The 229158-nt window shown below is 64.0% G+C and carries 204 protein-coding genes, 1 tRNA gene and 2 pseudogenes (1 of these 207 only partly in view); 89 read left to right on the top strand and 118 right to left on the bottom strand.

Annotated elements, in window-relative coordinates:
- The 3 genes from V6590_RS06840 to V6590_RS06830 form a co-directional block, all read left to right on the top strand.
- Positions 1-659, top strand: the 3' portion of a protein-coding gene (locus V6590_RS06840; protein WP_335421237.1) for an SDR family oxidoreductase. The gene continues 115 nt to the left of window position 1, outside the view; only the last 659 of its 774 coding nucleotides appear in the window; the start codon falls outside the window, past its left edge; it ends in the stop codon at positions 657-659.
- Positions 660-752: 93 nt separating this feature from the next.
- A complete protein-coding gene (locus V6590_RS06835; protein WP_335421235.1) occupies positions 753-1982 on the top strand; it encodes a styrene monooxygenase/indole monooxygenase family protein in 1230 nt (409 codons plus the stop codon).
- A 1-nt stretch (position 1983) separates the two neighbouring features.
- Positions 1984-2475, top strand: coding sequence for a flavin reductase family protein (locus V6590_RS06830; protein WP_335421233.1), 492 nt, complete (start codon positions 1984-1986; stop codon positions 2473-2475).
- 30 nt (positions 2476-2505) lie between these two features.
- Here V6590_RS06830 and V6590_RS06825 read toward each other — a convergent pair whose 3' ends face one another.
- Genes V6590_RS06825 through V6590_RS06805 form a run of 5 tightly spaced genes read right to left on the bottom strand, consistent with a single transcriptional unit; the run spans position 2506 to position 9010 of the window.
- Positions 2506-4050, bottom strand: coding sequence for an indolepyruvate oxidoreductase subunit beta family protein (locus V6590_RS06825; protein ID WP_335421231.1), 1545 nt, complete (start codon positions 4048-4050; stop codon positions 2506-2508).
- Positions 4047-6191, bottom strand: a complete 2145-nt coding sequence (locus V6590_RS06820) for a thiamine pyrophosphate-dependent enzyme (RefSeq protein WP_335421229.1) — start codon at positions 6189-6191, stop codon at positions 4047-4049. Before V6590_RS06820 ends, V6590_RS06825 begins: the two co-directional genes overlap by 4 nt.
- Positions 6192-6202: 11 nt before the next feature.
- A complete protein-coding gene (locus V6590_RS06815; RefSeq protein WP_335421227.1) occupies positions 6203-6667 on the bottom strand; it encodes a MarR family winged helix-turn-helix transcriptional regulator in 465 nt (154 codons plus the stop codon).
- A complete protein-coding gene (locus tag V6590_RS06810; protein ID WP_335421225.1) occupies positions 6664-8214 on the bottom strand; it encodes a phytoene desaturase family protein in 1551 nt (516 codons plus the stop codon). The genes V6590_RS06815 and V6590_RS06810 overlap by 4 nt, the downstream gene beginning before the upstream one ends.
- A gap of 4 nt (positions 8215-8218) precedes the next feature.
- Entirely contained in the window at positions 8219-9010 is a 792-nt protein-coding gene (locus tag V6590_RS06805) for a cyclase family protein (RefSeq protein ID WP_335421223.1), read from the bottom strand.
- A 112-nt stretch (positions 9011-9122) separates the two neighbouring features.
- On the opposite strand from V6590_RS06805, the gene V6590_RS06800 reads away from it, so the two are divergent.
- The 6 genes from V6590_RS06800 to V6590_RS06775 all read left to right on the top strand — a co-directional run bounded on the left by V6590_RS06800 (position 9123) and on the right by V6590_RS06775 (position 15867).
- Positions 9123-10691: a phytoene desaturase family protein gene (locus V6590_RS06800; RefSeq protein ID WP_335421221.1), complete on the top strand. Its 1569-nt coding sequence runs from the start codon at positions 9123-9125 to the stop codon at positions 10689-10691.
- 29 nt (positions 10692-10720) lie between these two features.
- Positions 10721-12238, top strand: a complete 1518-nt coding sequence (locus V6590_RS06795; protein WP_335421219.1) for an ABC transporter substrate-binding protein — start codon at positions 10721-10723, stop codon at positions 12236-12238.
- A gap of 97 nt (positions 12239-12335) precedes the next feature.
- Positions 12336-13343, top strand: coding sequence for an ABC transporter permease (locus V6590_RS06790; protein WP_335421217.1), 1008 nt, complete (start codon positions 12336-12338; stop codon positions 13341-13343).
- On the top strand, positions 13336-14196 hold the full coding sequence (locus tag V6590_RS06785; RefSeq protein WP_335421215.1) for an ABC transporter permease: 861 nt from the start codon (positions 13336-13338) through the stop codon (positions 14194-14196). The genes V6590_RS06790 and V6590_RS06785 overlap by 8 nt, the downstream gene beginning before the upstream one ends.
- Positions 14193-15074, top strand: a complete 882-nt coding sequence (locus V6590_RS06780) for an ABC transporter ATP-binding protein (protein WP_335421213.1) — start codon at positions 14193-14195, stop codon at positions 15072-15074. The genes V6590_RS06785 and V6590_RS06780 overlap by 4 nt, the downstream gene beginning before the upstream one ends.
- Complete coding sequence (locus tag V6590_RS06775; protein ID WP_335421211.1) at positions 15067-15867, top strand: ATP-binding cassette domain-containing protein; 801 nt, start codon at positions 15067-15069, stop codon at positions 15865-15867. The genes V6590_RS06780 and V6590_RS06775 overlap by 8 nt, the downstream gene beginning before the upstream one ends.
- A gap of 53 nt (positions 15868-15920) precedes the next feature.
- Here the strand turns inward: V6590_RS06775 and pepT are convergent, their stop codons facing one another.
- The 8 genes from pepT to V6590_RS06735 form a co-directional block, all read right to left on the bottom strand.
- On the bottom strand, positions 15921-17156 hold the full coding sequence (gene pepT / locus V6590_RS06770; protein WP_335421209.1) for a peptidase T: 1236 nt from the start codon (positions 17154-17156) through the stop codon (positions 15921-15923).
- Between the two features lie 49 nt (positions 17157-17205).
- Positions 17206-18207 (bottom strand): ABC transporter ATP-binding protein, encoded by a 1002-nt coding sequence (locus V6590_RS06765; RefSeq protein WP_335421208.1) that lies wholly within the window; start codon positions 18205-18207, stop codon positions 17206-17208.
- 10 nt (positions 18208-18217) lie between these two features.
- Complete coding sequence (locus V6590_RS06760; RefSeq protein WP_335421206.1) at positions 18218-19243, bottom strand: Gfo/Idh/MocA family protein; 1026 nt, start codon at positions 19241-19243, stop codon at positions 18218-18220.
- A complete protein-coding gene (locus V6590_RS06755) occupies positions 19243-19500 on the bottom strand; it encodes a hypothetical protein (RefSeq protein ID WP_335421204.1) in 258 nt (85 codons plus the stop codon). Before V6590_RS06755 ends, V6590_RS06760 begins: the two co-directional genes overlap by 1 nt.
- Positions 19497-20351 carry a carbohydrate ABC transporter permease gene (locus V6590_RS06750; RefSeq protein ID WP_335421201.1) on the bottom strand — a complete coding sequence of 285 codons (855 nt, stop codon included), beginning with the start codon at positions 20349-20351 and terminating at the stop codon, positions 19497-19499. The genes V6590_RS06755 and V6590_RS06750 overlap by 4 nt, the downstream gene beginning before the upstream one ends.
- A 10-nt stretch (positions 20352-20361) precedes the next feature.
- The gene (locus tag V6590_RS06745) at positions 20362-21282 is read right to left on the bottom strand and encodes a carbohydrate ABC transporter permease (RefSeq protein ID WP_335421199.1); all 921 of its coding nucleotides are present in this window, start codon (positions 21280-21282) and stop codon (positions 20362-20364) included.
- An 81-nt stretch (positions 21283-21363) separates the two neighbouring features.
- A complete protein-coding gene (locus V6590_RS06740; protein ID WP_335421197.1) occupies positions 21364-22614 on the bottom strand; it encodes an ABC transporter substrate-binding protein in 1251 nt (416 codons plus the stop codon).
- Between the two features lie 44 nt (positions 22615-22658).
- On the bottom strand, positions 22659-23540 hold the full coding sequence (locus V6590_RS06735) for an N-acetylmuramic acid 6-phosphate etherase (protein ID WP_335421195.1): 882 nt from the start codon (positions 23538-23540) through the stop codon (positions 22659-22661).
- A 153-nt stretch (positions 23541-23693) separates the two neighbouring features.
- On the opposite strand from V6590_RS06735, the gene V6590_RS06730 reads away from it, so the two are divergent.
- From V6590_RS06730 to nagA, 4 genes are read left to right on the top strand one after another with little or no spacing between them, the layout of a single operon-like run.
- Positions 23694-24527: a glucosamine kinase nucleotide-binding domain-containing protein gene (locus tag V6590_RS06730; RefSeq protein WP_335421193.1), complete on the top strand. Its 834-nt coding sequence runs from the start codon at positions 23694-23696 to the stop codon at positions 24525-24527.
- Positions 24527-25312 carry a GntR family transcriptional regulator gene (locus V6590_RS06725; RefSeq protein WP_335421192.1) on the top strand — a complete coding sequence of 262 codons (786 nt, stop codon included), beginning with the start codon at positions 24527-24529 and terminating at the stop codon, positions 25310-25312. Before V6590_RS06730 ends, V6590_RS06725 begins: the two co-directional genes overlap by 1 nt.
- Positions 25309-26334 carry an SIS domain-containing protein gene (locus tag V6590_RS06720; protein ID WP_335421189.1) on the top strand — a complete coding sequence of 342 codons (1026 nt, stop codon included), beginning with the start codon at positions 25309-25311 and terminating at the stop codon, positions 26332-26334. The genes V6590_RS06725 and V6590_RS06720 overlap by 4 nt, the downstream gene beginning before the upstream one ends.
- Before the next feature lie 2 nt (positions 26335-26336).
- Positions 26337-27467: an N-acetylglucosamine-6-phosphate deacetylase gene (nagA, locus tag V6590_RS06715; protein WP_335421715.1), complete on the top strand. Its 1131-nt coding sequence runs from the start codon at positions 26337-26339 to the stop codon at positions 27465-27467.
- Positions 27468-27486: 19 nt separating this feature from the next.
- On the opposite strand, the gene V6590_RS06710 is transcribed toward nagA, so the two are convergent.
- Positions 27487-28503: a zinc-binding alcohol dehydrogenase family protein gene (locus V6590_RS06710; RefSeq protein ID WP_335421187.1), complete on the bottom strand. Its 1017-nt coding sequence runs from the start codon at positions 28501-28503 to the stop codon at positions 27487-27489.
- A gap of 107 nt (positions 28504-28610) precedes the next feature.
- Between V6590_RS06710 and V6590_RS06705 the strand changes: the two genes are divergently transcribed.
- Entirely contained in the window at positions 28611-29027 is a 417-nt protein-coding gene (locus V6590_RS06705; protein WP_335421185.1) for a winged helix-turn-helix transcriptional regulator, read from the top strand.
- On the opposite strand, the gene V6590_RS06700 is transcribed toward V6590_RS06705, so the two are convergent.
- The 5 genes from V6590_RS06700 to V6590_RS06680 form a co-directional block, all read right to left on the bottom strand.
- Positions 28964-30187 (bottom strand): AGE family epimerase/isomerase, encoded by a 1224-nt coding sequence (locus tag V6590_RS06700; protein WP_335421184.1) that lies wholly within the window; start codon positions 30185-30187, stop codon positions 28964-28966. The genes V6590_RS06705 and V6590_RS06700 overlap by 64 nt on opposite strands.
- An 89-nt stretch (positions 30188-30276) precedes the next feature.
- Positions 30277-31173 carry a succinate--CoA ligase subunit alpha gene (sucD, locus tag V6590_RS06695; RefSeq protein WP_335421182.1) on the bottom strand — a complete coding sequence of 299 codons (897 nt, stop codon included), beginning with the start codon at positions 31171-31173 and terminating at the stop codon, positions 30277-30279.
- A gap of 13 nt (positions 31174-31186) precedes the next feature.
- Positions 31187-32359: a malate--CoA ligase subunit beta gene (locus V6590_RS06690; protein WP_335421180.1), complete on the bottom strand. Its 1173-nt coding sequence runs from the start codon at positions 32357-32359 to the stop codon at positions 31187-31189.
- 82 nt (positions 32360-32441) lie between these two features.
- On the bottom strand, positions 32442-33380 hold the full coding sequence (locus V6590_RS06685) for an HpcH/HpaI aldolase/citrate lyase family protein (protein WP_335421178.1): 939 nt from the start codon (positions 33378-33380) through the stop codon (positions 32442-32444).
- A 23-nt stretch (positions 33381-33403) separates the two neighbouring features.
- Positions 33404-34606: a pyridoxal-phosphate-dependent aminotransferase family protein gene (locus V6590_RS06680; protein WP_335421176.1), complete on the bottom strand. Its 1203-nt coding sequence runs from the start codon at positions 34604-34606 to the stop codon at positions 33404-33406.
- Positions 34607-34754: 148 nt separating this feature from the next.
- On the opposite strand from V6590_RS06680, the gene V6590_RS06675 reads away from it, so the two are divergent.
- Positions 34755-36152: a helix-turn-helix domain-containing protein gene (locus V6590_RS06675; protein ID WP_335421174.1), complete on the top strand. Its 1398-nt coding sequence runs from the start codon at positions 34755-34757 to the stop codon at positions 36150-36152.
- Here the strand turns inward: V6590_RS06675 and V6590_RS06670 are convergent.
- Positions 36140-37036: a hydrogen peroxide-inducible genes activator gene (locus V6590_RS06670; protein ID WP_335421172.1), complete on the bottom strand. Its 897-nt coding sequence runs from the start codon at positions 37034-37036 to the stop codon at positions 36140-36142. The two genes, V6590_RS06675 and V6590_RS06670, sit on opposite strands and share 13 nt — an antisense overlap.
- Before the next feature lie 150 nt (positions 37037-37186).
- Here V6590_RS06670 and katG point away from each other — a divergent pair, with 150 nt between their 5' ends.
- The 5 genes from katG to V6590_RS06645 all read left to right on the top strand — a co-directional run bounded on the left by katG (position 37187) and on the right by V6590_RS06645 (position 46470).
- Positions 37187-39355 carry a catalase/peroxidase HPI gene (katG, locus tag V6590_RS06665; protein ID WP_335421170.1) on the top strand — a complete coding sequence of 723 codons (2169 nt, stop codon included), beginning with the start codon at positions 37187-37189 and terminating at the stop codon, positions 39353-39355.
- Positions 39356-39526: 171 nt separating this feature from the next.
- A tRNA-Thr gene (locus tag V6590_RS06660) sits at positions 39527-39602 on the top strand.
- A 156-nt stretch (positions 39603-39758) separates the two neighbouring features.
- Positions 39759-43184, top strand: a complete 3426-nt coding sequence (locus tag V6590_RS06655; protein ID WP_335421713.1) for a transglutaminase family protein — start codon at positions 39759-39761, stop codon at positions 43182-43184.
- A gap of 7 nt (positions 43185-43191) precedes the next feature.
- A complete protein-coding gene (locus V6590_RS06650) occupies positions 43192-45561 on the top strand; it encodes a circularly permuted type 2 ATP-grasp protein (RefSeq protein ID WP_335421167.1) in 2370 nt (789 codons plus the stop codon).
- 6 nt (positions 45562-45567) lie between these two features.
- Entirely contained in the window at positions 45568-46470 is a 903-nt protein-coding gene (locus V6590_RS06645; protein WP_335421166.1) for a transglutaminase family protein, read from the top strand.
- Here V6590_RS06645 and cybH read toward each other — a convergent pair.
- The 8 genes from cybH to V6590_RS06605 all read right to left on the bottom strand — a co-directional run bounded on the left by cybH (position 46448) and on the right by V6590_RS06605 (position 56959).
- The gene (gene cybH, locus V6590_RS06640) at positions 46448-47212 is read right to left on the bottom strand and encodes a Ni/Fe-hydrogenase, b-type cytochrome subunit (protein ID WP_335421165.1); all 765 of its coding nucleotides are present in this window, start codon (positions 47210-47212) and stop codon (positions 46448-46450) included. The two genes, V6590_RS06645 and cybH, sit on opposite strands and share 23 nt — an antisense overlap.
- A gap of 4 nt (positions 47213-47216) precedes the next feature.
- A complete protein-coding gene (locus V6590_RS06635; RefSeq protein WP_335421163.1) occupies positions 47217-47792 on the bottom strand; it encodes a HupE/UreJ family protein in 576 nt (191 codons plus the stop codon).
- 11 nt (positions 47793-47803) lie between these two features.
- Positions 47804-49603 (bottom strand): nickel-dependent hydrogenase large subunit, encoded by a 1800-nt coding sequence (locus V6590_RS06630; RefSeq protein WP_335421161.1) that lies wholly within the window; start codon positions 49601-49603, stop codon positions 47804-47806.
- Positions 49604-49608: 5 nt separating this feature from the next.
- Positions 49609-50694, bottom strand: coding sequence for a hydrogenase small subunit (locus V6590_RS06625; protein WP_335421159.1), 1086 nt, complete (start codon positions 50692-50694; stop codon positions 49609-49611).
- A 191-nt stretch (positions 50695-50885) separates the two neighbouring features.
- On the bottom strand, positions 50886-53123 hold the full coding sequence (gene hypF / locus V6590_RS06620) for a carbamoyltransferase HypF (protein ID WP_335421157.1): 2238 nt from the start codon (positions 53121-53123) through the stop codon (positions 50886-50888).
- Positions 53124-53208: 85 nt separating this feature from the next.
- Positions 53209-54642 carry a nickel-dependent hydrogenase large subunit gene (locus V6590_RS06615; protein ID WP_335421155.1) on the bottom strand — a complete coding sequence of 478 codons (1434 nt, stop codon included), beginning with the start codon at positions 54640-54642 and terminating at the stop codon, positions 53209-53211.
- Complete coding sequence (locus V6590_RS06610) at positions 54639-55628, bottom strand: NADH-quinone oxidoreductase subunit B family protein (RefSeq protein WP_335421153.1); 990 nt, start codon at positions 55626-55628, stop codon at positions 54639-54641. The genes V6590_RS06615 and V6590_RS06610 overlap by 4 nt, the downstream gene beginning before the upstream one ends.
- Positions 55625-56959 carry a sensor histidine kinase gene (locus tag V6590_RS06605; RefSeq protein WP_335421152.1) on the bottom strand — a complete coding sequence of 445 codons (1335 nt, stop codon included), beginning with the start codon at positions 56957-56959 and terminating at the stop codon, positions 55625-55627. Before V6590_RS06605 ends, V6590_RS06610 begins: the two co-directional genes overlap by 4 nt.
- 256 nt (positions 56960-57215) lie before the next feature.
- Here V6590_RS06605 and V6590_RS06600 point away from each other — a divergent pair, with 256 nt between their 5' ends.
- From V6590_RS06600 to hypE, 12 genes are read left to right on the top strand one after another with little or no spacing between them, the layout of a single operon-like run.
- Positions 57216-57863 carry a HyaD/HybD family hydrogenase maturation endopeptidase gene (locus V6590_RS06600; RefSeq protein ID WP_335421150.1) on the top strand — a complete coding sequence of 216 codons (648 nt, stop codon included), beginning with the start codon at positions 57216-57218 and terminating at the stop codon, positions 57861-57863.
- 40 nt (positions 57864-57903) lie between these two features.
- Positions 57904-58224 carry a HypC/HybG/HupF family hydrogenase formation chaperone gene (locus V6590_RS06595; RefSeq protein WP_335421149.1) on the top strand — a complete coding sequence of 107 codons (321 nt, stop codon included), beginning with the start codon at positions 57904-57906 and terminating at the stop codon, positions 58222-58224.
- Between the two features lie 5 nt (positions 58225-58229).
- Complete coding sequence (locus V6590_RS06590; protein ID WP_335421147.1) at positions 58230-58646, top strand: thioredoxin domain-containing protein; 417 nt, start codon at positions 58230-58232, stop codon at positions 58644-58646.
- 10 nt (positions 58647-58656) lie between these two features.
- Positions 58657-59490, top strand: a complete 834-nt coding sequence (locus V6590_RS06585) for a hydrogenase expression/formation protein (protein ID WP_335421143.1) — start codon at positions 58657-58659, stop codon at positions 59488-59490.
- Positions 59487-60275 carry a [NiFe]-hydrogenase assembly chaperone HybE gene (hybE, locus tag V6590_RS06580; RefSeq protein WP_335421141.1) on the top strand — a complete coding sequence of 263 codons (789 nt, stop codon included), beginning with the start codon at positions 59487-59489 and terminating at the stop codon, positions 60273-60275. Before V6590_RS06585 ends, hybE begins: the two co-directional genes overlap by 4 nt.
- Positions 60275-61162 (top strand): hypothetical protein, encoded by an 888-nt coding sequence (locus tag V6590_RS06575; RefSeq protein ID WP_335421140.1) that lies wholly within the window; start codon positions 60275-60277, stop codon positions 61160-61162. Before hybE ends, V6590_RS06575 begins: the two co-directional genes overlap by 1 nt.
- Positions 61155-61496: a hydrogenase maturation nickel metallochaperone HypA gene (hypA, locus tag V6590_RS06570; RefSeq protein ID WP_335421138.1), complete on the top strand. Its 342-nt coding sequence runs from the start codon at positions 61155-61157 to the stop codon at positions 61494-61496. Before V6590_RS06575 ends, hypA begins: the two co-directional genes overlap by 8 nt.
- Entirely contained in the window at positions 61496-62428 is a 933-nt protein-coding gene (gene hypB / locus V6590_RS06565) for a hydrogenase nickel incorporation protein HypB (protein ID WP_335421136.1), read from the top strand. The genes hypA and hypB overlap by 1 nt, the downstream gene beginning before the upstream one ends.
- Complete coding sequence (locus V6590_RS06560) at positions 62425-63906, top strand: sigma-54-dependent transcriptional regulator (RefSeq protein ID WP_335421135.1); 1482 nt, start codon at positions 62425-62427, stop codon at positions 63904-63906. Before hypB ends, V6590_RS06560 begins: the two co-directional genes overlap by 4 nt.
- A 1-nt stretch (position 63907) precedes the next feature.
- The gene (gene hypC / locus V6590_RS06555) at positions 63908-64189 is read left to right on the top strand and encodes a HypC/HybG/HupF family hydrogenase formation chaperone (RefSeq protein ID WP_335421133.1); all 282 of its coding nucleotides are present in this window, start codon (positions 63908-63910) and stop codon (positions 64187-64189) included.
- On the top strand, positions 64186-65322 hold the full coding sequence (gene hypD, locus V6590_RS06550; protein WP_335421131.1) for a hydrogenase formation protein HypD: 1137 nt from the start codon (positions 64186-64188) through the stop codon (positions 65320-65322). The genes hypC and hypD overlap by 4 nt, the downstream gene beginning before the upstream one ends.
- Before the next feature lie 58 nt (positions 65323-65380).
- Entirely contained in the window at positions 65381-66403 is a 1023-nt protein-coding gene (hypE, locus tag V6590_RS06545; protein WP_335421129.1) for a hydrogenase expression/formation protein HypE, read from the top strand.
- Between the two features lie 75 nt (positions 66404-66478).
- Here hypE and V6590_RS06540 read toward each other — a convergent pair whose 3' ends face one another.
- From V6590_RS06540 to V6590_RS06530, 3 genes are all read right to left on the bottom strand, one after another.
- Complete coding sequence (locus tag V6590_RS06540; RefSeq protein WP_335421127.1) at positions 66479-67801, bottom strand: TRAP transporter large permease; 1323 nt, start codon at positions 67799-67801, stop codon at positions 66479-66481.
- Complete coding sequence (locus V6590_RS06535; protein WP_335421126.1) at positions 67798-68427, bottom strand: TRAP transporter small permease; 630 nt, start codon at positions 68425-68427, stop codon at positions 67798-67800. Before V6590_RS06535 ends, V6590_RS06540 begins: the two co-directional genes overlap by 4 nt.
- Positions 68428-68505: 78 nt before the next feature.
- Complete coding sequence (locus V6590_RS06530; RefSeq protein ID WP_335421124.1) at positions 68506-69510, bottom strand: TRAP transporter substrate-binding protein; 1005 nt, start codon at positions 69508-69510, stop codon at positions 68506-68508.
- Between the two features lie 226 nt (positions 69511-69736).
- On the opposite strand from V6590_RS06530, the gene V6590_RS06525 reads away from it, so the two are divergent.
- The gene (locus V6590_RS06525) at positions 69737-71728 is read left to right on the top strand and encodes a PAS domain S-box protein (protein ID WP_335421122.1); all 1992 of its coding nucleotides are present in this window, start codon (positions 69737-69739) and stop codon (positions 71726-71728) included.
- Positions 71725-72348: a response regulator transcription factor gene (locus V6590_RS06520; RefSeq protein WP_335421120.1), complete on the top strand. Its 624-nt coding sequence runs from the start codon at positions 71725-71727 to the stop codon at positions 72346-72348. Before V6590_RS06525 ends, V6590_RS06520 begins: the two co-directional genes overlap by 4 nt.
- Before the next feature lie 2 nt (positions 72349-72350).
- Here the strand turns inward: V6590_RS06520 and V6590_RS06515 are convergent, their stop codons facing one another.
- Both V6590_RS06515 and rlmN read right to left on the bottom strand, forming a co-directional pair.
- Entirely contained in the window at positions 72351-73139 is a 789-nt protein-coding gene (locus V6590_RS06515) for a crotonase/enoyl-CoA hydratase family protein (protein WP_335421119.1), read from the bottom strand.
- A gap of 197 nt (positions 73140-73336) precedes the next feature.
- Entirely contained in the window at positions 73337-74518 is a 1182-nt protein-coding gene (rlmN, locus tag V6590_RS06510) for a dual-specificity RNA methyltransferase RlmN (protein ID WP_335421117.1), read from the bottom strand.
- A 205-nt stretch (positions 74519-74723) separates the two neighbouring features.
- Between rlmN and exbB the strand changes: the two genes are divergently transcribed.
- The 3 genes from exbB to V6590_RS06495 are packed head-to-tail and all read left to right on the top strand — an operon-like array spanning position 74724 to position 76738.
- Positions 74724-75515, top strand: a complete 792-nt coding sequence (gene exbB, locus V6590_RS06505; RefSeq protein WP_335421114.1) for a tonB-system energizer ExbB — start codon at positions 74724-74726, stop codon at positions 75513-75515.
- A 3-nt stretch (positions 75516-75518) separates the two neighbouring features.
- Positions 75519-75941 (top strand): TonB system transport protein ExbD, encoded by a 423-nt coding sequence (gene exbD, locus V6590_RS06500; RefSeq protein WP_335421111.1) that lies wholly within the window; start codon positions 75519-75521, stop codon positions 75939-75941.
- Positions 75938-76738, top strand: coding sequence for an energy transducer TonB family protein (locus V6590_RS06495; RefSeq protein WP_335421110.1), 801 nt, complete (start codon positions 75938-75940; stop codon positions 76736-76738). Before exbD ends, V6590_RS06495 begins: the two co-directional genes overlap by 4 nt.
- Positions 76739-76788: 50 nt before the next feature.
- Here the strand turns inward: V6590_RS06495 and V6590_RS06490 are convergent, their stop codons facing one another.
- Positions 76789-77322 carry an invasion associated locus B family protein gene (locus V6590_RS06490; protein WP_335421108.1) on the bottom strand — a complete coding sequence of 178 codons (534 nt, stop codon included), beginning with the start codon at positions 77320-77322 and terminating at the stop codon, positions 76789-76791.
- 174 nt (positions 77323-77496) lie between these two features.
- Between V6590_RS06490 and V6590_RS06485 the strand changes: the two genes are divergently transcribed.
- Both V6590_RS06485 and V6590_RS06480 read left to right on the top strand, forming a co-directional pair.
- The gene (locus tag V6590_RS06485; RefSeq protein ID WP_335421106.1) at positions 77497-78495 is read left to right on the top strand and encodes an asparaginase; all 999 of its coding nucleotides are present in this window, start codon (positions 77497-77499) and stop codon (positions 78493-78495) included.
- Positions 78496-78773: 278 nt separating this feature from the next.
- The gene (locus V6590_RS06480) at positions 78774-79112 is read left to right on the top strand and encodes a DUF2794 domain-containing protein (RefSeq protein ID WP_335421711.1); all 339 of its coding nucleotides are present in this window, start codon (positions 78774-78776) and stop codon (positions 79110-79112) included.
- Positions 79113-79137: 25 nt separating this feature from the next.
- On the opposite strand, the gene V6590_RS06475 is transcribed toward V6590_RS06480, so the two are convergent.
- The 3 genes from V6590_RS06475 to V6590_RS06465 form a co-directional block, all read right to left on the bottom strand.
- The gene (locus V6590_RS06475; RefSeq protein WP_335421104.1) at positions 79138-79971 is read right to left on the bottom strand and encodes a C40 family peptidase; all 834 of its coding nucleotides are present in this window, start codon (positions 79969-79971) and stop codon (positions 79138-79140) included.
- Positions 79972-79974: 3 nt separating this feature from the next.
- Complete coding sequence (locus V6590_RS06470) at positions 79975-81351, bottom strand: leucyl aminopeptidase family protein (protein ID WP_335421103.1); 1377 nt, start codon at positions 81349-81351, stop codon at positions 79975-79977.
- A gap of 62 nt (positions 81352-81413) precedes the next feature.
- On the bottom strand, positions 81414-81800 hold the full coding sequence (locus V6590_RS06465) for a hypothetical protein (protein WP_335421101.1): 387 nt from the start codon (positions 81798-81800) through the stop codon (positions 81414-81416).
- 142 nt (positions 81801-81942) lie between these two features.
- Between V6590_RS06465 and V6590_RS06460 the strand changes: the two genes are divergently transcribed.
- From V6590_RS06460 to V6590_RS06450, 3 genes are all read left to right on the top strand, one after another.
- A complete protein-coding gene (locus tag V6590_RS06460; RefSeq protein ID WP_335421099.1) occupies positions 81943-82590 on the top strand; it encodes a carbonic anhydrase in 648 nt (215 codons plus the stop codon).
- A 90-nt stretch (positions 82591-82680) separates the two neighbouring features.
- Positions 82681-83658 carry a sodium-dependent bicarbonate transport family permease gene (locus V6590_RS06455; protein WP_335421097.1) on the top strand — a complete coding sequence of 326 codons (978 nt, stop codon included), beginning with the start codon at positions 82681-82683 and terminating at the stop codon, positions 83656-83658.
- Positions 83659-83661: 3 nt separating this feature from the next.
- A complete protein-coding gene (locus V6590_RS06450; protein ID WP_335421095.1) occupies positions 83662-83970 on the top strand; it encodes a P-II family nitrogen regulator in 309 nt (102 codons plus the stop codon).
- A gap of 3 nt (positions 83971-83973) precedes the next feature.
- Here the strand turns inward: V6590_RS06450 and zapE are convergent, their stop codons facing one another.
- The 6 genes from zapE to V6590_RS06420 form a co-directional block, all read right to left on the bottom strand.
- Positions 83974-85074, bottom strand: a complete 1101-nt coding sequence (gene zapE, locus V6590_RS06445) for a cell division protein ZapE (RefSeq protein ID WP_335421093.1) — start codon at positions 85072-85074, stop codon at positions 83974-83976.
- A 54-nt stretch (positions 85075-85128) separates the two neighbouring features.
- The gene (locus V6590_RS06440) at positions 85129-89670 is read right to left on the bottom strand and encodes a MupA/Atu3671 family FMN-dependent luciferase-like monooxygenase (protein WP_335421091.1); all 4542 of its coding nucleotides are present in this window, start codon (positions 89668-89670) and stop codon (positions 85129-85131) included.
- A 37-nt stretch (positions 89671-89707) separates the two neighbouring features.
- On the bottom strand, positions 89708-90709 hold the full coding sequence (locus tag V6590_RS06435; RefSeq protein ID WP_335421090.1) for a glycosyltransferase family 2 protein: 1002 nt from the start codon (positions 90707-90709) through the stop codon (positions 89708-89710).
- Entirely contained in the window at positions 90709-97092 is a 6384-nt protein-coding gene (locus tag V6590_RS06430) for a type I polyketide synthase (protein WP_434063239.1), read from the bottom strand. The genes V6590_RS06435 and V6590_RS06430 overlap by 1 nt, the downstream gene beginning before the upstream one ends.
- Before the next feature lie 302 nt (positions 97093-97394).
- On the bottom strand, positions 97395-98762 hold the full coding sequence (locus V6590_RS06425; RefSeq protein WP_335421088.1) for a hypothetical protein: 1368 nt from the start codon (positions 98760-98762) through the stop codon (positions 97395-97397).
- Between the two features lie 94 nt (positions 98763-98856).
- Positions 98857-99747: an acyltransferase family protein gene (locus tag V6590_RS06420; RefSeq protein WP_335421086.1), complete on the bottom strand. Its 891-nt coding sequence runs from the start codon at positions 99745-99747 to the stop codon at positions 98857-98859.
- 118 nt (positions 99748-99865) lie between these two features.
- On the opposite strand from V6590_RS06420, the gene V6590_RS06415 reads away from it, so the two are divergent.
- Complete coding sequence (locus tag V6590_RS06415) at positions 99866-100651, top strand: WecB/TagA/CpsF family glycosyltransferase (protein WP_335421084.1); 786 nt, start codon at positions 99866-99868, stop codon at positions 100649-100651.
- 3 nt (positions 100652-100654) lie between these two features.
- On the opposite strand, the gene V6590_RS06410 is transcribed toward V6590_RS06415, so the two are convergent.
- A complete protein-coding gene (locus V6590_RS06410) occupies positions 100655-101611 on the bottom strand; it encodes a glycosyltransferase family 2 protein (protein WP_335421082.1) in 957 nt (318 codons plus the stop codon).
- A gap of 338 nt (positions 101612-101949) precedes the next feature.
- Between V6590_RS06410 and V6590_RS06405 the strand changes: the two genes are divergently transcribed.
- Both V6590_RS06405 and V6590_RS06400 read left to right on the top strand, forming a co-directional pair.
- A complete protein-coding gene (locus V6590_RS06405) occupies positions 101950-102834 on the top strand; it encodes a CpsD/CapB family tyrosine-protein kinase (protein ID WP_335421081.1) in 885 nt (294 codons plus the stop codon).
- 13 nt (positions 102835-102847) lie between these two features.
- Entirely contained in the window at positions 102848-104098 is a 1251-nt protein-coding gene (locus V6590_RS06400) for a GumC family protein (protein ID WP_335421079.1), read from the top strand.
- A 72-nt stretch (positions 104099-104170) separates the two neighbouring features.
- Here V6590_RS06400 and V6590_RS06395 read toward each other — a convergent pair whose 3' ends face one another.
- The 3 genes from V6590_RS06395 to V6590_RS06385 all read right to left on the bottom strand — a co-directional run bounded on the left by V6590_RS06395 (position 104171) and on the right by V6590_RS06385 (position 106995).
- Complete coding sequence (locus V6590_RS06395) at positions 104171-104842, bottom strand: sugar transferase (protein WP_434063234.1); 672 nt, start codon at positions 104840-104842, stop codon at positions 104171-104173.
- Positions 104843-105342: 500 nt separating this feature from the next.
- On the bottom strand, positions 105343-105570 hold the full coding sequence (locus tag V6590_RS06390; protein WP_335421077.1) for a hypothetical protein: 228 nt from the start codon (positions 105568-105570) through the stop codon (positions 105343-105345).
- Between the two features lie 90 nt (positions 105571-105660).
- Entirely contained in the window at positions 105661-106995 is a 1335-nt protein-coding gene (locus tag V6590_RS06385) for an oligosaccharide flippase family protein (protein ID WP_434063233.1), read from the bottom strand.
- Between the two features lie 157 nt (positions 106996-107152).
- Here V6590_RS06385 and V6590_RS06380 point away from each other — a divergent pair, with 157 nt between their 5' ends.
- A complete protein-coding gene (locus V6590_RS06380; protein WP_335421076.1) occupies positions 107153-108352 on the top strand; it encodes a glycosyltransferase in 1200 nt (399 codons plus the stop codon).
- A 4-nt stretch (positions 108353-108356) separates the two neighbouring features.
- Positions 108357-109130, top strand: coding sequence for a hypothetical protein (locus tag V6590_RS06375; protein WP_335421074.1), 774 nt, complete (start codon positions 108357-108359; stop codon positions 109128-109130).
- 34 nt (positions 109131-109164) lie between these two features.
- Here V6590_RS06375 and V6590_RS06370 read toward each other — a convergent pair whose 3' ends face one another.
- From V6590_RS06370 to V6590_RS06335, 8 genes are all read right to left on the bottom strand, one after another.
- On the bottom strand, positions 109165-109995 hold the full coding sequence (locus V6590_RS06370; protein ID WP_335421072.1) for a glycosyltransferase family 2 protein: 831 nt from the start codon (positions 109993-109995) through the stop codon (positions 109165-109167).
- Entirely contained in the window at positions 109980-112496 is a 2517-nt protein-coding gene (locus V6590_RS06365) for a hypothetical protein (RefSeq protein ID WP_335421070.1), read from the bottom strand. Before V6590_RS06365 ends, V6590_RS06370 begins: the two co-directional genes overlap by 16 nt.
- Before the next feature lie 12 nt (positions 112497-112508).
- On the bottom strand, positions 112509-113432 hold the full coding sequence (locus tag V6590_RS06360) for a hypothetical protein (RefSeq protein WP_335421068.1): 924 nt from the start codon (positions 113430-113432) through the stop codon (positions 112509-112511).
- Between the two features lie 97 nt (positions 113433-113529).
- A complete protein-coding gene (locus V6590_RS06355) occupies positions 113530-114261 on the bottom strand; it encodes an SDR family NAD(P)-dependent oxidoreductase (protein WP_335421066.1) in 732 nt (243 codons plus the stop codon).
- Positions 114254-114823, bottom strand: coding sequence for a DUF3833 family protein (locus V6590_RS06350; RefSeq protein WP_335421064.1), 570 nt, complete (start codon positions 114821-114823; stop codon positions 114254-114256). Before V6590_RS06350 ends, V6590_RS06355 begins: the two co-directional genes overlap by 8 nt.
- Complete coding sequence (locus V6590_RS06345) at positions 114816-116045, bottom strand: MFS transporter (RefSeq protein ID WP_335421063.1); 1230 nt, start codon at positions 116043-116045, stop codon at positions 114816-114818. Before V6590_RS06345 ends, V6590_RS06350 begins: the two co-directional genes overlap by 8 nt.
- Entirely contained in the window at positions 116042-116791 is a 750-nt protein-coding gene (locus V6590_RS06340; RefSeq protein ID WP_335421061.1) for a DUF1365 domain-containing protein, read from the bottom strand. The genes V6590_RS06345 and V6590_RS06340 overlap by 4 nt, the downstream gene beginning before the upstream one ends.
- Complete coding sequence (locus V6590_RS06335; RefSeq protein WP_434063232.1) at positions 116788-118083, bottom strand: NAD(P)/FAD-dependent oxidoreductase; 1296 nt, start codon at positions 118081-118083, stop codon at positions 116788-116790. The genes V6590_RS06340 and V6590_RS06335 overlap by 4 nt, the downstream gene beginning before the upstream one ends.
- A 199-nt stretch (positions 118084-118282) precedes the next feature.
- Here V6590_RS06335 and V6590_RS06330 point away from each other — a divergent pair, with 199 nt between their 5' ends.
- Entirely contained in the window at positions 118283-118834 is a 552-nt protein-coding gene (locus V6590_RS06330) for a sigma-70 family RNA polymerase sigma factor (RefSeq protein ID WP_434063238.1), read from the top strand.
- A gap of 14 nt (positions 118835-118848) precedes the next feature.
- Complete coding sequence (locus V6590_RS06325; RefSeq protein ID WP_335421701.1) at positions 118849-119517, top strand: ChrR family anti-sigma-E factor; 669 nt, start codon at positions 118849-118851, stop codon at positions 119515-119517.
- 73 nt (positions 119518-119590) lie between these two features.
- Here V6590_RS06325 and V6590_RS06320 read toward each other — a convergent pair whose 3' ends face one another.
- Genes V6590_RS06320 through serB form a run of 4 tightly spaced genes read right to left on the bottom strand, consistent with a single transcriptional unit; the run spans position 119591 to position 121985 of the window.
- Positions 119591-120349, bottom strand: coding sequence for a TSUP family transporter (locus V6590_RS06320; RefSeq protein ID WP_335421057.1), 759 nt, complete (start codon positions 120347-120349; stop codon positions 119591-119593).
- A 31-nt stretch (positions 120350-120380) separates the two neighbouring features.
- Positions 120381-120578, bottom strand: coding sequence for a hypothetical protein (locus V6590_RS06315; protein WP_335421055.1), 198 nt, complete (start codon positions 120576-120578; stop codon positions 120381-120383).
- A gap of 55 nt (positions 120579-120633) precedes the next feature.
- Positions 120634-121113, bottom strand: a complete 480-nt coding sequence (locus V6590_RS06310) for a GNAT family N-acetyltransferase (protein ID WP_335421053.1) — start codon at positions 121111-121113, stop codon at positions 120634-120636.
- Positions 121110-121985, bottom strand: a complete 876-nt coding sequence (serB, locus tag V6590_RS06305) for a phosphoserine phosphatase SerB (protein ID WP_335421699.1) — start codon at positions 121983-121985, stop codon at positions 121110-121112. Before serB ends, V6590_RS06310 begins: the two co-directional genes overlap by 4 nt.
- A gap of 133 nt (positions 121986-122118) precedes the next feature.
- Between serB and V6590_RS06300 the strand changes: the two genes are divergently transcribed.
- Positions 122119-122832 (top strand): 4'-phosphopantetheinyl transferase family protein, encoded by a 714-nt coding sequence (locus V6590_RS06300; RefSeq protein WP_335421050.1) that lies wholly within the window; start codon positions 122119-122121, stop codon positions 122830-122832.
- Between the two features lie 5 nt (positions 122833-122837).
- Here V6590_RS06300 and V6590_RS06295 read toward each other — a convergent pair whose 3' ends face one another.
- The 6 genes from V6590_RS06295 to V6590_RS06270 all read right to left on the bottom strand — a co-directional run bounded on the left by V6590_RS06295 (position 122838) and on the right by V6590_RS06270 (position 128982).
- A complete protein-coding gene (locus V6590_RS06295; protein ID WP_335421048.1) occupies positions 122838-123452 on the bottom strand; it encodes a response regulator in 615 nt (204 codons plus the stop codon).
- Positions 123453-123579: 127 nt separating this feature from the next.
- Positions 123580-126195, bottom strand: a complete 2616-nt coding sequence (locus V6590_RS06290) for a hybrid sensor histidine kinase/response regulator (protein ID WP_335421046.1) — start codon at positions 126193-126195, stop codon at positions 123580-123582.
- On the bottom strand, positions 126192-126674 hold the full coding sequence (locus tag V6590_RS06285; protein ID WP_335421044.1) for a putative pterin-binding protein: 483 nt from the start codon (positions 126672-126674) through the stop codon (positions 126192-126194). The genes V6590_RS06290 and V6590_RS06285 overlap by 4 nt, the downstream gene beginning before the upstream one ends.
- 234 nt (positions 126675-126908) lie before the next feature.
- Positions 126909-128033 (bottom strand): site-specific DNA-methyltransferase, encoded by a 1125-nt coding sequence (locus tag V6590_RS06280; protein ID WP_335421042.1) that lies wholly within the window; start codon positions 128031-128033, stop codon positions 126909-126911.
- A gap of 87 nt (positions 128034-128120) precedes the next feature.
- Positions 128121-128762, bottom strand: a complete 642-nt coding sequence (rnhB, locus tag V6590_RS06275; RefSeq protein ID WP_335421040.1) for a ribonuclease HII — start codon at positions 128760-128762, stop codon at positions 128121-128123.
- Between the two features lie 55 nt (positions 128763-128817).
- Positions 128818-128982 carry a hypothetical protein gene (locus tag V6590_RS06270; RefSeq protein WP_335421038.1) on the bottom strand — a complete coding sequence of 55 codons (165 nt, stop codon included), beginning with the start codon at positions 128980-128982 and terminating at the stop codon, positions 128818-128820.
- A gap of 179 nt (positions 128983-129161) precedes the next feature.
- Here V6590_RS06270 and V6590_RS06265 point away from each other — a divergent pair, with 179 nt between their 5' ends.
- The 5 genes from V6590_RS06265 (at position 129162) to trxA (ending at position 133176) form a co-directional block, all read left to right on the top strand.
- On the top strand, positions 129162-129440 hold the full coding sequence (locus tag V6590_RS06265; protein WP_335421036.1) for a hypothetical protein: 279 nt from the start codon (positions 129162-129164) through the stop codon (positions 129438-129440).
- Positions 129412-130116, top strand: coding sequence for a hypothetical protein (locus V6590_RS06260; protein WP_335421034.1), 705 nt, complete (start codon positions 129412-129414; stop codon positions 130114-130116). The genes V6590_RS06265 and V6590_RS06260 overlap by 29 nt, the downstream gene beginning before the upstream one ends.
- Positions 130117-130174: 58 nt before the next feature.
- Positions 130175-131524, top strand: a complete 1350-nt coding sequence (locus V6590_RS06255; RefSeq protein WP_335421032.1) for a mechanosensitive ion channel family protein — start codon at positions 130175-130177, stop codon at positions 131522-131524.
- Positions 131521-132678, top strand: a complete 1158-nt coding sequence (locus V6590_RS06250; RefSeq protein ID WP_335421030.1) for a TIGR03862 family flavoprotein — start codon at positions 131521-131523, stop codon at positions 132676-132678. Before V6590_RS06255 ends, V6590_RS06250 begins: the two co-directional genes overlap by 4 nt.
- Positions 132679-132849: 171 nt before the next feature.
- Positions 132850-133176 (top strand): thioredoxin, encoded by a 327-nt coding sequence (gene trxA, locus V6590_RS06245; protein WP_335421028.1) that lies wholly within the window; start codon positions 132850-132852, stop codon positions 133174-133176.
- A gap of 49 nt (positions 133177-133225) precedes the next feature.
- On the opposite strand, the gene V6590_RS06240 is transcribed toward trxA, so the two are convergent.
- From V6590_RS06240 to V6590_RS06220, 5 genes are all read right to left on the bottom strand, one after another.
- Entirely contained in the window at positions 133226-134119 is an 894-nt protein-coding gene (locus tag V6590_RS06240) for a hypothetical protein (protein WP_335421026.1), read from the bottom strand.
- Positions 134109-134888, bottom strand: a complete 780-nt coding sequence (locus V6590_RS06235) for a 3'(2'),5'-bisphosphate nucleotidase CysQ (protein WP_335421024.1) — start codon at positions 134886-134888, stop codon at positions 134109-134111. Before V6590_RS06235 ends, V6590_RS06240 begins: the two co-directional genes overlap by 11 nt.
- A complete protein-coding gene (locus tag V6590_RS06230) occupies positions 134875-136215 on the bottom strand; it encodes a TldD/PmbA family protein (RefSeq protein ID WP_335421022.1) in 1341 nt (446 codons plus the stop codon). Before V6590_RS06230 ends, V6590_RS06235 begins: the two co-directional genes overlap by 14 nt.
- 56 nt (positions 136216-136271) lie before the next feature.
- Positions 136272-137807 carry a M24 family metallopeptidase gene (locus tag V6590_RS06225; protein ID WP_335421020.1) on the bottom strand — a complete coding sequence of 512 codons (1536 nt, stop codon included), beginning with the start codon at positions 137805-137807 and terminating at the stop codon, positions 136272-136274.
- An 86-nt stretch (positions 137808-137893) separates the two neighbouring features.
- The gene (locus V6590_RS06220) at positions 137894-139408 is read right to left on the bottom strand and encodes a DUF2125 domain-containing protein (protein ID WP_335421018.1); all 1515 of its coding nucleotides are present in this window, start codon (positions 139406-139408) and stop codon (positions 137894-137896) included.
- Positions 139409-139533: 125 nt separating this feature from the next.
- Here V6590_RS06220 and V6590_RS06215 point away from each other — a divergent pair, with 125 nt between their 5' ends.
- Both V6590_RS06215 and V6590_RS06210 read left to right on the top strand, forming a co-directional pair.
- On the top strand, positions 139534-140274 hold the full coding sequence (locus V6590_RS06215) for an SDR family oxidoreductase (RefSeq protein ID WP_335421016.1): 741 nt from the start codon (positions 139534-139536) through the stop codon (positions 140272-140274).
- A complete protein-coding gene (locus V6590_RS06210) occupies positions 140271-140882 on the top strand; it encodes an enoyl-CoA hydratase/isomerase family protein (RefSeq protein ID WP_335421014.1) in 612 nt (203 codons plus the stop codon). The genes V6590_RS06215 and V6590_RS06210 overlap by 4 nt, the downstream gene beginning before the upstream one ends.
- 69 nt (positions 140883-140951) lie before the next feature.
- Here V6590_RS06210 and V6590_RS06205 read toward each other — a convergent pair whose 3' ends face one another.
- Both V6590_RS06205 and V6590_RS06200 read right to left on the bottom strand, forming a co-directional pair.
- Positions 140952-143318, bottom strand: a complete 2367-nt coding sequence (locus V6590_RS06205) for a DEAD/DEAH box helicase (RefSeq protein ID WP_335421012.1) — start codon at positions 143316-143318, stop codon at positions 140952-140954.
- A gap of 148 nt (positions 143319-143466) precedes the next feature.
- Positions 143467-144450: a calcium-binding protein gene (locus V6590_RS06200; protein ID WP_335421009.1), complete on the bottom strand. Its 984-nt coding sequence runs from the start codon at positions 144448-144450 to the stop codon at positions 143467-143469.
- 162 nt (positions 144451-144612) lie between these two features.
- On the opposite strand from V6590_RS06200, the gene V6590_RS06195 reads away from it, so the two are divergent.
- Positions 144613-145116 (top strand): peptidoglycan-binding domain-containing protein, encoded by a 504-nt coding sequence (locus V6590_RS06195; RefSeq protein ID WP_335421007.1) that lies wholly within the window; start codon positions 144613-144615, stop codon positions 145114-145116.
- A 25-nt stretch (positions 145117-145141) separates the two neighbouring features.
- Here V6590_RS06195 and V6590_RS06190 read toward each other — a convergent pair whose 3' ends face one another.
- The 6 genes from V6590_RS06190 to V6590_RS06165 all read right to left on the bottom strand — a co-directional run bounded on the left by V6590_RS06190 (position 145142) and on the right by V6590_RS06165 (position 151593).
- Entirely contained in the window at positions 145142-146176 is a 1035-nt protein-coding gene (locus tag V6590_RS06190; RefSeq protein ID WP_335421005.1) for a LacI family DNA-binding transcriptional regulator, read from the bottom strand.
- Positions 146177-147176: 1000 nt separating this feature from the next.
- A complete protein-coding gene (locus V6590_RS06185) occupies positions 147177-147800 on the bottom strand; it encodes a queuosine precursor transporter (protein WP_335421003.1) in 624 nt (207 codons plus the stop codon).
- Positions 147801-147883: 83 nt separating this feature from the next.
- Positions 147884-148774 carry an esterase-like activity of phytase family protein gene (locus V6590_RS06180; protein ID WP_335421002.1) on the bottom strand — a complete coding sequence of 297 codons (891 nt, stop codon included), beginning with the start codon at positions 148772-148774 and terminating at the stop codon, positions 147884-147886.
- Positions 148747-149643, bottom strand: a complete 897-nt coding sequence (gene mepA, locus V6590_RS06175) for a penicillin-insensitive murein endopeptidase (protein ID WP_335421000.1) — start codon at positions 149641-149643, stop codon at positions 148747-148749. Before mepA ends, V6590_RS06180 begins: the two co-directional genes overlap by 28 nt.
- 2 nt (positions 149644-149645) lie before the next feature.
- A complete protein-coding gene (locus V6590_RS06170; RefSeq protein WP_335420997.1) occupies positions 149646-151007 on the bottom strand; it encodes an MFS transporter in 1362 nt (453 codons plus the stop codon).
- A 55-nt stretch (positions 151008-151062) separates the two neighbouring features.
- Positions 151063-151593, bottom strand: a complete 531-nt coding sequence (locus tag V6590_RS06165) for an acyl-CoA thioesterase (protein WP_335420995.1) — start codon at positions 151591-151593, stop codon at positions 151063-151065.
- 143 nt (positions 151594-151736) lie between these two features.
- Between V6590_RS06165 and V6590_RS06160 the strand changes: the two genes are divergently transcribed.
- Both V6590_RS06160 and recQ read left to right on the top strand, forming a co-directional pair.
- Positions 151737-152024 (top strand): YggT family protein, encoded by a 288-nt coding sequence (locus V6590_RS06160; protein ID WP_335420994.1) that lies wholly within the window; start codon positions 151737-151739, stop codon positions 152022-152024.
- Between the two features lie 3 nt (positions 152025-152027).
- Positions 152028-154067: a DNA helicase RecQ gene (gene recQ / locus V6590_RS06155; protein ID WP_335420992.1), complete on the top strand. Its 2040-nt coding sequence runs from the start codon at positions 152028-152030 to the stop codon at positions 154065-154067.
- 203 nt (positions 154068-154270) lie between these two features.
- On the opposite strand, the gene V6590_RS06150 is transcribed toward recQ, so the two are convergent.
- Genes V6590_RS06150 through tsaD form a run of 5 tightly spaced genes read right to left on the bottom strand, consistent with a single transcriptional unit; the run spans position 154271 to position 157415 of the window.
- Positions 154271-154663, bottom strand: a complete 393-nt coding sequence (locus V6590_RS06150; RefSeq protein ID WP_335420990.1) for a DUF1761 domain-containing protein — start codon at positions 154661-154663, stop codon at positions 154271-154273.
- A gap of 55 nt (positions 154664-154718) precedes the next feature.
- A complete protein-coding gene (locus V6590_RS06145; protein ID WP_335420988.1) occupies positions 154719-155132 on the bottom strand; it encodes an EVE domain-containing protein in 414 nt (137 codons plus the stop codon).
- The gene (locus V6590_RS06140; RefSeq protein ID WP_335421697.1) at positions 155129-155401 is read right to left on the bottom strand and encodes a YciI family protein; all 273 of its coding nucleotides are present in this window, start codon (positions 155399-155401) and stop codon (positions 155129-155131) included. The genes V6590_RS06145 and V6590_RS06140 overlap by 4 nt, the downstream gene beginning before the upstream one ends.
- 5 nt (positions 155402-155406) lie before the next feature.
- On the bottom strand, positions 155407-156336 hold the full coding sequence (locus tag V6590_RS06135) for an NAD(P)H-dependent glycerol-3-phosphate dehydrogenase (protein ID WP_335420986.1): 930 nt from the start codon (positions 156334-156336) through the stop codon (positions 155407-155409).
- Complete coding sequence (gene tsaD, locus V6590_RS06130; protein WP_335421695.1) at positions 156333-157415, bottom strand: tRNA (adenosine(37)-N6)-threonylcarbamoyltransferase complex transferase subunit TsaD; 1083 nt, start codon at positions 157413-157415, stop codon at positions 156333-156335. Before tsaD ends, V6590_RS06135 begins: the two co-directional genes overlap by 4 nt.
- 48 nt (positions 157416-157463) lie before the next feature.
- On the opposite strand from tsaD, the gene V6590_RS06125 reads away from it, so the two are divergent.
- Genes V6590_RS06125 through V6590_RS06115 form a run of 3 tightly spaced genes read left to right on the top strand, consistent with a single transcriptional unit; the run spans position 157464 to position 160806 of the window.
- Positions 157464-158216, top strand: coding sequence for a uroporphyrinogen-III synthase (locus V6590_RS06125; RefSeq protein ID WP_335420984.1), 753 nt, complete (start codon positions 157464-157466; stop codon positions 158214-158216).
- Between the two features lie 36 nt (positions 158217-158252).
- The gene (locus V6590_RS06120; RefSeq protein WP_335420983.1) at positions 158253-159332 is read left to right on the top strand and encodes a COG4223 family protein; all 1080 of its coding nucleotides are present in this window, start codon (positions 158253-158255) and stop codon (positions 159330-159332) included.
- 10 nt (positions 159333-159342) lie between these two features.
- Complete coding sequence (locus tag V6590_RS06115) at positions 159343-160806, top strand: heme biosynthesis protein HemY (protein ID WP_335420981.1); 1464 nt, start codon at positions 159343-159345, stop codon at positions 160804-160806.
- Here the strand turns inward: V6590_RS06115 and V6590_RS06110 are convergent.
- The 7 genes from V6590_RS06110 to V6590_RS06080 all read right to left on the bottom strand — a co-directional run bounded on the left by V6590_RS06110 (position 160789) and on the right by V6590_RS06080 (position 168299).
- Positions 160789-161244, bottom strand: coding sequence for a hypothetical protein (locus V6590_RS06110; protein WP_335420979.1), 456 nt, complete (start codon positions 161242-161244; stop codon positions 160789-160791). The two genes, V6590_RS06115 and V6590_RS06110, sit on opposite strands and share 18 nt — an antisense overlap.
- A gap of 99 nt (positions 161245-161343) precedes the next feature.
- Positions 161344-161985 (bottom strand): ATP-binding cassette domain-containing protein, encoded by a 642-nt coding sequence (locus tag V6590_RS06105; RefSeq protein ID WP_335420977.1) that lies wholly within the window; start codon positions 161983-161985, stop codon positions 161344-161346.
- Positions 161975-163684 carry an ABC transporter permease gene (locus tag V6590_RS06100; protein WP_335420976.1) on the bottom strand — a complete coding sequence of 570 codons (1710 nt, stop codon included), beginning with the start codon at positions 163682-163684 and terminating at the stop codon, positions 161975-161977. Before V6590_RS06100 ends, V6590_RS06105 begins: the two co-directional genes overlap by 11 nt.
- Positions 163681-164871 carry an ABC transporter substrate-binding protein gene (locus V6590_RS06095; RefSeq protein WP_335420974.1) on the bottom strand — a complete coding sequence of 397 codons (1191 nt, stop codon included), beginning with the start codon at positions 164869-164871 and terminating at the stop codon, positions 163681-163683. Before V6590_RS06095 ends, V6590_RS06100 begins: the two co-directional genes overlap by 4 nt.
- 58 nt (positions 164872-164929) lie before the next feature.
- Positions 164930-165553 (bottom strand): CDP-alcohol phosphatidyltransferase family protein, encoded by a 624-nt coding sequence (locus tag V6590_RS06090; protein WP_335420972.1) that lies wholly within the window; start codon positions 165551-165553, stop codon positions 164930-164932.
- A complete protein-coding gene (locus V6590_RS06085; protein ID WP_335420970.1) occupies positions 165550-167697 on the bottom strand; it encodes a dihydrolipoyl dehydrogenase family protein in 2148 nt (715 codons plus the stop codon). Before V6590_RS06085 ends, V6590_RS06090 begins: the two co-directional genes overlap by 4 nt.
- A 161-nt stretch (positions 167698-167858) precedes the next feature.
- Complete coding sequence (locus V6590_RS06080; protein WP_335420968.1) at positions 167859-168299, bottom strand: DoxX family protein; 441 nt, start codon at positions 168297-168299, stop codon at positions 167859-167861.
- A 175-nt stretch (positions 168300-168474) separates the two neighbouring features.
- On the opposite strand from V6590_RS06080, the gene V6590_RS06075 reads away from it, so the two are divergent.
- On the top strand, positions 168475-169206 hold the full coding sequence (locus tag V6590_RS06075) for an FG-GAP repeat domain-containing protein (RefSeq protein WP_335420966.1): 732 nt from the start codon (positions 168475-168477) through the stop codon (positions 169204-169206).
- An 18-nt stretch (positions 169207-169224) separates the two neighbouring features.
- Here V6590_RS06075 and V6590_RS06070 read toward each other — a convergent pair whose 3' ends face one another.
- The 3 genes from V6590_RS06070 to hutC all read right to left on the bottom strand — a co-directional run bounded on the left by V6590_RS06070 (position 169225) and on the right by hutC (position 173383).
- A complete protein-coding gene (locus tag V6590_RS06070) occupies positions 169225-170226 on the bottom strand; it encodes a glycosyltransferase family 2 protein (protein ID WP_335420965.1) in 1002 nt (333 codons plus the stop codon).
- Between the two features lie 69 nt (positions 170227-170295).
- On the bottom strand, positions 170296-172551 hold the full coding sequence (locus tag V6590_RS06065; RefSeq protein WP_335420963.1) for a calcium-binding protein: 2256 nt from the start codon (positions 172549-172551) through the stop codon (positions 170296-170298).
- Positions 172552-172660: 109 nt separating this feature from the next.
- Entirely contained in the window at positions 172661-173383 is a 723-nt protein-coding gene (hutC, locus tag V6590_RS06060) for a histidine utilization transcriptional repressor HutC (RefSeq protein WP_335420960.1), read from the bottom strand.
- Between the two features lie 181 nt (positions 173384-173564).
- Between hutC and V6590_RS06055 the strand changes: the two genes are divergently transcribed.
- The 5 genes from V6590_RS06055 (at position 173565) to V6590_RS06035 (ending at position 176806) form a co-directional block, all read left to right on the top strand.
- The gene (locus V6590_RS06055) at positions 173565-173870 is read left to right on the top strand and encodes a BufA1 family periplasmic bufferin-type metallophore (protein ID WP_491546695.1); all 306 of its coding nucleotides are present in this window, start codon (positions 173565-173567) and stop codon (positions 173868-173870) included.
- Positions 173871-173933: 63 nt separating this feature from the next.
- The gene (bufB, locus tag V6590_RS06050; protein WP_335420959.1) at positions 173934-174785 is read left to right on the top strand and encodes an MNIO family bufferin maturase; all 852 of its coding nucleotides are present in this window, start codon (positions 173934-173936) and stop codon (positions 174783-174785) included.
- A complete protein-coding gene (locus V6590_RS06045) occupies positions 174766-175530 on the top strand; it encodes an HvfC/BufC N-terminal domain-containing protein (protein ID WP_335420956.1) in 765 nt (254 codons plus the stop codon). The genes bufB and V6590_RS06045 overlap by 20 nt, the downstream gene beginning before the upstream one ends.
- A complete protein-coding gene (locus tag V6590_RS06040) occupies positions 175527-176168 on the top strand; it encodes a sigma factor (RefSeq protein WP_335420954.1) in 642 nt (213 codons plus the stop codon). The genes V6590_RS06045 and V6590_RS06040 overlap by 4 nt, the downstream gene beginning before the upstream one ends.
- On the top strand, positions 176165-176806 hold the full coding sequence (locus tag V6590_RS06035) for an NrsF family protein (protein WP_335420952.1): 642 nt from the start codon (positions 176165-176167) through the stop codon (positions 176804-176806). The genes V6590_RS06040 and V6590_RS06035 overlap by 4 nt, the downstream gene beginning before the upstream one ends.
- Positions 176807-176831: 25 nt before the next feature.
- Here V6590_RS06035 and V6590_RS06030 read toward each other — a convergent pair whose 3' ends face one another.
- From V6590_RS06030 to V6590_RS06020, 3 genes are all read right to left on the bottom strand, one after another.
- Positions 176832-177620 (bottom strand): exodeoxyribonuclease III, encoded by a 789-nt coding sequence (locus V6590_RS06030; RefSeq protein ID WP_335420950.1) that lies wholly within the window; start codon positions 177618-177620, stop codon positions 176832-176834.
- 58 nt (positions 177621-177678) lie between these two features.
- Positions 177679-177990, bottom strand: coding sequence for a hypothetical protein (locus V6590_RS06025; RefSeq protein WP_335420949.1), 312 nt, complete (start codon positions 177988-177990; stop codon positions 177679-177681).
- A gap of 388 nt (positions 177991-178378) precedes the next feature.
- A complete protein-coding gene (locus V6590_RS06020; RefSeq protein WP_335420947.1) occupies positions 178379-179065 on the bottom strand; it encodes a response regulator transcription factor in 687 nt (228 codons plus the stop codon).
- Between the two features lie 158 nt (positions 179066-179223).
- On the opposite strand from V6590_RS06020, the gene ribA reads away from it, so the two are divergent.
- Both ribA and V6590_RS06010 read left to right on the top strand, forming a co-directional pair.
- Positions 179224-180312, top strand: coding sequence for a GTP cyclohydrolase II (gene ribA, locus V6590_RS06015; protein ID WP_335420945.1), 1089 nt, complete (start codon positions 179224-179226; stop codon positions 180310-180312).
- Positions 180313-180329: 17 nt separating this feature from the next.
- Entirely contained in the window at positions 180330-180821 is a 492-nt protein-coding gene (locus V6590_RS06010) for a L,D-transpeptidase family protein (RefSeq protein WP_335421691.1), read from the top strand.
- On the opposite strand, the gene V6590_RS06005 is transcribed toward V6590_RS06010, so the two are convergent.
- A complete protein-coding gene (locus V6590_RS06005) occupies positions 180812-181465 on the bottom strand; it encodes a YggS family pyridoxal phosphate-dependent enzyme (RefSeq protein WP_335421689.1) in 654 nt (217 codons plus the stop codon). The two genes, V6590_RS06010 and V6590_RS06005, sit on opposite strands and share 10 nt — an antisense overlap.
- A gap of 126 nt (positions 181466-181591) precedes the next feature.
- Positions 181592-182488 carry a porin gene (locus V6590_RS06000; protein WP_335420943.1) on the bottom strand — a complete coding sequence of 299 codons (897 nt, stop codon included), beginning with the start codon at positions 182486-182488 and terminating at the stop codon, positions 181592-181594.
- 264 nt (positions 182489-182752) lie between these two features.
- Between V6590_RS06000 and V6590_RS05995 the strand changes: the two genes are divergently transcribed.
- From V6590_RS05995 to holA, 4 genes are all read left to right on the top strand, one after another.
- Positions 182753-183298: a DUF3576 domain-containing protein gene (locus V6590_RS05995; protein WP_335420942.1), complete on the top strand. Its 546-nt coding sequence runs from the start codon at positions 182753-182755 to the stop codon at positions 183296-183298.
- A gap of 123 nt (positions 183299-183421) precedes the next feature.
- Complete coding sequence (leuS, locus tag V6590_RS05990; protein ID WP_335420940.1) at positions 183422-186019, top strand: leucine--tRNA ligase; 2598 nt, start codon at positions 183422-183424, stop codon at positions 186017-186019.
- Entirely contained in the window at positions 186006-186491 is a 486-nt protein-coding gene (gene lptE / locus V6590_RS05985; protein ID WP_335420938.1) for an LPS assembly lipoprotein LptE, read from the top strand. The genes leuS and lptE overlap by 14 nt, the downstream gene beginning before the upstream one ends.
- Entirely contained in the window at positions 186488-187486 is a 999-nt protein-coding gene (gene holA, locus V6590_RS05980) for a DNA polymerase III subunit delta (RefSeq protein ID WP_335420936.1), read from the top strand. Before lptE ends, holA begins: the two co-directional genes overlap by 4 nt.
- Before the next feature lie 72 nt (positions 187487-187558).
- Here the strand turns inward: holA and V6590_RS05975 are convergent, their stop codons facing one another.
- The 6 genes from V6590_RS05975 to lhpI form a co-directional block, all read right to left on the bottom strand.
- Positions 187559-188794: a saccharopine dehydrogenase family protein gene (locus V6590_RS05975; RefSeq protein ID WP_335420935.1), complete on the bottom strand. Its 1236-nt coding sequence runs from the start codon at positions 188792-188794 to the stop codon at positions 187559-187561.
- A gap of 37 nt (positions 188795-188831) precedes the next feature.
- Positions 188832-189926 (bottom strand): carboxynorspermidine decarboxylase, encoded by a 1095-nt coding sequence (gene nspC / locus V6590_RS05970; RefSeq protein ID WP_335420933.1) that lies wholly within the window; start codon positions 189924-189926, stop codon positions 188832-188834.
- A gap of 240 nt (positions 189927-190166) precedes the next feature.
- The gene (locus V6590_RS05965) at positions 190167-191417 is read right to left on the bottom strand and encodes an NAD(P)/FAD-dependent oxidoreductase (protein ID WP_335420931.1); all 1251 of its coding nucleotides are present in this window, start codon (positions 191415-191417) and stop codon (positions 190167-190169) included.
- Between the two features lie 60 nt (positions 191418-191477).
- Positions 191478-192410, bottom strand: coding sequence for a 4-hydroxyproline epimerase (locus V6590_RS05960; protein ID WP_335420930.1), 933 nt, complete (start codon positions 192408-192410; stop codon positions 191478-191480).
- A complete protein-coding gene (locus V6590_RS05955; RefSeq protein WP_335420928.1) occupies positions 192401-193360 on the bottom strand; it encodes a dihydrodipicolinate synthase family protein in 960 nt (319 codons plus the stop codon). The genes V6590_RS05960 and V6590_RS05955 overlap by 10 nt, the downstream gene beginning before the upstream one ends.
- A 58-nt stretch (positions 193361-193418) precedes the next feature.
- Positions 193419-195107, bottom strand: a complete 1689-nt coding sequence (lhpI, locus tag V6590_RS05950; protein ID WP_335420926.1) for a cis-3-hydroxy-L-proline dehydratase — start codon at positions 195105-195107, stop codon at positions 193419-193421.
- 174 nt (positions 195108-195281) lie between these two features.
- Here lhpI and V6590_RS05945 point away from each other — a divergent pair, with 174 nt between their 5' ends.
- Complete coding sequence (locus tag V6590_RS05945) at positions 195282-195923, top strand: helix-turn-helix domain-containing protein (RefSeq protein WP_335420924.1); 642 nt, start codon at positions 195282-195284, stop codon at positions 195921-195923.
- Between the two features lie 56 nt (positions 195924-195979).
- Entirely contained in the window at positions 195980-197017 is a 1038-nt protein-coding gene (locus V6590_RS05940; protein WP_335420923.1) for an Ldh family oxidoreductase, read from the top strand.
- 90 nt (positions 197018-197107) lie between these two features.
- Here the strand turns inward: V6590_RS05940 and V6590_RS05935 are convergent, their stop codons facing one another.
- The 4 genes from V6590_RS05935 to V6590_RS05920 all read right to left on the bottom strand — a co-directional run bounded on the left by V6590_RS05935 (position 197108) and on the right by V6590_RS05920 (position 200037).
- Positions 197108-197830: an amino acid ABC transporter ATP-binding protein gene (locus V6590_RS05935; RefSeq protein ID WP_335420921.1), complete on the bottom strand. Its 723-nt coding sequence runs from the start codon at positions 197828-197830 to the stop codon at positions 197108-197110.
- Entirely contained in the window at positions 197823-198476 is a 654-nt protein-coding gene (locus V6590_RS05930) for an amino acid ABC transporter permease (protein WP_335420919.1), read from the bottom strand. The genes V6590_RS05935 and V6590_RS05930 overlap by 8 nt, the downstream gene beginning before the upstream one ends.
- 13 nt (positions 198477-198489) lie before the next feature.
- Complete coding sequence (locus tag V6590_RS05925; RefSeq protein ID WP_335420917.1) at positions 198490-199155, bottom strand: amino acid ABC transporter permease; 666 nt, start codon at positions 199153-199155, stop codon at positions 198490-198492.
- A 75-nt stretch (positions 199156-199230) separates the two neighbouring features.
- On the bottom strand, positions 199231-200037 hold the full coding sequence (locus V6590_RS05920) for an ABC transporter substrate-binding protein (RefSeq protein WP_335420915.1): 807 nt from the start codon (positions 200035-200037) through the stop codon (positions 199231-199233).
- 175 nt (positions 200038-200212) lie between these two features.
- On the opposite strand from V6590_RS05920, the gene V6590_RS05915 reads away from it, so the two are divergent.
- From V6590_RS05915 to V6590_RS05870, 10 genes are all read left to right on the top strand, one after another.
- Positions 200213-201721, top strand: coding sequence for an aldehyde dehydrogenase (NADP(+)) (locus V6590_RS05915; RefSeq protein WP_335421688.1), 1509 nt, complete (start codon positions 200213-200215; stop codon positions 201719-201721).
- 125 nt (positions 201722-201846) lie between these two features.
- Positions 201847-202569 carry an HAD family hydrolase gene (locus tag V6590_RS05910; RefSeq protein WP_335420913.1) on the top strand — a complete coding sequence of 241 codons (723 nt, stop codon included), beginning with the start codon at positions 201847-201849 and terminating at the stop codon, positions 202567-202569.
- A 73-nt stretch (positions 202570-202642) separates the two neighbouring features.
- On the top strand, positions 202643-203584 hold the full coding sequence (locus V6590_RS05905; RefSeq protein ID WP_335420911.1) for a sugar-binding transcriptional regulator: 942 nt from the start codon (positions 202643-202645) through the stop codon (positions 203582-203584).
- Positions 203585-203704: 120 nt separating this feature from the next.
- On the top strand, positions 203705-205018 hold the full coding sequence (locus V6590_RS05900; protein WP_335420909.1) for an ABC transporter substrate-binding protein: 1314 nt from the start codon (positions 203705-203707) through the stop codon (positions 205016-205018).
- 141 nt (positions 205019-205159) lie between these two features.
- Entirely contained in the window at positions 205160-206032 is an 873-nt protein-coding gene (locus V6590_RS05895; RefSeq protein WP_335420907.1) for a carbohydrate ABC transporter permease, read from the top strand.
- Between the two features lie 11 nt (positions 206033-206043).
- Entirely contained in the window at positions 206044-206874 is an 831-nt protein-coding gene (locus V6590_RS05890; RefSeq protein ID WP_335420906.1) for a carbohydrate ABC transporter permease, read from the top strand.
- A 7-nt stretch (positions 206875-206881) separates the two neighbouring features.
- Positions 206882-207877 carry an ABC transporter ATP-binding protein gene (locus V6590_RS05885; RefSeq protein WP_335420904.1) on the top strand — a complete coding sequence of 332 codons (996 nt, stop codon included), beginning with the start codon at positions 206882-206884 and terminating at the stop codon, positions 207875-207877.
- On the top strand, positions 207874-208641 hold the full coding sequence (locus tag V6590_RS05880) for an L-iditol 2-dehydrogenase (protein WP_335420902.1): 768 nt from the start codon (positions 207874-207876) through the stop codon (positions 208639-208641). The genes V6590_RS05885 and V6590_RS05880 overlap by 4 nt, the downstream gene beginning before the upstream one ends.
- Before the next feature lies 1 nt (position 208642).
- On the top strand, positions 208643-210115 hold the full coding sequence (locus tag V6590_RS05875; protein ID WP_335420900.1) for a mannitol dehydrogenase family protein: 1473 nt from the start codon (positions 208643-208645) through the stop codon (positions 210113-210115).
- A 360-nt stretch (positions 210116-210475) separates the two neighbouring features.
- Positions 210476-212398 carry a methyl-accepting chemotaxis protein gene (locus tag V6590_RS05870; protein WP_335420899.1) on the top strand — a complete coding sequence of 641 codons (1923 nt, stop codon included), beginning with the start codon at positions 210476-210478 and terminating at the stop codon, positions 212396-212398.
- Positions 212399-212630: 232 nt separating this feature from the next.
- Here the strand turns inward: V6590_RS05870 and V6590_RS05865 are convergent.
- Positions 212631-212995: pseudogene (locus V6590_RS05865) on the bottom strand (DDE-type integrase/transposase/recombinase); the annotation flags it as partial.
- 34 nt (positions 212996-213029) lie between these two features.
- Here V6590_RS05865 and V6590_RS05860 point away from each other — a divergent pair.
- Positions 213030-213242, top strand: a pseudogene (locus tag V6590_RS05860) (DDE-type integrase/transposase/recombinase); the annotation flags it as partial.
- 17 nt (positions 213243-213259) lie between these two features.
- Here the strand turns inward: V6590_RS05860 and V6590_RS05855 are convergent.
- From V6590_RS05855 to V6590_RS05840, 4 genes are all read right to left on the bottom strand, one after another.
- A complete protein-coding gene (locus tag V6590_RS05855) occupies positions 213260-215479 on the bottom strand; it encodes a hybrid sensor histidine kinase/response regulator (RefSeq protein ID WP_335420897.1) in 2220 nt (739 codons plus the stop codon).
- Positions 215476-215988, bottom strand: coding sequence for a putative pterin-binding protein (locus V6590_RS05850; protein ID WP_335420895.1), 513 nt, complete (start codon positions 215986-215988; stop codon positions 215476-215478). The genes V6590_RS05855 and V6590_RS05850 overlap by 4 nt, the downstream gene beginning before the upstream one ends.
- Before the next feature lie 36 nt (positions 215989-216024).
- Positions 216025-218295, bottom strand: coding sequence for a response regulator (locus tag V6590_RS05845; RefSeq protein WP_335420893.1), 2271 nt, complete (start codon positions 218293-218295; stop codon positions 216025-216027).
- A gap of 120 nt (positions 218296-218415) precedes the next feature.
- Positions 218416-221442 carry an aminotransferase class III-fold pyridoxal phosphate-dependent enzyme gene (locus tag V6590_RS05840; RefSeq protein ID WP_335420891.1) on the bottom strand — a complete coding sequence of 1009 codons (3027 nt, stop codon included), beginning with the start codon at positions 221440-221442 and terminating at the stop codon, positions 218416-218418.
- 211 nt (positions 221443-221653) lie between these two features.
- Here V6590_RS05840 and V6590_RS05835 point away from each other — a divergent pair, with 211 nt between their 5' ends.
- Positions 221654-222094, top strand: a complete 441-nt coding sequence (locus V6590_RS05835; RefSeq protein ID WP_335420890.1) for an Lrp/AsnC family transcriptional regulator — start codon at positions 221654-221656, stop codon at positions 222092-222094.
- A gap of 26 nt (positions 222095-222120) precedes the next feature.
- Here the strand turns inward: V6590_RS05835 and V6590_RS05830 are convergent, their stop codons facing one another.
- From V6590_RS05830 to V6590_RS05810, 5 genes are all read right to left on the bottom strand, one after another.
- Positions 222121-223449 (bottom strand): sigma-54-dependent transcriptional regulator, encoded by a 1329-nt coding sequence (locus V6590_RS05830; RefSeq protein ID WP_335420888.1) that lies wholly within the window; start codon positions 223447-223449, stop codon positions 222121-222123.
- Positions 223446-225206 carry a sensor histidine kinase gene (locus V6590_RS05825; RefSeq protein ID WP_335420886.1) on the bottom strand — a complete coding sequence of 587 codons (1761 nt, stop codon included), beginning with the start codon at positions 225204-225206 and terminating at the stop codon, positions 223446-223448. The genes V6590_RS05830 and V6590_RS05825 overlap by 4 nt, the downstream gene beginning before the upstream one ends.
- Positions 225203-225589 carry a DUF1850 domain-containing protein gene (locus V6590_RS05820; RefSeq protein ID WP_335420884.1) on the bottom strand — a complete coding sequence of 129 codons (387 nt, stop codon included), beginning with the start codon at positions 225587-225589 and terminating at the stop codon, positions 225203-225205. The genes V6590_RS05825 and V6590_RS05820 overlap by 4 nt, the downstream gene beginning before the upstream one ends.
- A complete protein-coding gene (locus tag V6590_RS05815; protein WP_335420882.1) occupies positions 225586-227685 on the bottom strand; it encodes a TRAP transporter permease in 2100 nt (699 codons plus the stop codon). Before V6590_RS05815 ends, V6590_RS05820 begins: the two co-directional genes overlap by 4 nt.
- Before the next feature lie 75 nt (positions 227686-227760).
- Complete coding sequence (locus tag V6590_RS05810) at positions 227761-228708, bottom strand: TAXI family TRAP transporter solute-binding subunit (protein WP_434063237.1); 948 nt, start codon at positions 228706-228708, stop codon at positions 227761-227763.
- Positions 228709-229158 lie beyond the last annotated feature (450 nt).

Raw genomic sequence — 229158 nt, 5'->3', positions numbered from 1 at the left:
CCGATTCGGGCGCTGCTGCCGAAGATCTGGCCTATGCCCGTTGCGACCTGCAAAGCGATGACGAGATCGCGGCTCTGGTAGCGGCCACTTTGGCCCGCTGGGGCCGGATCGACTTTCTGGTGAACGTCGCCTGTTCCTATCTGGATGATGGCGCAAACAGCCCCCGCGCCGATTGGCTGAAGGCGCTGGACGTGAACCTTGTGGGCTCGGTCATGCTGATGCAGGCGGCGCGGGCGGAACTGGCGCGGAACAAGGGGGCGATTGTCAATTTCGGGTCCATCTCGTCGCGCGTGGCGCAGACCGGGCGTTGGCTTTACCCGGTATCGAAGGCCGCGATCCTGCAGTTGACGCGCAATCAGGCCATGGACCTGGCACCGGACGGCATCCGGGTGAACGCCGTATCCCCCGGCTGGACATGGTCGAACATCATGGATCAGCTGACCGGGGGGGACCGCGCCAAGACCGATGCCGTCGCGGCGCCGTTTCACCTTCTGGGCCGGGTGGGTGACCCGGAAGAAGTGGCCAGCGCCGTGGCCTTCCTTTTGTCGGATGAGGCAAGCTTCATCACCGGCACCGATATCCGGGTGGATGGTGGCTACACCACCATGGGGCCGGAACAGGCAGAGTCGGCCATTCCGAAACTGATGGCCCCGAACTGAAAGCGCCAAGGCAACCAGCTTTGCGCGGGGTGTCCGCGTCGGATGCCTCCGGCGGGGATATTTGATCCAAGATAGCGACAGGGAGAAGAAACGATGCGGAAAATCACAATCATCGGCGGCGGACAATCGGGATTGCAGCTGGGGATCGGGTTGTTGCAGGCCGGGCATCAGGTGCGGATCGTCCAGAACCGCGATGCGGCAGACATTGCGTCCGGGCGGGTATTGTCCAGCCAGTGCATGTTCGATCAGGCCGTACAGAACGAACGCGATCTGGGCATTGATTTCTGGGCAGACACCTGCCCGCCGGTGGAGGGCATCGCCTTTGCCGTTCCGGCCCCAGATGGCAGTGGCAAGGTAATCGACTGGGCGGGGCGGCTGGACAGGCCGGCCTATTCGGTGGATCAGCGGGTGAAAGTACCGCGCTGGATGGCAGAGTTCACCCGGCTGGGCGGCCAGATGGTGATCGCCGATGCCGGGATCGCCGAACTTGAACACTATACCCGCAGCGATGATCTGGTCATCGTTGCATCGGGCAAGGGCGAAATCGGCAAGCTTTTCGCCCGGGATGCCGCGAAATCGGCCTATGACAAGCCGATGCGGGCGCTGGCACTGACCTATGTGACAGGGATGGAGCCGCGGGCCGAACATTCGGCCGTAAACTTCAACCTGATCCCCGGCGTGGGCGAATATTTCGTCTTTCCGGCCCTGACAACCTCTGGCCCCTGCGAGATCATGGTGTTCGAAGGTATCCCCGGCGGCCCGATGGATTGCTGGGCCGAGGTGAAGACGCCGGAACAGCATCTGGCCATGTCAAAGCGCATCCTCGACACCTACCTGCCATGGGAGGCCGAGCGCTGTCGCAACATCGCGCTGAGCGATGACAATGGCATCCTTGCCGGCCGCTTTGCCCCGACGGTGCGCCATCCCGTTGCCACGCTTCCGTCCGGGCGCAAGGTGCTGGGGCTGGGTGATGCGGTCTGCCTGAACGATCCGATCACCGGGCAGGGATCGAACAATGCCAGCAAGGCGGCGGCGATCTATCTGCGGCGGATCCTGGCCCATGGCGACCGCACCTTTGACGAGGCCTGGATGCAGGGCACCTTCGATGCCTATTGGGATTACGCGCAATGGGTGGTTGGCTGGACCAACATGATGCTGCTGCCACCGCCGCCCTTCATCCTGAACATCATGGGCACCGCCTGTATCGAGCCGCGGCTGGCCCGTCGCATCGCCAATGGTTTCAACGATCCGCGCGATTTCTTTCCGTGGTTTGCCGATCCCGCCGCAGCCGAGGCCTATCTGGACGATCTGAAGGCGGCCTGAGATGAGCGTGATCGACCCCGCCGCCTTTCGCGCTGCCATGGGCCGCTTTCCCAGTGCGGTGACGATCGTCACCACCGGGCAAGGGGCAGACTGGCGCGGCATCACCGCCACCGCCGTCTGTTCGGTAACAGCCGATCCGCCCAGCCTTCTGGTCTGCCTGAACCGGGCGACCGGCACCTGTGCCATGCTGCGCGACAGCGGGCGCTTTGCGGTGAACCTGCTGGCCGAGGCAGATCAACCGCTCGCCCTGCGCTTTGCAGGTGCGGGCGGCGTGACAGGGGCCGAGAAATTCGCGCAGGGTGACTGGCAGGCAGATGCGGCCGGTGTGCCGGTTCTGTGCAGCGCGCTGGTTGCGCTGTCCTGCGCGGTGTCCGAGGTGATGGAGGCGGGCAGTCATACCGTCTTTATCGGAGAGATCACCGCCGCACGGGACGGCGACGGCCCGGCCCTGCTGTATGAACAACGAAGGTTCCACAGGCTGATGCCGTTGTGACGAAAGGCGCCCCGCGGGGCGCCTTTTGCATCAGGCAAAGCTGCGGATGGTCTGCAAGGCACCGTCCAGCGCCTTGCCCTCTTCATCCTGCAGGGCGGATTCGCGCAGGCGGCGGGCCCAGTCGGCGGCATCGGCCCGGCCTTGCACCAGCGCGATCCCTTGCAGAACCCGGTCAAACTTGGAAGTTCCGCGGGCATGGGTATCGGAATAACCCTTGATGAGCCGACGGCATTTCAGCACCTCGACCGCCAGATCGTAATCCGTTGCCAGAAGGTCGGTCGCCCGCGCCAGCCAGGCATCCAGATGCGCCATTTCCTGGGCATGGCGCAAGGTGCGCAATCGCCAGAACCGCAGCCCGCCCAGGACATACAGCATCAGGAAGCTGGGCAACGTATCGGTGCGCACCCGGCGGCCCTTGTTGAACCACCGTTCCAACCGCGCCATCCAGACCGGGCTGGCCTGCACCTTGCGCCCCAAGGCGGCGGGAAAAAGCCCCACGATTTCCTCTGGCCCCGGATGCATGAATTCCGTCAGCTGCAAAAGCCGGTCGTCCCTGGCCCCCATTTCCTTGCGGATCCGGGCAAAGCGCGCTGCACGGGTTTTCAGATCGGCAACCCGGATCACATCATCATAAGCCATGGCATTGGCCACATATTTCGCGGCCATGGTGGTAAAGGCGTAATCGCGCTCGGCCCGGTCTTGCCGCGCCAAGGCCTCAAGCCGGGCCAGATAATCGGCGGCATAATCCGGTCCCTGAAAATCGGTCACTTTCTGCAGGCCCGCCTGCGCCAGCGCTTGTGCGGCTGCGGGCAAACCAGCCAGCCGAGCCTCCAGCGCCGCCCAGACCGGCCGCAGATGATCGGGCACCAGAACCTTTGCCTTGCCCTCGGGCTTTTTATGCGCCGCCGGAGCCGAATGGCCCTGCGCTGCATCAAATCCCACTGCAAAGGCGCGCAGGCTGGCCTCGACCCCTTTGCCACTGGCCCGGATAGCCTCTTCAAAGGCCGCACGCGGGAAGGGCAGCGCCCCCGATCCTGCCAGACCGCCAAACAGGCTTGCCGAAATGACAGAGCCCGCGCCCACAGCCAACCGTTCAAAATCAGCCATGATCAGGCGCTGCGCCGCGATCTCCGCTGCCGCGCGCACTTCGTCGGACGATGCAATCCCATCGCCCGGCACCATCTTTTCCGAGACGGCCAGCGCGCGATGGGTCGAGGCGATCAGCACCGTCCGATCCGGCGTGACAAAGCCGCGCAGGATCGCACGGCCCGCCTCCATCATCTCTGCGGCGATCATCACATCAACATCGCCCGCCGCGGGGGCCAGCGAAAACACCGGCATCGGCCCGCCGGTCCATGGTGCCATTTCGACATAGTAGATCGTGGCCCCGGTGCGCTGCGCCACCCCGGCCACCGATGTCGCCTGTGCCGCATAGCCGTTGGCCCGGGCCAGATCCTCGATCCAGCCGGTCAGCACACCGCCGCCCTGCCCGCCCACGGCCAGTACCGCCAGCTTGATGATCTGACCCAGGGCTGCATCGGGCGCGCGGGGGGTAAAGCTGTCTTGCAGGGTCATGCGGGCTCTCCAAAGCGGATGCGTTTCGCGGCGCGGCGGGTTTGCAACCAGCCAATGACCCGGGCGCGGAAGGCGGCCCAGCGGGCCTCCCACCTTCCGGGGTTATGCACCACATCGGCCCGGTAAAAACTGGGGCACAGCACGGCGGCGTCTGCCACCTCGCCGCAATTGCCGCAGCCCACACAGGTCTGATCAATGCTGGCCACCGGGTCATCACGCAGCGGATCGTCCAGCCGCTTCAGCGACAACGAGGGGCAGCCCGACAGGCGGATACAGGCGTGATCCCCGGTGCAGACATCCTCATCCACGCCAAAGCGCGGGGCCTCGACCCGGCGGCCTTCCCGGATCGCCTGCGCGCGCAGTGGCTTTTCCCGCCGCTGTTTGTTCAGCATGCATTCGGATGAGGCGACAATGACCTTCGGCCCCTTTTCCGGCGTGGTCAGCGCCTCTTCAAAGATCGCGCGCAGCTTGGGCACATCATAGGTGCGATCGACATGGCGGATCCATGTCACCCCCACCCCTTCCAGCGCCTTGGGGATCGGATTGTTGGTCGCCTTGCTGGGATTTTTGGCCCGTGACGACAGCACATCCTGCCCCCCGGTCGCGGCGGAATAGAAGTTGTCCACCACCACGGCCACGGAATCCGATTTGTTGAACACCATATTGCCGATGGAGCTGGACAATCCGTTGTGCCAGAACCCGCCATCGCCCAGGATCGACAAGGGCCGCCGTTCCCCACCCCCGTCAAAGGCGGCATTGGCGGCGGGGCCCAGACCATAGCCCATGGTGGCGCCGCCGATTTCGAACGGGGGCAGCGATGCGAACAGGTGGCAGCCGATATCGGCGGTGATCTGCAGCTTGCCGGTCTTGCGCTGCGCCAGTTTCAGCGCGGCAAAGATCGGGCGTTCCGGGCAGCCGGTGCAGAACCCCGGCGGGCGGATCGGCACAGTCTGCGACAGGTCGGGGATGGCTGGCAGGGTAAAGTTCGGCGCACGCACCTGACCCGGCAGAATCTCGGGCGCTTCGGCCCTGAGAAAGGCACCGATCCCGTCCAGCAAGACCTGGCCCGTATATTCACCCGCCATCGGCAGCATGTCCTTGCCATGCAGGCGCACGGGGCTTTGCGCACGATAGAGATAGGTGGACAGCTGCTGTTCGATGAATTCGGGCTGGCCTTCCTCGATCACCAGAAGGGCGCGCTTGCCTGCGGCGAAGGCCAGAAATTCCGGCGCCACCAGCGGATAGGTGACATTGAGCACATAAAGCGGGATCTGGCTGTTGCCATGCAGATCGGCCAGTCCCAGCCGCTGCAGCGCCCGGATCGCGCTGTTATACATGCCCCCCTGCAGCACAAGGCCCACCGGGCCATCCGCGCCCATCCGTTCATTCAGGCCCTGCTCCACGATAAAGCGTTCGGCGGCGGGCCAGCGGTTGTTCACCTTGTCCTGTTCGTGCCGGTAGGACATCGGCGGCAGCACCACGCGGGCGAAATCCGATTGCGGGTTCGACAGCGCCGCACGGACCGAAAGCGGCGGCGGGCGGTTGTCACGGGTCTGGAAACTGCCGGTCACATGGCAGGACCGGATCCGCACCATCAACATGACCGGCGTATTGCTGGCCTCGGACAGGGCGAACCCGTCCCCGACCGCCTTGACGATGGACGGCAGATTGGGGCGCGGGTCCAGCAGCCAGAATTGCGATTTCATCGCAAAGGCATGGCTGCGCTCCTGCATGATGCTGGAGCCTTCGCCATAATCTTCGCCCACGATGATCAGCGCCCCGCCATTCACCCCCGAGGAAGCCAGATTGGCCAGCGCGTCCGAGGCAACATTGACGCCGACTGATCCCTTGAAGGTGACCGCACCGCGAATGGGGTAATGGACACTGGCCGCCAGCATCGCCGCCGCCGCTGCCTCATTCGCATTGGCCTCGAACCGGACCCCCAGTTCTGACAGAAGGTCTTCGGCATCGGCCAGAACATCCATCAGGTGGCTGATGGGTGCCCCCTGATAGCCGCCGACATAGCCCACGCCATTTTCCAGCAGTGCCTTTGTGATGGCCAGAATGCCTTCGCCGGTGAAGGTGGCCCCGGCACCCAGCCGCAGATGTTCCACCTCTGCCTTGAATGATCGTTCGGCCATCGGGCCCCCTGTCAGAAATCGTGTTTGCGGATATTGGCCAGCATGGTTTGCAGCGTCGCCACAAAGGCGCGGCGCTGGTCATCGGGGATGCCACGGAACAGCTGCTGTTCTGCCATCGCCATATGCGGCCAAAGCGTATCAAAGGCCGCGCGCCCGGCCTCGGTGATGAAGATGCGGGTGGCGCGGCTGTCGGTGGCATCAGCCTCGCGGCGTACCAGCCCATCGGCCTCCAGCTGGTCCAGCGCGCGCGACAGCGTGCTTTGCTCCACCACCGTATAGACCGCCAGATCGCGGATCAGCGGCCCATCGACCACCGACAGCACGGCAAGCGAACGCGCCTTCGGCGTGGTCAGCCCAAGGGCGGCCAGTTCTTCGCGGAAACTGGCATTATAGCGCCCCATGATCCGGTTCATCAGATAGGGGGCGAAATGCTGCAGGCCGATTTCGCCCAGCCGGGGTGGGGTTTCTTCACTCATGCACCAAGCCTCTTTGCCGCGTTGAACCCCGATCCGCCGCCAAGTCCGGGGCCGGGATGGGTTGAGGCACCGATATGGTGCAAGCCCCTTACCGGACAAGCGCCCGGCGTATGGGCAAAGGGGCGCCACAGGAAGAACTGATCCAGACCGCAATACCCGCCATAGGGATCGCCGCCCACCAGATTCATGTTCATCGCCTGCAGATCGGCGGGGGAACAGGCGCGGCGGGTCAGCTTGATCGCCGCGAAATTCTTGATGTGGCGGGCGAGGATCGCCTCGATCCGGTCGGCAAAAGCCTCACGCGTGGCAACCGACCATGTGCCATCTGTGGCAATTTCCCCCGCCGCATCGCCCTTGATGATCCGCGGCGCATCGGGGATCTGCAGCCAGAGTACTGCCTTGCCCTCGGGGGCGCGGGTCGGGTCCAGCCGCGAGGGTTGGCCCACGCAGATCGTGGGCACAGCGGGCAGCAAGCCGCGCTCCGCCTCGTTCGCGGATCGGGAAACGGCGTCGATCCCGTCGGACAGATGGATCAGCGCCACATCCTCCAGCCCCGGGCTGGCCCATTCTGGAACCCGGTCCAACGCATAGTGCAGCTGAAAATTACCCCGCCCATGGCGGAAGCTGCGGATCGCCTCGGCCTCGGCGGCTGGGGCATCCAGCAGCCGGCCCCATAATTGCCCCGGCGTGACCGAAGCCAGCACATTGCGGGCGGCGATCTCCTCGCCACTGGCCAGCCGCACGCCGGTCACCCTGCCATCGCGCGTCAGGATGCGGGCCACATCGGCCCCGGTGCGCATCTGCCCGCCATTCGCGACGATAAGCCTGCGGAAGGCCTCGACCGCCTGCCCTGCCCCCCCCTTCACCACAGGGGCCCCTGCCGCCTCCAGCGCAAAGGCGATCACCTTGCCCATCTGGCCCGATGTGGCGCTTTCGGGCGTCAGCCCGCAATGCAGCACCCAAGGCGCCCATAGCGCCTGAACCAGCGGGCTCTGATACGCTTCGAGCCAGCCGCGTGCCGGGATCAGCGCACGGCCAAACCATGCGGCAAGCCCGCGCAAGCCCCGCCGCCGCACCTGCCCCAGCATCAGCTTCAGCATGGGCCAGGACCACAGATCGCCGCCCAGAAACGCGAACAGGAAAGGGGCGTCTGCCTCGATCCCGCCGACATCGCGGCCATGCGCCGCGCCATCGCCGGGGGCAAGGGCGTCAAACGCCCGGATGTTCGCCGCCCGGTCCATCCCCAGCACCAGCGCCGATCCATCCGGGCGCAGCACCGCCGTGGGGTGGGCCGTGTGGCAATATTCCATCCCGTGGCGGGCCAGATGCGGCCCCAGCACCGCCCCGGCAGGCGAGGTCATGAACAGCACGAAAGTGGCGGCCATCACATCATGGGTGAAGCCGGGGATCAGCTCTTCTGTCCGCAGGCACCCGCCGAAGCGGTCTTCCCGCTCCAGCACCAGAACGCGGTCCCCCTTGATCGACAGAAGTGCCGCCGCGACCAGCGCGTTGATCCCCGACCCGATGATGATGTGATCGACCACCATCGCCTTATGCCTTCGGCACCAGCGCCAGCGCACGGATCGGCGACCCGGTGCCTTGCTTGATCTTCAGCGGAGCGGCAATCAGGATCGCCCCCTTGGCGGGCAACCGATCCAGATTGGCGAGACTGGCCAGACCGAAGCAATTGTTCTTGTGCAACAGGTTATGCGCCGGAAACGGCGGGGTCATGCCGCCTGCCTGCCCGGCATCGGTGCCGATGCACTGGCTGCCCCACCCCACGATGCCCTTGCCCAGCAGATAGTCGATCACCTCGGCCGTCGGCCCCGGGGTATGCGGTCCGGTGGCATCGGCGTTCAGGAACAGCGCCTCGTCATGCGCGCGCTTGTCCCAATCCGACCGCAGCACCACCCATTCGCCCGCATTGATCGGGCCATGTTTGGCCTCCCAGTCCTGCACATGCTGAACCGACAGCAGGAAATCCGGGTTCGCCGCACATTCGGCGCTGAAATCCAGCACATTCACCGGCGCAACCAGCCGCTGCACCGACAGGGTGTCGGTATAGCCATCAGGATAATCCTTGCCGGTGATCCAGTGGTGCGGCGCGTCGAAATGCGTGCCGCTGTGTTCGCCCAGTTCCAGCCAGTTCCACGCCCAGAACGGGCCATCCTGATCATATTCGCTGATCCGGTGAATCTTGATCGGCGGCGTATCACGGGCGAAATCCGGCGGCAGTTTCAGCAGTGGGGTTTCCGGCCCCAGAACGCCCGAACAATCCACCACCTCGATCCCGCCGGACAGGATCATGGCACCTAGCTGGCCCAGCACGGCCTGTGAAGTCATCTGAACTCTCCCTGAATGGCGATCGCGTCTGCTGGCGACCATCGCATGAGAATCACACTAGACAGATTTATATGCGTTTGCAAATATCATTGCAGAACAGGGAGCAATCAAGATGGCGCAAAGCCTCGACGCGGTCTTCATTGGGGCTGGGCACAACGCGCTGGCCTGTGCGCTGCATCTGGCCAGCAAGGGCTGGAAGGTCGGGGTTTTTGAACAGGCCCCCGTCGCGGGCGGCGCGATAAAGACCGGGGAATACACTCTGCCCGGTTTCCGACATGACTGGGCGGCCATGAACCTGTCGCTTTTCGCCGGATCCCCGTTTTTCAAGGCGCACGGCGCTGAACTTCAGCGTCATGGCCTTGAATTCGTACCGGTTTCCCGGCCTTTTGCCTCCAGCTTTGCGGATGGCAGCTGGGCCGGGGTGTCCACCGACATGTCGGAAACGACCGGGTCTCTGGCTGCCCATTCCGCCGCCGATGCTGCGCGCTGGCAAGACCTGATTGCCGGGTTCAGCGCCGAGGCGCCCCATCTTTTCGGCCTGCTGAGCAGCCGCATGAATTTGTATGCACTTGCATACTTCATGTTCAAAACGATTCGCGCCAAAGGGCTGGGCGGCACGCTGGACCTGGGCCGTTTCCTGCTGGAATCGCCGCGCAGCTGGCTGGAGCGGACCTTTGAACACCCGAAGACCCGTGCCCTGCTTGCCGCCTGGGGCATGCATCTGGATTTCGCCCCCGACATTTCGGGCGGCGCCTTGTTCCCCTATCTGGAAGGCATGGCCGGGCAGGCCTTTGGAATGGCCATCGGGCGCGGTGGGGCCGATACGATCACCCGCGCCCTGGTTGCAGCCATCAGGGCGCGCGGGGGCATTGTGGAATGTGGCGCAGCCGTCTCCCGCATCGACCACAGTGGCGGCAAGGCCAGCGGCATCACCCTTGCCGATGGCCGCCGCATTGGCGCGGCCCGCGCGGTGATTGCGGGCGTCGCCCCCCGCGCGCTGCCCCGACTGACCGGTGGCATCACCCCGGGTTTTGATCGCGCCATGGCCGAATACCGCCATGCCCCCGGCACCATGATGGTGCATCTGGCCACCCAATCCCTGCCGAACTGGCGGGCTGACCGACGACTGCAGGACTATGCCTATGTGCATCTGGCCCCAAGCCTTGACCAGATGGCCCGGACTTATGCGCAGGCACAGGCCGGGCTTTTGCCGGATGAGCCGGTCATCGTGGTGGGCCAGCCCACCGCCATAGACCCGACCCGCGCCCCTGCGGGCCAGCATGTGATCTGGCTGCAGGTCCGCATGGCCCCCGGGCACATCGCCGGGGATGCCGCGGGGCAGATCAGCGCAACCGACTGGGCGCTCGCGGCCGCCCCCTTTGCCGATCGCGCGCTGGATATCGTCGAGACCCATGCCCCCGGCTTTCGTGCCGGCATATTGGCCCAACGCATCGTCTCCCCCGCCGAACTGGAGGCCGAAAACCCCAATCTTGTGGGTGGCGATCAGGTTTGCGGCAGCCACCATCTGGCCCAGAACTTTCTGTTTCGGCCCGTCCGGTCCCATGCGGACGGGTCCACTCCGATCCGGAACCTGTTTCTTACCGGCGCGGCCGTCTGGCCCGGCGCGGGAACGGGGGCCGGATCGGGCTTTCTTCTGGCACGACATCTCGCCGGCAAATGACAAACGACAAAACCAACAGGGAAACCAAGATGAACTTCAGTCGCCGCAGCCTGCTGCAATTATCCGCCGCCACGACAGCCCTTGCCGCCTTTGGCCTGCCCGCAAGCGCCGCCATCGACGAATTGGTGATCGCCTATAACGTCAACCTGCCCAGCTGGGACCCGACGGTCGGCCCCAGTGCAGTAAACCCCACCATTCAGGGGCTGTACCAGTCGGTCTTTGACCAGTTCATCCTGCAGCAGCCCGATCTGAGCCCCGCCCCTGGCCTGCTGACGGAGTGGGGCTGGTCCGAAGACCGCAAACAGGTCTGGATGACCGTGCGCGAAGGCGTCACCTGGCATGATGGCAGCCCCTTCACCGCCGAGGATGTGGCCTGGAGCCTTGCCCGTGTCGCCAAACCCGAAACCGGATCGCCAATCCAGTTCGTCTGGGGCACGCTGGCCAATCACCGGGTCGAGGGCAACAAGGTCATCGCCGATGTGATGCAGTTCGACCCGACGATCTTCAAATGGATGTACTTCCTGACGGGATATGTGCTGCCCAAGGCCTATTACGAAAAGGTTGGGGCCGAAGGGTTCGAAGCCGCCCCGATCGGCACCGGCCCCTATATGGTGGAGAAATTCGAACGCAACGCCTTTGTCCGTCTGAAGGCGAACCCGAATTACTGGGGTGGCAAGCCCGATTTCGACACCGTGACCATCAAGTTCGTGACCGACGCCGCCGCGCGGGTGGCCGAAGTGGAATCCGGCAATGCCCATGTCACGCTGGAAGTGCCCTATGAGGAATTTGATCGCCTGAAGGCCAGCCTGGGCGGCATCGCGGCCCCGGTCAGCGATATCGGAATGATCTTCCTCAATGACATCGAGGTGATGACCGACCCCAATGTGCGCAAGGCGGCGGCGCTGGCCATCGACAAGCAGACCATCATCGACCGGCTGCTGTCGGGCTATGGGGTGGCCATCGATACGCTGCAGACGCCCGCCTATGCCGCCTATGACGCAGAGATCAAGGTGGGCTACGATCCGGCCAAGGCCGCTGAACTGCTGGCCGCCAGCGGCTATGGCCCCGACAATCCTGTCAAGTTCAAGATCCAGACCACCAAGGGGTTCAAGCCCAAGGATTATGAAATGGTGCAGGCGATCGTGGGCCTGTGGCGCAAGGTCGGGATCGAGGCAGAGATCGAGGTTTACGAAATCGCCAAGCATTACGAATTGCGCGCCGCAGACCAGCTTGCCCCCGCCGCCTTCTACAACTGGGGCAATTCGGTGGGCGATCCGACCACCTCGACCGGGTTTGCGATGTTCGGCCCCTCGCCGCACAGCGTCTGGGATGGCGAGGACCTGATCGGCATGATCGGCCCGCTTTGGGGAGAGGCGGATGAAGCCAAACGGATCGAGGGCTGGAAGGCCGTGGACCGCCATATCGCGGAAAATGCGCTGGTGATCCCGCTGCTGCAATATGTGCAGCCCATCCTGCACGCGCCGGGTGTGAGCGTGACGCCGCATGCTTCGGGTGCCCTGCTGCCCCATCTGATGAAGCGGGCCTGATCTGCAGGCCACCGGGGGCTTCGCGCCCCCGGATCCCCGCGGGATATTTGGACCAAGATAAAGGCAGGCTGCGCAGGGGCGCGGACGGGAGAGGCATGTGTTCTGGCAAAGGTTGATCGGGCGGATTGGCACCACGGCGGTAACGCTGATCGGGGTGGCAGTGATCGTCTTCGTGGTGATCCGGGTGGTGCCCGGCAATCCGGTGGCAATGATGCTGCCCCCCGGCGCAACCGAGGCCGATGTGGCGCGGCTGACCGCGCTTTACGGTTTGGACAAATCGATCCCGGCGCAATTCCTGATCTGGGGTCAGGGGGTGTTGCAGGGCGATTTCGGCCTGTCGATCACCACCCGCCAGCCAGTGCTGGATCTTGTGCTGGGGCGTCTGCCTGCCACGCTGGAGCTTTCGGTCATGGCGCTGGTCATGGCTGTGGCGCTTGGCGGCATGGCCGCGCTGACCGGCACAAGGCTGCGCGGCACGAGGGCCGAAGGTGCGATCGACATCGCCAATGGTGTGGCGCTTTCGGTGCCGGATTTTCTGTGGGGGCTGGCGCTGATCCTGCTGTTCGGGGTTTTGATGCCGGTCTTTCACATTTCGGGCCGGGTGACGCCATCGCTCGATCTGCCTTTCACCACCGGGTTTTACCTGTTCGAAAGTCTGATCCGGCTGCGGTTCGATCTCTGGGCCGATATTGTCAGCCATATGCTGATGCCGGCCTTGGCGCTGGCGATCCCGCTGGCCGCAATCATCGGGCAATTGCTGAAGCAAAGCCTGAAGGAAACCATGCATCTGGATTATGTGACGCTGGCCCGCACCAAGGGCTATGGCGAAAACCATGTGATCACGCGTGAAGCGCTGCCCAATGCCATTCTGCCGACGCTGACCCTTGTGGGGGTGCAATTCACTTTTCTGATCGGCGGCACGGTGATCGTAGAGCGGCTGTTTTCCTATGAAGGTCTTGGCAACATGGCGATTGACGCGGTGATCAACCGGGACCTGCCGCTGATCCAGGGCATCGTCATCCTGTTTGCGGTCATCTTCACGGCGGTGAATTTCATCGTCGATCTGCTGTACACCGTTCTGAACCCGAGGCTGCGCCATGGCTGATCTGACCGATGGGCGGGGGATGCTGCGCCGCAAGATGGGCTGGCGGTTGCGGCTGTCGGCGGGATGGCTGACGCTTCTGGTGCTGGCCGCATTGGCCGCGCCCTTGATCGCACCGCAGGACCCGCTGGCTCAGGATCTGTTTCTGACACGGCTGCCGCCGTTCTGGATGGCGGGGGCAGAACCCGGATACTGGCTTGGCACTGACAGTCTGGGCCGCGATGTGCTGAGCCGGATCCTGCATGGCGCCCGTCTGGCGCTGGTGGTGGCCCTGATCGCGGGCAGCATCACCTGTCTGGTGGGCGGCATGCTTGGCCTTCTGGCCGGATTTCTGCGCGGTTGGGTCGATGTGGTCATTTCACGGCTGATCGATATCTGGATGGCCTTTCCGCCGGTCCTGTTTTCCATCCTGCTGATTGCCGTCATCGGCCCCGGCGTGGGGTCGATCATTCTGGCCATCGTCATCATCGACTGGACCCGCTTTGCCCGGGTGATCCGGGCCGAAGCCATGGCGCAGGGGGCGATGGATTATGTCGCCTCGGCCCAGATAGCGGGGCGCGGGCGCATGGGCACCATGCTGCGGGAAATCCTGCCCAATGTGCTGCCGACACTTGTGGTGCTGCTGACGCTGGAAATGGGCATCGCGGTGATTGTGGAGGCGATCCTGTCCTTTGTGAACCTGTCCATTTCGACCGACGATCCGACCTGGGGCGGGATGATCGCCGAAGGGCGGCTTTCGGTGCATCAGGCCTGGTGGGTGCTGGTGTTCCCCCTTGTGACGCTGTTCCTGACCGTCCTTGCCTTCAGCCAGTTGGGTGAAGGATTGAAGGACCATTTCGATCCGGTGCTGCGATGAGCTTTCTGTCGATCCGCAATCTTTGCCTCGCGCTGCGGGACACCGGGGCACCGCTGTTGCGCGGGGTTTCGCTGGATGTGGCGGCGGGCGAGGTGCATGGGCTGGTGGGCGAAAGCGGTGCCGGCAAGAGCATGATCGGCAAGGCGGTGCTGGGTATCCTGCCGCGTGCTGTGGCGGTAACGGCGGGGCAGATCCTGCTGGATGGGCAGGACCTTCTTGCCCTGCCCCCGGGCGAACGCCGCCGCCAGATCGGCCGGATGGCCGCGCTGATCCCGCAAGACCCGCTGACGGCGTTGAACCCAAGCCGCCGGATAGGGCCCCAGATCACCGACCGTCTGGTGGATATTCTGGGCTGGTCGCGCAACCGGGCCGAGGCGCGCGCGCTTGAATTGCTGGAAGAAGTGCAGGTCAATGATCCGGCCCGTGTTTTGCGGCAATACCCGCATGAGCTTTCGGGCGGGATGCGGCAGCGCATATTGATCGCATCGGCCTTTGCGGCCGAACCCCGGTTGATCGTGGCGGATGAACCGACGACGGCGCTGGATGTGACGGTGCAGAAACAGATCCTGCGGTTGATCGCCGGGATGCAGGCCCGCCATGGCACCGCACTGCTGTTTGTCACGCATGATCTGGGCGTGGTGTCGAAAGTCTGTGGCAGCCTGTCGGTGCTTTATGCCGGGCGGGTGCTGGAACAGGCTGCGATGCGCGATTTCTTCGCGGCCCCGCGCCATGCCTATTCTGCCGCCCTGCTGGCTGCGACGCCGAAATACACCGACCCTGACGGGTCACTGACCCCGGTCCCCGAAGCCATCCTTGCGCAGGTCCGGGCCGAGATCGTGGCTTATGACGCAGGCATTTCCGGGGGCAAGCATGGCTGATCTGTATCAGGTTGAAAACCTGCGCCTCTCACTGGCCGACATGACGCGCAAGCCGCCTTTCGGGGCGGCACCCCGGATCGAGGTTCTGAAAGGTCTGAACTTTTGCATCCCGCGCGGCGAGATCATCGGGATTGTCGGCGGATCGGGTTCGGGCAAATCGACACTGGGCCGGGCCATGGTGCGGCTGCTGGAACCTTCAGGTGGCACGATCCGTTTTGATGGCACCGATATCACGCATCTACCCGAGGCCGACCTGCGGGCGCATCGCCGCCGTTTCCAGATGATCTTTCAGGATCCGATGAGCAGCCTGAACCCGCGCCACCGGGTCAGCCAGATCATCGCGGGCCCGCTGGCGTTGCACGGGTTTGACAGCATCGGCACGAAGATGGCCGAGGCGCTGGATCATGTCGGGCTGCCCCGGCACTTCGCGACGCGCTATCCGCATGAACTGTCGGGCGGACAGCGGCAAAGGGTTGGCATTGCGCGGGCCATCGCCTTACGGCCCGATTTCATTCTTGCAGATGAAATCGTGTCGGGGCTGGATGTATCGTCACAGGCGCAGGTTCTGCGCCTGCTTGAAGATCTGGTGCGCGATCTGGGCCTGACGCTGGCCTTCATCAGCCATGACCTGAGCGTGATCCGCCGTCTGTGCCACCGGATCATGGTCCTGCATCGGGGTGAGATGATGGAACTTGCCCCCACCGCACAATTGTTCGCTGCACCGCAAGCTGCCTATACCCGCGACCTGCTGGAGGCGATCCCGCTCCCCGATCCCGATCAGGCCTGGGCCTAGCATCTTGGGTAATGCTACCGTGGCTTTTGGCAGGCCTTTGGGAAATGCCAGCGTCAGCTGCCCGCCGCCTTTTGCACCAGCCGCAGGCAGACGCGCAGCGCCGCTGCCATATCCTGCACCGATATCCATTCCAGGGGGCCGTGAATATCCTGCATGCCGGTAAAGATGTTGGGGCAGGGCACGCGCATTTCGGTCAGCCGTGAACCGTCGGTCCCCCCCCGGATCGGCACAGAGACCGGCTCGATCCCTTCTTCGCGACAGGCTTCGCGGGCCAGATCGACAGGGCGCATGTCCTTTTCCAGCCAGTAGCGCATGTTGCGATATTGCGGACGGATGACACAGGTCAGGCTGGCGCGTGGCTCCATCGCCTGAACGGCATCACAGGCCTGTTGCAGCAACGCGCCCTTGGCCGCCAGCCCATCCAGTTCGAAATCACGCAGAATGAACTTCAGCGTGGCTTCGGCGGCCGTGCCGGTCAATTCGTAAAGGTGCAGAAATCCCTCGCGGCCCTCGGTCACTTCAGGGGTCTGGGTGGCCTGGGGCAATAGCCCCACCAGCCGGGCCACCAGATGCAAGGCATTGACCATCTTGCCCTTGGCCGTGCCGGGATGGGTGGAAACCCCTGTCACCGTCACAACCGCGGCATCGGCGCTGAAGCTTTCATATTCGATCTCGCCCACCGCGCCGCCATCCAGCGTATAGGCGAATTCCGCCCCCAGATCGGCGGGCAGGCGCTTGTCCACCCCGCGCCCGATCTCTTCATCCGGGGTGAAGGCCAGACGCAGGGTGGGCCGGGCGATTTGCGGATGGGCGATCAGGTGCCGCGCCATCACCATCAGAATGGCAATCCCCGCCTTGTCATCGGCACCCAGCAGGGTGGTGCCGCTGGCGGTGATGATGTCATGCCCGACCTTGCCCGCAAGATAGGGCGAAGCCTCAGGCGACAGCACCAGACCCGGCGCATCGGCAAAGCTGATCGGCCCACCATTATAGCCGCGATGCACCACCGGCTTGACCCCGGTCGCATTATAGGCCGGTGCAGTATCGATATGGGCCAGGAACCCCACAACAGGCCCCGGCGCCGTGCCGGGAATGGTGGCCAGAACCGCGCCATATTCGGTCAGCCGCACATCTGCCGCCCCGATGTCCTGCAGTTCCGCCACCAGCATCCGCGCCAGATCAAGCTGGATCGGGGTCGAGGGCGACGCCTCACCCATCTCGTCGCTTTGGGTATCGACCGCCGCATAGCGGATCAGCCGGGCTTCCAGTTCGGGATCAAAGACGGTCATCGCGGCTCCTTCGGGGATTGGCGCAGCAAAGCCCGAAGGGCCAGAAAGTTCAACCCTGCCGCAGCCGTTGGCCCTGCGCGTCAAAATGGAAGGCGCGCGGCGCATCAAAACCCAGCGTCACCGCTGCGTCCACAGCGTGTTCATGTTCGCCGAACTGGCGCAGGGTCACCAGCCCCTGCCCTTCGGTCTGAACATAGACCAGCGTTTCGCCGCCCAGCTTTTCCACATGGCTGACCTTGCCCGAAATCGGGCCCGAGGCATCCAGCCGCAGATGTTCGGGCCGCACGCCCACGGTATCGGACCGCAGGCCCAGCGGGCCGCCCTTCAGGAAATTCATCTGCGGGCTGCCGATGAACCCGGCGACAAAGGTATTGTCGGGATCGTTGTACAGCGTCATCGGGGCACCCACCTGCTCCACCTTGCCGGCACGCAGCACCACGATCTTGTCGGCCAGCGTCATCGCCTCGACCTGGTCATGGGTCACATAGATCATGGTCGCGCCCAGATCGCGGTGCAGCCGGGCAATCTCGATCCGGGTCTGTACCCGCAGCGCGGCATCAAGGTTCGACAGCGGTTCATCGAACAGAAACAGCTTCGGCGTGCGCACGATGGCCCGCCCGATCGCAACCCGCTGCCGCTGCCCACCCGACAGTTCAGCCGGGCGCCGCTCCATCAGCGGGCCAAGCGCCAGCATGGATGCGGCCTTGTCGGTGGCCGCCTGAATTTGCGTCTTTGCCACCCCGGCCTGTTTCAAGGCCAGCCCCATATTGTCGCGCACCGTCAGATGCGGGTATAGCGCATAGCTTTGAAAGACCATGGCGATTTCGCGTTTCGCCGGGGCGAGATCATTGATGCGCACGCCATCGAGATTGACATCCCCGCTGCTGACATCCTCAAGCCCCGCGATCATCCGCAGCAAGGTGGATTTGCCGCAGCCCGAAGGCCCGACGAACACGCAGAATTCGCCATCCTCGACCGCCAGATCGACGCCCTTGATGACATCGGTCGCGCCGAAGGATTTGGTGACTTGGTTCAGGGTCAGGGCTCCCACGGGGGTCTCCTTACAGTTTGACAGGCAGGCCTGAGCGCACGCTTTCATCCGCTGCCAGACAGACGGCGAGCGAACGGACGGCGTCTTGCATATGCCGGCTCAGGTCCAGATTTTCGGTGATCGCCCGCGCCACAAAGGCCTGTTCGCGGTCGCAAAGCTGCTGGTGACCGGGTTCATCGGCCATCGACAAGTCTTCGGATCCGATCCCCACACGATGCACGCGCAAGGTGCTGGTTTTCGTATGCGTATCGATATCGTCCGACCTGGCGCTTTCGGGCATGCGGATCGACACGGCGCCGCGCGGGCTGACCACATCCTTCACGAAAAAGGCGGTGTCCGACATCATGGGCCCCCAGCCCGCCTCGTACCAGCCGCAGCTACCATCGGCAAACAGCACCTGGAAATGGCCGTAATTGTACATCTCGGGCCCGATTTCACCCGACAGCCGTAGCCCCATGCCGCGCACCTCGACCGGGGCGGCATCGGTGATCTGGCACATCACATCCACATAATGCACGCCGCAATCCACGATGGGCGGCGTGGTCTGCATCAGCGCCTTGTGAACCTCCCAGGTAGGGCCGCTGGATTGCTGGTTCAGGTTCAGACGGAACACATAGGGCCCGCCCAGATCGCGCGCCTCGGCAATCAGACGCTGCCAGCTGGGGTGATGCCGCAGGATATAGCCCACCACCAGCTTGCGCCCCAGCCGTGTGGCACAGGCCACGACGCGCTCGGCATCGGCTACGGTGGTCGCCAGCGGCTTTTCGACAAAAACATGCGCGCCCGCCTCCATTGCGGCCACCGCGTAATCGGCATGGCTGTCGGAATAGGTGGCAATGCAGGCCAGATCGGGTTTCAGCGCCGCCAGAGCCGCCGTATAATCGGTGAACAGCGGCAGGTCCTGCAGCGGCGCGGGCAGATCAACCGCCGAGCGGTTCACCAGACCCACCAGATCAAAGGCTGGCTCGGCGGCATAGGCCAGCGCATGACTGCGGCCCATATTGCCCAATCCAGCCACCAGAACCCGGATGGCCATCAGCGCCCCACCACGCCGCGGATGCTGTCGCAACCATTGATGTCGATATAGAAATTTCCGTAAATCACGGTGCTGACACGGGTTTTGCGCAGGGCTGACAGCAGGTCCCGGTAGACGGGCACACCGCGGTCGCCCGCCGTCACACATTCACGCTGCAGCGGGTCCACCACGGCGCACAATTCGAAATCGGTAGCCTCCACCGGCGCGGCGGTCAGTTCGGCGGGGCCAAGAAGTCGGACGACACGGCTCTTTTTCATTTGACGGCTCCTGCAGTGATACCACGGATAAGTTGACGCGAGAAAACGAGATACAGCACCAGCACTGGCACGATAGCGAGCGAGAGCGCAGCAAGAACGGCATTCCAGTTCGTGACGAACTGGCCGATGAACACCTGTGATCCCAAGGTGATGGTTTTCACTTCCTCGGCCGGGGCCAGGATCAGCGGAAACCACAGGTCGTTCCAGATCGGGATCATGGTAAAGACAGCGACAGTGGCCATGGCAGGCCGCACCAGCGGCAACACAAGGCGGAAGAAGATGGTGTACTCGCTCAAGCCGTCGATCCGGCCTGCATTCTTCAGATCGGCCGAAACTGTACGCATGAACTCGGACAGGATGAACACCGCCAGCGGCAGACCCTGCGCCGTATAGACAAGGATCAGCGCCGTCCGGGTATTCACCAGCCCGCTTGCCACCATCATCTGCAGGATCGCCACCGTGCCCAGCCGGATCGGGATCATGATCCCAAGCGCCAGATATAGCCCCATCAGCGTATTGCCCCGGAACCGGTATTCCGACAGGGCAAAGGCCGCCATGGCACCAAACAGCAGCACAAAGAACAGGCTGCCCATGGTGACGGTCATCGAGTTCAGGAAATACTGAAAGAAATCTCCCTGCTTCAGCACCGTCTGATAACCGATCAAATCAAAGCTGCCGGGGCCTGGCAGGGCCAGCGGATCGGCAAAGATCGCCTTGCGCGACTTGAAGCTGTTGATGACCGTGACAAAAACCGGGAACAGCGCAATCACGGTCCACAGGATCAGCACCCCATGGGCGGCGACACTGCGGGCGATGGACCGGCGGGCCGACGATGTTTGACTCGGGCTCATGGCATCCCCCTCAGAACTGGTAGCGGCGCAGCCGCGTCTGGATGGCGAAGAGGTAGAAACAGACCCCGATCAGGATGATGAAGAACATCGCCGTCGCAATTGTCGCCCCCATATGCGGATCACCCAGTTGCAGCTGGAAGCCAAAGAAGGTGCGATACAGGAAGGTGCCCAGAATATCGGTGGCGAAATTCGGCCCGGCCAGCGCGCCCTGCGCCACATAGATCAGGTCGAAGGCGTTGAAATTCCCCACAAAGGTCAGGATCGAGATGATGCCGATCGAAGGCAGGATCAACGGCAGCTTGATCTTCCAGAATTGCGACGCGCCGGTCACCCCGTCCATCTCTGCCGCCTCGATCACCTCATCGGGGATCGACAGCAGCGCCGCATAGATCAGCATCATCGGGATGCCCACGAATTGCCAGACCGAGATCAGCGCCAGCGTGGTCAGCGCATATTCCTCCTTGCCCAGCCAGGGCGCGAACAGCGATTTCAGCCCCACGGCATCCAGCATCCCCGGTGCAATGCCCCAGATCGGCGACAGGATCAGCTTCCAGACGAAACCCACGATCACAAAGCTCAGGATCGTCGGAATGAAGATCGCCGTGCGGTAGAAGGCCGCCATGCGCAGTTTCGGCGTTGACAGGATCGCCGCAAGTGCGATCCCGATCGGGTTCTGCACCAGCATATGCACCACGAAGAACCACGCGTTATTGGCCAGCGCATTCCAGAACGCCGCCGACCAGCGCGGATCACCGAACAGCGTCACAAAGTTCGCAAGGCCCACAAAGACCCGCGCCTTCGCCCCATCGAGATTGAACAGCGACAGGTTCAGCGTGCCAAACAGGGGCACGATCATCAGCGCCGTATAAACCAGCACCGCCGGTGCCAGAAATACCGCGATATGCCAGCGAACGGCTTTCCGCTGCGCCATGACGCTCTCCCTGTTCATCTGTTCGAAAATATCCTCGGGGGGTCCGGGGGGCAGACAGCCCCCCGGCCTTTCCACCAGCGCTTACTTCTGGGGTTCGTACCAGCTGGCCAGACCGTCCTGCAGACGCTTGGCCGCTTCTTCCGGGGTTTCGGTGCCCTTGATCACATTGGCACTCGCATTCCAGGTTTCGTTTTCAAGGTTCGGCGTGCCCCGCGACAGGATCTGGTAGGTGGACCGGATCGTCGACTGGCACTTGCCACGCCAGGACACGAATTCCTGCGCCAGCGGGTCTTCCATCGCCACGGGCGAAGAATTCAGGCTGAAGAAGCCCGGCAGGGCATTGGCATAGAGCGTGGCAAATTCTGCGCTGCCGACCCAATCGAGGAAGGTCTTGGCAGCTTCGGCATTGGGTGATTTCGCGTTCATCCCAAGCGCGATGTCGGTATGGTCGCTGATATAGCAGGTGTCGCCTTCAGCCGCGACCGGCGGGGCAAAAGCGCCCATCTTGAATGTGGCCTGGGTGTTGAAGCCGCTGATTTCCCACGATCCGGCCGGATAGATGGCCGCGCGGCCCAGGGTGAACAGGTTCTGGCTATCCGGGTAGGTCTGCGCTTCGAACCCGTCGCCCAGATAGTCCTTCCACTTGGCCAGTTGCGCAAAGGGGGCCACCCAGGCCGGATCGGTCAGCTTTTGCGTGCCCGCGATCAGCGCCTTGCGGCCCTCTTCGCCCTTCCAGTAGTTCGGCCCGATGTTGTTATAGCCCATCGTGGCCGCTTCCCACTGGTCATTGGTGCCCATGGCCATGGGGATATAGGTGCCATCCGCCTTGATCTTGTCCAGCGCGGCGAAGAATTCAGCCTCGGTCTTGGGCACTTCGATGCCCAGTTCGGCAAAGGCATCGGCATTGTAGATGAACCCATGGATCACCGATGCCATCGGTACGCAGAAGGTGGCCGCGCCGTCATCGGTCTGCCAGGCCGATTTCGCGACATCGCTGAAATTCGCCATCGACCCCAGGCCCGACAGATCGGCCAGGTGGCCCTTGTTGTAAAGCTCCAGCGACGCGTCAAACGGCCGACAGGTGATAAGATCGCCCGCCGAACCGGCATCAAGCTTGGAGTTCAGAACCGCATTGTATTCGGCCGGTGCCGTGGGTGCGAACACCACCTTGATTCCGGGATGCGCGGCCTCGAAGGCCGGGATCAGCTTGTCCTGCCAGATGGCAAGGTCGTCATTGCGCCAGCTTTCGATGGTCAGCGTCACGTCCTGCGCCCAGGCGGCCCCCGAAAGCACCGTCGAGGCAAGCAGGGCCAGGCGGATGGTCTTGGTCATGGTCTTCTCCCTGTTGGGGCCCCTTTGCATGGGCCCGGTGGTTTTCAGCCGACCAGTGCGGACAGATGCCCGCCTTGCCCGGACAGAAGCGATGCGGCGGTATCAGGCGCATGGCCCTGCGCCACCAGAATGGCAGGTTTGACAGCGCCCGCCGTTGCCGCCAGCGCGGTTTCGGCCGTGGCACGGTCAACCCCGGCCACCGCAGAGACGATGCGCGCCGCGCGATCGATCAGTTTCGCGTTGTCGGCGACAAGATTGACCATATAGCCGTCATGCACATGGCCCAGCTTTACGCCGACCAGCGCCGAAATCAGGTTCAGCGCCACTTTCTGCGCCGTGGCCGCGCCCATCCGCGTAGACCCGGAAATCACCTCGGGGCCAGTATCCAGCAGGATCGCCAGATCGGACAGATCGAACAGCGCCGCCCCCGCGACATTGGCCAGGCCAATCACTTGCGCGCCGCGCGCCCGTGCAGCCTCGGCCACAGTCAACGCATAGGGCGTGCTGCCCGAGGCCGTCAGAACCAACACCACATCGCCCACACCAAGCCCAGCCTGCGCCACATCGGCCCGCGCCAGCGCCGGATCATCCTCGACACTGCCCACCATATGCAGCAACGCATCGGCGCCCCCGGCAAACAGCATTGGGGTCCGTTGCGGCGGCAGGCCGAAGGTTCCAGCCAGCTCAAGGCAATCAGCCAGCGCCATCAACCCCGATGATCCAGCCCCGGCATAGCCCATCTTGCCCCCGGCGCGCAGCGCATCCGCGCCCAGCTCCGCTGCCCGCGCCAGACCGGGCAAGGCCGGGCCAACGGCCGCCAGCGCAGCCTGCTGCGCTGCAAACAGGTCTGCCAGAATCCCCTCTGCCGGGCGGACATGAAGCCCCGCCGAAGCAGGATGTCGATCTTCCGTGCTGCGCTGCGTCATATGATTCCCCCTTCACCAATGACAATGCCAAATTAATACCAATTGTAAAGCCAAAACTTGAAGAACGTCAAAACATGCGGTTTACGCACCATTTTCAGTTTCCCCTTCCCATTTGGTATTGTTTTGGTATGTTGACGGAAAGAGGGAGGAGTCATGGCGTTCTTTCTGGGAATCGATGGCGGCGGCACGGGGTGTCGGGCGGCGCTCGCTGATGATCAGGGGCGCATTCTTGGCCAGGGCGCGGCGGGCCCGGCCAATATCGCCACCGATCCGCGCGGGGCAGAACGCAACATTCTGACCGCCGCGCAATCCGCCCTGCGCGAAGCGGGCCTTGCATCCGCCGACAAGGTGTCGGCCGTGCTGGGTCTTGCGGGCGCGAATGTATCGGCATCTGCCCGGGCCTTGACCGACCGGCTGCCCTTTGCACGCATCCGGGTTGTCAGCGACGCAGTGACTGCCGCCACTGGCGCACTGCAGGGCGCGGATGGGATTGTTGCCGCAATGGGCACGGGATCGGTCTTTGCGGTGCAGCGCGGTGGGCTGATGCAGCAATATGGCGGGCGCGGCTTTCTTCTGGGCGATGAAGGCAGCGGCGCGGCTCTGGGCCGCACCTTGCTGACCGAAGCGTTGCGGGCCGAAGACGGTTTTGCCAGCAGATCGCCACTTCTGTCGGAAGTTCTGCGTGAACTGGGCGGGGTCGAGGGCGTGATCGCCTTCGGCCTGCGGGCGCGCCCTGCCGATTTTGCCGCCTTCGCACCGCGCGTCATCAAGCCGGGTGATCCGGCTGCCGAACGCATCTTCGCCGCCGCCGTGGCAGAGATCGGCGCGATGATCGACCGGCTTCAGCATGGCGCACCATTGCCCGTGGTCTTTCTGGGTGGCGTGGGACCGGCCTATGCGGCCGCACTGGCGGGGCGCTGGCCGATACATCCGGCCTTGGGGTCGGGGCTGGATGGCGCGCTGCTTCTGGCACGGCAGGAGGTATGATGGAAAACCTGTTTTCGCCCGAAGGGTTCGAAGAAACCGGGGGCGGCCCGCTGTATCTGCAATTGCACCGCCGCATTGCCGAAGCCATCGCATCTGGGCGGCTGAAGCCCGGCGACAGCCTGCCGCCTGAACGCGAAATGGCCGCGCTGACCGGGCTGTCGCGCGTCACTGTCCGAAAGGGGGTAGAGGCGCTGGTGTCCTCGGGCCAGTTGGTGCAGCGGCGCGGATCGGGAACCTTTGTCGCGCCCCGGGTGGAACGGCTGGAACAGGCGCTGTCCCTTCTCACGTCATTTACCGAAGACATGGCCCGGCGCGGGCGGCAGGTGGTCAGCATCTGGCTTGCCCGTGGCCTGCATGCCCCCGCCCCCGAAGAGGTGATGGCGCTTGGCCTTGGCGCGGGCGACCGGGTCGCGCGGCTGGAGCGGGTGCGGTCGTCCGACGGTGTGCCCCTGGCCATAGAACGAGCCTCGCTGCCCGCGGAAATCCTGCCCGATCCCGATCAGGTGACCGGATCGCTCTATGCCCATCTGGAGGCGCGCGCCCTGCGCCCGGTGCGGGCAGTGCAGCGCATTTCGGCCACCAACCTCGGTGCAAGGGATGCCGAACTGCTGAATGTGACCCCCGGCGTGGCCGGGTTGAAGATCGAACGGGTCTCCTACCTGCCGTCGGGCAAGGTGGTGGAATTCACCCGATCGCTGTATCGCGGCGATGCCTATGACTTTGCCGTCGAACTGAAACTGGCGCCCGGGGTCAGCCCCGCGCCCGACGAAAGGATTGCGCAATGACCCAAAGCCACATGGCCCGCGAAGTGGCCGAAATCCCCGAGGCCGCAGCGCGATTCCTTGACCGGTCGGCTGCCGCCGTTTCTGCCGCCGCCGCCGCATTGCGCCGTGCCGATCCGGGGCTGGTGGTCACCGTGGCGCGTGGGTCATCGGACCACGCCGCCACCTATCTGAAATACGCCATCGAACTGGCAGCGGGGGTGCCGGTTGCTTCGGTCGGGCCTTCGGTCGCCTCGATCTACAAGCGGCCATTGCGGCTGACCGGTGCCGCCTGCATCGGCATTTCCCAATCGGGCCGCAGCCCTGACATCGTGGAGATGATGCGCAGCGCGGGCGAAAACGGGGCCCTGTCCATCGCCATCACCAATCATGCCGACAGCCCGATGGCAGAAGTCAGCGCCCATGCCCTGGCGCTGCAGGCGGGTGAGGAAAAAAGCGTCGCCGCCACCAAGACCTTTGTGACCAGCGTGCTGGCCGGACTGTCGTTGCTGGCGCATTGGCGCGAAGATGCCGACCTGCAGGCGGCCGTGGCAGGGTTGCCGGATGCGCTGGCCCGCGCTGTCACTCTGGACTGGTCGCCGCTTTCGGCGCGGCTCTCCCGCGCCTCGTCCGCCTTTGTGCTGGGACGCGGCCCGGCCTTTGCCACCGCGCATGAGGCTGCCCTGAAATTCAAGGAAACCAGCGGCATTCATGCCGAGGCTTATAGTGCCGCCGAAGTGCTGCATGGCCCTGCGGCCATCGTGCAGGCCCATTTCCCGGTGCTGGCGCTCGGGGTGGATGACGCCGCCCTCCCGCAGCTTTGCGCGACGGCCGAACGGCTGGCATCGCAGGGGGCCGATGTCTTTGTGACCGGTGCCACAGTGCCCGGCGCAACCACGCTGCCGATGATCGGCGGGCTGCATCCTCTGGTGGCGCCGCTGGTCACCATGGCGGGGTTCTATGCCTTTGTCGAAGCCCTCGCACGGCGGCGCGGCTTTGACCCCGACACGCCGCCCCATCTGCGCAAGGTGACCGAGACGGTATGACCATGACCACAATCCTTTCGGGCGCCCGGATCTTTGACGGGCAGCGCTTGCATGACGGGCTGGCCATGGTCATCGAACAGGACCGGATTGCGGCGCTGATCCCAACCCCGGTCGAGGGCGCGCAGATCATATCGGGGGTGCTGGCCCCCGCCTTCATCGACCTGCAGGTCAATGGCGGGGCAGGACATCAGGTTGGCCCCGCAACCACGCCCGCCGATCTGGCGGCCATCTGCGCCGCGCATCGGCGGCTGGGCACGGCAGGGATTCTGCCCACGCTGATTACCGATACCGCCGAAACCACAGCGCGGGTGATCGAAGCGGGGCGCGATTGTCAGGGCACACCCGGCTTTCTGGGCCTGCATCTGGAAGGCCCGCATCTGGACCCGCGCCGCAAGGGCGCGCATGACCCGTCGCTGATCCGCGCGATGACCCGCGCCGATCAGGATCGGATTGCGGCGGCTGCAGCCGATCTGCCCGCGCTGCTGGTCACGCTGGCCCCTGAAAGCGCCCAACCCGACCAGATCGCAGCTTTGGCGGCAGCGGGCGTGGTGGTCAGCCTCGGGCACACCGATTGCAGCCATGCCACCGCTCAGACGGCCTTTGCCGCAGGCGCGCGCTGCGTGACCCATCTTTTCAACGCCATGAGCCAGCTTGGCAATCGCGAGCCCGGCCTGGTGGGGGCAACGCTGTCGGGAACGGCTGCGGCGGGGATCATTGCAGACGGTATCCATGTCCATCCCGATACGCTGCGCATCGCCATGGCTGCCCGGCAGGACGGCCTGTTTCTGGTCACCGATTGCATGGCCTTTGCCGGTACCGAGCTGACCGAACTGCAGTTGAACGGTCGCCGGGTCTTGCGCCGGGCCGGGCGGCTGGAACTGCCAGATGGCACCTTGGCCGGGGCCGATCTGACCATGGCGCAGGCGATCCGCACGCTGATCACCCAGGTCGGCATCGCGCCGGAACGCGCTCTGGCCATGGCCAGCCGCATTCCGGCAGATCTGATCGGGGCGGCGGATCGCTTTGGAACCCTCGCGCCGGGCCGGGCCGCAGAACTGGTGCTGCTGTCTGACGACTGGGCGCTGAAGGGCGTCTGGTCAGGTCCGGAATGGCTGGTGCCGCCCGCGGCCTGACCCGCAAGTGCCCCCGCGATCAGAAGCCCTGAAGCACGATCTTGCCGCGCGTCCGTCCGCTTTCGATAGCGGCATGGGCGTCGCGCAGATTGGCCGCATTGATCGGGCGCAGGACTTCGGTGACGGTGCTGCGTATCTGCCCCGCATCGACAAGCCGCGCCACCTCTGCCAGCAGCCTGCCCTGTTCGCCAATGTCGGCTGTCCCGAAGATCGGCCGGGCAAACATCATTTCCCAATGCAGCGATACGGCCTTGCGCTTGAACAGCATCAGGTCCAGCGGCGCCTCGGGATCATCGATCAGCCCCACCTTGCCCTGCGGCGCGATCAGTTCGGCCACATCCTTCTGATGCAGATGGCTTTGCGTTGTGATGAACACATGCCCCGGCGCACCGATCCCCAAGGCCGCGATCTGCGGAGCAAGCGGTTGGCCGTGATCGATCACATGATGTGCGCCCAGCTGATGCACCCAATCCTTCGTTTCCGGGCGCGAGGCCGTGGCGATCACCGTCAGCCCTGTCAAGGCCCGCAGCAGTTGAATGGCAATGGATCCCACGCCCCCCGCACCGCCGATCACCAGAACCGCAGGGGCCGCGCCGGGAATGGGCCGGGTCACCTCCAGCCGGTCGAACAGCATCTCCCAGGCGGTAATCGCGGTCAGCGGCAGAGCGGCAGCAGCGGCATCGTCAAGGCTGGCCGGGGCGCGGGCCGCGATGCGCGCATCAACCAGATGCAGTTCCGCATTGGCCCCGGGACGGGCAACGGAACCGGCGTAATAGACACGATCCCCCGGCGTAAATCCCTGCGCCTCGGGGCCCATGGCTTCGACGATGCCCACAGCATCAAAGCCCAGCACGCGATAGGCGCCGGGATCGGGTGCCGCATTGCGGCGCACCTTGGTATCGACAGGGTTCACCGAAACGGCACTGACCCTGACCAGCAGATCCTGCCCGCCAGGCATGGGATCGGGCAAGGTGATGTCTTCCAGCGCGTCAATCCGCGTGATCGCGCCGGGGCTGCGGTAACCGATGGCTTTCATGGGGCTCTCCTGTAGCTCAACTTGCGTATAGGGCCAATCTGGTCAATACTGCACATGGCGACAATACGCACAAAGAACGCCTATACTATCAAAAAGGATACTACCCCATGGCCAAAGCCAGCCATTCCCGGTTCGACTGCAATCCAGGTTGCGCCGTCGAAGCGGCGATCAATCTGATCGATGGCAAATGGAAGTCGATCCTGATGTTCCAGTTGCTGTCAGGCACCCGGCGCTTCAACGAATTGCGCCGCCTGCTGCCCAATTGCACCCCGCGCATGATGACCAACCAGTTGCGTGAACTTGAACAGGATGGGCTGGTGATCCGCACGGTTTACGCGCAAGTGCCGCCCAAGGTGGAATATAGCCTCTCCCCCCTGGGCCGCAGCATGGAGCCGGTGCTGATGGCGCTGAAACACTGGGGCGATGCCAATATCGGACGCTATGGCAAGCCCCACGCAGTTCAGACCTGCAGCGGCGACAGCAGGCGCGACAGGCCCGAAGACAGCGGCAGAACCGCCGCCTGAACCGAATGATAGATGTCGGGCTTGCCGTGGAACTGGGTCACGGTCAGTCGGCCATCGGCGTCGATTTCCGGGAACCAGCCGCCATGGTCATGGTCGATGAAATGGGCATCGGCAAAGCGCCAAAGCTGGCGATACCAGTCTTCATCCCCCGGCTGCGGGTCGGCCTTCATCAGGGCTTGCAGCGCGCCGATGGCCTCGGTCACGGGCCACCAGTAGCGATCCGCCATATCCACCGCGCCGCCGTGATGCAGTGTATAGGCCAGGCCGCCACCCGGCAGCCAGGCATCGGCCATGGCGCGCGTGACCAGCGCCCGCGCCCGCTGGGGCGCGCCAGTGTCGGGGCGGCCCGACAGATCCCAATGCTGCAGCGTCAGGCGGGCAAATTCGAAGGAATGGCCAGGCGTCGTGCCCGCCGGGCGGAACATCGGGTTGCCCCGATACCCGGCATCGACCTGCCAGCTTTCGGTGTAATGTTCGGGGATGCGCCAGTCATGGGCAGGGGCCATGCGCCCGATCAGGAAATCCAGAATCCGCCCGGCGCGTGACAGGTATTCGCCATCCCCTGTCGCCTCATGGGCTGCCAGCAGCGCCTCGACCCCGTGCATATTGGCATTCATGCCACGATAGGTGGAAAAGGGCTGCCAATCGCGGGTGAATTCATCGCGGAACAGGCCATGGCTGTCATCCCAATAGTGCCGGTCCAGCACCTCGGCCACATCGGCCAAAAGGCGATCGGCATCGTGATGGCCTGCCATCTTCGCGCTGGACGCCGCCAGCAGGACGAAGACATGGCCATAGGCCAGCTTTACCCCATCCGAAATGGCACCATCCTTCACCGCCCAGACATAGCCGCCATGTTGCCCATCGCGATGGACGTTCCACAGGAAATCCATCCCGGCATCAATCATCTCGGGTGCATCATGCAGGCCGGTGCAATGACCAAGCGCATAGGAATGCACCATCCGCGTCGTGCTGTGCAATTCCTGCGCCATGCCGGGGATCGGCGTACCATCATGGGCCAGAATGGCGAACCCGCCGCCCGCCCGCAGACTGCGCCGGAAAAACCTGAACTGCGCCTGCGCCTCGGCCTGCAACCAGGCGCGGTGGACAGGATCGCTGATCCAGTGGCGGGCCGTGTCAGAGGCAAGTGGCTGGGGCATGGCTGACCTTCGGGCAAATACGGCCAGCACATAAAGGCGGGAAGGCGGCACGAGGGCAAGCCCCGCTTTCCCGATCCGTCACGCCGCCCTCAGGCGGCAGCGCGACGGTTCAACACCCCGGCCATCGTGGCCCCGATGACCGAAGGGTTGGGGGCGATGGTGATGCCTGCTGCTGTCAGTATCTCCACCTTCTCCTGCGCGCTTTCGCCAAAGGCCGACACGATGGCTCCGGCATGGCCCATCTTGCGGCCCTTGGGTGCGGACAGACCGGCGATATAGGCGACAATCGGCTTGGTCATATGGCGTTCCGCCCAGGCTGCAGCCTCGGCCTCCTGCGGGCCGCCGATCTCGCCGATCAGCACGACGGCATCGGTTTCGGGATCGGCCTCGAACAGTTCCAGAATGTCGCGGAAGCTGGACCCGTTGATCGGATCGCCCCCGATGCCCACGCTGGTGGATACCCCGATGCCAAGCGCCTTCATCTGGCTGGCGGCTTCATAGCCCAGAGTGCCGGACCGACCGACAATCCCGACCCGGCCGGGCATGTAGATATGCGGCGGCATGATGCCCATGAACCCTTTGCCTGGGCTGATGATCCCCGCGCAGTTCGGGCCAATCAGCCGCATCTTGCGCGCCTCGGGATAGCGGCGCAGGAACCGCTTGACCTGCATCATGTCCTGCGCGGGGATGCCGTCGGTCACGCAGACCGCCGTGCGGATACCGGCATCTGCCGCCTCCATGATCGCATCGGCGGCAAAGGGTGGCGGCACGAAGACAAGGCTGGCCTCGGCGCCCGTAGCCTCGACCGCCTCGCGGACAGTGTTGAACACCGGGCGATCCAGAAAGGTGGTGCCGCCCTTGCCGGGGGTCACGCCGCCCACGACATTGGTGCCGTGGCGGATCATGTCGGTCGCATGAAACTGCCCGATGCGGCCGGAAATGCCCTGCACGATGACGCGGGTGGATTCAGTGATGAGAATGGCCATGAAGCGCCCCCTTTCAGGCTGCCAGTTTCGTGCGCAGGCCCACCGCCGTCGCGGCGGCTTCGGCCAAGGTATCGGCGGTATGCAGGGGCAATCCGCTGGCGGCGAGGATGCGCTGGCCTTCCTCGACATTGGTGCCCGCCAGACGGACGACGACCGGAATGGTCATCCCCACCTCGCGGTAGGCCTGCACCACGCCTTCGGCCACCCAGTCGCAGCGGTTGATCCCGGCGAAGATGTTCACAAGGATCACCTGCACATTGCGATCGGCCAGCACGGTGCGGAAGGCCCGCACCACACGTTCGGGGCTGGCCCCGCCGCCGATATCCAGAAAATTGGCAGGCTCGCCCCCTGCAAGCTTGATCATGTCCATGGTCGCCATGGCCAGTCCGGCGCCGTTGATGATGCAGCCGATATCGCCGTCAAGCCCGACATAGGCCAGCCCGTGATCCCCCGCCATGCTTTCGCGCGGGTCTTCCTGACTGCGGTCACGCAATTCGGCCACATCGGGGCGGCGATACAACGCGTTGGTATCAAAGCTCATCTTCGCATCCAGCGCCATCAGGTCGCCATTCCCGTTGATGATCAGCGGGTTGATTTCCACCATCGTCGCGTCAAGATCGCGATAGGCGCGATAGCAGGCGGTCAGAACCGTGATCATCTGGGCGATCTGCCCCCCTTTCAGGCCAAGCGCGAAGGCCAGTTCGCGCGCCTGATAGGGCACCAGCCCGACAGCCGGATCAATCACCATGCGGCGCAGCGACCCGGCATCGCTTTCGGCCAGATCCTCGATCTCCATCCCGCCATGGGCCGAAGCCACGATCATGATCCGTTCGGATTTGCGATCCAGCACAAAGCCCAGGTACAGTTCCTGCCGGATTTCCGATGCCGCCTCGACCCAGAGCCGATAGACCGCCTTGCCATTGGCATCGGTCTGTTTGGTGACGAGCTGGCGGCCGAACAGGCTGCGGGCATACTCCTGCAACTCTTCTTCCGACCGGCACAGCCGGACGCCACCTGCAGCACCGCGGCCACCGGAATGGATCTGTGCCTTGACCACCCAGGCGCTGCCGCCCAGTTCGCGGGCGCGGTATCCGGCCTGTTCAGGGCTGTAGGCGAGCCCGCCGCGCGGCACCGGCACACCAAAACGCGCCAGGATTTCCTTGGCCTGATATTCGTGAATATCCATCTTGTCCTCCCATGGGGATGCAGCCGCCCGGCGGGGCGATGACGCGGATCAGACACCCGCGCCGGGACAGGCTGACAGGGGTTCAGCGGGCGGCGATGGCGTCAGCCAGCACCAGCACATTGCGCGCCATCCGTTCCGATGCCGCATCGATCATCTTGCCATCCAGTGCGGCGGCGCCCCGGCCTTCGGCCTCGGCCTTGCGCAATTCCTCGATGATGCGGCGCGCGCGCGTCACCTCGGTTTCGGGGGGCGAAAACACCTCGTTGGCCAGCGTCACCTGGCTCGGATGGATGGCCCATTTGCCATCGCAGCCCAGGGCCGCAGCCCGGCGTGCGCCTTCCTTGTAACCTTCGGGATCGCTGAAATCGCCAAAGGGGCCATCAATCGCACGCAGACCATAGGCGCGGCAGGCCACCACCATGCGGCTGATGGCCGAATGCCACTGGTCGCCCGGGTAATGCGGGTTGAGACCGCCGATATTCGTGGTGCGCGCGCGCATCGAGGCCGCATAATCGGCCACGCCGAAATGCAGCGCCTCCAGCCGGCCGCCGAACTGGGCAATGGCCTCGACATTGGCCATGCCAAGCGCTGTTTCGATCAGCGCCTCCAGCCCGACACGGGAGGTATGACCCTTAGCCATCTCGATCTGGTTGACCATCGCTTCGACCATGTACAGATCGCCCGGCACACCAACCTTTGGCACCAGCAGCGTATGAACCCGGTCGCCCGCCTGTTCCATGACATCGACCACGTCGCGATACATGTAATGGGTGTCCAGCCCGTTGATGCGAACCGACACGGTCTTGCCTGCCGCTGCCCAGTCGATGTCGTTCAGCGCCTGAATGCAGTTCTTGCGGGCCCGTTCCTTTTCGGGCGGGGCGACCGCATCTTCAAGGTCCAGAAAGACGTAATCGGCGGGGCCGGTCGCGGCCTTGTCGATCATGGCAGGGTTGGAGGCCGGGACGGCAAGTTCCGAACGCTGCAGGCGTTGACGCCGCAGCGGGTGCAGGGTGTGGCTCATGGTATCCTCAGGGTAAGTCGGGATTATTCGGCAGCGACGGCTGCAGCAGACTGGCGGGCGACAGGGCGGACAAAGGCAGCCTGCGCTGCGGCCACGCCACTGCCCAGGGTGATCTCTGCCCCCGCCTCGACCAGCGCCAGTTCGGCCAGCGCTATGGCGGTCAGGCACATGCCTTCGTTCAGATCGCCCAGATGGCCGATGCGGAATACCTTGCCCGCCAGCGGGCCAAGCCCGGACCCGAGCGAACAGTTGTAGCGGTCATAGGCAATACGGATCACCTCGCGCGCATCGACATGCGCGGGCGTACGGATCGCAGTGACCGTATCCGATTGCAGCAGGGGATGTTCGGCGCAAATCTCCAGCCCCCAGGCCGCCACGGCACGACGTACACCATTGGCGAGCCGCCGGTGGCGGGCATAGACAGTGTCCAGCCCCTCTTCCTGCATCCGGGCCAGCGCCGCGCGCAACCCGTGCAGCAGGGGCGCGGGCGGGGTATAGGGGAACGACCCGGCCTCATGCGCGCGCAGCATATCCTTCAGATCGAAGAAGGCGCGGGGCATGCGGGCCGTTTCGCAGGCTTGCAGCGCCTTGGGGCTGACACCAAGAATGCCCAGACCCGCCGGCGACATCAGCCCCTTCTGGCTGCCGGTCACCGCCATATCGACACCCCAGTCATCCATGCGGAACGGAATCGACCCGATCGACGACACGCCATCGACAAACAGCAGCGCATCGTGGAAGGCCGAATCCAGCGCGGCCCGCACCGCCGCCACATCCGATGTGACCCCGGTCGCCGTTTCGTTATGGGTGACGAAAACCGCCTTGATCTCGCCCCGCCGATCGGCCCCCAGAATACGGGCGAATTCGTTCACCGGTACGCCCGCCCCCCAGGCAACATCAACAATCACCGGATCAAGCTGCAGCTTGCGGGCCATCTCGGCCCAGAGATGCGAGAAATGGCCGTGGCGTGCCATCAGGACCTTGTCGCCCGAGTTCAGCGTATTGCAGATTGCCGCTTCCCAGCAGCCGGTGCCCGATCCGGGGAACAGGGCCACGTGGCCCTTGGTGGTGCCCAGAACGGGCTTCATCCCTTCGGTCACGGCTGCGGTCAGGATGCCGAAATCGGCGGCGCGGTGGTCCTGCATCGGCACGGCCATCGCACGGCGGACAGCTTCGGGCACATTGGTCGGGCCCGGAATATACAGGTGGGCAAGTCCAGTCTTCATCGCAATCCTCCCATCGCGTTGACGGCACTCAGCCACAGATTGACGCAAAGGCAAAACGAAGACGGGTTCTGCTGTGAATGCACGGTTTTACAGATTGCAAAATTTGTAATATTGTAAATATGACGATTCCTGAATTGTGTGCGCTGGTATGCAGAAAACCTTCATCGGACCGCATCTCCGGCGCTTGCGTCAGGAACGCGGGGAAACGCAGGCCCAGATGGCCCGGACGCTCGGCATCAGTGCGTCTTACGTCAACCTTCTGGAAAACAACGAGAGATCGGTATCGGTCACCATCCTGTTCAGGTTGATGGAGGCCTATGGCGTCGATTGGCGCGAGATTGCCGAAGACGAAAGCGCCAGCCTTCTGCCCGATCTGCGCACGGCTGTACAAGATCCGCTGTTTACAGAATCCCGCCCCGATCTGCCGCAATTGCGGGCAGCGCTGGTGCATAGCCCCGATCTGGCACAGGCCTTTCTGCGCCTGCATCGCGCCTATCAGCAGGTATCGGACCAGCTGACCGCCATTGCGCAACTGGATCAGAATGCGGCGATCACCTCGCCCGAGGCGGCGGTACATCATGTCTTTCGCCGCAACCGCAACCATTTCCGCGATCTGGAACAGGCGGCATCCGGCTTCTGGGGGGAAACGGCGCCCGAACGGGACGAGGTTTACGGCGCGCTGAAGGTCCGGCTGAAATCGCGCATGGGTGTCAGCGTGCGGCTGGCCCGGGTCGAGGAAATGCCGCTGGCGCTGCGCGACTATGACGAGGCGACCCGTGAAATCTGCCTGTCCGAAGCGCTGGACCATACCAACCGCATCTTTCAGCTGACGCATATGTGCGGCCTGCTGGAACAGGGGGCGTTGTTTGACCAGATCATTGCGCGGGCGGGCTTGTCAGAACCGCGCAGCAATGTGCGGCTGCGGGTGGAGCTTGCCAATTACTTCGCGGCGGCGGTGCTGATGCCCTATGACGATTTCCTGCAGGTCGCACGGTCCACCAAATACGATTTCGACCATCTGGCAACCCGCTTCGGCGTCAGCTTCGAACAGGCCTGCCACCGCGCCACAACCCTGCAGCGCGATGGGGCGCAGGGCGTGCCCTTCTTTTTCCTGCGCATCGACAAGGGCGGCAATGTGGCCAAGCGGTTCAACGCCACCAGCTTTCCGCTGGCCGAACATGGCGGGGCCTGCCCACGGCTGGATGTGCATACGAGCTTTCGCACCCCCGGACGCATCGTACCGCAATTCGTGGAAATGCCCGACCGCAGCCGGTTCTTCGTCTTTGCCCGCACCGTGGACCGGCCCACCTGGGCCCGCCATGTGCAGGACAACCGTCTGGCCGTCGCCATGGGCTGCGCGATCGAGCATGTCGGCGAAATCGGCTATGCCGAACCCTTCCTGCTGTCGGGCGCGCCGATGACGCCGGTGGGCATCAATTGCCGCATATGCCCGCGCACCCATTGCGACCAGCGCGCCCATCAGGCGCTCATCATGCCTGATCCGGGCACAGCCATGCGGCGCGGGGCCACCCGCTACGATACCTGACCGGCGGCCTCGTTCACCAGATCGGCCAAAGCGGCGAATTGTGGGCCAAGCGGGTTGGATTTGCGCCAGACAAGGCCCAGCGTGCGGCTGGGGCGCGGCAGGGCAAGGCGGGCCACCGATACCGGCGCGGTGCGGGTTTCCACCGCCACCGCCATTTGCGGGATCAGCGTCACCCCGATCCCCGCCCCCACCATCTGCACAAGGGTGGAGAGCGAGCTGCCCTCCATCAGATCGCGCGGCGTGGCGCTTGGCATCTTGCAGTAAGACAGCGCCTGATCGCGGAAGCAGTGCCCTTCTTCCAGCAGCAGAAGCCGCATCTCGCGCAACCCCTCGGGCCCCGGCACCGGGCGGCCCGCATCGGCCAGCGGACGGACCAGCACGAATTCCTCGGAAAACAGCGGATGTTCCACCAGCGCGGGTTCGGATACCGGAAGGGCCACCAGCGCCAGATCCAGCCGCCCTTCGACCAGATCCCCGACCAGCCGCTGCGTCACCGCCTCGCGCGGGCGCAGATCCAGATCGGGAAAGTGCCCTGCCAGCGTCTGAATGACCCGGGGCAGCAGATAGGGCGCGACCGTCGGAATGACCCCGATCCCCAGACGCCCCGCCAGATGGCCCTGACTGGCCCGGGCCAGCGTCGCCAGTTCGTCCACCGCGCGCAGAATATCGCGGGCGCGGCGGGCAAAGGCCTCCCCCACCGGGGTCAGCCGCACCTGCCTTGGCCCGCGTTCAATAAGCGGGGCTCCGACAATCGCCTCCAATTCCTTCATCTGAAGCGACAGCGCGGGCTGCGACACCGCGCAGGCTTCGGCTGCACGACCGAAATGGCCATGGGTGGCCAGCGCCTCGAAATAGCGCAGATGCTTCATCGACAGGGCATTCATAAGAATTTCATATCGACATGATTTGAAAATGCAAATTCTAATTATCGCTCAGCCTTGTTAGAACGATTCCAGAGCCGGGGCGGGGCGATTCTGCCGCAACGCAGCATTGCCCCGCACCTTCCCGCCAAAAGCCAGATCAGGAGAGATGTCATGGACGGAAACGATATGAACCCCGCGGGCAAATGCCCGGTGATGCATGGGGCGATGACCTCGACCGGCACGTCGGTCATGGCCTGGTGGCCCAATGCGCTGAACCTCGACATCCTGCATCAGCACGATACGAAGACCAATCCGCTCAAGGGCTTCAACTACCGCGAGGAAGTGAAGAAGCTCGATTTCGCCGCCCTCAAGGCCGATCTGCACGCGCTGATGACCGACAGCCAGGAGTGGTGGCCGGCAGACTGGGGCCATTACGGCGGGTTGATGATCCGCATGGCCTGGCACTCGGCCGGCTCCTATCGCAGCGCCGATGGCCGTGGCGGTGGCAATACAGGCAACCAGCGCTTCGCGCCCCTGAACAGCTGGCCGGATAACGGCAACCTCGACAAGGCCCGCCGCCTGCTCTGGCCGATCAAGCGCAAATATGGCAACCGCATCAGCTGGGCTGACCTCATGCTGCTGGCGGGGAACGTGGCTTATGAATCCATGGGCCTGAAAACCTATGGCTTCGCCTTTGGTCGCGAAGACATCTGGCACCCCGAGAAAGACGTCTATTGGGGCTCGGAAAGCGAATGGCTGAAATCATCGCGCTATGACAGCGACGATGACCGCACCAGCCTGGAAAACCCGCTGGCCGCTGTGGTCATGGGCCTGATCTATGTGAACCCCGAAGGCGTGAACGGCCAGCCCGACCCGCTGAAAACCGCCGCCGACATGCGCGTGACCTTCAGCCGCATGGGCATGGATGATGCCGAAACCGTCGCCCTCACCGCTGGTGGCCACACCGTCGGCAAGGCCCATGGCAATGGCGATGCGTCGCTGCTGGGCGCCGCCCCCGAAGGCGCAGGCATCGAAGAGCAAGGCTTCGGCTGGGTCAACAACACCACCCGCGGCATCGGCAACAACACCGTCACCAGCGGCGTCGAAGGCGCATGGACGACCCACCCGACCCGTTGGGATGGCGGCTATTTCGACATGCTGCTGAACCACGACTGGGAACTGCGCCGCTCGCCCGCAGGCGCCCAGCAATGGGAACCGGTGAACCTGCGCCCCGAGGAAATCCCCTCGGATGTGGAACGCAGCGGCGGCACCACCCGCATCGTGATGACCGATGCCGATATGGCGCTGCGCGTCGATCCGGGCTTCCGCGCCATCTCCGAACGCTTCGCCAAGGATCAGGCCGCGTTCGATGACGCCTTCGCCCGCGCCTGGTTCAAGCTGCTGCACCGCGATATGGGGCCGAAGTCGCGCTATATCGGCCCGGAGGTTCCCGCCGAAGATCTGATCTGGCAAGACCCGATCCCCGCAGGCACCACCGGCTATGATGTGGAGGCCGTGAAGGCCAAGATCGCCGCCTCCGGCCTCTCGGTGGCCGATATGGTCGCCACTGCATGGGATTCGGCGCGCACCTTCCGCCAGTCCGACTATCGCGGCGGTGCCAATGGCGCCCGCATCCGTCTGGCCCCGCAGAAAGACTGGGAAGGCAATGAGCCCGCCCGTCTGGCCCGCGTGCTCTCGGTGCTGGAACCCATCGCCGCCGCCTCGGGCGCCTCGGTTGCCGATGTGATCGTGCTGGCTGGTGTGGTCGGTGTGGAACAGGCGATCAAGGCCGCAGGCCACAACGTCGCCGTGCCCTTCGCACCGGGCCGTGGCGATGCCGCGCAAGAGCAAACCGACATCGAAGGCTTCGCCGTACTGGAGCCGCTCGCTGATGGGTTCCGCAACTGGCAGAAGGCCGATTACGCCGTCGCCCCCGAAGAGCTACTGCTCGACCGGGCGCAGCTGATGGGCCTGACCGCGCAAGAGATGACCGTGCTGATCGGCGGGTTGCGCGTGCTGGGCGCCAACCACGGCGGCAGCGCCAAGGGCGTGTTCACCACCCGCCCCGGTGCCCTGACCACCGACTTCTTCGTGACCCTGACCGACATGGGCAACAAATGGGTTCCGACCGGGCGCAACAGCTATGACATCGTGGACCGCAAGTCGGGCGCGGTGAAGTTCACCGCCAGCCGCGTGGACCTCGTGTTCGGCTCGAACTCGATCCTGCGCGCCTATGCCGAGGTCTATGCCCAAGACGACGCGGCCGAGCGTTTCGTGGCCGATTTCGTCGCCGTCTGGACCAAGGTGATGAACGCCGATCGCTACGATCTGGTGGCCTGACCGGCCCATAGACGTTCTGGATCGGGCGGCCCTTCGCGGGGCCGCCTTTTCCTTTGCGACCGCATGCTGCCTGGCTGTTTGGGTCAACCTGACACTCCCTGGGGATTTTCGCCCCAAGCGGCTTGCGGGGCGGCGCAGGATCGGCTAAAGCCCAGCCAGCCTGCGAAGGATGCCGGTGTAGCTCAGCTGGTAGAGCACGTCATTCGTAATGATGGGGTCGGGGGTTCGAGTCCCTTCACCGGCACCATCCTTCCGGGCTTTTCCCAAAATGCCGCAAAAGTAAGCGCGCAGCCGCAAAATGAGGCGGCAAGCCCTTGTCCCTGCCCGGCCTGTCGGCAAGGGGTTACCGTGCGCCGGAACCATCGTTAAGCTGACCGGAACGCAGCGCAACGGGACCGATTTCATGGCCATTCATGCCAGTATTCACCACCTGACCCATTACAAGTATGACCGCCCGGTCACCCTTGGCCCGCAGATCATCCGCCTGCGCCCCGCACCGCAATCGCGCACCAAGGTGCTGTCGCACAGTCTCAAGGTCTCGCCCGGTGGGCATTTCGTGAACCACCAGCAAGACCCCTATGGCAACTGGCTGGCGCGGTTCGTGTTCCCAGAGCCGGTGATGGAGTTCAAGATCGAGGTCGATCTGGTGGCCGACATGTCGGTCTATAACCCGTTCGACTTTTTCGTCGAGGACAGCGCCGAATTCTGGCCTTTCGACTATCCTGCCGATCTGGCCGATGATCTGGTGATCTATCGTCGCCCCGAACCGGCCGGGCCGCGGCTGCAGGCCTTTCTGGATGGCGTCCCGCGCGATCGCGTGCGGGTCACAGATTTTCTCGTGGCACTGAATGCGCGGGTCAACGCGGCGGTGAACTATACCATCCGCATGGAACCCGGCGTGCAGACGCCGGAGGAAACGCTCAGCCTCAAATCCGGCTCTTGCCGCGATTCGAGCTGGCTTCTGGTGCAGGCGCTGCGCCATCTTGGCTTTGCCGCGCGCTTTGTGTCGGGCTATCTGATCCAGCTTGCCCCCGATGTGAAATCGCTGGATGGGCCCTCGGGCACCGAGGTGGATTTCACCGATCTGCATGCCTGGGTCGAGGCCTATATCCCCGGTGCGGGCTGGATCGGGCTGGACCCGACGAGCGGCCTGCTGACCGGCGAAAGCCATATCCCGCTGGCCGCAACCCCGCATTACCGCAATGCCGCGCCCATATCGGGCGGCTATTCCAGCGCGGGCACGCCGCAGGTGGAATTTGCCTTTGATATGCAGGTGCGCCGGGTGGCCGAACATCCACGCATCACCAAACCCTTCAGCGACGAGGCCTGGGCGCGGCTGAACGCCATGGGCCGCAAGGTGGACGCCGTGCTGGCCGAAGGCGATGTGCGGCTGACCATGGGCGGCGAGCCGACCTTCGTGTCGATCGACGATTTCGAATCCGCCGAATGGAACACCGAAGCCGTCGGCCCGCAAAAGCGCGACCGCGCAGATCAGTTGATCCGCCGTCTGCGCACGCGCTTCGCCCCCGGTGGCTTTTTGCATTACGGGCAGGGCAAATGGTATCCGGGCGAAAGCCTGCCGCGCTGGACCTTCTCGCTTTATTGGCGGCGCGATGGCGTGCCGGTCTGGCGGAACCCCGATCTGGTGGCGGTCGAGGCGCAGGATTACAAGGTCAGCGCCGAAGACGCCGGGCGCTTCATGGAGGCCTTTGCCGAAAACCTTGGCATCACCCCGGAACATGCGCAGCCCGCCTTTGAAGACCCGGCAGAGTGGATTTTGAAGGAAGCCAACCTGCCGCCCAATGTCAGCCCGGAAAACAGCAAGCTGAAAGACCCGGAAGAACGCTCGCGCTTTGCCCGGGTGTTTTCGCGTGGTCTGACCGAACCTTCGGGTTTTGTGCTGCCCCTGCAACGCTGGCAATCCAAGGCGGGGGCGCCGAAATGGCGGTCCGAGATGTGGAAACCCCGGCGCGGCTATCTGTTCCTTGTGCCCGGTGACAGCCCGGTGGGCTTTCGCCTGCCGCTGGCGGGGCTGCCCTATATTCCGCCTGCGCAATATCCCTACAGCTATCCGGCCGATACCTCGCTGCCGCTGGCGCCCCTGCCGGACTTCTACGCCCGCGTCGCGCCGCATCGGCTGGCCGAAGTGCAGGCCGAGCTGGACCGCTTGGCGCAGGAGGCCGCCGAGATTGCCGCGATGACGCCGGAAACCAGCGCGGGCCATACCCAAAGCGGCACCACGCGCGCGGACAAGCCGGGCCGTCAGCGGCAGGTGGCACAGGTGGGCGTGGATCCGGCAGAGGGCGCGGTGCGCACCGCCATCGCCATGGAACCGCGCGACGGGCGTCTGTGCCTGTTCATGCCGCCCTGTGAAGCGCTGGAAGATTATCTCGAATTGCTGGCCACCGCCGAAGTGACCGCCGAGGCGCTTGGCCTGCCCATCCATATCGAAGGCTATGCGCCCCCCAACGATCCGCGCCTGAACGTGATCCGCGTCGCCCCCGATCCGGGTGTGATCGAGGTGAACATCCACCCCGCCCATAGTTGGGAAGATTGTGTCGCCACCACCGAGGCGATCTATGACGAGGCGCGCAATTGCCGCCTGGGCGCCGACAAGTTCATGATCGACGGCCGCCATACCGGCACAGGCGGCGGCAACCATGTGGTGGTCGGCGGCGAAACGATGGGCGACAGCCCCTTCCTGCGCCGCCCCGATCTGCTGAAATCGCTGATCCTGATCTGGCAGCGGCACCCATCGCTGTCTTACCTCTTCTCGGGGCTGTTCATCGGGCCAACCTCTCAGGCCCCGCGCATTGACGAGGCACGGCATGACAGCCTTTACGAGCTGGAAATCGCGCTGAACCAGATTGGCGATCCGGTGGCGGGTGGGCCGCTGCCGCCGCCCTGGCTGGTGGACCGGCTGCTGCGCAACATCCTGATTGATGTCACCGGCAACACCCATCGCGCCGAGATCTGCATCGACAAGCTCTATTCCCCCGATGGCCCCACAGGGCGGCTGGGTCTGGTGGAGTTTCGCGGGTTTGAAATGCCGCCGCATCCGCGCATGAACCTGGCGCAGCAATTGTTGATCCGGGCGATCATCGCGCGCTGCTGGAAGGCGCCGGTTACGGGCAAGCCGGTCCGCTGGGGCACGGTGCTGCATGACCGCTTCATGCTGCCGCATTTCATCTGGGCCGACTTCCTCTCGCTGCTCGACGATCTGGGCCAGCATGGCTTCAAGCTCGATCCGGTCTGGTATCAGGCGCAGGCCGAGTTCCGCTTCCCCTTCTGCGGGCAGATCGAGGTTGAGGGCGTGCATCTGGAGCTGCGGCAGGCGCTGGAACCCTGGCATGTGCTGGGCGAAACCGGGGCGATCGGCGGCACGGTGCGCTATACCGACAGCTCGGTGGAACGGCTGCAGGTGAAGCTGACCACCCTGCATCAGGATCGCTACCGGGTGATGTGCAACCGGCGACCCGTGCCGCTGGCGCGCACCGGCACCAGTGGCGAGGCCGTGGGCGGCGTGCGCTACAAGGCGTGGCAACCGGCGGCGGCGCTGCATCCGGTGCTGCCGGTCAATGCGCCGCTGACCTTCGACATCTATGATGATTGGACAGGGCGGGCGCTTGGCGGGTGTGTCTATCACGTCGCGCATCCGGGCGGGCGCAACTATGACACCTTCCCGGTGAATGGCTATGAGGCCGAGGCGCGCCGTCTGGCGCGGTTCGAGGCGCATGGCCACCAGCCCGGAAGCTATGCCCCTGCCCCGGAACAGCCGCATCCGGAATTTCCGATGACGCTCGACCTGCGGCGCGCGCCGGGTCTATAACGGCGGAATGACACCCGCCGCAGCCCCCCTGCCCCGCACCGCCCTGCTGGCGGATTACACGCCGCAACCCGGCGTGGCCGATGAGCTGTTCGACGGACAGGGCCGCATGCGCCCGGTCTGGCAGCCGTTCATCACCCAATTGGCCAGCCTCTCGCCCGAGGACGTCGCCACCCGCTTTGGCCGGGGCGCGCAATATCTGCGCGATGCCGGGGTCTATTTCCGGCTTTATGGTGGTGGCCCGGCACAAGAGCGTGAATGGCCGCTCAGCCATGTTCCGGTTCTGATCTCGGATGCCGAGTGGCAGGGCATCTGCGACGGGCTGGCCCAACGGGCCGAATTGCTGGAACGGGTGATGGCCGATCTATACGGCCCGGCGCGGCTGGTGGCTGACGGGCATCTTCCGGCGGAACTGGTGGCCGAAAACCCGCAATGGCTGCGCCCCATGGTGGGGGTGACACCCGCATCAGGCCATTGGCTGCACCATCTGGCCTTTGAAATCGGCCGTTCGCCGGACGGGTCGTTCTTTGTGCTGGGCGACCGGGCGCAGGCGCCTTCGGGCGCGGGCTTTGCGCTGGAAAACCGCATGGCCACGACGCGGATCTTCTCGGACCCGTTTCCCCGCGCCAATATCCGCCGTCTGGCCGGGTTCTTTCGCGCCTTCCGCGCGACGATGGAACATCTGGCCGGTGATGGCCGACGCATGGCGATCCTGACCCCCGGGCCGAACAACGACACCTATTATGAACACACCTATATCGCCCGTTATCTGGGCCTGACCTTGCTCGAGGGCGAAGACCTGATCGTCGAAAACGGTCAGGCCATGGTGCGCACTGTGAAAGGGCTGGAGCCGCTTGGCCTGCTCTGGCGGCGGATAGATGGTGATTTCTGCGATCCGCTGGAACTGGACGAAAGCTCGCAGATCGGAACGCCGGGGCTGATCGGTGCGATCCGCCATGGTGGGCTGAACCTTGTCAACGCGCCAGGATCGGGGCTGCTGGAAACCCGCGCCTTCATGGCCTTCCTGCCGCGCCTGTGTGAAACCCTGCTGGGTGAAACCTTGCGCCTGCCCAATATCGCAACATGGTGGTGCGGCCCGCCTGCGGAACGGGCCTATGTGATGGCCAATGCCGGGCGCATGATGATCGGTGGCGCGCTGGATACCGCACTTCCCTTTGCCAGCGGCAACGACACCGTGCTGGGCCCCGAAACCGCGCTAGCCGCGCGGCTGGACCGCGACGGACGGCGGCTGGTCGGGCAGGAGGCGGTCACCCTGTCCACCACCCCCGCATGGGCCGACGGGAAGCTGGTGCCGCGTCCGATGACAATCCGGGTCTTTGCCGCCCGCACGTCTGAAGGTTGGACCTTCATGCCCGGCGGCTATGCCCGGATCGGCAAATCGGATGATGCGATGGCGCTGGCCATGCAGGCGGGCGGATCGGTGGCCGATGTCTGGGTGGTCGCCGACCGACCTGTGCCAGCCGATACACTGGTCAGCGGATCAGGCCCGGAACGCGCCCCGCCCGGCATCCTGCCCGCCCGCGCGGCTGACAATCTGTATTGGTTGGGCCGCTATGTCGAACGGGCCGAAGGCGCGATCCGCCTGCTGCGGGCGTGGCATCTGCGCATGGCTGAAACCGGCGATGCGTCCGAGCCGCGCATGGCGGCCTTTGCCGAACATCTGGCCGGGCTGGGGCTGACCCCCGACCGCCCGATCCCCGAAACCCTGCCCATGCTGATCGGGGCGGCGCGTGGCGCGGCATCAAAGGTGCGGGACCGGTTCTCGCCCGATGGCTGGAACGCGCTGAACGATCTGGCCCGTTTTGCTGACCGACTGACCGGGAAGGTGGCGGAAAACGGCGATGCGGCACAGGCGCTGTCGGTGCTGCTGCGCAAGATTTCCGGGTTCTCCGGGCTGGTGCATGAAAACATGTATCACTTTGCCGGCTGGCGCTTTCTGTCACTGGGCCGGGCACAGGAACGGGCCGATGGCACGCTGCTGCTGCTGGCGGCCTTCACCGGCCCCGAAGCCCCGCCCGGCGCGCTGGAAATCGCCATCGAGGTGGGCGACAGCGTGATGACCCATCAGCGCCGCTATCGCTTTGGCCCTTCACCCGAAACCGTGCTGGACTTGCTGGCGCAGGATGCACAGAACCCGCGCGCCGTGCTGTACCAGATCGCCCAGATGCGCCATCATCTGGAACGTCTGCCGCAACCGCAGCCGGGCGGCGAGATGCCCGAACTGGACCGGGTCTTGCTGACGCTGGACACCGATCTGCGCGTGGCCCGGCCGGCTGACCTGACCGTCGAACGGCTGGGCGAACTGCGCCATCGTCTGGCCGGGGTTTTCGGCCTGATTTCCAGCCGCTATTTCCGGTAGGTGGCCATGCGCTATGACATCCGCCTGACCATAGAATACAGCTATGCCGCGCCATCGGATCAGGTGCGCAACCTGCTGCGCCTTTTGCCTGCCGATCTGCCGGGGCAGCGGGTGGGCGCACGCGTCTTGACCATTACACCAGCCCCGGATGAACGCCGCGATGGCGCCGATTTCTTCGGCAATTCGGTCACGCAGGTCGGCTGGCACCGCCCGGTCAGCCAGTTGCGCTTTGACCTGCGCGCCGGGGCCGAACGCCTGCCCGCCGCAGTGCCGCAAGATGGCCCGGCTTTGGTAGACCTGGCCGCGCTGATGGCGGGGCAGGGCATTGGCCCGATGGCCCCGCTGCATTTCACTGCACCGTCCCCCCGCATCGCGCCGGTGGCAACCATTGCCGAGTTTGCCCGCGCGGCCCTGCCGCATGCCCCGACGGTTCCGGCCAGCATTGCGGCGGTGGGCATGGCGCTGCATGACGCGATGACCTTTGACCCAGACGCCACCGATGTGACCACCGCCCCGGAAACCGCCTTCGCCAACCGGCGCGGTGTCTGCCAGGATTATGCGCAGATCATGGTGGGCGGGCTGCGGTCGATGGGCATCCCTGCGGGCTATGTCTCCGGCTTCCTGCGCACCACGCCGCCGCCAGGGCAACCGCGATTGGAAGGGGTGGATGCGATGCACGGCTGGGTGATGGCCTGGGCCGGGCCAGAGCTGGGCTGGCTGGAATATGACCCGACCAACCGGCAATGGGCGGGCGAAGATTACGTCACCGTGGCCCGGGGCCGCGATTACGCCGATGCGGCCCCGGTGCGCGGGGCCTTGCGCACGGCGGGCGCGCATGACACGCGCCACGCCGTTGATGTGATCCCGCAGGAAGACGGGGCCGCGATCAATCTGCCCGGTCGTCCTTGAAGGTGCGATGGCCCGAGATCATGGTCGAAACCATGCTCTGTCGGCTCATGATATCTTCGCGGATGGCCGCATAGATGTGGATGATCATGAAGATCACGATGGCCCACATGCCCAGATGGTGCAGCGTGTGCAGCCGCTGGCTGTTCTGCACCAGACCCAGAACCCAGCCAAAGATACTGTCCGGCAACGATCCCTGCCCTGCGCCTTCGGCATAAAGGGCCCAGCCGGTCACGATCATGAAGCTGATCCCCAGCGTCATGAAGAAGAACATCGCGATCTGTGCCAGCGGGTTGTGACCGACATACTTCTTCGGTGCAGGTTCCAGAAACAGATACCAGCGCAGTTCGAACAGAACCTCGCGCCACCAGTGGCGATTGGTCAGCGGCAGCACGAACATCTGGCGCGCGTGGTGGTTTCCGGCGAAGGCCCAATAGATGCGGCCGAAGAAACCCACGGTCAGCACCATTCCGGCGGCGAAATGCGCAAAGCGGATATAGCCGAACACGAACTGTTCCGTCGCCTCGGCGATCTGCATGCTGGGGGGCGGGGCACCGATGAAATACCCGCTGATGATCAGCACTAGGATCGCCAGCGCATTGATCCAGTGCCAGATCCGCACCGGTGCTTCGTACACATAGACCGAGGTGCGCAGCCGGACCGTTTCAATGTCTTCCGCCGTGGCATCGCCGGTCAACAATGCGGCCTGCAGCACGGGTCCCTTGTCGGGGGCAGAAGTTTCCATCGGATCACCCCACCATCAGCCAGAGCCCGGACAGCGCGATGCCTGCCCCAAGCGCCCGCTGCGCCAGAGGCTGCACCGCCACCGCCCGCGCGACCAGCACACCGATCAGATGCAGCGCCGCCGTTGCGATCAGGAACCCGGCAAGATAGGCAAAGGCATTGCCCGCGGCCTCAGTCGCATGGGCATGGCCATGGGCAGTGGCAAAGGCCGCGATGGCCAGCAGCGACGCGCCGGTCAGGGCCGATGTCTGGCCGCGCCGCGACATCAGCGTCAGCAGACCGAAGGCCAGAACCGACAGGGTGATGGCCATCTCGACCCCAGGAAAGGCGATCCCGGCCCAGCTTGCCCCGGCCCCCAGCACCATCGCCGCCATGAAGGCCCCGGCCCCCGCCCAGAAACGGCCCGGCAGCACAAAGCCCGACCACAGCCCGACAGCCAGCATGGCCAACAGGTGATCCATGCCCAGAACCGGGTGCGCCAGCCCATGCACAAAGCCCGAGGTATCGCCATGCCCGGTATGGGCCAGCGCCGGTGCTGCGATCAGGCAGGCGGCAAAGGCGGTGAATGCAAGTTTCTTCATCATGGTTCTCCTTACCGGACCTTGACCTTGGCCAGTTCCTGACCATCGGGCGACATGACATGGGTGGAACAGGCAAGGCAGGGATCGAAACTGTGCAGGGTACGCAGGATTTCGACCGGCTCTTCGGGGCGTTCCACCTTGGTGTTCATCAGGCTGGCCTCGAAGGCACCGATGTTGCCGGCCAGATCGCGCGGGCTGCCATTCCAGGTGGTCGGCACGACGCATTGATAGTTTTCGATGCGGCCATCCTTGATGCGGATCCAGTGACCAAGCGCACCGCGCGGGGCTTCGGTCATGCCGACGCCCTTCGCCTCTTTCGGCCAGGTTGACGGGTCCCACTTGGCAATATTGGCGGTGCTTTCATCGCCGTTCTTGATGTTCTGCACCAGCTTGTCGAAGAAATGCTTTTGCAGACGCCCGCAATATTCGCTTTCCAGCGCCCGGGCCGCCGTGCGCCCCAGCGTGGAAAACAGCGCCGAGACCGGCAGATTCATCGTGCGCAGCAGGCCTTCCACCTGGTTCTTGATGTCTTCATGCCCCTTGGCATAGCCCACGACATAGCGGGCCAGCGGCCCCACTTCCATCGCATGGCCCTTCCAGCGCGGGGCCTTGATCCAGCTGTATTTCGCGCCTTCATCCAGTTGTTCGATATGGGTGCGGCTGCCCTTGGCATTCGGGCCCAGTTCGAATTTCGGGCTGGTCACACCATCCCAGGGATGCAACCCCCGGCCCGGTTCGGCCCCGGAATATTCGTACCAGGAATGATCGACATGTTCCTGAATCTGTTCCGGGTCGCGCACATCGACATCCTGCACTTCGTTCAGGTTGCCATTGATGATCGCGCCGCGCGGCAGATGCAGCTGTTCAGGGCTGAAATCGTTCGGATGTTCCGGAATGTCGCCATAGGCCAGGACCGATTTGCCCGACAGCCCGCCGCCATACAGCCAGTTCTTGTAGAAGCCGCCAATGGCCACAACGTCGGGCAGATAGACGTTGCGATTGAACTCGATGCACTTGTCGATGATCGACGACACAAGGTTCAGCCGCTCCATGTTGATCGCCCCCACCGCGCCGGTGGAATGGACATTGATCGGGCAGGGCACCCCCCCCACCAGCCAGTTGGGATGCGGGTTCTTGCCGCCAAAGATCGTGTGGACCTTGACGATTTCCTTCTGCAGGTCCAGCGCCTCAAGATAATGGGTCGTGGCCATCAGATCGGCTTCGGGCGGTAGCAGATAGGCCGGATTGTCCCAATAGCCGTTCTTGAAGATGCCCAGTTGGCCGCTTTCGACAAAGGCCTTGAGCCGGTTCTGCACATCGCGGAAATAGCCGGGGCTGGACAGCGGATGGTTGGGGCTGACGGCCTGCTGCAATTCGCTGGTGGCCTTGGGATCGGCCTTCAGCGCATTGATCGGGTTCACCCAGTCCAGCGCGTGCAGATGGTAGAAATGCACGATATGGTCATGGATCTGCAGGTTCAGCTGCATGATGTTGCGGATGGAATTGGCATTGTCGGGGATGGTGATGCCCAATGCATCTTCCACCGCCCGCACCGATGTCAGCGCATGCGTGCCAGTGCAGACCCCGCAGATCCGTTCGGTAAAAGCCCAGGCATCGCGCGGATCGCGGCCCTTCAGGATCACCTCCAGCCCGCGCCACATGGTGCCGGTGCTGACGGCATTGGTGATGATGTTGTTGGCATCCACATTCACCTCGCAGCGCATGTGGCCCTCGATCCGGGTGACCGGATCGACCACGACACGGGTGCCTGCGGTATCAAGGGTAAAGCCGTTCGGCGTTGTCACGGTCATGGCCTTCAGCCCTCCACCTTGTCCTGGGTCTTTTTCTGCGCGCGCTTCAAGGCGCTGACAGCGGCATGCACCGCCACGGCACCGCCCACGACCCCCGCTGCCGCCATGCCGATCTGATCGGCATTCCGTTCCACGCCGAATTGCTTGATGTTGGTCAGCCGGTCATAGAACGACCCCTGATCCCAGAACCCATCTTCGGAACAGCCGATGCAGCCATGACCGGACTGGATCGGGAAGCTGACACCTTCGTTCCAGCGGATGGTGGAACAGGCGTTATAGGTGGTCGGCCCCTTGCAGCCCATCTTGTAAAGGCAATAGCCCTTGCGGGCATTTTCGTCATCCCAGGCCTCGACAAACTGGCCGGCATCGAAATGCGGGCGGCGATAGCATTTGTCGTGGATGCGCTGGCCATAGAACATCGCAGGTCGGCCCTGACGATCCAGTTCCGGCAGGCGGTCAAAGGTCAGCATATAGGTGATGACCCCGGTCATCACCTCGGCAATCGGCGGGCAGCCGGGCACCTTGATGATCGGCTTGTCGGTGATGACCTTGTGAACCGGCGTCGCGCGGGTAGGGTTGGGCGCGGCCGCCTGCACGCAGCCATAGCTGGCACAGGCCCCCCAGCTGATGATCGCCTTGGCGCCTGCCGCCGCATGGCGCAGCTGTTCGACAAAGGGCTTGCCGCCGACGATGCAGAACATCCCGTCTTCGTTCAGGGGCGGGTTACCTTCGACGGCCAGGATGTAGTTGCCCTTGTATTTCTCGATCGCCTCTTCCAGCGCCGCCTCGGCGGCATGGCCTGCCGCCGCCATCAGCACATGGCTGTAATCAAGGCTGATCATCGACAGGACCACATCCTTGGCCAGCGGATGCGCGCCCCGGATGAACGATTCAGAACAGCAGGTGCATTCCAGCCCATTGACCCAGATAACCGGCGTGCGCGGTTTGGTTTCCATCGCATGGGCGATCTTGGGGACAAAGGCCGGGCCAAGGCCCAGGGCGCTGGCCGTCAGCGCACAGTATTTCATGAAGCTGCGCCGGGTGATCCCCTGACGGCGCATCACCTCATAGAAGGTCTCGATCTGGCTCAACGCTGGCCCCTCCCTGATGTTCCACGGTGCAGGCGCACCTCTCCGCGGTTCAGGAAATCAGCCGCAGGGGCGCGGGGACACTGAAAAGATACAATGGCATACCGAAGCGATTTTTCAGCACAGCCAATGCGTTATGGTCGATCCGCCGCAGCAGGGGCGGTTGATGTCTTGCCGCTTGGTGCGCGGGGTGGTTACCGGCCTTCCGGCAGGTCCAAAGCCTGCGCCGCCGCAACCATGGCCTGCCCAAGCGCCAACCCGCCATCATTCGCGGGCGTGACAGAATGGGTCAGAACCGGCAGACCGCGCAGGTTTTCCTGCATCAGCCGGGCCAAGAGCGCATTCTGAAAACAGCCCCCCGAAAGGGCAATGGCCTTCGCTTCACCGGTTTCTACCCATCTGCGGGCGGCAGCGCCAAAGGCAGATGCCAGACCGCGATGAAACTGCAGCGCCATGTCCGCATCGGGCCGCCCCGCCAGAACATCCGTCCTCAGCGCGCGAAACAAGGGCGCGGTGTCGATCTCGGCCCCCCGCGTGCCAAGGGAATAAGCCTCGGAATGGCTGGATCGCTGCGCCAGCGCCTCCAGCCGCATGGCGGCTTCGCCCTCATAGCTCTGCCGATCTGCACAGATGCCCAGAACCGCCGCCACCGCATCGAACAGCCGCCCGGCACTTGATGACTTTGGCGCGTTGATCCCCTTCGCAATCGCCTGCCGCAGCAGATCGCGCGGCTGGCCTGCAAACAGATGATCCGCCCAATCCCCAAGCCCCGCCTGATCCAGTTGTGCCAGCGCATTGCGCCAGGGTTCCCGCGCCGCGCGGTCGCCCCCGGGCAAAGGTGTCGGCCGCAGCCCGCCCCGATGGACAAAACCGCGATAGTCACCCAGCAGCACCTCGCCCCCCCAGATTGCGCCATCTGGGCCAAGCCCGGTGCCATCCAGAATGATCCCGACCACTTGGCCCCCGTCCAGCGGCCAGCCATTCTCCGCCAGACAGGCCGCCAGATGGGCGTGATGATGCCAAACCTCGACCACCGGCAGCCCCATCGCCCGGCCTGCCTGCGTGGCGCGATACCCTGGGTGCGCATCCACCGCGACCAGCTCGGGCCGGTGGTCGAACAGCGCCGTGTAATCGGCCACTGCCTTGTCAAATTCCTCGGCGCAAAGCGCATCGTCCAGATCGCCCAGATGATGCCCCAGCAATGCCTGCCCGCCCTTGGTCAGACAAATCGCGCCCTTCATCTGCCCGCCAAGCGCCAGAACCTGCGGGGCCGCCGCAAAACCCGGCGGCAAGGGCAGCGTTCCCGGCACCCGGCCCCGCGCCCGTCGCAGCACCATGGGCGGCTCGGCCCGCTCCACGCTGTCATCCAGCCGCCGCGCAATGTCGCGGTCATGGATCAGCAGCGCATCGGCCACACCCGCCAGCTTCTGCCGCGCCTCATCATTGCCCACCACCTGCGGCTCGCCCGACAGATTGGCCGAGGTCATGACCAGAACGCCGCCAAAGCCCGCACACAGAAGGTGATGCAGCGGGGTCGCGGGCAGCATGACCCCAAGGTCCACCATGCCCGGCGCCACCGCCTCGGGCAGCACCCCGGCCGAAGGCACCAGCACGATGGGCGCAGCCGGATCGCGCAGCAGCGCCAGCGCCTTTGGCCCCAGCACCGCAACCTGCCGCAAGGCGGCCTCGCGCCCCATCAGGGCGAGCGGCTTGGCAGGTCTGCACTTGCGCGCCCGAAGCCGCGCCACGGCCGCGCCATTGGCGGCATCGCAAGCCAGATGAAACCCACCCAGCCCCTTGATCGCCAGCACTTCCCCGGCCCGCAACCGCGCCACCGCCAGCGCGATCGGATCACCCGACACCTCCTGCCCCGCCACTTCCAGCCACAGCCGCGGACCACAGGCCGGGCAGGCCACCGGCTGGGCATGAAACCGCCGGTCCGTCGGATCGGCATATTCCGCTGCACAATCGGCACATAGCGGAAAGGCCGCCATCGTCGTCTGCGCCCGGTCATAGGGCAAACCGCGCAGAATGGTGAAGCGCGGCCCGCAATGGGTGCAATTGGTAAAGGCATAGCCCTGCCGCCGCCCCGGACCTTCGATCTCTGCCGCGCAATCGGCACAGATTGCAGCATCGGGCGTCACCCGGGTGTCCGCCCTGCCTGCCCGGCTTTCGTCAATGTCGAACCCGTCAGGCAGGCCGCCCATGAATGGCGCGACCTCTACCGCATCCACCCGCGCCAACTTTGGCGCGCGCGTCGCAATCGCCGCCACAAACCCGTCAAGGTCATCGCCCCGCGCCTCGATGCCCACCCCCTCGGCATCGTTCCAGACCCGCCCGCGCAACCCGAAGTCCCGCGCCAATTGCCAGATGAAGGGCCGGAACCCCACACCCTGCACCTGCCCACGCACCCGGATCGCCACCGCCTTCACCGGCCTGCCCCTTTATCTTGGCCCAAATATCCCCGGGAGGGTCCGGGAGGGCAGGCAGCCCTCCCGGCGGCTGCCATGGGCGCTGTCAATGAACAGTGCAGACCATACATGGATCAAAACTCCGCACCACATGCTGCACGGCGATTGCCCCCGGGCCTTCCACGGTCACACCTTCCAGCGCCGCCTCCAGCGGGCCAGGCACACCGGCCGCGTCACGCGGGCTGAAATTCCAGGTCGTCGGCGCGATGATCTGATAGCTTGCGATCCGCCCGTCTTCGATCCGCATCCAATGCCCAAGCGCGCCGCGCGCCGCTTCCACCAGCCCCGCGCCCTGCCCCGCGCCGGGCAGCGTGCCCCGCGCCATATAGGCCGCGCCGGGATCGATCCCTACCACCAGCTTTTCCATCGCCATCTGTGTCCGCGCCAGTTCCAGTAACCGCCCGGCAACCCGGGCCAGAACACCGCCGCCGCCCTGTGCCAATGCGCGGGCCAGCTGGTGCCCATCCACCACCTGACGGGCCAGCGCGCCGACCTCCTGGCCCAAACCGGCCAGCCTAGGTGCCTTGCACCAGCTATAGGCCGGAGCTGCCATGGTTTCGTCAGGCTCGGTTTCGCCCTGCCAGGGATGCGCCACCCCGCCCAGCATCCAGGCATGTGACGGGTCTTCGGCGATCGCGGCCGGGTCAAGGTCCAGTAATCCACCGTCCCAACGCCCGGCGGCGAAGACCGGGCCTTCCTCCTGTTGATAGGCCCCGAACGACAGATAGCGCCCCGATCCCCGGCCCAGCGCCGCCAGATCAAGATCGGCAGCAATCTCCAGGAACAGCCCGACATCGCCGCGCGTCCAGCCCATCAGGGCAGTTACACTGCCCAGCGCGACGAAATCTTCCAGCGGGCCGCCAAACAGCACGCTTTCCAGATACCGACGAAAGGCGCGCAAGGTCGCGCCAAGACGGGCCTTTTCGCGCAGGCCCGGCGCGCGCGTCACGCCGCCGGGCTGGATCGCCAGCGTATGGGGCCATTTGCCCGCCAGAAGCCCCATCACATGCAGCAGTTCGGCCCGCGCCGCGATGGCGCTGCGCTGCGCCCCGCCCTCCATAGCCGTGAAACGGGCCATTGCCCGGCTGTGCCAGGCGCGCCCGGCATAATCGGGGCGCGCGAAATCGGGCATGAAGAACAGATGGAAATGGGTCAGGTGATCTGCCACATTTTCCGCCGCGTGGATCAACGCCGCCATGGCTGCACCCGCCGGTGTGGGCACGATGCCCATGGCGGCGCCCAGGGCACGTGCCGCAGCCGCCGACTGGCTGATCGAACAGATGCCACAGATCCGCGGGGTAATGACCAGCGCATCGCGCGGATCGCGCCCCAGCAACATGCGCTCGAACCCGCGATACAGGGGGGCATTCACCCGCGCTGCCGCCACGCGGCCATCCGCGATCTCCAGCGTGACCTCCAGATCGCCCTCAACCCGGTTGAACGGGCCCAAGACCAGCCTTGCGCCTGTCTCTGACGTCATTTCGGCCGCCGTAACGTGGGGGGCACCACCACCCGATCGGATTTGGCATTGCGGTCGATCCGGTCCGGCGTCGCCGCCTTGGACAGTGAAGCCAGCGCCATGAACCATGCCTTTGGCATATCGGTGGGCAGACCCACCGGGATGCCCGCGATCTTGGGCGTTTCGACAAAGGCATGGGCCGGGTCTTCGAATTGCGGCGCGGTGCAGTTGATGCAGGGATAGCCGCCGCGCGTGCAGGACCCTTCGCCATTCCAGGGCCGGATATTGCAATCGCCCACCGCCTGGGTGCCGATGCAGCCCAGATTTTCCATCATGCAGCCGATTTCCGACAATTCCCGCGCGCTGGCCTTGTATTCGTAGAACTCGTTCTTGGGGCAGCCATGATGCACCAGATGATCGGCATAAAAGCGCGGGCGGGAAAAACCGTCCAGCGCCAGGTCTTCGCCCGCCGCCAGCAGCATGAGCGTTTCGGTCACCCAACCCGGATGCGTCGGGCATCCTGCCACATTGATGACCGGCCCACCTGACCGGCTGCGCCAATCAGGGGCGAACAGGCCCCCGGCATGGCCACCATCATACTGCAACCCCACCGCATCAGACGGATTGCCCCCAGCCGCCGTCACCCCGCCGAAGGCCGCGCAGGACCCGACCGCCACCACATGCTCGGCCAGGGGGGCCAGACGCAGCACCCATTCCATAAGGCTTTGCCCGGTGCCGGTCAGCATCTGGAACCGGCCTGTGCCCGCAGGCCCGCGGGCAATCGCCCCTTCGACGCACAGGATATCGAGCTTCTGCCGCCCCTCCAGCAGATCATCCAGCAGTGCCCGCACCTCGGTCCCGGTCTGAACCGACAATGCCGGGTGCCACAACATGCGGATGCCCGCATCTTCCAGCATCTCCAGCACACCCGGGCTTTCTGCGCACAGCAGCGACATGGTGCAGCCACCACAGCCTGAGGCCTGCAACCAAAGCAGCGTTCTGATCATGCGCCGCCCCCGGCCAGTGGCAGGTCCAGCCGAAAACAGGCCCCCTGCGCCACATCACAGAGCGACAGCCGCCCGCCATGTTCTTCGGCAATCTTGTGGCTGATCGACAGGCCCAGCCCTGTGCCACGCCCGACCGGCTTGGTGGTGAAGAACGGATCGAAGATCGCGCCCCGCATCGCTTCGGGGATGCCGGGACCGTTATCGGCTACGGTCAGCACCGCGCGGCCTCCGTCCACCCCGACAGCCAGTCGGATCACGGCATCCTGCCGCCCTTCCAGCGCATCAACCGAATTCTGGATCAGGTTCATCACCACCTGTTGCACATGCCCTGCCCGCCCCAGCACCGGCGCAGAACAGAGCCCCGAGACATCCAGTACCACCGGCTGTTTCATACCCCGCATCACCCAGCTTGCCGCTACCCGCGCCGTTTCGCCCAGATCGAACACCACCTTTTCGCCTGATCCGTCAGACGACAGCCGCCGCAGATCCTCCACAATGTCGCGCACCCGTTCGGCCCCGTCACGGGCCCCGTTGATCGCCTCGCGCAGATTGGCCACCTCACGGTCCAGCCGCAGATCACGGCGCAGGGCGATCAATTCCTCGCGGCTGGCGCCATCCTGCACCCGGGCGAAATAGGTTTCGAACTTGCCTGCATAGCGTTCAAGCGCATGGGCATTGGCATAGACAAAACTGATCGGGTTGTTCAACTCATGCGCCACCCCTGCCAGAAGCCGCCCGAGCGATGCCAACTTTTCATTGCGCACCAGAAAAGCTTGTGCGGTTTTCAGCGCGTCATGGCTTTCCGACAATTCGGCATAGGCCTTGCGCAGCGCCCCCAAGGGCCGGCCTGTCAGCACGAACCCATCCACGCGGCCCCGGTCATCCAACCGGGGTGAAAGCGACAGGTCCAGCGGTTCGCCCCCGCCCGGTGTCAGCAGATCGCATTCCAGGGTGATCGCCCGCCGCCGGTCGCGCAGGCCCTGCAGGGCTGCGGCCAGCAATTCCCGATGGGCCGGGGCAAACATGCCTTCCAGCGGACTGCCCTGCAGGCTGGCCTCGTCGCGCCCGGTCAGTGTCAGTACCGACCGGCTGACCTGTGCGATACGCCCGCCCCGATCCACGACGATCAGCACATCCGATACCGAAGACAGGATCGCCGTCAGGAAGGTGCGCATCTCCTCCAGTTCGGCATTCTGCCGTTCCAGCCGTTCCTGATAATCCACCAGATCGGCATAGGTGCGATCCATTGCCGACAGCACCTCCACCCAGGCGTCATCGGAAAAATGCGGGGGGCGCGGGGCGCCAAGGGGATCGTCAGATTGCAGGTTCATGAACCGATGCTAGGCCGCGTCAGCCCCGACGCAAAGCGGAAATTGCGGGCCAGAACGGGCCGCGACAGGCCATATTGGAAAGTATTCTTCCACTCATGGCAGAATATCGATAGCGTGATTTGCAGAAGCTGCGGCGCCTCAGCACGGGTTCGCCGGCAATTTCTACCGTTGTTCCAATTCGTTGCGGGAAAAACCGGCAGATTGGCAATTCGCTATCCAGCGCCACCGCAAACCATGCTTTCACCACAAGACAAAGATGAAAACCGTTCGACCAGCCAAGGGGAGGGAGCCAGTGTCGCAAAGCATCCTGATTCTGGGTATCGGCAATGTGCTTTGGGCCGATGAAGGTTTTGGCGTCCGCTGTGTGGAGGCAATGGCCGAAACGCATGCTGTGCCACCCAATGTCCGCCTGCTCGACGGGGGCACACAGGGGCTTTATCTGCTGCCCTTTCTGGAAGACTGCGATGCGCTCATCGTGTTTGACGCCATCGATTACGGCCTGCCGCCCGGCACAATGAAGGTGGTGCGCGATGACGAAGTGCCCGCCTTCATGGGTGCCAAGAAAATGAGCCTGCACCAGACCGGATTTCAGGACGTGATCGCCACCGCCACATTGATGGGCTATCGCCCAGCCCGAATGGTGCTGATCGGCTGCCAACCGGTTGAGCTTGACGATTACGGCGGCGGACTGCGCCCCGAAGTGGCCGAACGCATTCCGCAGGCGCTGGCCATTGCGCGTGGCGTGCTGGCCGATTGGGGGGTCATGCTGCAGGACGGGCGCACCCAAAGCGATGATCTGGCAGATCCATCCATCCGCCGCGATGCCTATGAATCCGGCCGCCCGTCAGAGGATGAGGCCTGTCGTCTGGGCGATGTGCGCTTCTTCCCCGGGGCTGCGGAATGATCGCACCGCATCCAGTGGTCATTTGGATCGGGGCATCGCCATGTGCGTAGGCGTGCCCATGCAGATTGCCCAGATCGACGGGATTGCCGCCACCGCGCTGGATGGCGATCGGGCGGAACTGGTTGATCTGTCCTTGATCCCCGATGCCCGCAGCGGTGATTGGGTTCTGGTGTTTCTGGGGACAGCCCGTGCCATCCTGCCCGAAGAGGAGGCGCACAAGATCCGTGCGGCACTGCAGGGGCTGGCCGCGCTGATGCAGGGCGGCACTTTGGGCAATGCCTTTGCCGATCTTGAAAACCGCAATCCCACCCTTCCGCCCCATCTTCAGGCCGCGCAAGACGCGGGCCGCAGCACAGGCTGACCGAAATGCATGACCATGCCCCCCATGACCTGCCCCCCGCCACCACAATCCATCCGCTGATCGCCCGGCTGGAAACCGAACTTGGCTGGCCCCGGCTCGCCTCGGCGCATGATCTGGCTGAATTCCTGTCCCGCCCCGGGGCGCATTGCCTGTTCATCCCCGGCGATCCGCGCCGCAATCTTGAAACGGCCGATGCGGCGGTGATCCTGCCGGAACTGCGGCTTGCCTTTCAGAACGCCTTTGATTGCGCCGTGATTGACGACGCGATCGAGGCGGATCTGCGGGAAACCCATCGGGCGCTGAAGACGCCAGGCCTTCTGTTCTTTCGCGGCCCCGATTTTCTGGGAGCGATCGAAAAGGTCCGCGACTGGCCGGATTACCTGACGCGCATCACCCATATCCTGTCACTGCAAGCTGCCTGAAAGGTCCGCCATGGTCAGCCCCTTCACCCTGCCGCCCAGCGGTTTTGGCCCCGGATCACAGCCCGACCCGGATGGCGAATTGCAATATCTGCCCATGCCCTCGGGGATGCGGATCTACGAACCCCATATCCCTACTGCAGACGATCCGGCAGCACTGGCCGAGGCGCTGGCACTGCTGGCCGAACTGGCCGCGGCTGCCGATATGGTGGCGCAGGGGGCTGCCCCTGCCGACTTCGATCTCTCACCCCTTTCTGCCGCTGCCCGCCGGATCGTGGCCGATGCCATGGGTCAGGGCGAAGTGTCGATGAAGCTGCGCGGCACCCCCGCGATCATGGTACAGGAAAGCGTCTTTGCCGGGGTCTGGATGCTGCTGGGGGCCGGGATCGACCGGGTCGAGGTCGCGCCGGTGCCCGCCATCGCCATTAGCCGTGCCCATCTGCCGCATCGCCCGGCCACGGGGCGGCAAACCCCCTGGCGGGCAGGGTTGGCCAATGCCCCCGCGATCATCACCGAACTGGAAGACAAATCCGCCAGCCAGCGCCCCGGCGATCTGGCCCATGTGGTGAACCTGTCACTGCTGCCCCATTCGCCCGAAGACCTTGACTGGCTGGCCGAGGCGCTTGGCGAAGGGGCGGTGACCATCCTGTCGCGCGGCTATGGCAATTGCCGGATCACGGCGACCGCCCTGCCCCGGGTCTGGAAGGTGCAATTCTTCAATTCGATGGATACGCTGATCCTGGACACGTTCGAGGTGACCGAAATGCCCGAGGTGGCCCTGGCTGCGCCCGAAGACCTGGCCGACAGCGCCATCCGCATCCGCGATGTGATCGAGGCGATCCGATGACCGTCCCGGGTTTCGAAGGCAGCTTTCTGGGGGCGTCCGACAAGATCAGCTCCCGCGCGATCATGGAATGCAAGATCTGCTGGACCCCCTACGACCCTGCGGAAGGCGATGATACGAGGCAGGTTCTGCCAGGCACATCCTTTCTCGATCTGCCCGAGGACTGGAGCTGCCCCGGCTGTTCCGCGCCCAAGGCACAGTTCTTGGTCCGCGAAGACCCCGCTGCCCCCTCGGCTGCTCTACAGACCGAAATGGCGGCGCGGACGGCGGCGCTGGTGGCCGATTTCACCGAAATCTTCAACGCGAAGATGCGCGATGTGCCGATGGTGAACCACGCGCTGCATGTGCAGGCGGTGGAGTTCCGCCCGCATGAGCGTGGGTTCCTTGGCGTGCTGGTGGCGCCATGGTTCATGAACCTGATCTTCCTGCCCCCGGACGATTATCCGCTGAAAGCCCCGACCGAGAAAGAGGTGATCCCCTTTCCATCCGGCGAATATGAATTCCTGCACAACCGGCGCGAAATGGTCGGGCCCTATCTGGCCTGCTCCCTGTTCTCGCCCATGGGCGATTTCACCAGCCAGTTGCAGGCGGTCGATGTCGCCCGTGCGGTGATGGTGGAGTTGTTCAAACCCGAAAACCGCGCCGAAACCGATCGTGCCGCCGAAATTCGTGCCCGGCGCGAGGCCGAACTGACCCCTCCCGAAGCCGAAGCCGACCCCGCACCATCGCGCCGCCAGATCATCACAGGTGGCCTGGGTGTTGCGGATGCGGAAGGCCGGGGCGCATGATGCAAGCCGCCACCCTGTCACTCGCGCACGATGGGCCACGCCTGACCGCAGCGCCCGCGCTGCCGGTTGCGGCGCTGGTCGCAGGTCGCCCGGTGGCCGAGGTGGCGGACCTGCTGCCGCGACTGTTCAACCTGTGCAGTGCCGCGCAGGGGCTGGCGGCCCGGCTGTCTCTTGGCTTGCCCTTGTCCGGTAATCCGCAGGCAGAAATTCTGCGCGACCATCTGCTGCGGCTGTGTGTGCTGCTGCCCCGCGCCTTTGGTCAACCGGCCCCGGCCTTGCCTGCGGATCTGGGTCAGGTGGCACGTTGGGGGCAACCGGGTGCAGGTGTTCAGGTCGCACAGGCCCTGCTGGGGCACGGGGGCCTGCCCCACAGCCCGGACGATCTGGCTGGCCCTGTGGCAGCACTGTTCCACCATATTGCCGCTACCTTTCCGCCGGGTGTTGCGATCTGTGCCGCCTTGCCAGCACCGCCAACGCCCTTGGCCGAAGGCGCCCATGAAAACTCTGCCGCCGGTCGGCAAGCCGATCATCCGCTGCTGCGCCGGATCGAAGCCAGCCATGGCCGTGGCCCGCTCTGGCGGTTTGCCGGGCTGTTGGCCGATCTGGAGGCCGCTGCAGCAGGCCGCCTGCCCGCACCCCGGGTAACCGATGGCCTTGCCACCGTGCCCGCCGCGCGGGGGGCCTATGCCCTTCGGATCGACCATGTGGGGGGCGTCGTGACCGGCCTTGTCCGTCGGACCCCCACCGATCACATGCTTGCACCGCGCGGTGCCTTGGAACAGGCCATGGCCAGCCTGCCCCTCCCCCTGCATTGCCTTGCCCCGGCTGTGATCGCACTGCACGATCCCTGTATCCCGGTCACGGTGACGGAGCCGATACATGCATGAAATGAGCCTCGCCGAAGGCATGCGCCGCATTGTCGAAGATCAGGCCCGCGCCCATGGCTTTGTCCGTGTCAGCGTGATCCGGCTGGAGATCGGGCGCTTTGCCGGGGTGGAAAAACCGGCGCTGGAATTTGCCTTTGATGTGGTCATGCGCGGCGGCCCCGCCGAAGGCGCACGGCTTGAGATGATCGACCTGCCCGGCCGCGCCCTGTGCTATGACTGCGGGAAAACGGTCGATCTGGCCGACCGGCTTGATCCCTGTCCGCTGTGCGGCGGGGGTCGGCTGATCCCTGAAGGCGGCGACGAGATGCGGATCAAGGATATGGAGGTGCTGTGATGTGCACGGTATGCGGTTGCGGTGATACGGTAACGGTGGACGGACGGGCAATGACCCATGAAGAAGCGCATCGGCTGGGCCTGCCGCACAGCCATGACCATGACCATGACCATGACCATGACCATGACCATGATCACGGCCACCATCATCATGGGAATGACCACGATCACAGCCACGGGCACGACCATCCGGACCATCACGATCATGACCACGGGCATGACCACCACCATTACGGCACGGGCGCGGCCGGGGTTTCGGTTCCGGGGCTGACACAGGCCCGGCTGATCGCGGTGGAAACCTCGATTCTGGCGAAGAACGATGCGCTGGCGGCAGGCAACCGGCGGGTGCTGAACGCGCTTGGCGTGCTGGCTCTGAACCTTATGTCATCACCCGGATCGGGCAAGACCACGCTTCTGTGCCAGACCATCCGCGCCCTGCAGGATACCCCGCTTGCCGTCATCGAAGGCGATCAGCAAACCAGCCATGACGCCGACCGCATCCGCGCCACCGGCGCGCGCGCGCTGCAGATCAATACCGGCAAGGGCTGCCATCTGGATGCACAAATGGTGGGCCATGCGATCGACAGCCTGCGCCCGCGCCCGGCGTCGATCCTGTTCATCGAAAATGTCGGCAATCTGGTCTGCCCCGCGGCCTTCGATCTGGGGGAAGATGCCAAGGTTGCCATCCTGTCCGTGACCGAAGGCGAGGACAAGCCGCTGAAATACCCGGATATGTTCACCGCGGCCCGGCTGGCCATCCTGAACAAGACCGATCTGGCCCCGCATTGCGACGTGGATCTTGATCTGTATGAAGCCAACCTGCGCCGCGTGAACCCGGCCATCACCGTGCTGCGCCTGTCAGCCCGCACCGGCGAAGGCATGGCGGAATGGATCGATTGGCTGCGCGCGCGGCTGGCGGACAAGCAGGCATGACCAGCCCGCCCCGCCCCACTGTTCTTCTGGTTGATGACGAACCGCACAGCCTGTCGGCCATGCGCATGGCGCTGGAAGATGAATTCGACTGCCTGACCGCCCCCGATGCCGAAACCGCCCTGCGGCGGATGGAGGAAGAATGGGTGCAGGTGGTGATCTGCGATCAGCGGATGCCGGGCCGGACGGGGGTGGAACTGCTGACGGAATTGCGCGACCGCTGGCCCGATACGCTGCGCATCATCATCACCGGCTATACCGATCCGGCAGCCATGGCGCAGGCGATCAACGATGCCGGTATTCACCAGTTCCTGACCAAGCCCTGGCACCCAGAACAATTGCTGATGGCGGCGCGCAATGGGGCGCGGCTGTTCGCGCTGGCGCGTGAAAATGAACGCATGGCACTGGAAATGCGGTTTCTGGCCAGCTCGGCCCAGACCAAGCTGGAAAAGCGCCGCGCTGCCCTGCGCGAAGGGTTGGGGTTCGAAACCCTGCTGCGGTCGCCCCACAGCCCGATGGCCGCGCTGATCGACACGGCCCGGCATTTTGCCAGCTTCGACATTCCCGTCCTGCTGACGGGTGAGCCGGGCACCGGCCGGTCGCGGCTGGCGCGGGCAATGCATTTCGGCAGCCTTCGGTCTGACCGGCCCTTTCATGCCCTTTCGCTGGCGGGCCTGCCCGAAGATCTGGCCTTCATCGAACTGTTCGGGGCCAAACGCGGCGTGCTACCGGGCGGGGTGAACCGCATCGGTCTGGCGCAGAAGGCCGACAGGGGAACCCTGTTTCTGGAAGGCGTGGAACATGCCAGCCCTGCCCTCCAGTTGGCACTTTGGAGACTGGTGGATGAGGGCAGCTTTACCCCGGTCGGCGGGCAAGAGGTGCTGGGCAGCAATATCCGGCTGATTGCTGGCAGCGGCGCCGATCTGCCCGCTCGGGTGGCCGAAGGCCAGTTCCGCCCTGATCTGTATTATGCACTTGCGGTGGCGGAGCTGCGCATCCCGCCCTTGCGGGCGCGGCGCGGCGATGTGGCCCTGCTGGCCCAGGCCTTTCTGGACGATCTGGCCGCGCGCCACGGCAAGGCCGCCCATGGCTTCACCTCGGCGGCGCTGGAGTTTCTGGAAAACTGGGATTGGCCCGGCAATCTGAAGGAATTGCAGAACGAAGTGACTCGCATGCTGATCTTTGCCCAGACACCGATGCTAGGGGCCGAGCTGATTTCGCGCCCGATCCTGCAGGCCGCGCCGTCCGACAGCGGGGCCGACCGGTCCGCCGATGGCGTTCTGACGGCAAGCGGCACGCTGAAGGATCGCGTGGAACTGATCGAAATGCGCATCCTGCGTGAAACCCTGACCCGCCACCGCTGGAACAAGAGCCGGGCGGCGGTGGAACTGGGCTTGTCGCGCGTGGGCCTGCGCGCCAAGCTGGACCGTTACGGCATCACTGACCCCTCGGGCCGGGTGACCGAAGAAGAGGAAGACTGACATGTGTCTGGGAATTCCCGCCCGCATCATCGCGATCACCGACGAGGCCCGCCTGATGGCCATGGCCGAAGTGTCAGGCGTGCGGCGCGAAGTGAACGTGGCCTGCATCGCCGGGCCGGACCTGGAGACATTGGTCGGTCAATGGGCGCTGGTGCATGTAGGTTTTGCCATGGCCCTGATCGACGAGGACGAGGCGCAGAAAACACTGGAGGCCCTGCGCGATCTGGGCGAGGCGCAGGAAACGCTGGAGCAGATGGCCGAAAGCGAAAGGGCACTGGCATGAAGTTTGCTTCGGAATTCCGGGATCCCGTCGCCGCGCGCGGCCTGCTGGCCGCCATCGCCGCCCGCGCCGATGCCATTGGCGCCACACGCGACAAACCGATTCACATCATGGAAATCTGCGGCGGCCATACCCATTCGATCTTTCGCTACGGGCTGGACAAGCTGATCCATGAGGGGATCGAATTCATCCACGGCCCCGGCTGCCCGGTCTGTGTGTTGCCCATGGCGCGGGTTGATGAATGCGTGCAGATCGCCGAAATGCCGGGGGTGATCTTCACCACTTTTGGCGATGCGATGCGGGTACCGGGCCATCGCAAGAGCCTGATGCAGGCCAAGGCCGATGGCGCCGATATCCGCATGGTCTACAGCCCACTGGATGCGCTGGAACTGGCCCGGCGCAATCCGGGGCGCGAGGTGGTGTTCTTCGGGCTGGGGTTCGAGACCACGACACCCTCGACCGCACTGGCGATCCTGCAGGCCGCACGCGAGGGGTTGGGCAATTTCAGCGTGTTCTGCAATCACATCACGGTGCCCGAACCGATCCGTGCCCTGCTGGGCGATCCCGACATGCGGCTGGATGGGTTCATCGGGCCGGGCCATGTCAGCATGGTGATCGGGATACACCCCTACGATTTCATTCCGCGCGACTTTGGCAAGCCCATCGTGGTGGCGGGGTTCGAGCCGACCGACCTTTTGCAGTCGGTGCTGATGGTGCTGACCCAGATCGCCGAAGGCAAAGCCCGGGTGGAAAACCAATATGCCCGTGTGGTGCCGGAACATGGCAACCCGGTCAGTCTGGCTGCCATGGCCGAGGTCTATGAACGCCGCCCCAGCTTTGAATGGCGCGGTCTGGGCGAGATCGATGCCAGCGGGCTGCGCATCCGCCCGACCTTTGCCGCTTTCGATGCCGAACAAAAGTTCGGTATCGGGTATGCCGCCGGGCCGCGCAATGTGCCGGAGATCGAAGGCTGCGCCTGTGGATCGGTAATGACAGGGCGGATGAAGCCCACGCAATGCCCGCAATTCGGGCGCGGCTGTACGCCGGAGATGCCGCTGGGCGCGCTGATGGTGTCATCAGAAGGGGCGTGCGCGGCTTATTGGCAATATGCCGGCGCACGGGCGGAGGCGGTGTAAGCGGGGCTTTGCCCCCTTTCGCCCCCGGGATATTCGGACCAGAATAAAGGAGACAGCGATGGCGCTGCGCGGCGAACGGGTGACCATGGCGCATGGCGGTGGCGGTCAGGCGATGCGCGACCTGATCGCCGAAGTCTTTACCGGCGTGTTTCAACCACCGGGCAACGAGGATCAGGCCCGGTTGATGGTGGATGCGCTGCAGGAACCAGGCGCGCGGCTGGCCTTTACCACCGACAGTTTCGTGGTCAGCCCGCTGGAATTTCCGGGGGGAGACATCGGCAAGCTGGCGGTCTGTGGGACGGTGAACGATCTGGCGGTGGGGGGCGCGCGGCCCCTGTGGCTGTCCGCCAGTTTCATCATCGAAGAGGGCTGCGAAATCGCCTTGCTGCGCCGGATCGTGGCCACAATGGCCGCCGAGGCAGAGGCTGCCGGGGTGCGTATCGTGACCGGCGATACCAAGGTGGTGGAACGCGGCAAGGGCGATGGGGTGTTCATCACCACATCGGGGATCGGGGTCATCCCGCCGGGTTGCGATCTGGCCGCAACGCGGATCGCGCCGGGCGATGCGGTGATCGTGAACGGCGTGCTGGGCGATCATGGCGCGGCCATTCTGGCGGCCCGGGGCGATCTGGCCTTGTCCACCGATCTGCAATCGGATTGCGCGGGGCTGGGCCATCTGATGCAGGCCGCGCTGGCGGCAGCCCCCGGCATCCATGCCGCGCGCGATTGCACGCGGGGCGGGCTGGCCTCGGCTCTGAACGAAATGGCTGCCGAGGCCGGGTTGGCGGTGGAGGTGCAGGAGGATGCGCTGCCGCTGCGCCCGGAAGTGGTGGGGATGTGCGAGATCCTTGGGCTTGACCCGCTATATCTGGCCAATGAAGGGCGGCTGGTGCTGTTCTGCCCTGCCGATCAGGCCGAAGCCGTGGTGGCCGCAATGCGGGCGCGGCCCGAAGGGGCGGGGGCCTGCATCATCGGGCGGGCGCATGCGGGCCAGCCGGGCCGGGTAACGCTGCGCACGGCCTTTGGCGGAGCGCGCATTGTGGACATGCTGGTGGGCGAACAGCTGCCCCGTATCTGCTGAAACCCTGTCTGCTGACAGGCGAAAGGACCGCGGGGGACGCCGCGGCCCTTTGCCCTTTTCCTTGCGCTCGGCGGGTTACATCCCCATCAGGCGCGGCAGGAACAAGGTGATCTGCGGGATATAGGTGATGAGCATGAGGAAGGTCAGCATCGTCAGCAGCCAGGGCCAGGTGGCCTTTGTCACCTCGGTCAGCCCCAGTTTGGAGATCGACGAGGCGACGTAAAGGTTCAGCCCGACCGGTGGCGTGCATAGCCCGATTTCCATGTTAACCACCAGCATGATGCCGAAATGCACCGGATCGATCCCGAGCGCCATGGCGACCGGATAGAGGATCGGCGCCATGATGAGCACGATGGCCGAAGGTTCCATCACCATCCCGATCATCAGCAGCATCACGTTCACGATCAGCAGGAAGCCGATCTTGCCCAGCCCCAGATCAACGATCCAGCCCGAAAGCGCCTGCGGGATCTGTTCGCTGGTCAGGATGAAGGCGAACATCACGGCATTGGTGATGATGTAAAGCAGCATCGCCGACATCGCAGCCGAGTTCAGCAGCACCCGGGGCACATCGGACAGCTTGATGTCCTTGTAGACCCAGACCGCGATGACAAAGGCATAGACGGCGCTGACGGCGGCGGCTTCGGTCGGGGTGAAGATGCCGCCATAGATCCCGCCCATGATGATGACGATCAAGAGCAGGCCCCAGACGCTTTCACGGAAGGTTTTCCAGCGTTCGTCAAAGCTGGCGCGCGGCATCCGGGGGTAATCGTTCTTCCAGGCCCGGAACATGGTGGTTCCGCCCAGCAGCGTGGCCAGCATCAGGCCCGGCACCACGCCCGCGATGAACAGATCCCCGATCGAGGCCGACATGACCGGCTGGCCATCCGGCCCGGTGACCACCATGCCCGAGGTGGCCACGGCATACATCACCATCACGATGGACGGCGGGATCAGGATGCCCAGCCCGCCCGAGCTGGCAACCGTGCCCACGCCGAATTGCGGCGGATAGCCCTGTTTCACCATGGCCGGGATCAGGATTGACCCGACCGCCATCACCGTGGCGGGGCTGGAGCCCGAAATCGCCGCGAACAGCGCACAGGACAGCACCGCCGCCAGACCCATGCCGCCATACCAATGGCCCACCATGGATGAGGCAAAGCGGATCATCCGCCGTGCCACGCCGCCATGCGTCAGGAAATTGCCCGCCAGAATGAAGAACGGGATCGCCATGATCTCGAACTTTTCGATGCCGGTGAACAGTTTCAGCGCGATGGCGTCCATCGGCACTTCGGAAAAGGCGAAGAGGAAGGAAAAGACCGTCAGGCCCAGTGCGATGGAGACGGGCATCCCGGTGACCAGCAGCAGCGCCAGGATCAGGAAGATGATGATCGCGGTCATGCGTGGCCTCCCTTGGCCAGATCTTCGGCCTCATCATCCAGACCATCGACAGCGCCATGGTCGTGATGGGCGATTTCGCCGGTGGTGATGTAACGATACAGCGCCTGAACAAAGCGGAAGCACATCAGCGCAGAACCCAGCGGAACCGCCAGATAGATCAGCCACATCTTCAGCTCCAGATCGGGTGATATCTGGCCGCCTGCACGGACATGATAGACGAAATCGGTGCCGATCACGGTGATGATGGCCGTGAAGATCACCCCGCCCGACATGGCAATCATGGTGATGGCGCGGCGCTTGGCGCCGGTCAGGCGTTCGGCCAGAATGTCCACGCCCACATGGATGCCGGTGCGTACGCCATAGGCGGCCCCGAATTTGGCCATCCATACGAACATGTAGATGCAGGCCTCCTGCGCCCAGTTCAGGTTGATGGCTTTCAGGGCCTTGAACAGCGACCGGGCGAAATCGTTCAGCCAGGCGATCTCATGCGTGCGGGCAAGGCCCACGAGATCGGCGGCAAAACCGATAGCAAAGCGATGGGTGACGGACAGGAAAATGAGAATGGTCGCCGCCGCGATCAGCGTGGCGATCAGCACTTCTTCCAGCCGATCGAGAAGGCGCAGCATGGCACACCTCGCGGCAAGGGGGTGAATTTGGGGAATGTGGAACGGGGCGGCCCAGAACGGGCCGCCCGCCAAAGGGCCTTATTGGCCGATCGCGCCCTTGACGGCGGCGATGGTCTCGGCGCCGATGCGCTCGGCCATTTCCTCATGCACCGGGGCCAGGGCCTCGGCCCAGGCGGCCCGCTCTTCGGCTGTCGGTTCATAGAACTCGGTCGTGCCGGCAGCTTTCATCGCGGCCAGGGCGTTGTCATTGTCTTCCTTGGCGATGGAATTGGCATATTCGGTGGCTTCAGCCATGGCCTTTTCCAGACCGCTGCGCACATCGGCGGGCAGGCCATCCCAGAACTGCTTGTTCACGATGACCGCATAGCCCAGATAGCCATGGTTCGACACGGTCGCATGCTTCTGCACTTCGTTCATCTTCTGGGTATACATGTTCGACGGCGGGTTTTCGGTGCCGTCCACAACGCCGGTCTGCAGCGCCTGATAGACCTCAGAAAAGGCCATGACCTGCGGCACCGCGCCCAGCTTGTTCATATAGGCCTCGATCACCTTCGAGGACTGGATGCGCATTTTCAGGCCAAGGAAATCATCGGGCGATTTCAGCGGGCTGTTGGCCGACATGATCTTGAACCCATTGTCCCAATAGGCCAGCCCGGTGATGCCCTTGTCTTCCAGCTTGGCCAGCAGCATCTTGCCCACATCGCCCTGCGTCACCTTCCGCAGCGCCTCGTAATCGGCAAAGATGAAGGGCAGATCGAACACTTCGAAATCCTGCACGCCCAGCGGGCCGAACTTGGCCAGCGACGGGGCCAGCATCTGGACAGCGCCCAGTTGCAGCGCCTCCATCTCTTCCTTGTCCTTGTACAGCTGGCTGTTGGGATAGACTTCAACATCCACGGCGCCATTGGTGTACAGCTCGGCCAGTTCCTCGAACTTGGCGGCACCCTTGCCCTTGGGCGTATCGGGCGCGACGACATGGCTGAACTTGAGGACGATCTTGTCCTGCGCAATGGCGGAACCGGCGAAAGACAGGGCCAGCGCGGTGGCACCGGCAAGCGCGGCAAGGCTGCGACGGGTAAGCATGGTGTTCTCCTCCTGAAGTCCGCCTCTCCCAGGCGGATTGCAGATCTTCTTGCCCGAAACAGAGGGCTTTGCGCTATTGTGGCTTTCCGCAATAGACTGGCACAAACCGGGATGCGACAACCGGCCTGTCCACGGGGAGGAACCGCGCACGGACAAGGGAGACACAAGGCCACCCGCCCGATCACCGGGACGGGAGACCCCGGAAGCATGGGGAACCGAGAGCCTGATGGCATCGCGGCGATGGGATATTCTGTCTTTGGTGCCGCTGGCGTCTATCGTGGCCCTTGTGGCACTGGTGGGCGCGCTGGTCTGGATCGTCAGCCGGTCGGATGCTGACCGGGCCGAAACCAAACTTGCAACCGATGCGCTCTGGGTCGAACAGACGCTGCGGTTCCAGATGTCGGTGAACGAGGACATGCTGGTCCGTCTGGCGCTGGAGGCCGCAGGCGGCACAGGGATCCAGACATTGCAGGCCCGCGCCCGCGTCCATATCGCCGCCAATCCCGAAATGCTCTATGCCCGCTGGTATGATGCCGAAGGCAAGCTGATCGCCGCTGTTCCGGCCGGGGCCGACGGGGCGCATGACAGGCTGGTGCAGGGCATCCTAGAGGCGGGGGCGCAGACGGCGCGGCCTGTCTATGGCGCGGTGACCGACGGCACTGTGCCGATGGCCTTGCGCGTCGCCAGCCCGGAGGGCGGGGCACTGGTCGCAGGCATTTCGCTGCGGGTGATGCTGGATCGCCATATCCCGTGGTGGATCGCCGAACAATACGGCGTGCGGCTGGCCTATGCCGATGGCATGACCGGTTCGGTGCTGGCCGAACGCGCCCGCCGCCCCTTTGCCGATGGCGCGCCGCGCCATGCCATCAGCTTTGATCCGCCGCTGGCGGGCACGCTGTTGCAGATCATCGCCTATGACCGGCCCGCCACCTTTGGCAGTGCCGCCATCATGGCGGCGATCATCGCACTGGCCGCCTTTGCCGTGCTGTCGCTGCTGGCATTGCAGCGCAACACCCAGCACCGCCGCCGCGCCGAAGACCGATTGCGCGCTGAAATGGCCTTTCGCCGGTCGATGGAGGAAAGCCTGACCGTCGGGCTGCGCGCCAAGGATCATGCGGGCAAGGTGCTTTACGTCAATGCGGCCTTCTGCCGTCTGGTGGGGATGCCCGCCGCCGATCTGGTAGGACGCAGCCCGCCGATGCCTTATTGGGCACCCGAGGCGATCGAAGAAACGCTGGCCCGCCAGCAGGCATTGGCCACTGGCCCGGTAGAACCGCAAAGCTTTGAATCGCGCTTCCGCCGCGCCGACGGATCGGAAATCGACGTGCAGGTCTATGAAGCGCCGCTGATCGACGCGATGGGCCGCCATCATGGCTGGATGGGCTCTGTCATCGACATTACCGAAGCCAAGCGCGCCGCACGGCTGGCCCGCGCGCAAGAAGACAGTCTGGCCCGCACCGGGCGTCTGGTGACACTGGGCGAAATGGCCTCGACCCTTGCCCATGAACTGAACCAGCCGCTTGGGGCCATCGCCTCTTATGCCGCAGGTGGGATCAACCTGATCGACGCGGGCCGGGCCGAACCGGGGCTGATGCGGGGCGCGCTGGAAAAGCTGGCGGCGCAGGCGCGGCGCGCGGGGCTCATCATCCGCCGTATCCAGGATTTCGTGAAAAAGCGCGAACCCCGGCTGGTGCCGCTCGATCTGGCCGAGGTGGCCGCCGATGCCATGGGCCTCATGCAGGCCGAGGCGCGCGAACGCAAGGTGCGGCTGGTACTGGATCCGGGGGCCGATGGGCTTGATCCGGTCATGGCCGACCGCATCCTGATCGAACAGGTCCTGGTGAACCTGATCCGCAACGGGATCGAGGCGATGACCGAAGGCCCCCGCCATGGCGATGCCATGACCCTGCGCATCACCCCCGAGCCGGGCATGTTGCGGCTGGATGTGATTGACGAAGGGCCCGGGATTCCGGCGGCGCTGGAACCCTATCTCTATGATCCCTTCACCAGCACCAAAAGTCAGGGCATGGGCATGGGGCTGAACATCTGCCGGTCGATTGCCGAAATGCTGCATGGCAACCTGTCCCACACGGCGGCACCGGGCGGCGGCACCGTGTTCACCCTGAAATTGCCCACCACGCTGCCCGAAGGCACTGCCCCGGCCGAAGGACCCGCCCCCCCCGAAAGCACCACCCTGCCGGAAGGAGAGCCGATATGACGCCCGCGCCCCCGCTTGTCGTGCATATCGTCGATGACGAAGAGGCCCTGCGCGACAGTCTGCAATTCCTGTTTGCCTCGCGCGGGGTGGATACCCGCGCCTGGCCCTCGGGCGAAGCCTTCATGGCGGCATGGCCACTGCCGGATTGCGGCTGCATCATTCTGGATGTGCGGATGGAGGGCATGTCAGGCCCGCAGGTGATGGATGCGCTGGCGCTGGCCGAAGGTGGCAGCCAGGCCCTGCCGCCGGTGATCTTTCTGACCGGTCATGCCGATGTGCCCCTGGCGGTGCAAAGCCTGAAGGGCGGGGCTTTCGATTTTCTGGAAAAGCCGTTCAACGATGATCAGATTGTCGATCTGGCGCTGAATGCCATGGCCCTGCGCCGCGACCGGCTGGCCGAAACGCTGGGCCGCGCCGATCTGGCGGCCCGGCTGGCCAGCCTGTCCGCGCGCGAAACCGAGGTGATGCACCTGATCCTGGACGGCCAGATGAACAAGCAGATCGCCGACCGGCTGGGCATTGCGCAGCGCACGGTCGAGGTGCATCGCGCCCGGGTGCTGCAAAAGCTGGGCGCGCGCAATTCGGTCGATCTGGCGCAGATGCTGGCCCGGCGCAGCTGACCTCAGCTGTTCGGACGAATCCGCGCGCCACTCTTGTCGGCAAAGGCCTGCAGACGCGCGCGCGCCTCGGGCTGGGTGTTCACCACACCGGCCACGCAGGCCTCGGCATAGGCCGCATCCAGGGCCGACATGTTCTGCATGTGGCTGATGGCCGAACAGATGGCGAAATTGGTCAGCGGCAGGTTTTCCGCGCAGCGCCGTGCCAGTGCCAGCGCATGGGCAAAGCTGTCCTCGACCAGATATTGCGCAAGACCCAGATCGACCGCATCCTGCCCCTGATAGACCCGCCCGGTCAGCATCATGTCGATCATCCGCGCCTTGCCGACCAGATCGGCCACCCGGATCGTCGCCCCGCCCCCGGTAAACAACCCACGCTGGCCCTCGGGCAGTGCGAAATAGGTGCCGGCATCCGCCACGCGGATATGGGCGGCACTGGCCAGTTCCAGCCCGCCCCCCACGACGGCCCCTTTCAGCGCGGCAATGACCGGCACACCGCCATATTCCATCTTGTTGAAGGCTTCGTGCCAGCGCAGGCACAATTGCCAGAATTCGGCCGGGCTGCGGTCGGCCCGGTGATGTTCGACCAGATCAAGACCGGCGCAGAAATGATCGCCCGCCGCCGCCAGCACGATGGCCCGCGCGCCCTGCCCCATCGCCCCGGAAAAGAGGGTGACCAGTTCCTCGACTGTATCGGCATTCAGGGCGTTGCGCTTGTCGGGTCGGTTCAGCGTGACGATCCAGACCCCGTCCTCCTGACGGTCCACAAGCAGGTTCTGATATTGGTCGGCCATGCAATCCTCGTCGGTCCTTTGCGGGGGATGGGTTTCGGGCCGACGATATGCCGGACCGCTGCCCCCGATATGCCGGGATCATTGCCCCGGCCCCGGTCGGGGGCAATGACCAACCCGGCCAGCAGCCATGCGTGACGCAGCGTCACGCAGATGCCGACAGGGAGGCCCGCCCTTTGGGCAAAGCGGTCGTGTGGGGGTTACAGGCCCGCTTCGGCTGCGATCTCGGCCCGGCTTTTGCGGGCGCGCTCGGTCGCCGATTTCAGCTGGCCGCAGGCCGCCATGATATCCTCACCACGCGGGGTGCGGATGGGCGAGGCATAACCTGCCTTGTAGATGATATCGGCGAAAGCCTCGATCCGTTCCCAATCTGACCGCTGATAGGGCGCGCCGGGCCATTCGTTGAAGGGGATCAGGTTGATCTTGGCGGGAATGCCCTGAATCAGCTTCACCAGCCGCTTGGCATCGGCATCGCTGTCATTCACGTCCTTCAGCATCACATATTCAAAAGTAATGCGTTCGCTGTTGGACAGGCGCGGATAATCACGCAGCGCGGCCAGCAGGGTTTCGATGTTCCATTTCTTGTTCACCGGCACCAGACGGTCGCGCACCTCATCGGTGGTGGCATGGAAGGAAACCGCCAGAAGGCAGCCGATCTCTTCGGCGGTCTTGGCAATTTCGGGCACGATACCGCTGGTGGACAGCGTGATGCGGCGGCGCGACAGGCTGATGCCTTCGCCATCCATCACCACCTTCATGGCGTCACGGACATTGTCGAAATTATACAGCGGCTCGCCCATGCCCATCAGCACCACATTGCTGATCAGGCGGGTTTCGTTCTTCGGCTCGCCCGGCACCGGCCATTCGCCCAGATCATCGCGCGCCACCATCACCTGCCCGACGATTTCCGCCGCGGTCAGGTTGCGGACAAGCTTCTGCGTGCCGGTATGGCAGAAGGAACAGGTCAGCGTGCAGCCGACCTGGCTGCTGATGCACAGCGTGCCGCGGGTCTCCTCGGGGATATAGACCACCTCGATTTCGTGCCCGCCCGCAATACGCATCAGGTATTTGCGCGTGCCATCGGCGCTGATCTGGCGGGTGACCACCTCGGGCACCTCCACCACGAAGTGATCGGCCAGCAGGGCGCGATAGTCCTTGGCCAGATTGGTCATCACCGCGAAATCGCGGACACCCCAGTGATAGATCCACTGCCAGACCTGCCCCACCCGCATCTTGGCCTGCTTTTCGGGCGTGCCTGCGGCGATCAAGGCTGTGCGCAGTTGATCGCGCGTCAGGCCCACCAGATTGGCCTTGCCGCCTTCGGGCAGCTTGCGCGGGATGGTCAGGACATCTTGGGTAATCGGGGCTTGCGGCGCGGTCATCGACGGATTCCTTGGGCTGAACGCTGCTTCTACAGCAAATGAAGGGGCTTGCCAAAGGGTCGTTGCGGAAAATCCGGCCGACGCGGGATTTGGGCTGTCAATTTCCGACTGTTTTAATTAGAAAAGTATCACCCAGCAAAAGACTCAACATTCCATGCGCCAGATATCGTTCCTCTCTGCACTCCTGCTTACCATCTGCCTGAGCATGTCGCACCCGGCCCCGCTTCTGGCGCAGGACCAACCCGCACCTTCCGCACCGCAAATGCTGCCGGCCACGGTGCCAAACGCCCCGCCTACCGATCTCCCCCTTGCCCCCGCGCATGACCTGTCGCCGCTGGGCATGTACAATCAGGCGCATTGGGTGGTGAAAGCGGTGATGCTCAGCCTGCTTGCCGCCTGTTTCGCCACATGGACGATCTGGCTGTTCAAGACGGTGGAGCTTCTGGTGGCCCGCCAACGCGCCCGCCAGAGTGGTCGCATCCTCGCCCGCGCCGCAACCCTGGACGAGGCCACAGGCCGGTTGGGCAGTCGGCGCGATCCGGCCACGGTGATGGCTCTGGCCGTGGCAGAAGAATATGGCCGCTCTGCCCCCGCCATCGCACCAGCCGGGACCGAAGGCATCAAGGAACGGGCGCAATCGCTGGTCGCTCGGATCGAAGGCCAGACCCTTGCCCGCGCACGGCGCGGAACTGGCGTGCTGGCCACCATCGGCGCGATTGCCCCCTTTGTCGGGCTGTTCGGCACTGTCTGGGGCATCATGAACAGCTTTATCGGCATCGCAGAAAGCAAGACCACCAATCTGGCCGTCGTCGCCCCGGGCATTGCCGAGGCTTTGCTGGCCACCGCCATCGGGCTGGTGGCGGCGATCCCGGCAGTGGTGATCTACAATCAGTTCAGCCGGTCGCTGGCCGCTTACCGGCTGCTTCTGGGCGATGCGGCGGCGGCGGTTCTGCGCCTGCTGAGCCGCGATATCGACTTTCGGTCGATGAAAGGGTGACCTATGGCTGCCTCGCTCCGCCCTGAAAATGACGACGACCTGGCCGAGGCGCATGAGATCAACGTCACGCCCTTCATCGATGTGATGCTTGTGCTTCTGATCATCTTCATGGTTGCAGCACCACTGTCCACGGTGGATGTGCCGGTGACCTTGCCCGGATCGAATGCCAGCCCGCAGGAACGGCCGGAATATCCGGTTTTCCTGACCCTTGCCGCAGACCTGACAGTGTCGGTTGGAACGGCCCCGGTCTCGCGCGAAGGGTTGGCAGCAGCGCTGAACGCCGCCACGGGCGGCAATCCCGATACCCGCATCTTTCTGCGCGCCGATCAGGCCGTGGCCTATGGCGAGTTGATGGCGGTGATGAACCTGCTGCGCGACGGCGGGTTCCGGCAGGTGGCGCTGGTCGGCGCCGAGGAAGCGCCATGACCGACTGGTTGGACCATATCGCGCGCGGGCGGCGGCGGGCCGAGGCACTGCTCTGGCTGATAGCGGCGGCGGTGATTGCGCTGGTGATTGCTGCGGGCACTGCGCTTGCCCTGCGCCTTCCCCCGGCGCAGGGACGCGAAACCGGGGCGAAACAGGTGATGAACATTGATCTGACAGCCCTGCCCCCTGCCCCATATGTGGCCGAAGTTCCAGAAGCTGCACCCGCCGCCCCGCCCCCAGAGCCTGAGCCTGAGCCTGAGCCTGAGCCTGAAAAGCTGGTCGAGGCCGAACCGGAGCCCAAGCCTGACCCCGTTGTCAAGCCAGCGCCAGACCCCGAACCTCAGCCGGAACCGGAGCCAAAGCCCGATCCCAAACCGCAGGCCAAGCCCGACCCAAAACCTGCGCAGAAACCGGCCCCGAAGCCCCGCAAGAAGGCCCAACCCAGCCCTGAAAAACCGCGCAAGACCGACGCCGCCCCCCCGCCGCAAAAGGCCAGCGGCGGTGCGGCAGCCAGCGCCAAGGGTTCTGCCAGCCCGAACGCCGTGGCGAAGTGGCAACGCAAGGTGGCAGGGCAGCTGGGTGCGCACATGCGGCGGCTACAGACAACGCGCGAACTGAAACTGGAGCTGGCCATAGCAGTGGCCGGGGATGGACGGATCACCGGCGTTTCGGTCGTACGCTCCAGCGGTGACGCGAAATTCGATGCCAAGGCCGTCGCGCTGGCCCGGCGCAAAGGCAAGATTGCCCCACCACCCAGCGGCAATCCGGTCACGCTGAACATTCCGATCAACGGTTGAAACGACAAAGGCCACCCAGCGGGCGGCCCTTCGCATCGCGCGACCCGCGCTTACTGGCAACGCTTGGCGGCATCCTCAATCGCGGCGGTTACACCGCGCAGCGACAGCGTATCCTTGGTTTCCGTGCCGCGCCCCGAAACACCGGTCACCACCGCCGTGCTGCCTTTCTTCAGGGCCGCAATCAGCTTGGCATCCTGATCCGGGCCGCTGGTCCAGGCAGTTTCGCCCACGGTGAACAGGGTATGCGCCTCGCCATCGATTTCGAACGTCACATTCGAATCCGTCTTGTACGGATAGCCCCCGGTAAAGCTCACCTCACCCTTGCCACCTTCACCGGCACGGAAGGTAATCCAGAGCAGGATATCGCTGCGGCTGGCAGAAACCGGCTTGCCATCGCGGCTGGCTTCCGAGGATTTGGGCTTGGTCACGGCCCAGCATTCCTTGGGCTTGCCCGTTGCAGGTTCGGTAAAGACCGACCAGTCGGAAACGACCGCAACCTGATTGGTGGATTCCTGCGCCTGGGCGCCCGTTGCCGCCAGCACCAGCGCGGCCGCGCCAAGAGAGCGAGCGATCTGCGATTTCATTGCATCAGCCTCCAGCCGAAATACGCCTCAGTCCTGCCCATCCGTTCCGCCTGTTGATCCGGCTTTTCCAGTGGCGGGCAGCAATTCAACCCGATATCCCTTCATATCGCAGAAATGGCAAGCCGCGAAAGCCCGATGGGCAGAGAATCGCGCAACTGTGAGGGGGCGGAACGCATGGCGCAGGCAGTACCGATGGTCGAACTCTGGCGCGGGGGGCTTCTGGAAAGCCGCCATCTGGGCCATGCGGTGATCTGCGGGCCAGATGGGCAGATCGTGCAGGCCTGGGGCGATCCGGGCAAGGTGATCTTCCCGCGATCGTCCTGCAAGATGCTGCAGGCACTGCCATTGGTGGAAAGCGGCGCGGCCGATGCGGGGGGCCTGACCGATGCGCAGCTGGCCTTGTCCTGCGCCAGTCATCAGGGGGCTGCGCTGCATGTGGGCGCGGTGGACCGCTGGCTGACCGGGCTTGGCCTGCACGAATCCGATCTGCGTTGCGGCGCCCATGAACCCTATGACCGGACAGAACGCGACCGGCTGATCCGCGGGGCCGAAGCGCCTTGCCAGTATCACAACAACTGTTCCGGCAAACATGCGGGGATGCTGACATGGGTGCGTCACATGAAGGCGGGCTCGGAATATGTCGAGCCCGACCATCCGCTGCAACGGGCGATCCGCGACGCGTTCGAGGCGACCACCGGCGAAAACAGCCCGGGCTTCGGCATCGACGGCTGTTCCGCCCCGAACTTTGCCACCACGCTGCTGGGGCTGGCCCGGTCGATGGCCTTCTTTGCCAATGCGCCCGACAGCGGTGATGCGCGCAGCCGGGCCGCATATCGGCTGACACGCGCCATGGCAGCACACCCGGAATTTGTGGCTGGTGAAGGCCGCGCCTGCACCGAACTCATGCGCGCGATGGGCGGGCGGGTCGCGCTCAAGACCGGGGCCGAGGCCGTCTTCATTGCGATCCTGCCCGATCAGGGCTTGGGTATCGCGCTGAAGATCGAAGATGGCAGCGGGCGCGCATCGGAATGTGCGATTGCCGCGCTGCTGGTGTCTTTGGGTGCGCTGGAGGCAGATCACCCCGCCACCCGCAAGCGGCTGAATGCCCGGCAGGTGAATTGGCGCGGCATCGATACCGGTGTTCTGGCGGCGGCACCCGGCTTTCCGGTCTGAACCATCCGCACACGGCCTATGAAAATGCCCCGGGCCCCCGCATTTCGGCGAGGGCCCGTTTGCAGCAAGTGGCCCGACGGCACAGGCTGGGTGGGGGCTTTTTGTCCGCACCGCCGGGTTTCACTTGCTACACATCCCTTATCGCCTGTGATCGTGGTGCCGTGACGGAAAGCAAGGGGTCTTTCCACGGTGATTTTGCGGCATAATCAAGGCGGCCCGGTAAATTGTCCCTTTCTTGATTTGTAACGGTTTTGCCGTAAGCTGATGACATGACACTGATGCCCCCAGAACCGCCTGTCCCCTTCCCGGCTGCACCCGAACAGGTCTGCTTTGACCGGGCGGAACTGGGGGCCATCCTGTCGGTCTATGGCCGGATGGTGGCCGCAGGCGAATGGCGCGACTACGGGATTGCCGCCTTGCGGGATGTGGCGGTGTTTTCGGTGTTTCGCCGGACAGCCGAAGTTCCGCTGTATCGGATCGAAAAACGCCCTGCACTGCGGCTGAAACAGGGGATGTATGCCGTGCGCGGCGAAGGTGGGCAGCTATTGCGGCGCGGCCATGATCTTGCGGCGGTGCTGCGGCTGTTTGACCGCAAGCTGATCCGCCCGATCGACTGACCCTTCTGCTTTCACGAATGACAGATCAGGACGCGCTACCTGCGACCCTGCGGCGCGCCGTGACGGGGCCATCGCCCGCCGCCTCTATTCGGGCAATGGCCGCCGGAATGGGTTCTTCGGTCACCGACATGGTGGCGGCTGTGGCATGGATCATCCGGTCGGCGGCGAGCGCGATGGCCACATGCCCCTTCCAGAAGATCAGATCATTGCGGCGCAAGGGCTGGTCGTCAGGCATCGGCTGGCCGCAGACCGCCTGCAGGTCGCTGTCCCCCGGCAGCGCGATGCCGCAGGCCTGAAAGGCGATCTGCACCAGCCCCGAACAATCGATCCCTGCACGGGAATTGCCGCCCCAAAGATAAGGGGTGTGCAGAAACATCTGCGCCACTGTGGCCGGATCGGCGTGATGCTGGCCCAGCGGCTTGATATGGCTTGCGGGCACAAAACCCTGCGGGGTTTCCGCCCAGGCACCCAATTGGCCGGTCACCCGCAGCCTTGTCCCCATATACAGGCAAGCCAGTTCGCGATGCTGAACCTTCGGTCCGTCATACAGATGCGTGGCAGGGGTGGCGACCCAATGGGTCGCGGTGCTGGCAGGGCCTAGCAGGCTTTCGGGCAGATAGCCGCAATAGCCATCCTTTGCCGCCTGCAGAAAGGCCCAGCCCTCGTGGCGTTCGATCACCGTCACCGGATCACCGCACAGCAGTTGCCGGTCACGCGCGCCGCCGGGGGATTTGAGCAGATCGGCCAACGGCGCTGCGACCTGAGCGGGTTCACCGGGCATAAAGCGGGGCGCATCAACGAGGCCACGCAGGCTTTCCAGCGCGACACGGGCATTGGCGGGGGTCAGGCGGCGGTCCATCGGTCAAAGCCCCAGCATATCAGGCAGCGCAAAAAGCAGGGCGCGCGCGCCCTGCCCCACCCCGCCCTTGGGCCGGGCCGGGGCGTCGGTCGGTGTATGACCGTAGATGTCGAAATGCATGTAGCGCGGGTGATCGGCAAAACGGCGCAGGAACAGCGCGGCGGTGATCGATCCCGCGAAGCCAAACCCCGGCGCATTGTCCAGATCGGCAATCCCCGGTTCGATCACGCTTTCATAGGGCGTATGGAACGGCAGGCGCCAGACCGGATCGGCCCCGGCACGGGCGCCGGCCTCCAGCGCGCGGGCCATGCTGTCATCATCCGTGAAATAGGGGGCCAGATCGGGCCCGACCGCGACCCGCGCAGCACCGGTCAGCGTTGCCATCGACACCAGCAGTTCCGGGTTTTCCTCGGCGGCCCAAGCCAGCGCATCGCCCAGAACCAGCCGACCTTCGGCATCGGTATCGTTCACCTCGACCGTCAATCCCTTGCGCGACCGCAGGATATCCTTGGGCCGCATGGCCCGGCCCGACACACTGTTTTCCACCGCAGGCACGATGACCCGCAGCCGGATCGGCAGGCCCAACCGCATGATCATCAGCGCAAGGCCCATGACCGTGGCCGCACCCCCCATGTCCTTTTTCATCAACTGCATGCCGGAGGAGGGTTTGAGATTGAGGCCCCCCGTATCGAAACAGACCCCCTTGCCAACCAGCGTCAGGCTGGGGCCGGTCTGCCCCCATCGCAGCGACAACAGGCGCGGCGCGCGGTCCGATCCCTTGCCCACGGCATGGATCATGGGAAAGCCTTCTTCCAGATCAGGCCCCTGCACCACTTGCGTGGCTGCTCCGAAGCGGTCGGCCAGCGCAAGGAACGCGGCTTCAAGCTCGGCTGGTCCCATATCGGCAGCAGGGGTATTGATCAGATCGCGCGTCAGACATTCGCCTTCGGCCATGGCCAGAACCAGCGCCTCATCCACACCTTCGGGGCATTTCAGCTGGGGCGCGGTTCGGTCTGCGGGCCGGTAGCGATCAAACCGGTATTGCGCCAGCTGCCATCCAAGTGCGGTTTCGGTGGCCATATCGGCGGGCAGGCCTTCGAAATGCCAGGCACCAGCGGGCAGGCTGGACACTGCGCGTGCCAGACCAAAGCGCTGGCGCGCCCGGCTGGCCGGGGTTCCCAGCCCGATTGCCGCCCCCGCAACACTGCCCGATCCGCCGGGCAACAGCATCACTTCGCCAAGCGCCGCGCGAAAACCGCCATCGCGCAGCCAGGTCGCAATTTCCGGGGGTTGCGCAGCAAGCCAAGCATCAAGATTGTCAGCCGCGACAACATGCAGCGGTCGCGACGGCTGGGCTTGGTCGGCGAAATTCGGGGTCATGGCACGCTCCGGGACTGTGGACCGGTGCCAGCCTAGACCATCCATCGCCGCCCGCAAGCCGCCTAAAGCGACCGGTCCAGCAGATCCTTGTCGCCCGCAAGCGACCTTTCGGCCACCCGGATCAAGCGCGCCCAGACCGCCGAGAAGGCCGTCGCATCCCCCTGATCAAGGCAGATGCGCACATGTTCGGCCACTGTGCCAAGGCTTTCCAGACCCAGTTGATCGGCCATCCGCTGCAAGCGCCGCAATTGCCGCGCCAGATCGCTCAGATCCTGCGCGCGCACCTGCGCGGCCAGACCCGACATGGCCAGTGCCAGTTCACCCAGGGCCCGTGTGACCACCTGTTCCGCCTGCACGGTGCCCAGATCGCGATAGATCGCGGCTACCGGCGCCACATTCTGGCGCAGGCGGTCTTGCGGCCGCAGGACCGTTACGTTGCCATTTGTCATTTTCCAACCCACTCCGTCGCACCCAAGGGCATCCTGCGCCGCCAGCCTGAACAAATGGTTGCCTGCCCAAAAAGAAACCTCTCGAATTTTCTGCGATTGCCGCGTATTCCCCGGTCGAAACGCACAGCTGACGGAGACCCGATTGGACCACGCCAAGCCGCTGCCCGCCTATCTTGTAAGCCGCTATCACGGCTGGAAGGCGACGACCTATCAAAGCAACAAGGCCTGGTATCGCCGTCTGGCCGAAAGTGGCCAGCATCCCCGTGCCATGGTGATTTCCTGCTGCGACTCGCGCGTGCATGTGACGTCGATCTTCGGTGCGGATGAAGGCGAGTTCTTCATTCATCGCAACATCGCCAATCTGGTGCCGCCCTATAACCCGGATGGCGAATATCACGGCACTTCGGCTGCGGTGGAATATGCGGTGTCCGCGCTGAAGGTCGCGCATATCGTGGTTCTGGGTCACAGCAATTGTGGCGGCGTGAAGGGCTGCCATGACATGTGCTCGGGCCACGCGCCGCAACTACTTGAAAAGTCAAGCTTTGTGGGCCGCTGGATGGATATCCTGCGCCCCGGCTATGACCGGGTTGCGCATCTGCCCGAAGCAGATCGCCCCCGTGCGTTGGAACGCGAGGCGGTGTTGGTCAGCCTTGAAAACCTGATGACCTTCCCCTTTGTGAAGGCGGCCGTCGAATCCGAATATCTGACATTGCACGGATTGTGGAACGATATGGCCGAAGGCGGGGTGGAGCAATACGATCCGGCCTCGCGCAGCTTCGTGCCGCTGTAACCGACCCACAAGCACGCGCCTGCCCTGCTGCGCGGGGCTTGAACCGGGTGGCCTTGCTGCCCAGATGGGACAAAACCCAAAGGGAAAGCCATGTCCGAAATCCTGTCGCTGGCGGCTGCCAACCTTCTGTCACCAATGATCCTGAGCTTTGTGCTGGGGCTGGCTGCGGCGCTGGCGCGATCCGATCTGACGGTGCCCGAGGCTGTGGCAAAAGGGATGTCGCTGTATCTGTTGTTCGCCATCGGTTTCAAGGGCGGTGCGGCGGTGGCGGCGCATGGGGTGGATGGGCGACTGATCGCGGCCTTGCTGGCGGGGGTCGTGCTGTCTGCGGCACTTCCGCTGGTGGCCTATGCGCTGATCCGCGCCATCACCCGGCTGGGCCCCACCGATGCAGCGGCCGTGGCGGCGCATTATGGATCGATCTCCATCGTGACCTTTGTCACGGCATCATCCGTTCTGCAGGCGCAAGGGATTGCGGCCGAAGGCTATATGGTCGCCGTCGCCGCCGCGATGGAAGCCCCCGCCATCCTGACCGCCCTTTGGCTGGCCAATCGCGCCGGAGCGGAGCGCGACAATGACCCCGATCTGTGGCGCGAGATCGCCTTCAACGGGTCGATCGTGCTGCTGGTCGGGTCTTTCCTGATCGGGCTGGCCACCGGTGAAACAGGTCTGGCCAAGATTGATGCCTTCATCGTTGCCCCCTTCCAGGGCGTGCTGTGCCTGTTCCTGCTGGATATGGGGCTGGTCGCCGGGCGCGGGTTGAAGGGCGCACGGGGCGTGCTGGGGGGCGGCACGCTGGCCTTTGGCCTGCTGATGCCACTGATCGGCGCGGGTTTCGGATTGGCAACGGCGCTGCTGCTGGGCCTGTCGCCCGGGGGCGTGGCGCTGCTGATGGTGCTTTGCGCATCGGCCAGCTATATCGCGGTCCCCGCTGCGATGCGCGTGGCCCTGCCCGCCGCCAATCCGGCCCTGTCGCTGACGCTGGCGCTTGGCATCACCTTTCCCTTCAACCTGACACTGGGCATCCCGCTCTATATCGCGCTCGCCCAGACCTTGACCGGAGCCTGACCGATGCAGACCCATGCCGCGAAGCGCGTCGAAATCATCATCGAGGCCCCGATGGAAAGCCGTCTGACTGCCGCGCTGGAAAAGGCAGGGGTGACCGGCTTTACCGTGCTGCCTGTGCTGGGCGGATCGGGCCGGTCAGGTCGCTGGACGCGTGAAGGTCAGGTGGGACGGTCCGGCATGGTGGCAGTGATCTGCCTGATCCGCCCCGACCGGCTGGACACGCTGCTGGATGCCGCTTTTGCAGTGGTGGAACGTCATATCGGCGTGGTCAGCATCACCGAGGCGCAGGTGCTGCGGGCCGAGCGGTTCTGACACTCACCCCTGATCCGGCGGCCGGATGGCACCCCAATTGGCATCCTGCATCTCGCGCAGGCGGCTGGCGGTGCGTTCAAATTCGAAGGCTCCGGTTCCTTCGATGTAAAGCCGTTCCGGCACATCCGCCGCAGAACAGATCAACCGAACCTTGCCTTCATACAGCGCGTCGATCAGCGTGACAAAGCGCTTGGCCTCGTTGTAATTGCTGGCCGAAAGCTGGGGGATGTCTTCCAGGATCAGCACCCGCACCGCCCCCGCAATGGCCAGATAATCGGCAGCGCCCAGCGGGCGGGCGCACAGGTCCCAGAACGTGGCGCGCGCGACCCCATTGGCAAAGCGCGGCAGTTCCACCTGACGGCCGTTCACTTCCAGATGCAGCGCTGTCGCGGCGCCTCCACCGGACAGATCGGCCCAGATCCGGTCAATCACCGGGCCCGCCTGCCCAGCCGGATGAAAATAGACCTGCGCGCCCTGCAGCCGGTGCTGGCGGTAATCATTCGGGCTTTGCAGTTCATGCACCTGAAACCTGTCGCGGATCAGGTCGATGAAGGGCAGAAACAGCGCACGGTTCAGGCCATTCTTGTACAGATCTTCGGGCACGCGGTTGGACGTGGTCACGATCACCACCCCATCTTCCAGCAGCATCTGGAACAACCGCCCCACGATCATCGCATCGGTGATGTCGGTGATCTGCATTTCGTCAAAGGCCAGCAGCCGCGTTTCGCGGGCGACCGCATCCGCCACCGGTTTCAACGCATCTTCCACCCCGCGCTGGCGGGCGGCATGCAAGCCGCGGTGGATTTCCTGCATGAAGGCATGGAAATGCACCCGCCGCTTGGCCGTGATCTCCAGATGATCGACAAACAGGTCCATCACCATGGATTTGCCGCGCCCGACCCCGCCCCAAAGGTAAATGCCCTTGGGCGGTGTGACAGGTCGGGCGAACAGCCCAGCAAAAAGCCCGGTCTTGCGCAGGGGATTGGCTTCAAGCCAGGTGCGCAACGCCTCGAACATCGGCAGCACGCCATGCTGCGCCGGATCGGGCTTCAGGCGGCCGTCGGCCACGCGGGATTCGTAAATCTCGGTCAGGGTCTGTCGCATGATGCCCTTTACCGCGCCCCGCGCCGCTGGAAAAGCGCGAAGCGTCGGTTTCGGTCAGGCGTCACGCCCGGCCCGCAATGCCCGCCGCCGCGCCATGGCATCCATGCGGGCATCGGCCCGGTCATTGCCGGTGGGTTGCGGCGGTTGCGCGGTATTGGCGGCGGCAGGTTGGGCCGCCGGGGCAATGGCTGGGGGTGCAGCCCTTGGCTTGCCCGCATCGCCCAGATGCGCCGCCAGGGCCGACAGCACGGGGAAGCGGAAGATATCGGTGATCGACAGTTTCGACAGGCCCAGACCATCGCGCAGCTCGCGATGCGCCTGCACCGCCAGCAGCGAATGGCCGCCAAGCGCAAAGAAATTGTCGCGCGCCCCCACTTTCGGCACCCCCAGAACCTTTTGCCATACGGCGGCGATCTGCGATTGCAGATCGGTCTCGGGTGCCTCATGCATCACCGGCTCGGCCACGGCGGCCTGCGGGGCGGGCAGCGCCTTGCGATCCACCTTGCGGTTCGGCGTGAGCGGGAAGTGATCCAGCGACACGATATGCGCGGGCACCATATGTTCGGGCAGCACGGCGGCCAGCGCCGGTTTCAGCCCGGCCTCGCTGGCGGTGCCGGTGATATAGGCCACCAGCCGCAGGTCGCCCGGCTGATCTTCGCGCGCCAGAACTACGGCTTGCGTCACGCCCGGCAATTCCTCCAAACGGCTTTCGATCTCGCCCAGCTCGATCCGATAACCGCGCAGCTTCACCTGAAAATCGGCGCGGCCCAGATAATCCAGTTTGCCATCGGCCCGTAGCCGCACCAAATCGCCGGTGCGATACATCCGCGCGCCCCAAAGGCAAGCGCCCTCGCGCACAAAGGGATCGGGCTTGAAACGCTCCGCTGTCAGGTCTTCGCGCTGCCAATAGCCGCGCGTCACGCCATCGCCGCCAATCCACAGCTCGCCCGCCATGCCGGGCGGCACCGGGTTCAGCGCGTCATCCAGCACATAGACCTGCGTATTGGCGATGGGCGTGCCGATATTCACCACGCCTTCGCCATCACCCGCTGCCTCGACCGTGGACCAGATCGTGGTTTCGGTCGGGCCATACATATTGAGGATGCGCGCCGAAGTGACCTTGCGCAGATCGCGCACAAAGGCCCCCGGCAGCGCCTCGCCGCCCAGCATCAGGGTTTTCACCCCGGCCAGCGCGCCTTTGGCTTCTTCATTCATCAGGATCATCCGCGCCATGGAGGGCGTGCATTGCAGATGCGTCACGCCATGGCGGATGATCTGCGCGGCGATCGAGTAATCATCCGCCTCTGGCTGCCCGCCCGCATTGGCGCGGCGCAGCACCTCGGCCAGCGGATAAAGTCCCTCCATAACCACTTCGGGGGCGATGCCGTAATCAATCAGACAGGCGACCTCGGTCACGCCGATGCGTTTCAGGCTTTCCACCCGGTCCAGCGCATCTTCGACCGTGCCGAACAGGCCAGAGTCCTCAAAATAGCGCTGGAAGGCGAAATCGAGGATCGCCTCGTTTTCCTCGCCCGACAGGCTGCGAAGATCAATATCATCAGGCTTTTCAATGCCCTGCGGCTTCTTGAAGGCCGGGAAGGCCCAGGCATATTGCTTCACCAGCCCCACAGCAGCCGCCAGATAGGCCTTCATCGGACCTTCCGCCACGCGCCGGGCCTGCTCGCGGTCGCGCGCCACATAGGTATGCAGCATCAACGTCACCTTGAAGCGCGCCGGATCATGGCCCGCCTTGCGCAGGGCCTCGTGATAGATGGCGATCTTGCCCGCCACCTCTTCGATGCTTTGGCCCAGAAGGTGGGTCAGCACATGGGCGCCGATCTCGCCCGCCTCGCGCCATGTGGCCGGGTTGCCCGCCGTGGTGATCCAGACCTCCAGCTCTTTCGACACCGGGCGCGGCTGCGTCACTACGCCGAATGTGCCCGTTTTGGTGGGGAAATCGACCGTCTCGCCCCGCCAGAGCCGCCGCACCTGCGCGATACCATCAAACATCGCCGCCCGGTTATTGGGCGGGGTGTTTTCGGGCCGCAGCACGAAATCATCGGGCTGCCAGCCGCTTGCCACGGCCAGCCCCGCGCGGCCATTGGTCAGGTTGTCGATCACCGCCCAATCCTCGGCCACCCGCGCCGGATGGTGCAAAGGCAGCACGACAGACCCAGCCCGCACCGCGATGTTCCGGGTGATCGAGGCGACCGCTGCCCCGGTCACCGCCGGGTTCGGATAAGGGCCCCCAAAAGCGTGGAAATGCCGCTCCGGCGTCCAGACGGCGCAGAAACCGTGGCTATCGGCGAACTTCGCGCCTTCCAGCAGCAGCTCGTATTTCTTCGACCCGGCGCCGTCGTCATTGCCCCAGTAATAGAGCGAAAACTCCATCCCCTTGGCCGAGCCGATGCGCCCATTCGACACCAGCGCCCGGTTCTCATCGCTCGTCAGCACCAGCTTGAAGCCGCGCGCCAGCGTCCAGAACAGTTCCAACACGGAAATGTCAAAGGACAACGAGGTCACGGCAAGCCACACCGAGCCCGCAGCATGGTCGATCCGATCATCCATCCCGGCAAAGAAATTCGCCACATTGCGATGCTCGACCATCACGCCCTTGGGCCGCCCGGTGGAGCCGGAAGTATAGATCATATAGGCTAGATCGGCGCTGGTGACGCCCGATTGCGGGTTGCGGTCATCCGCCACAGCCAGCCGCCCGTCGGTATCAAGGCAGAGCAAATCGACCGCGCGGGGCAGGCTGCCCTCCAGCGCGCTTTGCGTCACGATCACCGGGCAGCCGCTATCTTCGATGAACAGCGCAGTGCGGTCGGCGGGATAGGCCGGGTCCATCGGCACATAGGCGCCGCCTGCCTTGAAAATCGCCAAAGCCCCCACCATAAGATCGAGCGAGCGGCGGCAATGCAGGCCCACCAAAGCGCCGGGGCGCACCCCCATGCCAATCAGCACATGCGCGGCACGGTTGGCGCGAGCATTGAGCGCCGCATAGGTCAGGCTGTGACCCTCGAACACCACCGCCACGGCATCGGGGCTGCGCGCCACCTGCGCCTCAAAGGCCTGATGAATGCAAACACTTGAATCATAGGGTTTTTGCGTGCGGTTCGGCGCATAGAGCGTGGCCTCGCGCTCGGCCTCGGTCAGCACCGGGCGGGCCTCAAGCATCGGCTCCTCTGCCGCCACGAACCCCGCAATCCGCGCAACCAAGGCCTCGGCCTGCGGTTTCGGCAGGCGGCTGGCATCGTAGTGAAGCGCGTCTGGGGAAAGCGTCACAACCGTGCCGGCGATGGGCGCCGCCCCGATCCCGAAGGCCGGAGGTTTGAGACCAAACAACCGCCGTTCCCGCGCCAGCAGGTCTAGGGCAAAGCCACTGGCACTGGCCATCGCACCCTCCACCACCGCCACCGCCTGCGCCACCGGGCCAGAGGCCACCACGCGCAGCGGGGTCCAATCTGCGATGATCCCGGCCTCGGGCGCCACGGCCAAGGCCAGATCGGCCTCAGCCTTGCCCGCCAGCCGCACCGCCGCCAAGGCACCCAAGGCAAGCGAGGGCAGGGCAAGCGGCAGCGAGTGCCAGAAGTCCGGTGCGCTCGCCTCGGTCGCGCCCGTCACCTCTGCCGGGTCCAGCGCCAGCAACGCCTTGCGCAGCCGCAATTCCTGCGGCGCGACCTTGGCAAGCGCCGCCGTCAGCGCGTCCGCATCTGGCCCGCCTGCAATCGGGTTGGGTAGGCTAAGCCCCGAGATTGGAAAGCCCTTTTGGCAGGTCAGCCGCGACAGCCGCACCGCGCCCGTGCCACAAGCCACCGTCACCGCATCATCGGAGGCCGCCAGAACCTGCCCCGGCACCCCTGCGCCGGGCACGACCTCGGCGCCGCCTGCCAGTATGAGCCGCCGCCCATCCCACAATTTGGCGCAGGTCAGCGGGTTCCAATAGCTGCCATGATCCAGCGCGCGCACCAAGGCCGCCACAGACTCGGCGCTTTGGGTGAAATCCAGCCGCCCGGCTGCCGCAGGCCGACCTGACCGCAGATGCAGGCTGCGCTGCGTGAAATCCTGCGCCACGCCCGGCAAGTCTTGTTCCAAAGCGGCGAAAAGGTCCGGGAAGCTTTCCAATGCTGCCTCGAAGCAGCGGGTATTCAGGGTCAGCGCCGTGTCATTCGACGCGATGTCGAACAGGCGCTGCACCAGCACCGCCCCCTCATCCACCCCGGCGGTGATGCGGTGCCATGTGATGCCATGCTGCGCATCACCCTGCAAAATCGCCCAGACCGGCGCGTTCAGCCCGGCATGGCGGGGCAGCGGCCCATCATGGAAGTTCACCCCGCCCTTGGCGGCGCGCGCCAACGCGGCCTCGGGCACCAGCGATAGATTGGCGACCGACAGCAGCCAATCCACGGCAGGCACCTGTGCCTCCCACCCTTTTTCCTGCGCGATCACCGGCAGGCCCTGCCCGCGCGCCCATCCCGCCACCTCCGGGTTGCGGGTCACCAGCGCGGCGACACGATGTCCCCGCGCGATCAGCGCCGCGCCGCATTCACGCGTCAGGCTCTCATTGCCGATGAGGATACAGGAAAACGGGTTCATCTTGCACTCCTTGCCAGCCCTGCGGCCAGCGATGCCCCTATCCTTCGGGGCTGACCTTCACCTTGGCCGGGGTCGCCCCCTGCCCGCCTTGCCCAGCCCAACCCAAATCATGCACGATCAGATCGCGCAGAAAATGCGGCGGATCGCCCCGGTCCTTGCGCTGCACCAGCAAACGCAAGCGCCAGAGCACCCCGCCCGCAACATGGGCGAGCGTGGCGACAGCGGCATAGATATGCCCATGATTCTTGGTGAAATAATGGCGCCGACTGTCCAGCCAGAAGCGCGGAATGCGCGCCCATGTCTTCATGCCGGTTGACGCCGAGCCGATATGCGCCACCCGGCTTTCCAGCACATAATCCGTGGGCCAGCCCGCACGCGCCGCGCGCAGGCACAGATCGGTTTCCTCGTAATAAAGGAAGAACACCTCATCAAAGAGGCCGATCCGGTCCAGCACATCCATCCGCATCATCAGGCTGGCCCCCGCCAGCCAGTCCACCCGTCCCGTCACCTCCGGGATGGGCTGCGCCACGATATGGCGCTTGAGCAGCCGGGAAATCGGGCCAAAGCGCGCAGCACCTTCCAACTCGCCCAAGGCTGATGGGAAGCGGAAGGCCGTGCGATGCGGCAAGCCGTCAGTGCCATGGATGAAACTGCCTGCGAAGCCGGTGCGTGGATGGTTTTCCAGATGAGTCAGCAGCGCGCGGATCGCATCCGGCGCGGGAAAGGCATCCGAATTCAGGATATAGGCGTAATCGGGCCGCGCACCGCCCGGCAAACCGACCTTGATCCCCACATTATTGCCCGCGCCAAAGCCGCCATTGCGCCCCGACTGGATCACCTGCACCGGGACAGTGCCCTGGTCCCAGCCGCGTGCCACCACCTCGGCGCTGATCGTCTCAAACGACCCGTCGCCGCTGTCATTATCGACAATGGTGATCGCGCCCGCGATGCCCTGCATCGCCTGCAGGGCCGCCTCGCAGGATTGCAGGGTCATGGCGGGCGTGCGCCAGTTGAGGATGACCGTCAGAACCGTGGCCATCACTCTGCCGCCTCGCGCAGCACCGGGGCCGGGCCCTCGACAGCGGCGATCACTTCGCGCAGCCGGGCCGCCAGCACCCGCACATTGGGTTCCAGCACCATGCTGTCATGATCGCCCGGCACCTCATGCACCGTCAGCGCCGGGGCAAAGCGCGTCAGATCATTGTCGGGGAACACATATTCCTTGGCCCCGCTGACCCAATGGCCATTCGATACCTTCCAGCGCAGGTCCAGCGGCGGGCGGAACAACGCCGTCGGCCCGGTGCGCAGCGGCAGGGCATAGGTGGCAATGGCCGCGCGGAAAGCTGCCTCGATCTCGGCATTGTGGAAGGCATGCGCACTTTCGGTCACCGCTTTGGGCAGACGTTTGCGCCGTTCCCATTCCCAGCGGTCACGCGCCCAACGGGCCAGATAGCCCACCCCGCCCGCGCGCAACTCTGCCAGCTTGATCAACGCCTTGTCGCGACGCGAGATGGGCGGGCGCAGGGGCAGCGGCGTGTCCAGCAGCACAAGCATCGACACCTCTTCCCCCGCCGCCTCCAATTGACGGGCCATTTCCCAGGCCGTCAGGCCACCGCCGGAAAATCCGCCCAACAGATAGGGACCACGCGGCTGCACCTGCCGCAATTCGGCGATGTAGTCCCGCGCGGCTTCGGGCAGGCTGGTATGGGGTTGGTCTTCACCATAAAGCCCACGCGCCTGCAGACCATAGAAGGGCCGGTCACCGCCCAGAAGCTGTGCCAGATGCCGCAGGTTCAGCACATTGCCGAACATCCCCGCCACAAGGAAGAAGGGCTGTCTGGGGCCGCCCCCGCCTTCATGCATGGCCACCAGATGCAGAAAGCGCCGTTTCGGCCCTTCGACCAGCTTGGCCCCGCTGCTGCCGCTGGTCTGCGGCCCGATACGGTCTTCGATCAGCGCGGCGCATTTCGCGATGGTCGGCGCCTCGAACAGGACAGAAATCGGGAAATCCACCCGGAAGGCCTTTTTCACCATGGCAAACAGGCGCACCGCGATCAGGCTGTGGCCGCCAAGGGCGAAGAAGTCATCCTCGACCCCGACTTGCCCCACACCCAGCAGATCCTGCCAGAACCCGACCAGCGTGCGTTCGATGTCATTGCGCGGCTCGACATAGTCGCTGTCCAGATCGGGGCGGGCAAAACTCTGGCCTTCGGGGCGGGCCTCCTCCACACGCGCGGCCTGACGGATCAGATCGGGCAGATCGAGCGATGAGACGATCACCTGCGCCTGCCCGGTGGCCAAGGCGCGGACAAATGCCTCGCCCCCATCCTGCGCACGAATGCCCTGGCCCAGATTGTGCAACAGGCGTTCTTCCTGCGGTGACGCGGCCTTGGCTTCCGCATCGTCGAATTCCAGCTCGCGCGCTTCGGGCACGCGTTGGGCAAGGGGTCCGTCCAGCTTGCGGATGGTAAAGCCCTCGATCTCGGCCAGAACCGCGCCGCTGTCATCGGCAAGTGTCACGTCGAACACCGCGACCGGACCTGCTGCCGTATTGGGCCGCGCATTGCGCACCCAGCTGATGACCCGCGCGGGCAGCGCCCGCCAGACCCGCACCCGGGCATAGGACACAGGCACCCAAAGATGGCTGGCCTCATAGCCTTCGATCAGCTCCATCGCCCAGCCGGTGGCAATATCCAGCAAGGCGGGATGCAGCAGCCAACCTTCGCCCAGATCGGCGCTGATCGGCAGTTGCAGCGTGGCGATGCCTTCACCCTTGCCAAGCGCCGCACGCCGCAGCACCCGCCAACGCGGGCCGAAATTCAGATGCGCCTCCTGCGCCACGCGCAGCCCCGCGGCATCTTCCTTCGGCACGCCGCAGCAGGCGGCAATCGCGTCGGCCTCGATCCGCGATGCGGCCTCGCGCAGCGGCATCAAGCGTCCGGCGGCATGCAGGGCAAAGCCGGTCCGCCCGCGATGATCCATTCCAGAACGCACCTCGAAGCCGAAGCCTTCGTCGCTGGGGGCCAGCTTCACCCGCATCTCGCGTGTGGTGCCATCGGCCACATCCAGCGCCCGGAAGAAAGTCAGATCGCGCAGTTCGAACCCGCCAAACCCTTCCTCTGCGGCCACTTCCGCCGCGATTTCCAGATACCCGGTGCCGGGGATCAGCGCCGTGCCATCCTTGGTGCGATGGCCGTCAAGGATCCAGTGATCCGTTGCCAGAAGCCTGGAAAACACCCTATGCCCGGCTGCGTCATGGCTGCTGTCGGCCAGCAGTGGCCGCCCCGCAACCGGCAGCTTTGGCGCAGGCGGCTTGGCCCCCAGGGCCTCGGCCGCCATGCCGACATCGGCCCAGATCCCCCAGTTCAGTGCCAGAACCCGCGTCTTTCCGCCCCGGCGGGCCTGCGCATAGGCGTTCAGATATTCATTCGCCGCCACGTAATCGACCTGCCCGGCAGGGCCTGTCACGGTAGAGGTCGAAGAAAACAGCACCATCAGGTCCAGCTTGCCATCAGGAAACAGCGCATCGAGCACATGGGTGCCGTGCAGCTTTGGCGCAAACACCTCTTCCACCTGCGCCGGGGTCTTGGTCAGCAGGGGGCCATCGGCCACGATGCCCGCCGCATGGATCACGGCTTTCAGCGGGCCGAACTCTGCCTCGGCCAAGGCCACGGCGGCGCGCATTTCTTCGGCATTGCAGACATCGGCGCGGGCCACGATCACCTGCGCCCCCAGACTCTCCAGACGCTGCACCGCGCGGATGCGGTGGGCCACAGGATCGGCGGCATCATGGGTGGCAAGCCAGCGCGGCCAGCTGTCGCGATGCGGCAGATCGCGCCGGGCACAGATCAGCAGCCGGGCCTTGCATTGGCGGACCAGTTCCTCGGCGACTGTCAGACCGATCCCCCCAAAGCCGCCCGTAATCATCACCGGCGCACCTTCGGGCAGCGCCAGCGACCCCGGCTCCAGCGCCAGCCGCTTCACCGTCCGTTCAAACCTTCGGCTTCCGCGCAAGGCCGCCTGACGATTGCCTGGTTCGGCCAGCAGATCCTCGATCACCTGCGCGGCCAGACCATCCAGCGCGACGGGTTTGGGCCGCCATCCCCTCGCCATCACCGGCAAGGCCACATCCAGCGTGGCGCAGGTCAGCCCCGGCATTTCGCGCGGCAACACCCGTGCAGGCCCTGCGATGGTGGCCTTTTCGGGATAGGCCAGCCCTTCCTCGGCCACCTGCGCTGCACCGCTGGTCACCACCGCCACATGAATCGGGCGTGGCAGGTTTTCCTCGATCAGCGCCTGACCAAGGAACATCAGCGCATAGAACCCCTGTTCCACATTGCGGTGGAAGAAGCTTGACCCGGGGCGGAAGCTTTCGCGATCCGTCACCAGCCAGAAATGCGCAATCCGGTCGGGCGAATGGCCCGTGGCAACAAGATCGCGGATCAGGTGATCGTATCCCTCGCGCCCACGTTCGGGGTTCAGGACATAGCCCCCCTCGCCATCGCGCGCGAAGGCATCACCGGCGCGGACGGTGACCACCGCCTGCCCAGCAGCCCGCAGCTGCGTGACCACTTCGGCACCCAGACCGGTTTCATCGACAAAGACCAGCCAGCTGTGTTTCGCGGCCTCTTCCGGTCGGTCGAAATCCACCTCGGCGGCGCGGGGCCGCCAGACCGGCTGCCAGCCCCAGCGGGCCATGTCGGCCACGCGCATCGGCAGCGGTTCGGCCTCGACCACCTGCGCCTTGGCCGGTTCGATGAAATAGGGTTTGCGCTGAAAGGCATAGCCCGGCAGCGGCACCCGCAGACGCCGCGCCTCGGCCCAGATCGGCGCCCAATCGACCGGCACGCCACAGGCCCACAGCCGGGCGATCGTCGCCATATGCCATTGGTCATCCGGCATTTTCTGTTCAGGGTGGCGCAGGGCGGGGATCACCTGCCCCGCCGACACACCATTGGCCTGCGCCAGCGATGACAGGGCCCGCCCCGGCCCCATTTCCATATAGACCCGGCCCGGCACCGCCATCAGCGCCGCCATGCCCGGCTGGAAGTTCACCGTATTGCGCAGATGCTGCACCCAATAGTCCGGGTCCATCGCCTGCGCTGCCGTCAGTTCCGCGCCACTGCGGTTGGAAATGATGGGCAACTGCGGCGCGTTCAGACGAATGGCGCGCAGGTATTCGCCAAAGCGGGCCAGAATGGGCTCCAGCATCCGGCTATGTGCCGCGATGTCGATGGCGATGCGCTGTGTTTCCACACCTTCCGCCGCCAGATCGGCGGCAAGGCGTGCCAGCGCCGCATCGGGGCCAGAGACCACGCAAAGGCCTGGGGCATTCACGCTCGCCATATCCAGATCGCCGATCAGGCGCAGGCGCAGGGCCGCCTCATCCATCGGCACCGACAACATGCCCCCCGGTGGCACGGTATCGAACAACTGCCCGCGCAGATGCACAAGCCCGATGCAATCCTCAAAGCTCATCACCCCGGCCAGACAGGCGGCAGTATTTTCACCCATCGAATGGCCGATCAGCGCAGCAGGCCGCACGCCCCAGCTTTCATACAGTTTCGCCAGCGCATATTCGGTGATCATGATCAGCGGCAGTTGCACCGAAGGACGTTTCAGCCGCGCATCCGCCGCCGCCTCTGCCCCCGCTTCGGGCAGCCACAGCGCGCGGATGTCATAGTCAAGCTTGGGCTGCAGGATCGCCAAGCCACGATCCATCCAGTCGCGAAATTCCGGTTCCGTTTCATACAGGTCGCGCGCCATTCCGGCATATTGCGCCCCGCCGCCGGGGAACATGAACACGACCTCGGGGTCATCGCCCAGATGATCATGCGCAAACACACGGCGCGGGTCTTTGCCTTCCAGCAGTTCCGCCGCCTCTGCGTGGCTGGAAGCCACCAGAACCCGGCGCTTTTCAAAGGCGCGGCGCCCTTCTTTCAGGGTCCAGGCCACATCGGCCAGCGGCTGTTCAGGATGGGCACGCAGATGCGCGGCCAAAGCTGCCGCCTGCCCATCCAGCGCAGCCTTGGATTTGGCGGAAATCACGATGGGCTGGAAGGGCCAAAGACTTTCATCACCCGCGGCCCGCGCGGGCGCCTCCTCCAGCACGGCATGGGCATTGGTGCCACCCACCCCAAGGCTGTTGACACCTGCACGGCGCGGGCGGCCCTTGTCTTCCCATGCTGTCAGCCGGTCATTCACCCGGAAGGGCGAGGTTTCGAAATCAATCGCCGGATTCGGGGCCTCATATCCCAGACTTGGGGCCATTTCCCGGTGGTGCAGCTGCAGCGCTACCTTGATCAGACTTGCCACCCCCGCCGCCGTATCAAGATGGCCGATATTGGTCTTCACACTGCCGATGCGGCAGGTGCCCACAGTGTCGGCGCTTTCGGCAAAGGCCTGGGTCAGCGCCGCCACTTCGATCGGGTCGCCCAGATAGGTGCCGGTGCCGTGGCATTCGACATAATCCACCGTGTCCGAGCTGACGCCCGCAACCGCCTGTGCCTCGGCGATGCAGCGCGCCTGCCCTTCGACCGAAGGGGCCAGATACCCCGCCTTGGCCGCGCCGTCGTTATTGACCGCAGATCCCTTGAGGATCGCCCAGATGTGATCGCCATCACGGATCGCGTCCACCGCGCGGCGCAGCACCACGCAGCCCGCACCCGAGCCGAACACCGTGCCCTGGGCGCGATGGTCAAAGGCATGGCAATGGCCGTCGGGCGACAGGATCTCGCCTTCGTTGAACACATAGCCGCGGGCATGGGGCAGTTCGATGGTCACACCGCCCGCCAGCGCCATGTCACATTCGCCGTTCAACAGCGCCTGCGCCGCGTAATGCACCGCGACAAGGCTGGTAGAACATGCAGTCTGGATGTTGATCGAAGGCCCCTTCAGATCGAAGATATGGCTGACACGCGTGGCGAGAAAATCCTTGTCGTTCCCGGTATGGCGCAGCAGGAACATGCCCGTGCCATCCACCAGATCGCGGTTGGAACACAGGTTGAAATAGAAATAGGATCCCATCCCGCAGCCGGCATAGACGCCGATCGGCCCCGCAAAGCCTTCAGGCGTGTGGCCCGCATTTTCCATTGCCTCCCACGCGACCTCCAGAAACTGGCGGTGCTGCGGATCAAGGATCGCGGCTTCCTTGGGCGAGAATCCGAAGAAATCCGCATCGAAATGCTCGAACTTGTCGAGGATCGCGGCGGCAGGCACATAGTTGCGATGGCGCATCTTGGCCGGGCTTTCGCCATGGGCCAGCAATTCGGCCTCGGACAGATGGCGGATACTCTCGATCCCGGCGCGCAGATTTTCCCAATAGGCAACAATCGATGGCGCGCCGGGCAAATGCGCTGCCATGCCGACGATGGCAATGTCGGTCTCGGCCACGGTCGGGCTGTGCTGCGGGCTATTGGTCATCATCACTCACAAATCCGGGGCTGCCGGGCCGCCCCGCGCCAGCGCTGCAAGCGCCGACGTCCGAGTCACCCGGCACAGCTTCGGATTTTATCGTAAACAAAGGCTTGAAGATACCACAGGGGGAGCCATTGCCCGATCATCCCCCCAACTGCGACAATGCCACGCAATTGCCACATTCCCGCCCCAAAGCCCCGGCGATCAGGGCAGGCCCGGCCATCTTCGGTTCTGCACCGGACCCGTGAAGGCTGGATTTTGCGCAAGACGGCAACAATCCCTCTGCCTTGCTGCACCGGATTTTCGGTTCAGATCACCGTCTTGCGATTGCGGGGATGCAGGGTTGCCTGCAGGTCGGTGGCCCGCTGCAGCACCCGCATCCGCCGCATACGCTCGGCCTGACCCAGAACCGCACCCGCCATGAGCCAGGTCAGTGGCACCAGCGTGCCATTGGGCAGAAGGTCAAGAAGATTGGCCGCAAGAATGAGACAAATGGCCGCCAGAAAGGGCGATGGCGCTTCACGCTGCGGGGCGAGCATCTCCCGCCCCATCAGAACCAGCGGCAATACCAGAAGCCCGAACTGTGCGATGTAGCCTGCCCAGCCATAGACCCCCAGCACCAGAATCCAGGCCCCGTCAACGATGGTCAGGGTGATGCCGGATTCGGGATCATACAGCAGGTTGCGCCCATAGCCCCCCCAGCCGAAAAACGGCTTCAGTTGCGCCCAGTCCAACAGCCGTTCCTCGTTCATCACCCGGAACTGGAACGACCAGGCCCGGTCGGGGGAAAACTGGAAGGCTGTCGCGATGATGCGATCCACCGGGATCAGATGCGCGCCGCGCAACAGCGGATAGGTCATCACGATCACCGCGAGCCCGGCCGCCACCAGAATTTGCACCCGACGCGGAGCAAACAGGATCAGCGGCGTCAGCGCCAATGCAAAGATCATCGGGCCCGCGCTCTTGCAGGCCACCAGCACCATCAGCAGATAGACCAGGATCAGCGCCTGTTTCGGCCGCTCCGGCGCTGGCCCGACGCGAAAGGTCACCAGTGCCGCCATGGCCGCCATCAGGGCGAAGAACGCAACCCAAAGCCCATGCGGCAGGAACACGATGGGCCGATAGCCCCCGGCCCGGATCATCTGGAAGAAATCATGCTGAAAGAAGCCATAGACCCAGATGTTGATGACCGGCGCGATCTGGGTTTCCAACAGCATCGGCACTGAATAGCCCAACCCGGCCAGCACCAGTGCCGCAACCAGCAGCCGCATCGCCTCGGGTCCGGCCAGATAGTGCCGGGCCAGAAAGAAGGGCAGCACGTCGATCATCTGGTTTGTCACTGCGGCAACACTGTCATAGATCCGCATGCCCTGAATTGTGTCGTTTGCACCTTTGGGCAGTTCTTCGCCATTGGTCAGCACAGTGGCAAAGGGTGACATCACGAAGATCAGGATCAGGCCACGACCGATCAGCGAATCCGGCAGCACATTCAGCTTCTCGCGTCGCGAAAACAGCATGATGGCCAGGGCGGTGAGTGCAGGGATCGAATTCTTGTTCAGATCGGGCACCACCGGCAGGTTGAACCCGACCGGCAAGGGCGGCAGCAGCAGGTAGCCGCCAAGGATCGACCAGATCAGCGCCTGTTCGACTGACAGTCTGCGCCACATCACGGCCATGACCATGGGCCAAGCCAGCAGGGCGAGAAAGGCGAAAGGGCTGGCCCCGCTCAGATCATGTCCTCCCCGCTGCGTGTTGTGGCATGGTCATGCGTCACACGACCGCACGCAGCAGCGGCAGGCGCAGCATGACTGCCACACAGGCCCAGGCACCGAAAAAGACCGCAAGCGTCATCGGCCACAGATCCAGTGGACCAAGATATTTGTACACCACCAGCATGACGAAGGGATGCACCAGATAGATCCCAAGCGCAGCCCGCCCCAGATGGGGCAACAGGGCATGGCGCAAGGGCAGACGCCAGAACAGTTCGAACAGCACTGCGGCCAAAGGCACGGTCACCAGCCAAGGCTTGTCCACAAATGGCCAAAGCACCGCTGTCAGGGTCAGCAGCGCAAGGAATGGCCATCCATTCCGGCCAAGCCGCGCAGCACCCACCCACAGCAGGCCATAGCCATACATGACAATCGCATGGGTCCATTGCGCAAAGGGGAAGGGCAGGCCGGCAAATTCATGCAGCCAGAGCAACGGCAGACCCAATCCCGCCAGCACGGCGCAACCGATGGCCAGCCTGCGCCGGTCGGTCACCGCGCCCGCGACAGGTTGCACCAGCACCATGCCCAGCATCAGAAAGGGCAGGAACCACAAGTGGATTTCCGGGCCGATCAGAAGGGTCAGCGGATCGCGCAGCGGCTGAAACCGCGCCGGATCGTCGCTGAACACCAGATCAAGTGCCCGGTAGAACAGGCACCACGCCAACCAGGGCAGGGCCACCCGCCGCAACCTCCGCATCAGATCATATTGGCCGCCCGCCCGTTCCGCCGATTGCACGGCCAGCGCGGCAGACAGGATCAGGAACAGTCCAAGGGAAAGATGCCCCGTCCAATCGCGGGTAGAGGCTTCGGCATGGGTATAGACCACCCCGAACGCGGCCAGAAACCGCGCGAGATCGATCGATTGCCGATGCCCGCCTGCGCGCATATCCATGCCTCTTGGCTACGCCGCTGCCCTGCCCCTTGGCAATCCCCTGCAAAGGGCGCGCAAAGCCACTGCCGGGAAACAGAGTGTTTTTACACCGCCGCAAGGCTGATTTCTGCACGGCATCATGGTATGGACCCGGACATCCCAGCCACAAGGGCGCATCGTGCAGTTCCAGTTCGACACCACCACCATTTCTGTCAATGTGCCCCATGCTGCGGCCTTGTTGGCTGCTGCCAAGGCCCGACTGGCAGAAGGCCGGGGGTTCGCTCTGGCCACGATCAATCTGGACCATCTGGTCAAGCTGGGCCAAGACCCGGCCTTCCGCACCGCCTATGCCGCGCAGGATTTCGTTGTGGCGGATGGCAACCCGATCGTCTGGCTGTCGCGGCTGGCCCGGCGTCCGGTGCAACTGGTGCCCGGGTCTGAAATGGTACTGCCGCTGGCGCGGATTGCCGCGCAGACCGGGGCGCGTATCGCCCTTCTGGGGGGAACCGAGGCCAGCCTTGCCGCCGCCGCCGCACGGATGCAGGCCGAAATCCCTGCCTTGCAGATCGCGCTGCAGATCGCCCCGCCCATGGGATTTGATGTCGAAGGGGTTGATGCCACAGCGATGCTGCGCCAGCTGGACGCCGAAGGAATCGGGCTGTGCTTTCTGGCGCTTGGTGCCCCGAAGCAAGAGATCATGGCGGCACGGGGCCGCAAGCTGGCCCCGCGTACCGGATTTGCCAGCATTGGCGCGGGCCTCGATTTTCTGGCAGGCAGCCAGACCCGCGCGCCGGAATGGGCGCAGAAGATCGCGATGGAATGGGCCTGGCGGATGATGTCGAACCCGCGGCGGCTTGTTCCGCGCTATTGGGCCTGTGCCAAACTTCTGCCTTCTCAGGTGATGCAGGCGCTGCGGATGCGCTGATCGCTACTTGTATTCGATCAACCCGCGCCGCCGCCCACGCAGCAGCCCCCAATAGAACCCCAACGCCCCCTGCGCCTCGGCCAGCTTGCCCAGAACGCTGAACAGCGCGGCTTCGGCCCCCATGCGGCGCGACAGGCGCAGCCATTGCAACGGCCAGAGCAGGATCAGCGCCAGCCCAGCCGGATGCCACAGCGCAGCCAGCAGCAGCGCGGCCATCGGCCCCCCTGCCCCCCAAAGCAACGCACGGCGGGTTTCACGCACCCAGTGGCGTTCCGGCCCGGCGCCGTGGCGCCAAGCGCCTTCGGCAAAGGCATGCCCGGCCCGGCGGCTGCGCTGCCACCATTGGCCGAACCGCGTCATCGCCGCATCATGCAGGGTCATCTCGGCATCCAGACGCCAGACCTTGCCACCCGCCCGCCCCATGCGCAGGCAAAGATCGGGCTCTTCCCCGGCGATCAGTGTCGGATCATACCCCCCGACCGACCGCAGCGGCGCAAACCGCATCAGCGCATCGCCGCCGCAGGCCTTGGCCGGGCCCACCGGCGTATCCCATTCGCGGTCACACAAGCGGTTGTAACGGCTGGCTTCGGGAAAGCGTTCGCGCCGCCGTCCGCACACCACCCAGATGTCGGGCCGCGCGATCAGGAAGGCCCTGGCCTGCGCCACCCAATCCGGCCGAACCTCGCAGTCCCCATCCACCAGCTGCACAAGATCGGGGGGATCAGAGGCCAGGAGGTCCAGCCCGGCGTTGCGCGCCCGCGCTGCCGTAAAGGGCTGCGTCATGTCCAGCGCCACCACCTGCGCCCCGCGCGCCGTTGCCGCCCCCGCCGACCCGTCGGTCGAGCCGCTGTCCACATAGACGATGCGCCGCACCTGGCCGCGCAAACTGTCCAGACAGGTCAGCAGCCGCGCCCCTTCGTTCCGACCGATCACGACGGCATCCACGATCTGCTCAGGCATCCGCGCCCCCTGCTTGTTTGCACCGTTATAGGCACCGCCCCCACACCTGAACCAGCGCAAAGCGGGACCGCGACCGCCGTCAAGCCCGGGGCAAACCTTCCAATTCAATGGGCTTTCTGCTATGAAACTTCCAAGGGCGGGGGCCCGGACGAATCTGCAAGGCCGGGGCCGGATATTGGCCCTGTCCTGCCAAATGACCGTAACCCCCCCGTCGCAAGGCGGGACAGTGATGTGACCCATGCGGCCCCGGGCCGCCTTGCAGGAGCCCGACAGGACCCATGAGGAATTCGCGCATTTTGGGGCCTTTTGATGCCGCGCCCACCAGATATGGGACAGAGATGACCAGCAAGGACGAGTTTTCCGAACGTCTGGCGCAAAGCGCGACGCAGCGGCCAGCCGCCGTTTCGCTGTTCCGTGCCCGGCAGGTGCCCGTGCGCGGCATTGTCGAACCGGGGCGGGCCGATGGTCCGATCGAGGTGTTCAGCCCACCTCAACCAGCCCCGCACCGGCCCGAAAAGGTCTGGGCGGCGCTCAGTGCTGTCATGCCGGATAGCGCGCGAATGGCCGGAAACGGTCTGTTCACAGATGCCGCCCAAAACGAGGTAACTGCGCGATTCGATATCCTGCGCACCCGGATGCTGCAGGCCATGGCCGAACGCGGCTGGAAGAAGATCGCGGTCACATCGCCCACACATGGCTGCGGCAAAAGCCTGGTTGCGGCCAATCTGGCGCTTTCCGTGGCGCGGCTGCCCGCGGCCCGGGCGGTGTTGGTCGATCTGGAATTGCGCCACCCCGACCTGGCGCGGCTGTTCGATCTGCCCGCCGCACCGCTGACCGAGCTTCTGTCCGGCGAACAGCCGGTCGAAAGCCATCTGCGCCGGATAGGGGATAACCTTGCCCTCGCGCTGAATGGCGAAGCCGTGCCGCGCGCCGCCGAAACCCTGATGGACCCTGCCAGTCGTGGCACATTGAAGGCCATCATCGATCATCTGGATCCGACAGTGATGATCCTTGACCTGCCACCTGCGCTTGGCAGCGACGATGTTCTGTCTGTTCTGCCCGAGGTGGATGCAGTGTTGCTGGTGGCCGATGGCACCCGCACGACAGCCGATGACATCCGCGCCTGCGAACGTCTGTTCAATGGCGTGGTGCCCTTTCTGGGCGTGGTATTGAACCGGGCCGAAGATCGCACCGCCCGCCGCTACAGATACGGAAAGACATAAGGCCGCAACGACCATGGGACCCATTCAATCCATTGCCGATCTTCTCAGCATGTTGCGGCGGCGTTTTTTCATCATCGCGGCCGTGCTGGTTCTGGGCGCGGTGGTATCGGTCATGATGGGAATGTCGCGCCCCAAAACCTATGAGGCGGGCGCATTGATTCAGGTGGAAAGTCCGATCATCAACGGATCGAGCGATTCCGGCGGCGCGCAGGCCGCGCGCACCATTCAGGTCATCGAACAGCAACTGACGACCCGTGAAAACCTTGCTGCGGTGATCGACCGCCATGGCCTGTTTGCCGAAGCCCCCGGGCTGAGCATGGAACAGAAGATTGGCCTGCTGCGCACTTCTGTCAGCTTTCAAAGCATCGCCTCTGCCAACCAAAGCAGCTTTGGCACCACCTCGGTTTCGGCGCTCTTGATCGTCGTTCGGCTGGGCGATGGCGAAGCGGCAGCACGGGTGGCGAATGATCTGGCGCAAAGCGTGCTGGACCTTTCGGTCGCCCGCCAGACCACCCGCGCCCGCGAAACGCTGGCCTTCTTTCTGGAAGAGGAATCGCGCGTGGCCAGCGAGATCAACGCGCTGGAAGCGGAAATCGAAAGCTACAAGCGCGCCAATCCCGTCGCGCTCGGGTCTGGCGATGCCGATGAACGCAGCGGGATCGAGGCCGATCTGCGGCGCCTGTCGCAAGATATGCTGGCGATCGAAGGCGAAAAGGTCGCGCTGGAACGCAAGGAACGCCTTCGCGAAACCGACCGCCGCCAACTGGACAGCCTGGCCGCCCAGCTAGAGGTGATGACCCGCCAAAGTCAGGCCCTGCAGGGCCAGATCGATGCGATGGATGCCAAGGTGGCAGACACGCCCGAAGTGGAGCGCACGCTCAGCGCCTATGGTCGGCGGCTGGAACAGCTGCAATCACAATACGACCTGATCACCGCCCGCAAGGCCGATGCCGAAACCATGATGCGCATGGAAGAGCAAAGCCATTCCGAACATTTCAGCCTGCTGGAACGGGCCATCGTGCCGGATTACGCCCTGGGCGGCGGTGGCAAGAAGCTGGCTCTGGCGGGCACGATGGCCAGCCTGCTGGCGGGCATCGGTCTGGCCTTTCTGCTTGATCTGATGAACCCGGTGATCCGCAGCGCCGAACAGATGCAGCGTGAACTGGATATCCGGCCCGTCATCACCCTGCCCGATCTGCATCTGGCCAAGCCACATCCCAACCTGCTGCGCCGCCTGACACAGCGATGGGCGGGGCAAGCCTGACCCCGTGACAGAACGGAAAAACCGCCGCACCCGATCAGGATGCGGCGCTTTTGTTTTGACCTGCGTGTCAGATCAGCAACCAGTGCCGTTCATCACGACGCCCACGGTGCGGCCAAGGATCTTCAGATCGGTTGCCAGCGACAGGTCGGCCTCATAGGCCGCGTCATAATCCGCCCGTGCCTCAAAGCTGGTGCGGTTCCGCCCAGCCGTCTGCCAGAAGCCGGTAATGCCAGGCCGCAACTTGTAATAGGCCGTGCCGGGATACAGCGCCTGCTGGCTCAGCATCATCGGGCGCGGGCCCACAAGGCTCATGTCGCCAATCAGCACGTTCCACAGTTGCGGCAGTTCATCCAGCGAGCTTTTGCGCAGGAAGCGGCCAAAAGGGGTGACGCGCGGATCGTTCTTCAGTTTCTGGGTTTCATCCCATTCCGCACGGGCAGCAGGATTGCTGTTCAGATAGTGGTTCATCCGTTCGTCAGCATCGGTCACCATGGACCGCAGCTTCCACATGCGGAAAGCGCGACCGTGCTGGCCGACACGTTGCTGCGAATAAAAGGCGCTGCCGCCATCGCGCGACACGGCAAAGGCCAGGGCGGCAACGATCGGCACCACAATGGGTGCGGCAAGGACGATTGCCGAAACATCAAGCGCACGCTTGAAGAAATCACGATAGGCCCCCTTGCGGGGACGCTGCAGCCCCAGAGCCGCGGGGGCAATCTTCGCCTGTGCCAGATCGTTTGGCAAAACAGGAACCGGACCCGCTCCTTGGAAGCGGGGATAGCTTATCGTCATTGTCTGTCACCCGTTAACAGTCGCCGCTACGATGGCCAAAGAAACGTCAGACAGACCGCGAAACAGCGCGGCCTGGCCGGATTTCCGACCAACTGGCTTGCAGAACATTGCGTACACTCAACAGTAACGCCCCCAATTGCCATTTTACCGTTTGTTACCTGTGTTTGGCGACACCCGCGAACAGGGTTTATGGGCCATTTACCATCATAATCACGGGGAAAATTTGCCCGATCTCCGCCACGATGCTGCCACGATCAGCCATACTGCAACCCTGTGGGGAAAACATCAGCTGCACGCAAAGAACATTCGGCGGTGATTCGCAGCCCCTTTGCGGGGGTCATTCCCCCATGCGAAGAGAGGACCCTATCCGATCGGAGAGGTAGGCCCAAAACGCACGACGCACCATTGTTTCCAATGGCGCGCGCAATGGGCCGATTTGATGGAAAGGGGGGTCAGTGGGCTTCCTGCAGCCCCCGGGTCGGTTCGCCGTCAGTCGCGTTGATACGGAAAAGCACCAGCGGCAACAGCGTCAGAACCCCGGCAATCCCGGCAACCGGATACAGCGCCATGGCGACCAGCACCGAATATCCAGAAGCCAGGGCCCAGACAGTCCCCATCAGCCCTGCGACGATCCCGGCCAGCATCACGCCAATTGCCATGCCCATACCCCTGCGGTCCATTTACCTTCTTTGACGAAGCTAGGAGCGGATTGCGGCAGAAATCTGGCATGACCGGATCGCTTTGGCGGCAGTCCGGTCGGATTGGGCAATTCAGATCGCGGTAAAGGCAGCGCCATGCGTCGCCACGGCAAGCGCCAGCAGCATCAGGGCCAGCCCCCCGAATACCGCATCATGCAGCCCATCCCATGACCTGTGCCGCAAGGCCAGCCAGACGATCAACGGATGCACAAGCACCATCGCCACGAATTGCCCGATCAGCGCCCCGGCCAATCCGCCAGAATAGGCGCCCAGAAGAAAGGCAAAGGTCTGCGCCGCCGCCCGCGCTGCCATGACAAGGAAGTAATTGCGCGAATCCCCCGCCGCCAAGGCGGATTGATCATAGGTCATGCCGATCACCATCGGCATCTGCACGCAGGCAATCGCCACCACGATGGCCCCCGCGCCCAGATACCTGTCGTCATACAGCAGGCGGACCAGCGGCTCGCCTGCGAAAACCATCACCCCCAGCAATAGCAGTATCCCCCCGGTCAGGGCGAAACGCAGGCGGCGCAGCCGCGCGGCATTGGCAGCACTCGCCGCAGGTGGATGGTCGCGGTAAATCGGGATCATGATCCGGCCCACCACCGCCCCGCCCAGCATCACCGGGAAAGAGGCCAGGAAATAGCCGATATTGTAGACCCCCAACTCGTCCAGTTCCAGAAAGGCCCCCAGAATGGCCTTGTCGCCCTGTGCCAGTAGAAAGCCACAGGCGGTGGACAGGAATATCCACTTGCCGAAGTGAATCAGCTGCGCCCCGGCGGTCGGTTCCCAGCGAAAACGGTTGGGTTGTCCCGGCAGCCCCCAATGCGTCAGCACCAGCTTGGCCACGGCCCCGATGATCGCGCCATTCACCAGCGCCCAGACCGAAGGATGCCACATCGCCAGCCCGACCATTGCCGCAATGCCGATGGCCTGCGATGCCAGATCCAGCATCGTGACCCGACCCAACAGCAGATGACGATGCGCCGTGTCGATCCGCGTCGGGTTGAAGGCCCCGATCAGCAGTGACAACCCCGCCACCGGCAACAACATCGCCAGTTCCGGGGCCTCATACAGCCGGGCCGCAGGCAGGGCCAGGGCACAGGTCGCAAGCCACAGCACCAGCCCGCGCATCACCTGCACCGTCCAGGCCGTATCCAGAAAATCCGGTTCATCCCCGCGATCGCTTTGCGAGATGGCAGGGCCCAGCCCGATGTCGGAAAACATCGACAGCCCGATCAGCAAGACCGAAACCAGCGCCATCAGGCCAAAGGCCTCGGGATAGAGCAGCCGGGTCAGAATCAGGTTCGACCCCAGCCGCAAGACCTGGCTGAAAGCATAGGCCCCGGCGGTCAGGACAGACCCCCGCAACACACGCGAAAACAAACTAGAACGGGCTTCTTGCATGGGCGGACCCTAGGGCCGCGGCCCTTCCGGGTCAATCGGGGGGCGTTATCTGTTCGACCGGGGCCAAGCCGCGCAAATCCTGCCATTCTTCGGCCACACGCTTCTGTCACGACAGGAAATCTGCTAAGACCCCGACCAACCACAAAGTAGCCCGACCGTGAAGATCGCATATCTTGTAAACACCTATCCGCGTGCCTCGCACACCTTCATCCGCCGCGAAATTCAGGCGCTGGAGCGGATCGGCTTTACGGTTCAGCGTCTGGCGATGCGGTCGGACCGGGCCAACCTGACCGATCCCGCCGACAAGGCCGAAGACCTGCATACCGAACATCTGCTCGAGGCGGGCCCGGTCACCCTTGTGCTGGATGCTCTGGGATGGATGGCGCAGCGCCCGCTTTGCAGCCTGCGGGCCGTGGCCCAGGCCTGGGCGATGGGCGTTCGGGCCGGGGCGCGGCGCAAGCATCTGGTCTATCTGATCGAGGCCGCACAGGTGGCGCGACGCTGTGCGCAATCGGGCGTTCAGCACCTGCATGCGCATTTCGGCACCAACCCCGCAACCGTTGCCCTTCTGGCGCAAATGCTGGGCGGGCCGCGCTGGTCTTTCACCGTCCATGGGCCAGAAGAATTTGACAGCCCTCGCGCCCTGTCGCTGCGTGAAAAATGCGCCAAGGCCAGTTTTGTGGTGGCAGTCTCGTCTTTCGGGCGCAGCCAGTTGTGCCGTTGGGCCGATCTGCCGGATTGGCCCCGGCTGAAAGTGGTGCATTGCGGGATCGAAACGCACCGCTTTCCGCTGCCTGAGCCCGCGCCGACCAAGCTGCGGCTGGTGGCCATCGGCCGGTTTTCCGAACAGAAGGGATTCCCGCTGCTGCTGGAGGCAGTGGCCCATGCGGTGCGGCACCATCCGGGCCTGCATCTGACTTTGGTGGGCGATGGCGAATTGCGCGGCGAAATCGAAGCGCTGATCGAACGCCTGACCCTGCGCCGCCATGTCACGTTGGCCGGTTGGCTGGCCGAAGCCGAAGTCCGCGCCGCCCTTGCAGGGGCCAGGGCATTGGTGCTGCCGTCTTTCGCCGAAGGTCTGCCCATGGTCGTGATGGAAGCATTGGCCGCCGGGCGTCCGGTCATTGGCACAGCCATTGCCGGGATGCCAGAGCTAGTCACCCCCGATTGCGGCTGGCTGGTGCCTGCGGGCGATTGCATGGCGCTGGCCACGGCGATCAGCCAACTGGCCGATACCCCGCCCGACCGGCTGGCCGCCATGGGGGCTGCGGGCCGGGCGCGGGTTTTTGCTCGGCATGACGTGAATATCGAAGCGGTGAAACTGGCAAACCTGATCCGGGGAGTTCATCTTGCCTGACACAATGGTGATTGCAGCTGCCTGCAATTCCGAAACCATCCTTGCAGCCAATCTGTCCCGGTCGCCGCTGCTGGACCATGTGCCGCTTCAGACAGAATGGGGTGCCGGATCGGCAGCCCATGCCTATAACCGCGCGCTGGATGCCACCTCGCAGGATATCGTGGTCTTTGCCCATCAGGATGTCTTTCTGCCCCGCGGCTGGGAAAAGCTGCTGGCGCGGCGCATCGCCGAAGTGGCAGCCATCGACCCGGACTGGGCACTGATCGGGGCCTTTGGCGTGGGCGCGGACGGGCCGCATTATGGCCCGGTCTGGTCATCGTCGCTTGGGATGATCGTGGGCCGGGTGCCGCTATCGCCCATACCCGCGCTCAGCTATGATGAATTGCTGATCGTGCTGCGGCGCAGGTCCGGCCTGCGCTTTGACACAAGCCTGCCCGGCTGGCATCTCTACGGCACCGACATCGTGACCGAAGCCCGTCGCCAGGGGCTTGGCGCCTGGATAACCGCCCTGCCCTGTATCCACAATGATCGCTATCATGGCGTGCTGGGGCAGGATTATGTCGATTGCTACCGCGCGATGCAGCGCAAATGGGCAGGGCAGTTGCCCCTGCGCAGCCCGATCATCAAGATCAGCCGATCAGGCCTGCATCTGTGGCGGGACCGCTGGCAGGCCTGGCGCGACACGAAGGACCGGCTCGGCATGGCCATCGGCACGGATACTCCGGTGGAACAACTGGCCGCCCTGTGCGGTTGGTCCGATCTGACCGCCTGCTCCTGATTTCGGCCAGGCCTCGGGCCCCTTCGGGCAGGGGCTATCGCCCTCGGGTCCAGCCATTGCCGCGCCGGGCCCGCACCGCCAGCGAGACTGCCGCATAGGTGGCAAAGCCAAGCGGATCGCGCAGTGCCCGTGCGGCCAACCCGCCAAGGCCCAGCCGGGCCCGCCCTTCGCGCGCCAGAAGGCCGGGCCAGAGCCGCGCAATCTCAGCCACCCCGGCATCCTGCCGCCGCCGCACCCGGGTCAGCGCGGCAAAACCTTCGATCATCGGCCAATCATAGGGGGCAGCCACCTGCACCCGTTCGGCGGGCAGGAACTGCAGCCGCACAAAGGTATCATCGGAAATGATCGCCGGAAATTCGCCCCACCGCGCCCGGCCAGCCGCATTGACCGCAAACAGCCCATAGCCCGGCGCCACACTTTGCGCAAAAGGCAGGGTCTGCCAGAACCGGGCATAGGCCCGCGTCACCCGGCTTTGCGCTTGCGGAATATGGGCGGTGCCGCTGGCATAGCGCGGGGCAGGCGTCGCCAGAACCTCGACCAGTTGACCGATCAGGGCGGGCGAGACCAGCACATCCGCATCCAGATAGGCGCGCATTCCCCCCCGGGCGACCGCATCCCCTGCATTCAGGGCGCTGGGCTTGCCGCCTTGCGGCAGGTCCAGCACAGTCAGGCCCCAGCCCGCCGCCTCGGCCCGCGCGGCCAGCGCCCGCGCCCGGTCGGCGGTATCATCACGGCATCCATTGGCCACCACCACCGCCTCGGCCCCGCCAGGTGGCAAGGGGCTGGCGAACAAGGCGCTCAGGCAGGCCCCGATATAGCCTGCCTCATTCGATGCCGGGATGATGACGCTCAGCACTTGTCGCACCCCCGCGCCAGCACCCGCCAGCGCGGATTGTCATCGCCCAGATGCCGCAGCGCGCCCCAGCTTCCCCATTTGCCCGGGGTATAGATATCGACAAAGGCATTAAAGGGCTGATCGGTCAGCGCGGCCCAACCCTGCAGCAGTTCGGAATAAAGCGCGCCCATTTCAGGTGTATAGGACAGGTGCTGCAAAAAGGCCACCACTTCGGCATCGTCAACAATCGGGCCTATGCCCACCAGATGGCTGCCCCCTTCATACATCACCAGATCCAGCCCACGATCCTTGGCCACCTTGGCCTGATAGGGCAGGATACGGGTCAGCACATCCTGCAGCGTGTCTTCGGCGATGCCGGAATGGCGACCGTCGCGCAGTTCCTCGGCCGCGCGGGTGACAGCCAGGGCATAGGGATTGGCCGGATCGGCCTGCGCGCTTTCTGCCAGCCATTGTTTGACCAGAGGCAGCTTTACATCGGTCACCATGAGCCCGGCAAAGTAACCGGTCACCGCATAGGCATCGAAGGATTCGTAAGGGGCCAGATCGCCCTCGGCCTTGACCAGCGGCGCGTCCAATATATCGACCTCCATCCCCGGCACGCCGGTCTGGGTGGCAATCACCCGCACCAGCCGATCGCGCGCCTCGGCCCCGAAGGCCTCGGTCCAGATGCGGGCTACCTGCGTTGCGCGCAGCGCATAGAATTGCAGCCATGCCCCGTCGCGGCCCCACCGGGCCTTACCCTCGGCCTCGGCCCAGGCGGATTGGGTGAACTGCCAGTTCCAGACCTCGTTCGACAGTTCGACATGGGCCTTCAGCCCCGGCATCAGCAGATCGGCAACGCTTTCCGCGTAAAACCGGACCATTGCATCCGAAGACAGATGCGGCAGCGTGAACCAGGGGTCAGCCTCCAGTTCATTGGCCAGCGCGACCATCACCTCGACCGGCACGCCATTGCGCGCCCATGTGTAATCTGATGGTTTGGGGCTGTCTTCAATCGTGGCAAGCGTCGCGTTGTTGGTGGCCATCCAATCCATGAACCGGATCAGCCGCACCCCGCGCAGCCGGTTCAGCCAATCGGGGTTGAAGATGTGCCCGGCATCAAATGCAGCCAGCCGGTCTTCACGCACCAGCGTCATGTCGCGGATCGGGTCAGTGGCATCCAGCGCGGACAGGGTGATCAGCACCGATCCCTCGCCCGGCGTATAGTCGAAGGCAAGGCCCCCTTCGACCGGCGAGATGTTCTGCGCCCGGCCTTCCAGCCGCAGATCGCCCTTGCCACGCCAGCGCAGCACATAACGGCCCGCAATTCCCCCGGCATCAGCAGGCAATTCGGTCAGCACAAGGGTCGAGACCGCCTCGATCCCCGGTGGCAGGGCGCGCACCCAACCATTGCCATCCAGCCAGCCGCCCGCCGCCAGACCATCATGGTCGATCCCGCCCCATTGGCCCGGCTTGTGGCCGGTCCAGGGTCGGGCGGTTTTCATCACGTCCAGAAAGGGTTGCTGCACCGTCCAGTCATTCACCCCGGCCAGCCCGAAGCCCAGCGACGGGTTGATGATCGGCGTCAACGCGGCGATAGCATCCTGCGACACTGGCGGTGGCAGGGCCGCAAGCTCAGCCGTGGCGGGGTCTGCCGGGGCCGCTTCAGGCTCTGGCAGGGCAGCGGCGACCATATCGGGTTTGGCAGTGGCCGGGCGCGCGGCCTCGCGCGCCACCTGCGCCTGCACCGCAGTCCAGGCGATACGCTGCAAGGCCAGGGCCAGTTCATCCGAAATCACCGCATCGCGGCTGGTCCAGCGTCGCCCCAACCGCGCAGGCAGCCCTTCGGGGCTTTTGCCGCTGATCGCCGCAACATGGACCATGGCCAACAGATACTGGCCCTTGCCATTGGGGTGGATGTCATCGCTGAACAGGTCTTCGATCCGGGCAATACCGGGCAAGCGCCCTGCCAGCGCCTCGGCCCGGGCCAGCGCCATGGCCTGCCCTGCCGGGATCAGCCGCAGCGGCGGCGCGGTTTGCGGGCGGATCGCCTCGGCCCCGGTGACAAGCCCTTCCCAGGCTGGAAGATCGGCCGCGATGCGAGTGGCCCAGTCGATACCCGCGCCCGGATCGCCTTCTATCGCCGCACCCGGCGCCGATTTCAGGCTGTGCCAGGTTTCATAGATGAAAACCTGCGTTGCCGGATTGTGTTCCCAGGCCAAACCGGCCCAGGAGGCAACCTGGCCGGGGCTGTCATTCCAGTCGATCTGGCCTGCGAGCGGGATCGCCTCGGTCAGGATCAGTGCATCCACCCCGCCCGCCACCAGCCGGACCCGGGCATCGACGCCCTCGGCCTCGGTCGAATTGTCCCATTGATAGCGCAGCGGCGCCCCATTGATGATCTGCGCCTCGACCACCGCTTCCGCCGCGCCCTGCTGGATCAGCCCCTGTTCCACCAGCCCGGGCAGGTTTGGCCCGACCAGGCTGTGACCGACAAACAGGATGTCAGCAAGAACCGCGAACAGCGACATGAGCCAGACCTTTCAACCGGATACGCCCGTTGCAGCATAACCGGTGACCACTTGCCAGACCACCTCTTGCATGATCTGCGCCGCCTTGGGGTCGGGCGCCGTGGCGGGCGTACCATCGGCCCGCAACAGGGCGTGCGGCAGGCCGACCGGGCTTTGCCCCGCCAGCACGGCGAAATGGGTCAGCGCCACGACATAGGCCCCCAGATCATTCAGATGGATCATGTCCTGCGAGCCATCGGGATTACGGGCGAAAAGATCTTCGCGACGCGACAGGCCGGGCACCTCTCCCGCCTCGATCTTCGCGGTCAGTGCTGCCATCACCTGCCCCGCCGGGATCACATGGATGGTGCCGCCATCCGGCCGCGCCATGGCCTGCGCCAGCAAGGTTCCCTCCCACAGCGCGGGCAGATCGGCGGCAATCCGCGCCGTCCAGCCCGCCGGATCGTCCAGCCGGTGCCAGGTTTCGTACAGATAGACCCGCACATCCCCCCGCACCTGCCGCGCCGCAGCCGCCCAATCGCCCAAAGCGCGCGGGCTGTCATGCCATTTGATCGCATCCTTGAGTTCGACCATCTCGGTCAGCACGACCGCATCATATTCGCCCGAGGCCAGCGCCTGTTTCGCATCGCGGTGAAAGGGCGCGTGGTTTTCCTCGGCAAAGCCCGGCACATCGCCCTGCCAATGCTGGTTCAGCGATGCCCCCCAACCCAATTGGCTGTGAAAACGGTTGCCCATCAACTGTGCCAGCATCACCGGCATGTCGCGCCCGACCAGACTGTGACCCAGATGAAAGACGCCCGCCGGGCGCTGTGGTGGCAGCGGTTCGGCGTAGCGCGCCATCAGCGCCGCGCGATCCAGCCGTTTGGGCTGTGACAGCCAGAGCCAAACCCCGCCAAGGACGGTGGCAATCAGGGCAAGGCCAAGAATTCGGCGCATGGAACCTCCTGCGGCTGGCGGGTGTCCAAAATGGACGGGGGCTGTCTGCCCCCCGCGCCCCCCGAGGATATTTGAACCACGATAAAGGGAGCAGAGGTTATTTCGGCGCGAACAGCCGGTAATACAAGCCATCCGGCAGGAAATTCGCCGCGCGGAACAGCCATTGAAAGGGCGTTGGGAAGCTGGCGGAAAAGCGGTTGCTTTCCATCAGGCGGATCATGTGCAGGGCTGCGGCGTCTGGTTCCATGATCTGCGGCATGGCGAAATCGTTCAGTGCCGTCAGCCGGGTGCGGATGAAGCCGGGATTGGCCAGTTGCACCTTGATGCCGCTACCGCGCAAATCGGCATGCAGCGTTTCGGCCAGAGACATGCAGCCTGCCTTCGACGCGCCATAGCCCACCGCGCCCGGCAGACCGCGAAAGCCTGAAAGCGAGCCGGTGATGACGATATGGCCGCGCTTGCGGGCCAGCATGCCGGGCAGAACCGCGCCGATCACCCGGGCACAGCCGGTGAAATTGGTGTCGCACATGGTTTCGACCTTGGCGCTGTCCCAGTCCTGTGCGCGCATCGGCCAATAGACACCTGCCAGCCAGACCATGCCATCAACCGGGCCGATCCTTTCCCCCGCTGCGGCAATGCTATCGCGGTCGGCCACGTCCAGCGGCACGATCTCGGCCCCGGCGGGCAGGGTCGCGGCGGCCTCGGACAGCCGTTCGGCATTGCGGGCCGACAGGATCAGCCCTGCGCCACGCGCGGCCATGGCCTGCGCCAAGGCAAAGCCAAGGCCTTCGGACGCCCCGACCAGCCACCAGCGCTGCCCGTCAAACATCGCGCGCGCCCTCTGCCGGGCGAATGACCGCGACGAGTTCGGCCACCTTCAGGCCGAATTTGCGGAACTGGCTGCGGTTGACCAATGTGCCATTGGGGGCCAGATGCATCCAGTCGGTGACCGACAGCAGATGGCCCCCCGCCTCGGGCATCAGGCGCACATCATAGCGCATCAACATGCCCGATCCGCGCACCTGCCCGGTGGCGCCATTGGGCATGTCGGGCGCAGTGGCAGCAATGCGGCCATCCGGGCCAAGTGTCAGATCCCAGACGCGATCCTGCACGGTGCCGCTGTCAAAATGGAACCTTTCGATCAGCTGGCCCCGACTGCCCTGCCAGCGCCCCTCCATATCCGCGACAAAGCGCGACACCACACGCCCCGCAGGGCCATAGATCACGCCTTCGCAGATCATCTTGCCGTTCAGATGGCGGTGCAGATCAATGGGGGTGCCCGCCAGGTAATCTTCGGGGCGCTGCGCAGCAAAGGACCAGAACCGCCCACGAAGCCAAAGGGGCAGCGCAACCAGCAGGGCACCGGCCAGAAGCAGCAGGAAATCAGGCATGGGACGCCTCCGTCAGGTCAAGGCGCCAAAGCAGCGCGAGGGACACAAGTTTCAACAGGCAGGGCAGGCCACCATAGGCCAGCGTCAGGGCAACCAGCGCCTTGGCATCATTGGGCTGCCCGGGGCGGAAGCCCTGCAGGTCCAGCACCGGCAGCAGCACCAGAGCGGCAAGGCCCAGTGTCAGTTTCGACATGAAGGACCAAAGCGCAAAGCCTGCAGCCTCGGCCCCGCCTGATCGGGCCAACTGACGGGCGAACTGCGCAGGCAGCAGGCTGAGATCGGCCCCCATCGCCGCGCCAGACAGGGCTGAAATCACCGCAAAGATTGCAACGTCACCCGCGCCCAGGCTGAGCGTGACGCTGAAGGCCACAAGCGCAAGCAACATGGCCGCCGTCAGCACATGGCGGATGCCATGGCGTGCCGCAGCCCTGGTCCAGAGCGGTACCGCCACTGCCGCCGAAAGGAAGAACAGCAGCAACAGGGGGCCGGCCGCAGACGGGCTTTGCAGACGATCTTCGACAAAGAACAGGAACAGGGTGGAACTGACCGCAGCGGGCGCCCCATTGGCCAGCGCCAGCAGAAGCAACCCGCGCACCCCCGGATCGGCCAGCAGGCCACGAAAATCGGGGGGCAATGCCGCCCCGCCCCGCCATTCGCCGCGCATTGTCCACAAGGTCAGCAGCGCCAACAGGGCAAACCCCGCCGCAAACAGGGCGTAGGGCTGGGCAAATCCGGTGAGGACCAGCGGCGCAACTGCTGCAAGGCAGACCCCGACCAAGGCACCGCCTTCGCGCCAGCCCGCCAGCCGCAAATGGCCTTCGGGACCAAGCCGGACAGCCCGCGCAACACCTTCGGCATAGAATACGATCGACAGGAACGACCATGCAGTGAACAGGGCGAACATCGACAGGGCAAACCAGGGCAAGGCTGCCAGCGGCAGGTTTGGCCAGAACAGCGCCAGCATTGCGACCGCCATGACCAGAACCGCCAGCGCCACGCCCTGCGACCGCCAGGCCCGGCTGCGTTCGGCCAGCCAGCCCAGAGCGGGGTCTTGCACCACATCGACCAGACGCAATGCCGCCAGAACCACCCCCAGAACCCCCAGCCCGATGCCGTGCTGCGCGGCATAGTAGGCAGGTGCGTGGATGTAGATGGGCAGCCCCGCCATCGCCAGCACCGCCGCGAAACCCGACCAGCGCCACAGGCCGACCTGATCGGTCATCGGCTGACCTCGGCATCCGGGGGGGACGGGCGATTGCGGAACCGCACCCCTTTCAGCGCCAGTTTCAGCGCCTGCCAATGGATCAGCGCCAGAACCCGACGCGACCCAAAGGGCCGGCGCAGGCAGGCGCGCAGGATGCCCGCATTGGTCAATGCACGGCGGGGGCCGGTCAGGTTGGTATAGATGCCGCCTTCAGCATTGGAATGATCGATCCAGATGCCGATCCGGTCGGCCCGGACGTCAAAGCGAAACCGGTAGCTGCCTGCAATCGGCTGAAACGGCGAAACGTGAAATATCTTGCGCGCCTCCACCCAATCCGAGGCTGTCAGCGGACCAAGATCGTCGCGGTGGCACAGATAGCAATGCCGGTCGCCATAGGTATTCGTCACCTCCGCCACCACGATCTGCAACCCGCCTGCCCCATGGCATAGCCAGAAGGCCACCGGATTGAACACATGGCCCAGCACACGGGGCTGGGCCAGCAGTTCAACCCGGTCCGGCGCGGGCAGACCATGGCTGGCCAGAACCTCGTGCAGCCAATCCACCCCACGCCCCTGCCCCGGTGCGCCGCCATGATCGCAATCATGCAGCGAAATCAGGTTGCGGCCGTTGCGGGAAAACAAGGCAGGCCCGCGCGCAGTGGCGGGATCAAGCAGCACATAATCCACCCCATAGCGGAAGGCATTGCGGACGGCCCCCTTGCGCCCGTGGTAGGTCTGACCCGCGATATGGTCGATCCCCGTCATTCTGCCGCCACCACCACCTGATCGCGCGCCGCCATGCCCTGCACGACATCGACCGCGCTGGCAAAACCATCCTCGTGAAAGCCGTTGCGCATCCACGCCCCGCAGAACCAGGTATTGCGGGTGCCATTCATCGCCCGGATCAACCCCTGCGCCTGCAGTGCCCCCAGATCGTAAACCGGGTGACGGAAGGTGGTGACATCATGGATCAGGTCATCGCGGATCGGGCGGGTGGCATTCAGCGTCACGAACAGCGGATCATCCTGCGGGATGGATTGCAGACTGTTCATCCAGTAGCTGAGCGCGATGCGGTCGGGCTTCGGGCCTTCGGGTTCGACATAGACCCAGCTGGACCATACCTTGCGGCGGCGTGGCATCAGGGCCAGATCGGAATGCAGCACCGCCTCGTTCGGTTGATAGGCCACAGCGCCCAGAGTTGCGCGTTCGGCGGGGCTGGCATCGGCCAGCAGGCGCAGACTGTCATCGGAATGGGTGGCAAAGATCACATCGTCAAACTGCTCCGGCAGGGCGCCTGCCACCTGCACCACCGGCTTCGGCTGCCGCGCCACCGATTGCACCGCCGCGCCCAGGCGCAAGGTGACCCCCTGTTCGATCAATGCGGCCTGCAGACGGCGCACATATTCGACCGAACCACCATCCACTGTGTACCACTGATGCTGGCCGTTCACGCTCATCAGATGATGGTTGCGGAAAAAGGTCACCAGCGCATGGGCCGGAAAATCCAGCACACCTTCGCAGGGCGTGGACCAGATCGCACCAGAGAAGGGCAGAAGGTAACGGTCGCGGAACCACACCCCCGTGCCCAGTTCGGCCAAGAACTCGCGGATGGTCATTCCCGGGTGGGTCAACGCTTGTTCAGCATGCGCATTGAAATGCAGAATGTCGCGGATCATTCGCAGGAAACGCGGATCAAACGCGCGCTGGCGCTGCACAAACAGCGTATCAAGCGAGGTAAGCGCATATTCCATCGCCCCGCCGCCAAAGGATGCGCCAAAGGTCATCCGGCTGGGTTTGTAAGGAACGGCCAGCCGGTCAAACAGGCGCGTCAGATTGGGATAATTCGCCTTGTTGAACACGATGAAGCCGGTATCGACCGGCTGATCTCCGCGCCGCCCGGCTGTCACGGTCCGGGCATGGCCCCCCAGACGCCCTTCGGCTTCGAACAGCGTCACATCATGCTGATCGGCCAGAAGATGCGCGGCGGCCATGCCGGATATGCCGCCCCCGATGACGGCAATGCGGCGGCGTTGGGCAGGGGGCATTTCAAAAGGCATGGGCCTGTCCTCTCGGGTGTTTTGCAAGGATACGGCGCAGCGGCGTTGCCGGATCAATTGCTTTTCCAGTGATCCGGTTTTCCGCAGCCCGCGTAAAAGCAACATGATGTTCGATGCCAGCCCCTGCGATTTTCCCCATGGACGTGCCACCGGCGCGCCTTATGCTTCTGCCCATCAGGCAGGGCAGCGGAAGAACGCAGTGGCGACAGAAACGGCGAATGAAGATTGGGCATCCCTGCTGATGGCTGTGCGCGACCGGCAGGACAAGATCGCCTTCGCGGCGCTGTTCCGCCATTTTGCGCCACGGGTGAAGGGCTTCCTGATGAAATCCGGCGCATCGGACGCCCTCGCCGAAGAATGTGCGCAAGATGTCATGGCGACGCTGTGGCAGAAGGCACATCTCTTCGATCCCAGCCGGGCCTCGGTCGCGACCTGGGTATTTACCATCGCGCGCAACCGCCGCATTGATGCCCTGCGCAAATCCGCCCGCCCCGAACCGGAAGATCTGCCCTGGGGCCCCGAGGCCGAGCCGGATCAGCACGACATTCTGGAAATGGCCGAAGATCAGGCGCGACTGGGCAAGGCACTGGCCGCTCTGCCGGATGCGCAGCGCGCGCTGATCGAACGCGCCTTTTACGCCGATCTGACACATACCGAAATCGCCGCCGAGACGGGCCTTCCGCTTGGCACCATCAAGTCCCGCATCCGGCTGGCTCTGGACCGGTTGCGCAGCCAGATGTCCACGAAATGACCGAAATACCCGCCATGTCGATCCGCCACCATGCCTCTGACGCCCTGTTGATGGCCTATGCCGCCGGACAACTGCCTGAGGCCTTCAGCCTTGTCATGGCTGTCCATCTGTCCTTCTGCGATGATTGCCGCGCCCGGCTGCAGGCATTTGAGGCTGTGGGCGGCGCCATGCTGGAAACCTGCGGTCAGGATGTCACGCTGCAGGATATGGCCCCCGATGCGCTGCAGGCCTGTTTCGCCCGCATCGCAGGGGCTGCGCCGGAACCGGCCCGTGCATATCAGCCTCGCCCCACCGCTGGGCGCGGGGTTTTTCCGCAGCCGCTCCGCGACTATGTCGGCGGCGATCTGGAGGCGGTGAAATGGCGGCCGCTGGGCATGGGCGTGCGGCAGGCCATCCTGCCCACGGGGCGTGGTGCGACGGCGCGACTTCTGTATATCCCTGCAGGGCAGGCTGTGCCCGATCATGGCCATCGCGGCACCGAGTTGACGCTGGTGCTGCAAGGGGCGTTCCGCGATGCGACCGACCGCTTTGGCCCCGGCGATCTGGAAATCGCGGATGAAGAGCTGGAACATACGCCAGTGGCCGAGGCAGGGGCGGATTGCATCTGTCTGGCTGCGACCGATGCGCCGCTGCGGTTCAACGCGCTTGTGCCCCGCCTGTTGCAGCCGATCTTCCGCATCTGACGGTGATCCGGCGGCGCGCGCTGCCGCGCAAGCCTTTTGCCTCGGCCATCGCTGGGGCGATGACCTCAGGCGGTCAGAGCATCTGCCAGACCAGCCGCGCTGCCAACGCCGTTGACGTGACCACCAGCAGCGGCTTGATCAGCCGGGCCCCGATGCGCATGGCAAGCCGTGATCCGACCCGGGCGCCCGCGATCTGCGCTGCCCCCATGGCCAGCCCCATCGCCCACCACGGGGCCCCCTGCGCTGCAAAGACCGCCAACCCGCCGATATTGGACGCGAAGTTCAAGAGCTTGGTATGGGCAGTGGCCTTCAGCACACCATGCCCGGCCAGCAGCACGAAGCCGATCATGTAAAACGCCCCGGCCCCCGGCCCGATCAACCCGTCGTAAAAGCCGATCAAGGGCACCACCAGCAACGCAAAGGCGGTAGGCGTCAGGCGGGCGATCCGGTCCTGATCGCTCAGGCCCGGTTTCAGGGCAAAGAACAGTGCGATCGCAACAAGGATCACCGGCAGCGCATAGCGCAACCCTTGCGTCGGGATCAGGCTGACCAGCGCCGCCCCGGCGGCCCCGGCGGCAAAGGCCAGCATCGCGGGCCAGACCTGCCGTCTCAGATCAACATGGCCCGCCCGGGCATAGGAAATCGCGGCCGTCGCAGCACCGAAGGTGCCCTGCACCTTGTTGGTGGAAAGGGCCTGAACCGGGCTTGCCCCCGCCAAAAGCAGGGCAGGCAAGGTGATCAGTCCCCCACCCCCGGCAATGCTGTCAACAAAGCCAGCACAGAAGGCGGCCAGAACCAGAAGGGCGGCAAGATCGGCGGTAACTTCGAACATCCGCCCTTCATCTGCCGAAGGCCAGGGCTTGTCAAAGCCCTTCACCCTGCATCACCAGTTCGATGCGCAACATCAAATCTTCCAGAACCGCCGTCGCCGCCACTCCGGGACATTTGCGATACTCCACCGCAAACACCGGCGCGCGCAGGCTGCGCGAGATGTCACAGATCGACGGATCGCTCGGGGTTGCGTCGCCCCGCGCCAGTTGGCGGCCGATGTCGCACAGCATGCACAGGCTGACGGTGGGTATCGCCCGCAAGGTGCAGACAGCCTTCCTCTGGCCGTTACAGATCGAAGCGCCGCGAAACCCGGCCTACAACGCGCCCGTTACGCAGGGCAAAGCCGGGGTCCGTCGCGTAATCGACAAAGCCGCGCCGGGCGTAATAGCCAAGGCCGGGCGCATTGTCGGCGCGGATCGTGGCGTTGATGGCCAGCAGCCCCGCTGCCCGGCACGCGGCTTGCGTGGCGGAAAACAGCGCCGCCCCGGCACCGCTGCGCTGGCAATCGGGGCTGACAAAGGTGCCAATGTCACCCCAGCCCTCGGGCAGCTTGGCAGACCTTTCGACCGATTGAAAACCGATGATCGCGCCGTCCATCTCGGCCACATGGCAGCAGATCACCTGCGAACCGGTGATGTAATTGCCTGCCACCTGATCCGGGGTCATCGACAGCTCATGCGCGGTGGTACCGCCAATGGCAATGATGCGGTTCAGCAGCACGCACATCGGCGCAGCATCTGATGCAACAGCCGGGCGCAGGATCATGCGACGAACTCCTCGCGCGCATAGCCCTGCAGATACAGAAGCGCCGTCAGATCGCCATGGTTGATGCGGATATCGCATTGCGCCGCAACCGATGGCTTGGCATGCAGCGCGACGCCTGCACCGGCCCGGTTCAGCATCGCCAGATCATTGGCCCCGTCCCCCACCGCCATGGCCTGATCGGGGGTGATGCCCAGCCGGGCGGTGATTTCCAGCAGCGCATCCAGCTTGGCCTGCTTGCCAAGGATCGGATCGGCGACAGCCCCGGTCAGAGCCCCGTTTTCGACCAGCAGCGTATTGGCGCGGTGTTCGTCAAAGCCAAGTGCCGTCGCCACCCGCGCGGTAAAGGCGGTAAAGCCCCCTGACACCAGCGCGGCATGACCGCCCTGCGCCTTCATCGTGGCCAACAGCGCCTTGCCCCCCGGCATGAAGGTGATGCGGTCGCGATAGACCCGGTCGATCACCGATTCGGGCAGGCCCTTCAGCAACCCGACCCGTTCGCGCAGGGCCGCTTCGAAATCCAGTTCGCCATTCATCGCCCGGGAAGTGATGCCCGCGACATGGGCGCCCACCCCGGCCTCGTCCGCCAGTTCGTCGATACATTCCTGTTCGATCATCGTGCTGTCCATATCGGCCAGCAGCAAGGCCTTGCGCCGCCCCTCAGCCGGTTGCACCACCAGATCGACGGCCAGCGTCTGCAAATCCTGCCAGACCTGCCAGCGGTTTTCCGGCACGGCCTCTACCGCAAATTCGGCGGCCACGGCGGGGTCAAGCCAGCGCGCATCCCCGCCGCCCCAGGCATTGCGCAGGCTTTCCACCGTCGCGCGGTCCAGCACCGGATGGGCGGGATTGGTCAGCAAGGTGACGATGAACATGGCGGCCTCCGATCCGTCCTGTCGCGCAACGCGCATCACTTGCCGCAATAAGCCCTTTTGGCGCGGCCTGCCACCCGCGAAACGCTTGACCAAGGCTGCGGCTGACGCGAAGCAGGGGGAAACGGGGGACGGCATGCAGTGGCAGGCGGAACTGGCAGCAACAGGATTTGCCGATGGGCTGATGCCCCATGCGGCGGGCATTGACGGCGCGACCCTGTGGCGCGGCCGGTTCGATGGCGACCGGCTTGATCCCGCATGGCTGGCCCGGCTTGGCCTGCCCCTCCCCCCCAGCCTTTTGGGCGCGCATCCCCGCCGACAGGCAGATTATCTGGCGGGGCGGGCGGTGGCGCGTCACGCCCTGGCAGGCTTTGGTCACACAGGGGCACCGCCCATGGGGCCTGACAAGCTACCCGTTTGGCCGGGCGGGCTGATCGGATCGATCAGCCATGCGCGCGGGCATATGGCCTGTCTGGTGTTGCCAGATACCGGGGTATGCCCGGGCCTTGATATCGAAGCCGTGGCCAGCGGGTCCGCACTGGAGGCGATCCTGTCGCATTGCCTGACCGATGCCGAACGCGCCGCCCTGCCCGCCCCGGACATGACACGCCACGCCACGCGGCTTTTTTCGGCCAAAGAGGCGTTGTTCAAGGCGCTGCATCCATCGGTTGGGCGCTATTTTGGCTTTGACGCCGCCGAACTGGTGCCGGGCAACAGGCTCGCCCTGCGGCTGACTGGCGACCTGACGCCGCATCTGCGTGCAGGCACGGTGTTTACGCTGCACAGCGCCAACGGGCCGGACTGGGTGATGACCTGGCTTGTCGCGCCGCGTTTTCCGTTGGGCACCTGACAGGATCAGCCGATCCCCAGCGTTTCGGCGATCATGGCCGCCTGCGTACGGTTGCGGGCCTTCAGCTTGGTGCAGAGCGAACGGACATGCATCTTCACGGTCACTTCGCTCAGGTTCAGACGCGCGGCAATTTCCTTGTTCATCAGCCCGGCCCGGATGAACCCCAGCACTTCGCGTTCCCGCGGCGAAAGCTGAACCGGACCGGCCCCCGGCGCCCCCTGTTCAAACCCGGCTGGCAACCAGATCTCGCCCTGCAGAATGGCATGAATGGCCTCGGTCAGATCGAGTGCCGGGGTGCTTTTGGGAATATACCCCCGCGCCCCGCGCGCCAGCGCCTCGCGCACCGCCTCGGGCCGCGCCTGACCGGAAAACAGCACCACAGGATGATCGCCATTCAGGCCGACCAGACGCGCCACCCCTTCGCTGCCGGTCATGTCAGGCATCGAAAAGTCCAGCAGGATAATGTCGAATGCCCCGTGCTGTTCGATCTGGGTCACTGCATCGGACAGGCTTTCCGCCGTCGTCACCGCAAACGTGGCCGAGGCCCGCAGATGCGCCGCAACAAGATCACGCACCAGGCGGTGATCATCCGCCAGCAAAAGCCGGATTTCAGAAGGCATCTCAGTCAAATCAGTCACCAAAACCAATCAAGGATCGCAGCGCCACAACCCAGAGGTGCAGCCTGCGCGGCGGAACCTTACGCGGGTTTTGGCATCTTGGCTACTCCCACGATGTCGCGCCTGCGCTTCAGGATTTCGGATTTGGACCAATTCCCAAATGACGCGGCAACTCCTGGCGCAAGAAAGCCCATTCTGCCGCAAGTGTCTGAAGCTCATCCGCCCCAGGGTGCCATGACGGCGTGACTTCCAACTTGCGCTGCAGATTGCAAAGCCGCGCACCAAAGCTGCGCGCGCCCATCAACCCGCAGGCACCGGCATGGCGATGCACCGCGGTTGCCACATCGCCAGCGGAACTGGTCTGATCAGCCAACAGCGCAAGCAGAGCGTCGCCTTCATCCAGAAACCCGGTCAGCGCGGCGGCACGGGCCTCGATGGGCAGTATCTGGCACAGGTCAGCCAACACAGCCACATCCATCTCTGAGCCACCCGCAGTATTCGGCGACGACCCGCCGCACCCAATATTCGACAGCAAGCGCATCAGCAGGGGGAAGGTCATCGGCTTTTGCAGAACCTGATCCATGCCAGCCGCGCGGAACCGGGTCAGTTCATCCGGGTCAAAATGCGCGGTCAACCCTATGATCCGGCCGTTGCAATTGGGGCCCTGCCCGCCCCTGATTTTGGCCGTGGCTGTCAGCCCATCCATCCCGGGCATGCTGATATCCATCAGGATGAGATCAAAGCGCCGGGTCTGGGCCTGGGCCACGGCCTCGGCACCGGTTGTGGCCTCGACGACCTCCTGCCCCAGATGGACCAGCATTTCCCGCAAGACCAGGCGGTTGACGGCGTTATCTTCGGCCAGCAACACCACATGCGGCGCCACGGCCGCCAAAGGCGCAGCGGGCGGGCTGACAGTTGCCGGAGCCGTGGTGCCTGGCTGCATCAACGCCGTGAACCAGAAGGTGCTGCCCGCCCCGGGGGTGCTTTCAACCCCGATCTTGCCCCCCATATGCTCCACCGCACGACGGGCGATGCCCAGACCCAAGCCTGACCCCTCCGCCGCGCGATCATAGCCGTTATCCACCGTCTCAAACGGATCAAAGATGGTCTCCAGCCGATCAGCAGGGATGCCGATACCCGTATCGCGCACCCGGACACACAGCTGCAGCCCGCCTTGCATCGGCTTGATTCTGGCCGAAACCAGCACTTCACCGTTGCTGGTGAATTTCAGCGCATTGCCCAGCAGGTTCATCAAGGTTCGCTGGAACACCCGACGCGGACCCAGCACTTCGGCCTGCCGCAATTCCGGCAGATCAAGGGTGATCCGATTGCCCTGCTTTTCGGCCAGCGGGGTCAATTGCCGGGTCAGATCGCCGATCACCTGCGTCAGATTGAAGGCCGATGGCGTTTCGACCGGATCACCGCTTTCCAGCCGGGTCAGTTCCAGCACATCGTTGATCTGGCTCAGCGCATGGCTGGCCGCCCCTTCGGCAATGCCCAGATAACGGGCCTGTTTGCGCGACAGGCGGGTGGTTTCGCGCAGAAGTTCCAGCGCCGCCGAAACCCCGTTCAGCGGCGTCCGCATCTCGTGGCTCATGACTGCCAGAAAGCGGGTCTTGGCCTCGGCGGCCTTCAGGGCGGCATCGCGGGCCTCATGCAGGCTCCGCTCGGCCTCGATCCGGTCCGATATGTCGCGCAGAAAGGCGATCAGGATCGGCGCACCATCGGCATCGCGGTCACCAGCCAGTGACAGTTCGACAGGAAAATGAACACCATTACGGCGGGCAGATGTCAGCTCCAGCCGTCCCTGCGGCACCTGTGCGCTCTGGCCTGCGACCAGCACCTGCCGCAACTGGGCGGTTTCGGGATCGGCGACCGTTTCGGGCAGAACCAGCCGCGCGAAGTCGGCCCCCACCAGTTCGGCACGGCTTAGCCCGTACATCACCTCTGCCGCCGGATTGGCCTGTCTGATCCGCCCATCCCCCCCGACGACAATCACCGCATCGAGCGAGGCAGCCTGCGTGCGTTCCAGGTTCGATTTCGCCCTTTCGGCCTGCAGCCCGCGCGATTGCACCTGACGCGTGAGCCACCAGGTCGCCGCACTGATCGCCAGCAGGAACAGCACCAGCGACAGTGATATCAAGGAGGATCGCGCCAGAACGGCCCCAGTCGCCCGCCGATTTTCCGTCCGCGCCGATACAAGCGTGCGCAAGGCATCAAGCGCGAAGTTCCGGATGGGGGACCGGGCCGATTGCAGGGTTTCACGAATCGCTGGCAGATTGGCCATCAATTGCGTGTCGGACACATCAATCTGCCTGCGAAGCGTATCGGTCGCGGCCAGAATCCGCGGCCAATCCCGATCTGATTTCAGCACATGCAGCATGCCCGGCTGGCTCAGATAGGCATCCACAACCTCGACCCGGCTGATCATGATGTCGAAAGCGCGGCGCACCGGGGCCAGATCGACCTGTCCGCCCTGATCGATCAAGGCCTGATCAACCAAGGTGCCGAACTTCAGCGCCTCCACCTCGACCTGCGCGACAAGCCATGTGGTATTGTCGGATTCAGCGGCACGCACATCATAAAATTCACTGCTGAGAGACCAGACGCTCAGGCTTTGAACCCCAAGCCAGGTCAGCACGGCCACGATCAGCAGCCACAGGATCGGCACCTGCCGCCCAAGCCGCGCAAGCCCGCCGGACTCGGCGCCTACTGGCCGGTCATCCGACATGGGACGGAACATCATGGCGCAGGGATCTGCACACGCACCAATTGCCAGATGCTTGCAGCGTAAATCTCTTCATCCTTGAAGCGGGTGTCACTGTCATAGGGATAGATCAGCCAGAGCGGGCCCTTATGACGCAGATCAAAGGCAGCGCCATTTATCCGGGTTGCGATGATCGGATAGTCGTCCGTCAGACTGTCCTGTTCAAGCTCCACAAAGTAGTCATTGACAGCCCAGAGTTCGATCATCCCGGTTTCCGGCAATCCTGCAGCCCGCAGAACGGCTTTCAGCGACGGCCCTTCAAACCGCATGACACCTTCGGTCCAGATGGTCGTGGTTTCGATGCGCACCTGCGCAAGCGCCTCCAGCCAGGCCCGATCAAAGGTCTGCTCGTGCCCATCGGGGCCGACAACCGTCAGCAATGTCTCGTCCGCCGCAGCGGGCTGCGGGGCAAGGATCAACGCCGTGGCACCGATGGCCGCCGAAAAAGCCAAAAACATGCGGCGTGAGAACAGATTGCAAAAGCCCATACCGATCCTTCGCCTTCCGGATGATCCGGCTGCACCTTATACCGGCGACGGGCAAGGTTCTGCATCCTGTCTTTAAGGTCAGGTCACAACCCTGGTGCGTCACGGGTGGAGGATCAGCAAAAAGCCCCGTCATGCAAGCATGACGGGGAGGTGTGCCCCCGGCGGAACCGGAGCACAGGCGTACACGGTGATTTCCGGCTGTGCCTAGTGGCGCTGACCTTCGTCAGCCTCCATCTCGGCGCGAATCTGCTGCCGCAGGATGTCGATCGGGATCATCTTGCCGTCGCGCTTGAAGTGCCAATAGGTCCAGCCATTGCAGCTGGGCGCCCCTTCACAGGCCGCGCCGACCTGATGGATCGACCCTTTGACATCATTTCCAACCAGCGTGCCATCGGCACGCACCTTGGCCTTGAACCGGTTTCCGACCGAAAACAGTTCCTCGCCCGGGCGCAGCATGCCGCGTTCGACCACCTGGCCAAAGGGCACGCGCGGTTCGGCGCGTTTGCTTCCGGTGGTTTCCAGCGCGGAGGCGTCAAACTTGCGCACCCGCCCGATCCGATCGGCCGCAACCTTGCGATAGCTTTCCTCGCGCTCGATCCCGATGAAGTCTCGGCCCAGCATCTTGGCCACGGCACCCGTGGTGCCCGTGCCGAAGAACGGGTCCAGCACCACATCGCCCGGATTGGTCGTGGCCACCAGAATGCGGTGCAGCAGGCTTTCGGGCTTTTGCGTCGGATGGGCCTTGTCGCCCTTGTCATCCTTCAGCCGCTCATGCCCGGTGCAGATCGGCAGAACCCAGTCGCTGCGCATCTGCACGCCATCATTCAGCGCCTTCAGGGCCTCGTAATTGAAGGTGTATTTGGCACCTTCTTCACGGCTGGCCCAGATCAGCGTTTCATGCGCATTGGTCAAGCGCTTGCCCCGGAAATTGGGCATCGGGTTCGATTTGCGCCAGACCACATCGTTCAGCATCCAGTAGCCTGCATCCTGCATGGCCGAACCAACGCGAAAGATGTTGTGATAGCTGCCGATCACCCAGATCGCGCCATGCGGTTTCAGCAGCCGCCGCGCCGCCTTCAGCCAACCGCGGGTGAACTGGTCATAGGCATTGAAGCTGGCAAACTGGTCCCAATGATCATCGACCGCATCCACCTTGCTATTGTCGGGGCGATGAAGATCGCCCTTCAACTGAAGGTTATAGGGCGGGTCGGCAAAGATCAGATCCACGCTGCCGGCGGGGAGGCCATTCATCAACTCGATACAGTCACCGGCAAGTATCTGGTTCAACGGAAGAGCGACGCTCTCCGCAGCGGTTTTCCTGGTCGTCATTACTGCCTCTGCTCTCGGCCTCTTTGTGCCGATTTATTGACCCCAAGGATGAGTCAGAGACGATTCGCAGTCAAATTCTTTATTGAATCAACGGGTTATAGAAACCTCTTGATACAAGATATTGTGGACGGGCCTGAAGGAACGCCTATGATGAGGGGTCACCCCAAAATCTAGAAGCGCCTGCAAATGGGCTTTGGTCGGATAACCGGCGTTCTGATCCCAGCCATAGGCCGGATGCTGTTGCGCCAAATCCACCATGATGCGATCGCGCACCACCTTGGCCACGATCGACGCGGCGGCGATCGACAGCGATCGCGCATCGCCCTTCACGATGGCCTGACCCGGGCAAGGCAGATCGCGCGGAAGACGGTTGCCATCAACAAGCGCCAGATCGGGTACCACTGGCAGCCCCGCGACAGCCCGGCACATGGCCAGATGGCTGGCCTGCAGGATGTTCAGCCTGTCGATCTCTTCAACACTGGCATGGGCCACGCTGACCTGCGCCACCTGCCACAACTCGGCCGCGATCCGTTCGCGCTTCGTGGGCGATAATGACTTGCTGTCGCCTATACCTTCCGGGATATGCGCGGGGTCCAGGATTACGGCGGCGGCGGTGACCGGGCCGCAAAGCGGGCCACGGCCCACCTCATCCACCCCGGCCACCAGCCGGGCGCCATGATCAAGGGCCAAGGTTTCAAGCGAATAGTCGGGGGTGTTTTTCCGGGTCATGCCGTCAGTGAAAGCGCAAACCGGTGGCAAGGGAAAGCCCGAAAGGGCCGCAGGATCACAGGTGGCACGGCATGCGTGGGGCAGGCATAGGACGCAGATCATGCTGGCACTGCCCGGCTTCGGTCGCCCCGGGGGCAAGCGCCAAGGCCAGAATGGCCAAAGCCACCAGCATCAGCAGCATGGTCAGGGCAAAGCGCAGCGGGCGGGGATGGCGGGTCATGGCGCGGGTCCTGATTTGGGAATTGGGATACCCAGATCGTCACCCTCCGCCTTCGGGACAGGCAATATCGGCCGGTTGTCATCGGATAACAGGGCATGAACCGACCTTATGATATTGAATTGCCGGGCCCTTGCGGCCAACATGGCAATCAGCCCTTCCCCGCCCAACCGGTGCCCCACATGCCACGCCCCCTTTCTGCCGCTGCCCTGCTGCTGTTGCTGGCACTGCCCGCGCAGGCGGAATGTTATGCCGATTACAAGGCCAAGCAGGATGATCCGCTGCGCCTGCACTATGGCGTGGCACAGGTTTCCTCCTGCGACCGGCGCGGCGCGCAGGCCGAACTTGGCCCGCGCCTGCAGGCTGCCGGCTGGCAATTGCTGAACGTCCTCTCCACATTTGGCCCCGAGGGCCTGAACGAAAGGCAATCGAGTGCCGGAGACTACTTCCTCCGTTTCTGACTCCCTCCGTGCGGGCAATCGCACGGTCGGTTTCGGCATCGCGGCCATTGTCACCATCCTGGCGGCGGCGGCGGTGTTCCTGTTTCTTGCGCTGCCCGATGCCAATGCCTTCAATGCGCGGGTCGAACGGCTGTTCGTGCAGAATGACGATCTGCGCACGCTGGCCGAAATCAAGCTGCTGGAAATCATCGCGCAATCCGGCACGGCCTTTCAGGAGGTGCTGGTCAGCTATCGCATGGTGATCTTTGTGCTGCTGGTGTTTTCCACCGCGCTTCTGGTGGCCTGCCTTGTGTTTCTGGTCACCATCGTCACACTGAACCGGCGCATATCGGCCATTCAGAAATCGGGCATCACCGTCTCATCCTTGATGATCAGCCGCGAGGCCCGCGCCGTCTATATCAATGATCTGGAATTCCAGCTGACCGAGGCCGCCATCGAAACCCTGTCGGTACTGGCCGAGGCCCGTATGGATGACGAAGTGCTGACCGGCGCCCAGATCGAAGCGGTGATTTCCGGCCGCCCCGAACCCGATTGCGACGAAGCAGCGGGGGCCACCCGGATCAAGCGGCTGCGCGATGCGCTTGGCAATCAGCTGGTCTCGGAATTGCTGGTGAAGACCATTGCCCGGCGCGGCTATGTGCTGGCCGTGGGCAAGGATACGATCCGCATGATCTGAGGCTTGCGCGGAGGGTCTGGCTCTGCCAAGCCTCGGGCGGCAAGAAGGAGTGCAAGCCATGGAAGGGCAACCCGAAATCGTGCAGCAGCTCTGGTCCTGGGTGGAACCGGGATGGCAGGTGGCGCAAGACTGGCTGACGTCCCCCGCCGCATGGTCGCAATTCGCCTTGCTGGTGGCGGCCTTCGTGCTGGCGCGGATTGTCAGCCAGCGGCTGACCCCCATTGCCGAACGGCTGCTGACCCCGCCCGAAGGCCGCAGCGGGATGATCGTGACGGCACGGCTGTTTGTGCGTCGGTTCCTGCCGCTCATGCTGCCCCTGCTGGCCTGGGTCTTTACCGCCATGGGCGAAGAGATCACCCGATCCATCTTCGGCTCTGGCGCCGTGATCGCCTTTGGCAAGCGGGTCTTCCTGTTTCTGGCGGCGCGGCTGTTCGTTCGTGCGGTGCTGACCGATCCCTTCCTGCGCGTTCTGGGGCGCTATGTGCTGATCCCGGTCAGCTTTGTCTATGCGGTGGGGTTGCTGGATGACCTGACGCTGCGGCTGGAAGAAACCATCATCGCGCTTGGCAATATCAAGTTCTCGCTGATGGCGTTGATCCGCGGGCTGATCGCGGGGTCACTGCTGTTCTGGCTGGGCGCATGGTCCAACCGGCAAAGCGCCGATTACATCAAGGCCCAGCAGGAACTGCGCCCCGCCACCCGTGAACTGGCGATCAAGGCCGCCGAAGTGATGATCTTCGGTGCGGCTTTCCTGCTGCTCATGTCGATCATGGGGATCGACCTGACGGCGGTGGCTGTGCTGGGCGGTGCGCTTGGCGTGGGCATCGGGCTCGGCCTGCAGCAGATCGCCGCCAATTTCGTTTCCGGTATCATCCTGCTGCTGGAAGGCCAGACCACGGTGGGCGATTATGTCGAGCTGGATGGAGGCGAAAAGGGAACCATCGTGAAGATGACCGCCCGCGCCTGCGTGCTGGAAACCTTTGATGGCAAATGGATCGTGGTGCCGAATGAACATTTCATCACCACCCGCGTCGTCAACTATTCCGATCAGGGCAGCGCCAACCGCTATGAGGCCGAGTTTTCCGTCAGCTATGACACCGACATCAACAAGGTGCCAGAAATCATCGAAACGGCAGTTGCCGCCCTGCCCTTCGTGCTGAAAACCCCCGATGGCCCGGATTGCGAATTGCGCGGGTTCGGCGACAGCGCGGTGAATTTCGCCGTGGAATATTGGGTGAACGGCATTGACGATGGCAAGAACCGCTTCGGCAGCCCGGTGCTGTTTGCGATCTGGAACGCGTTGAAGGAACACGGCATCGAAATGCCGTATCCGCAGCGTGTGGTGCATCATCGCCATGAAACGCCCCCCGAGCCCCCCAAGCCACGCCGCCGCAGGGCCGAGGCATGAAGGCACTGGTCATCGGCGCTGGCCCTGCCGGTCTGATGGCAGCCGAGGCGCTGGCCGATGCGGGGTTTGCCCCCTTGGTCGCCGAGGCCAAACCCAGCCCGGCGCGCAAGCTGTTGATGGCGGGGAAATCGGGGCTGAACGTCACCAAGGACGAAGCCCCCGACAACTTTGCCCGCGCCTTTGATGCCGATTGGCTGGCCCCGATGCTGGCACGGTTCGGCCCGGCAGAGGTCATGCGTTTTTGCCAGGATCTGGGGCAGGACGTGTTCACCGGATCCTCAGGGCGGGTATTTCCCAAGGTGATGAAGGCATCGCCGTTATTGCGCAACTGGCTGGCACGGCTGGCGGGCAAGGGCGTGCAGTTGCAGGCCCGCTGGCGCTGGAGCGGGTTTGACGGCGACGCCCTTGCATTTGACACCCCGGACGGTGCCCGCAGCCTGCGCCCGGCGGTCACTGTGCTGGCGCTTGGCGGGGCCAGTTGGCCGCGCCTTGGGTCTGATGGGGCATGGCAGCCCTGGCTGGCCGCGCGGGGGGTAGAGATCACCCCCTTTGCCCCGGCCAATATGGGTTTTCTGATGCATTGGTCCCCGCATATGGCACGGCATTTCGGCCAACCCGTAAAGGGTGCGGCCCTGATCGTCGGCGCACAGCACGAACGCGGAGAATTCGTTCTGTCCGAACGCGGGCTGGAAGGCGGTGGCATCTATGCCATCAGCCGGGCGCTGCGGCTGGGCGCTCCGCTGGCGCTGGACCTGTTCCCCGACCTGACGCTTGCGGCCCTGCGCGACCGTCTGGCGCGGATCAAGCCTGGCGAAACCGCGGCCAACCGTCTGCGCAAGCTGGGGCTTGCGCCCGCCGCCGCCGCACTGGTGATGGAATTTGCCCGCCCCCTGCCCGCCGACCCTGCGCCGCTGCTGAAACAGCTGCCGGTGCCCCATGCCGGGCCGCGCCCGCTGGACGAGGCGATATCTTCTGCCGGGGGAATCGCTTGGTCCGCCCTGACCCCTGATCTGGAACTGCACGCCCTTCCCGGGGTCTTTGCCGCCGGTGAAATGCTGGATTGGGAGGCCCCGACGGGGGGCTATCTTCTCACAGCTTCGTGGGCGACGGGTCTACATGCGGGCCGTGCTGCTGCGCGGTATCTGCATCCATAGGGCATCCGCGATGCGGATTGCGAACACATTCAAACAGTTGCAGGCGTCGCCGCGCATGTTTCACCCGCCATGCGAAATACGGGGGTCCGCCATGCATCGACCGCAACTTCTTGACGCTGCTTCCCGGCATCCCTAGGTTCCCTTCAACCGCTTGCTTCAAGGAGAACCGCCATGGGCGCGCATACCGTTGCCGTGACCGATGCCACTTTCGATGCCGAAGTGCGCAAGTCGCCGATCCCGGTCGTTGTTGATTTCTGGGCCGAATGGTGTGGCCCCTGCCGCCAGATCGGCCCGGCTCTGGAAGAGCTGGCCGCCGAATATGCCGGCAAGGTCAAGATCGTGAAGGTGAATGTGGATGAAAACCCCGACAGCCCGGCTCAGCTGGGTGTGCGTGGCATCCCGGCGCTGTTCATGTTCAAGGATGGTCAGGTCGTGTCGAACAAGGTGGGTGCAGCGCCCAAGGCCGCGCTGGCCAACTGGATCAGCACGGCCATCTGATTACGTCAGAAGTTCAGGCAAAGGGCGGTCCCGCAGGGGCCGCCTTTTGTCATTCCACCGGCCAGCCCTGTGCCGCCAGCAGCCGCGCGATGCGCGACGCGGCTTCGGGCGATTGCGCATCGATTGCCTGATCCTTGAAAAACCACCACAGCCAGCGCGCCATGTCGGCAGACGGAATGCGCCCTTTGTCAAAGGCCGCCGCCAATCCGTCGCGCCCCACCGATCCGGCCGGATGGTGGAAGTCGATCCCGGCAAACAGCACCAGCCCTTTGCCTGCGATCATCGCCTGCAACCCGACCGATGAATTCTGCGTCACCACAAAGCTGCAGCGGGGCACCAGATCGGCGGCGCGCCCCTCGACCAGCCGGAACCGTGGGTGGCGATCCTGCAGCGCCGCCAGCGCGGCATGTTCGGCAGCGCTGTAGCTTTCGCCCGGATGCAGCGTGGCGCAGATCGGGCGCGGGTCGCAGGCCAGCGTCGCCTCGATCATCGCAACCGGAGACATGGATTGAAAACTGCGATGATCCAGCAGCCGCCCTTGCAGCAGCATGAAGATGAACCCTTCATCCGTCAGGTCAGGCAAGCCCGGAAAACATCGGTCGCGCAAGCGTCGGTGAAAGCCCCGCGCAGGCCCGGGCGCGATGCCCGCCAATGCGGGCCTTGCCTGCGCAACTGCAAAGTTCCAGCGTTCATTCGTCGGTTCGATCCGCCAGAACGGGTAAAGATAGGCCCGTCGCAATGACAGGGTACGCGGCCCGACCGGTTCCCGCATGTGCAACAGGCTATGGCCCGGATGGGCACGTTCGGGGGCGTGTTCGTCGCGGTCGGTGATCTGCCAGCCTGGCAGCGCCTCGATCAGGCGCGACAGGATATTGACCTTGCCCGCCTGATGATCGGCGCGCAGATGCGCAGGCAGATGCAGGTCCAGCAGCCTAGGTGCCATGGCCCAGCCGGACAAGCAGCCCGGCATGCAGGCCGGGTGCGGCGGCAATCACCCCTGCCGCCTGCGGATGCGGGGCGTTGAATCGCAGCGGCTGGCCCAGACGATCACTGACCGTAGCCCCGGCCCGCGCGGCAATCAGGGCACCTGCCGCGATGTCCCATTCCCAGGCGTCGCGCAGCGTCAGCATCCCGTCAAACCGCCCCTCGGCCACAAGACATAGCCGCCAGGCCAGCGAGGCGCGGAAGTTGCGCTTCAGATCGGGCACGCCACCGGGCCAGAGTTCGGGTGCCAGATTGGGCTTGGTGGTCAGCACACTGGCCCCCACCACCTCGGTCCGCTGGCTGGCTTGCATCGGCTGGCCATCCACCAGCGCCGGGCCTTCGGCAGTGGCGGTGTATAGCCGGTCCTGCGCAGGCAGATAGACAACCCCGGCCACCGGGCGTCCTGCCTCCACCACCGCCAATGAGACCGCAAAGCTTTCCTCGCCCGCAATGAAGGCGCGGGTGCCATCGATCGGGTCCAGCACAAAGATGCGATCGGCAGCCAGCCGGTCGGTGCCATCGGGGTCTTCCTCCGACAGCCAGCCGTATTCCGGCCGGGCCCGGCGCAACAGACCACGCAGCGCATCGTTTACGGCAAGGTCGGCCTCGGTCACCGGGCCAAGCCCCGGCTTTTCCCAGACCTGCGGTGTTTTGCGCCAGAAGCGCAGCGCGATGGCCCCGGCCACCTGCGCTGCCTCGGTCAGCAGCGCCAGATCACGCGCCGGCAAGGGTCATGCCTTCCACCAGCAGGCTGGGCACCCGGGTGCCCAGATGATCGCGTGCATCATTGGCGGCGATCAGGTTCATCAGCATCTCGCGCAGATTGCCCGCGATGGTACATTCGTTCACCGCATGGGTGATCTCGCCATCTTCCACCCAGAAGCCCGCCGCGCCGCGCGAATAATCGCCCGTGGTGGGGTTGATGGTTGATCCGATCATCGAGGTGACCAGCAGCCCGGTGCCCATCTGCCCGATCAGGTGTTTGCGCGTGGCAGTGCCCGGCGTCAGGTCGATGTTCGACGTGGCGGGCGATGGGGCCGATGTGGTGCCGCGCGCCGCATTGGCCGTGCTGGGCAGGCCCAGCTTGCGTCCGGTTGCCAGATCCAGCGTCCAGCCCGTCAGAACCCCGTTTTCCACGATGACCCGCCGCGCGGTGGGCAGCCCTTCGGCATCAAAGGGGCGCGAGCCGGAAATCCGGGGCCTGTGCGGGTTTTCGATCAGCGACAGGCCACGCGGCAGAACCTGCTGGCCCACCGCATCCAGCAGCCAGCTGGACCCACGGGCGACTGAAGCGCCGTTGATTGCCGCCAGAAGATGCCCGATCAGGCTTTGCGCCACCCGTTCATCGAACAGCACGTTGCAGGTTCCGGTCTTGGGCTTGCGGGCACCCACCCGCGCCAGTGCCCGCTCTGCCGCCAGTTGCCCGATGCTTTCGGGGCTGGGCATGTCCGACTGGTAAATGCGCGATTCCCCGGCCCAATCGCGCTCCATCGCCGTGCCTTCGCCCGTGAAGGCCACAGCAGAGGCCGATATGGAACTGCGGGCATAACCACCGGAAAATCCATTGGTTGCGGCCAGAAACATCTGTCGGCGGGAATAGCTGCCCGATGCCTCGACCTGCCGGATACCCGCCACGCCCATGGCGGCAGCCTCCATCGCGCGGGCCGTATCTTCCAACGCCTTCGCCCCCGGTTCAGGCGAGGGATCGGCCAGATCCAGCGCGGCAAGTTCCCAGTCTCGCGCCACCTGCCCCGGATCGGCCAGCCCGGCATAGGGGTCCACCGGGGCCTCGCGCGCCATGGCCACCGCGCGTTCGGCCATATCCGCCAGCGTACGGTCCGAAGTATCCGATACCGAAACACAGGCCTGCCGCCCGCCGATCAGCACGCGCAGGCCCAGTTCGATGCCTTCGGCGCGTTCGGCCTGTTCCAGACGGCCGTGCCGGATGTCGATCGACAGCGACGTGCCTTCCACCACCAGCGCATCGGCGGCCTCGGCCCCGGCTTTGCGGGCGGCGTGCAGCATGGCATCGGTCAGGCGGGCAAGATCGGTCATGGCATATCCTTCCAGGTCCCCTGACAGCTATGCCGCTGCCCGGGGGGAAACAAGTCTCAGGCGACGAAGGGGCTGCGGGGCAGGTTGGACAATATCTCGCAGCCCGTTTCGGTGACCACCGCAATTTCTTCCAGCCGCACACCAAACCGGCCCGGAAGATAGATGCCCGGTTCAATCGTGAAGACCATGCCAGGTTCCAGCACGACATCCGATACGCCTGTGATATAGGGCGGTTCGTGGATTTCCTGCCCCACCCCATGCCCGGTGCGATGGGTGAAATACGCGCCATATCCTGCCGCGGTGATGACGCCGCGCGCAGCCGCATCCACCTCGCGCGCCATGACGCCGGGCCGAATGGCGGCCAGTGCCGCTTCGACGGCCGCATTCACCACGGCATGAACCTCGGCATAGCCGTCGGGCATGTGGCAGCAACAGGCCATCCGTGTGATGTCGGAATAATAGCCATCCTTGCGCGCGCCGATGTCACAGACAATCGCATCCCCCGGCTGCACCACGGTAACGCCCGTGTGATGATGCGGAAAGGCGGCATTGGCCCCGGCCCCCACGATGGTGAATTCCGGCACGGCCCCTTCGGCGCGGAAGGCCGATCGGGCAGCCTGGGCCAGTTCGCGTTCCGTCACCCCCGGGCGGATGGCCGCGCGCAGGGCCGCCTGTGCCAGATCGGCAATCCGGGCGTTTTCGCGCAGCGCCGCCAGTTCCGCGGCATCCTTGCGCAGCCGCAACCAGCCCAGGCTTTCGGCAGCAAAACCCCGCCGCGCCTGAGGCAGCGCATCCAGCAGCATCAGCGCATGGTCGGCGCGCATGGTTTCGTCCAGATGCAGCGCCGCGACCGGGCCAAGCTCTGCCAGAGCCGAAGTCAGGGCCGCAGCCGGGCCGGTATCATCTGCCCATGTCCAGAACGGCCAGTCGGTATGCTGGCGCACATCCGCCGCATTCAGCACCGGCATCAGAAAGCCCTGTGCGCGATGCCCGATCAGGGCAAGGCAGGGCCGTTCATCCGCAAAGGGTGAAAAGCCGGTCAGCCAACGCAGATGCGCCCCCGGCGCCAGAGCCACCAGATCGACCCCGGCTTCCGCCATCCTCTGACGCAACCGGGCCAGCCGGGCCTCGGGCACCGACCCGTTCATCGGCACAGCCCGCATCGCCGCTGTCAGCTCTGTCTGATAGCGAGCGAGCAAGGCTTCCAACGCCGTAACCCGGTCGGGGGTGAAATGATGCTCGGCATCCAGAATGTTGATGGTGCCAATCACCACATCGCCATCCTTGACCGGCAGGTTGGCCGCAGAGTGGCAGCCCAGTTCGTTGATCTGTGCGTGGTCAAAGAAATAGCGGGAAAACTCGGCCGTGGTATTGGCGATAAAGCTTTCGCCATCGATCAGCACCTTCTGCGCCCAGCCATCGCGCTGGATCGGCTTGGCCACGGTCAGCGGATAGGCCGCATGGTCGGAACTATAGGCGCGCCGCACCAGCCCGGCCGCCTTGTCCTGCACGGATACGGTAAACAGCCGGGCAGAGCCCAGAACCGCCTCGGCCTCACGATGCAGGCGCGCAAAGATATCGTGCTGGTTCATCCCGGTCTTCCCCAATTTCAACCGCCCTATCGTGCAAAGGCCGCCCCGGCATGGGGCGGCCTTTTTATCATCCGGTCAAGCTCTGCTTATTGCAGTTGCATGCCATTCGCAAAGAACCCTTTGTCCTTGAACTGCAGCGTAGAGGTCATGGTATCGGGCTGGCCATCCACCATCTTGGCGAACATGCCCAGCATCATGCGGGTGCCCATGATCTGATCTTCCGGCACCAGACCCATGGCGGTGACCTTGTCCAAAAGGCCGTTCAGACCCACAGCCTTCAGATCGACCTGGCCGGTCGGGGCCGGAACACCACCGAAGGTCACCAGATCGCTGTTGTCAAAGGTCAGCGCGCCGGTGCCGGTGATCTCGGCCCCCGCCGCCTTGATCTGCAGTGCCGACAGGTCCAGCGAGTGCAGCTCGCCCGGGGCAGCATCGCCAAGTGCCATCATTGCCTTTTCATCCAGCAGATCGACATTCATCTTCGCGGTGCCCTTGGTATCCAGCACAACGGTGATCGGCTCGCGCGGCAGTTGGGTCGACGGGTCGATCATGTTCCAGATCGCATCCGAAATGGTCAGGTCAACAACCTTGGTCAGGAAGGAAAAATCGCTGGGCGCTTCGGTTTTCGACACGGGCATCGTCAGACTGAACGCACCCTCCTTGTAGGCCAGATTGATCGGGAACGGCATTTGCCCCCCGCTCATCGCCATGGCGACATCCATGGCCGAACCGCCATAGGCCAGTTTGGCCGCATCCATCGCGAAAGTCAGATCGCCCCCGGCCGAACTACCCGAAAGCTTGGTGTCGCCCGCCGCTTCGGCCACAGTCATTTCATAGGTGGCGCTGGCGTAGGTGAACCCACCCTCGGCCGAGGCCCCGGCCTTCAGGGCATCTGCGAAATCGCCCGTCGTGGCGGCGGGAACCTTGCCCGAAGACGTGCCGGTCAGTCCCGAAAAGCTGACATTGGCATCAACCTTCGACCCGTCAGCCGGATTGTTACCCTTGATGACAAGCTTCGCCTGATCGGCGGTGAAATTGCTGCTCAGCGACTTGGTTTCTGTGCCCGAGACGATGTAGTTGCCGGCGATCGCCAGAATCTCGCCCTCGACCGTCAGTTCTTCGGGCTTGGGCGCATCTGCCGGGCCTTCGATCCCGTCCAGCTTGACCGCCACCGAAGGGCCGCTGAAATCATAGCGGGTTTCAGTGGCGCTGCCCGATGCGTGGATGACCATACCCGGATGGCTGATGGTCAGCTTGGTCAGCGTATCGGCCTCGCCCTCGATCCCGGCACCGCGGATCGCCATCGGATAGCTGTCCGACATGGTCACCGTCACGGTGCCATCGCCCATCTGGGTAAAGGTCAGCCGCGGCACAGTCATCGTGGCATCCGACATCTCATTCCCGGAGGTGATCGTCAGATCGGTAATGACAAGGGCATCACCCTGCCGAACCTCGGATCCGGTTGCGATGGTCTGTCCATACGAGCTGCTAAGAGCCTTCCAATTGGCCCAGACCTCTTCAGGGGTAACATCTGCCAGCGCAGCATTGCCCGCGACCAGTGCCACAAAGGCGGTCGAGCACAAGAATTTCCACTGGGTCATAACGAAGCCTTTCCGATGTAAAATGATGCGAAAGCATCCTTGACCGCCCGGCGCCGGTCAAGGCTTTCCGAACTCTTGCCACATGGGGTAACAATCTTCCGCAACAAGGGGAAGAAGGATCACAGATGCACGGCAAGGTGGTGGCAATAACCGGCGCAAGCCGGGGGATCGGCGCGGCGGCGGCGCGGGTTTTCGTGCAGGCGGGGGCGCAGGTTGCGCTGATGGCCCGTGACGCCGATGCGCTGCAGATGCTGGCTGCAGAACTGGGTGCGCAGGCGATGGCGCTGCCCTGCGATGTGGCCGATGCGGGATCGGTCTCTGCGGCGATTGACGCGATCAGCGCAAAATGGGGGCGGCTGGACGTGCTGGTGAACAATGCGGGCATGATCGACCCCATTGCCCGGCTGGCAGATGCCCGCGCAGAAGATTGGTCGCGTGCCATCGACGTGAATCTGAAGGGCGTCTTTCATGGTGTTCAGGCCGCGCTGCCCGTGATGCGCGCGCAGGGTTCGGGCACAGTTCTGACCGTATCATCCGGGGCTGCCCACAAACCCTATGAAGGCTGGTCGGCCTATTGCTGCGGCAAGGCAGGGGCGGCCATGCTGACCCGCGCCCTGCATCTGGAGGAAGGCGATTGGCTGCGCGTCATGGGTCTTTCGCCCGGCACGGTCGCAACCGAAATGCAGCGCCGCATTCGGGCATCCGGGGTGAACCCTGTCAGCCAGATCGACTGGGCGGACCATATCCCCGCGGATTGGCCTGCCCGCGCCCTGCTGTGGATGTGCGGCACCGCCGCCGACCCCCATCGCGGCACCGAATTGTCACTGCGCGATGAAACCCTGCGCAAGGAGATAGGCCTGACATGATCGAGCTTTCCATCGACGGCGGCTGCTGGACCGTCACGATCAACCGGCCCGACAAGGCCAATTCGCTGACCCGCGCCATGCTGGCCGAGATCGCCGACATTGCCAGCCGGGCCGCCCGTGACGGCGCGCGGGTCTTTGTGCTGACTGGCAATGGCAAGGTATTTTCGGCCGGGGCTGACCTGGATGAGGCGCGCGCCGGGTTGGCCACCGATCCGGTCTGGGAACGGCTGTCGGGCACGATTGCTGCGCTGCCCTGTCTGACCATCGCCGCGCTGAACGGCACACTGGCAGGCGGGTCGATGGGGATGGTGCTGGCCTGCGATTTACGGCTGGGGGTGCCGGGGGCGAAATTCTTCTATCCGGTGATGAAGCTGGGCTTCCTGCCCCAACCATCAGACCCGGCCCGCCTGCGCGCGCTTGTGGGGCCAGCCCGCGCCAAGATGATCCTGATGGCCGGGGCCAAGGCCAGCAGCGACGAGGCACTGGCCTGGGGCCTGCTGGACCGGATCGTCGCGCCCGAGGCGCTGATGGCAGAGGTGGCCGCGCTTTCGGCAGATGCGGCCGGGGCCAGCGCCGCCCATGTCGCTGCGATCAAGGCGATGATCTGACATGCAAAAGGGGGGCTGATTGCCCCCCTTTCCTGATCTAGCGGCACGCCCAGTCGAACCGGCGCTGCATCACTTCTTTTTCGGCGGCACGAAACGCTTGGACGTATCGCGTGCATCCATCGGGGCTGCCTTGGGCTTGGCGGGCCGGGCCGTAGCATGGGATTTGAAGCCTGTCGCGCGACCGGGCTTGTCATCACCCGCCTTGCCAGCGCCATGCGATTTGAACCCGGAGCTGCGGAACGGCTTGGACTCGGGGCCTTTTTCCGCACGGGCACGCGACGCAGCGGCTTTCGGCGCCGGTTTGTCGCCCGCCTTCCAGCGCGGCTTGCGATCGGCATCTGCCTCATCACGCTTTACATAGGGTTTTGCCGGGCCATCGCTGCGCTTGGCATAGGGTTTGCGTGGGGCATCCCCAGCATCGGCATCATTCCATGACCGTTTCGGCGCTGCGTCCGACGCGCGCGGTTTGGCGGAATATGCGTCTGAGTCACGCTTTTCATACGGTTTGCGCGGCGCATCTTCGCGTTTTGCGTAAGGCTTGCGTTCTGCACCATCACGCGAAGCCCAAGGCTTTGCATCCCCTTCGGCACGTTTGGCGTAAGGTTTGCGCGGGGCATCGCCGTCGTCACGCCGCGCATAGGGTTTGCGCGGGGCGTCACCCTCGTCGCGCTTGGCCCAGGGTTTCGCCGCACTTTCCGCCGCTGCGGGCGCGGCGTCATCCTCGACAAACCGCGAAGGCTTGGGCGTATAGGTCCGCGCCGGGCGATCGGCACGCTCTGCCCTTTCGGGGCGCGGCGCGCGGTCGGCACGATCTGCGCGGGGCGCGGGGCGCGGGCGTTCGGGGCGGGCCAGATCCGGTTCACCAGCCATGCGTGTCATGGTCAGACCGGGTTCCAGTTCGGCGGTTTCGGCAAACCGCCCGGCCACGGCCTTGGCGATCTGCACAAAGCTGCGGTCTTGCTGCACGCGGATTGCGCCGATTTCCTGCTTGGTGATGCCAACAGCATCGCAAATCTTCGGCAGCAGCCAGCGCGCCTCGGCGCGGCCTTCATGACCGACCGAGATGGTGAACCAGACGCTTTCGCCAAACTCACCCCGCGGGCGCGGCGCCGAAGCCGCGGGCGGAGGCAGGGCGTCGTGCAGCACTTCAGGGGCAGAACGGCCTTCGCGCCACAGCCGGATGAAGGCCGCCGAAACCTGCTCGGCCCCATAGCGCTCCAGCAGGGCCTGGGCCAGTGCTGCCTCATCGCCCGGGGCTTCGGCCAGCGCCTGATGTTCCATCAGACGGGCATCATCGCGTTCCTGCACCTCGTCCGCCGATGGCGGCTTGGCCCATTCTGCCGTGACCTTGGCGCCCTGCAGAATACGGCCTGCCTTGCGGAATTCGGCGGGCGGCACGATCAGCACCGAAGTGCCCTTCTTGCCCGCACGCCCCGTGCGCCCAGACCGGTGCAGCAGGGTTTCGGGATTGCTGGGCAGATCGGCATGAACCACCAGTTCCAGCCCCGGCAGGTCGATCCCGCGCGCCGCAACATCCGTCGCGATACAGACCCGCGCCCGACCATCCCGCAGCGCCTGCAGCGCGTGCATCCGTTCGGATTGCGACAGCTCGCCCGACAGTGCGACCACCTGGAATCCGCGATTGCCCATGCGGGCCAGCAGGTGATTGACGTTGGCCCGGGTCTTGCAGAACACGATGGCGGTGCGCGCCTCATAGAAACGCAGCACGTTGAAGATCGCATGTTCCTTGTCGCGCGCCGTCACATTCAGGGCGCGATATTCGATATCGCCATGCTGCTTGGCCTCGCCCTGCGTCTGCAGGCGCACAGCATCGCGCTGGAAGGTGCCGGCCAGCGCCTCGATCTCTTTCGGCACCGTGGCCGAAAACATCAGGGTGCGGCGCTCTTCCGGGGCGTTGGACAGGATGAATTCCAGATCCTCGGCAAAGCCCAGATCGAGCATTTCATCCGCCTCATCCAGCACGGCAACCTTCAGTGCCGACAGATCAAGGCTACCGCGTTCGATATGGTCGCGCAGACGGCCCGGCGTGCCCACAACGATATGCGCGCCACGTTCCAGCGCCCGGCGTTCGTTGCGGTAATCCATCCCGCCCACACAGGTGGCAATCTGCGCACCCGCATCGGCATAGAGCCAACCCAGTTCGCGCGCGACCTGCTGCGCCAGTTCGCGCGTCGGCGCGATAATCAGCGACAAGGGCGTTTCGGCAAACAGCAGACGGTCCGCACCGCCCAGAACCTCGCCCGCCATCGCAAGTCCAAAGGCCACGGTCTTGCCCGACCCGGTCTGCGCCGAAACCAGCGCGTCGCGGCCTGCAAGATCAGGGGCGATCACCGCCTGTTGCACGGGGGTAAGGGAGTCATAGCCCTTGGCGGCAAGCGCCGCTGCCAGCGGGGCCGCAATCATCATGTCGGTCATGTATTCATCCAGAAGGGGCGCATCGGGCCCGCGTGACGGCCCTGCCCTTCCCCTTGCGACCGGGCCTCCCTGCCCGCGCCGCCCCGGAATCGTTGGAGCCTTGCGCCGCGCCTACAGCAAATCCGGCGGGATGTATAGCCCCGGGCTGTCAGCCATAGGCCCAATTGGCCAGAAATGCATCAATGGCGCTGTCGATCCGCGCGGTCGCATCGGGGCCGAAGACAAGGTCGTCGGCCTGCAAATCCTGCGTCGTGACACCCTTGAGGGTGACCCCAAACCCCGCCAAACGGATACGAAGACCTTCGGCCTGATCGGTCATTCGCAGGTCGGACACATCGATGTCGCCGCCAAACGCAAACAGCAGCCGGTCCGTCCCGGGGGTGAAATCACGGATCACCTGGCCACGCGCCGCGGTTGCAAAGACGAAATCATCCGCCCCGCTGCCGCCGGTCATCGTATCGGGTCCGGCCTGCGCAGCCAGAACATCGTCGCCCTTCCCACCGAACAGGCGATCCGCGCCACTGCCCGCCATCAGCAGATCATGTCCCGGACCACCCTCCAGCCAATCGCGACCTTCGCGGGATTCCAGCAGGTCATGCCCGCTGCCACCCATCAGCCTGCCGGGGCCGTCGGTCACAAGGATGAGATCGTCACCGCCCAACCCCTTCAAGACCCGGTCAGCGGCGGGCAGACCAAGGCCGATCAGCACATCATCCCCGGTCATGGCAGCATCATAAAGCCGCTGGTCATCGGTCATGCCTTGCGTGGCAGCCGCCGCCATCACCGCCGATGCCGCCAGATCGACATCGCGCAGCGTAAAGGTCGAATAGCCGTCCGCAGGCCACTCACTTTTCTGCACGTGCAGGGAATGTACCCGACCGGATGTCAGAAGCCCGGTTTCGGAAAATTCCAGATCGCCATCGACCTTCACTTCACGTTCGCCCGACAAATAACCAACATAGCCGTTGTCATACCGGCTGCCGTCGATCGTCACCATTCGATCGGCCCCGAAATGCACATTCAGATCAGCCCAGACAACCAGTGTGGCCTCCCACCACCCGGTCTTTTCATGAAAAGTGTCGTGCAGATTGATCCGCTGTGCGGTCAGACCACCTTTGATCAGGATCGCCATGAGGCTGCCTTTCGCATCGCGTTTATCCGCTGATAGCGCGAATTCCGCAGGTAATCCAAGAAAATCAAGGCTGATATTCGATAACACCCCCCCGATTTTGCCTAGCGTGCAACAGCGGAGCATCTGTCAGGCCAGTGAAACACTGTCCCGAAAGGAACCGACATGCTGCCCTCTGTCCTGCCCCACCGATTTGCCACCTCGCTGCCCCGCATGGTCTTGGCCGGGGTGACCGCCCTTGCCTTGGCATCGGGCGCTACCGCCCCCGCCGAGGCGCTTGGCCGGGATGAACGCAATGTGCTGAAAGGCGTCGTGGCCACCTTGCTGATCGACGCGATGCTGGATGAACACCGCAAATCGAAAAAGCAGAAACTCCACCAGTACCAACCCTATCCGCCGCAGCCGGTCTATCGCCCGCAGCCGCCGGTGCATCGTCCGACGATCTGGCAGACCCCGGTGGCGCAGGCGTTCAATTCCTATGGCTATCACGATCGGCAGCGCATCCAGCAGCGGCTGGCGACCTATGGCTATTACCGCAGCCGGGTCGATGGCTCTTTCGGCCCCAGCACCTACAACGCCATAGTTGCCTATGCCAATGACAGCGGCATGGGGCAGAGCCTGCATTCACAGGCAGGTGTTTATGGGGTGTTTGACGGGCTGATCTACTGAGGCCACCTTCCCCGGCAGCCCGGCCTTACGGTCTGCGGATCGTGTCGCCGGGTTGCAGGGTGGGGAAGAGTTCGATCAACTCGCCCCCGATCACCCCGGAGGGCCGCTTGCCTGCGATGATTTCCGCCGCATGGACACCGATTTCACGGCGGCAGGCATCCATGGTGGCCAGTTTGCGCGGCAACCCATCCAGCAGTTCAACACCGTTGAACCCGGCAAGCCCCAGCCGCCCTGGCACATCTATGCCCTGGTCCAGACACCAGAGCAAGCCACCCGCCCCGATCATGTCGTTGGAATAATACAGGAAATCGAGGTCTGGCGTCCGGCGCAGGATCGCCTCGGTCATCTCGCGGCCCTTCAGCAGGGCCGATCCGCCGCCGTAATATTCCTCATCCGCCAGTTCCAGCCCGGCCCGCGCCAGCCCTTCGCGGAACCCTTCCAGCCGTTTGCGGGCGCGGTGATCCTCGGGCATCTTGGTGCCCAGAAATCCGATACGGCGATAGCCCGAAGCCACGATGGTCTCGGCCATCTGTCGGCCGGCGCGGCGATGGGAAATGCCCACCGCGCTGTCCACCGGATCGCCGTCGATATCCATGATCTCGACAATCGGGATGCCTGCGCTTTCCAGCATGGCCCGCGCGGCAGGACTGTGTTCCAGACCGGCAATGATCACACCCGATGGCCGCCAGCTGAGCATTTCATACAATACCGACTCTTCGCGTTCGGGATTGTAATTGGTCACGCCCATGACAGGCTGCAGCCCGGTATCTTCCAGCGTTTCGGATATGCCGGTCATCACCTCGGGAAAGACCATGTTCGACATGGAGGGGATGATGACCCCCACAAGGTTCACGCGCTGCGATGCGAGCGCCCCCGCGATCTTGTTGGGCACATAGCCCAGGGCGCGGGCCGCCTGCAGTACCTTTTCGCGTGTCGTATCAGACACATCGCCCCGGTTGCGCAAAACGCGGCTGACCGTCATCTCGCTTACCCCCGAAGCTTCGGAGACATCGCGCAGGGTCAGGGTGCGGCGCGGGTCGGCAACGGGCGGTCTGGACACTGGCTGAAACCTCGTGGCTTGAAGGGATAGCCCCATTGTTAGCGCCAAAGGAAACGCTTGTCCAAGGGCAGATCATCTGCTAATGATAGCGCTAACACGGCCATATCCGAATCCAGCGCGCCCGCAAGCTCTCAACTGGCGCGAGGGACCTGAAGGGGGGATGGTGGGCCAAATTTCATCCCCCCTTCACCTTCCTGCTGCCCTGTATCGCGCTTGTTTCGACGCAGCGAACCGGGTACAAGGCGGGCAGAAGAGACGGGTCTGCGTAGCTCAGCTGGATAGAGCACAGGATTCCTAGACAAAATTGGGCGTTGCGTGCGGAAACCGCGCAACGGATCTGCTCAAAGTCGGGGAAAGCTACGGTGCGTTGCACCTTGCCAATCCCGAGCCAAGCCCCGCCTTGCGGGGAAGGTGTAGAGACTGGACGGGCAGCACCTAACGGCCTTTGGCCCAGGGTGAAGGGACAGTCCAGCCCACGAACGCCCACAGGGCGGCGGCGAAAGCCGAAGTGGGATGAATCCTGGGGCCGTGGGTTCGAATCCCGCCGCGGACACCATCTCTTCTGCTTTCCTTTTGCATCCACCCTGTGCCGGATCATCGATATGATCGTGCATCGGCATATCAGTCCACAGGGCGCGGCTTTGCAATAATCCGGCCCGTCACATTCCAAGATGACACCGGGATATCCGAAGCACGGAATTGAAACATTCAATTGACGCCGTGCCCAGAATATCGCCGTAAAATAAACCCGAATTTAATCCGGATTAAAAAAGAGAAAAGGTTGCCGCAGCACGGCAACCTTTTCCGAGTTCCAAGGAGATGGGCCAGTTAGGTAGCAAGCCCAATCAGAGGTTTGCATTTCAAGGGGTTGCCCTTAGAAATCGCACCTCCCGACTGTCCCGACACCTCTCTCCAATATCACTCTAGACACTGGATCACCTCCTTTCAAAGATTGCCGATAAGCAGAGGGTGACACAGTTTTTGTCATTGTCAAAAGGTTTTATAGCGGACGCAGAGTCAACTTTCCGACAATGATCCGGAATGGCACAAGCGCAACAGCCGCCAGAGTCAGTTTCACCAGCCAATCCGCAACGGCGAGCGACATCCACAGCGGCAGGACCGGGCCCAAACCCAGCAAGGGAACGGCCTCATTCGCCCAGCCGATATCATTGCCCGGTTCCAGCCAGACCAGCGCGGCCGAGAAGGCGATGGAGAAAAACAGGATCGTATCCAGACTGGAGCTGACGAGCGTGGAGACAAAGGGCGCGCGCCACCAGCTGCCCGCCCGCAGACGGTTGAAGATGGCGATATCGGTCATTTGGGCCGCAAGGAAGGCAAGGCCCGATCCGATTGCCACCCGCAGTGTGACCAGCGGCCCGAATTCGCCCATGATCTGTGTGCCGATCAGCGAGCAGACAACACCGACGGCAAAGCCCACCAGCACAACCCGGCGCGCGGCGGCAGGGCCTTGCAGGCGGTTGGTCAGGTCAGTCACCAGAAAGGCAAGCGGATAGGTCAGGGCACCCCAGGTCAGCCAGGGGCCCAGCAGATATTGCACAAGGATATTGGAAGCCACGACAAGCGCGGCCATGGCAAGAATGCCAGGAAGCAGGGATTTGGACATGTCTGTTCCGTTTTTTACAAGGTCGCGGAGACTTGGCCCGTGATGGGCAAGGCCGACCCGATACCGCCGCACGGGCCCCTGAGTCAACCGGGGATGCGGTATTCCACGATTTCCGTGGTCTGGAAAAAGCGGAAATTGTCATCTGCGATCATGGTCAGGCGCAAATCGCCTGCAGCATCGCGCCAGACCGAAAGCCCTTCCAGATTGTCATGCCGGCCCGGCCTGGTTTCCAGCAAGACCTCGCCTGCGCTGATCGTATCGCCGGTGATGGCAAAGCGCCGCACCCGGCTGGCAAACCCCATCAGGCCACGAAACTGCCGCTCCAGCAGATAAAGCTGGCCATCGGGCCCGAAGTCAGCCCCGACCGGCAGGAACAACCCCTCGCGCGGCAGGCTGAACGGCTGATCCCAGGTGCCCTTGCGATAGCGCCAGACCGGGAAGGGCCGATCTTCCGCGCCCGACCGTTCCGGCAGGGTGAACAGCGCGCCATCGGGCGCAATGGCCAGCGCCTCCAGCGCCGAATTGCGCTGCATCCGGCGAAAGGCATCGGGGATGGGCAGGTTTTCCGCAGGGCCATCCAGCCGGTCATAGCGCAGCACCCGTGCCGCGCCTTCGAAAGACACATAGGCCGTGCCCCCCTTGGCAACCGCCAGCCCTTCGCTGTCGGTCCGCCCGGCTGCCAGCCCAGCCTGCCCCTTGCCACGCAGCCGTTGCACCGGCGCAGCCTCAAGCCCCGTAATGCGCCCCTCGGGATCACGGATCAGACGCCCACGCGTCCAGCCGCCACGATCCGACAGCGCGGTAAAGCCGGTCCCCGATGGGTCCAGTTCAATGGCTGACATGCCGCCAAGTGCCGGATCATCAGATCGCCAGATGAAACTGCCGACCAACCCTGCCGTTTCGGTGGGAGCGGCGCTGCTGTCCAGCGCCAGCCCGCAGCCGAGGATCAGGGCGCAGAAAGTACGGAGGCGCATTGGGCGGGCAGATCGGCCATGGTGAACTGGCGCGGATGTTTCTTTTTGGGCGCTTCCGGGTCTTTCGGTTTCTTGCCGTCGGATTTCGGCGGGTTCAGATAATCGGTCACCCACCACATCAGCGTATCGTCGCAGCCATCGCCACCATTGGACAATTCGGCAACCGTGGGCTTCTGCGTCTGGCACAGCGTCGCGCCTTCGGGGCATTTCAGCCGCACATGGAAATGGGTATCATGCCCGGCCACAGGGCGGATCTTCTGCAGCCAGGCCTTGTCACGGCGTTTGGCCGTCTTGCACATTTCGATCTTCACCGCCGCCGCCACAAAGATGCGGTCCACCCGTGGGTCTGATGCGGCGGCGCGCAGCAGCGCGTGATGGGCTGGCGTCCAGTTTCCGGTGACACTGCGCTGATCGGCCGAGCGGACGGGGATCGAGCTGATCTCTTCCCGCTCTGCCCGGCTCAGATTCAGACGACGCGGCGGCAGCATCCAGATATCGGCATCCAGCCCGATCTGATGGCTGGCATGGCCCGATGTCATCGGCCCCCCGCGCGGCTGGCTGATGTCACCGATGTAGAGCCCGGCCCAACCAACCTCGGTCGCAGCAACCGACAAGCCTTGCAGAAACCGGATCATCTCGGGATGACCGAAATTCCGCCCCCGCGACAGGCGCATGGCCTGCCAGGTGGGGCCGCTTTCCGGCAGTTCCACCAACCCCGCCGCGCAGCCCTTGGCATAGCTGCCGATCGGCATCGGTGCCTGTTGCGACGGGGTGTCATGCGCCCCGAACAGCTTGTTTGCCAGTTTTTCGGCCTGTACCGGCAGCGCCGCAAGGCCAAGGCAAAATGCCAGCGAAATCGTACGGATCATGGTCAGGCCTGCTCACCCTTGGGTTTGACCCAGATTAGCAGAACCAGCCCCAGAAGGAACAGGCCGATCAGCGGTGCCACGCCGATGCGCTGCGATCCGCTGAGATCCGAGGCCACCGCGATGGCAAAGGGCGCGATGAAGGCGGTAGCCTTGCCCGACAGGGCAAACAGACCGAAGGCCTCGGTCGCGCGTTCGGGTGTCGTGTGGAACACCATCATGGTGCGCGATGCCGATTGCACGGTGCCACCCGCCGCCCCGATCAACGCGCCACAAACATACATGATGATGTCGGGCAAGCTGGACCCTTCGGCCAGGGGGATACCAAAAATCTGCTCACGCGACATGCCGACGATGATCGATGTCACCAGGATCAGAACCCAGCACGACACCACGATCACCGGTTTGGGCCCACGCGCGCTGTCATATTTTCCGCCGAGCCATGTGGCGAGGCTGGCGGCAATCGCCCCGGCAATGCCGAAAATGCCGATCTGCGTGACGCTCCACCCCAGCACGCCCGAAGCATAGACCCCGCCAAAGCCATAAAGCGCGTTCAGCGCATCGCGGTAGAACATCGACGACATCAGATAGGCAAACAGGCTTTGCCGGCTGGGCAGCGATTTCAGCAGCGCCAGCAGATCGGCCAACGCCGCTCCGACCGGTTGGCCGGTTCCGGTGCCGGGCTTTTCCCGTACCCACAGAAAGAAGGGCACCATGAAGATGGCATACCACAGCGCGGTAAAGGGCCCGACCGACCGGGTGCCTTCGCGTGCCGCGGCATCCAGCCCAAGGATCGGGTCCATCCCGATCAGCGTCTTGCCGGTGCTGCCATTCTCGGCCAGCAGAACCAGCATGATCAGCAGCGCGATGATCCCGCCCAGATAGCCAAAGGCAAAACCAGCGCCGGAAATCTTGCCCATCTCATCCTGCCCGGCCAGACCGGGCATCAGCGAATTGGTGAAGATGGTGGCGAACTCCATCCCGATCAGGCCAAGGCCAAAGAACAACATGGCCAGCGTCAGATCAGGCATGTCGGGGGTCAGATACCACAGCCCCCAGGATCCGATGACATAGAAGGCCGAGAAGACCCATATCCAGACCATGCGTCGGCCAGACCCATCCGCGATGGCCCCCAGAACGGGGGCCAGAAGCGCGATCAGGATGCCGGAAATCGTCTGGCCATAGCCCCAGAAGGCCTGCGCCTGCGCGCCTGCGGCCTCGACCGTCATGCCCTGCGCAAGGTAATGGGCGCGGGCAACTTCGGCAAAATAGGGGCCAAAGACAAAGGTCAGCAACAAGGTGTTGTAGGGTTGGCTGGCCCAGTCGAAGAAGTACCAGCCCCAGATGCGCTTGCGTTCCGTCGTCATGCCTGCCCCCATGCATTTTGCGGATCAAGCCTGAAACGGCCCTGGCTGGCAAGCCTTACCGTTCAGGCGGCCACGGTCGCGTGGCGTCCGCTGCGATCCAGGCCTGAACCCAGGTCGGCATTTCGGGGCTTTCCTGCGGCAGTCCCATCGCCTCCAGCACCCGGGCGGGCGGCACAAGACCCTGCCGCGAGGTGAAGGCGGATCGGGCCAGCATCTGGCTGGTGCAATCCTCGCCCTGCCACATGCTTTGTTCCAGATAGATGAACCGCGCGTCCCAGCCGACACAACGCGACCGGATGGTCACTTTCTGAAATGCCGTCACCCGCTTGCGGTAACGCGTGGTATTCCCCGCGATCGCCATGCCCCAGCCCTGCTGACGCACCACCCGTGCCAGCCCCGACCGGATGGCCAGCGGCACCCGGCCCAAATCGAACAGCGTCAGCGTGCGCCCGTTGTTCAGCTCCATCCACGGGTCGATATCCCAGGGCCAGCAAATATGGGTGCTGACATGGGTGTCAAAGATGCCCAAAGGCGGGGCCTTGCGAAACTTAAGGATTTCTTTGGCAAGTCGAAGATAGGGATACATCGGCGCGGCTCCTCTGCCGCACCCGCTTGCCGTGGGCTGACGTAAAGGTCAAGCTGAACGCTGCGGCAAGCCTTGTGTGGAAATGGTTGTGATTTCTGGGGCCACGGGTTACCTAAACCACAACATATCGTAGAGGCGAACCGATGCTGTCCTTGTTGCAAATCCTGCTTCTGCTGCTGGATGTGGCGCAATTCGTGATCATTGCGCATATCATCATGTCCTGGCTCATCAACTTTCAGGTTCTCAATCTGCGCCAGCCGCTGGTTGGCCAGATCTGGTACGGCCTGAACCGGGTGCTGGAGCCGGTCTATTCCCGCATCCGCGCCGCGCTGCCTGCCATGGGTGGGATCGATTTCGCACCGCTCATCGTGCTTCTGGCGGTTTACGCCGCGCGCATTGTCATCATCAACAACGCCTACGCCTTCGCCTGACCGATGCAACACCCGCGCGAATTGCTGGCGAGGGTTTTCGGTTACGGGGCCTTCCGCCCCGGTCAGGAAGAAATCGTCGAGGCCGTGCTGGCCGGGCGCGACACACTGGCCATCATGCCGACCGGCGGTGGAAAATCGTTGTGTTTCCAGTTGCCTGCGCTGTGCCGCGATGGGGTTACGGTGGTCATTTCCCCGTTGATTGCGCTGATGCGCGATCAGGTCCGGTCGTTGCGCGAAGCGGGGGTCGAGGCCGGGGCGCTGACCTCGGGCAATACCGATGAGGAAACCGAAGAGGTGTTCCGCGCGCTGGATGAAGGGCGGCTGAAGCTGCTGTACATGGCGCCCGAACGGCTGGCGACACCGGGCACCATGGGCCTTCTGCGCCGCATCGGCACCAATCTGATTGCGGTGGACGAAGCACATTGCGTCAGCCAGTGGGGCCATGATTTCCGCCCCGATTACCTGCGTATCGGCGATCTGAAACGCGAACTCGGCGTGCCTCTGGCTGCGTTCACGGCCACGGCGGATGAAGAAACCCGGACCGAAATCATCGCCCGCCTGTTTGCCGGGGCAGAACCTGCAACCTTCCTGCGCGGGTTTGACCGGCCGAACATCCATCTGGCCTTTGCCGTGAAAGACAGCCCGAGGCGGCAGATCCTCGATTTTGCCGGGGCGCGCAAAGGTCAGTCGGGCATCGTCTATTGCGCCACACGATCCAAGACCGAGGTTCTGGCACAGGCGCTGCGCGAGGCGGGCCATGCTGCCTGCCATTACCATGGCGGGATGGAGGCAGTCGAGCGCCGCGATGTCGAGGTGCGCTTCCAACAGGAAGACGGGCTTATCGTCTGCGCGACCATTGCCTTTGGCATGGGGATCGACAAACCCGATATCCGCTGGGTTGCCCATGCCGACCTGTCGAAAAGCATCGAGGCCTATTATCAGGAAATCGGCCGCGCCGGGCGCGATGGGGCACCTGCGGAAACGCTCACGCTTTATGGTCCCGATGATATCCGCCTGCGCCGCAGCCAGATCGACGAAAGCCCCGCACCGCTGGATCGCAAACAGGCCGATCACGCACGGCTGAACGCCCTGCTCGGTCTGGCCGAGGCGGTGGGATGCCGCCGTCAGGTTCTGCTGGGCTATTTCGGGGAAACCAGCGCACCCTGTGGCAACTGCGATCTGTGCGACCGGCCTGCGCAACTGTTCGATGCCACCGATGCCGTGCGCAAGGCTCTGTCGGCGGTGCTGCGCACCGGCGAATGGTTTGGCGCCGGGCATCTGATCGACATTCTGACCGGCAATGCCACGCCCAAGGTGCGCGAAAAGGGCCATGACGCGCTGCCCACTTTTGCCGTGGGGCGCGATCTGACCAAAACCGCTTGGGGCGCGGTATTCCGGCAGATGATGGGCCGCGATCTGCTGCGCCCCGATCCCGACCGGTTCGGCGCGCTGCGCATGACCGATGCCGCCCGTCCCATTCTGCGGGGCGAGGAAAGCATCACGCTGCGCCGCGATACCGTGCAGGCCACGGGCAGCGGCTCGGTAGTCAAGGCGTTGGTGTCAGAAGAGGATGCGCCGCTGCTCTCTGCGCTGAAGGCCAAGCGACGGGCATTGGCCGAGGCCGCGCGGGTGCCGGCCTATGTCATCTTCCCCGATCGCACGCTGATGGAAATGGCCGAACGCCGCCCTGCCACGCTGGACCAGATGGCGCAGATCAGTGGCGTGGGCGCGAAGAAACTGGAAAGCTATGGCGCGGCCTTCCTTGCGGTGATCACTGGCGCGGCCGATGCTTTGCATCCGGCGCGAGCCAAGCTGGCCGGGCAACCGGCGGCCGAGATTTTCGACAGGCTGGCCGAGGCGCAGCTTCGGCTCATGCGGGGCGAAGACGGGATCGGCAAACCGCTGTCGCTGTCGCAAGCCGCCTTGCGCCGCATCGCCGAGGCGCGGCCCGCCAGCCTTGCCGAACTGGATCGTGCAGGCGATCTGGGGCCCGCCAAACTGGAACGCTTCGGCGCGGCGTTTCTGGACATCTGCCGCGGTTGAACCCCACGGATTTGCGTCAAATGCCAGACAGTTGGGCTTTGTTTCGCCTGCCGGAACAAGCTATGTTCAATTCAACGGCAGGATGCCCGGACCCTTATCAGAACACGTGTGGTGCTATGGGAGCACGTGGGGTGAATGAAGGGTCCCGCAGGGGTGTGGGGGCCCTTCATTTCTTTTCATGAAGGTTCGTTCGGATTGGCGCTTCAGAACAGTGCCAAGATCAATCCGATCACGCCACAGCCAAAAATCGCATAGCCGCCGTCGATCAGCGTCAACCGGAAGGGCCGCATCCCGAAGGCATTGTTCAGCATGATCCATGGCGCGATGAAGAAGGCCCCGATGCCCAGCCCGGCCACCAGCCCCGCACCCGGGGTCGCAATGCCCGAAGCACCGAAGATATGGCGCATCATGCCCGCGACCAGCACCATGGCCAGCACGGCTAGCGCCATGGGCCGGGCCGAACTGCCTTGCGGGCGGCCATCCGGTCCGGGCGCGATCCCTGCCGCCTGCATCCAGGGCCGGGCCAGCGCCATGTACCAGACCGCCCCGAATAGCCAGCCGCCGATTGCCGCGGCGATAACATTCAGCACTTCCATCCTGTCCTCCCGGTTTTGCGTCAGAGTGCCGCAGCAGCCCGGAAAATCCAAGCGGTCAAAGACCGCCCAGCTTGCAGATGATCTCCCACTCCTCGGGGCGGACAGGCTGCACCGAAAGCCGGCTGGTGGTGACCAAGGCCATATGTGCCAGACCGGGATGGGCCTTGCATTCCTCCAGCGTGACGGCGCGCAGAAGCGGCTTGACCGCCCGGATATGCACGCAATCCCAACGCGGATCATCTGTCGTGCTGTCAGGCGCGCTTTCGGCGCAGACCTCCACAATCCCCACCACCGCCTTGCCGATGTTGGAATGGTAGAAAAAGCCCAGATCGCCGATCTTCATCGCCCGCATGTTGTTGCGCGCCTGATAGTTGCGCACGCCATGCCATTCTTCGCCCACTTCCCCCTTGGCCACCTGCTGATCCCAGCTCCAGGTGTCGGGTTCCGATTTGAACAGCCAGTAGGTCATCCGATCACCTTCTTCCATTCGATGATCTCGACCCCGGCAAACAGTCCCGCCTTGGCATAGGGATCATTCGCCGCCCAATCGCGCGCTGCCTGCAGGTCATCCACCGACAGGATCACCAGCGAACCGGCCATGCTGCCATCTTCGGCCAGCAGCGGGCCTGCCATTTCCACCACGCCGGTGGTGTTGATATAGTCCAGATGGGCAGGCCGGTTATCAAGCCGGGTTTGCAGGGCGCCGGGCTTGTCCTTGCAGATCAGGGCAACACGCATGAAGGTCATTCCTGTTTCAGAGGGCGGGAAAGAAGGGTCTGGATGGCCTGTGACAGGCCGATGCGGCCCGCGGCCAAAGCGGCCACCATGGCGGCAACCGGCATGTCGAGCCCGCGTTCGGCGGCGATCCGCGCCACGGCCTGCGCGGTTGCAGCGCCTTCCACAGTCTGCGCCGGATCGGGGGACACCCCGGCCCCGAGGGCCCGACCAAAGCGGAAGTTGCGCGAAAGATCCGACGTGCAGGTCAGCACCAGATCGCCAAAGCCCGACAGGCCAGCCAGCGTTTCGCCGCGCGCCCCCTGGGCCAGGGCAAAGCGCAACATTTCGGCATAGCCCCGGGTCATCAATGCGGCCCGGGCGGAATCGCCCAGGCCCGCGCCGATCACCACGCCGGCGGCAATGGCGATCACATTCTTCAGCGCGCCGCCCAGTTCGGCCCCGATCACATCGGTCGTGCGATACAATCGCAGCGCCGGGGTGGAGAGCTGGTGCTGCAGCGTCTCGCCCAGCCGATCATCGGCGCAGGCCAGTGTCAGCGCAGTGGGCAATCCGCGCGCGATATCGGCGGCAAAGCTTGGGCCGGTCAGCACTGCCGGATGGCTGTGCAGGGCGGCCAACACCTCCACTGGGCCAAGCCCGGTTGCCAGATCCACCCCCTTGCAGCAGGCCACCAGCGGATGCCCGGTCAGATGCGCCGCATGATCGCGGGCAAAACCCGCCAGTTGCTGCATGGGCAAGGCCAGCAAAAGCGTGTCTGCCCGGCAGGCCTCTGCCAGATCGGCCGTCGTCGTGACCCGGGCAGGCAGCACGGCCCCGGGCAGGCGCGGCAGATCGCGACCTGTCAAGTTGCGCCCCCACAGGATCACTTCACGCTCGCGCCCAAGCGCGATGGCCAGCGACGCGCCAAAAGCCCCGGCCCCCAGGACGCCGATCATGCCTTGGCCCCTTTCTTGCCCGATCCGATCAAAGCGGGGCTGCGCTGGTCCAGCGGCCAGCGCGGGCGTGCCGACAGCGCCATGTCATCAGCCCCGCGCGCCCGGAACTGTTCGATCCCGGCCCAGGCGATCATGGCGGCATTGTCGGTACACAGCGCCAGCGGCGGCGCGAGAAAGCGCACCCCCAACCCATCGCACAAGGCAGTCAGCCGGGCGCGGATCTCTGTATTGGCGGCCACCCCGCCCGCCACGGCAAAAGTGGCAACCGGATGATCTGTCAACGCCCGACGCGATTTTTCGCAGATCACATCGGCCACAGCCGTCTGAAACGCAGCGCAGAGATCCGCGCGGTCCTGCCTGTGCAATCCCCCTTTGCCCGCCATAAGATCATCGCGCGCGCGCAGCACGGCGGTTTTCAGACCGGAAAATGACAGGTCATAGCCGGGCCGGTCCAGCAAAGGGCGCGGCAGGCGGATGCGTTTTGCATCGCCCTGCATGGCTTCGGCCTGCACCGACGGGCCACCGGGTTGGGGCAGGGCCAAAACCTTGGCCACCTTGTCGAATGCCTCGCCCGGGGCATCGTCGATCGATCCGCCCAGCCGGGTAAATTCTTGCGGGCCATCGACACGCAGGAACTGGCAATGCCCGCCCGAAACCAGCAGCATCAGGTAGGGATAGGCGACGCCATCGGTCAGGCGCGGGGTCAGCGCATGGCCCGCCAGATGGTTGACCCCGATCAGCGGCAAACCGGTTGCCATGGCCAGCCCCTTGGCACACATGACCCCCGACAGCACACCGCCGATCAGACCCGGCCCCGCCGTCACGGCAATCCCGTCCAGATCGGCAAGGCCCAGCCCGGCTTGGGCCAGCGCCTGTTCCACGCAATGATCCACCCGTTCGGCATGGGCGCGGGCGGCGATTTCCGGCACCACCCCGCCAAAGGCCGCATGCAGCGCCGTCTGCCCTTCGACCACCGAAGACAGGATGTCAGGCGCCTGCCCCGGCACATGGCGCACCACCGCGGCGGCAGTGTCATCGCAACTGCTTTCGATACCAAGAAGGGTCAGGGGCGCTTGCAGCATGAGGTCCGGTTGATTGCAGGGCGCCCCCGAGGTAACACCGGAAGCATGGTCAGGCAATCCCGCGCCCCTGTTGTGATCCTGACGCGGCCCGCCGCGCAATCGGCCCGCTTTACGGCTGATCTTCTGGCGCGTTGGCCCGGCCTGCGTGTGATCACATCGCCGGTGATTGCACCGGAGTTCCTGCCATTGGCCGATCTTCCACCCGTGTCGGCCGTGATCTTCACCTCCGAAACCGGGGTAGCTGCCATGGCGCAGCGCCGTGCCGACCTGCCCGACCGCGCCTATTGTGTCGGTGCCCGGACCGCAGCGGCGGCGCAGGCTGCGGGGTTCGACACCCGATCTGCCGATGGCGATGCCGAGGCGCTGTTCCGTCTGATCGTCACCCATGAACCGCGACCCGGCCCGCTGCTGCACCTGTGCGGCGAAGACCGGCGCGGCGATCTGGCCGAACGGCTGACGCATGCGGGTTATCAGGCCGGTGCGCAGGTGGTCTATGCCCAGCGGGCGCTGCCTTTGGGCCCCCAGGCGCGCGCGGCACTGGCCGGGGCCGATCCGGTGTTGCTGCCAGTCTTTTCACCCCGCAGTGCCCGGATTCTGGCGCAAGAACTGCAAGCCCCCGCGCCCCGCGCCCCCTATGGCATCGCAGCGATTTCGGCGGCGGCGGCGGCGCCCTTTGCCAGCTTGCCGCCCAACCGGCTGAAAATCGCCGAACGCCCGGATGCCGCGGCCATGCTGGATGCCTGTGTCGCAGTGCTGAATGGCCTGCCATGGGTTGAGCCTTGGGAAACCAACGTCTAGCTTGGGTCTGAGGAAGCGTTGGAAAAGGGGCGAGTCATGTCAGAGCCAGAGATCAAGGACAGCACGCCGCCCCTGCCCGCCGAGGGCGTCAACCTGACGGAAGACGCGGCGCAAGACATGGCGCCCCCCCAGCCAGCCCCCGAAGCCGCCGCCCCTGCACCGGCCACCAAGACCCAGACGGGGGGCGCGGGGCGCTTTGTCGGGCTTCTTGCGGGCGGGGTTGTTGCCGCAGGCCTGGGCTTTGGGTTGGCAACCTATGGTGTGCAGCAGGGCTGGCCCCTGCTGGTCGCCCCCCCGACCGAACCCGCCACCGATCTCACCGCTGATCTGGCTGCACTGCAAAAGGCGCTGGCCGATCAATCGGCCCGGATCGACGCACTGGCCAACCGCCCTGCCCCGGACCTGACCGCAGTGGAGGACCGCCTTGCCGCGCTGGAGGTTGCGCCTGCACAAACCGGCCCCGATCTGGCCGCCTTGCAGGCCGAAATTGCTGCGCTGAAGGCACAGGTTGCGCAAGGCGGGGGGGCCGATGTCTCGGCTCTGGTGGCCGAACAGGTGCGCGAACAGATTGGCGCCGCCTTGGGCGAAGCCGATGCGCTGCGCGCCGAGGCCGAGGCCATCCGCACGGAAACCGACCGGCGGGGGTTGCTGCTTCGGCTGGAACAGGCCCTGGCCGACGGCACGGCCACCGATGGCGTTCTGGCCGATCTGGCCGCGGCGGGCATCATCCTGCCCGAACCGCTGGCCCGCTATGCCACCGCGCCGATGCCGATGCCACAATTGCAGGACAGCTTTTCAGATGCGGCCCGGGCAGCGCTGAAAGCCGCGCATCAGGCCGAATTGGGGCAGGATGCCACGCTTGGCAACCGGCTGACCAGCTTTCTGAAGGCCCAGACCGGCGCGCGCCCGCTGACACCCCAAGACGGCACCTCGCCCGAAGCGATCCTGTCGCGGGCCGAGGCTGCGCTGGCGCGGGGCGATCTGACGGCAACACTGGCCGAACTGGACGCATTGCCGCCCACTGCCGCCGAACCAATGGCCGAATGGCGTGCGCAGGCACAGGCGCGGCTGGATGCCGGGGCGGCGCTGGCTACCCTGCTTGCAGAACAGAAATAAGGGGACGCGCATGATCTGGGCACTGATCAAGGGGCTGATCTTCTTCGCAGCCGTTGCGGCAGCCACCTATGGCGCGCATCTGCTGCTCGATAGCGGCGATGGGCTGCGCATCACGGCAGCGGGCTATGAATTCACCTTGGGGCCGTTGCAGGCGGTGCTGGCGATCCTTGCGATCTTTGGCACGCTCTGGCTGCTGATAAAGCTGGTGGGGCTGCTGATGGCTGTGCTGCACTTCATCAACGGTGATGAAACCGCGATTTCCCGCTATTTCGACCGCAACCGCGAACGCAAAGGCTATCAGGCGCTGTCCGAAGGGCTGCTGGCTCTGGCGTCGGGCGAAAACCGGGTGGCACTGTCGCGGGCGGTCAAGGCCGAACGGCTGTTGGGCAAGCCGGAACTGACCAATCTTCTGGTCGCGCAGGCCGCCGAGGCTGCAGGCGATGGCAAACGCGCCGCCGAGGCCTACAAGGCATTGCTGCAACACGAAGACAGCCGCTTCATCGGTATCCGGGGCCTTCTGACCCAGAAAATCGCCGAAGGCGACCGCGAAACCGCGCTGAAACTGGCCGAAAAGGCCTTTGCGATGAAGCCTCGCCATGCGGAAACGCAGGATATCCTGCTGCAATTGCAGGCCGAAGCGCAGGATTGGAAAGGCGCGCGCGCCACGCTGGGGGCCAAGGCCCGGGCGGGTGGCCTGTCACGCGATGTATTCCGCCGCCGCGATGCGGTTCTGGCCCTGCAACAGGCCAAGGGCGTGATGGCCGAAGGGGCCAGCATCGAGGCGCGCGAAGCCGCGATCGATGCCAACAAGCTGTCGCCCGACCTGATCCCGGCGGCGGCGCTGGCGGCGCGCAATCTGGCGCTGGCGGGCGATGCCAAGGGGGCAACCCGGGTGATCCGCAAGGCGTGGGAGGCGCAGCCGCATCCCGATCTTGCCGCAGCATTTGCCGATATCGTGCCCGAAGAAACCGCCGAAGCCCGGCTGAAACGCTTTGGCACGCTGCTGTCCATCAAGCCCGACCACCCCGAAACCCGCATGCTGAAGGCCGAACTTCTGATCGCCGCCGAAGATTTCCCTGCTGCACGCCGCGCACTTGGCAATCTGGTGGACAGCGCGCCAACCGGGCGTTCACTGGCGCTTATGGCGGCCATCGCCCGCGGTGAGGGCGCGGACGAGGCAGAGGTGCGGGCCTGGTTGGCTAAGGCGCTTGTGGCACCGCGCGGCCCGCAATGGTGCTGCGACAAATGCCAGACGATTCATGCCGAATGGGCCCCGATCTGTGGCAATTGTGGCGGCTTCGATACCCTGTCCTGGCGGGAACCGCCGCAGGGGGCCGCACCGAGGATGTCAGGGGCAGAACTGCTGCCCCTGCTGGTGAACCCTCCTGCCCCGGCTCCGACCCCTTCCGCAGAACCGGAAAGCCCGGAACCGGAGGTCATCGAACTGGATCAGATTCTACGCCGCGCGACCTGACACTTGGCTGAAGCCGGGAAAGCCCGCCTCGCGCCGCAAATCGGCCATGCGGGCCCCTTGCACCCCGGCAAGCTGCAGTGCCTCGGCTTCACACATGGTTGGCATCAGCGCGATCTTGCCGCTAAGCGCCAGAGCCTGTTGCAACATCCGGGCCATGCCGTACATCGTTTCAGTGTCTAGCAGCACGATGCTGGGTGTATCATTGTTAAAGCGATCCATTGCTGACTGCACGCTGAAGACACTCATCAGCATATCGGCAAAGGAAACGTTGATTTCCCCGATTTCGCGGGCATCTGTCAGCATCATGATACCTGGATCAAACGCCGCAGACTTGGCGTATTCCAGAAAAGAGGCTTTTCCGTCTTTGACGCCAAAATCGCCAAACATTCGAAACAGACACAGGCGGCGTGCGGGCAGGATTTTGATCTGATACGGCATGGTTTCCCCCAAGCGGTGGTCACGCCAAGTCTCTTCCCCTCAGAAAGATTCAGCAGATTTTAGAATAAAGCAAGTCCACAAGATAAATTTGTCAGTCGCTCAGGCGACCGACAACAAGAATTTGGGGCCATTCGCAACTTCTGCATCAGCAGGGTCGTGCGTAACAACCAGTGCAGGTATATCACGTTCGCGAATATGCGCAAAGGCGAAGCTGCGCATCTCGCTGCGTAAATTTGCATCAAGTTTTGAGAATGGTTCATCCATAAGCAGAGCCATAGGTTCGGCCAGCAGGGCGCGCATCAGGGCAACGCGCGCACGTTGTCCCCCGGAAAGGGTGGCCGGATCGCGCGGGGCAAGGCCCGCAAGCCCTGCCCGAATCAGCGCCTGTTCAACCGCATTTGCCCGTGCGGCACGGCCACGGATGTCTGGCGTCAACCCGAAGGCCAGATTATCCCCGACCGACAGATGCGGAAACAGCACCGCATCCTGAAACACCAGCCCGATCCGCCGACGCTCTGGCGGCAGCCGCAGAACCGATTGCCCGTTCAACCGCACGTCCCCTGTCAGCGTGAACCCATGCGCCAGATGGCCGGCGATGGCATCCAGCAGGGTGGATTTGCCCACCCCCGAAGGGCCCATCACCGTGCCCACCTCGCCCGGGGCGATACGCAAGGTCAGGGGCGCAAACAGCGCGGGCCGGTCCCGAAAGCGCAGGGTCAGATTGTCGATCTCAAGCGTCATGGGCGGGCCTCAGGTCGCGGCGATTGCGGTGCAGCAATGCAGGCAGCAGGAAGGCCGCCAGATAGGCCAGCCAAGGCAAGACCGCCTGCAGGCTTGCCAATACCCCCACCACCCTCCGATCAGAAGAACTGGACAAGGTCACCGCCTCGGTGGTCAGGGTTGCAATCCGCCCTGCGCCCAGAAACAGTGTGGGCAGGTATTGCGCCACAGATACAGCCATGCCGATGGCAGCGGCCGTGCAGATCGGCGCCAGCAGCACTGGCAGCTTGACCGCCACCATCCGCCGCCACGGCCCGGCCCCAAGAGCCGCCGCCGCACGGTCCAACCGCCGGTCGCGGGCACGCCACGGATCGCTCAGCGCGATCATCACATAGGGAAAGACGAACAGGCATTGGCCCCAGATCACCGCCGCCATGCCGCCCGACAGACCCAGCCGCAACAGCAACACATTCATCCCGAACAGAAAGGAAACCTGCGGGACCAGCAAGGGCAGGTAGATCAGCGCCTCGGCCCAGCGGGCGCGTGCCATGCGGGCACGATCTTCCGCCTCCAGCCAGGCAATGGCCAGCATCAGCGACAGGCCCGTGGTAGCGAAGGCGAGCAGCGCGGTATTCCACAAGGCCCGGCCCCAGCCCGAACCGGGGCGTGCCCAGGCCTGGAGCGACCCGCTTTCCGGCCAGATTTCGGGCCAGGGCCAGCGCCAGGCCATAGACCAGACCAGCAGGGACAGCATCGCCCCCGCCCCCAGGCCCATCAGCAGCAGCGCAACCAACCCTGCCGCGCGGGGGGCCAACAGGTCCGCCACCCCCTGCCGACGCCCCCGCCGCAGCCAGATCAGGCCAAGGCCACGCAACAGGTGTTCGCCCCCCCAAAGCGCGGCAAAGCTGGCAACCACCAGCCCCAGTTGCAACATCGCGCCGGCAGAGGCAGGCAACAACCGCGCAAGATCGGGATCAGAGAACAGCCGTACCAGCAGCACGGCCAGCGTTGGCGGGTTCGACGGCCCAAGGATCAGCGCCATATCGACCACAGACAGAGCATAGGCCAGCACCACCATCAGCGGTAGCCGGATCAAGGGCCAGATCTGCGGCAGGATCACCTTCACCCAGACCATGCCGCGCCCATATCCAAGGGATCGGCCGATGGCCAGATCGCGCCGCGGCGGCACCTGTGTCAGGGCCGACAGCATGACCAGCAGCAGAAACGGCACCTCCTTGACCATCAGTCCCAGCATCAGTGCCAGCCCCAGCGGATCATTCACCGTTGCGAGGTCTGGCGGTCGGTCCCATCCCATGACAGGGGCCAGCCCCCGCGCGATCCAGCCCGAGGGCGCCAGCAGAAAGGCAAGTCCGATGGCCATGGCGGCATGGGGCGCCGCCAGAAACGGGGCCAACAGCCGCGCCCCGCGCCGCCCCGCCAACCGATCCGATGCCAGGATCACCACCCCGCCCGCGATCAACAGCGACATCAGCGTCGAACCCAGCCCGGTCACCACGCTCAGCCAGATCGCACGTCCGATGCCGGGCACCTCGGCAAGCAGGGCAAAGGCCTGCAACCCCGGCTCGGTCGCGCCAATCGCGGGCAGGACGCCAAGAGCGGCCCGGGCCGTCTGCCACACACCAGCCGCGATGGGGGCCAGAAACCCGATCCCCACCACCAGAAGAACCATGCCGCGCAGAAGCCGCCCTTCGGTCGTCACTTGGTGTAACGCTTGGCCCATTCTTCGGTCAGTCGGGTCATCCAGCTGGCATGGGGCTCCAGCAGGGTCGGACCCAGATCGGCCAGAGCTGGCAGGGCAGGTGCGGTTGGCAGCGCGGCGAAGGACGCCTTGGCCCCTTCATCCAGCCGTGCCGGATTCAGCACCGAGAACGATCCCAGCACGTCGATATTCTGCATATGCGCCTGCGTCGCAGGGTCCAGCAGGAAATTCGCCACCACCATCGCACCTTCTTTGTGCGCGGCATTATAGGGGATGGCGACAAAGCTGACATTGCCGATGCTGCCACCCTTGGGCACAAAGACCCGGACCGTTTCGGGCAAAAGCCCCTGCGCAATCGCCGCCGCAGCCGAAGCCGGATCGAATGACATCGCCATGTCAATCTCCCCATCGTTCAGCAACTGCTGCTGCACGGATTCATTTTCGGGGAAAGCCTCGCCCTTGCGCCACAGATGCGGGCGCAGCGCGTCATACCAGGCCCAAAGCGGCGCTGCGGTGGCAGCAAAGCTTTCATCGGTCACCGGTTGCTGCAACGCGGCGGGATCGGGGGCCAGTTCGATCAGCGCCTGTTTCAGAAAGGTTGCGCCCATGAAGTTTGACGGGTCAGGATGGGTAAACCGCCCTGGATTTTCGGATGCCCAAGCCACGAACCCCGCCATATCGGCAGGCGGATTGGCAACACGGGCGGTATCGTGGGTGAACACGAATTTTGCCAACCGCCAGGGGCTTTCCATTCCCTCGACCGGCACGGTGAAATCCACCGAATTGGGAGAGGCCGGCGACAGGTCCAGATACCGCGCATTGGGCAGACCCGCCACGAAAGGCCCGTGCAACAGGCCCTGCTCCTTCATCGCCAGAAAATTCGGCCCGTTGATCCAGATCAGATCGACCGCACCCCCGGCATCCTGCCCCGCAGCCTTTTCCGACAGGACCCGCGTCACCGCCTCGGCGGTGTCTGACAGTTTGACCTGTTCGATCTTCACGCCATACAGCCGTTCGGTTTCCTGCCCGGCCCAGGCGATGAAGGCATTGGTCCGATCATCCCCGCCCCAGGCATTCCAATAGACCGTCTGGCCCTTGGCGGCATCCAGTGTGGCCTGCCAATCATCGGCCAGCGTGGGTGTGGCCAGGGTCAGTGCCATCAGGGTGGCAGAGGTCAGTTTCTTCATTCTTGTGGCTCCGGGTCAGGATAGTCTTACAGGTCAGTTCGTCCAGACAGGCCGGATGTTACCGCTGGCGGGGCGGAACTGCAAAAGCCCGCCACCCCTGAAGCCACCGCAACAGGGTGGTCAGCGCACAGGCGGCGGCAAAGCCCCAGGCCAGCGGCACAAAGGCCGAAGGAAACAGGCACATGGCGACAAAGACGGCAATGGTTTCGGTCCCCTCGGTCAGCCCGCCCAGATAATAGATGCCCTTGGTCGGGTACTCCGTGGCGCGGCGGCCCGTCTTGGCGGCAATGGTGGCGAAGGCCAGAAAGGACGATCCGGTGCCCACAAAGGCCACCACCAGCGCGCAGGCCGCCAGCGCATTCCGCGCGGGGTCCAGCAGCGCAAAGCCCAGCGGGACAAGCGCGTAGAACACGAAATCCAGCGCGATATCCAGAAAGGCGCCCCGGTCGGTCGGCCCGGCAATGCGCGCCACCGCCCCATCCAGCCCGTCGATGATCCGATTGGACAGGATCAGCAGCAGCGCAAGCCCCGTCATCCCCGCCGCCAAGGCCGGAACGGCCAGCGCCCCCAGCGTAAATCCGGCCAAAGTCAGCGTATCGGCCTTGACGCCGCGCGCTGCCAGCCAACCCGCGACAGGGGCCAGAAGCTGCGCCTGCAGGGGCAGAAGCCTTGCGTCAATCATCCGCGCCGCCAGCTGTGATAGCGTTCGACCCAGGCCAGAATCCGTGGATTCACATGCGCCCGCCGCCATTCGCCGGCCGCGTATTTGTTCGCCTCGGCCCAGGTCGGATAGATGTGGATGGTGCCCAGAATCTTGTTCAACCCCAGCCCGTGTTTCATCGCCAGCACGAATTCGGCAATCAGATCGCCCGCATGTTCGCCCACGATGGTGACACCCAGAATACGATCCTTGCCCGGCACCGTCAGCACCTTTACGAAGCCATGCGCCGCGCCGTCGGCAATCGCCCGGTCCAGATCATCCAGACCATAGCGGGTGATCTCGACCGCGACGCCCTTCTCGCGTGCTTCGCTTTCCGACAGGCCGACCCGCGCCACCTCGGGGTCGGTGAAAGTGGCCCATGGGATCACCCGGTAATCGACCTTGAAGCGTTTCAGATCGCCAAAAAGCGCATTCACCGCCGCAAACCATGCCTGATGCGCCGCCGTATGGGTGAACTGATAAGGGCCCGCCACATCGCCCGCGGCAAGGATATTGGGGTACAGGGTTTCGAGATAGTCGTTGGTTTCCACGACGCGATTGGTCTTGATCCCCAACTCTTCCAGCCCGAAGCCTGTCAGTCGCGGGCTGCGCCCCACGGCGGCGATGATCTCATCAAAGACGATGCGCCGGGTCTGGCCCTGATGTTCCACCTCGATCCATTTTTCACCGTCGCTGATGCCGCAGGCCAGCGCCTTGTGCCCGGTCAATACCTCGACCCCATCAGCCCGCAGCGACGCGGTGACCAGTTCGGATACCTCCGGGTCTTCGCGGCCCATCAGACGTGGGGCCATTTCGATCTGCGTCACGCCCGACCCCAGCCGGGCAAAGGCCTGCGACAACTCGGTGCCGATCGGCCCACCGCCCAGCACCACCAGCCGCGCGGGCGGTGCGGGCCGGTCACGCAGCGCCTGCCAGAGTGTATCTGACGTCAGCGCGCCCACCTGATCCAGCCCCGGCAGCGGCGGCAGAAAGGGGTGCGCGCCCGTCGCGATGACAATGGCCCGGCTGGTCAGCCGCTGAGTGCCGCCGTCGTTCAGCGCAATCTCGACTGTCCAGGGATCAATCAGCCGGGCATGGCCCTGCAGCACCTCCACCCCCAGACCGGTATAGCGTTCAATGCTGTCATGGGGTTCGATATCGGCGATCACATCCTGCACGCGCGCCATGACCTGCGCGAAATCCACCTGCGGCGCGACCGGGGTCAGGCCATAGCGCGCCGCCTGCCGCATCTGGTGTGCCAGTTTCGCACTGCGGATCAGCGCCTTCGACGGCACACAGCCATAGTTCAGGCAATCGCCACCCATCTTGTGCGCCTCGACCAGCGTCACCTTGGCCTTGGTCGCCGCCGCGATATAGGCCGAAACCAGCCCCGCCGCGCCGCCGCCGATCACGATCAGATTGCGGTCATAGCTGGAAGGCCGGGTCCAGCCCTTGTAGGCCCGCCGCCGCCGCACCAGGTTCAACCCCCACCGCGCCAGCCACGGGAACAGCCCAAGTGCTGCGAATGAGGCCAGCATGGCGGGCGATACGATCCCCGACAGGCTGTCCAGTGCCGCCAGTTGTGTACCTGCATTCACATAAACCGCCGTCGCCGCCAGCATCCCGACCTGGCTGACCAGATAGAAGGTCAGCGTCGGGATCGCCGTCAGGCCCATCAGCAGGTTCACCGCAAAGAAAGGGATCACCGGGATCAGGCGCAGCGTGAACAGGTAGAAAGGTCCATCCCGGCACATTCCTTCGTCAATGGCCGCCGCACGGCTGCCAAGCCGGGCCCTGACCCAGTCGCGCAACAGATGGCGGGCCGCCAGAAAGGCCAGCGTGGCCCCGAGGGTCGAGGCGAAGGACACGATCACCAGCCCCTGCCAGAAGCCGAACAGCGCACCCGCCGCCAATGTGAGCCAGACCGCGATGGGCAAGGACAGCGCCGTCACCGCAACATAGACCGCGAAAAACCCGACTGTCAGCATCATGGCATTCTGGCTTTGCCAGTGCCGCAGCCGCTCCAGCCCGCCACGCAAGGCCTCAAGATCGATCTGCTGGCGGTTGGCCAGCACGATCAACAGAAGGATCAGGCCAAAGCCGATCAGCACTGCCGGTTTCTTCACGCAAGTTCCCCTTGTTCGGGCCTGTTCACGGGGTGGGTGTCTGCCCATGTCCTCCGTCTAAACCATCCCACGCCACAAGATTACATCTGGCAAGCGCAGCCAATGCAACAATCGCGTGAACAGCGGCAGAACCACAGGTCGGCCGCCGCCATCAGATGCGTTCAGCGCATCGCTCCATCCAGTCCAAGAACCCTGTCCAGCGATACCCGGCCCGGACCAATGGCCACCACCGCCAGCAGCGCCGAGGCCCAAAGCCCATGGGTCACCCAGGCATCGGGATAGACAAAGATCTGGATCACGGCCGTCATGCCCAGCAAACCAAGGGCAGAAAGCCGGGTGGCAAGGCCAAGGATCATCAGCAGCGGCAGAACATGCTCGGCCGTCGTGGCCAGCACGGCCGCCAGGTTCGGCGGGATCAGTGGCAGGGCATATTCATGTTCAAACAGGAAAAACGTACTGTCCTTGATGGTGAACAGCCCTTCCACCTTGGTCCGCCCCGACTGCAGGAAGACCATTGCGGGAAAGATGCGCAGGGCCAGCGCAACGGCATCTTGTGGCACGCGGCCCAGCAGGCCATTCACGCGGCGGATCAGGTCAAGCATCGAAATCTCCTTCGGATCGATTGGCCCGGGTCCGGGCATCTGTGTCATGGTCACCCTGTCCATTCGGTGCGGCCGTGCGGCTGTTACCCCTGTCACGAAAGCGTGTCTGCCTGCGCTGTTTTGTAACATCGGCCAGCCCGGCTGCGTAGGGAAGGAAAAGCCAAGGGGGTGCAGGATGGCGTCAACACGAATGGCATTGCTTGCCCTGCTTTGGGTCTGTGCCCTGACGACCAGCACAGCGGCGCAGGACCAAGACCCGCTTCGCGCAGCCCGGTTCGAAGCACCAACCGACCGTTACCCCCATAACATCATGGGACGATTGCCCGCGCATGGCGGTCTGGTGGTGGAAACGGTTTCAGGCCAAACCCATCGCAGCCGCCTGCCCGACCGGCTGGTCTTCGAAGATTTTGCCCCGCGCCTGATTGATACCAACGGCGATGGTCGGACCGAGATTGTGGTCGTGGAAAGTGACCGGGATCGCGGGGCGCGGCTGGCCATATGGTCCGTCACCGGCGATGGGCTGACACGCATTGCCGCCACGCCCTTCATCGGGCGCCGCTTTCGCTGGCTTGCCCCCATAGGTGCGGCGGATTTCGATGGGGATGGGCGGCCCGAACTGGCCTATGTGGAAAAGCCGCATCTGGACAAGGTGCTGCACATCGTCCGCCATGAAGGCAACCGGCTGGTCCCTGTGGCCCGGTTGGCGGGGATCAGCAACCACGCCATCGGGCAGGAAACCCTGCAAAGCCGGATCGATACCTGCCCGGGCGGCCCGCAGATCGTGGCACTTGACGGTTCAGGCCAACGGCAGCTCGCCATCCGGCTGACCGCTAACAGGCTAGAGGCCCGCGATCTTGGGCCGGCCCCTACAGCATGGCAAATCGGCCATACCCGCGCCTGCGATTGACCCATGTCAGGCCTGCTGTCAGGCCACTGCCCCGCGTTCGGCATCGGGAAAGCCCGCTTCGATCCGGGCACGCAGTTGGATCATGTCGGGCACCTTGGCCAGTTCGGCGATACGGTCCTGATGCCAGCGCACCGCGCGGGCATGCAGCGTGGCCAGCCGCCGATCCGCCAACAGCTGTGCCTGCCAATGCCGCAATTCCGGCACCATGCGGGCAATGCGGTTGCACGGCACCTCGCTTGCTTCATTGCGTTGCCAGTATTCGATGCCGATGGGCTTGGCCACATGGTTGACCCGACCGCGTTCGGCCTTGACCAGAAAACTGTCCACCGATCGCAACTGATAATGATTGATCTGGGCCAGTCGGTAATCGGCGGGCACATGCATGGGCGTCGGCATATCGACGATCCGCCGCCCGCCGGGCAATTCGCGGATGAAATCGCGTTTCAGCCAGTGTTTCGGGATCGGGGTATGGATGCCCAACCGATCACACCGCGGGATGATCGCGCCGCGAAACAGCGATTTGGCAAAGGCGTTCGGCAAAGGCTGTTCCGGGATTTCAACAGGCATCGGATTGGCCAGGGTAAACTGTTCGGTGACCAGTCCGTCCGTATAGCGACGCCGATACGAAGACCCGAAGCGCCGCCATGGGATCGAGATCACCTCGCACCGCGGACGGGCCTGTGCGGCCAATGCCTGCACCGTGCCATTGCCGACATCTGAACACAGAAATTCGTCGGCATCGCAGATATAGACCCAATCGGCCCCCGTCACCTCGGGGTAATCCAGCACTTGCCGCAGCGCGACGCGCTGGATGGAGTCACCGGGATTGTACTGGGTGATGTGATGGCGCAGCACCCCCATCCGGGCCAGCCGCCGCGCCATCTTTTCGGTCGGATCGTCGCAATCATTGGTGCAAAGCACGATGTGATCAAAGCCTAGCGCCAGATGAAAGGCCACCCATTCCAGCAGGAAGGGCGCTTCGTTCTTCATCGTGGTTACGACAGTGAAGCCTTCTGCCATCTGCGCCCTGTCTGCTGGTGGCCGGGCGGCAGATGACCGCCGCCCTTGCCGGGTTCAATGGCCAGCCGGTCAGGCCAGCAGGATATCATTCTGCAGGGCGGCCAAAGTGGTGTTTACCACAGTCAGACTGTCGCCATTTCCGAACGAGAATACCACATTCGCCCCGGATTGCGAGGCAAAGCCCATCGCCTGTGCGACGGAGGTAAACCCCATCTTGGAAAAGGTGATGCTATCCACATCATTCTGGAAATCCTGTATCCTGTCAGCCGCATAGCCGCGTTCAAAGTTGAACACATCGGCACCGGCACCGCCCGTCAACGTGTCATTGCCGCCGCGGGCCCAGAACCTGTCATCCCCCGCACCACCGGAAAGCTGGTTGGCATTGTCATTGCCCCGCAGGGTATCATGGCCCGTGCCACCCAGCAGATTTTCAATGCTGACATAGGTATCGCCCAAAGCATCGCCGCGCAGGGCCGACCGACCCGCAATCAGATCGGCATTCACCGCTTCGGTTGCAGAGGCATAGCTGGCCCAGTCTGACCCGCTGCCCCCGTCCAGCCTGTCGCCCCCGGCTCCGCCTTGCAAGGTATCATTGCCCGCAGCACCCGACAGCGTATCATTCCCCGCCCCCGAAGCGATCCGGTTTGCAGCCCCGTTGCCGGTGCCCGTAAAGGCGGCGCTGCCGGTATAGGTCAGGTATTCGACAGTCGTCAGGTTCGCCAGAGACTGGCTGGTCAGATTGGCAGTCTGCAACGTGTCGGTGCCACCGTTGGCAAATTCGCGGATCTTGTCGCTGCTGCTGTCGATGACATAGGTGTCATTCCCCAGCCCGCCCCGCATCACATCTGCCGCCCCGGTCGAGATCAGGCGATCATTGCCGCGCCCACCAAACAGATAATCATTGCCGGTGCCGGTCAGTGTGTCATTGCCCTCCTGCCCGAACAGGAAATCATCACTGCCCAGCCCGCGCAGGCTGTCAGACCCGGTGCCGCCATACAGAAAATCGTTGGATGTGTCGGTGCCGGTCAGCGTGTCGTTGCCCGCATAGCCAAAGCCCCAGCCGATGCGGCCCGAAGTGTCAAAGGTAGGCTCCGGTGCCGTTCCCGTGGTCTGGTAGGTTTCATTGCGCAGTTTCACAGCGATCGTGCTGGCTGTGATCGACTGGTTCCCGGCATGTTGGGCCGGGTTTTCATCCAGGGAATAGGCGTTCATCGCATGGGCGAGAGAATGCTGGTGACGCACCTGCAGCCCACTTCCTTCGAACCAGATGAACGATGACCCGCCAGTGCTGTTGAACGGGAACCAACCAATGCCGATCCCATTATCCGCAAACCATTCGTAGGATGCCACGAACAGATCCACGACATCATCCAGCGCTGCCGGATCATCAACTTCGCCGCCCGCATTGGTTTCGGTGACGATGACATCATCGCCGCTGAGCGGAGCGAAATGGGTATTCAGCAAAGCCGCAAGCGCGACGGGGTCTTCTGCAGCATCGGTGCCAGCCCAGCCGGGATAGAGGTGCGCCGACCAGACCAGATCGCCGCCGATCCCGGCACGGATGTAATCCAGCGCCGAAACTCCATTGACGAGTGTTGTATCCAGCGTCTCGAAATCGCCGTTATAGCCCCAGCCGCCAACCAGAATCTTGCCATCTGCGCGACCCTGAATCAGGTTGGACAGGGCGATATTGTGATCGGCATACAGCTTCACGAAACTGGCCAGATCATAGCCACCGCCTGTCCCGTTCTTGCTGATGCTGTGCTTATAACCGGCGGCTTCGTTCATCAGATCGAAGCCATAGACCGCCGATTTTGTGGCGGGGTGATCGTCCAACCAGTTCATCATCTTGACCCATGCGCCGCGCGTGTCCTGGAACTGGGCCTGCAGTTGTGACCAGGCCTGCGCATTGGTCAGGCCCGGCCAGAACTTACCGGGTTTCCCCTGATCATCACCCGTCGGGATGATATCGGTGCCCGCGTTCTTCACCCAGCCGTTCAGGCCGATGTTCTGGGCATCGCCACCGGCATAAACAAAGGTGATGTCATACCCCTCGGCCGTGGCAGCGGCGAGAAAGCTTTCATATTCCGCATGCAAGCTGCCATCGGCATTGAAGGAATATTCGTTGAACAGCAGGCGCAGATTGTTCACATGCGGCAAGGTGGCCTTCAGCCTTTCCAGTTGCACGGCCGGATCCCCATTGATCCCCATCGGGATCATCTGGCTGGTCGATTGCCAGGCGAAGTTGTAGCTGTCCGATCCATTGGCATCGGTAAAAGTGACGTTCACCATATTCACGCCGGAGGTCGTCGATCCGATCGGCATTGTGTACTCCTCAATATACTCGCACGTCCCGCCTTGCGGGATTGCTGCCGGATGGCAGACTAAGTCACCTTAGATCAACACGCAAAAGGCGATCAAGATCTAGATCGAATCATCCAGGGGCGAATTGGCCCTGCATCGAAAATCGGGCGACCAGCTGGTGATGGGTGCCGGGGTAGATCAGGCGCACGAAGGTAATCGGCTGGTCTTCGAATTCGGTCCGCCGCTCCACCTCGAGACAGGCCGAACCGGCAGACAGGCCAAGCGCCCGCGCCACCGAAGGCGGCGGGGCAACGGCGCGGATCACATGTTCGGCCGTGCTCCATGGCACCTGCTGCTGCAACCATGCCCCGGCCGACACGACCGCGAAATCCACCTCCGCCGCCGCAGGAACCGCTGCCAGATTGATCTGGCGCCATTCGTGACAAAACGGCAGATCATCCGCGCGGTGCAGATATTCCAGTTCCAGCACCTCGGCCCCCACGGGCAGCGGATCGCCGGGACCGGCTTTGCGGCGGACGTGCCGCACAAGGGCAAAGCGATGCTCGGCCCCCCGGGCGCGGACTTCATCCCCAATATTCGGAATGGCCATCACCGCCGATTGCCCACGCGGCCGGGCTACGAAAGTGCCGCCCTTGCGACGGCGCTCCAGATAGCCTTCGCGGGTCAGCTGGGTCAGCACCTTGTTCACCGTCATGCGCGACACGCCATAATCGGTGGCCATCTCGGTTTCGATCGGGATGCGGTGCCCGGCGGGCCAATGGCCGCGCAGGATCTTGTCGCGCACCTCTGTCAGGATGCGATCATGCAGCGTGGCTGATCTGCCGTCCGTCATCGACCCGTTCCCGTAGCGCGATCATCCCATATCCCGCGCGCCTTGCGCCTTAGCACCGAACCACCGGCCTGTCATCCCGCCGCGGACCGTCACGAAAACGCGAGCGGTGTAACAGGCCTTTGCCGCGCTGCGAACTGCTGTTGTGAAAGGCAAGCAGCCTTTCCTCATCAGGGAGACTGACATGACTGCTGTTTCGTCCCGCCTCGTTCTGGGCGCATCGCTGGTTTGCGCGCTTGGCGCCATGGCCACCACGCCGGTTCTGGCGGCGGATATGGAAAAGTGCTTCGGCGTTTCGCTGGCTGGCAAGAACGATTGCGCTGCCGGTCCGGGCACGACCTGTGCCGGCACCTCGAAGGTGGATTATCAGGGCAATGCCTGGAAGCTGGTTCCGGCAGGCACCTGCACCACGATGGAACTGCCCGCCGCAGCTGATGGCACCCCGCGCCACGGTTCGCTGGAAGAACTGACCCGCGACATCCCGGCATGATCCTTGCGGCGCGCGGGCCAGGTCTTTCCCGCCGCGCGCCCCCCAACCTATCAGATGGTCGCCATGACACAGCTGCCGCCGCTACCCGGTCTGGGGTTCAAACCCGAACATTTCGCCGCGATCCGTGCCGCACGCGCGCCGGTCGGCTTTTTCGAGGTTCATGCCGAAAATTACATGGGGGCGGGTGGGCTGCCCCATGCGCAGCTTTCGGCGCTGCGGGCAGATTATGCGTTGTCGATCCATGGGGTCGGCCTGTCCATCGGTGGCCAGCGCGGGTTGAGCGTCGATCACCTGCAACGTCTGCGCCGCCTGTGTGACCGCTATGAACCGGAAAGCTTTTCCGAACATCTGGCGTGGTCCAGCCATGGCGCCGATTACCTGAACGATCTGCTGCCCTTGCCCTATACGCCTGAAACGCTGGATCTGGTCTGCGACCATGTCGATCAGGTGCAAGAGGCTCTGGGCCGCCGCATGTTGCTGGAAAACCCGGCCACCTATGTGTTGTTCGAACAATCCAGCATCCCCGAAACCGAATTCCTGACCGAAATCGCGCGCCGCACAGGCTGTGGATTGCTGCTGGATGTGAACAACGTCTTTGTATCCTGCACCAATCACCGGACAGACGCCTATGGCTATCTGGCGGCCTTTCCGCTGGACCTTGTGGGCGAGATCCATCTGGGCGGGCATGATGCCGAAGACTTGCCTTCCGGCCCCCTTCTGATCGACAGCCATGGCCGGGCGGTGGCCGATCCGGTCTGGCAGCTCTATGCCCATGTGATTGGCCGCGCCGGCCCGCTGCCATCACTGGTGGAATGGGACAATGATCTGCCCGACTGGGCAATCCTCGCGTCCGAGGCCGAACGCGCCGGGGCCATCCTTGCCGCAGGAGGTGCGCATGGCCGTGCTGTCGCATGATACCTTTCTGACAGGCTTCGACGGGGGATTGCGAGGCGGCCCGCTGCCGCCCGGTGTCACCGCCCGCATTCCCGCCGAGGCAGCGCGGCGCTTTGACGTGTATCGCAACAATGTGGCCGTCAGCCTGACCGAGGCATTGGCCAGCCGCTTTCCGGTAATCCGCCGCCTTGTCGGGGACGAATTCTTCCGCGCCATGGCCCGTGTTTTTGCCGAAGCGCATCGGCCCCAAAGCCCGGTTCTGGCCGAATGGGGCGACAGCTTTCCCGACTTTCTGGCCGGGTTCCCGCCTTTGGCCAATTGGCCCTATATGGCCGATGTTGCGCGGATCGAATATGCGCGGGGGGTGGCATTTCATGCGGCGGATGCCGAACCGCTTGATCCGCAGCTGCTGACCGGGGCCGATCCCGAAACCCTGATCCTGCATCTGCATCCGTCGCTGCAGGTGCTGGCATCGGATCATGCCGCCGTGTCGATCTGGCAGCAGAACCAACCCGGCGCGCAGGCCAGCCCCCTGCCTGCTGCCCCCGAAACCGCCCTGATCCTGCGGGATCGCGCACATGAAGTGCCCGTGCACTCCATCGGGCCGGGTGATGTGGCGATGCTGGCTGCAATTCAATCTGGCGCGACCTTGGTTGCCTCTGCCGAGGCAGGCCTTGCCGCCGATCCGGCACATCAGGCGCAAGCCCTGCTGGTTCACCTGATGCAGGCCGGGGCCATTGTCATGCGGCGGGGCCACCTGCCATGACCGCCTTCGCAAACATGTCATTTTCCGGCGCTTGGCAGCACCGGCGCCTGTGGCATAGGGTAGCCGCAGGATGTGCCGCTTGGCAGGAGGCCGGACTGGACAGCGCAGAAGAATGGGAAGATTTGCTGGCCCGCGCCAATGATGGTGACGGGGCTGCCTTCGCCCGTTTTCTGCGGCTCGTCAGCCCAACGCTGCGCGCCATCATTCGCGCCCGGGGGGCCAATCTGCCGCGCGACCAGCAGGAGGATATCCTGCAGGAAGTGCTGCTTGCCATCCATCTGAAGCGCCAGACCTGGATGCGCGGATCGCCGGTGCGGCCATGGCTTTATGCCGTGACGCGCTACAAGGTCATCGACGCTTTCCGCCGTCGCGGGTCCAGCATTCATCTGCCGCTGGATGATTTCATCGAGATTCTGCCGGATGAAGCGACCGGCGCGCCACTGGCCGCCCGCGATGCTGACCGGATGCTGGGCATGATCGACAGCCGCTCTGCCTCATTGGTGCGGGCGGTGAAACTGGACGGCGAAACACCCGAAGCGGCAGGTCGGCATCTGGGCCTGAACGCGGTTGCGGCACGGGTTGCACTGCATCGCGCGATGAAGCGGCTGGGGCAGATCGCTGAAAGGATGCAGCGATGACGCAAGGGATTTCGACCGAGGATTTCATCCGGCAACTGGCCGCAAGCCCTGTGCCAAGGCCGATGCACCCGGCACTGGTGATGCTGGGGCTGCTTGGGCCCAGCATGGTCGCGCTGGCGCTGTATTTCTGGGCTTACGGTCTGCGCCCCGGTCTTGCCGAGGCGCTGATGCTGCCCGTCGTCACCGCAAAGCTGGTTCTGCCGATGATCGTGGCGGCACTGGCCTTCTGGCTTGCGCTGGTCTCTGCCCGGCCCGGTGCCCGCCCGGCCATGCGCTGGCTGATCCTGCCGCTGGCCATTGGGTCGGTGCTGTTCGCAGCCCGTGCCGCACAGACTGCACCGGGGGGCCTTGTGTCTGGCATGCTGGGCCAGACCGCAGCGGCCTGCCTGATGTCGATCAGTGCCATGTCACTGGGGCCCACGGCGGCAGGGATCTTGGCGCTGCGGCGTGGCGCGACCACGCGGCCCGGCATGACGGGGCTTCTGCTCGGGCTGGCCTCCGGGGCGGTTGTGACGGCAGGCTATGCGCTGCATTGCCCCGAGGATTCACCGCTGTTTTATGTGATCTGGTACGGCATGGCGATTTTCATCTCTGGCTGCATCGGTGCGATTGCAGGCCGGATCTGGCTGCGCTGGTAGCGCAGCCCCCGCCATAGCCACCTGATTACAGGTCGAACTGCGCCAGAACCGGCACATGGTCCGACGGCTGATTCCATCCCCGGCAGGGCCGCAGGATGCGCGACCCATGCGCCGCCGAGGCGATGTCGGGCGTGGCCCAGATATGATCCAGCCGACGGCCCTTGTCTGCCCCATCCCAATCCGCTGCGCGATAGGACCACCAACTATAAAGCAGACCGGACGGAATGTCCTGCCGGGTGATATCCACCCAGGCCCCGGCCTCTTGCGCTGCCGTCAGATGCTCCACCTCAATCGGGGTATGGCTGACGATCTTCAGCAGTTGTTTATGCGACCAGACATCATCTTCACGCGGGGCGATGTTCAGATCCCCCACAAGAATGGCGCGATCCGGGCGTTCCCAGCGGAACCAGTCGCGCATTTCCGTCAGGAAATCGAGCTTCTGTCCGAATTTCACATTCTGTTCGCGATCCGGGATATCGCCCCCCGCAGGCACATAGAAGTTGTGAATGGTGACGCCGTTTTCCAACCGGGCCGCCACATGGCGGGCATGGCCCAGATTGGCGAAATCCTTGTCGCCTGCATCCATCAGCGGCAGCTTGGACAGGATTGCTACACCATTATAGCCCTTTTGCCCCCGCGCGACGATGTGCCGGTAGCCAAGCGCCTGAAACTGTTCCATCGGAAACTTTTCGACGGGCGTCTTGATTTCCTGCAGGCACAATACGTCGGGCGCCTCTTCCTGCATCAGGCGGGCAACCAGCGCCTCGCGCAGGCGAACCGAATTGATGTTCCAGGTGGCGATGCTGAAGGTCATGGGCCTCTCCGCTTGTTCCCTTTCTGTTTACGGGGGGAAAGGCCAGGGGGCAAGCGCGTTACTGGATGGTGTAAGACCCGGTTTCACACAGGTTGCCGCTGTCTTCCAGCACATCGCCATCGGCAAAGACCATGCGCAGATCATAGTCACATCCCGCCGCCCCCGAAATCGCCACCTGACCGCTGGCCCCCGAGGAAAGCACCGCGCTGCCAAGAATGTTTTCTTCCCAGCTGTCCACCCCGACGGGCGAAGCATAAAACTCGGTCAGGTCTGCCCCCGAATGATTGGCAAGGGTGAAGGTCAGATCCTGTGCCAGAACCGGCGTAGCGGCAACCGCAGCCAGCAGGACAATCAGGTAACGCGCATTCATCGCATATCCTCCGGCGCAACATGCGCCCCTGAAGGAAATGTAGGCATGCCTTGCGCAGATTCCAACGGGGAGCTTTCGCTGCCTTGCGTCATCACAAAAAACAGGCCGGGCGCTTGGCCCGGCCAGTCCACCAGGGAGGTATTACGTCAGATGATCGGGCCCTGCCTTGCCATAGCCGGATCACCTTTTGGTTGTATCACGGTTCGGCACAAAAAGAAAGGCCGGGCACAAGGCCCGGCCCAGTCCAACAGGGAGGAGCCGTGTCATAACCCCGACACGGCAAGGGGAACCTGTGATGTGCTTGCCATCTTTGCATCATATAGGAGATAAAACTGGCAACAATAAGACCTTTGGCGCGAATAATCGACATACCGCGATCAAACTGGCGTTACGCGACCAGCCGATACCCGCCGCTTTCGGTGACCAGCAACCGTGCATTTGAAGGATCGGGTTCGATCTTCTGACGCAACCGGTAGATGTGCGTTTCAAGCGTATGCGTGGTCACACCCGCGTTGTAGCCCCAGACCTCATGCAACAGCACATCCCGCGCCACAACGCCTTGTTGCGCCCGATACAGGAACTTCAGGATGTTGGTTTCCTTCTCGGTCAGGCGAATCTTGCGGTCTTTTTCATCGACCAGCAGCTTCTGCGCAGGCTTGAACGTATAGGGGCCAAGCTGAAAGATCGCGTCTTCCGATTGTTCATGCTGCCGCAACTGGGCACGGATACGCGCCAGCAGGACCGGAAACTTGAAGGGTTTTGTGATGTAGTCGTTCGCCCCGGCATCCAGCCCCAGGATGGTATCGGCATCCGAATCATGGCCGGTCAGCATCAGGATCGGGCATTTGACCCCCAGCTTGCGCATCCGGCGGCACAGCTCACGGCCATCGGTATCGGGCAGACCCACATCCAGGATCACCATGTCATAGGTGCCTGCCTTGGCCTTCTCGATACCTTCGAGCCCGGTGCCTGCCTCGAACACATCGAAATCCTCGGTCATCACCAGCTGTTCGCTCAGCGCTTCACGCAGGTCGTCATCATCATCGACAAGCAGGATCTTGCGCAGCTGTGCCATCTTGGTCTCCGGTCTGGTCGGGTGTCGTCACAGACATGTGCCCGGGTATCGGGCAGGGCAAGATATGCTGCAATCCTCTCACGCGGACGTGTCGCAGGGGCGGGAAATGTTTCACTTTTCCGGCGTGATGGTTACATAGGACGCGAAGAGGAACCGCCATGTCACTTGCCCCCAGCATCATCGAACGCCTTGCCCGGGCCCGGGGCGATTTGCGCATGGGCGTTCCCATCCTGTTGTGCAACGGCGCGGAGCAGGCCTTGGCCGTCGCGGTGGAAACCTTGACGGCAGAACGTCTGATCGACCTGCGCGCGCTTGGCCTGCCGGAACTTGCGCTTACGGCGCGCCGGGCCGAAACGCTGAAAGCCCGCGCCTATGATGGCGATCTGGCCCGGCTGGCCCTGCCCTCCGATCTGGGCGTCGATTGGTTGCGCGCCATGGCCGACCCTGCCGATGATCTGCGGATGCCGATGAAAGGGCCCTTCCAGTGCCTGCGCGGTGGCGATGTGTCGCTGCATCGGGCTGCGATCCGGCTGGCCAAGTCGGCACATCTGCTGCCTGCCGCATTGGTGGTTCCTGTGGCGGAGGGTGCTGCCGTCGCCGCCCGGCTGGGCCTGACGATGATCGCCCTTGCGGATGCGAGCCCGGAACTCGACCGCGCCTCGCCGTTGAACGAGGTGGTGGCCGCGAGGCTGCCGATGGTGGCGACAGAACAGGGGCGCGTGCATATCTTCCGCCCCGAAGACGGTGCCGAGGAACATTACGCCATCGAAATCGGCCAACCTGACAGGCATCAACCGGTGCTGGCAAGGCTCCATTCCGCCTGTTTCACCGGCGATGTCCTGGGCAGCCTGAAATGCGACTGCGGCCCGCAACTGCGCGCGGCGCTGGCGCAAATGGGGGCCGAAGGCGCAGGTGTTCTGCTCTACCTCAATCAGGAGGGGCGCGGGATTGGCCTCGCCAACAAGATGCGCGCCTATTCGCTGCAGGATCAGGGTTTTGATACGGTCGAGGCCAATCACCGCCTGGGGTTCGAGGATGACGAGCGCGATTTCAGGCTGGGGGCGGGCATCCTGCGCAGCATGGGGTTTGGCGCGGTGCGGCTGCTGACCAACAACCCGCGCAAGATTGCGATGATGGAGGGCCAGGGTATCCGCGTGACAGAACGTGTTCCGCTGAAAGTGGGCGAAACAGCGCAAAACCGCGCCTATCTGGCAACCAAAGCCGCCAAATCGGGGCATCTGCTGTGATCCCGCGCCGCCATGACATGGTGGTCACCCGCTGGGGATGCCGGTTCATGGGGCGCAGGTTTCCGGTTACCCTTGGGCGCGGCGGCATCGTGCCGGCAGCCCAAAAGCGCGAAGGCGACGGGGCTACGCCAGCCGGGCTGCACCGGATTGTCGGTCTGCTCTATCGCCCCGACCGGGTGACCGATGTGCCGGATTGGGCCGTGCCGATCCTGCCCGGCGATCTGTGGTCGGATGACAGCACCGATCCCGATTACAATCTGATGGTTCGGGCACCGCACCGGTTTTCCCACGAAGCCCTGCGCCGCGCCGATCCGCTGTATGATCTGGTTTTGCTGACCGATTGGAACTGGCCGCAAGCCGAACCAGGTCGGGGATCGGCTATCTTTCTACATCGCTGGCGGCGGCCCTGTTACCCGACCGCCGGTTGCGTGGGGTTTTATCCGGGTGACCTGCGCTGGATCGTCCGACACTTGACCCTGCAGACCCGGCTGATCGTGCGTCAGCCGTAGCTGCGCGCCCCGAAAATGGCACTGCCAACCCGGACATGGGTTGCCCCATGGGCGATGGCGCTTTCAAAATCACCGCTCATCCCCATCGACAGACCCGACAGCCCGTTGCGGGCGGCAATCTCCGCCAACAGCTTGAAATGCGATGACGAGGCTTCGCTTTCAGGGGGAATGCACATCAGTCCGGCAATCGGCAGGTCCATCTGGCGGCAACTGGCAATAAAGCCATCGGCGGCATCGGGCAGGATGCCCGCCTTTTGCGGCTCGGCCCCGGTATTCACCTGCACGAACAGCTGCGGCGCCGCGCCGCGCGCCTGCGCCAGTTTGGCCAGTTTCTCGGCCAGCGAAGGGCGGTCGAGCGTATGGACGGCATCGAACAGATCCAAGGCCAGCTTGGCCTTGTTGGTCTGCAAGGGGCCAATCATGTGAACGGAAACACCGGCAAACCGGCTACGCAGATCGGGCCATTTTCCGGCGGCCTCCTGCACATAGTTTTCACCAAAGACCTGCTGTCCTGCCTCCAGCGCTGCGACCACACGATCCAGCGGCTGCACCTTGGATACTGCAATCAGCGTAACCGAACCCGCGGGCCGACCAGCCGCAGCCTCGGCCGCCGCAACCCGTGCCTTGATCGCCTCCAGCCCCATTTTCGCCCCCGCCCTTTGCGCCCATGTCACGCCCGAAATGGCCATAGCGCGCGACAAAAGGAAAGGGGGCGCAAAAGGAAAAGGGCGGGGTTTCCCCCGCCCTTCCCTGATCGACTGATCGTCAGATCAGAAGTCGAAACGAACGCCCAGGTCGGCATTCATGTCGCCAGCGTAGTCCGACTGGATCGAGCCCGACAGACGAGCGCCGCCAAGGTCGTAGTCAGCGCCCAGACCGAACGCGGTGTCAGCGCCAGCAGCATCCATGTCAGCAACATAAGCGCGGACGGTGGTCGCGCCGAAGGTGTAGTTGCCGTACAGGGTGATGACTTTGCCCGGAGCCGAGTCTTCGTCGATGTAGTTCAGGCCGACATTAGCCTGATCGTTGATTGCGTAAGCAGCACCAACGAAGAAGCCGTCATTGTTGGCAATGCCAGCGCCGTCCTGGTAGGCAGCCAGCGAGACCGAGAACGGACCCGAAGCATAGTCAACCGAGAGCGAGATTTCTTCATTCACGGCAGCAGCGGTGGTCTGGTCCGGGGTCGCATACGAGATGCGGCCGGTGAAGTCGCCAACCGAGTACGATGCGAAGATGCCGACGCCCGGAGCAACACCACCGGTCGAGTTGTAGGCGAAGAACGAACCCTGCGGGTCACCAGCCGACGAGTCCTGGAAGCCCATTTCCGACGCGTACAGCAGGCCAGCCGAGTCAAAAGCGGTGTTGGCGTTGCCAACTTCCAGACGGAAGCCTTCGTATTCAGCGAAGAACAGAGCTGCGTTGGTCGAAGCAGCACCGCCGTCGGTCGACTGCAGACGCAGACGGCCACCGAAGGTCACGCCCGAGTCGGTCTCGGTCTTGCCGTTGATGTTGATACGCATACGCGATGCGATCTGGGTTTCCTGGGCGCGGCCTTCCACGTATTCCAGACCGAAACGGCCATAGCCGCTGAACGTGATACCGGTTTCAGCCGAAGCCACGGTTGCGGTCGAAGACAGCAGCGCGGTGGCGAGAAGAATCTTTTTCATCGTTTTCCCTCGTTGACTCAAAGGTGCGGCCCAACTCAGGGGAATCCGAATTGGGTATGGCCCTTATTTCGGCTGACCGGCCCCGAATTGCAATCATGACGGCAGACCCAAGGGCAATCCGGCGGGGCGTGGTGCAGCAAAGACACAGTGCCCGGGCGGGCTGCCATTCGCGCCCAACCCATGTGCCCGCAGCCGGAACGGGAAAAGCCTTGTTCCACCCCGAAGGCCGCGCTAGACAGCAATCATCTTCTGCAGGAGAGCCGAATGACCTTGCCGAGCCTTGCGCGCCTTATGCTGACTGGCAGCCTGATCCTTGCCCTTGCATCCTGTGGCGGCATTGGCAGCGGCGATTCTGGCGTATTCAAGCGCCGCGCGCCGGTGGTGGTGGACCAGTCCGGGCTGGCTGAGCCCACGGAAGAGACCAAACGCGTTTACGTCACGCGCGAGCAGGCCGATGAACGCCGCCAGACAAAAATCTGGGATGCTTTCAGCAGTGACAACGAAAACACCTCGGTCGAGGTGAACCGTTATCTGTGGCAGGCCAGCCTTGAAGTGCTGAATTTCCTGCCGATCGAAACGGTCGATCCGTTTTCGGGCGTGATTGTCACCGGCTATGGCGCACCGCCCGGCGGCGGGCGTGCCTATCGCGCCACGATCCATGTCAGCGATCCGGCTTTGGATGCGCGGTCTCTGAAGGTATCGCTGCAGGGCAAGGGCGGCGGTGCCGTGTCACCCGAAACGCAGCGCGCGGTGGAAGACGCCATCCTGACCCGCGCCCGCCAGATCAGGGTGCGCGACAGCAAGCTGTAAGGCACGGCGCGACTGGCCTGTTGCGACGCCGGATATTTGGATCAGGCAAAATCAGCGGCGGGCTGGACCTTTGGGCCCGTGTCGGTGTAATTCCGCGCGGTATCTCTGCGGAATGAGGCCAGCATGTCGCGTTATGAACCCAGCCAGATCGAACCCAAGTGGCAGAAGACCTGGGATGAGGCCGGGGTGTTCACCGCCCGGCGCGATGCGGCCAAGCCGAAATATTATGTGCTGGAGATGTTTCCCTATCCTTCGGGGCGCATCCATATGGGCCATGTGCGCAACTACACCATGGGCGATGTGGTGGCGCGCTACAAATCTTCCTGCGGGTTTTCGGTGCTGCACCCGATGGGCTGGGATGCCTTTGGCATGCCTGCCGAAAACGCAGCGATGGAGCGTGGCGGCCATCCGAAAGACTGGACCTATGGCAATATCGCCGACATGCGCGGCCAGATGAAGCCCCTGGGCCTCAGCATCGACTGGAGCCGCGAATTCGCCACCTGCGACCCGGAATATTACGGCCAGCAGCAGGCGATGTTCATCGACATGATGGAAAAGGGTCTGGTCTATCGCAAGGCTGCGATGGTGAACTGGGACCCGGTCGATATGACCGTTCTGGCCAATGAACAGGTGATCGACGGCAAGGGCTGGCGCTCCGGCGCGGCGGTGGAGCGGCGCGAGCTGACCCAGTGGTTCTTCAAGATCTCTGACATGGCCGAAGATCTGCTCGACGCGCTGGATGGGTTGAAAGACTGGCCCGAAAAGGTGCGGCTGATGCAGGCCAACTGGATCGGCAAATCGCGCGGCCTGCAATTCGCGTTTGAAACGGTGGGCGCGCCCGAGGGCTTTGACAAGCTGGAAGTCTATACCACCCGCCCCGACACCCTGATGGGCGCGAGCTTTGCGGGCATCAGCCCCGATCACCCGATGGCCAAAGCCTTGGCGGGTGATCCGGCGGTCGAGGCCTTCCTTGCCCAATGTCGTTTGGGCGGCACTACCGCCGAGGCGCTGGAAACCGCCGAGAAGATCGGCTTTGACACCGGTATCCGCGTCAAGCACCCGCTGGACCCGAGCATCGAACTGCCGGTCTGGATCGCCAATTTCATCCTGATGGATTACGGCACCGGCGCGATCTTCGGCTGCCCGGCGCATGACCAGCGCGATTTTGAATTCGCCACCAAGTACAACCTGCCCATCACCCCGGTCTTTGTGGCCGAAGGGGCCGAGGAAGCCACGCTCACCGAGGCCTTCACCCCGATGAAATCGGAAAAGGTCCGCTATATCCGCGGCATCAGCGGCGAAAAGCTGATGACCGGGGATGAGGGCGTGGCCGAGGCGATTGCACTGGCCGAGGCAAAGGGCTTTGGTCAGGGCGTCACCAAGTTCCGCCTGCGCGATTGGGGCGTGTCGCGCCAGCGCTATTGGGGTTGCCCGATTCCGGTGGTGCATTGCGCCAGCTGCGGTGTGGTGGCCGAAAAGAAAGAAAACCTGCCGGTCGAGCTGCCCTATGACGTCAGCTTTGACAAACCGGGCAACCCGCTGGAGCGCCACCCCACCTGGCGCAATTGCACCTGCCCGAAATGCGGCGCAGCGGCCAAGCGCGAAACCGACACGATGGATACCTTTGTCGATTCAAGCTGGTATTACGCCCGCTTCACCGCGCCGCGTGCCAGCACACCGACCGTGGCCGAAGATGCCGCCTATTGGATGAATGTCGATCAATACATCGGCGGGATCGAACATGCGATTCTTCACCTGCTCTATTCCCGCTTCTTCGCCCGCGCGATGAACGCGACCGGCCACCTGCCCGCCAAGGCGATCGAGCCGTTCAATGCCCTGTTCACGCAAGGCATGGTGACGCATGAGATCTATAGGACCTGGGAGGATACGGGACGAAAAACAACTTTCCCAGATGGTCATGAGGAGCCGATTTTCGGCTATGTCTATCACCTGCCCGAAGACATCCTCCGCAGCGAGGCGGGCGCCACGCTGAAAGACGGCACTGTGGTAGAGGTCATCCCCTCGGCCAAGATGTCGAAATCCAAGAAGAATGTCGTCGATCCGATGAACATCATCGCCGAATTCGGCGCCGACACCGCGCGCTGGTTCGTCATGTCCGACAGCCCACCCGAGCGCGATGTGGAATGGACGGCCTCGGGTGCCGAAGCGGCCTATAAACACCTGAACCGGGTCTGGAATCTGTGCGACCGCATCGGCCAGATGCCCGCAGATCATCAGGGCAAGGATGACGCAGCGCTGCAAAAGGCCACCGCCAAGGCGATTGACGAAGTGACGCGCGGGATCGAAGGCTTCGCCTTCAACAAGGCCATCGCCAAGCTGTACGAATTCACCAATACGCTGGCCAAGGCCGATGCCTCGACTCCGGTGATGAAACAGGCGATCCGCACGCTGGCGCAGCTCATGTCGCCGATGACACCCCATCTGGCCGAAGACATCTGGGCCCATCAGGGCGGCGCGGGCCTTTGTGCGCAGGTCCCCTGGCCCAAGGCCGATCCGGCATTGCTGGTAGACGACACCGTCACCCTGCCGATCCAGATCAACGGCAAGCGGCGGGCGGAAATCAGCGTACCGAAAGACATGCCCACGGCAGAGGTTGAAAAGCTGGCGCTGGCCGAAGAGGATGTGGTGAAGTTCCTGGCCGGGCAGCCGGTCAAGAAGATCATCGTCGTTCCGGGGCGCATCATCAATGTCGTGGTATAAACGCCGCAATTTCATGACCTTGGCAGGTGCAGCCCTTGCGGGATGCACCTTCACCCCGGCCTATGCGCCGGGCGGCCCGGCTGAAGCCCTGCAAGGCGCGATCCGCGTCGATGATCCGAATGACAAGAACGGCTTTGATCTGGTCGAACGGCTTGAAGAACGGCTGGGCCGACCTGAACAGCATCGTTATGCGCTCGGCTATCGCATCAGCACCGAAAGCATCGGCGTCGGAGTCACACCAGAAAACGCCACCACACGCTACCACCTGCGCGGCCGCATCGCCTGGGTGCTGCGTGATCTCGATGGTGCCACACTGGCCGAAGGTGAGGTGGCCAGCTTCACCTCATGGTCGGCCACAGGGCCCACGGTTGCAGGGCTCGCCGCCGAAGAAGACGCCGCTTACCGCCTGATGCGCATTCTGGCCGATCAGATCGTCACCCGGCTGGTGGCGATCAGCGGCCAGCTGCCATGAAGCTGAACGGCGCCGCGGCCATCACCTATTGCGGCAAACCGGACCCCAATGCCGCCGGCGCATTGATCTATGGTGCCGATGCCATGCGCGTGGCCCTGCGCCGCCAGGAGCTCATCGCCGCCCTGATCGGACCTGAAGGCGAGGCGGAAATGCGGCTGACCCGGATGGCAGGTGCCGATCTGCGCCGTGACGCAGCACTTCTGGTCGATGCGATCAAGGCGCAGGGCTTCTTTCCCGGGCCGCGCGTGGCCTTTGTCGAGGAAGCCACCGAAACCACTGCCCCCGCCATCACCGCCGCCCTGCTCGACTGGCGACCCGGCGATGCGCAGATCGTTGTGACCGGCAATCTGACGACCAAATCGGCTGTGGTGAAACTGTTCGACGCCCATCCCACGGCCCGCAGCATCGGCGTGTATGACGATCCGCCGGGCCGCGACGAAATCGCCGCCATCCTGCGCAAATCCGGCCTGACGGAAATCTCACCACAAGCCATGGCCGATCTGACGGCCCTTGCCCGCGATCTCGACCCCGGGGATTTCCGCCAGACGGTCGAAAAGGTTGCGCTGTACAAATGGGGCGATCCCGGCCCTTTGCTGCCCGAAGACGTGGCGGCCTGCGCCCCCGCCACGATCGAGGCTGGTGTGGACGATCTGGTCGAAACCGTCGTCGAACAACGGGTTGCCGCCATTGGCGGGTTGGTTCGCCGGCTGGAAGGTCAGGGCGTTCTGCCCGTGACCATCTGCATTGGCATGTTGCGGCACTTCCGCCTGCTGCAGGCGCTGCTGGCCGATCCGCGTGGCCCGGTCCAGTATCGGCTGAAAGGTCGCCAGAAAGAGGCCATGCCCCGGCAGGCACAAGCCTGGGGGCCGCACCGGACGGAAGAGGCAATTGCCCTTTTGCTCGACACCGATCTCACCTTGCGATCCGCCTCGCGCGCGCCGTCCATGGCGCTGCTGGAACGCGCGCTGATCCGCCTGGCCATGCTGAAACGCTGAAGGCCAGCCCGCAGCGGACTGGCCTTTATCCTGCTTCGAATATCCCGCGGGGGCGCGAAGCCCCCGGCGCAATCAGAACTGCAGCAGGCGGTCGCCGTTGGCGTCCTTGATGCGCGAGGGCAGGCCCATCTCGTTCAGCAGGTTGATGAACGGCTTGGGGTCCATCTCTTCGACATTGGCCATGGTGCCCACATCCCACACGCCTTCCGCGATCAGGATTGCGGCGGTGACAGGCGGCACGCCAGCGGTATAGCTGATGCCCTGGCTGCCCACTTCCTCATAGGCCTCTTTGTGATCGGCCACGTTGTAGATGAGGATTTCGGTTTCCTTGCCATCCTTCAGCCCGCGCACCACATCGCCGATGCAGGTCTTGCCGGTGTAGTTGGGCGCAAGGCTGGCCGGATCGGGCAGCACGGCCTTCACCACCTTCAGCGGCACGACCTCCAGCCCCTCGGCGGTCTTCACCGGCTTTTCGGACAAAAGGCCGAGGTTTTTCAACACGGTGAAGACGTTGATGTAATGGTCGCCAAAGCCCATCCAGAAGCGCACATCGGCGTCCTTGTAGCGAGCGGAGAGGCTGTGCACCTCATCATGCCCCGTCAGATAGGCCTTCTGATCGCCCACCACCGGCAGGTTCCAGACCTGCCCCACCTCGAACATCTTGTTCTCTTGCCAGGCGCCCTGCTGCCACGAATAAACCGTGCCGGTGAATTCGCGGAAGTTGATCTCGGGGTCAAAATTGGTGGCGAACCATTTGCCATGGCTGCCCGCATTGATATCCACGATGTCGATCGAGGTGATCTTGTCCAGCATCTCCTCGGCCACGCGCGCCCAGGCGTTCACCACGCCGGGGTCAAAGCCGATGCCCAGAATGGCGGTGACGCCCGCCGCCTTGCAGCGGTCGCGGCGTTGCCATTCGTAATTGCCATACCATGGCGGGGTTTCACAGATCTTCTTGGGGTCTTCGTGGATCGCGGTGTCCATATAGGCCGCGCCAGTTTCGATGCAGGCCTCCAACACCGTCATGTTCACGAAGGACGAGCCCACATTGATGACGATCTGACAGCCGGTTTCCCGGATCAGCGCCGCCACCTCGGCCGTATCCATCGCATTCACGGCATGGGCCGCAAAGACGCCGGGCACTTTCATCGCGTTCTTTTCATGGACGCTGGCGATGATGGCCTCGCATTTGGCCTTGGTGCGGCTTGCGATATTCAGGTCGCCCAGACGGTCGTTATATTGCGCACATTTATGTGCAACGACCTGAGCCACGCCACCGGCGCCAATGATCAACACGTTCCGTTTCACTTCGAACCGTCTCCTTTAAGGACAGAGGGAAGGGCGGTCAGCCGAGGCTGGCCTCATAATCGGCATAGCCGAATTCGCGTTTCAGGCTCAGCGAGCCATCCAGTTCCTTCACCACGATCGACGGCATCTTCACGCCGTTGAACCAGTTTTTCTTGACCATGGTATAGCCTGCGGCATCGGCGATGCTCAGGCGGTCGCCCACGCGCAGCGGTTCGGGGAAGGTGAATTCGCCAAAAATATCGCCCGCAAGGCAGGATTTGCCGCAGATCATGTAGGGATGGGGGCCTGAGGTCTCCATCCGCGCGGATTGGCGATAGATCAGCAGATCGAGCATATGCGCCTCGACCGAGCTGTCCACCACGGCCAGATCCTTGCCGTTGTTCAGAATGTCGATGACCGAAACCTCAAGGCTGGCGCTGCCGGTGATCGCGGCCTCGCCCGGTTCCAGATAGACCTGCACGCCGAAACGGTCCTGGAAGGCGCGCAGACGCGCCGCCAGCGCATCCACCGGGTAGCCTTCGCCGGTGAAATGGATGCCGCCGCCTAGGCTCACCCATTTCAGGCGCTTCAGCAACCCGCCGAATTCTTCTTCGATTCTGGACAGTTGGCTGTCGAACAGGTCGAAATCGGCGTTTTCGCAATTGTAGTGGATCATGAAGCCCGAGATGCGGTCCATCACGGTTTCGATCTTGGCCTGATCCCATTCGCCCAAGCGCGAGAAGGGGCGGGCGGGGTCTGCCAGATCAAAACCCGAGGTCGAGAAGCGCGGATTGAGGCGCAGCCCGCGTTCGATCTGGGCGGATTGGTTGTCGAACCGCTCCAGCTGGCTGATCGAGTTGAAGATGATCTTGTCGGCATAGCCGACCGCCTCTTCGATCTCGTGATCCGACCAGCCGACCGAATAGGCATGGGTTTCCTTGCCGAACTTCTCGCGGCCCAGACGCAGTTCGTACAGGCTGGACGAAGTGGTGCCATCCATGTGTTCGCGCATCTGATCGAACACAGGCCATGTGGCGAAACATTTCAGCGCCAACAGGGCCTTCGCGCCGGACTGCGCGCGCAGCCGGTCGATGATCTCCATGTTGCGGGAAAGCTTCGCCCGGTCGATGAGGTAATAAGGCGTCTGGATCATGCGGAATCCCCCCCGGGGCCAAAAGGGACAAGAGCGGCCCCATGTAGGGCTGTTGGCCACCAGTTGCAAGCCGTATGCGCGGGTTGTTGCACCGATATGACAGGCAGCGGATTGAATCTGCAGGATGCCGCACCTGCGGGATCTTCCGGATCGCTTGGCAGACGGATGGCACCAGAATACAGAACATGCATTCACATATGGCGCCAACCCCTTGATCTTGCGACAGACCACCCGAAACCGTCAGAACCGGCGCGGATCAAACGGCGCCAGATTTATCTCGGCCGGGCGTCCCGCAACCAGGGCCGCCACCAGTTCGGCGGTGCCCGCCGATTGCGTCAGGCCCAGATGGCCATGGCCAAAGGCGTAGATCACCCGTTCGGCCCCGGGGGCGCGGGCGATCACCGGCAGGCTGTCGGGCAGCGACGGGCGGAACCCCATCCATTGCACCCCGCCAGACGGATCAAAGCCCGGCAGGAATTCGGTCGTCTTGCGCACCAGAATTTCGGCGCGGCGGTAATTCGGCGGCAGATCTAGCCCGCCCAGCTCCACCGCGCCGCCCACCCGCAACCCTTCACCGATCTTGCTGACGACAAAGCCGTGGTTGGCAAAGGTCAGATGCGTGCGCAGATCGAAGCTGGCTGTTGGGAACGTGGTGTTATAGCCGCGCTCGGTTTCCAGCGGGATGCGGTGGCCAAGGCTGCGTGCAATCCGGTGCGACCATGCCCCGGCGGCCACCACGACCTGCGCCGCGCTCAGCGTGCCGCTTTCGGTCTGGACATCGACCCCGCCGTCGCGCGGGGCAACCGCGCGGATGTCGGCCAGTGCAAATTCCCCACCTGCCGCGACAAAGGCCTTAGCCAGATGTTCCGTCCAACGGGCCGGATCGACCGTGTTCATCCAGCCGGGGGTGAAGCCGGCATGGGTAAAGCGCGGATGCAGGCCGGGCTGAATTTCGGCAATCGCCTCCGGGCTTTCCAGCAGATCGAATGCGATACCATGCCGCCGCCGCATCTCCCATGCGGGCAGGGTAGCCTCGAACTGCGCCCGGCCTTCATAGACCTGAAGCTGCCCTTCGCGCCGCATCAAGGGCTCGCCCCCGACTTTCGTGATCAGCCGTTCCAGAGCGTTGCGTGACAGGTTCATCAGGCTGACCTGTGCGGCGACGGCGGCCTCGTGCCGCGACGGCGCGGTGGCACGCCAGAAATGCAGCATCCATGGAAGGATCTTCAGCGCATATTCCGGGCGCAATGACAGCGGCCCCAGCGGATCGAGCAGCCATTTCGGGGCCTTGCGCATGATGCCGGGGGTGGCCAGAGGCTCCACTTCGGCAAAGGCAAAGGCCCCGGCATTGCCTCGCGACGTTTCGGCGGCGATCCCCTTGCGATCCAGCAGCCGGACCTTCCGCCCTTCGGCCTGCAAGGCAAGCGCCGTGGTGACCCCGATGATCCCGGCGCCAATGACAATGATTTCCGTGTGGCTTTGGTGCGGCATGGTTGTTCCGGTCAGGCAAGCAGGGAAAACGCCCCCGGCCAGCGGGCCGGGGGGCGCAGGTCAGAGCGTGATGCCCAGGCGAAACGGATCTTCGGGCTGAAAGATCAACCGGCTTTCGGCCATTACATAGGCCTTGCCAGTGATTTTCGGGATGATCCCGCCCTTGTGCCCCTGGCTCCAGGACAGACGATAGGTGCTGCCGATGATGCTTTCCTGCACGATCTCTTCCCCCTCGGCCAGACGGCCATCGGCGGCAAGGCAGGCCAGACGCGCCGAACTGCCCGTACCACAGGGCGATCGGTCATAGGCGTCATCGGGGCACAGGACGAAATTCCGGCTGTGCCCCCCGGGCGTCTGCGGCGGACCATAGAAGATCACGTGATCCACCTGCATCCCGCTGTCGCAGCCGATCCCCTTGGCATGCAGGGTTTCGCGCAGCGCGATCGCTACATCGGTCAGCTGCCGGATATTCGACGATGTCACGGCAATCGGGCTGGGATCGACGATGAAGAAGCAATTCCCGCCATAGGCAATATCGCCCGTGACCGGCCCGAAGCCCGGCACATCGACCGAAATCCCGCTGCGCGAGCGGCGGCTTTCGACATTCGTCACGCTGATCGTATGGGCATCCAGCACATCGACCGTCACCACCCCGACGGGGGTTTCGATCCGGTGCTGGCCCAGACCGATGCGCCCCATATGCACCAGCGTGACAGCAAGGCCGATCGTGCCATGGCCACACATGCCCAGCACCGCCTCGGCATCGAAATAGATCACACCGGTCACGCAGGTCGGATCCACTGGCGGCACCAGCAGCGCGCACACCATCGCCACCTGCCCGCGCGGCTCCAGAATGACCGACCGGTAGAAATCGCGGTGGTCGGTGGCCAGCCGCGCCGCGCGCTCTGCCAACGGCCCAGACCCAAGATCAGGCCCGCCATCCAGGATCACCCGGGTTGGTTCCCCCCCGGTATGGCTGTCGATCACATGCATTCGGCCACCACTCCGCCCTGCCGGGACCATTTGGCGAACCATGCGTTGAACTGGTGGAACTGCGCTTCACAGAACCGCGCCTGCGATGGCGACAGCGCATCGGTTTCATTCAGGTTCAGCGCATATTCCGTTTCGCCTTTCAACACCATCAGATGCTTGAAATACAGGACCAGATCGACGCCTTCATCAAACCGCGCCAGAACCGAGAAGGCCTCGGCCAGTTCACGCGCCCGCAGATCGGCCTCGGGGCAGCCTTGGGCCGCGCGACGCGACAGGGCCACCTGCAACAGCGCCTCTTTCGGGAAGATCGTGCCGATCCCGGTGATGGCGCCGACAGCGCGGCATTTGACAAAGCCGTGATAGACTTCGGTATCCACCCCGACCATCAGGATCACCTCGTCATCCTGCGAGGTGATATGTTCCGCCGCATAGCTCAGATCCGCCTTGCCGCCGAACTCCTTGAACCCGATCAGATTGCGATGTTCGGCCCGCAGCGCGAAGAACAGATCGGCCTTGGTGGAATAGCCATAATAGGGGCTGTTATAGATGATGGCAGGCACGTCCGGCGCAGCGTCAAGGATCGCCTTGAAATGGTTGCGCTGTGCCGCGACCGAAAGGCTGCGCGACAGCACGCGCGGAATGACCATCAGCCCGGCAGCCCCAACTTTCTGGGCATGGGCGGCATGGGCCACGGCGGATTTGGTGTTGATGGCCCCCGTGCCCACGACGACCGGCACACCAGCCCGGGTCAGGCGTTCCACGCCTTCCATCCGCTGTTCGTCGGTCAGCAGCGGCCAGTCACCGCAAGACCCGCAATAGACCACGCCAGACATGCCCGCAGCCATCATTTCCTGACCCTTGCGCACCAGCGCATCGAAATCGGGCTGCCGGTCGGCAGTGCAGGGGGTCAGCAGCGCGGGGATCGTGCCAAGGAACACATCTTTCTTCATTGGGAACTCCATAGGGTTATCGGCATCAGGGGGGCTTCCCCCGGGGTGTTCTGGGTGTTCAGGGCGTGCCATGCGCGATCCAGCCGGGCGGCCGGGCGGGGGCAAGCCCAGTCTGGGCGGCTTCGGCACATTGGGCAAGAGCGCCGAACCGCACCGTCCGGCCCGACAGGCCGGGCGCGTAATGGGCATATTTACCGGAATTGGTCATCACGACCCTGGCCTGTGGCGGGAATACGGGCTCCGAGATGGAGCACCAGCACAGGTCGGGGATGATGGTGACCCCCGCCGCCTGCAAGCGCGCCGCGACACCCGACGCGCCGATGGCCGCCAAAGTGCCACGCCCCAACGTGATGATCGCGCTGACCGACGGATGCACCCGCGCGCCTGCCATCAGATCGGCAAAAGCGCTGCACTCGGCAGCCGAGAAATGCGGGCTGCCCAGCGCCACCAGATCGACCTGCGCCGGACCACGGTTGAAGTCGTGCCAAAGCCGCGTGAAATCAGCCGGGCCCAGGCGCCGGGTATCGGCATCCGCCGACGGATGCATCGCAGCCTCGGGGGTTATTCCGGACACATGCAGCATGGGTGCAGCCGAAGTCGTGCCAAAGGCCGCGCATAGCGCCTTGAGATCGTCATCCGATGGCTGGCTGTCCTCCAACCCGCGGATCAGCGGTATCCGGTCAGGGGCCGCCTGCCCGGCCAGCCAACCCAGCATGGGCCAGAACGCATCATCCGCCCCTGCCGGCATGGCCACATCGATGATCCGGCGCGACGCGCGGTTCTTGGCCAGATAGACCCCCGCTTGTGCGGTCCGCCCGGTCAGCGCGATACACAGATCCATGAAATCGGCATGTTTCACCGTGCGCGCGCCCAGCACGCTGTTGGCATAGATCACCGCATTGCTTTCCGCCCAGGCAATGTCTTCGCCCTGCATCGGCGGATCCGCCAGCAGATAGGGCGCGCAGGTAAAGCTGGGTTTTGCACCCATTTCCACATAGGCATCGGCCAGACCGGCGGCAGCGCTGCCGAAACCCGCCTCCACGCCCTGCGACCGCCAATTCGCATGATCCACCGAGATCGCATTCATCGTGGTCGGCACGCGCACACGCGCGCCCTTGTCCGCCATGGCGCGGGCGAAGGTCAGGAAGGCGGGGCTGGCATAGATGCAGCCATCGATATGCACCCGGCTGACATCGGTCAGCGCAGGCGCACCCTGGGTGCGCGCCATCGTGACGATGATGTCCATGGCCTGCTGCGCCGCCACCCCGTGCTGCCCATCCAGAAAGGCCTGGTCAGCCTCGGTCAGCGCCAGCGCGCCCTGCCCCGCAGTTTCCAGCGGCAGCGACAGGCCGCCGGCTTCCAGCCTGCTTTCGGTGATGGTGGCGCTGGCTTCCCGCGACAGGGCGTCATATTCAGCGGAAGTCAGGCGCAGTACCGCGATGTCATGGCCAAACAGGCGCCGCGCCACCAGCGCACCCAGCGTCAGGATATCTTCCCCCTCGCGGAAGATCAGGGCGCGCGGCGCGGCCCCGGCAAAGGCCAATCCCAGCAGCACACCGCTTCCGGTACAAGAGCCACGGCTGGTCGGCATCATCACGATATGCCCGGCAAGCGTCCGGCCGCGCTGCGGATGATGCGCATCGATGATTTCGCCCGTTTCGGGATGGACCCCGCCCCAGACGCTCAGCCCCTCGTCACAGACAAGCAGCGGGCCCTGAACGGATGCCGCGACGATCAGGGTTGCCATGTGCTGCCTCGTTTCCGGTCGAATTCGGGTTCTGCTTCCCCTTCGTACCCGTAAGGATATCGAAAGAGCCGACTTTGGGATTCTCTTTTCTGATGGCAGATTGCTAGAGTTGCAGTTGCCACGGAAATGTGCATAAGCGATCACAACTGGTAAGAAAAGAAAAATATGCCGCAAATGGAAAACTTGTCGCAGGATCAGGCCGAACCCCAACTTGCCAGCGATGACTGGGAGGCCGAACGCCTGCAACTCCGCTCTGATCTGGGCAACCGGATGAAAGCCGTGCGTCAGGCCTGCGGCTTCACGCTGGAGGTTGCCGCACAGCGCACCGGGCTGGCTGTCTCGACGATCCACAAGATCGAAAACGGCCGGGTTTCCCCCAGTTATGAAAATCTGGTCCGCATTGCCCGGGCATATGACATCGGGATGGAACGGCTGTTTTCTTCGGATCACGACGCCGTGCAAACCACCCGGATGACGGTGACCAAGGCAGGGCAGGGCCGCAAGGTGCGTTCCAAGAACTTTGAATATGAGGTTCTGTGCAACGCATTGGCCGAAAAGAAGATCATCCCGCTGGTCACCCGCGTCGAAAAACGCCCGCCGCTGAAACCTTCCGAACTTGAATCCCATGATGGCGAAGAAACGCTTTATGTGCTGTCGGGGCGGATCGAACTGGTGGTGGAGCATTACAAGCCGGTGGTGCTGGAACCGGGCGACTGCGCCTATTTCGACAGCACGATCCGGCATGGCCTGCGCGCGCTTGATGATGAAGAGGCCCGGATTTTCTGGGCCTGCACCTATGTCGATGTGGACAAATAGGCCCGGCCCCCGGCGGCAGCGCCCCGCATCGCTTACCTGAAGGAGACTGCCCCAGCATGGCCGAGCCACATCGCATTTCCCATGATGATCTGCTGACCCGGATCGAAACGATTTTCACCCGCGCCGGGGTGCGCGCCGACAGCGCCAAGGCCGTCGCCCGGGTCATCGCGGCAGGTGAACGCGACAATTGCAAATCGCATGGCATCTATCGGATCGAAGGCTGCCTGCGGGTGTTGGCGGCGGGCAAGGTTGAACCCGATGCCGTGCCGGAACTGCATGACAGCGGAACGGCCGTGATCGAGGTGGATGCCAGGGGCGGCTTTGCCAACCCGGCCTTTTACGCGGCCCGGCAGGCATTGGCCGACCGCGCGCGGAAGACCGGGATCGCGGCGCTGGTCATCCGCGATTGCCTGCATTTTTCCGCGTTGTGGCATGATGTGGAAGCGCTGGCCGAAGATGGGCTGGCCTCTCTTTCGATGTGTCCAAGCTATGCCTTCGTTGCGCCTGCCGGGGGAAAGGAACCGCTTCTGGGCACCAACCCCATCGCCTTCGGCTGGCCGCGCCCCGGCGCGCATCCCTATGTGTTCGATTTTGCAACCAGCGTCGCGGCACGGGGTGAAATCGAACTGCATCGCCGCGCGGGCAAGCCGATCCCCGAAGGCTGGGCCGTGGATCGTGACGGTCAGCCGACCACCGATCCCGAAGTGGCGCTGAACGGCGCGATGCTCACATTTGGCGGCCACAAGGGCTCGGCCATCTCGACCATGGTGGAATTGCTGGCCGGTGCCATGCTGGGCGAATTCATGAGCAAGGAGGCGCTGGATTTCATGGGGGGCGCCAGCCTGCTGCCGCGCCATGGCGCGCTCATCCTTGCGCTGGATCCCCACGTTTTTGCCGCCCGCAGTGGCCGCGATCCGATTGCCGAGGGCGAAAAACTGCTGACAGCCATTGGCGCGCAAGGCGCCCGGCTTCCATCCGAGCGCCGTTTTGCCGCGCGCGAAAGGGCGCTGCGCGACGGGATCCCCCTGACAGATGCAGAACTGGCCCAGCTGGACCGGTTCGAAGCGATGGGGCTTGCCGCAGTCGCGGAATGATGCAGGGCCAGACGCCGCCGCCATCAGCCAGTGCGCAAACACCAAAGGCGCGGGGTATTCCCCGCGCCTTTCACATCTGGCCCCGACCCGTCAACGCACGCTGGCAAGAAAGGCCCGGGTTTCGGGATGCTGGGGATCGCCGAAAATCTGCGCCGGTTCACCGATTTCCGCCATGATGCCCTTGTGGAAATAGGCAACCCGGTTCGACACATCCCGTGCGAAGGCCATTTCATGCGTCACGCAGATCATGGTCATGCCCTCTTCCGCCAGCATCTTCAGCGTTTCCAGCACCTCGCCCACCAATTGCGGGTCCAGCGCCGAGGTCACCTCGTCAAACAGCATGTAATCCGGTGACATGGCCAACGCCCGGGCAATCGCCATGCGCTGCTGCTGCCCACCCGACAAGCGCGACGGATAAGTGCCAAGCTTGTCGCCCAGCCCGACATGGCGCAACTGCTTTTCCGCAATCGCCTCAGCCTCGGCCTTGCCGATCCCCAGCACCTTGCGCGGTGCCAGCGTGACATTTTCCAGAACCGTCAGATGGGGAAAGGCATTCCACTGCTGAAAAACGATACCGATCTTCTGACGCAGCCTGTTCAGATTGGTGGTGGCCGCATGCACTTCGGTTCCATCCACAAGGATCTTGCCGGAATTGATCGGCTCCAGCCCGTTGATGCAGGTCAGCAGGGTGGATTTGCCCGATCCCGATCCGCCGATGACGGTGACCACCTCGCCCTTTTCGACAGTCAGGTCGATCCCCTTGAGCACCTGCAGCGGACCAAAGGACTTGTGAACATTCTGGATCTCAATCATTGGACCACCTTTTTTCGAGATAGCCGCCCAGACGGGCAAGCGGAAAGCTGATGAGGAAGTAGAAGGCCCCGCAGATCATCAGCAGGAACAGCGGCTCTTGCAGCCGGGTGATCAATATCTGGGTAGATTTCAGCAGTTCAGTCACCTGAACCACATAGACCAGCGCAGAATCCTTCATGACCCCCAGCGCAAGCCCGATCCATGACGGCAGCGCGACCCGGGTGGCCAGCGGCATCACGATGTGGCGCATGTCCTGCCCCCATGTCATGCCGAGCGACCGGGCCGCGCGTCGGGTCGTGGTGGGAACGGCTTCGATCCCGCCGCGCACAATCTCGGCGCAATAGGCCGCCGTGTACAGCGACAGCACCAGACAGGCGACGGTGAACCCCGAAAGCTGCAGCCGCAGCACCACCCCCAGAAAGGCATTGGCCAGCACAAGCTGGATCAGCAACGGAACCGACCGGAAGATATCCAGAAAGAAGGTCAGCGGCAGGCAGGCCTGCGCCCCGAACTGGACCCGGATCACCCCGAAGACGACACCCAGGAGGGTGCCCATGGCGACCGAAATCACGGTAACGATGATCGTCATGCCCGCACCCCGGGCAAGGAACAGAAGATCGGCGGAGGTCAGAGCAGTTTCGAACATGGCTGGTTCCCCCTCAGTACCGGAACAGGCGTGCGGCCAGCAGGCGCGCAGCCAGGGTGATGATCTTGGTGATGAGGTAGAAGATCACCGCGGCGATGGCGAAAAGCTCGAAGGTGCGGAAGGTCAGCGCATTCAGATCCTGCGTCACGCCATACAGATCGGAATTCATTCCGACGGTCACGCCAAGCGAGGTCATCAAGACCGCCCAGACCATCTGGTTGGTCATCGGCAGAAAGGAAATGCGCAGCATCTGCGGCAGGATGACATGGCGGAAGGCCTGCATCTGCGACATGCCCAGGGACCGCCCGGCACGGGTCTGCGTCTCGGGGATGGCCTTCAGCGCACCGCGGAAGTTTTCGGCCAGATAGCCCGCATTGTTGAAGGTGATCCCGATCAGCAGTGACAGGAAGGGGCTGAAATGGATGCCAAAACTCGCAACGCCGAAATGTGCCATATAGATCTGGAACAGGGCCGGGGTATTGCGTGCGACTTCAACCCAAGCGGCAGCCAGGGCCCGAAGGGGGCGCGAGCCGGACAGGCGGAACAGTGTCAGAAGAATGGCGCATGCAATGCCGATCAGCATCGACAGCACCGCAATCTCCATGGTCACCAGCGCACCGTCCAGCATCTTGGGAAGCCGGGCCAGGGCCTGGTTCCATTGAAAGGTGTAACCGAACATGGGTGTTTCCTGATGCGGGATGCGGATGGCAAAGCGGCGCGGAACATCCGCGCCGCCTGCCCTTGCTGCATCGGATTAGCGATAGGCGTTCGGCACGGTCAGTGCGGGCAACGAACCGCCGACCCACTTTTCGTACAATTCGGCATAGCGGCCGGTGCGGATCTGCTGGTTCACGAACAGGTTCAGATAGTTGATAAGCCCGTATTCGTTGCGATTTGTGAACAGCGCCACATAGTCGGTATCAAAGGGCGCATTGCCGACAACCGAAATGCCCGGAAAATTGCCGGTCTTCACATTGGCCATCGCCACGGTCGAGGTGGAGACGGTCGCATCCAGTTGCCCCTGGCTGAGCGCAAGGAAAACATCGGCCTGGGTCTGATAAGGGCGGAACTGGCCCTCACCCCATTCGTTCACCTGCTTTTCCAGCGCGATCGCCTCATAGGTGCCCGCAACGGCGCCAACGGTATGTCCCTTCATGTCCTCATAGGATTTGATACCGGTCGCGTCATTGGCGGTGACGGCCATTTCAAAGGCGAAATAGGGGATGCTGAAGCCAACTGTCTTGGCCCGTTCCAGCGTGTCAGAGGTCGAGGCGACACCAACATCGACGCGGCCCGACATCAGCGCAGGGATACGCTCGGGGAAGGGCGTCTCGACGATCTCGGCGGTCACACCCAGGGCTGCGGCCAGATCGTTGCAGTAATCGACGTCAAAGCCGATGGGCTGGTTATCGGCATCGCGCATCCCCATCGGCGGGAAATCCAGCACGACGGCGCAGCGCAGCGTGCCCGAGGCGATGATGTCATCCAGCTTGTCTGCCTGTGCCATGCCTGCAGCACCGGCTGCGGCAAGCAGGGTCGCGATCAAAGTCAGCTTTTTCATTCCTTGAACTCCTCTGTTGATTCTTGCGCGAACATGCATATTTTTCTTTTTTGTTGCAAGAATTTTTCATATAGGAAAATTCATGGCGCAACGGAAAAACCTGCGCTATACCAGCGCCCAACCTGCCAGCGCGCAGGACGGCACCGGCCATCGCGCCGCATCAGAAGGGAAAGTCATGTCATTTGTACCCAGCGGCAAACACCTGATTGCCGGCGCATGGATCGGATCGCAAACCACCTTCCTGTCGGAACCCGCGCATGGGCCGGCACATGCTTTTGCAGTGGGCACCCCTGATCTGGTGGATCAGGCAGTGCAGGCTGCCGAGGCGGCCTTCGCGACGTATTCGCAAACCACGCAGGCTGCCCGTGCCGAATTTCTGGACCGTATCGCCGACGAAATCGACCTGCGGGCCACGGCGATCACTACCATTGGCACGCAGGAAACCGGCCTGCCCGAGGCCCGCCTGAACGGTGAACGGGGGCGCACCACGGGCCAGTTGCGCCTGTTTGCCCAGCATATCCGGCAGGGCAGCCATCTTGATCTGCGCCACGACGCCGCCTTGCCCGACCGCCTGCCCCTGCCGCGCCCCGAGTTGCGCCTGATGCAGCGGCCCATCGGCCCGGTGGCCGTGTTCGGCGCGTCGAACTTTCCGCTGGCATTCTCCACGGCCGGGGGCGACACGGCGGCGGCACTGGCGGCTGGCTGCCCTGTCGTGGTCAAGGGCCATGGCGCGCATCCCGGCACCGCCGAAATCGTCGCGCAGGCCATTTTGGCCGCAATTCACCACTGCGACATGCCCGCAGGCGTGTTTTCGCTGGTGCAGGGGGGCAGGCGCGACGTTGGCCAGGCCCTTGTGCAGCATCCGCTGATCAAGGCCGTCGGGTTCACCGGATCGCTGGCCGGGGGGCGCGCCTTGTTCGATCTTTGTGCGCAGCGCCCCGAGCCCATTCCGTTTTTCGGCGAACTGGGATCTGTCAACCCGATGTTCCTGCTGCCTGCAGCCGTCGCCAGCCGGGGTACGGAAATCGGGCGCGGCTGGGCGGCTTCGCTGACCATGGGAGCAGGACAATTCTGCACAAATCCGGGCATTGCCGTGGTGCTGGCAGGCGCGGACAGTGACACCTTCGTCGAAGCCGCACGCCTCGCACTGGCCGAAACCGGCCCGCAGGTGATGCTGACCGATGGCATCGCGGCGGCCTATGCCACCGGCGCGGCAGAGATGGCCCGACAGAACGGTGTTCAGGCGCTATTGCAATCCATCTGCGCGCCACGGCAGGCCCTGCCCTTCCTGTTCACCGTCTCTGCGGCGGATTGGCTGGACAATCCCCGACTGGCGGAAGAGGTGTTCGGGCCGTTGGGTCTGGTGATCGTGGCCACCGACATTGCCCAGATGGAACAGGTTGCCCACCGGTTTCAGGGGCAGTTGACGGCCACGCTGCATATGGACAGCGCCGATATGCCGCTGGCCCGCAGCCTGCTGCCCGTGCTGGAACGCAAGGCCGGGCGCATACTTGCCAATGGCTTTCCCACGGGGGTGGAGGTCTGCGACAGCATGGTTCATGGCGGCCCTTATCCCGCCTCGACCAATTTCGGCGCGACCTCGGTCGGCACCCTGTCCATCCGCCGCTTCCTGCGGCCTGTCTGCTATCAGAACCTGCCTGAGGAGCTGCTGCCACAGGTCTGACCGACGGGGCCCCCGCCCATCTGGCATCTGCTGATCGGGGCCCGCCACGCCGCAACATTCCCTTCGCCCGCGAAATACTCCATCCTGTGCAGGATCGGGGTGCTGCGGGGCGCAAGGGGATGGGGATGGCGCGATCAAGGGTTGGGGCGGGCATGGGTGACTTTGACCTTGTCATCTTCGATTGCGACGGCGTGCTGGTGGACAGCGAAAAGATCAGCGCCGCCATGCTGATCGCCGAACTGGGGGCCATGGGAATAACCGTGGATATGCCCTATGTCGCGCGGCACTTTCTGGGGCGCAGCTATCCGGTCGTCATGTCGCAGATCCGGCGGGATTTCGGGATCGATCTGCCGGAAGGTTTTGAAGAGGCTTATCGCAACCGGCTGCTGGCCGCCTTTTCCGAAAGCCTGACCGCCATGCCCGGCGTGGCCCGGGTCCTGTCCGGTCTGCGACTGCCGTGGTGCGTGGCCACCTCGTCCAGCCCCAGGCGGGTCGAGGCATCGTTGCGCATGACCGGGCTGTGGGATCTGGCCAGGGGCCGCGTCTTTACGGCGAGTGAGGTTGCCAATGGCAAACCCGCGCCCGATCTGTTCCTGCATGCCGCAGCCCGCATGGGGGCCAGCCCCACCCGCTCTCTGGTGATCGAAGACAGCCTGACCGGCATCCGCGCCGGACGTGCCGCCGGCATGATCGTCTGGCGGTTCACGGGTGGCAGCCATCTTGGCCCTGTGCTGGACCCCGAACCCGAAGATGCCCGCCCCGATCTGCATTTTGCCAGTTTCACGGGGTTTTTCGATCTTCTGCCGCAGGCCGCCCCCGCGCCGCCAGCCCCCCGGAAAGATGCTTGATCGCACTGCCCCGGCTTTGACACTATGACAGTTCACGAATTGGCCGGGGTCACCCGACCGTGGCAGGTGCAGAATGGAAACCGAAAACTCCTTGTTGGACGCAGCCGCGCGGGCAGGATGGCTGTATTACGTCGGCGGCATGACGCAGGACCAGATCGCAACCGAACTGGGCGTGTCCCGGCAGCGGGCACAAAGACTGGTCAGCAAGGCGATGGCCGAAGGGCTGATCCGGGTTCGGCTGGATCACAAGATCGGCCGCTGCCTTGAGCTTGAGGCGCAGTTGGTACGGCATTATGGGCTGCAGCGCGCCCGCGTCGCACCCGATTTGGGGGCCGGGGCTGAACCGGCCCGAGCCACCGCCGCAACTGCAGCAACCTTGCTGGAAAGCTTTCTGGCCCGGGCCGAACCCCAGACCATCGCGGTAGGCACCGGCCGCGCGCTCAGTGCAATGGTGGGTGAAATCGTGCCGCAACGGAATGACCGGCATCGGATCGTGTCGTTGATCGGCAATATTGCCCCTGATGGGGCGGCATCCTTCTATGACGTGATCATGCTGCTGGCCGACAGGCTGCATGCCCCGCATTATCCGATGCCTGCGCCGCTGATTTCCGAAACCCCCGAGGAACGCGCAATGTTCCACGCCCTGCGCCCGGTGCAAACCGTGGCCAATCTGGCGCGCAAGGCCGATGTCTATTTTGTCGGGATCGGCCAGATGGATGAAACCGCGCCCCTGTTCAAGGACGGGTTCATAACCCGCAGCCAGTTGGCCGACATGCAGGCCAAGGGCGCGGTGGGCGAGATTGTCGGCGGGGTCTATGGGGCCGAAGGTCGCTATATCGAAACCCCGATTTCGGCCCTTGTGGGCGGGGTCAGGATCGAACCCGGACACAGCGTTCCCGTGGTTGGTGTTGCGGCAGGCCAGACAAAGGTCGCCGCGATCCGTGCGGCGTTGAAGGGTCGAATCATCAACTCGTTGGTGACGGACGAACCCACCGCCGCCGCCCTTCTGGCCTGAAACCGGAACTTTATCTGCGCCCCCCATGACTTTGCTGGGAATTTCCCGGTTGACCTTGCGCGTCGCCGCATGAATAATTACTCACGCGATGGGCATATGCTCATGCCAAGGGAGGATACGATGAAACTGACGATCCGGGCGCTTATGGGCGCCTGTGCTGTTGCTGCGCTCGGCACCGCAGCCATGGCCGAAACCACCATCACCGTGGCGACCGTGAACAATGGCGACATGATCCGCATGCAGGGTCTGATGGACGACTTCTATGCCAAGCACCCCGACATCAAGGTCGAGTGGGTCACGCTGGAAGAGAACATCCTGCGCCAGAACGTCACCACCGATATTGCCACCGGCGGTGGCCAGTATGACGTGATCACCATCGGCACCTATGAAGTGCCGATCTGGGCCAAACAGGGTTGGCTGGAAGGTCTGAACGACCTGCCCGCCGATTACGACGTGGATGACCTGCTGCCCGCGATCCGTGGCGGCCTGACCCTCGACGGCACGCTTTTTGCCTCGCCCTTCTATGGGGAATCGTCCTTTGTGAACTATCGCAAGGATCTGGCGGAAAAGGCTGGCATCACCCTTTCGGACGCGCCCACCTGGGACGAGATCAAGGCCGCTGCCGCTGCCATGACCGATACCGCCAATGGCATCTACGGCATCTGCCTGCGCGGCAAGGCCGGTTGGGGCGAGAACATGGCGTTCCTGAGCAGCATGGCCAACAGCTATGGTGCACGCTGGTTCGATGAAAACTGGAACCCCCAGTTCGACCAGCCGGAATGGAAGGCCGTGCTGACCGACTATGTCGATCTGCTGACCAAATACGGCCCGCCCGGCGCATCGAACAACGGCTATAACGAAAACCTGACGCTGTCACTGCAGGGCAAATGCGCCATGCGGATGGATGCCACGGTTTCGGCAGGCTCGCTGACCGATCCGGCGCAATCGGAGTTTGCCGAACAGGTCGGCTTTGCACTGGCCCCCGATGCCGGTCTGGGCAAGCGCGCCAACTGGCTCTGGGCCTGGTCGCTGGCCATCCCGGCCTCGTCTGACGCCAAGGATGCAGCCAAGACCTTCGTGAACTGGGCCACCAACAAGGACTACATCTCGCTCGTGGCCTCCAAGGAAGGCTGGCGCAATGCACCTCCGGGCACCCGCAGCTCGCTCTATGCGAACCCGGAATATGCGGCCCTGCCCTTCGCCAAGATGACGATCGACAGCATCAACGCGGCAGACCCGACCAATCCGGCCACCAAGCCGGTGCCCTATGTCGGCGTGCAGTTCGTGGCCATCCCGGAATTCGCGGGTCTGGCCACCGGCGTGGGCGAAATCTTCTCGGCCGCTCTGGCTGGGCAGAAGTCGGTGGATGAAGCGCTGGCCGAAGCGCAGGCCCTGTCGGTGGAAGAAATGACCACCGCCGGCTATCTGAAGTAACGCAGGCCAAAGGGGGCCGGCTTTCAGGCCGGCCCTCGTGGCCCGAACTGCCCCTTGCGCCGCAGGGGGCAGCCTTCAAAAATCCGGCATTCCATTCGCCCGTCCACGGTGCCCGCTGGCCCCGCACCGGAGAGTTGCCCCATGTCCACCCAATCCACCCGACTTGCCGCGCGCGTGATGGTCGCGCCCTCGGTCATCCTGCTGTTTGTCTGGATGATCGTGCCGCTGGCCCTGACGCTTTACTATTCCTTCCGGTTTTTCCGCCTGCTGACGCCGGAGCGTGCCGGTTTCAACGGCATCACCAATTACGCATGGTTTCTGAACGCGCCCGAATTCTGGCTGGCCATCGTCAATACGCTGGTGCTGGTGCTGGGGGTCCTGGTGATCACGGTCGTTCTGGGCGTGCTGATCGCCCTGCTGATCGATCAACCGGTCAAGGGCCAGGGCGTGCTGCGCATCCTTGTCATCGCCCCCTTCTTCGTGATGCCCCCGGTTGCCGCCTCGATCTGGGAAAACCTGTTCATGCATCCGCAAAACGGGCTGTTTGCCGCCATCGCCACCGGCTTTGGGGCGCAACCGATCCTGTTTCTGGAAAACTATCCGATGGCGTCGGTCATCGGGATCGTGGCATGGGAATGGTTGCCCTTCTCGACGCTGATCCTGTTGACCGCGCTGCAATCGCTGTCCTCCGAACAGCTGGAGGCCGCCGAGATGGACGGGGCCTCGGCCCTTGCCCGGTTCCGCTATATCATCCTGCCGCATCTGACGCGGTCGATCACCGTGGTCGTGCTGATCCAGACCATCTTCCTGCTGGGCATCTTCGGTGAAATCTACACCACCACACAGGGTGGGCCGGGGTCGGCTTCGACCACATTGCCTTACATGATCTTCAAGCAGGCCATCGTCGCGAAAGACATCGGCCGCGCCGCCGCCGGGGGGATCATTGCCGTGATCCTTGCCAATATCGTCGCCTTCTTCCTGATGCGCAGCATCGGCAAGAACCTTGACGCATAAGGAACAGGCCCATGTCCCGCGCCATTTCGCCCCGCCGCAAGGCCCTGACCACCCTGGCCGCATGGTCGGTTGCCCTGCTGATCTTCTTTCCCGTGCTGTGGATGATCTTGACATCGTTCAAGACGGAAACCTCTGCCGTCGCGGTGCCGCCGCAACTGTTCACCGCTGACTGGACGCTGGAAAACTATGCCGAGGTCTGGTCCCGTTCCGACTATCCGCGGTTCTTCTGGAACTCGGTCGTCATCGCAGTCGGGTCCACCCTGCTGGGGCTGGTGATCGCAATTCCGGCCGCATGGGCCATGGCCTTTGTCCCCGGCAAGCGGACCAAGGACCTGCTGATGTGGATGCTCTCGACCAAGATGATGCCCGCCGTGGCCGTGCTGATCCCGCTCTATCTCATCATGCAGCGCGCCGGTTTGTTCGATACCAAGATCGGCCTGGTTCTGGTTCTGATGCTCATCAACCTGCCGATCATCATCTGGATGCTCTACACCTATTTCAAGGAAATCCCCGGCGAGATCCTAGAAGCCGCCCGGATGGATGGCGCGGGGCTGCTGGATGAAATCATCCATGTCCTGACGCCGATGGCCGTGCCCGGCATCGCATCGACCATGCTGCTGAACATCATCCTGGCCTGGAACGAGGCGTTCTGGACCATCACGCTGACCACCACCAAGGCGGCTCCGCTTTCGGCCTTCATCGCCAGCTTCTCGGCGCCGCAGGGCCTGTTCTACGCAAAACTTTCGGCAGCTTCGGCCATGGCCATCATGCCGATCCTGATCCTTGGCTGGTTCAGCCAGAAACAACTCGTCCGCGGCCTGACCTTTGGCGCGGTGAAGTGAGGTAGCTATGGGAAAGATTCAACTTCGTCAGGTCCGCAAGTCATTCGGAGACGTGCATGTCATTCCCGGCATCGACCTTGATATCGAAGATGGCGAATTCGTCGTGTTCGTGGGCCCGTCGGGCTGTGGCAAATCCACGTTGCTGCGCCTGATCGCGGGGCTGGAAGATACCAGCGCCGGCGTGATCGAGATCGATGGCAAGGATGCCACCCACCTGCCTCCTGCCAAACGCGGGCTGGCCATGGTCTTCCAGTCCTATGCGCTGTACCCGCATATGACCGTGCGCAAGAACATCGCCTTCCCGCTGAAGATGGCCGGGATGGATCAGGCCGAACAGGAACGCCGGGTGGAACGCGCGGCGGCGGTGCTGAACCTTGGCAGCTATCTGGATCGCCGCCCCGGCCAGCTTTCGGGTGGCCAGCGGCAGCGGGTGGCCATTGGCCGCGCCATCGTGCGCGAACCGGCGGCCTTCCTGTTCGACGAGCCGCTGTCGAACCTTGATGCAGCGTTGCGCGTGGGCATGCGGCAGGAAATCAGCGAGCTGCACCAAAGCCTGAAAACAACTATGATCTATGTCACCCATGATCAGGTCGAAGCGATGACCATGGCCGACAAGATCGTGGTGCTGAACGCGGGCCGCATCGAACAGGTGGGCAGCCCGCTGACGCTGTATCACCAGCCGTGCAACATCTTTGTCGCCGGGTTCATCGGCAGCCCGAAGATGAACTTCGTCTCCGGGGCCGAAGCGGCCAGACACAACGCCCATACCATCGGTATCCGGCCGGAACATATCACCGTTGGCGATGGCCCCTGGGAGGGCGTGGTGGGCCTGTCGGAACATCTGGGCTCTGACAGCTTCATCAAGGTGGATGTGCCGGGTCTGGGCATCATCAACGTTCGTGGCCCCGGCGAACTTGGCGTGCATCACGGTGACCGGATCCGTCTGAACCCCGATCCGGCGCGGATTCACCGCTTTGACCAGGATGGAAAGGCATTGGCATGAAACTTCGGGGAAAAATTGCCCTGATCACGGGCGCAGCCCGTGGCATCGGCAAGGCCTTTGCTGCGGCCTATGTGGCCGAAGGTGCCACAGTGGCGATTGCCGACATCAACCTTGAAGCCGCCGAAAAGGCTGCGGCAGAGATCGGCCCTGATGCCTTTGCGCTGCATCTGGATGTCAGCCGTCAAGACAGCATCGACCACGCCTTTGCCGCGATGGCGGCACGCGGCGGGATCGACATTCTGGTGAACAACGCGGCGTTGTTCGACATGGCGCCGATTGTCGAAATCACCCGCGAAAGCCATGACCGGCTGTTTTCGATCAACGTGGCAGGCACCTTGTTCGTGTTGCAGGCTGCGGCCCGCCAGATGATCTCCCAGGGGCGCGGCGGCAAGATCATCAACATGGCCAGCCAGGCAGGTCGGCGCGGCGAGGCGCTGGTCGGCGTCTATTGCGCAACCAAGGCGGCAGTGATCTCGCTCACGCAATCGGCGGGCCTGGATCTCATCAAGCACGGCATCAACGTCAACGCGATCGCACCCGGCGTGGTAGAGGGCGAACACTGGGATCACGTCGATGCCCTGTTCGCCCGCCATGAAGGCCGCCAGCCCGGCGAAAAGAAACGGATCGTCGGCGCTGCGGTGCCCTATGGCCGCATGGGAACCGCGGCTGACCTGACCGGCATGGCAATCTTTCTTGCCAGCCCTGACTCGGACTATGTCGTCGCGCAGTGTTTTGGCGTTGATGGCGGAAACTGGATGGCCTGAAATGACCCTGTCAAACGCCACACTTTCACAACTGCCAGCGGCGGTTGTAACACCAGCCTATGACCGCAAGCAGTTGAAGCCGGGGATCGTTCATATCGGCTGCGGCAATTTCCACCGCGCCCATATGGCCGTCTATCTGGATGATCTTTTTGCCCGCGGGTTGGCGCAGGATTGGGCCATCATCGGCGCTGGCGTCCGCGCGGGCGATGCCCGCATGCGCGACGCTCTGGCCGCGCAGGATTACCTGTATAGCGTGATCGAATTGGCCCCTGAAAGCCGGGCGGCCCGCGTGATCGGGGCGATGACGGATTTTCTGCCGGTCTGTGATGACAATGGCCCGCTGATCGCAGCCATGTCCCGGCCCGACATCCGCATCGTTTCGTTGACGGTCACGGAAGGCGGCTATTACATCGATCCGGCGACCGGGGCATTCAACCCCGCCCATCCCGACATCCGGCATGACGGGCTGAATCCCGAAACGCCCCGCACTGCCTTTGGGGCCATTGCCGCCGCCCTGCGCCTGCGCCGCAGCGCCGGGATCGCGCCCTTCACCGTGATGTGCTGCGACAATCTTCCGCATAATGGCCAGGTGACGGCGGCCGCCGTGGTTGGCGTGGCCCGGCTTTCCGATCCGGAACTGGCCGATTGGATTGCCGCCCAGGTCGCCTTTCCCAATTCGATGGTGGATCGCATCACCCCAGCCACGGGCCCGCGTGAACAGGCCATGGCCCGCGATCTTGGCCTTGACGATGCAGCCCCGGTCACCTGCGAACCTTTCCGGCAATGGGTGCTGGAAGACAGGTTTCCGGCAGGCCGCCCGCCATTGGAAGAGGTTGGCGTGGTTTTCACCGATCGCGTGGATGCCTTCGAAACCATGAAGATCCGTATCCTGAACGGGGGGCATGCCATCATCGCCTATCCGGGCGGGCTGGCCGATATCGAATATGTCCATGAGGCAATGGCCGATCCGCAGATCCGCGCCTTTCTGGATACCGTCCTGACGCGGGAAGTGCTGCCCTTCGTACCACCGGTGCCGGGCACCCGCCTGCCCGACTACAAGGCGCTGATCATCGACCGGTTCTCCAATCCGATGATTGCGGATACCGTGCGCCGCCTGTGTCTGGATGGATCCAACCGGCAGCCCAAGTTCATCGTGCCCAGCCTGCGCGACAATCTCGCGGCGGGCGGCGATGCCCGGGGGCTGATCCTGCTTTCGGCGCTCTGGTGCCGCTATTGTGCTGGTACGACCGAGACCGGCCTTGCCATTGCGCCCAACGATCCTGCCTGGGACAGCCTGACACATCGCGCCGGAGTCGCCAGGCAGACCCCGCAGGCCTGGCTTGACGGGAATGAAGCCTATGGCGATCTGGCCCGGGATTCGCGTTTTGCAACCCCCTTTGCCAATGCGCTGCAGGATGTCTGGAACCGCGGTTCCCGGGCAGCCATTGCCGACTATCTTTCGTCTGTGGCTTAGAACCCAGCTGGCAGAGCCTTGCAGGCCCGACTGGCATGTCCGGGCCTGCTGGCCAGCCCTTGCATCAATCAGCTTTGGGCTGATCTGGGCCAATTTGGGCATTTCTGGCCAAGCCAATGATATCCTTAACGTGTCCCATACCAGACATGCCAGATCCAGTGCCCATCCATAAACCACCGGGTCGGGCCATTTGCACGCATAAGTTGATGCAGCAAAGCTTTTTCATGGCTCCGGCCTGGCTTGACGGGCCTGATCAGCCACAGTGAGTGATTCGGCATTTCTTAACGCCTGTCCCCCACAGTCTGGAACTGCCACAAAACCACGCAAACCAGACGCGCTGTTGTTCGGGATAAAGCAGTCATGAAACTGTCCCTCAAAACCAAGGTCCTCTCGCTGATTGTCGCGATACTTGTCTCTCTGGCAGTCAGCCTTTCGGCATTGCTCATCTCCCTGCAACGAGATGCGCTTGTTGCCCGGATCGAACACGCGCAAAGCGTGGTGTTGCGCGTGCTCGCCTTTGATCAGCAGAACAATACGCGCGAAGCCGGGTTTACCTACACCACCGACGAAAAGGGTCTTCTGGTTTCGGCGGAATGGGAACAGGTTCCGGATTTTGCCGATAACAAGACAGCCGAGGGGTCGGTCATGCAGACCGATGGTATCGGTTCAATCCTGCGATACGACAAGGCGTCGGGCCGATTCATCCGCGTTTCAACCACCTTCCGGGATTTGACCGGGGCGTATGCCACCGGAACCGGACTGGAACCAGACAGTGACAGCCATGCCGCCCTATTGCGGGGGGAACAGCACCTCGGCACCGTGTCAATCCTCGGAACGCCGGTCAAGGCACAGCATTTTCCGATCCGGAACAAAGCAGGCGAGATCACCGGCGCGCTGGAGGCTGGAATTGCCGAATCCGAACTCACTGCCGTTATTGACCAGACGATCAAGAAAGCTGTTCTGGCCGCTGGCTTCGCGATTGCCCTTGCGGTTATCTCGGGTCTTGTCCTGATGTCGCTGGCTCTGCGTCCGATTGGGCAGATCAACACCGCCATGAAGCGCGTTGCAGCCGAAGATTATGAAACCGAAATTCCGCATCAGGATACGCCCGATGCAATCGGTGACATGGCCCGCAATCTCGATGCGTTCCGGCTAGCCTTGTCCGATGCAAAAGCCGCGCGCGAGGCACAGCTAGCATCACAACAGATGGCGATGGAGCAAGCCGAAAGCACGGCCCGCACCCAGGCAAGGGTGGTTCGGGATATTTCTGATGGTCTGCAACGGCTTGAAACCGGCGATCTGACACGGAAGATCGAAAGTCCCGCCACTGATCCCTTCCCTGCCGAATATGAACAATTGCGGGCGAGCTATAATTCCGTGATCGATGCCTTGAATGCGGTCATTCAGGACGCCCATGAGGTTGCGCAATCCGTCTTTGGCAGCGCGGCCGAAATCGACAGTGCCTCGGATGCTCTGGCAAAACGGACTGAAACGCAGGCCGCAACGCTGGAACAGACATCGGCGGCCCTGAGCGGCCTGGCCGAGAACGTCAGTTCGGCCAGCATCCGGGTTGCGCAGGCCGAGACGGCGGGCACGCAAAGCCGCCAACGCGCCGAAGCCGGGGCCGGTGTCGTGCGCGAAGCTATCGATGCCATGGCCGCCATTGAATCAAGTGCCCAGCAGATGACGCGGATCATCGGTGCCATTGAGGATATCGCCTTCCAGACCAACCTGCTTGCGCTGAATGCCGGGATCGAGGCGGCCCGTGCCGGCGATGCGGGCAAGGGATTTGCCGTCGTCGCCTCGGAGGTGCGAAACCTTGCCCTGAAAGCCTCCGATTCCGCACAGGAGATTGCTCAACTGATCTCCGACAGTCGGGGACAAGTGGACAAGGGCAGCACCCTGGTCGCACGCACCGGAGAACAGTTGGACAGTATCCTGGGTTGTGTCAGCGAAGCGCAAACACTGATGACCGAGATCGCGGCGACGTCGCAACATCAGTCTTCCGCCTTGGAAGAAATCAACCATGGGGTGGCACAGCTGGATCAGGTGTCACAACAGAATGCGGCTGTCGCAGAAGAATCCGCTGCGGCGGGTGTGGCTCTGCGCCAAAGGGCGGAAGCCCTGCTGCAAGTCCTCAGTCGGTTCCGTACCGATGCTTCGCGGGCAAACCCGGTGACAAAAAACCTGCCGTCACAGCCGCAAGCCATGCCAGAGCCGCGACGCACTGCCAAACCTGTGCCTGCTCGGGTGGTGGGAGGCGAGGCTTGGGCGGAGTTCTAGGCTCCAGACTTCGGTAATGGGGCCGTCTCAGTCAAGCTCTCTTGCGCAGGCGGTATGGGGCGCCCAGGGGCGGGTTTGATCTTCGGCCTGTCTTGAGCTGGCCTGCTCTCGCCTCGGCCTTCGTCTGAAATCATCCCGGGTGCATGCTTCGGTTCGTGGTCGGCGCGCCGGCCGCCAACATGATGCTGGTTGAATGCAGTTCCGATGTGCCCATCTCATTGGCGGCTTGATCGGTGTCGGCCAAGGCATTATCCTCGCTATCACCGACGCTGCCCACGGAAGGCTCGATGCCTGCCTCTGCCAGCCGTTCGCTGTATTTGATCCACAGGTATTGTGATCCGCAGCCCGAATGATGGACCAGCGCCTTACCCTAGATCGGGCGACGTTCGTGGACGGCCTGCTTGAGGGCACCGAGAACGAAACCGGCATGAGGGGAGGTGCTGACGCGCCAACCGACGGTCTTCCGGGCATAGGCGTCGACAACAAAGACAACATAGGGAACCCCTTCCAGGTGGCGACATGGGGGAAGTCCAAAACCCACAGCATGTTCGGCGCAGGCACACGGAACTGGCGGTTCACGCAGTCCAGTGGGCATGATGTCCGACTGATGCAGCCATGCTACGTGAAGGGCTACCTGCCGATGCGCAAAGGCTTTCTTTACCTTATCGCTATCATGGCCCGGCTCACCCGCAAGGTGCTGGCCTGGCGGATATCGAACACGCTGGAGGCCGAGTTCTGTCTTGAGGCCCTGAACGAGGCCATCCACAAGTTCGGCGCGCCCGAGATCATGAATACGGACCAGGCGGCGCGGAATCTGTCCAAGAGTTGGGGACTAGCTCAGTCTTCCAAGAACATTTGCGTTCAGGTGCCCAGATCCGCTCCTGCAAGCCAAGCTTCCGCCAGACGCACATCCTCACGTGCCAAAGCGATGAGGTCGGGAACATCAGAAACTCTGCATATCGCGGGCGGGCGCAGGGCTTGCGCCCGTTCCCCCGCACGGATCAGCCCCAAAGTCAGCGCCGCTCCCTTGAAGTTGTGCAGGGCCGCATCGGTCTGCGCTACATCCAGCGCAGTGCAAGCGCGCGTCAGATCATCGGAGGCATCCTGCAACGAGTCTTCGAACTGGCGAACCAATGCAGCGACCCGTTTTCTTCCAAGACTTTGCATGAGATCTTCAAGCTGCGGATTGGGTGCCCATTCAGGGACAGGCGGGTCCGCAACCGGGCCGGGATCATCTTTGGTCGGCTCGTCGCGAACATCTTCCGGCGTTACTGCGCTGACAGCCTGGATGGCATCCGACAATCGGCTCAGCGTGACGGGCTTGGCCAGAAATCCATCCATCCCCGCTTCTTCACAGATTTTGCGATCCCGGATGGAGGCATTGGCCGTCACCCCGATCACCGGCAATTTGCACCCAAGCTCGCGCAGGCGGATTGTCGTATCTGGGCCACTGATACCCGGCATCTGCATATCCATCAGCACCAGATCGAACGCCGCCCCTTCCAGACGCGACAAGGCCACAAAGCCGTTTTCCACGGCGATCGACAAATGTCCAAGTTGTTCAAGCTGATCCGAAATGACGGCACGATTGATCGGGTTGTCATCTACAACGAGAACCCGCAATCCTTGCGAGGAGCGTGGGCAATCGGCTGACGCCGCAACGGCAGGCGTTGACGACAGGGTGACCGCCACATCTACCGGAATTTCAAACCAGAAGGTACTGCCGACGCCAGACTTGCTGATGACGCCGATCTCGCCCCCCAGGCCCTGCACGATCCGCTTGCAGATCGCGAGGCCCAGACCAGTCCCGCCATAGGCCCTGGCATAGGATCCATCGACCTGTTCAAAATCGCGAAACAACCGGGGGATATCTTCCTCTCGAATACCCACACCGGTATCGATCACTTCGATCCGCAGCCTGTCTTCCGGGGTCAGCGCACCGATCAGCCGAACCTCACCCGCGGGGGTGAATTTCAAGGCGTTGCCCACAAGATTGACCATGACCTGCCGCAGCCGTCCCGGATCGGTGCGCAATCGAAGGGCAGGCAGCGAAACATGCAAACCCAGCCCCGCGGCCTCGGCCCGACCGACAAAAGTCAGCAGGATGGTTTCGCCGATATCGGGCAGATCTATGATTTCCTTTTGCTGTTCAAAGGTTTTTGAATCCAGCTTGGAAAAATCCAGAATGTCGTTGATGACATCCAGCAGCAGCTGACCCGAGCTTTGGATCGTGCGCACACGTTTTGCCTGCTGATCGTCCAGCCCGGCAGAGCCCAAGAGTTCGGCCGAACCGATGATGGCATTCAACGGTGTTCGGATTTCGTGGCTCATCGTGGCAAGGAAGGTGGATTTGGCCGCATTGGCCGCCTTTGCGCGTGACGCCTGTTGCAGGCTGCGGCGCTGCAACAGGGCCATGCGTCCATGTGCGCGCCGCAACTGGCGCAGCTGGATCACCAATATGCCCGCGATCCCCATGAAGGCCAGAACCAGCAAGGCTGCGCTCCAGCCCAGCCGGTCGTGGATCGACTGGCGGGCCGAACGTTCAGCAACCCGCGCAAGGCTCATCTGGTGATTGGTCTCCAGAAGCAGTTGCGCCATGCCTTCGCGCAGCGCGGCGATCTGCGGCAGCAAAGCGGCCAGATCTGACAGATAGTCCGGATCATCCGGCTTCAGCGCATCAATGGACGGGGCCAAAGATGTCACTTCGGCAGTGCGCGCAGCGCTCAGCCTGCCGATTTCCGATGTGCCTTTCAGATCAATGACAAAGGCCCCGCGTTCCAGAAGGATGGCCCGGCTGTAAAGCACATCATAGGCAGACAGGATATCCTTGTGATAGCCTGGATCGGCGCTGACCAGCGCCTCACGGGTGGAATGGAGCAGGCTGGCGGCATGACGGTCGGCCTGAAACACGGCCCACATCGCATCTTCGCGCACGCGGGCGGCCATTTCACGATCCGCCGCCAGCAGTTGGGAAAACATGAACACCCAGACGCCCATAAGAATGACGGCGGCGCTTGCAAGCAGGCCAATGGCCAGCCGAAGGCGGAACGCCGCACTGGCAGGGCGCCGGGCGCTGATCACGGAAGAACCTCGATCCGCTTCACCTGCCAGACCGAGCGCGCGAAGTAGACCTCGTTCACCAGATCCGGGAATTCATCAAACGGATAGATGACGAACAATGGCCCCTTGTCGCGCACTGACATCGGCTCGCCATTATGCCGCGTCGCCAGAATGACCGGATAGCCGGACACATCCGCCATCGGCATCTCCACGGCATAATCGTTGATGGCAATCACCCGCAGCGTGCCACCCGTTGCCCCGACGGTGGTCATAAGATCGGCTATGGTCGGCCCCGAAAAGGTTTGCACCCCGTCATACCAGGGGGTTGCGGTGATCGTTTCGCGCTGTGTCAGCGCCTCCAGCATCGCCAGATCAAAGACTGCCGCGCCGTCCTGATTGGTCGTGCCAATCGCCCCGTTGATTTCAAGGATCACCTCGCCCGCAGGCGGGGTGAGCGCCGCCGCAAGGGCCAATTGGACCGGCAAGAGATGCAGCGCAAGAAACGCCGCAATGATTTTGAAGAACCTCATGGATCAGCCTCATAGATGGATGTTTCGGGTTGTGCGTCATGTCTGGGGGGCAGGCCGCCGGTTTCCGATTGCGCCGGACAGGGCGGCAATGCTCAGGGGTTTGGCGATGCAGCCGTCAAAACCGGCGGCCACATAGGTTTCAACCTGTTCGGGCCGGGCATTTGCAGTAACCGCAAAGGCCGGAACAGGGTCCAACCCCTTGTCGCGCTCTTGCCGCCGGATATCGGCAATCACTTCGGTGCCGGTCATCGCGGGCATGTTGATGTCCAGCAGCAGCATCGCAAACCGCCCGGGCGCCCAGGCATCGACGGCTGCGCGGCCATCTTCGGCCAAGGTCACCTCCGCCCCCAGGCGGGAAAGCATGAGCGACAGCAGCTTGCGATTGGCCCGGTTGTCATCCGCGATCAGGACCGGCGCCCCGGCCAGTTCCAGATTGGCGGTTGCCGGGGGCGCGGGCATGGCGGGCAGCGGCAGATCGAGCGTGAAGCGGCTGCCCACCCCCGGCTGCGATTGCACTTTCAGCGTTCCGCCCATGGCCTCGGCCAGTTTGCGCGAAAGACTGAGGCCCAGCCCCCGCCCGGTATGCAGGCGGCCCATGCTGGCATCCAGCTGAACGAAGGGTTGAAAGATCCGGTCGATATCGCCCTCGGGGATGCCCACACCGGTATCTGCCACTTCCAGCCGGACCCGGGCAGCATCGGGCAGATCCAGCGTCACGGTTACAGCGCCCTGCACGGTAAAGCGCAGGGCATTGTCGATCAGATTGCGCAGGATCTGCCGTAGGCGGTCTGCATCGCCACGGCGTTCCGCAGCAGCGTCGCCCTCAATCTCCAGACGCAGGGCCAAGCCTGCCGCCTCGGCGCGGGGTTTCAGTTCGGCCACCATATCGCTGAGCAAACCGGTCAGATTGACACCGGACGCCGCGAGCTGCAGCCGCCCGCCTTCCAGTTGCGCGTGATCCAACACATCGGAAAGTACAGCCGTCAGGTCGGTCGCGGCGGTGCGGATGGTCTGCAGATCGCCCCGCATCGCATCGGACGTGCTGCTCCCCTCCAGCAATTCGGACAGACCGATGATCGCCGTCAGCGGTGTGCGCAACTCGTGGCTCATCATAGCGACAAAGGCCGCCTGCGCCCGTTCGGCCTGTTGGGCCGCATCGCGTGCCGCAATGATGGTGCTGACATCGCTGGCAAAGCCGCGCAGGCCATCAAACCGCCCTTCGGCCGTGAAAAACGGGGTGATGCTGATCTGCATCCAGCAGACTTTGCCATCCCGCCTTTGCACCCGCAGGGGAAGATGCGCGGCCGCTTCGCGCCGGGCCAGCAGGTCATGCAATGTGCCGCCGCCGCCCTCGGGGTCCACCTGAATATGCGGGCCAAGGCGGCTGGCTGACAGGCCCTGCACCTCTTCCGGGGCAACATCCAACGCCTGCGCCATCGCAGGCGACAGGTAGGAAACGCGCAGATCACGGTCGAATTCAAAGAACCAGGCATCGCTGAGCTGCGCGATATCGCTGAGCCGGGCCCCCAGACGATCGCGCGACCGCGACGCCTCAACCTCGGCTGTAACATCGGTCTGGGTGGCCACGATGTATCGTGCTGCCGCACCCGGACCGGGCACCGGATGCAGGTCGATCTGGTTCCAGAACATTTCGCCCGACGGGCGCCGGTTGCGCAGCCGGAAGCTGCCGCCGGTGCGGTTTTCGGATGCTTCGCGCAACGCCTGACGCACCGGATGATCCGGCGTTTCCGCTGTCAGCAATCGGCAATTGTGACCGATGATCTGATCGCGGTCATAGCCGCTCAGCTGTTCGAAGGCGCGATTGACATAGATCAGCGGCAAATCGGGCTTGGTCGCGTCGCCGATCACGATACTGGCGGAAGAGGCGTCGATCACCGCCGACAACAGGGCCTCGCGCGTTTCCACCTCCAGCTGCGCACGCCGCAATGCCAGGAGGTTGCCGACCCGCAGGCGCAACTCTTCGATATTCACAGGTTTTGTCAGAAAATCGGTCGCCCCGGCGCGGATCGCCTCAAGGCGCAGCAGGGAATCGGAATCGGCGGTGACCATCACGATGGGCACATGGGCATGGCGCGGATCGGCGCGTAGTTGGCGCATGGCATCGATCCCGGTCATGTCGGGCAGCCGGTAGTCCATGATCAGCAGGTCGAACACGCTGTCCCGGCATGCCTCAAGCGCCGGTTGCGCGGCGGAAAATCCGCTGACAGTGCAGCCCGGCGTGTCTTCCAGCACGGCCAGAAGCACATTCCGGATCATGGCATTGTCTTCGACAATCGCAATTTTCACATCGGATCTCCCGCGATTCTGCAGGAAACGATACGAAGGGTGGCCTAAGGAACCTTTAAGCTTTGTCAGGCGTCATGCCCCCGAGGGGCCGGGGTCTGATTCCGGGCGCGACCCGATCCTTCAGCTCATGGAGCCAAGGGCGGCCTCGGTTTCGGTGAGCAGGATCCCGGCCTCCCGAGGTCCGAAAACCATCGGCGGTTTGATCTTCAACACATTGTCATCCGGCCCGTCGGTCGAGGCGAGGATGCCGCGCAACCGCAACTGATCGACCACATGGTCGGCCGCTTGCGTCGCCGGATTGCGGGTTTCGCGGTCCGTGACCAGTTCAACGCCGATGAACAGGCCCATGCCGCGCACATCGCCGATGATCGGGAACCGCTCGGCCAGCCCACGATACCCCGCCATCAGCGCCGCCCCGGTTGTCACGGCGCGCGCGGGCAGTTGTTCCGCCTCGATCACATCCAGAACCGCATGGCCCACCGCCATCGATACCGGATTGCCGCCGAAGGAATTGAAATACTCCATCCCATTGGCAAATCGTGCGGCAAGTTCTGGGGTGGTGACGACGGCAGCCAGCGGATGGCCATTGCCGATGGGTTTGCCAAGCACCACGATATCCGGGATCACCCCCTGGGTCGCAAACCCCCAGAATTCGGGGCCGACCCGGCCAAAGCCGCACTGCACCTCATCTGCGATGCACAGGCCGCCCCTGGCGCGTATCCGGGCATAAACGTCTGCCAGATACCCCACGGGCAGAATGACCTGCCCCCCGACGCCCGACAGGCTTTCGGCAATGAAGCATGCGGCACCCGAACCGCTGCGCTGTGCGATCGCATTCAGACAGCGGTCGATATCGGCAGCATAGGCCGGGCCGCTTTCCGCGCCGCGGAAGGGGCCACGATAGGCATCGGGAAAGGCCGCAACCTGCACGAAATCGGGCTGCGGAAAGCCGCCCTTTCGTTTGAACTTGTAGGGGCTGATCTCCACCGTCCCGCCGGAATTGCCATGATAGGCCCAATCCAGCACCACGGTATCCTTCTTGCCCAGGGCTGTGCGGGCGATCCGCAGCGCCAGTTCATTCGCCTCGGTCCCCGAATTCACAAAGGTCACAACCTTCAGGTCGCCCGGCATGGTGGCGGCGATCCGTTCGGCCAGATGTGGCATCGCCTCATGCAGATAGCGGGTATTGGTGTTCAGTTCCGCCGCCTGCCGGGCCAGCGCCTGCACCACATGGGGGTGGCAATGGCCGACATGGGTGATGTTGTTGACCGTGTCCAGATAGCGCCTGCCCGTGTGATCGATCAGCCAGGCCCCCCGCCCGCGCACCATCTTCAGCTTTTCGCGGTAAGACACCGAAAGCGAAGGACCGATCACAGCCCTGCGGCGGGCCAGCAGGGCCGCCGACGGTTCGGGATCGATGGCAAAGCTCTCCGGTTCCAGCCGCAACAGCAGATTGGGATCGGGGCTGATATCGGCCCAGACATCCCAAAGGCTGTCATGCCCGACGCCAAAGAAATTTCCGCGCTGCGCCAACAGGCTGGTGATGATCTGGAAATGCAGATGCGGGGCCCAGCCGCCGTTTTCATGCCAATCGCCCAGATGGCCGATCATCTGCCCCGCGCTGACCGCCTGCCCTGCACGGCAAAGGCCGGGCAGCGATCCGCCCAGATGGCCATACAGCGTGAAGAAGGCACGCCCGCTGGCGGTTTCGTGCCGCAGGATCAGCGTATGCCCATAATCCAGCGGATCGGCATTGTAACTGACGCTTTCCACGACCCCGTCCATCGGCGCATGGATCGCGGTTCCGGCGGGCGCAAAGATGTCGATCCCCAGATGCCGGGTGCGGCGTTCATCGCTGGCTGCATCGGCAAAATGGGCGGCGGTATAAACCGCGCGTTTCTCCCCATAAAGACCAAAGCCGACAAAGGGCATGTCGGCTGGCAGATCGGTGGGCCGCTGCGCCGTCATCCAGTCATCGAAGGCGCGGTCGGAAAAGGCGGGCATGTCGGGGTGGCCGCCTACGGTCGGCAGGGCTATACGGGCCGCTCGGCACGGATCGGTGGCAAGGATCGGTTGCGTCCGGCAATTGCCAAGCTCTGCAACGATGGCCGATGCCTCCGGAATGGCCGCGAACCCTGCCGCCTTGCGGCACAGGGCCACCATGAAGCCGGGATCAAGCCGCTCCAACCGCTCCAGCAGGGCAAAGGCCGGGCCTTGCGAGATCAGCAGATACTCATTGTCTGGGTGCAGCTTTGACTGGCGCGAGGAAATGCAGACCGAACAGACCAGCCGCATCCGCATGATATCATAGACCAGATCCGCCTCGTCCTCGGTCAGGGGGAATTCGGCGGCAAAGCCGGAAATCACCGCACGGATCGCGGCGTAAAGATCGGGCGCGGCCATCAGCGCATAGGCCAGGGTGATCGCCAGCTCGTTTACGGTTCGCCCATGGCACATGTCGCCAAAGTCGATCAAACCGGCAATGCGGGTGGGATCGGCAGGATCGGTGATGACATTCCAGTCATTCGCATCCTGATGCAGGACCGAAGCGCGCAAACCGGGCAGGCGCGGTGCGATCAGCCTTTCATGGCGCAGGAACAACCTTTCCACCAGCGCGCGACGGGCCGGATCGGCAATATCGGCAACATGGTCGCGCAGCTGGATCACATGATCCAGCGACCACGGAAAATCGGGGCGAAAGGCCTGCGGATGGCCAAACCCTTGCATCGACCGGGTCAACCCGCCCATGAACCGGCCCAGATTAGCCAGCTGCGGCAGCGAACGCGGCTCCTCGGCCAGTGGTTTGCCGGCAATCCAGGTCACCAGCCGCATCTGGCTGGCGCGGCCCGCGACGGTGATGGTGGCCCGGTCAGCGCCATCAATCGTTGGCACCACACGCGGAATACCCGGCTGCCCCACGCGCGCCAGATGCCGCAGCGTGGCCGTCTGCAGGTCGATCTGACCGGGGTCTTCGGCCGGGTTGGCGATCTTGAGCACATAATCCTGCTCACCACAAATGAGCCGCGCGTTCTGATCCCGTTCTGACGGCAATGGCCGCACGGTTCCCACCATGCCGAAATGGGTTGTCGCCATGGCAACCAGTTCCTTGGCCGTGAATGCGGGATTGCCAGTCGTGAATGCGGTCATTTGTCCTGTCCCTGTCCGGCAGGAGCCGGGGCATCAAAGGTCGTCATCCGCGGACAGAGAGCCTGCCCGGATCGCAGGCAGGTCAGGATTTCCTGACCTTTGGCCTGCGGTTCACCTTGGCATGTCCGCGCTTCTGGGGCATCAAGCAAGCCGTCGGAACATACCGGCATCCTGCCGGAACCGACCGGCACAAAGTTATGCGGAGAGAGCGATGCGCGACCTCGATGAAAAAGATCGCGAGATCCTCCAGATCCTGTCGCGCGAAGCGAGGATCGCCACCAAGGCGCTTGCCGGCCGCATCGCCCTGTCGCGCAGCGCAACGGCGGAACGGATTGCCAATCTGGAACGGGCCGGCATCATCCGGGGCTATCGGGCGGATATCGGGGAAATTGACGGCAGCACCATTCGCGCGCTCCTGCTCATCAAGCTCAAGCGCACGCCCTCCCACGATCTGCTGGACGTTCTGGCCCAAAGCCCCCAGGTTAGGCGCGTTCTGTCGGTTGCGGGCGATCTTGATCTGGTGGCCGAAATCGTTGCAGGCAACATGGAAAAGCTGAATGCCCTGCGCGACATCATCGCAGGGCATGACGCGGTGGCCGATATCACCACATCGGTCGTGCTGCGCCGGGAAATCGACCGTGAAAACGGCTAGCCCCCCTGCCTGCGGCCCCGGCTGCGCTAGGGCCGCAGACCATAGCGCCGGATCTTTTCGGCCAGCGTCCGCCGCGGGATCTGCAATATCTGCGACGCGCGGAGCGAATTGGCCCCACAACGATCAAGCACGGCGGCAATCTCGCGCGCCTCGAACGCGGCCACCCTTTCGGCAAGAGACCCTTCCGCAAGCGGGGCGGTGCTGTCCTTTCGGGCCACTGAAACCCGGTCCAGGCCAAGCGCATGGGCTTCGGCCAGGCTGCGCAGTTCCCGCACATTTCCAGGCCAGGGGCGGCGCAGCAGATCACGGCGCAGATCAAAGCTGACCTCGGGCACGGGACGCCCGCTGCGTTGGGCGGCCGTGGTCAGAAAATGGCTGTAAAGCAGAACGATATCGCCACCGGTCTGGCGCAGGGGCGGGGTGGTGATCTCGATACCCGCCAAACGGTAGAACAGATCGGCGCGGAAGCGGCCCAGATGCGAGGCTTCGCGCAGGTCGGTTTTGCTGATGGCGATCACCCGCAGGTCAAGCGGCCGGTCTAGGGTTTCACCCAGCCGCTGCACCCGGCGTTCGTCCAGCACGCGCAGCAGTTTGGCCTGCAACGCCATGGGCATGCTTTCCACCTCGTCCAGCACCAGCGTGCCGCCCGAACTGGCTTCGATCCGTCCAATGCGTTCGGTCGTCGCTCCGGGAAAGGCGCCTGCCGCATGGCCGAACATCTCGATTTCAAACAGCGCCTCGGGCAGCGCCGCGCAATTCACCATCTGCAAGGGGCCCTTGCCGCGCGGCCCGGCATCATGCAGCGCGCGCGCCACCACTTCCTTGCCGGTGCCGGTCTCGCCGGTGACGACGATATCCACCGGCAGCGGGCCAATCTGCGCCACCCTGTCACGCAACGCCGTCAGCGCGGTGGATTCCCCCAACAGGCGCGGATGTTCCGCCGCACCGATCAGCGCCCGCAACCGCGCCAGTTCGCGGCGTGTGTCGCGGGCGCGCAGGGCACGGGCCAGAACCGACAGAAGGTGGTGGCTGTCATAGGGCTTTTCCAGAAAATCCTCAGCCCCGGCCTGAATGGCGCGCACGGCATGGCTGACATCGCCATGGCCGGTGATCAGCACGATCGGCACATCAAGCCCGCGCGCCTGCACCGCCTGCAACAAGGCCATGCCATCCATGCCGGGCATGCGCAGATCGGACAGGATCGCATCGGGCGGGGCGGCAATTGCGGCCTCAAGCGCAGCGGCGGCAGTGGCAAACTGCGATACGCGGTAGCCTGCCGCATCCGTCAGATCGCACAGCGCCGCAAGGTGATCGGCGTCATCATCCACGACGAAAACCTGTGGCGCATCGGTCATTCGGCGGCCCGCAAATCTTGCGCGGCTAGTGATGCCAGCGGCATTGTGACCTGCACCACCGTGCCCCCCCCCTCGGCCGCGGCAAAGCCAAGATCGCCACCAAATTCCCCCAGGATCGTGCGGCTGATCGACAGGCCAAGGCCCAGCCCTTCGCCGGTTGCCTTGGTGGTGAAGAACGGCTCGGCAAGGCGCGGCAGGTCTTCCGCGGCGATGCCGCAGCCATTGTCTGACACCGTCAGGCACAACGCGCCGTCGCGGGCAAAGGCGGCAAGGGCGATCTTCGGGTCTGCGCGATGTTCCACCGCATCCAGCGCATTCAGCAGCAGGTTCACCAGCACCTGTTCCATCCGTACAGGCCCGGCCCAGACCAGCAATGGCCCATTGGCTGGCAGTAACTCTGGCACCACCCCAACCGCCCGGGCGCGGGGCGTTACCAGTTCCACCGCGCTGGCCATGACCGATGTCACGTCAACCAGACTGCGTTCGCCGGGTTCCTTGCGGCCAAAGCTCTTGAGATGTTTCGTCGTGCGCTGCATCCGTCGGATCAGGCCGCGCACCGTGGCCAGACGCGGCGCGGTCGTCCGATCGGTTGGCGGCAATGACAATTCGGCAGCGGCCAGCGTGGCCTCCATCGCGGCCAGCGGCTGGCTGATCTCATGCACGATGGCGGTGGACATCCGCCCCAGGGCCGCCATCTTTTCAGAATGGATCAGCCCCTCTTGGGCGGCGCGCAGATCGATTTCCGCCTGTCTGCGGGCCTCGATTTCTGTCGCAAGGGCTGCGGTGCGTTCGTTTACCCGCGCCTCCAGTTCATCATGCTGGCGCAGGCGCAGCGCGGTCAGTTGGCGGCGTTGGTGCACCACCAGGGCAACCGCCATCAGCACCAGCGACATCAGCGCCGCCCCCGTTGCCCAACCCACGGCCTCGGTCACGACCGGGGCCGTGGGTGCTGCGGCCAGCAATTGCCACCCCGGCCCCTCTAGCCGGGCCAGAGCGGGGCGCATCGCGCCGGGGGCGATGCCAGGCGCGGCCAGCGCGCCTCTGGTCAGCAAGGGGGCGGCCTGCGCCAGATCGACCCCGTCATAGGTGCGCTGCGCGGCCAGCCGGGCAAGACTGTCCTGCGACAGCGGGCGCAGCGGGCGGTAGACCCAATCGGGGCGACCGGCCAGAAACACGACCCCATCGGCATCGGCCAACGCCATCGCCAGGCCCGCGGCGGCCCAGGTATCCTGCAGGGGGCGCAGATCGACCTTCACGACCATCACGCCCTGCGCCCCGTTGCGCGTGATGCGCGACGACAGGAAATATCCCGGCAATCCGGTGGTCACCCCGATGGCATAGAACTGGCCTTTTCCCGTGGCCATGGCATCGCGAAAATAGGGGCGAAAGGCATAGCTCTGGCCGATGAAACTGCCTGGCATCGCCCAGTTTGACGCGGCAATCGTCACCCCCTGATCGTTCAGCAGGTAAAGCTCGGTCGCGCCGGAATGATCTGCCACCCGTTTCAGATAGCGGCTCGCGGCCTCATGCGCGGCGGGGTCAGACAGCGCGGCGGCAATGCGGGCATCTTCGCCCGCCACATCAGGCAGCGCCCGGAACCGGCTGATTTCGGTTTCAACCGCGCGGGCGGTCAGCAGCAATTGCTGATCCAGCCGGGATTGCAGCGCCGAGATGGCAAGGTTCCACGCCAGAACAAAGGCCAGCACAGCCGCGCCACCCGCCGCCACCAGCAAAAGTGCGCCGCGGCCAGCGATCAAGGCTGTGCATCCCTTGGCCATTCCGCCTCCGTGCAAGGGCGCAGCAAGACTGTCTCCCCTGTTTCGGCTATATCATGGCAGATCCCGCCGCTGCACAAGTGCCAACCGCCCTGCGTCGCCCCCGAGGTGGCAAGCGCCAGCCCCGGCTGACGCGGCAGCTGCGGTTGCCAGACCCACCAGCCCGCCTGCAACCGCGCGCCCTCGCCGGGTTCCATCCCGGCCCCCGACCCCTGAACTGCGGCTTCGGTCAGCAGCAACCCCGCCGGGCTGATCTGCCAGCTTTCACGCCAGCGGGTCTTTTCCACCGAATGTTGCCAATCCAGCGTAAATTCGGGCGTGGCAAGGGCCAGCAGACTGGCCCCCACCATCAGGCAACCGGTCATGCCAGCCGCCCCGCCCGCCGCCAAAGCGTCAGCGCGAACAGACCTGCCAGCGCAAGGCCTGCAGCATCGGTCATGGGGGCCGCCGCCACCAGTGCCCCGGCTGCCAGCACGGCCAGGGCGCGCTCCCACAGCACCAGCGGCCGCCCCAGCCAGCCGATGACAGCAGCGCCCCACAACCCGATGGCCAGCACCACCTTGGCCACGATAAAGGCCACAGCGGGGGCAAGGCCGATCGCCTCGGACAGGGCGCCGCCGGATTGCAGCATGATTTCCGGCGCATAAACCGCCATGAACGGGATCACGAAGCCGGCAGCGGCGATCTTGATGGCCTGCAGGCTGATCTTCAGCGCGTTTTCACGGGCAATCGGGGCCGCGGCAAAACAGGCCAGCGCGACGGGCGGCGTCAGATCGGCCAGAATGCCAAAGTAGAACACGAACATATGCGACACGATCAGCGGCACGCCCAGTTCCAGCAGCGCAGGCCCGGCGATGGACGAGGTGATGATGTAATTCGGGATGGTGGGGATGCCCATCCCCAGCACCAGACAGGTGATCATGGTCAGCACCAGCGACAGGAACATGCTGGTTTCGCCCACGCCCACAATGAACTGGCCAAAGGTATTGGCAGCACCGGTCAGCGTCATGGTGCCGATCACGATACCCACCAGCGCACAGGCAATGCCCACCGGCAGCGCGGTCTTGGCCCCGTCAGCCAGCGCATCACGGCAGATCACCAAAGTCTGCCGCCCGCCATCGACAAACAGATTGCCAGCAATCAGCAGCAGCACCGCCGTGGCCACGATCCAGATGCCGAACTGGAAGAAGGCCGCCGCGATCAGCCCCAACCCGATCCAGAACAGCAGCCGCAGGGTTCCTGCAGGCAGGCCCAGCACCGCCGATGCGCCCAGGATCAGCATCACCGTCAGCGCCAGCCCCACGGTGCCCGCGAACAAAGGGGTATAGCCCGAAAACAGCAACCAGACCAGAACACCCAGCGGCAGGATCAGATGCCAGCCTTCGCGCAGCGCGGCCCGGGGCGACGGCAGATCGGCCCGCGCCAGCCCCTTGAGCCCCAGCCGCCCCGCCTCCAGATGCACCATCCAGAAGGCCCCGGCAAAATACAGGATGGCCGGGATCAGCGCCGCCTTGACGATTTCGACATAATCCACGCCCAGCGTCTCGGCCATGATGAAGGCCACAGCCCCCATCACCGGAGGCATCAACTGCCCCCCCATGCTGGAGGTCGCCTCGACGCCCCCTGCAAAAGCCGATTTATAGCCGAAACGCTTCATCAGCGGGATGGTGAATTGCCCGGTGGTGACCACATTCGCCACACCCGACCCCGAAATCGTGCCCATCATCGCCGAGGACAGCACAGCAACCTTGGCAGGCCCGCCCTGCCGGTGACCGACAAGCCCCATCGACACATCGGTGAACAGCCGGATCATCCCCGCCTTTTCCAGAAAGGCCCCGAACAGGATGAACAGGAAGATATAGCTGGACGATACATAGGTCGGGATGCCGTAGATGCCCTCGGTTCCATAGGCCATGTGGTCGATCACCTGGCTCAGGTCATAGCCACGATGGTTCAGCGGGCTGGGCAAATGCTGACCAAACAGCGCATAGGCCAGAAACAGCCCGGCAATGATTGGCAGCGCCGGTCCCATCACCACCCATGTCGCGGCAAAGACCAGTGCGATGGCCGCCACCCCCACCCAGATATCCCGCGCCAACGGGTCACCCGCCCGCATCAGCAAGGGCACGAATTCCCACCACTGATAGAACGCGATCGCCGCGCCAAGCGCACCACAGGCCCAGAACAGCAACCGCACCGCCCGCGGCCTGCCCCGGATCAACGCCAGCAGCGGAAAGCCCAGCAGCATCAGAAAGCCCACATGCACCACCCGCACGATCTGGCTTGGCAGGTCGATCAGATGGGCCGCCGTGGCAATCTGGAATACCGAAAAGGCGACGGCGATCCAGAACAGCGCGCGCCCTTCGGCACTGGCGGGAAAGCTTTCGGCCAGAGGGTCGTGCAGGCCCAGATCGGGCGCATCCCCGGGCATGGCATGGGGCGGGGTATCAGAGGCGTTCATTCGGCGCTCCTTGAAAACATGCAGGAAAACGGGCGGCAGCCAAACCGGCCCGCCGCCCTGTCAGACCCTGTGGGATCAGCCCTTGATCAGCCCGATCTCGCGGTAATACCGCTCTGCCCCCGGATGCAGCGGGATCGGCATCCCCGTCAGCGCCTCTTCCAGCTTGATGGCCGCGGCAGCCTTGTGGCTGGCCTCCAGCGCGGTCAGGTTTTCGAACAGAAGTTTGGTCATCTGATAGACGGTTTCTTCTGACACGCCTTCATGGGTGACAAAGAAATTGCCCACTGCCGCCGTAGGGACATCTGCCGTCTGGCCTTCATAAGTGCCGGCCGGAATGACCGCAGGCATATAGGGCGCGCCAAGGGCTGTCACCACATCGGTCGGGATCGCAACGATGGTGGTCGGGGCCGAGGTCGCCAGATCCTTCAGCGATGCCACGCCCAGGCCCGCCGATTGCAGGCTGGCATCCAGCTGGCGGTTCTTCATCAGTTCGACCGATTCCGCGAAGGGCAGATATTCGATCTTAGACAGGCCATCATAGCTCATGCCAGCCGCCGCCAGAATGGCGCGGGCATTCAGCTCGGTTCCCGACTTTGCCGCGCCCACCGAAAGGCTGTGCCCGGCCAGATCGGCCAATGTGGTGACACCGCTATCGGCACTTGCCGCGATCTGGATGTAATTCGGATAGGCCGCCGCAATGCCACGCAGCTTGCCCAGCGGTGCCGCGAAACCTGCATCGGCATTGCCGTCCCAGGCCAGCTTCACTGCATCACCCAGAGCAATGGCAAATTCGCCCTTGCCCTGTTGCAGAAGGTTCAGGTTCTCGACGCTGGCCTTGGTGGCCTGCACCTGGGTGCGCGCACCAGGGATGCCTTCGCCATAGATCTTCGCCAGACCGACACCGATGGGATAATAGACCCCCGAGGTGCCCCCGGTCAGGATATTGATGAATTCTTCGGCCTGGGCGGCAACCGGTGCCGTTGCAAAAGCGATGCCTGCGACCATGGCGCGCATGGCGTTCATGCGCCCGAAAGGCGTGAATTTTGTCATGATGTTCTCCTCCCTCGTGCGGCGCTGCTCTGGCCCGAACAGACCATTGCGCCATCTTTCGTGATAGGAAGGCCGCATGCCCGGGGTCAAAAATTTTCGTCAAAGCGCATGAAAATCGCTGGCAGCTTCGTGCCAGACCGCTGGCAGAAAACGGCCAGATCACCTTCAACATCCCCTGTTCATTATATTTTTTTAATAATTTCAAAGTGTTAATCTACGCTTCCGCCGTTGCAGGGCACATCCGGGGCGGCGGCGAGGCTACAAAAAATTTTTGCTCTGAGAAAAAATATCTTGCCTCATTGAACGACTTGCTTTCTCTTGCCGCCTCAAGGCGCGCATCAGAGGCACCGTGCGGGGGGATTGATGGGGAGGGGGCGATTTGGGGTATCGGTTGCGCTTGGACCCCGGATACGTCGTCGGCGT

This window comes from Gemmobacter denitrificans, assembly GCF_036964905.1.
GTDB lineage: Bacteria > Pseudomonadota > Alphaproteobacteria > Rhodobacterales > Rhodobacteraceae > Gemmobacter > Gemmobacter denitrificans.
This window is presented reverse-complemented; position numbering and strand designations above follow the sequence as displayed.

Coding starts and splice junctions, on each gene's coding strand:
- V6590_RS06835 (WP_335421235.1), top strand. CDS start 753: ATGCGGAAAATCACAATCATCGGCGGCGGACAATCGGGATTGCAGCTG.
- V6590_RS06830 (WP_335421233.1), top strand. CDS start 1,984: ATGAGCGTGATCGACCCCGCCGCCTTTCGCGCTGCCATGGGCCGCTTT.
- V6590_RS06825 (WP_335421231.1), bottom strand. CDS start 4,050: ATGACCCTGCAAGACAGCTTTACCCCCCGCGCGCCCGATGCAGCCCTG.
- V6590_RS06820 (WP_335421229.1), bottom strand. CDS start 6,191: ATGGCCGAACGATCATTCAAGGCAGAGGTGGAACATCTGCGGCTGGGT.
- V6590_RS06815 (WP_335421227.1), bottom strand. CDS start 6,667: ATGAGTGAAGAAACCCCACCCCGGCTGGGCGAAATCGGCCTGCAGCAT.
- V6590_RS06810 (WP_335421225.1), bottom strand. CDS start 8,214: ATGGTGGTCGATCACATCATCATCGGGTCGGGGATCAACGCGCTGGTC.
- V6590_RS06805 (WP_335421223.1), bottom strand. CDS start 9,010: ATGACTTCACAGGCCGTGCTGGGCCAGCTAGGTGCCATGATCCTGTCC.
- V6590_RS06800 (WP_335421221.1), top strand. CDS start 9,123: ATGGCGCAAAGCCTCGACGCGGTCTTCATTGGGGCTGGGCACAACGCG.
- V6590_RS06795 (WP_335421219.1), top strand. CDS start 10,721: ATGAACTTCAGTCGCCGCAGCCTGCTGCAATTATCCGCCGCCACGACA.
- V6590_RS06785 (WP_335421215.1), top strand. CDS start 13,336: ATGGCTGATCTGACCGATGGGCGGGGGATGCTGCGCCGCAAGATGGGC.
- V6590_RS06780 (WP_335421213.1), top strand. CDS start 14,193: ATGAGCTTTCTGTCGATCCGCAATCTTTGCCTCGCGCTGCGGGACACC.
- V6590_RS06775 (WP_335421211.1), top strand. CDS start 15,067: ATGGCTGATCTGTATCAGGTTGAAAACCTGCGCCTCTCACTGGCCGAC.
- pepT (WP_335421209.1), bottom strand. CDS start 17,156: ATGACCGTCTTTGATCCCGAACTGGAAGCCCGGCTGATCCGCTATGCG.
- V6590_RS06760 (WP_335421206.1), bottom strand. CDS start 19,243: ATGGCCATCCGGGTTCTGGTGGCTGGATTGGGCAATATGGGCCGCAGT.
- V6590_RS06755 (WP_335421204.1), bottom strand. CDS start 19,500: ATGAAAAAGAGCCGTGTCGTCCGACTTCTTGGCCCCGCCGAACTGACC.
- V6590_RS06750 (WP_335421201.1), bottom strand. CDS start 20,351: ATGAGCCCGAGTCAAACATCGTCGGCCCGCCGGTCCATCGCCCGCAGT.
- V6590_RS06745 (WP_335421199.1), bottom strand. CDS start 21,282: ATGGCGCAGCGGAAAGCCGTTCGCTGGCATATCGCGGTATTTCTGGCA.
- V6590_RS06740 (WP_335421197.1), bottom strand. CDS start 22,614: ATGACCAAGACCATCCGCCTGGCCCTGCTTGCCTCGACGGTGCTTTCG.
- V6590_RS06735 (WP_335421195.1), bottom strand. CDS start 23,540: ATGACGCAGCGCAGCACGGAAGATCGACATCCTGCTTCGGCGGGGCTT.
- V6590_RS06730 (WP_335421193.1), top strand. CDS start 23,694: ATGGCGTTCTTTCTGGGAATCGATGGCGGCGGCACGGGGTGTCGGGCG.
- V6590_RS06725 (WP_335421192.1), top strand. CDS start 24,527: ATGGAAAACCTGTTTTCGCCCGAAGGGTTCGAAGAAACCGGGGGCGGC.
- V6590_RS06720 (WP_335421189.1), top strand. CDS start 25,309: ATGACCCAAAGCCACATGGCCCGCGAAGTGGCCGAAATCCCCGAGGCC.
- nagA (WP_335421715.1), top strand. CDS start 26,337: ATGACCACAATCCTTTCGGGCGCCCGGATCTTTGACGGGCAGCGCTTG.
- V6590_RS06710 (WP_335421187.1), bottom strand. CDS start 28,503: ATGAAAGCCATCGGTTACCGCAGCCCCGGCGCGATCACGCGGATTGAC.
- V6590_RS06705 (WP_335421185.1), top strand. CDS start 28,611: ATGGCCAAAGCCAGCCATTCCCGGTTCGACTGCAATCCAGGTTGCGCC.
- V6590_RS06700 (WP_335421184.1), bottom strand. CDS start 30,187: ATGCCCCAGCCACTTGCCTCTGACACGGCCCGCCACTGGATCAGCGAT.
- sucD (WP_335421182.1), bottom strand. CDS start 31,173: ATGGCCATTCTCATCACTGAATCCACCCGCGTCATCGTGCAGGGCATT.
- V6590_RS06690 (WP_335421180.1), bottom strand. CDS start 32,359: ATGGATATTCACGAATATCAGGCCAAGGAAATCCTGGCGCGTTTTGGT.
- V6590_RS06685 (WP_335421178.1), bottom strand. CDS start 33,380: ATGAGCCACACCCTGCACCCGCTGCGGCGTCAACGCCTGCAGCGTTCG.
- V6590_RS06680 (WP_335421176.1), bottom strand. CDS start 34,606: ATGAAGACTGGACTTGCCCACCTGTATATTCCGGGCCCGACCAATGTG.
- V6590_RS06675 (WP_335421174.1), top strand. CDS start 34,755: ATGCAGAAAACCTTCATCGGACCGCATCTCCGGCGCTTGCGTCAGGAA.
- V6590_RS06670 (WP_335421172.1), bottom strand. CDS start 37,036: ATGAATGCCCTGTCGATGAAGCATCTGCGCTATTTCGAGGCGCTGGCC.
- katG (WP_335421170.1), top strand. CDS start 37,187: ATGGACGGAAACGATATGAACCCCGCGGGCAAATGCCCGGTGATGCAT.
- V6590_RS06655 (WP_335421713.1), top strand. CDS start 39,759: ATGGCCATTCATGCCAGTATTCACCACCTGACCCATTACAAGTATGAC.
- V6590_RS06650 (WP_335421167.1), top strand. CDS start 43,192: ATGACACCCGCCGCAGCCCCCCTGCCCCGCACCGCCCTGCTGGCGGAT.
- V6590_RS06645 (WP_335421166.1), top strand. CDS start 45,568: ATGCGCTATGACATCCGCCTGACCATAGAATACAGCTATGCCGCGCCA.
- cybH (WP_335421165.1), bottom strand. CDS start 47,212: ATGGAAACTTCTGCCCCCGACAAGGGACCCGTGCTGCAGGCCGCATTG.
- V6590_RS06635 (WP_335421163.1), bottom strand. CDS start 47,792: ATGAAGAAACTTGCATTCACCGCCTTTGCCGCCTGCCTGATCGCAGCA.
- V6590_RS06630 (WP_335421161.1), bottom strand. CDS start 49,603: ATGACCGTGACAACGCCGAACGGCTTTACCCTTGATACCGCAGGCACC.
- V6590_RS06615 (WP_335421155.1), bottom strand. CDS start 54,642: ATGACGTCAGAGACAGGCGCAAGGCTGGTCTTGGGCCCGTTCAACCGG.
- V6590_RS06610 (WP_335421153.1), bottom strand. CDS start 55,628: ATGATCAGAACGCTGCTTTGGTTGCAGGCCTCAGGCTGTGGTGGCTGC.
- V6590_RS06605 (WP_335421152.1), bottom strand. CDS start 56,959: ATGAACCTGCAATCTGACGATCCCCTTGGCGCCCCGCGCCCCCCGCAT.
- V6590_RS06600 (WP_335421150.1), top strand. CDS start 57,216: ATGAAAACCGTTCGACCAGCCAAGGGGAGGGAGCCAGTGTCGCAAAGC.
- V6590_RS06595 (WP_335421149.1), top strand. CDS start 57,904: ATGTGCGTAGGCGTGCCCATGCAGATTGCCCAGATCGACGGGATTGCC.
- V6590_RS06590 (WP_335421147.1), top strand. CDS start 58,230: ATGCATGACCATGCCCCCCATGACCTGCCCCCCGCCACCACAATCCAT.
- V6590_RS06585 (WP_335421143.1), top strand. CDS start 58,657: ATGGTCAGCCCCTTCACCCTGCCGCCCAGCGGTTTTGGCCCCGGATCA.
- hybE (WP_335421141.1), top strand. CDS start 59,487: ATGACCGTCCCGGGTTTCGAAGGCAGCTTTCTGGGGGCGTCCGACAAG.
- V6590_RS06575 (WP_335421140.1), top strand. CDS start 60,275: ATGCAAGCCGCCACCCTGTCACTCGCGCACGATGGGCCACGCCTGACC.
- hypA (WP_335421138.1), top strand. CDS start 61,155: ATGCATGAAATGAGCCTCGCCGAAGGCATGCGCCGCATTGTCGAAGAT.
- hypB (WP_335421136.1), top strand. CDS start 61,496: ATGTGCACGGTATGCGGTTGCGGTGATACGGTAACGGTGGACGGACGG.
- V6590_RS06560 (WP_335421135.1), top strand. CDS start 62,425: ATGACCAGCCCGCCCCGCCCCACTGTTCTTCTGGTTGATGACGAACCG.
- hypC (WP_335421133.1), top strand. CDS start 63,908: ATGTGTCTGGGAATTCCCGCCCGCATCATCGCGATCACCGACGAGGCC.
- hypD (WP_335421131.1), top strand. CDS start 64,186: ATGAAGTTTGCTTCGGAATTCCGGGATCCCGTCGCCGCGCGCGGCCTG.
- hypE (WP_335421129.1), top strand. CDS start 65,381: ATGGCGCTGCGCGGCGAACGGGTGACCATGGCGCATGGCGGTGGCGGT.
- V6590_RS06540 (WP_335421127.1), bottom strand. CDS start 67,801: ATGACCGCGATCATCATCTTCCTGATCCTGGCGCTGCTGCTGGTCACC.
- V6590_RS06535 (WP_335421126.1), bottom strand. CDS start 68,427: ATGCTGCGCCTTCTCGATCGGCTGGAAGAAGTGCTGATCGCCACGCTG.
- V6590_RS06530 (WP_335421124.1), bottom strand. CDS start 69,510: ATGCTTACCCGTCGCAGCCTTGCCGCGCTTGCCGGTGCCACCGCGCTG.
- V6590_RS06525 (WP_335421122.1), top strand. CDS start 69,737: ATGGCATCGCGGCGATGGGATATTCTGTCTTTGGTGCCGCTGGCGTCT.
- V6590_RS06520 (WP_335421120.1), top strand. CDS start 71,725: ATGACGCCCGCGCCCCCGCTTGTCGTGCATATCGTCGATGACGAAGAG.
- V6590_RS06515 (WP_335421119.1), bottom strand. CDS start 73,139: ATGGCCGACCAATATCAGAACCTGCTTGTGGACCGTCAGGAGGACGGG.
- rlmN (WP_335421117.1), bottom strand. CDS start 74,518: ATGACCGCGCCGCAAGCCCCGATTACCCAAGATGTCCTGACCATCCCG.
- exbB (WP_335421114.1), top strand. CDS start 74,724: ATGTCGCACCCGGCCCCGCTTCTGGCGCAGGACCAACCCGCACCTTCC.
- exbD (WP_335421111.1), top strand. CDS start 75,519: ATGGCTGCCTCGCTCCGCCCTGAAAATGACGACGACCTGGCCGAGGCG.
- V6590_RS06495 (WP_335421110.1), top strand. CDS start 75,938: ATGACCGACTGGTTGGACCATATCGCGCGCGGGCGGCGGCGGGCCGAG.
- V6590_RS06490 (WP_335421108.1), bottom strand. CDS start 77,322: ATGAAATCGCAGATCGCTCGCTCTCTTGGCGCGGCCGCGCTGGTGCTG.
- V6590_RS06485 (WP_335421106.1), top strand. CDS start 77,497: ATGGCGCAGGCAGTACCGATGGTCGAACTCTGGCGCGGGGGGCTTCTG.
- V6590_RS06480 (WP_335421711.1), top strand. CDS start 78,774: ATGCCCCCAGAACCGCCTGTCCCCTTCCCGGCTGCACCCGAACAGGTC.
- V6590_RS06475 (WP_335421104.1), bottom strand. CDS start 79,971: ATGGACCGCCGCCTGACCCCCGCCAATGCCCGTGTCGCGCTGGAAAGC.
- V6590_RS06470 (WP_335421103.1), bottom strand. CDS start 81,351: ATGACCCCGAATTTCGCCGACCAAGCCCAGCCGTCGCGACCGCTGCAT.
- V6590_RS06465 (WP_335421101.1), bottom strand. CDS start 81,800: ATGACAAATGGCAACGTAACGGTCCTGCGGCCGCAAGACCGCCTGCGC.
- V6590_RS06455 (WP_335421097.1), top strand. CDS start 82,681: ATGTCCGAAATCCTGTCGCTGGCGGCTGCCAACCTTCTGTCACCAATG.
- V6590_RS06450 (WP_335421095.1), top strand. CDS start 83,662: ATGCAGACCCATGCCGCGAAGCGCGTCGAAATCATCATCGAGGCCCCG.
- zapE (WP_335421093.1), bottom strand. CDS start 85,074: ATGCGACAGACCCTGACCGAGATTTACGAATCCCGCGTGGCCGACGGC.
- V6590_RS06440 (WP_335421091.1), bottom strand. CDS start 89,670: ATGAACCCGTTTTCCTGTATCCTCATCGGCAATGAGAGCCTGACGCGT.
- V6590_RS06435 (WP_335421090.1), bottom strand. CDS start 90,709: ATGGCCACGGTTCTGACGGTCATCCTCAACTGGCGCACGCCCGCCATG.
- V6590_RS06430 (WP_434063239.1), bottom strand. CDS start 97,092: ATGACCAATAGCCCGCAGCACAGCCCGACCGTGGCCGAGACCGACATT.
- V6590_RS06425 (WP_335421088.1), bottom strand. CDS start 98,762: ATGGCCGTGATGTGGCGCAGACTGTCAGTCGAACAGGCGCTGATCTGG.
- V6590_RS06420 (WP_335421086.1), bottom strand. CDS start 99,747: ATGGATATGCGCGCAGGCGGGCATCGGCAATCGATCGATCTCGCGCGG.
- V6590_RS06415 (WP_335421084.1), top strand. CDS start 99,866: ATGGTATGGACCCGGACATCCCAGCCACAAGGGCGCATCGTGCAGTTC.
- V6590_RS06410 (WP_335421082.1), bottom strand. CDS start 101,611: ATGCCTGAGCAGATCGTGGATGCCGTCGTGATCGGTCGGAACGAAGGG.
- V6590_RS06405 (WP_335421081.1), top strand. CDS start 101,950: ATGACCAGCAAGGACGAGTTTTCCGAACGTCTGGCGCAAAGCGCGACG.
- V6590_RS06400 (WP_335421079.1), top strand. CDS start 102,848: ATGGGACCCATTCAATCCATTGCCGATCTTCTCAGCATGTTGCGGCGG.
- V6590_RS06390 (WP_335421077.1), bottom strand. CDS start 105,570: ATGGACCGCAGGGGTATGGGCATGGCAATTGGCGTGATGCTGGCCGGG.
- V6590_RS06385 (WP_434063233.1), bottom strand. CDS start 106,995: ATGCAAGAAGCCCGTTCTAGTTTGTTTTCGCGTGTGTTGCGGGGGTCT.
- V6590_RS06375 (WP_335421074.1), top strand. CDS start 108,357: ATGGTGATTGCAGCTGCCTGCAATTCCGAAACCATCCTTGCAGCCAAT.
- V6590_RS06365 (WP_335421070.1), bottom strand. CDS start 112,496: ATGTCGCTGTTCGCGGTTCTTGCTGACATCCTGTTTGTCGGTCACAGC.
- V6590_RS06360 (WP_335421068.1), bottom strand. CDS start 113,432: ATGCGCCGAATTCTTGGCCTTGCCCTGATTGCCACCGTCCTTGGCGGG.
- V6590_RS06355 (WP_335421066.1), bottom strand. CDS start 114,261: ATGTTTGACGGGCAGCGCTGGTGGCTGGTCGGGGCGTCCGAAGGCCTT.
- V6590_RS06350 (WP_335421064.1), bottom strand. CDS start 114,823: ATGCCTGATTTCCTGCTGCTTCTGGCCGGTGCCCTGCTGGTTGCGCTG.
- V6590_RS06345 (WP_335421063.1), bottom strand. CDS start 116,045: ATGACCGATCAGGTCGGCCTGTGGCGCTGGTCGGGTTTCGCGGCGGTG.
- V6590_RS06340 (WP_335421061.1), bottom strand. CDS start 116,791: ATGACGGGGATCGACCATATCGCGGGTCAGACCTACCACGGGCGCAAG.
- V6590_RS06335 (WP_434063232.1), bottom strand. CDS start 118,083: ATGCCTTTTGAAATGCCCCCTGCCCAACGCCGCCGCATTGCCGTCATC.
- V6590_RS06325 (WP_335421701.1), top strand. CDS start 118,849: ATGTCGATCCGCCACCATGCCTCTGACGCCCTGTTGATGGCCTATGCC.
- V6590_RS06320 (WP_335421057.1), bottom strand. CDS start 120,349: ATGTTCGAAGTTACCGCCGATCTTGCCGCCCTTCTGGTTCTGGCCGCC.
- V6590_RS06315 (WP_335421055.1), bottom strand. CDS start 120,578: ATGCTGTGCGACATCGGCCGCCAACTGGCGCGGGGCGACGCAACCCCG.
- V6590_RS06310 (WP_335421053.1), bottom strand. CDS start 121,113: ATGATCCTGCGCCCGGCTGTTGCATCAGATGCTGCGCCGATGTGCGTG.
- serB (WP_335421699.1), bottom strand. CDS start 121,985: ATGTTCATCGTCACCTTGCTGACCAATCCCGCCCATCCGGTGCTGGAC.
- V6590_RS06300 (WP_335421050.1), top strand. CDS start 122,119: ATGCAGTGGCAGGCGGAACTGGCAGCAACAGGATTTGCCGATGGGCTG.
- V6590_RS06295 (WP_335421048.1), bottom strand. CDS start 123,452: ATGCCTTCTGAAATCCGGCTTTTGCTGGCGGATGATCACCGCCTGGTG.
- V6590_RS06290 (WP_335421046.1), bottom strand. CDS start 126,195: ATGATGTTCCGTCCCATGTCGGATGACCGGCCAGTAGGCGCCGAGTCC.
- V6590_RS06285 (WP_335421044.1), bottom strand. CDS start 126,674: ATGTTTTTGGCTTTTTCGGCGGCCATCGGTGCCACGGCGTTGATCCTT.
- V6590_RS06280 (WP_335421042.1), bottom strand. CDS start 128,033: ATGACGACCAGGAAAACCGCTGCGGAGAGCGTCGCTCTTCCGTTGAAC.
- rnhB (WP_335421040.1), bottom strand. CDS start 128,762: ATGACCCGGAAAAACACCCCCGACTATTCGCTTGAAACCTTGGCCCTT.
- V6590_RS06270 (WP_335421038.1), bottom strand. CDS start 128,982: ATGACCCGCCATCCCCGCCCGCTGCGCTTTGCCCTGACCATGCTGCTG.
- V6590_RS06265 (WP_335421036.1), top strand. CDS start 129,162: ATGCCACGCCCCCTTTCTGCCGCTGCCCTGCTGCTGTTGCTGGCACTG.
- V6590_RS06255 (WP_335421032.1), top strand. CDS start 130,175: ATGGAAGGGCAACCCGAAATCGTGCAGCAGCTCTGGTCCTGGGTGGAA.
- V6590_RS06250 (WP_335421030.1), top strand. CDS start 131,521: ATGAAGGCACTGGTCATCGGCGCTGGCCCTGCCGGTCTGATGGCAGCC.
- trxA (WP_335421028.1), top strand. CDS start 132,850: ATGGGCGCGCATACCGTTGCCGTGACCGATGCCACTTTCGATGCCGAA.
- V6590_RS06240 (WP_335421026.1), bottom strand. CDS start 134,119: ATGGCACCTAGGCTGCTGGACCTGCATCTGCCTGCGCATCTGCGCGCC.
- V6590_RS06230 (WP_335421022.1), bottom strand. CDS start 136,215: ATGACCGATCTTGCCCGCCTGACCGATGCCATGCTGCACGCCGCCCGC.
- V6590_RS06225 (WP_335421020.1), bottom strand. CDS start 137,807: ATGAACCAGCACGATATCTTTGCGCGCCTGCATCGTGAGGCCGAGGCG.
- V6590_RS06220 (WP_335421018.1), bottom strand. CDS start 139,408: ATGACCCAGTGGAAATTCTTGTGCTCGACCGCCTTTGTGGCACTGGTC.
- V6590_RS06215 (WP_335421016.1), top strand. CDS start 139,534: ATGCACGGCAAGGTGGTGGCAATAACCGGCGCAAGCCGGGGGATCGGC.
- V6590_RS06210 (WP_335421014.1), top strand. CDS start 140,271: ATGATCGAGCTTTCCATCGACGGCGGCTGCTGGACCGTCACGATCAAC.
- V6590_RS06205 (WP_335421012.1), bottom strand. CDS start 143,318: ATGACCGACATGATGATTGCGGCCCCGCTGGCAGCGGCGCTTGCCGCC.
- V6590_RS06200 (WP_335421009.1), bottom strand. CDS start 144,450: ATGGCGATCCTGATCAAAGGTGGTCTGACCGCACAGCGGATCAATCTG.
- V6590_RS06195 (WP_335421007.1), top strand. CDS start 144,613: ATGCTGCCCTCTGTCCTGCCCCACCGATTTGCCACCTCGCTGCCCCGC.
- V6590_RS06185 (WP_335421003.1), bottom strand. CDS start 147,800: ATGTCCAAATCCCTGCTTCCTGGCATTCTTGCCATGGCCGCGCTTGTC.
- V6590_RS06180 (WP_335421002.1), bottom strand. CDS start 148,774: ATGCGCCTCCGTACTTTCTGCGCCCTGATCCTCGGCTGCGGGCTGGCG.
- mepA (WP_335421000.1), bottom strand. CDS start 149,643: ATGATCCGTACGATTTCGCTGGCATTTTGCCTTGGCCTTGCGGCGCTG.
- V6590_RS06170 (WP_335420997.1), bottom strand. CDS start 151,007: ATGACGACGGAACGCAAGCGCATCTGGGGCTGGTACTTCTTCGACTGG.
- V6590_RS06165 (WP_335420995.1), bottom strand. CDS start 151,593: ATGTATCCCTATCTTCGACTTGCCAAAGAAATCCTTAAGTTTCGCAAG.
- V6590_RS06160 (WP_335420994.1), top strand. CDS start 151,737: ATGCTGTCCTTGTTGCAAATCCTGCTTCTGCTGCTGGATGTGGCGCAA.
- recQ (WP_335420992.1), top strand. CDS start 152,028: ATGCAACACCCGCGCGAATTGCTGGCGAGGGTTTTCGGTTACGGGGCC.
- V6590_RS06150 (WP_335420990.1), bottom strand. CDS start 154,663: ATGGAAGTGCTGAATGTTATCGCCGCGGCAATCGGCGGCTGGCTATTC.
- V6590_RS06145 (WP_335420988.1), bottom strand. CDS start 155,132: ATGACCTACTGGCTGTTCAAATCGGAACCCGACACCTGGAGCTGGGAT.
- V6590_RS06140 (WP_335421697.1), bottom strand. CDS start 155,401: ATGCGTGTTGCCCTGATCTGCAAGGACAAGCCCGGCGCCCTGCAAACC.
- V6590_RS06135 (WP_335420986.1), bottom strand. CDS start 156,336: ATGATCGGCGTCCTGGGGGCCGGGGCTTTTGGCGCGTCGCTGGCCATC.
- V6590_RS06125 (WP_335420984.1), top strand. CDS start 157,464: ATGGTCAGGCAATCCCGCGCCCCTGTTGTGATCCTGACGCGGCCCGCC.
- V6590_RS06120 (WP_335420983.1), top strand. CDS start 158,253: ATGTCAGAGCCAGAGATCAAGGACAGCACGCCGCCCCTGCCCGCCGAG.
- V6590_RS06115 (WP_335420981.1), top strand. CDS start 159,343: ATGATCTGGGCACTGATCAAGGGGCTGATCTTCTTCGCAGCCGTTGCG.
- V6590_RS06110 (WP_335420979.1), bottom strand. CDS start 161,244: ATGCCGTATCAGATCAAAATCCTGCCCGCACGCCGCCTGTGTCTGTTT.
- V6590_RS06105 (WP_335420977.1), bottom strand. CDS start 161,985: ATGACGCTTGAGATCGACAATCTGACCCTGCGCTTTCGGGACCGGCCC.
- V6590_RS06095 (WP_335420974.1), bottom strand. CDS start 164,871: ATGAAGAAACTGACCTCTGCCACCCTGATGGCACTGACCCTGGCCACA.
- V6590_RS06090 (WP_335420972.1), bottom strand. CDS start 165,553: ATGATTGACGCAAGGCTTCTGCCCCTGCAGGCGCAGCTTCTGGCCCCT.
- V6590_RS06080 (WP_335420968.1), bottom strand. CDS start 168,299: ATGCTTGACCTGATCCGCCGCGTGAATGGCCTGCTGGGCCGCGTGCCA.
- V6590_RS06075 (WP_335420966.1), top strand. CDS start 168,475: ATGGCGTCAACACGAATGGCATTGCTTGCCCTGCTTTGGGTCTGTGCC.
- V6590_RS06070 (WP_335420965.1), bottom strand. CDS start 170,226: ATGGCAGAAGGCTTCACTGTCGTAACCACGATGAAGAACGAAGCGCCC.
- V6590_RS06065 (WP_335420963.1), bottom strand. CDS start 172,551: ATGCCGATCGGATCGACGACCTCCGGCGTGAATATGGTGAACGTCACT.
- hutC (WP_335420960.1), bottom strand. CDS start 173,383: ATGACGGACGGCAGATCAGCCACGCTGCATGATCGCATCCTGACAGAG.
- V6590_RS06055 (WP_491546695.1), top strand. CDS start 173,565: ATGACTGCTGTTTCGTCCCGCCTCGTTCTGGGCGCATCGCTGGTTTGC.
- bufB (WP_335420959.1), top strand. CDS start 173,934: ATGACACAGCTGCCGCCGCTACCCGGTCTGGGGTTCAAACCCGAACAT.
- V6590_RS06045 (WP_335420956.1), top strand. CDS start 174,766: ATGGCCGTGCTGTCGCATGATACCTTTCTGACAGGCTTCGACGGGGGA.
- V6590_RS06040 (WP_335420954.1), top strand. CDS start 175,527: ATGACCGCCTTCGCAAACATGTCATTTTCCGGCGCTTGGCAGCACCGG.
- V6590_RS06035 (WP_335420952.1), top strand. CDS start 176,165: ATGACGCAAGGGATTTCGACCGAGGATTTCATCCGGCAACTGGCCGCA.
- V6590_RS06030 (WP_335420950.1), bottom strand. CDS start 177,620: ATGACCTTCAGCATCGCCACCTGGAACATCAATTCGGTTCGCCTGCGC.
- V6590_RS06025 (WP_335420949.1), bottom strand. CDS start 177,990: ATGAATGCGCGTTACCTGATTGTCCTGCTGGCTGCGGTTGCCGCTACG.
- V6590_RS06020 (WP_335420947.1), bottom strand. CDS start 179,065: ATGGCACAGCTGCGCAAGATCCTGCTTGTCGATGATGATGACGACCTG.
- ribA (WP_335420945.1), top strand. CDS start 179,224: ATGTCACTTGCCCCCAGCATCATCGAACGCCTTGCCCGGGCCCGGGGC.
- V6590_RS06010 (WP_335421691.1), top strand. CDS start 180,330: ATGGTGGTCACCCGCTGGGGATGCCGGTTCATGGGGCGCAGGTTTCCG.
- V6590_RS06005 (WP_335421689.1), bottom strand. CDS start 181,465: ATGGGGCTGGAGGCGATCAAGGCACGGGTTGCGGCGGCCGAGGCTGCG.
- V6590_RS06000 (WP_335420943.1), bottom strand. CDS start 182,488: ATGAAAAAGATTCTTCTCGCCACCGCGCTGCTGTCTTCGACCGCAACC.
- V6590_RS05995 (WP_335420942.1), top strand. CDS start 182,753: ATGACCTTGCCGAGCCTTGCGCGCCTTATGCTGACTGGCAGCCTGATC.
- leuS (WP_335420940.1), top strand. CDS start 183,422: ATGTCGCGTTATGAACCCAGCCAGATCGAACCCAAGTGGCAGAAGACC.
- lptE (WP_335420938.1), top strand. CDS start 186,006: ATGTCGTGGTATAAACGCCGCAATTTCATGACCTTGGCAGGTGCAGCC.
- holA (WP_335420936.1), top strand. CDS start 186,488: ATGAAGCTGAACGGCGCCGCGGCCATCACCTATTGCGGCAAACCGGAC.
- nspC (WP_335420933.1), bottom strand. CDS start 189,926: ATGATCCAGACGCCTTATTACCTCATCGACCGGGCGAAGCTTTCCCGC.
- V6590_RS05965 (WP_335420931.1), bottom strand. CDS start 191,417: ATGCCGCACCAAAGCCACACGGAAATCATTGTCATTGGCGCCGGGATC.
- V6590_RS05960 (WP_335420930.1), bottom strand. CDS start 192,410: ATGCATGTGATCGACAGCCATACCGGGGGGGAACCAACCCGGGTGATC.
- V6590_RS05955 (WP_335420928.1), bottom strand. CDS start 193,360: ATGAAGAAAGATGTGTTCCTTGGCACGATCCCCGCGCTGCTGACCCCC.
- lhpI (WP_335420926.1), bottom strand. CDS start 195,107: ATGGCAACCCTGATCGTCGCGGCATCCGTTCAGGGCCCGCTGCTTGTC.
- V6590_RS05945 (WP_335420924.1), top strand. CDS start 195,282: ATGGAAAACTTGTCGCAGGATCAGGCCGAACCCCAACTTGCCAGCGAT.
- V6590_RS05940 (WP_335420923.1), top strand. CDS start 195,980: ATGGCCGAGCCACATCGCATTTCCCATGATGATCTGCTGACCCGGATC.
- V6590_RS05935 (WP_335420921.1), bottom strand. CDS start 197,830: ATGATTGAGATCCAGAATGTTCACAAGTCCTTTGGTCCGCTGCAGGTG.
- V6590_RS05930 (WP_335420919.1), bottom strand. CDS start 198,476: ATGTTCGAAACTGCTCTGACCTCCGCCGATCTTCTGTTCCTTGCCCGG.
- V6590_RS05925 (WP_335420917.1), bottom strand. CDS start 199,155: ATGTTCGGTTACACCTTTCAATGGAACCAGGCCCTGGCCCGGCTTCCC.
- V6590_RS05920 (WP_335420915.1), bottom strand. CDS start 200,037: ATGAAAAAGCTGACTTTGATCGCGACCCTGCTTGCCGCAGCCGGTGCT.
- V6590_RS05915 (WP_335421688.1), top strand. CDS start 200,213: ATGTCATTTGTACCCAGCGGCAAACACCTGATTGCCGGCGCATGGATC.
- V6590_RS05910 (WP_335420913.1), top strand. CDS start 201,847: ATGGCGCGATCAAGGGTTGGGGCGGGCATGGGTGACTTTGACCTTGTC.
- V6590_RS05905 (WP_335420911.1), top strand. CDS start 202,643: ATGGAAACCGAAAACTCCTTGTTGGACGCAGCCGCGCGGGCAGGATGG.
- V6590_RS05900 (WP_335420909.1), top strand. CDS start 203,705: ATGAAACTGACGATCCGGGCGCTTATGGGCGCCTGTGCTGTTGCTGCG.
- V6590_RS05895 (WP_335420907.1), top strand. CDS start 205,160: ATGTCCACCCAATCCACCCGACTTGCCGCGCGCGTGATGGTCGCGCCC.
- V6590_RS05890 (WP_335420906.1), top strand. CDS start 206,044: ATGTCCCGCGCCATTTCGCCCCGCCGCAAGGCCCTGACCACCCTGGCC.
- V6590_RS05885 (WP_335420904.1), top strand. CDS start 206,882: ATGGGAAAGATTCAACTTCGTCAGGTCCGCAAGTCATTCGGAGACGTG.
- V6590_RS05880 (WP_335420902.1), top strand. CDS start 207,874: ATGAAACTTCGGGGAAAAATTGCCCTGATCACGGGCGCAGCCCGTGGC.
- V6590_RS05875 (WP_335420900.1), top strand. CDS start 208,643: ATGACCCTGTCAAACGCCACACTTTCACAACTGCCAGCGGCGGTTGTA.
- V6590_RS05870 (WP_335420899.1), top strand. CDS start 210,476: ATGAAACTGTCCCTCAAAACCAAGGTCCTCTCGCTGATTGTCGCGATA.
- V6590_RS05850 (WP_335420895.1), bottom strand. CDS start 215,988: ATGAGGTTCTTCAAAATCATTGCGGCGTTTCTTGCGCTGCATCTCTTG.
- V6590_RS05840 (WP_335420891.1), bottom strand. CDS start 221,442: ATGACCGCATTCACGACTGGCAATCCCGCATTCACGGCCAAGGAACTG.
- V6590_RS05835 (WP_335420890.1), top strand. CDS start 221,654: ATGCGCGACCTCGATGAAAAAGATCGCGAGATCCTCCAGATCCTGTCG.
- V6590_RS05830 (WP_335420888.1), bottom strand. CDS start 223,449: ATGACCGATGCGCCACAGGTTTTCGTCGTGGATGATGACGCCGATCAC.
- V6590_RS05820 (WP_335420884.1), bottom strand. CDS start 225,589: ATGACCGGTTGCCTGATGGTGGGGGCCAGTCTGCTGGCCCTTGCCACG.
- V6590_RS05815 (WP_335420882.1), bottom strand. CDS start 227,685: ATGAACGCCTCTGATACCCCGCCCCATGCCATGCCCGGGGATGCGCCC.
- V6590_RS05810 (WP_434063237.1), bottom strand. CDS start 228,708: ATGAACGCCATGCGCGCCATGGTCGCAGGCATCGCTTTTGCAACGGCA.